At 42.2% G+C, this 230,686-nt stretch carries 164 protein-coding genes and 3 pseudogenes (2 of these 167 only partly in view); 115 read left to right on the forward strand and 52 right to left on the reverse strand.

What is annotated here, in order from left to right; all coding sequences use genetic code 11:
* Together K429_RS0105590 and K429_RS0105595 are read left to right on the forward strand one after the other, a co-directional pair.
* Nucleotides 1-144, forward strand: partial view of an LTA synthase family protein gene (locus K429_RS0105590; protein WP_025726291.1) — the final stretch only. Its footprint begins 1,734 nt before the window's first position; the window shows 144 of its 1,878 coding nt (coding positions 1,735-1,878); its start codon lies off the left edge, out of view; its stop codon occupies nucleotides 142-144.
* A gap of 6 nt (nucleotides 145-150) precedes the next feature.
* A complete protein-coding gene (locus tag K429_RS0105595; RefSeq protein ID WP_007214715.1) occupies nucleotides 151-822 on the forward strand; it encodes a phosphatase PAP2 family protein in 672 nt (223 codons plus the stop codon).
* Nucleotides 823-824: 2 nt separating this feature from the next.
* Here K429_RS0105595 and K429_RS0105600 read toward each other — a convergent pair whose 3' ends face one another.
* Together K429_RS0105600 and K429_RS0105605 are read right to left on the reverse strand one after the other, a co-directional pair.
* On the reverse strand, nucleotides 825-3,365 hold the full coding sequence (locus K429_RS0105600) for a carboxypeptidase-like regulatory domain-containing protein (RefSeq protein ID WP_025726292.1): 2,541 nt from the start codon (nucleotides 3,363-3,365) through the stop codon (nucleotides 825-827).
* A 352-nt stretch (nucleotides 3,366-3,717) separates the two neighbouring features.
* Nucleotides 3,718-4,587 carry a GLPGLI family protein gene (locus K429_RS0105605; protein ID WP_025726293.1) on the reverse strand — a complete coding sequence of 290 codons (870 nt, stop codon included), beginning with the start codon at nucleotides 4,585-4,587 and terminating at the stop codon, nucleotides 3,718-3,720.
* A 214-nt stretch (nucleotides 4,588-4,801) separates the two neighbouring features.
* Here K429_RS0105605 and K429_RS0105610 point away from each other — a divergent pair, with 214 nt between their 5' ends.
* Nucleotides 4,802-6,328, forward strand: coding sequence for a sensor histidine kinase KdpD (locus tag K429_RS0105610; RefSeq protein ID WP_025726294.1), 1,527 nt, complete (start codon nucleotides 4,802-4,804; stop codon nucleotides 6,326-6,328).
* A gap of 45 nt (nucleotides 6,329-6,373) precedes the next feature.
* Entirely contained in the window at nucleotides 6,374-7,072 is a 699-nt protein-coding gene (locus K429_RS0105615) for a response regulator transcription factor (protein ID WP_007214711.1), read from the forward strand.
* On the opposite strand, the gene K429_RS0105620 is transcribed toward K429_RS0105615, so the two are convergent.
* The gene (locus K429_RS0105620; RefSeq protein ID WP_025726295.1) at nucleotides 7,043-8,215 is read right to left on the reverse strand and encodes an RtcB family protein; all 1,173 of its coding nucleotides are present in this window, start codon (nucleotides 8,213-8,215) and stop codon (nucleotides 7,043-7,045) included. The genes K429_RS0105615 and K429_RS0105620 overlap by 30 nt on opposite strands.
* A gap of 1,075 nt (nucleotides 8,216-9,290) precedes the next feature.
* Between K429_RS0105620 and K429_RS0105625 the strand changes: the two genes are divergently transcribed.
* The 9 genes from K429_RS0105625 to K429_RS0105675 all read left to right on the forward strand — a co-directional run bounded on the left by K429_RS0105625 (nucleotide 9,291) and on the right by K429_RS0105675 (nucleotide 17,484).
* Nucleotides 9,291-10,949, forward strand: coding sequence for a hypothetical protein (locus K429_RS0105625; RefSeq protein ID WP_129617927.1), 1,659 nt, complete (start codon nucleotides 9,291-9,293; stop codon nucleotides 10,947-10,949).
* Nucleotides 10,950-10,954: 5 nt separating this feature from the next.
* Nucleotides 10,955-11,359 (forward strand): hypothetical protein, encoded by a 405-nt coding sequence (locus K429_RS0105630; RefSeq protein ID WP_025726296.1) that lies wholly within the window; start codon nucleotides 10,955-10,957, stop codon nucleotides 11,357-11,359.
* Nucleotides 11,360-11,384: 25 nt separating this feature from the next.
* A complete protein-coding gene (locus tag K429_RS0105635; protein WP_022209928.1) occupies nucleotides 11,385-11,603 on the forward strand; it encodes a DUF6140 family protein in 219 nt (72 codons plus the stop codon).
* A gap of 274 nt (nucleotides 11,604-11,877) precedes the next feature.
* On the forward strand, nucleotides 11,878-12,507 hold the full coding sequence (locus K429_RS0105645; protein ID WP_231501811.1) for a hypothetical protein: 630 nt from the start codon (nucleotides 11,878-11,880) through the stop codon (nucleotides 12,505-12,507).
* A gap of 9 nt (nucleotides 12,508-12,516) precedes the next feature.
* Nucleotides 12,517-12,954: a hypothetical protein gene (locus K429_RS0105650; protein WP_025726298.1), complete on the forward strand. Its 438-nt coding sequence runs from the start codon at nucleotides 12,517-12,519 to the stop codon at nucleotides 12,952-12,954.
* An 83-nt stretch (nucleotides 12,955-13,037) separates the two neighbouring features.
* The gene (locus K429_RS0105655; protein WP_007214703.1) at nucleotides 13,038-13,274 is read left to right on the forward strand and encodes a hypothetical protein; all 237 of its coding nucleotides are present in this window, start codon (nucleotides 13,038-13,040) and stop codon (nucleotides 13,272-13,274) included.
* Complete coding sequence (locus K429_RS0105660) at nucleotides 13,274-13,492, forward strand: hypothetical protein (protein ID WP_007214702.1); 219 nt, start codon at nucleotides 13,274-13,276, stop codon at nucleotides 13,490-13,492. Before K429_RS0105655 ends, K429_RS0105660 begins: the two co-directional genes overlap by 1 nt.
* Nucleotides 13,493-13,750: 258 nt before the next feature.
* Nucleotides 13,751-14,680, forward strand: a complete 930-nt coding sequence (locus tag K429_RS0105670; protein WP_007214700.1) for a WYL domain-containing protein — start codon at nucleotides 13,751-13,753, stop codon at nucleotides 14,678-14,680.
* Nucleotides 14,681-14,847: 167 nt separating this feature from the next.
* Entirely contained in the window at nucleotides 14,848-17,484 is a 2,637-nt protein-coding gene (locus K429_RS0105675) for a BACON domain-containing protein (protein ID WP_225979570.1), read from the forward strand.
* Between the two features lie 116 nt (nucleotides 17,485-17,600).
* On the opposite strand, the gene K429_RS0105680 is transcribed toward K429_RS0105675, so the two are convergent.
* From K429_RS0105680 to K429_RS0105705, 6 genes are all read right to left on the reverse strand, one after another.
* Complete coding sequence (locus K429_RS0105680) at nucleotides 17,601-18,215, reverse strand: hypothetical protein (RefSeq protein WP_025726300.1); 615 nt, start codon at nucleotides 18,213-18,215, stop codon at nucleotides 17,601-17,603.
* A gap of 83 nt (nucleotides 18,216-18,298) precedes the next feature.
* Entirely contained in the window at nucleotides 18,299-19,069 is a 771-nt protein-coding gene (locus tag K429_RS0105685) for a LytTR family DNA-binding domain-containing protein (RefSeq protein ID WP_007214697.1), read from the reverse strand.
* On the reverse strand, nucleotides 19,062-20,087 hold the full coding sequence (locus tag K429_RS0105690; protein WP_007214696.1) for a sensor histidine kinase: 1,026 nt from the start codon (nucleotides 20,085-20,087) through the stop codon (nucleotides 19,062-19,064). The genes K429_RS0105685 and K429_RS0105690 overlap by 8 nt, the downstream gene beginning before the upstream one ends.
* Nucleotides 20,088-20,114: 27 nt before the next feature.
* On the reverse strand, nucleotides 20,115-21,404 hold the full coding sequence (locus K429_RS0105695; RefSeq protein WP_025726301.1) for a TolC family protein: 1,290 nt from the start codon (nucleotides 21,402-21,404) through the stop codon (nucleotides 20,115-20,117).
* A gap of 3 nt (nucleotides 21,405-21,407) precedes the next feature.
* On the reverse strand, nucleotides 21,408-24,440 hold the full coding sequence (locus tag K429_RS0105700) for an efflux RND transporter permease subunit (RefSeq protein ID WP_025726302.1): 3,033 nt from the start codon (nucleotides 24,438-24,440) through the stop codon (nucleotides 21,408-21,410).
* A gap of 13 nt (nucleotides 24,441-24,453) precedes the next feature.
* Nucleotides 24,454-25,512, reverse strand: a complete 1,059-nt coding sequence (locus tag K429_RS0105705; protein WP_025726303.1) for an efflux RND transporter periplasmic adaptor subunit — start codon at nucleotides 25,510-25,512, stop codon at nucleotides 24,454-24,456.
* Nucleotides 25,513-25,681: 169 nt separating this feature from the next.
* Here K429_RS0105705 and K429_RS0105710 point away from each other — a divergent pair, with 169 nt between their 5' ends.
* Nucleotides 25,682-26,851, forward strand: coding sequence for a mechanosensitive ion channel family protein (locus K429_RS0105710; protein ID WP_007217471.1), 1,170 nt, complete (start codon nucleotides 25,682-25,684; stop codon nucleotides 26,849-26,851).
* Here K429_RS0105710 and K429_RS0105715 read toward each other — a convergent pair.
* From K429_RS0105715 to K429_RS0105730, 3 genes are all read right to left on the reverse strand, one after another.
* Nucleotides 26,848-27,921 (reverse strand): endonuclease/exonuclease/phosphatase family protein, encoded by a 1,074-nt coding sequence (locus tag K429_RS0105715; protein WP_025726304.1) that lies wholly within the window; start codon nucleotides 27,919-27,921, stop codon nucleotides 26,848-26,850. The genes K429_RS0105710 and K429_RS0105715 overlap by 4 nt on opposite strands.
* Nucleotides 27,914-29,344: a choice-of-anchor Q domain-containing protein gene (locus K429_RS0105720; protein ID WP_025726305.1), complete on the reverse strand. Its 1,431-nt coding sequence runs from the start codon at nucleotides 29,342-29,344 to the stop codon at nucleotides 27,914-27,916. The genes K429_RS0105715 and K429_RS0105720 overlap by 8 nt, the downstream gene beginning before the upstream one ends.
* A gap of 260 nt (nucleotides 29,345-29,604) precedes the next feature.
* The gene (locus K429_RS0105730; protein WP_007217474.1) at nucleotides 29,605-31,065 is read right to left on the reverse strand and encodes an aminoacyl-histidine dipeptidase; all 1,461 of its coding nucleotides are present in this window, start codon (nucleotides 31,063-31,065) and stop codon (nucleotides 29,605-29,607) included.
* A 227-nt stretch (nucleotides 31,066-31,292) separates the two neighbouring features.
* Between K429_RS0105730 and K429_RS0105735 the strand changes: the two genes are divergently transcribed.
* From K429_RS0105735 to K429_RS0105925, 39 genes and pseudogenes are all read left to right on the forward strand, one after another.
* The gene (locus K429_RS0105735; protein ID WP_007214686.1) at nucleotides 31,293-31,526 is read left to right on the forward strand and encodes a hypothetical protein; all 234 of its coding nucleotides are present in this window, start codon (nucleotides 31,293-31,295) and stop codon (nucleotides 31,524-31,526) included.
* Nucleotides 31,527-31,555: 29 nt separating this feature from the next.
* Complete coding sequence (locus K429_RS0105740; RefSeq protein WP_007214685.1) at nucleotides 31,556-32,161, forward strand: OmpH family outer membrane protein; 606 nt, start codon at nucleotides 31,556-31,558, stop codon at nucleotides 32,159-32,161.
* A gap of 210 nt (nucleotides 32,162-32,371) precedes the next feature.
* Nucleotides 32,372-33,769, forward strand: coding sequence for a polysaccharide lyase 6 family protein (locus tag K429_RS0105745; RefSeq protein ID WP_052340629.1), 1,398 nt, complete (start codon nucleotides 32,372-32,374; stop codon nucleotides 33,767-33,769).
* A gap of 3 nt (nucleotides 33,770-33,772) precedes the next feature.
* A complete protein-coding gene (locus tag K429_RS0105750) occupies nucleotides 33,773-36,616 on the forward strand; it encodes an endopygalactorunase (RefSeq protein ID WP_025726307.1) in 2,844 nt (947 codons plus the stop codon).
* Between the two features lie 2 nt (nucleotides 36,617-36,618).
* Nucleotides 36,619-38,193 (forward strand): DUF362 domain-containing protein, encoded by a 1,575-nt coding sequence (locus tag K429_RS0105755; protein WP_025726308.1) that lies wholly within the window; start codon nucleotides 36,619-36,621, stop codon nucleotides 38,191-38,193.
* A gap of 117 nt (nucleotides 38,194-38,310) precedes the next feature.
* On the forward strand, nucleotides 38,311-40,491 hold the full coding sequence (locus K429_RS0105760; RefSeq protein ID WP_025726309.1) for a DUF362 domain-containing protein: 2,181 nt from the start codon (nucleotides 38,311-38,313) through the stop codon (nucleotides 40,489-40,491).
* 20 nt (nucleotides 40,492-40,511) lie between these two features.
* Nucleotides 40,512-41,885 carry a glycoside hydrolase family 28 protein gene (locus K429_RS0105765; protein ID WP_007217481.1) on the forward strand — a complete coding sequence of 458 codons (1,374 nt, stop codon included), beginning with the start codon at nucleotides 40,512-40,514 and terminating at the stop codon, nucleotides 41,883-41,885.
* Nucleotides 41,886-41,890: 5 nt separating this feature from the next.
* The gene (locus K429_RS0105770; protein ID WP_007217482.1) at nucleotides 41,891-43,789 is read left to right on the forward strand and encodes a glycoside hydrolase family 97 protein; all 1,899 of its coding nucleotides are present in this window, start codon (nucleotides 41,891-41,893) and stop codon (nucleotides 43,787-43,789) included.
* 28 nt (nucleotides 43,790-43,817) lie between these two features.
* Entirely contained in the window at nucleotides 43,818-45,764 is a 1,947-nt protein-coding gene (locus tag K429_RS0105775) for a glycoside hydrolase family 97 protein (protein ID WP_007217483.1), read from the forward strand.
* 30 nt (nucleotides 45,765-45,794) lie between these two features.
* Nucleotides 45,795-47,942, forward strand: coding sequence for a TIM-barrel domain-containing protein (locus K429_RS0105780; protein WP_007217484.1), 2,148 nt, complete (start codon nucleotides 45,795-45,797; stop codon nucleotides 47,940-47,942).
* A gap of 7 nt (nucleotides 47,943-47,949) precedes the next feature.
* A complete protein-coding gene (locus K429_RS0105785; protein ID WP_025726311.1) occupies nucleotides 47,950-50,118 on the forward strand; it encodes an alpha-galactosidase in 2,169 nt (722 codons plus the stop codon).
* A gap of 13 nt (nucleotides 50,119-50,131) precedes the next feature.
* Nucleotides 50,132-52,174, forward strand: a complete 2,043-nt coding sequence (locus K429_RS0105790; RefSeq protein WP_025726312.1) for a hypothetical protein — start codon at nucleotides 50,132-50,134, stop codon at nucleotides 52,172-52,174.
* Between the two features lie 311 nt (nucleotides 52,175-52,485).
* The gene (locus K429_RS0105795; protein ID WP_025726313.1) at nucleotides 52,486-56,595 is read left to right on the forward strand and encodes a hybrid sensor histidine kinase/response regulator transcription factor; all 4,110 of its coding nucleotides are present in this window, start codon (nucleotides 52,486-52,488) and stop codon (nucleotides 56,593-56,595) included.
* 146 nt (nucleotides 56,596-56,741) lie between these two features.
* Nucleotides 56,742-58,580 carry a YncE family protein gene (locus tag K429_RS0105800; RefSeq protein ID WP_052340630.1) on the forward strand — a complete coding sequence of 613 codons (1,839 nt, stop codon included), beginning with the start codon at nucleotides 56,742-56,744 and terminating at the stop codon, nucleotides 58,578-58,580.
* 15 nt (nucleotides 58,581-58,595) lie between these two features.
* Nucleotides 58,596-59,753 carry a hypothetical protein gene (locus K429_RS0105805; protein ID WP_022209955.1) on the forward strand — a complete coding sequence of 386 codons (1,158 nt, stop codon included), beginning with the start codon at nucleotides 58,596-58,598 and terminating at the stop codon, nucleotides 59,751-59,753.
* Nucleotides 59,754-59,786: 33 nt separating this feature from the next.
* The gene (locus K429_RS0105810) at nucleotides 59,787-60,467 is read left to right on the forward strand and encodes a hypothetical protein (RefSeq protein ID WP_007214671.1); all 681 of its coding nucleotides are present in this window, start codon (nucleotides 59,787-59,789) and stop codon (nucleotides 60,465-60,467) included.
* 23 nt (nucleotides 60,468-60,490) lie between these two features.
* On the forward strand, nucleotides 60,491-60,808 hold the full coding sequence (locus K429_RS0105815) for a VOC family protein (RefSeq protein WP_025726315.1): 318 nt from the start codon (nucleotides 60,491-60,493) through the stop codon (nucleotides 60,806-60,808).
* 20 nt (nucleotides 60,809-60,828) lie between these two features.
* Entirely contained in the window at nucleotides 60,829-61,836 is a 1,008-nt protein-coding gene (locus tag K429_RS0105820) for a dihydroxyacetone kinase subunit DhaK (protein ID WP_007214669.1), read from the forward strand.
* Nucleotides 61,837-61,839: 3 nt separating this feature from the next.
* On the forward strand, nucleotides 61,840-62,454 hold the full coding sequence (locus K429_RS0105825; protein WP_007217492.1) for a DAK2 domain-containing protein: 615 nt from the start codon (nucleotides 61,840-61,842) through the stop codon (nucleotides 62,452-62,454).
* A 25-nt stretch (nucleotides 62,455-62,479) separates the two neighbouring features.
* A complete protein-coding gene (lsrF, locus tag K429_RS0105830) occupies nucleotides 62,480-63,355 on the forward strand; it encodes a 3-hydroxy-5-phosphonooxypentane-2,4-dione thiolase (protein WP_007217493.1) in 876 nt (291 codons plus the stop codon).
* A gap of 17 nt (nucleotides 63,356-63,372) precedes the next feature.
* Nucleotides 63,373-64,272: a PQQ-binding-like beta-propeller repeat protein gene (locus K429_RS0105835; protein WP_044096380.1), complete on the forward strand. Its 900-nt coding sequence runs from the start codon at nucleotides 63,373-63,375 to the stop codon at nucleotides 64,270-64,272.
* 25 nt (nucleotides 64,273-64,297) lie between these two features.
* A complete protein-coding gene (locus tag K429_RS0105840) occupies nucleotides 64,298-68,290 on the forward strand; it encodes an SUMF1/EgtB/PvdO family nonheme iron enzyme (RefSeq protein ID WP_025726317.1) in 3,993 nt (1,330 codons plus the stop codon).
* A 174-nt stretch (nucleotides 68,291-68,464) separates the two neighbouring features.
* Nucleotides 68,465-69,208, forward strand: a complete 744-nt coding sequence (locus K429_RS0105845) for a phospho-2-dehydro-3-deoxyheptonate aldolase (RefSeq protein WP_025726318.1) — start codon at nucleotides 68,465-68,467, stop codon at nucleotides 69,206-69,208.
* 39 nt (nucleotides 69,209-69,247) lie between these two features.
* Complete coding sequence (gene ccsB / locus K429_RS0105850) at nucleotides 69,248-71,653, forward strand: c-type cytochrome biogenesis protein CcsB (protein WP_025726319.1); 2,406 nt, start codon at nucleotides 69,248-69,250, stop codon at nucleotides 71,651-71,653.
* A gap of 408 nt (nucleotides 71,654-72,061) precedes the next feature.
* Nucleotides 72,062-72,844 carry a DUF4469 domain-containing protein gene (locus K429_RS0105855; protein ID WP_025726320.1) on the forward strand — a complete coding sequence of 261 codons (783 nt, stop codon included), beginning with the start codon at nucleotides 72,062-72,064 and terminating at the stop codon, nucleotides 72,842-72,844.
* 116 nt (nucleotides 72,845-72,960) lie between these two features.
* A complete protein-coding gene (locus tag K429_RS0105860) occupies nucleotides 72,961-74,100 on the forward strand; it encodes a glycoside hydrolase family 105 protein (protein ID WP_025726321.1) in 1,140 nt (379 codons plus the stop codon).
* Between the two features lie 23 nt (nucleotides 74,101-74,123).
* Nucleotides 74,124-78,230, forward strand: coding sequence for a two-component regulator propeller domain-containing protein (locus tag K429_RS0105865; RefSeq protein ID WP_025726322.1), 4,107 nt, complete (start codon nucleotides 74,124-74,126; stop codon nucleotides 78,228-78,230).
* 149 nt (nucleotides 78,231-78,379) lie between these two features.
* Nucleotides 78,380-79,603 carry a glycoside hydrolase family 88 protein gene (locus K429_RS0105870; RefSeq protein ID WP_025726323.1) on the forward strand — a complete coding sequence of 408 codons (1,224 nt, stop codon included), beginning with the start codon at nucleotides 78,380-78,382 and terminating at the stop codon, nucleotides 79,601-79,603.
* A gap of 19 nt (nucleotides 79,604-79,622) precedes the next feature.
* Entirely contained in the window at nucleotides 79,623-82,064 is a 2,442-nt protein-coding gene (locus K429_RS0105875) for a glycoside hydrolase family 2 TIM barrel-domain containing protein (RefSeq protein ID WP_025726324.1), read from the forward strand.
* 4 nt (nucleotides 82,065-82,068) lie between these two features.
* The gene (locus K429_RS0105880; protein ID WP_025726325.1) at nucleotides 82,069-83,235 is read left to right on the forward strand and encodes an alginate lyase family protein; all 1,167 of its coding nucleotides are present in this window, start codon (nucleotides 82,069-82,071) and stop codon (nucleotides 83,233-83,235) included.
* A 12-nt stretch (nucleotides 83,236-83,247) separates the two neighbouring features.
* A complete protein-coding gene (locus tag K429_RS28460) occupies nucleotides 83,248-84,555 on the forward strand; it encodes a glycoside hydrolase family 105 protein (RefSeq protein ID WP_025726326.1) in 1,308 nt (435 codons plus the stop codon).
* A gap of 6 nt (nucleotides 84,556-84,561) precedes the next feature.
* Nucleotides 84,562-86,734 (forward strand): annotated as a pseudogene (locus K429_RS28465) (polysaccharide lyase 8 family protein).
* 108 nt (nucleotides 86,735-86,842) lie between these two features.
* Nucleotides 86,843-89,114 (forward strand): annotated as a pseudogene (locus K429_RS28470) (trehalose hydrolase).
* Nucleotides 89,115-89,128: 14 nt separating this feature from the next.
* Nucleotides 89,129-90,686, forward strand: a pseudogene (locus K429_RS28475) (hypothetical protein).
* A gap of 304 nt (nucleotides 90,687-90,990) precedes the next feature.
* Nucleotides 90,991-94,137: a TonB-dependent receptor gene (locus tag K429_RS0105905; protein WP_025726327.1), complete on the forward strand. Its 3,147-nt coding sequence runs from the start codon at nucleotides 90,991-90,993 to the stop codon at nucleotides 94,135-94,137.
* 24 nt (nucleotides 94,138-94,161) lie between these two features.
* On the forward strand, nucleotides 94,162-95,940 hold the full coding sequence (locus K429_RS0105910) for a RagB/SusD family nutrient uptake outer membrane protein (protein ID WP_007217509.1): 1,779 nt from the start codon (nucleotides 94,162-94,164) through the stop codon (nucleotides 95,938-95,940).
* Between the two features lie 187 nt (nucleotides 95,941-96,127).
* A complete protein-coding gene (locus K429_RS0105915) occupies nucleotides 96,128-98,587 on the forward strand; it encodes a hypothetical protein (protein ID WP_025726328.1) in 2,460 nt (819 codons plus the stop codon).
* Nucleotides 98,588-99,327: 740 nt separating this feature from the next.
* Nucleotides 99,328-101,199 carry a T9SS type A sorting domain-containing protein gene (locus K429_RS0105920; RefSeq protein ID WP_025726329.1) on the forward strand — a complete coding sequence of 624 codons (1,872 nt, stop codon included), beginning with the start codon at nucleotides 99,328-99,330 and terminating at the stop codon, nucleotides 101,197-101,199.
* A gap of 154 nt (nucleotides 101,200-101,353) precedes the next feature.
* A complete protein-coding gene (locus K429_RS0105925; RefSeq protein WP_231501814.1) occupies nucleotides 101,354-102,358 on the forward strand; it encodes an alginate lyase family protein in 1,005 nt (334 codons plus the stop codon).
* Nucleotides 102,359-102,488: 130 nt separating this feature from the next.
* Here K429_RS0105925 and K429_RS28480 read toward each other — a convergent pair whose 3' ends face one another.
* The 10 genes from K429_RS28480 to K429_RS0105970 form a co-directional block, all read right to left on the reverse strand.
* The gene (locus K429_RS28480; RefSeq protein WP_231501815.1) at nucleotides 102,489-105,125 is read right to left on the reverse strand and encodes a hypothetical protein; all 2,637 of its coding nucleotides are present in this window, start codon (nucleotides 105,123-105,125) and stop codon (nucleotides 102,489-102,491) included.
* The gene (locus tag K429_RS31145) at nucleotides 105,122-105,244 is read right to left on the reverse strand and encodes a hypothetical protein (RefSeq protein WP_255347613.1); all 123 of its coding nucleotides are present in this window, start codon (nucleotides 105,242-105,244) and stop codon (nucleotides 105,122-105,124) included. Before K429_RS31145 ends, K429_RS28480 begins: the two co-directional genes overlap by 4 nt.
* Nucleotides 105,245-105,294: 50 nt before the next feature.
* Nucleotides 105,295-106,302 carry a hypothetical protein gene (locus K429_RS0105935; RefSeq protein ID WP_007217514.1) on the reverse strand — a complete coding sequence of 336 codons (1,008 nt, stop codon included), beginning with the start codon at nucleotides 106,300-106,302 and terminating at the stop codon, nucleotides 105,295-105,297.
* A 26-nt stretch (nucleotides 106,303-106,328) separates the two neighbouring features.
* On the reverse strand, nucleotides 106,329-109,040 hold the full coding sequence (locus K429_RS0105940; protein WP_231501816.1) for a hypothetical protein: 2,712 nt from the start codon (nucleotides 109,038-109,040) through the stop codon (nucleotides 106,329-106,331).
* 113 nt (nucleotides 109,041-109,153) lie between these two features.
* On the reverse strand, nucleotides 109,154-109,819 hold the full coding sequence (locus K429_RS0105945) for a TonB-dependent receptor plug domain-containing protein (RefSeq protein WP_007217516.1): 666 nt from the start codon (nucleotides 109,817-109,819) through the stop codon (nucleotides 109,154-109,156).
* A 68-nt stretch (nucleotides 109,820-109,887) separates the two neighbouring features.
* The gene (locus tag K429_RS0105950) at nucleotides 109,888-110,979 is read right to left on the reverse strand and encodes a hypothetical protein (protein ID WP_007217517.1); all 1,092 of its coding nucleotides are present in this window, start codon (nucleotides 110,977-110,979) and stop codon (nucleotides 109,888-109,890) included.
* Nucleotides 110,980-110,997: 18 nt separating this feature from the next.
* Nucleotides 110,998-111,684 carry a fasciclin domain-containing protein gene (locus K429_RS0105955; protein WP_007217518.1) on the reverse strand — a complete coding sequence of 229 codons (687 nt, stop codon included), beginning with the start codon at nucleotides 111,682-111,684 and terminating at the stop codon, nucleotides 110,998-111,000.
* A gap of 27 nt (nucleotides 111,685-111,711) precedes the next feature.
* Nucleotides 111,712-113,265, reverse strand: coding sequence for a RagB/SusD family nutrient uptake outer membrane protein (locus tag K429_RS0105960; RefSeq protein WP_025726332.1), 1,554 nt, complete (start codon nucleotides 113,263-113,265; stop codon nucleotides 111,712-111,714).
* Nucleotides 113,266-113,280: 15 nt separating this feature from the next.
* Entirely contained in the window at nucleotides 113,281-116,451 is a 3,171-nt protein-coding gene (locus K429_RS0105965) for a TonB-dependent receptor (RefSeq protein WP_007217520.1), read from the reverse strand.
* 219 nt (nucleotides 116,452-116,670) lie between these two features.
* Complete coding sequence (locus K429_RS0105970) at nucleotides 116,671-117,903, reverse strand: site-specific integrase (RefSeq protein WP_007214628.1); 1,233 nt, start codon at nucleotides 117,901-117,903, stop codon at nucleotides 116,671-116,673.
* 195 nt (nucleotides 117,904-118,098) lie between these two features.
* Here K429_RS0105970 and galB point away from each other — a divergent pair, with 195 nt between their 5' ends.
* Together galB and K429_RS0105980 are read left to right on the forward strand one after the other, a co-directional pair.
* Nucleotides 118,099-120,720, forward strand: coding sequence for a beta-galactosidase GalB (galB, locus tag K429_RS0105975; protein WP_025726333.1), 2,622 nt, complete (start codon nucleotides 118,099-118,101; stop codon nucleotides 120,718-120,720).
* Nucleotides 120,721-120,808: 88 nt separating this feature from the next.
* Entirely contained in the window at nucleotides 120,809-121,933 is a 1,125-nt protein-coding gene (locus tag K429_RS0105980) for a S9 family peptidase (protein ID WP_231501817.1), read from the forward strand.
* A 388-nt stretch (nucleotides 121,934-122,321) separates the two neighbouring features.
* Here the strand turns inward: K429_RS0105980 and K429_RS0105985 are convergent, their stop codons facing one another.
* Both K429_RS0105985 and K429_RS0105990 read right to left on the reverse strand, forming a co-directional pair.
* Nucleotides 122,322-122,801, reverse strand: a complete 480-nt coding sequence (locus tag K429_RS0105985) for a copper resistance protein NlpE N-terminal domain-containing protein (RefSeq protein WP_007214623.1) — start codon at nucleotides 122,799-122,801, stop codon at nucleotides 122,322-122,324.
* 40 nt (nucleotides 122,802-122,841) lie between these two features.
* Complete coding sequence (locus tag K429_RS0105990) at nucleotides 122,842-124,134, reverse strand: hemolysin family protein (RefSeq protein WP_007214622.1); 1,293 nt, start codon at nucleotides 124,132-124,134, stop codon at nucleotides 122,842-122,844.
* Nucleotides 124,135-124,232: 98 nt separating this feature from the next.
* Between K429_RS0105990 and K429_RS0105995 the strand changes: the two genes are divergently transcribed.
* The gene (locus tag K429_RS0105995; RefSeq protein ID WP_025726335.1) at nucleotides 124,233-125,051 is read left to right on the forward strand and encodes an alpha/beta hydrolase family protein; all 819 of its coding nucleotides are present in this window, start codon (nucleotides 124,233-124,235) and stop codon (nucleotides 125,049-125,051) included.
* A 10-nt stretch (nucleotides 125,052-125,061) separates the two neighbouring features.
* Here K429_RS0105995 and K429_RS0106000 read toward each other — a convergent pair whose 3' ends face one another.
* Both K429_RS0106000 and K429_RS0106005 read right to left on the reverse strand, forming a co-directional pair.
* Nucleotides 125,062-125,916 (reverse strand): DUF4595 domain-containing protein, encoded by an 855-nt coding sequence (locus K429_RS0106000; RefSeq protein WP_025726336.1) that lies wholly within the window; start codon nucleotides 125,914-125,916, stop codon nucleotides 125,062-125,064.
* A 6-nt stretch (nucleotides 125,917-125,922) separates the two neighbouring features.
* Nucleotides 125,923-127,269: a S41 family peptidase gene (locus K429_RS0106005; RefSeq protein ID WP_025726337.1), complete on the reverse strand. Its 1,347-nt coding sequence runs from the start codon at nucleotides 127,267-127,269 to the stop codon at nucleotides 125,923-125,925.
* A 156-nt stretch (nucleotides 127,270-127,425) separates the two neighbouring features.
* On the opposite strand from K429_RS0106005, the gene K429_RS0106010 reads away from it, so the two are divergent.
* Nucleotides 127,426-128,712, forward strand: a complete 1,287-nt coding sequence (locus K429_RS0106010; RefSeq protein ID WP_007217527.1) for an O-acetylhomoserine aminocarboxypropyltransferase/cysteine synthase family protein — start codon at nucleotides 127,426-127,428, stop codon at nucleotides 128,710-128,712.
* Nucleotides 128,713-129,147: 435 nt separating this feature from the next.
* Nucleotides 129,148-130,209, forward strand: coding sequence for a tRNA 2-thiouridine(34) synthase MnmA (gene mnmA, locus K429_RS0106015; RefSeq protein WP_025726338.1), 1,062 nt, complete (start codon nucleotides 129,148-129,150; stop codon nucleotides 130,207-130,209).
* A 9-nt stretch (nucleotides 130,210-130,218) separates the two neighbouring features.
* Here the strand turns inward: mnmA and K429_RS0106020 are convergent, their stop codons facing one another.
* From K429_RS0106020 to nhaC, 3 genes are all read right to left on the reverse strand, one after another.
* Nucleotides 130,219-130,878 carry a response regulator transcription factor gene (locus tag K429_RS0106020; protein WP_007214616.1) on the reverse strand — a complete coding sequence of 220 codons (660 nt, stop codon included), beginning with the start codon at nucleotides 130,876-130,878 and terminating at the stop codon, nucleotides 130,219-130,221.
* A 91-nt stretch (nucleotides 130,879-130,969) separates the two neighbouring features.
* Nucleotides 130,970-131,560, reverse strand: coding sequence for a DUF4251 domain-containing protein (locus K429_RS0106025; RefSeq protein WP_007214615.1), 591 nt, complete (start codon nucleotides 131,558-131,560; stop codon nucleotides 130,970-130,972).
* Nucleotides 131,561-131,614: 54 nt separating this feature from the next.
* Nucleotides 131,615-133,042, reverse strand: coding sequence for a Na+/H+ antiporter NhaC (gene nhaC / locus K429_RS0106030; protein ID WP_025726339.1), 1,428 nt, complete (start codon nucleotides 133,040-133,042; stop codon nucleotides 131,615-131,617).
* A gap of 168 nt (nucleotides 133,043-133,210) precedes the next feature.
* Here nhaC and K429_RS0106035 point away from each other — a divergent pair, with 168 nt between their 5' ends.
* A complete protein-coding gene (locus K429_RS0106035; protein ID WP_007214611.1) occupies nucleotides 133,211-134,284 on the forward strand; it encodes a sugar kinase in 1,074 nt (357 codons plus the stop codon).
* Between the two features lie 119 nt (nucleotides 134,285-134,403).
* On the opposite strand, the gene K429_RS0106040 is transcribed toward K429_RS0106035, so the two are convergent.
* Nucleotides 134,404-134,736, reverse strand: coding sequence for a DUF3795 domain-containing protein (locus tag K429_RS0106040; RefSeq protein ID WP_025726340.1), 333 nt, complete (start codon nucleotides 134,734-134,736; stop codon nucleotides 134,404-134,406).
* 144 nt (nucleotides 134,737-134,880) lie between these two features.
* On the opposite strand from K429_RS0106040, the gene K429_RS0106045 reads away from it, so the two are divergent.
* The 3 genes from K429_RS0106045 to creD are packed head-to-tail and all read left to right on the forward strand — an operon-like array spanning nucleotide 134,881 to nucleotide 137,210.
* Nucleotides 134,881-135,465, forward strand: a complete 585-nt coding sequence (locus tag K429_RS0106045; RefSeq protein ID WP_025726341.1) for a hypothetical protein — start codon at nucleotides 134,881-134,883, stop codon at nucleotides 135,463-135,465.
* Nucleotides 135,466-135,468: 3 nt separating this feature from the next.
* Nucleotides 135,469-135,765, forward strand: a complete 297-nt coding sequence (locus K429_RS0106050) for a transcriptional regulator (RefSeq protein WP_007214608.1) — start codon at nucleotides 135,469-135,471, stop codon at nucleotides 135,763-135,765.
* A 59-nt stretch (nucleotides 135,766-135,824) separates the two neighbouring features.
* Entirely contained in the window at nucleotides 135,825-137,210 is a 1,386-nt protein-coding gene (gene creD / locus K429_RS0106055) for a cell envelope integrity protein CreD (protein WP_007217533.1), read from the forward strand.
* 155 nt (nucleotides 137,211-137,365) lie between these two features.
* On the opposite strand, the gene K429_RS0106060 is transcribed toward creD, so the two are convergent.
* The 5 genes from K429_RS0106060 to K429_RS0106080 form a co-directional block, all read right to left on the reverse strand.
* On the reverse strand, nucleotides 137,366-139,324 hold the full coding sequence (locus K429_RS0106060) for an LruC domain-containing protein (RefSeq protein WP_025726342.1): 1,959 nt from the start codon (nucleotides 139,322-139,324) through the stop codon (nucleotides 137,366-137,368).
* A 398-nt stretch (nucleotides 139,325-139,722) separates the two neighbouring features.
* Entirely contained in the window at nucleotides 139,723-140,733 is a 1,011-nt protein-coding gene (locus K429_RS0106065; RefSeq protein ID WP_007214605.1) for a GGGtGRT protein, read from the reverse strand.
* 19 nt (nucleotides 140,734-140,752) lie between these two features.
* Complete coding sequence (locus K429_RS0106070) at nucleotides 140,753-141,454, reverse strand: iron-sulfur cluster assembly scaffold protein (protein ID WP_007214604.1); 702 nt, start codon at nucleotides 141,452-141,454, stop codon at nucleotides 140,753-140,755.
* Between the two features lie 175 nt (nucleotides 141,455-141,629).
* Entirely contained in the window at nucleotides 141,630-141,938 is a 309-nt protein-coding gene (locus K429_RS30830; RefSeq protein ID WP_025726343.1) for a T9SS type A sorting domain-containing protein, read from the reverse strand.
* Entirely contained in the window at nucleotides 141,938-143,377 is a 1,440-nt protein-coding gene (locus tag K429_RS0106080; RefSeq protein WP_025726344.1) for a polysaccharide lyase family 1 protein, read from the reverse strand. The genes K429_RS30830 and K429_RS0106080 overlap by 1 nt, the downstream gene beginning before the upstream one ends.
* A 157-nt stretch (nucleotides 143,378-143,534) precedes the next feature.
* On the opposite strand from K429_RS0106080, the gene K429_RS0106085 reads away from it, so the two are divergent.
* The gene (locus tag K429_RS0106085) at nucleotides 143,535-144,089 is read left to right on the forward strand and encodes an RNA polymerase sigma-70 factor (protein ID WP_007217562.1); all 555 of its coding nucleotides are present in this window, start codon (nucleotides 143,535-143,537) and stop codon (nucleotides 144,087-144,089) included.
* Nucleotides 144,090-144,263: 174 nt separating this feature from the next.
* Here K429_RS0106085 and K429_RS0106090 read toward each other — a convergent pair whose 3' ends face one another.
* Nucleotides 144,264-145,358, reverse strand: a complete 1,095-nt coding sequence (locus K429_RS0106090; protein WP_025726345.1) for a metallophosphoesterase — start codon at nucleotides 145,356-145,358, stop codon at nucleotides 144,264-144,266.
* Nucleotides 145,359-145,491: 133 nt separating this feature from the next.
* On the opposite strand from K429_RS0106090, the gene K429_RS0106095 reads away from it, so the two are divergent.
* The 9 genes from K429_RS0106095 (at nucleotide 145,492) to metH (ending at nucleotide 158,683) form a co-directional block, all read left to right on the forward strand.
* Nucleotides 145,492-146,664: a FecR family protein gene (locus tag K429_RS0106095; RefSeq protein WP_025726346.1), complete on the forward strand. Its 1,173-nt coding sequence runs from the start codon at nucleotides 145,492-145,494 to the stop codon at nucleotides 146,662-146,664.
* A gap of 16 nt (nucleotides 146,665-146,680) precedes the next feature.
* A complete protein-coding gene (locus K429_RS0106100; protein ID WP_025726347.1) occupies nucleotides 146,681-150,037 on the forward strand; it encodes a SusC/RagA family TonB-linked outer membrane protein in 3,357 nt (1,118 codons plus the stop codon).
* Between the two features lie 20 nt (nucleotides 150,038-150,057).
* A complete protein-coding gene (locus K429_RS0106105; protein ID WP_025726348.1) occupies nucleotides 150,058-151,509 on the forward strand; it encodes a RagB/SusD family nutrient uptake outer membrane protein in 1,452 nt (483 codons plus the stop codon).
* Nucleotides 151,510-151,525: 16 nt separating this feature from the next.
* Entirely contained in the window at nucleotides 151,526-152,686 is a 1,161-nt protein-coding gene (locus tag K429_RS0106110) for a metallophosphoesterase (RefSeq protein WP_025726349.1), read from the forward strand.
* Nucleotides 152,687-152,783: 97 nt separating this feature from the next.
* Nucleotides 152,784-153,281, forward strand: a complete 498-nt coding sequence (locus tag K429_RS0106115; RefSeq protein ID WP_007214594.1) for a DMP19 family protein — start codon at nucleotides 152,784-152,786, stop codon at nucleotides 153,279-153,281.
* 780 nt (nucleotides 153,282-154,061) lie between these two features.
* A complete protein-coding gene (locus tag K429_RS0106120; RefSeq protein WP_025726350.1) occupies nucleotides 154,062-154,868 on the forward strand; it encodes a hypothetical protein in 807 nt (268 codons plus the stop codon).
* A gap of 31 nt (nucleotides 154,869-154,899) precedes the next feature.
* Nucleotides 154,900-155,445, forward strand: a complete 546-nt coding sequence (locus tag K429_RS0106125; RefSeq protein WP_007214592.1) for a Yip1 family protein — start codon at nucleotides 154,900-154,902, stop codon at nucleotides 155,443-155,445.
* Between the two features lie 11 nt (nucleotides 155,446-155,456).
* Nucleotides 155,457-155,909: an SsrA-binding protein gene (gene smpB / locus K429_RS0106130; RefSeq protein WP_022392213.1), complete on the forward strand. Its 453-nt coding sequence runs from the start codon at nucleotides 155,457-155,459 to the stop codon at nucleotides 155,907-155,909.
* Between the two features lie 23 nt (nucleotides 155,910-155,932).
* Nucleotides 155,933-158,683 (forward strand): methionine synthase, encoded by a 2,751-nt coding sequence (metH, locus tag K429_RS0106135; protein ID WP_025726352.1) that lies wholly within the window; start codon nucleotides 155,933-155,935, stop codon nucleotides 158,681-158,683.
* 30 nt (nucleotides 158,684-158,713) lie between these two features.
* On the opposite strand, the gene K429_RS0106140 is transcribed toward metH, so the two are convergent.
* Both K429_RS0106140 and udk read right to left on the reverse strand, forming a co-directional pair.
* Nucleotides 158,714-160,105 carry a transporter substrate-binding domain-containing protein gene (locus tag K429_RS0106140; protein ID WP_007217569.1) on the reverse strand — a complete coding sequence of 464 codons (1,392 nt, stop codon included), beginning with the start codon at nucleotides 160,103-160,105 and terminating at the stop codon, nucleotides 158,714-158,716.
* Between the two features lie 21 nt (nucleotides 160,106-160,126).
* Nucleotides 160,127-160,732, reverse strand: a complete 606-nt coding sequence (gene udk / locus K429_RS0106145) for a uridine kinase (RefSeq protein ID WP_007214587.1) — start codon at nucleotides 160,730-160,732, stop codon at nucleotides 160,127-160,129.
* Nucleotides 160,733-160,832: 100 nt separating this feature from the next.
* Here udk and K429_RS0106150 point away from each other — a divergent pair, with 100 nt between their 5' ends.
* The 13 genes from K429_RS0106150 to K429_RS0106210 all read left to right on the forward strand — a co-directional run bounded on the left by K429_RS0106150 (nucleotide 160,833) and on the right by K429_RS0106210 (nucleotide 178,794).
* The gene (locus tag K429_RS0106150) at nucleotides 160,833-161,132 is read left to right on the forward strand and encodes a Dabb family protein (RefSeq protein ID WP_007217570.1); all 300 of its coding nucleotides are present in this window, start codon (nucleotides 160,833-160,835) and stop codon (nucleotides 161,130-161,132) included.
* Between the two features lie 22 nt (nucleotides 161,133-161,154).
* Nucleotides 161,155-163,212, forward strand: a complete 2,058-nt coding sequence (locus tag K429_RS0106155; RefSeq protein WP_025726353.1) for a cytochrome c biogenesis protein CcdA — start codon at nucleotides 161,155-161,157, stop codon at nucleotides 163,210-163,212.
* Between the two features lie 59 nt (nucleotides 163,213-163,271).
* Nucleotides 163,272-163,931 carry a chloramphenicol acetyltransferase gene (locus K429_RS0106160; RefSeq protein ID WP_007214583.1) on the forward strand — a complete coding sequence of 220 codons (660 nt, stop codon included), beginning with the start codon at nucleotides 163,272-163,274 and terminating at the stop codon, nucleotides 163,929-163,931.
* Nucleotides 163,932-164,057: 126 nt separating this feature from the next.
* Nucleotides 164,058-164,660 (forward strand): RNA polymerase sigma-70 factor, encoded by a 603-nt coding sequence (locus tag K429_RS0106165; RefSeq protein ID WP_025726354.1) that lies wholly within the window; start codon nucleotides 164,058-164,060, stop codon nucleotides 164,658-164,660.
* 96 nt (nucleotides 164,661-164,756) lie between these two features.
* A complete protein-coding gene (locus K429_RS0106170; protein ID WP_025726355.1) occupies nucleotides 164,757-165,737 on the forward strand; it encodes a FecR family protein in 981 nt (326 codons plus the stop codon).
* 272 nt (nucleotides 165,738-166,009) lie between these two features.
* Nucleotides 166,010-169,528 (forward strand): TonB-dependent receptor, encoded by a 3,519-nt coding sequence (locus K429_RS0106175; RefSeq protein WP_025726356.1) that lies wholly within the window; start codon nucleotides 166,010-166,012, stop codon nucleotides 169,526-169,528.
* A 17-nt stretch (nucleotides 169,529-169,545) separates the two neighbouring features.
* Nucleotides 169,546-171,546: a RagB/SusD family nutrient uptake outer membrane protein gene (locus tag K429_RS0106180; protein WP_025726357.1), complete on the forward strand. Its 2,001-nt coding sequence runs from the start codon at nucleotides 169,546-169,548 to the stop codon at nucleotides 171,544-171,546.
* A gap of 10 nt (nucleotides 171,547-171,556) precedes the next feature.
* Entirely contained in the window at nucleotides 171,557-173,281 is a 1,725-nt protein-coding gene (locus K429_RS0106185; RefSeq protein WP_231501818.1) for a fibronectin type III domain-containing protein, read from the forward strand.
* A gap of 124 nt (nucleotides 173,282-173,405) precedes the next feature.
* Nucleotides 173,406-174,800 (forward strand): pectate lyase, encoded by a 1,395-nt coding sequence (locus tag K429_RS0106190; protein WP_025726359.1) that lies wholly within the window; start codon nucleotides 173,406-173,408, stop codon nucleotides 174,798-174,800.
* Complete coding sequence (locus tag K429_RS0106195; protein WP_025726360.1) at nucleotides 174,797-176,095, forward strand: glycoside hydrolase family 105 protein; 1,299 nt, start codon at nucleotides 174,797-174,799, stop codon at nucleotides 176,093-176,095. The genes K429_RS0106190 and K429_RS0106195 overlap by 4 nt, the downstream gene beginning before the upstream one ends.
* 99 nt (nucleotides 176,096-176,194) lie before the next feature.
* Nucleotides 176,195-176,854: a DUF2490 domain-containing protein gene (locus K429_RS0106200; RefSeq protein WP_025726361.1), complete on the forward strand. Its 660-nt coding sequence runs from the start codon at nucleotides 176,195-176,197 to the stop codon at nucleotides 176,852-176,854.
* Between the two features lie 112 nt (nucleotides 176,855-176,966).
* Nucleotides 176,967-177,962 (forward strand): type IV toxin-antitoxin system AbiEi family antitoxin, encoded by a 996-nt coding sequence (locus K429_RS0106205; protein ID WP_025726362.1) that lies wholly within the window; start codon nucleotides 176,967-176,969, stop codon nucleotides 177,960-177,962.
* The gene (locus tag K429_RS0106210; protein WP_155923374.1) at nucleotides 177,913-178,794 is read left to right on the forward strand and encodes a nucleotidyl transferase AbiEii/AbiGii toxin family protein; all 882 of its coding nucleotides are present in this window, start codon (nucleotides 177,913-177,915) and stop codon (nucleotides 178,792-178,794) included. Before K429_RS0106205 ends, K429_RS0106210 begins: the two co-directional genes overlap by 50 nt.
* Nucleotides 178,795-178,919: 125 nt before the next feature.
* Here the strand turns inward: K429_RS0106210 and K429_RS30205 are convergent, their stop codons facing one another.
* Nucleotides 178,920-180,095, reverse strand: a complete 1,176-nt coding sequence (locus K429_RS30205) for a DUF418 domain-containing protein (protein ID WP_025726364.1) — start codon at nucleotides 180,093-180,095, stop codon at nucleotides 178,920-178,922.
* A gap of 3 nt (nucleotides 180,096-180,098) precedes the next feature.
* Nucleotides 180,099-181,139 (reverse strand): acyltransferase, encoded by a 1,041-nt coding sequence (locus tag K429_RS30210; RefSeq protein ID WP_025726365.1) that lies wholly within the window; start codon nucleotides 181,137-181,139, stop codon nucleotides 180,099-180,101.
* Between the two features lie 292 nt (nucleotides 181,140-181,431).
* Between K429_RS30210 and K429_RS0106225 the strand changes: the two genes are divergently transcribed.
* Both K429_RS0106225 and K429_RS0106230 read left to right on the forward strand, forming a co-directional pair.
* Nucleotides 181,432-182,052, forward strand: a complete 621-nt coding sequence (locus K429_RS0106225; protein ID WP_007217584.1) for an RNA polymerase sigma factor — start codon at nucleotides 181,432-181,434, stop codon at nucleotides 182,050-182,052.
* A gap of 11 nt (nucleotides 182,053-182,063) precedes the next feature.
* Complete coding sequence (locus K429_RS0106230) at nucleotides 182,064-183,080, forward strand: FecR domain-containing protein (protein ID WP_025726366.1); 1,017 nt, start codon at nucleotides 182,064-182,066, stop codon at nucleotides 183,078-183,080.
* A 624-nt stretch (nucleotides 183,081-183,704) separates the two neighbouring features.
* Here K429_RS0106230 and K429_RS0106245 read toward each other — a convergent pair.
* From K429_RS0106245 to K429_RS0106260, 4 genes are all read right to left on the reverse strand, one after another.
* The gene (locus tag K429_RS0106245) at nucleotides 183,705-184,361 is read right to left on the reverse strand and encodes a flavodoxin (RefSeq protein WP_025726367.1); all 657 of its coding nucleotides are present in this window, start codon (nucleotides 184,359-184,361) and stop codon (nucleotides 183,705-183,707) included.
* Nucleotides 184,362-184,484: 123 nt separating this feature from the next.
* Nucleotides 184,485-185,651, reverse strand: coding sequence for an aldo/keto reductase (locus K429_RS0106250; RefSeq protein WP_025726368.1), 1,167 nt, complete (start codon nucleotides 185,649-185,651; stop codon nucleotides 184,485-184,487).
* A complete protein-coding gene (locus tag K429_RS0106255) occupies nucleotides 185,648-186,220 on the reverse strand; it encodes a sugar O-acetyltransferase (protein WP_025726369.1) in 573 nt (190 codons plus the stop codon). The genes K429_RS0106250 and K429_RS0106255 overlap by 4 nt, the downstream gene beginning before the upstream one ends.
* A gap of 96 nt (nucleotides 186,221-186,316) precedes the next feature.
* Nucleotides 186,317-187,129: an AraC family transcriptional regulator gene (locus K429_RS0106260; protein ID WP_025726370.1), complete on the reverse strand. Its 813-nt coding sequence runs from the start codon at nucleotides 187,127-187,129 to the stop codon at nucleotides 186,317-186,319.
* 414 nt (nucleotides 187,130-187,543) lie between these two features.
* Between K429_RS0106260 and K429_RS0106265 the strand changes: the two genes are divergently transcribed.
* From K429_RS0106265 to K429_RS0106365, 19 genes are all read left to right on the forward strand, one after another.
* On the forward strand, nucleotides 187,544-190,903 hold the full coding sequence (locus K429_RS0106265) for a TonB-dependent receptor (RefSeq protein ID WP_025726371.1): 3,360 nt from the start codon (nucleotides 187,544-187,546) through the stop codon (nucleotides 190,901-190,903).
* A gap of 14 nt (nucleotides 190,904-190,917) precedes the next feature.
* Entirely contained in the window at nucleotides 190,918-192,351 is a 1,434-nt protein-coding gene (locus tag K429_RS0106270; protein ID WP_025726372.1) for a RagB/SusD family nutrient uptake outer membrane protein, read from the forward strand.
* A gap of 32 nt (nucleotides 192,352-192,383) precedes the next feature.
* Entirely contained in the window at nucleotides 192,384-193,433 is a 1,050-nt protein-coding gene (locus tag K429_RS29360) for a glycerophosphodiester phosphodiesterase family protein (RefSeq protein ID WP_081750836.1), read from the forward strand.
* 11 nt (nucleotides 193,434-193,444) lie between these two features.
* Complete coding sequence (locus K429_RS0106280) at nucleotides 193,445-195,889, forward strand: RICIN domain-containing protein (protein WP_025726374.1); 2,445 nt, start codon at nucleotides 193,445-193,447, stop codon at nucleotides 195,887-195,889.
* Between the two features lie 25 nt (nucleotides 195,890-195,914).
* Nucleotides 195,915-197,183, forward strand: coding sequence for a ComEC/Rec2 family competence protein (locus tag K429_RS0106285; RefSeq protein ID WP_025726375.1), 1,269 nt, complete (start codon nucleotides 195,915-195,917; stop codon nucleotides 197,181-197,183).
* An 83-nt stretch (nucleotides 197,184-197,266) separates the two neighbouring features.
* Entirely contained in the window at nucleotides 197,267-198,538 is a 1,272-nt protein-coding gene (locus K429_RS0106290) for a histidine phosphatase family protein (protein ID WP_025726376.1), read from the forward strand.
* A 33-nt stretch (nucleotides 198,539-198,571) separates the two neighbouring features.
* On the forward strand, nucleotides 198,572-199,726 hold the full coding sequence (fucO, locus tag K429_RS0106295; protein WP_025726377.1) for a lactaldehyde reductase: 1,155 nt from the start codon (nucleotides 198,572-198,574) through the stop codon (nucleotides 199,724-199,726).
* A 29-nt stretch (nucleotides 199,727-199,755) separates the two neighbouring features.
* Entirely contained in the window at nucleotides 199,756-201,075 is a 1,320-nt protein-coding gene (fucP, locus tag K429_RS0106300) for an L-fucose:H+ symporter permease (protein ID WP_025726378.1), read from the forward strand.
* A 251-nt stretch (nucleotides 201,076-201,326) separates the two neighbouring features.
* On the forward strand, nucleotides 201,327-202,355 hold the full coding sequence (locus K429_RS0106310; RefSeq protein ID WP_025726379.1) for a Fic family protein: 1,029 nt from the start codon (nucleotides 201,327-201,329) through the stop codon (nucleotides 202,353-202,355).
* Between the two features lie 163 nt (nucleotides 202,356-202,518).
* Nucleotides 202,519-203,136: an RNA polymerase sigma-70 factor gene (locus K429_RS0106315; RefSeq protein WP_025726380.1), complete on the forward strand. Its 618-nt coding sequence runs from the start codon at nucleotides 202,519-202,521 to the stop codon at nucleotides 203,134-203,136.
* Between the two features lie 112 nt (nucleotides 203,137-203,248).
* Complete coding sequence (locus K429_RS0106320; protein WP_025726381.1) at nucleotides 203,249-204,238, forward strand: FecR family protein; 990 nt, start codon at nucleotides 203,249-203,251, stop codon at nucleotides 204,236-204,238.
* 38 nt (nucleotides 204,239-204,276) lie between these two features.
* Entirely contained in the window at nucleotides 204,277-207,750 is a 3,474-nt protein-coding gene (locus tag K429_RS0106325) for a TonB-dependent receptor (protein WP_025726382.1), read from the forward strand.
* Nucleotides 207,751-207,761: 11 nt separating this feature from the next.
* A complete protein-coding gene (locus tag K429_RS0106330; protein ID WP_025726383.1) occupies nucleotides 207,762-209,153 on the forward strand; it encodes a RagB/SusD family nutrient uptake outer membrane protein in 1,392 nt (463 codons plus the stop codon).
* Nucleotides 209,154-209,222: 69 nt separating this feature from the next.
* Nucleotides 209,223-210,425 (forward strand): ComEC/Rec2 family competence protein, encoded by a 1,203-nt coding sequence (locus K429_RS0106335; protein ID WP_025726384.1) that lies wholly within the window; start codon nucleotides 209,223-209,225, stop codon nucleotides 210,423-210,425.
* A gap of 12 nt (nucleotides 210,426-210,437) precedes the next feature.
* A complete protein-coding gene (locus tag K429_RS0106340; protein WP_025726385.1) occupies nucleotides 210,438-211,343 on the forward strand; it encodes a glycerophosphodiester phosphodiesterase family protein in 906 nt (301 codons plus the stop codon).
* Between the two features lie 12 nt (nucleotides 211,344-211,355).
* Complete coding sequence (locus tag K429_RS0106345; RefSeq protein ID WP_025726386.1) at nucleotides 211,356-212,708, forward strand: MFS transporter; 1,353 nt, start codon at nucleotides 211,356-211,358, stop codon at nucleotides 212,706-212,708.
* A 127-nt stretch (nucleotides 212,709-212,835) separates the two neighbouring features.
* Nucleotides 212,836-213,105 carry a hypothetical protein gene (locus tag K429_RS0106355; protein ID WP_025726387.1) on the forward strand — a complete coding sequence of 90 codons (270 nt, stop codon included), beginning with the start codon at nucleotides 212,836-212,838 and terminating at the stop codon, nucleotides 213,103-213,105.
* Nucleotides 213,106-213,158: 53 nt separating this feature from the next.
* The gene (locus tag K429_RS0106360) at nucleotides 213,159-214,001 is read left to right on the forward strand and encodes an AraC family transcriptional regulator (RefSeq protein WP_025726388.1); all 843 of its coding nucleotides are present in this window, start codon (nucleotides 213,159-213,161) and stop codon (nucleotides 213,999-214,001) included.
* Between the two features lie 68 nt (nucleotides 214,002-214,069).
* Complete coding sequence (locus K429_RS0106365) at nucleotides 214,070-214,534, forward strand: DUF4405 domain-containing protein (RefSeq protein ID WP_025726389.1); 465 nt, start codon at nucleotides 214,070-214,072, stop codon at nucleotides 214,532-214,534.
* 4 nt (nucleotides 214,535-214,538) lie between these two features.
* Here K429_RS0106365 and K429_RS28490 read toward each other — a convergent pair whose 3' ends face one another.
* The 8 genes from K429_RS28490 to K429_RS0106405 all read right to left on the reverse strand — a co-directional run bounded on the left by K429_RS28490 (nucleotide 214,539) and on the right by K429_RS0106405 (nucleotide 222,348).
* Entirely contained in the window at nucleotides 214,539-214,814 is a 276-nt protein-coding gene (locus tag K429_RS28490; protein ID WP_044096388.1) for a helix-turn-helix transcriptional regulator, read from the reverse strand.
* A gap of 5 nt (nucleotides 214,815-214,819) precedes the next feature.
* The gene (locus K429_RS0106375; RefSeq protein ID WP_025726390.1) at nucleotides 214,820-215,722 is read right to left on the reverse strand and encodes an AraC family transcriptional regulator; all 903 of its coding nucleotides are present in this window, start codon (nucleotides 215,720-215,722) and stop codon (nucleotides 214,820-214,822) included.
* A 67-nt stretch (nucleotides 215,723-215,789) separates the two neighbouring features.
* Nucleotides 215,790-216,314, reverse strand: coding sequence for an RICIN domain-containing protein (locus K429_RS0106380; RefSeq protein WP_025726391.1), 525 nt, complete (start codon nucleotides 216,312-216,314; stop codon nucleotides 215,790-215,792).
* Nucleotides 216,311-217,174, reverse strand: coding sequence for an SDR family NAD(P)-dependent oxidoreductase (locus K429_RS0106385; protein ID WP_025726392.1), 864 nt, complete (start codon nucleotides 217,172-217,174; stop codon nucleotides 216,311-216,313). The genes K429_RS0106380 and K429_RS0106385 overlap by 4 nt, the downstream gene beginning before the upstream one ends.
* A 315-nt stretch (nucleotides 217,175-217,489) precedes the next feature.
* The gene (locus K429_RS0106390; protein WP_025726393.1) at nucleotides 217,490-218,035 is read right to left on the reverse strand and encodes a GNAT family N-acetyltransferase; all 546 of its coding nucleotides are present in this window, start codon (nucleotides 218,033-218,035) and stop codon (nucleotides 217,490-217,492) included.
* Between the two features lie 233 nt (nucleotides 218,036-218,268).
* On the reverse strand, nucleotides 218,269-219,837 hold the full coding sequence (locus K429_RS0106395; protein WP_025726394.1) for an ATP-binding protein: 1,569 nt from the start codon (nucleotides 219,835-219,837) through the stop codon (nucleotides 218,269-218,271).
* An 87-nt stretch (nucleotides 219,838-219,924) separates the two neighbouring features.
* Entirely contained in the window at nucleotides 219,925-222,036 is a 2,112-nt protein-coding gene (locus K429_RS0106400) for a BT4734/BF3469 family protein (protein WP_025726395.1), read from the reverse strand.
* An 81-nt stretch (nucleotides 222,037-222,117) separates the two neighbouring features.
* Nucleotides 222,118-222,348: a DUF4248 domain-containing protein gene (locus K429_RS0106405; protein ID WP_025726396.1), complete on the reverse strand. Its 231-nt coding sequence runs from the start codon at nucleotides 222,346-222,348 to the stop codon at nucleotides 222,118-222,120.
* A gap of 186 nt (nucleotides 222,349-222,534) precedes the next feature.
* Between K429_RS0106405 and K429_RS0106410 the strand changes: the two genes are divergently transcribed.
* From K429_RS0106410 to hisB, 9 genes are all read left to right on the forward strand, one after another.
* Nucleotides 222,535-222,993 carry an HU family DNA-binding protein gene (locus K429_RS0106410; RefSeq protein WP_025726397.1) on the forward strand — a complete coding sequence of 153 codons (459 nt, stop codon included), beginning with the start codon at nucleotides 222,535-222,537 and terminating at the stop codon, nucleotides 222,991-222,993.
* A 36-nt stretch (nucleotides 222,994-223,029) separates the two neighbouring features.
* The gene (locus K429_RS30215; protein ID WP_022210678.1) at nucleotides 223,030-223,125 is read left to right on the forward strand and encodes a smalltalk protein; all 96 of its coding nucleotides are present in this window, start codon (nucleotides 223,030-223,032) and stop codon (nucleotides 223,123-223,125) included.
* Nucleotides 223,126-223,134: 9 nt separating this feature from the next.
* Nucleotides 223,135-223,527, forward strand: coding sequence for an N-acetylmuramoyl-L-alanine amidase (locus K429_RS28495; RefSeq protein WP_044096390.1), 393 nt, complete (start codon nucleotides 223,135-223,137; stop codon nucleotides 223,525-223,527).
* A gap of 131 nt (nucleotides 223,528-223,658) precedes the next feature.
* Nucleotides 223,659-225,227 (forward strand): hypothetical protein, encoded by a 1,569-nt coding sequence (locus K429_RS0106425; RefSeq protein ID WP_025726398.1) that lies wholly within the window; start codon nucleotides 223,659-223,661, stop codon nucleotides 225,225-225,227.
* Between the two features lie 64 nt (nucleotides 225,228-225,291).
* On the forward strand, nucleotides 225,292-225,783 hold the full coding sequence (locus tag K429_RS0106430; protein WP_025726399.1) for a PaaI family thioesterase: 492 nt from the start codon (nucleotides 225,292-225,294) through the stop codon (nucleotides 225,781-225,783).
* Nucleotides 225,784-226,277: 494 nt separating this feature from the next.
* The gene (gene hisG, locus K429_RS0106435) at nucleotides 226,278-227,132 is read left to right on the forward strand and encodes an ATP phosphoribosyltransferase (RefSeq protein ID WP_025726400.1); all 855 of its coding nucleotides are present in this window, start codon (nucleotides 226,278-226,280) and stop codon (nucleotides 227,130-227,132) included.
* Between the two features lie 259 nt (nucleotides 227,133-227,391).
* Nucleotides 227,392-228,672, forward strand: a complete 1,281-nt coding sequence (gene hisD / locus K429_RS0106440; RefSeq protein ID WP_025726401.1) for a histidinol dehydrogenase — start codon at nucleotides 227,392-227,394, stop codon at nucleotides 228,670-228,672.
* A gap of 102 nt (nucleotides 228,673-228,774) precedes the next feature.
* The gene (gene hisC, locus K429_RS0106445; protein WP_022210685.1) at nucleotides 228,775-229,812 is read left to right on the forward strand and encodes a histidinol-phosphate transaminase; all 1,038 of its coding nucleotides are present in this window, start codon (nucleotides 228,775-228,777) and stop codon (nucleotides 229,810-229,812) included.
* Nucleotides 229,805-230,686, forward strand: partial view of a bifunctional histidinol-phosphatase/imidazoleglycerol-phosphate dehydratase HisB gene (hisB, locus tag K429_RS0106450; protein WP_022210686.1) — the 5' portion only. Its footprint extends 270 nt past the window's final position; the window shows 882 of its 1,152 coding nt (coding positions 1-882); it begins with the start codon at nucleotides 229,805-229,807; its stop codon lies beyond the right edge, outside the window. Before hisC ends, hisB begins: the two co-directional genes overlap by 8 nt.

Consider the following 230,686-nt stretch of genomic DNA (forward strand, 5'->3'; position numbering starts at 1 on the left):
GGGATGGTGACACCGGACAATCAGTTGATATTTAATTGCGAAGCTAATGCCGTGGCGGTAGATGAAGGCAGTACGAAAGGAAAGAACTTGCTACCGGGCAAGGCCTATTTGCAGAAATTGTATGATGACATTGCTAAAAGATAAAACAAGATGATGCTATTAGAACTTTTGAATGAGGTTGTTGACATTGATACTGACATATTCCTCTCCCTCAACCGGATGCACAGTCCGTTCTTTGATTATTTCATGAGTACCTACAGTGGTAAATGGATTTGGATACCCATGTATGCTGCCATTTGGTACGTGATGCTACGCAATTTCCATTGGAAAGTGACTTTGTTCTGCATGGTCGGCCTGGCACTCGTAATTACTATTGCCGACCAGACGGGGGCGACATTGATACGTCCGTATGTGGAACGTCTCCGCCCTTCCAATCTGGAAAATCCTATATCCGATATGGTACATATTGTAAACGGACGTCGAGGAGGGCGTTATGGTTTTCCGTCTTGCCATGCTGCCAATACTTTCGGCCTGGCATTCTTTGTCTGGTTTCTTTTCCGTAAGCGATGGCTCACCGTATTTATGATGGGCTGGGCGTTGCTGACTTGCTATTCGCGTATCTACCTGGGAGTACATTATCCGGGCGATCTCATAGTGGGAACACTGATCGGATTATTGGCCGCATATATTGTATACCGCCTTTTCTTGAAAGTCAGCGGGTATAAGACCATGAAGAAAGTTCCCCATATTTATGCTCCTATATTGGTGGGCGGATTGACGATAGTGGGGATACTGATATATTCCACGGTGATGATCTTATAGATTCAGAACTGATAATTGACTGTCACCATTGCTTCCCTCGGACGTATATTTAGTCGTGAAGTGTAACTTTGCGTGGCGGAATACGTTGTGTAAGCATACTCTTTTTTGTTGAAGAGATTGTTAAGGGTTGCTTCCAATCTCCATTTTTTTCTTTTATAGATAAGGGATGCATCTGCGAACACTGTGTTGAGATGTGTGTGTTCTCCCAGGTCATTCCGGTAATGTTCGCCGGAGAGCCGCAGGTACACTTGTCCGATACTGAATGTGAGATGTAATCGTTGTACGAAGTCCAGTAACGGGGTGAGACGGGTGTCACTTCCTATCTTGCTGCCACCATAGCCTAATGTGGCATGATATTCCGCTTCAAAAACATCTGCGGGCGACCAGATTATTTTAGGCTCTGCTTTCAGATAATCATAACGATAGGTTTGCAGAAGACTTTGCTGATTACCTTTGCTGTCAGCCAGGCGGGTAAGCTGTTCGCCATTGCTGCGACTGAGTAGTAGGGTGAGTGAGGTTTTCAAATGCCAGTCGTATATACCTTTGGACAAAGTACTGCTGAGATTCCAGCTGTCGCTATGGTTCGGTAGTTCACGACGAGTGTAGACAATGGCATCTTCGGAAACACTCTGTTCGAAAAGGGTATTCCGATTGCTGCGGCTGTAGGTTAGTGCGGCGGTGATGAAAAATTCCTGTACAGTGTTTTTGTACTCTCCGTAGAGATTGTAAGTTTGCGTGGTGTTGGTTGGGAAAAGTCCGTTGCCGTCTCGCCAGGTGCGGTAATCGGTTTGGTAGAGTCCCGGATACAAGTCGGAGAAGTCTCCTGCCGAACGTTTCAGACTGCCATAAAGGGAGAACGTCCAATGATAATCCAGTTTATAGCGCAAATACGTGGATGGATTGAAGAACAGGAACGAACGCTGTTGTGAGAAATACCGCTCTGCTTTCAGAGGAAGGGAAAGTGTTGTCAGCCATTTTCCACGTTCCAGTTGGAAGTAGGGGGTAAGATACAATGACAGGTGCGAAGCATTGAAATCATTAGGCTGTCTTGTCGGAGTATATTTCAGGGTAGCCCGTTCTCCTTGTATTCCTGCCTTATATTGTTGGGTAAATCCATTATGCTTTCGCAGATATGCGGCACTGTTATCTGTGTAGAAGTTATGCTGGTTGAATTTACTTTTTCCTTCTTCGAGTAGTAAGGATGCAGGCTGGTAAGCATACTGTGTCACCGAACGAAATTCCCAGGTTCCGCTTTCCCGGTTCCGGATAAGGTTAAAGTAGTTTCCGGCACTTAGTTGTGAAGTTTGCAGAGTTTGTCCCAGTTCCTCTGAACGTCCGCGATGTATTTCTCCGTCTACGGTGAAGCGATTGGATATATAATTCCGGCTGCTGTTATCTTCATAACGCAGTTCCAGATTAGCGATGTCACTTCTCAGACGATAATGGTAGGTTTCATCTATTTGTATGGTATCTGTCGGTTGATAATAAATTTGGGTATTTCCCCGTTGCTGTTGGATTATATCATGAGTATATCCGGCTTGCAGGCGTAAGCTGCGGTCATCATTCCATTTGTACATACGGTTGCCGTTCAGAGTGTGGGTTTCATTGAATAGCAAGCGATTCTTGTCTAATGGTGCGCTGATGCCCGGTTGGGAGAGAAAACCGGAAAGTGGAACTTGTTGCTGGTTATTTCCGGTCAGTCTTGTTTGCTCGTTGCTGAGGTCCTTGCCATTGTTATTTGTCTTGTAATTATAGACACTCTGTTTTCCTTTACCCAGTTGAAGGGCATTCAGTCCGCCTTCCCACAGGAGTTTTTCGTTGTTGTCACTCCATCCGGTTCCCAGTGTACCGTTTGTTATCCATTGGTCACGTGCTTTCGGGTCCAGTTTCAGGTTCAATGCCACTTCATCGGAATTAATTTTTCCTTTCAAGGCCTTTACTGACTGATAGTTCTCCATGATTTCCGCACTCTTTACGGCTTTGGCACTCAGATTGTTGTTGATTTGGTTATAACGTCCGCCTGTCACATCCATTCCTTCCACAAAATAATGGTCGATGGCTTTCCCTTTATACTTTACCTGTCCGTTTTCATCTACATCCACACCCGGAAGTTTCTTTAATACATCCTTTATGTGTACATCTTTGGATGAGGCAAATTGTGCCAGGTCATATCTCACCGTATCTTTTCGGGTATTGATACGTCCGGGACGTATTTGTACTTCTTTTAGCATGATCGATTCTACCTGTAGGTTGATATTCAGAGTTCCTGCTGCACTGATATTGCGCATCTCTCTCTTATAGCCTAACAGGGAAACATTAAGTTGCAATGTCCCGTTATGTTTCCAGGGCAGAGAATATTGCCCTTTGGCATCGGTCAGTGTGTAATCTATCATCATGTTTCCGCGTAACACACTGATCATTACAGCTTCCAGCGGTTGATGAGTTTCTGCATCTGTTATTTTCCCACTCAGAGTTTGAGCACGACTAATTGTTGAAAAACAAAGAAAAGAGAGGAAAGCCATAAGGAGAAGTAATCTGTTCATAATCATGCAAAGTTAACTTGTTCTATAAATGATAATTTACCAGCGTAGCGCTGGAGCAAGGTTTCCCTTCGGCATACAAGTAATTTTTCAGACGCGGATTACGCGGATAACGCGGATTTTAAAGGCTGCGCTATGTTTACTGCATCTTATCCGGATGGAAAAAAAGAGATCCGCGTAATCCGCGTCTAAAAAATGCAGCACAGCGCAGCCTTCAAACTCCGCGTTCGTCCGCCTTATCCCGCGTCGTCCGCGTACCCATTCACCGCTAAATTATCATTTAACATAATATAAACTAATTGTGATCGGGACACTTATATTCAATTGATTGAATACAAGGATGCGGTCTCGTAACTTATTCACCCCGTTCCAGTGGATTATAAGGAACGTTTTTCGGGTTCTTGGTTGCATTGCCGTGTTCATCACTTACTTTAATGGTAACGTTCGGCATACTTCCGGTGATAAATCCCACTGGATCTGCATAATAGCGTTCATGTACTTTATTGTATGCTTTACGATTCATCGGTTCATGCTTCTTTCCATCGAAGAGTATAGGTCTGTCAGTATGGCATTGTTCTACACCTGTGGCGGTGAATGAATAATGCCCTTCACTGTCTACGGCTTTCAGTATCAGTCCTGGCAGCCCGCATAATTTCCAGGGACCTTCGCTGACAGGAATTTCTGTAGTGAACCATGCTGTCCATGTCCGTCCTTTGAATCGACATTCGGCTTTGCCGCAGAGGTAGGAGAGGATACTGTCGTTTTCTGCCAGTGTCTTCCACTGCGGACGTTCATCCGGTTCTTCGCAACGCAGGCGGGATATGCCTGCTATTTCGTCGAGAGTCGTTACTTTTCCTGCAGGATAACCTCTGAAGGTACGTTCGCTCAGTTTGCTTGTTCCGTATTGTTTCAGATGTTCATTGATTGTTTCCTGCGAGGCTTTATTGGCGAAGTCTACTGCCAGTACAGAGTCGCAAACATACTTGGTGTAACTGTAGAACTTAGAGAGATTTTTACCGACTTCCAACATCATAGTTTCTTCCGTAACATTTTCCGGCTTTTCCGTATTACTGATACAGTGCGTTTCATATTGCACAAGGATTTGTGCCTCACCGATGGTATCATTTTGGATTTTCGTTCCATCGGAAACGATGATTTGTGCCTTCGCTTGTGATGCGAACAATATAGCGAGACACAGATTAAAAAAGATAATTCTTGCACTCATAGTTTTACTTTTTAGAGGTTTGACATGCTGTTGCCAGCAAATATTGTAGTGCAAAACTATGTGGATTTTACTTCAGAAGAGGCTGAAAGTTATTACTGAAATATTACTCAATGCATAATATCTGCCTCGTACGTACCTATATTTGCAAGCTAACTTTTACCTTTGCCGGTACTAAATGAAAGTCTTTCTAAGCGAGACTAAAAAAAGAACAATTATGGAACAACGGATTAAGATCGTTTGGATATTCTCCATCGTATCGATGCTGCTTATTACCTGCGGACAGATTTACTGGTTGCGTAATCAGTATCAATATATGAATGATGAACAGATCAATGATATTTATGATCGCATCTTGCAGACCACTCAACAGTATGACTCTATCCGTACTCCTCAACCCAAAAAGGTGCTCAACAATGCCAATATGTTCTTCTATCAACTGAGCAAATCCATTGATTTGGAACACCGCACCACCATTGATGAAGTGATTTTGGGTGCTCTGAAAGGAAGAGAGTTGGAGAACATGGGGGGGAATGTAGAAACTCTCAAGATAGAGACGCGAGATTCGGCTAAGGTGGATGACCAAACAAAGAAAACACAGCGTGAGCAATGGATATTGGATAGTATCATTCCTAAAGAAAGGATTATCGTTATGGATTCATTTAAGATCAATATGTCCGATAAGGATGCTCCTAATCTGAATTCGGTGATTAATCTTTATCGTCTTGAACTGGATGTACCTTTCGCATTGCAGCAATTTGATTCTTTGCTTGCCATGCACCTGGACAATCAGCCGTTTACTACGCATCTGGTGGTTTCCGAAGATTCCATTTACCAGTGGAATGCGGAACTGAAACGGCAAGGTACGTTGTTCAATCCGTATATAGAAGTAATGTATCCTTATAATCCCCTGAAACGTCAGTTTGTGCTTGTTTCCGTGAAGGTTTCCCCTCATGCGGTACTTGTGCGTATGGGTTGGCAGTTAGTGGGCAGTACCTGTCTGATTTTTCTGCTGGGGCTTTGTCTGCTGTTTCAGATAAAAACCATTTTGAAGCAACGACGGATAGACGAACTGCGAAAAAGCTTTGTAAATACTATGATACATGAACTGAAACGTCCCGTCCAGGCTCTGAAAATGTGTATAGCCTTTCTCAATGACAAATCTATGCGAACAGATGAGAAAGCAATGGATGAAGTGATTCACGATTCCATGTCCGAGCTGGATAACCTGTCGGCCTATCTTTCGAAATTACGTGATATGACGCGTGCCGATGATGAACACACGCAACTTTCCGTCCGTACCTTTGATATAAAGACGAGTTTGGAAAAGCTTGTCCGGCTTTACCATATGCCTGAGGATAAGGATGTTGCTATTGAAACCCATTTCAGTTCGGAGACTCTGGTAACGGCAGACCCGGTGCATGTTTCTAATATTATCAGTAATTTGATAGAAAACGCCGTGAAGTATTCGGGCAAGTCTGTGCATATTGTTGTAGATTGTCTTTTGCAGGATCACCAATTGATGATACGGGTGGCTGATGATGGTATCGGCATTCCGGTTTCCGAACAGAACCGTGTATTCGATAAGTTCTATCGGGGCAGTAATCTTCCCGACCGTTCGTTGCCCGGCATTGGTCTGGGGTTGAGTTATGTAAAGTTGTTGGTAGAAGCGCATCATGGAAGCATTTCTTTAAATAGTCAGGCAGGCAAGGGGACAACGATTGAAATTATTATTCCCCAATAAGTCTGTGCTAACCCGCATAATCCATACTCTAAAATAATCAATGATATGAAAGCCTTGAAAATACTTTTTGCCGATGATGATTTGAAATATTCAATGCTGCTGAAGCGCTTTCTTGAGAAGGAAGGCTATGAAGTGACTTATGCCGGAAACGGGAAAATTGCTCTGGAACAATTTCCGCTCATAAAGCCTGATTTAGTATTGCTCGATATCAATATGCCCGGTTATAATGGCTTTGAAGTGGCCGAACGTATCCGTGAGACGGATAAACACGTCCTGATCTTCTTCCTTTCCGACCGTAGCGATAAGGCCGACCGTCTGCAAGGTTTCCAGCTTCGTGCGAACGATTATCTTGCCAAACCGTTTTATCCGGAAGAACTTATAGCCCGTATCCATGAACGTTTCACTTCCCAACTTTCCGATACGGTGGAGGAGGAGACTTACCGTTTTGGTCAGTCTGTCTTCAATTACAGTACCAATGAAATACGAACGGGAAATAATAAAGTACTTATTACCTCCCGTCAGGCAGAGATCCTCCGCTTGTTGGCGAAGAATCTCAACTTGGCTGTAGACCGTGACTTGCTGTTGAATACAGTTTGGAGTAGTACCTCTTATGCAAACTCTCTGGCGTTGAATGTACAAATTACTTATTTGCGTAAGGCGCTTCGCAATGATCCTTCAGTGAAGATAGAATCGTTGATGAAGAAAGGATATATATTATCCTTTAATGACTGCAATGGGCGATAAGGTAGTCAGAATACGTACCAGATCAGCTTGATTGGCCATTACTTCATCAATATTCTTATAAGCGCCGGCAGCCTCTTCCAAGTCTTGACGTCCACGAATGGCATGTATGATATTCTGCGATTCAAGACGGGCAATTTCCTCTTCGAGTGATAGACTGCGTACAGCCTCAGAACGACTCATCGCACGTCCTGCCCCGTGTGAAGAACTCAAGAAACTTTCCGGGTTACCTAATCCCTCTACTATATAAGAATGTGTGCCTTGTGATCCCGGAATAATACCTATTTCTCCGATGCCGGCATGTACAGCCCCCTTCCGGTGTACAATTACATTCTCTCCGAAATGTTCTTCCCATGCAGCATAGTTGTGTGCAATGTTGATCATTGGTTCGAAAGTGGCGTTAGGTAATGCTTCGGCTATAATTTCTTCAATGCGTTCCATCATAAGTTTACGGTTGGCAAGGGCAAAAGCAACGCAATATTCCATTTCCGCCCAGTATTGTTTGAATTCCGGTGCACGCAGCGGGAGGAAAGCGAGTTTTATATCCGGCTTTACACTGGAATACCAGCGGGTGTTTAGTGTTTCGGCCATCTGGTTATAGTAATCGCCTACCATCTTTCCTAAATTTCGGCTACCGCTGTGCAGCATAATCCACAGGTAACCGTCGTTGCAACGTTGCAGTTCGATGAAGTGGTTACCACCACCTAATGTACCGATTTGTTTTCGTGCCGATACTAATTGGCGATTTACGACTGTCATTTTTTCTGTATCGAAACCGTTTGGCATATATTGTTCATCTTGCGCGGCTTTATGATGCTCTCTTCCCAAGGGAATCCGTTTACGTATTCCTCGCATAATCTCTTTGCGAAGTACATCCTGCGGTATTTCTTCAACAAGAAGATTTGTTTTCACGGCACACATACCGCAACCGATATCTACTCCTACCGCGTTGGGGATTACTACTCCTTTCGTTGCCAGTACACCACCTATCGGCATACCTTTACCCCCGTGTGCATCGGGCATCAGTGCAAGGTGATGAAAAAGGAAAGGCAGTGTTGTCAGGTTGTTTACTTCTTCCCAGGCATGTGCATCCAGTTGGTCTACCCAGAGTTTTACGGGTACATTGTTCATTGCAATAACTTTCATATTTTGATGTCTTTTAAGTTGATGTTGCAAAGATTTGCATGGAGGTGCGCAATGTTTTTGCGTAGTAGAGATTATTTTTCAATTTTGTGTGTTGTTTTGTTGTATTTATGCAGTATCTCCGTAGTTTCTCCATGCAATCTCCGTGCAGTCTCCGTATCCGGTCCGTAGCTGCTCCGTACTGGGTCTGTATCGGCTCAATGTTTTATCTGATTTCTTAGATACGGGCTTGATACGGACTTGACACGGGCAGGATACGAATCAGATACTTATAAAGGGCTTGTATCCAGTATATACTGTTGCCGCAAATATTGCTTTTTGATGCGTTGAATCTCCTTATCCTGTTGTTCCAAAGATACTGATTGATAAATGAACCACTCTAGTTGGTAAAGTGAACAACTGGAGTCGGTCGATTGAACAACTCCAGTTGGTAGAGTGAATGACTCCAGTCGGTCATTAGCTAAAAAGTATGATAGGGTGTATATGAACGGGAGGGTAGGCTTGCAGCCTTATGTGTTGAGTTTAAGTGCTGTTGTTGTGGCACACAAGACTGGAAAGAAGGTATGACATGAATGTGGCTGAAACTATAAGGAGACCGGAAGTTTCAGCCGGAGAGCCGATGAATAGGGAGATTGGGACAGAACTGTAAGACTGAAAGAAGAAATTTAGAGATGCCGTCAGTTATTGGCTGTATCTCACCCTATATTTGTCCCCATACATGGAATAAAAAAAGCGGGCAGCTCCCAATATTTATATGCTTTGGTATTTCTTTTACAGAAAACTTTTATAATTTTGCCTGTATTAAAGAACGAAAATATAAAAAGTAAGAAAAAGAGGACGAAAGATAGAATATTGTAGAACGTCGAAGACGTATTATTCTGAAGGTTAAATCTGGTAAATTGAACTTTTGGTCATGAATAATATAAGTCTGAGCATTGTTCACACCCGTACAGGGCGTGGAACTGCTTCGCTTATTTCATGACCAAGGCTTACCAGAGCCGAACCTTCAAGAAATTTGTGATGTGGGTTCGCGCTCTTTTTTTATTATTAATAAATTAAATAATAGTTGTTTGTAAATATGAAAAACATGTATTTATTAGGAGTATTGCTCCTGTTGCTTTGTTCTTGTTCATCGGCCGATAAAGTACTAAGCGAGAAAGCGGAAAAAACAATTAGTATGCTCGAAAATCTGCAAAAGGAAAATCGGATATCTGATGTTACTTTTCAGGAAGCACGAGAAAACGTTATACAGTATGATTATAAAAGCTTCTTTGGGAAATATTGGTTTGGAGCGGTATTCATAGCATATGTAATCATCACTTTGGTAGCGACCAATGTAGAGTCGGAAGAGAACTTGGATCGTGCCAAGCCATTGTCTAAGTGGAAAGTCTATTTAGTTTGGCTTTATTCTGGTTTGTGGGGAGGGCATATTTTCTTTTTATGGAATAAACACAATAATACGTTGGCTTCTGTTTGGAAATGGTTCTCTTTTATAATGGTTCTTTTGGTGTTTATATTCAATTATACGGCAATCATGTATTTTTACGATACTCCAAGTCTGTTCTCTTTTTATATGCCCACTTGGAGCTGGTCAATGCCTAACTCTTATTTTCTAAACTATTCATTTGAAATAGCTCGTTACTTATTCTTTATGAATGTCCTCGGTGGATTAATATTTATACCTTACTGGACTTATGTTTACAATGCCCGCTACTTTCGCCAACACCATGAGAACGACAAGATACTGAGTGGAAAGAGCGTTCAGGCGGATCGATTCTATCATAGATTGTCTGCCCATATCAAGTCGTTGACTCAAGAATTGGAAGATATTAATAAATACGTCAAAGAAGATTACATTATTGAAGATCCGGATAAAGATCGTAGTTTGTGGGGAGGTGTAAAACGCTTTTTTAAAAGTATTGCGACCCTAGGTAATTCATCTAAATTGGAAAAAGAAATGGATCGTCTGCGCTTGTTAGGAAGTTGTTGTGATGATTTGGGTAGGGACATCAGTGAAACAGAAATGTATAACGATGAACTTTATGATTATTTGCAAAAATCCCGAGTGGCTGCATACCGAAACCTCTATTTGTCGAAAGAGTTGATAGGTATTATAAAAACGAAGATATCATCCGAGCAGCAAAAACTTTTGGTTGACGAGTTCAAACTCATAGAGGTACCTGATAATATGACTGCCGGTGTGGACTTCCGTGCGTCAGATATACAATTTAATGGGGATAATTTCTTATCATCTGTAGGAATGGATATGGATTCTACACTTCAGAATTTAGGTAATCGGTTAGAAAAAGAAGGCAATTTATCTAAAGGAGATTTTATAGCAGCAGGTGTCGAGGCTGGGTTGTCCATCGCCATTAACGGAATTGCTAATATTATTGATTTATATTCACAGACCAAAGAGGCTCGCAGAGAGGTGCAGCAACAGATAAACGAGGCTCTGGAATATATAAAGAAAGCTATACCGGCTATTCAGAATTATCAGGCAGCCTTATTGCGTCAATCGGAGGTACTGGTGGCATTGACCCAGTGCAATAAAGCGTTTGTTTGTGCGTATGAACCATTGCGTAAACAGATATTCGGTGAGCCAACGTTCTGGAAGTATTTAACTGGCATAAAGAAAAACCAAGAACTGTTTAAGACTACTGATTTCCGTAAGGACTTACAGCATCTTATTCTGGTGAGCAGTGAATATAATAAAGTTAATCAATCAAAAGTGTAATAAAAATGGGAGCAAAAGATGCTGTGTTGCGAACTGCGGGTTCGTTATCCACCTATGTTCGGAATAATCCTGAAATAGTGAATCGGGCTACGGATATATGGGCGGAGAATAATAGGTTGAGTAAAGAAATTAAGAAGTTGGAACTTCAGAATGCTGTGCAAATTCAAAAGATAACGCAGCGTTATGAGTTATGCCGTGATGTGCTGACACAGATTTTTGCAGAACGTAGTACGGCATTGATGGCTCACTATAAAACATTGGACCAAGCACTGGCTTCTGATGACAGAGAACTGATTATTATTTCTTTGAAAGGTATTAGTTCTATAGTTTCTCAAAATCCGTTGGAGAGTTTTGCTGAGTTTACCAAGGCTCTGGATAATGAGGATGAAGTATTGAATTTGGATTTTTAATTGAATAGTCTAATAATAGGAATTTATGGCACGTTATCGAATTACAGTGAAAATCTCCGCCCGTTCGGCAGGTATGGTTATAGAACCGGGCATGAGTATTGAAATAGCTTCCATGTATCCACCTATAACTCATCAACCCACAGCGGAACAAGTGAATAATATCTTCAAATCAGCTTTTGGGGTTGACTTGAAGAAAATGGGAGTATTGAATTCGGGATATTTGAAGGTGGATAGAATAGGGTAGAAGTATATATGGGATTTATTCAAAAGAAAAATGAAGTTTTTAATTTTATAAATAATTTAATATGGTAGATTTTATGCAATCGTATGTCGCTTTTTTCTCTTCTAATTGGATAGGGCTTGCTATTTTGTGGGTTTTGTTGATAATTCTTGCGCGTACTAAGATGGAAATGTATTGGTTGGATATTTGGATACCATTAGTGGCATTTGTTCTTTGGGGAATATTTTGGTTGATTGTTTAGTTTGGGTGGATGTTGGAAGATTTAGTGTTAGATGTTATGAACCGAATGATTGAAGAACAAGTTAGATTTAAAATGAAGTATCCTGATTATCCTTTATCATTGGAAAAGCTTGATACTGAAACTTGCATTGTCAGTGACTCTGATATCCCTTCCGGCAGTGGTGGTATTAATGGCGAACGCTATACTTACGGTCAGCTACGTCATCAACCTATCATTCCTGAATTAATGAGGAACATAACGAATTCTCAATTGAAGCACTATGCTGAAGAGTGTAATTCTCGTAATTCTCAGGAAGGTTTCTGTATGTTCAAAGTCGAAGGTGAGTACTGCTTTTGGGGATTAAGAGTGGGGCCGGTAGTCAGAACGCCATCTGCATCAGAAATGAAACAGATATTGCTGAAGAATCCCAAAACAGCTCAAGCGGTAAAGGAACATCGAGTTACAGCCGCTATGATACGGGCTGTCACCTATGACTTGCTGCGTGAGGAGCTGGGACGTTGCTGCGGAATATCCAAGGAGGAAGCCGGACTTGCTATAGGAAATCAATTGGATTGTGCTCCTCATGAGGATGGTTCAGGATATATATTTATGGTGCCTAACTGGGCTCATAAGTGGTTTCGCCATGATGGATATGTTTCAAAAATGTTAAGTGAAATGAATCAATAACATATTTAAATGAACGATTTATCTAAAGCGAGAGAACACCTTCTCCAAGATTACATAAAGGAATTCGACCCTTCACAGAAAGAAATGGATGCATTCATGCGTGGAGTGACATGGATGATGGATTATGTGACGGATGATAACAATTTGAGTCCCTATATTCCAGACAAAGTCTGTTTACATCGACAGCAACGCAATATAGAAGAACTGATGGAAAAAATAGATTGGTTACAGAGAGAAAACAAACGCTTGGTGAGCGAGTTGCGTAAGAAGGATTTAATGACTTCGGAAGAAAGGAGAGTTTGGAAAAAGGAAGGGGAGGGTCGACGATTGGGCTTGTTGGTTACTGAATTGCGACAGACGGTTAATGAGTTGAGAGCTGAAAAGGAGAAATGGATGAATAGATATTTGTTAGAAACAGTAGATAATAAGATTCTGAAAAATAAGTGAGATGCCGACTGCCCTTGGCCGAACCTCCCCCTAACTTTGCCTCCATAAAACAAACGGAATATAAACATTAAAATCGTTTAGTTATGGAGACAATTAAAGGTTTGATTAAGAGCCTCATTAACGGAGGCATCGGAGCTATTGTTGGTGCGGCTTTTGCCACTGCTTTCGGATGGAACGAATGGATTCTTGCTGTCATTGGCTATATCCTTGGATGGTTATTGCTTTCCAAAAGTTTTTGGGAAGGTGTCAGGGAAAGTAAAGAAGAACTGGCAGAAGAGGATAGGAGAGAAGAAGAACGAAAAAGAAAGGAGGGAAAGTGATGACAAAGAAGGGTGTAGCCGAGTGGGTGTCTATCATACTTTGCCTGTTGCCTTCGCCGTTCGTAATTATGTTTCTTCTCATTGTGGCAGGAGAAATACGTGAGGCATGGCATATCACTAACTTTCTGGCAGTAACTTTGTGCGCCATAGTGGGGTTGATAGCTTTACTTTTTACCTCGTGGGTTCTGGGTAAACTTGTTTATTTCATTATTAAATAAGATAAGGACTATGAGAGGCTGTCTGACAACTATTGTGTTCTTATTGATAACAAGTGGCTTATCAACTTTCATGTTTGGAAGTGCATTTTTTATTGCGGTATTGCTTGATCCTGATGCACCCAGCATATTTGAATTGCAGTGGCATACCAATGTGATTCTCTTGGTTTATTTAATTGTATTTATAAAAATAATAGTGAAGGTTAGTAGAATGTTGAGTAATTCGATATGTGACTTTCTTTTCGGTAAGGAGGATGAACAATGATATTCAAATATAAATTTTGTTTGTGGTTGATTGATACCTTGAGTATCCAGCCGCTAACTTTGCCTGAGATACAGAAAAAATGGTTGAATGCATCGGCTAATGAGGATGGAGATCCGTTGGCGGAGCGGACTTTCAACCGCTACCGGCGGGAAGCGGAATCATTGATGTACGTAGACATCAAATGTGATAAACGTGACGGGAATTTATATAAAATTATTCGACCGGATGGTTTTAAAAATGACGAGTTGCAGCAGTGGCTTTTAAGTGCTTTTCGTGTATCGAGTCTTGCTGAACGTGTGAATCAACGGGAGGAAGTGATGATAGAACCTGCACCACCGGCTGCCAATCTTTTACAGGATGTGATGGAGGCTATCGACGGGAAGCGACTGCTTAGGATAGTGTATAAATCACATTATCAGGATGAGAAAGAAATCATTCTGTTGCCCGCTTTTGTTCGCCTGTTCAAACAACGATGGTATGTGATAGGCGAAGTTAGAGGCAAGGAGCGCGCCATGACTTGCGCACTGGAACGGGTGAAAGAAATAGAATTGTTGGAAGGGAGTAAGGTGAAATTCTCCCCTAAATTGCGGGCAATCTTGAAGCCGGAAGTTTATTTTGAACATTGTTTTGGAATTATACGACAGTTTGAGCCAATAACTATTCGTTTTCGTGCATTTTGGCCCCAAGATGCTTATCTAAAAGATGTTCCGCTCCACGCATCCCAAATAGAAGTGAACCATACGGAAGATTATACGGATTTTGAAATGTTCGTGCGACCTACGTATGATCTAAAGCAAGAATTACTTTGGTATCGGGATAAATTGGCGATACTTTCACCGGAATCATTCCGACAGGATATGATACAGGTGCTTCGTGCAACTCTATCAGGCTATGAAACAGGAGAAAGCCATGCAATAGATGAATAAATGGGTGTCAAAATACGTTTTCTACCCCCTTTTAACCTTATTTCATGGAAGTCTTTATATCTTTGTCCTCTGCATTGAAGAGAACCGGAGCAGGAGGAAGAGCGAAGAATAAAACCTTGAAATCTTGATCATTAATGAAACAATAATATATGAAAGTAAAATCGTTTATGAAAAACACATGGCATCTACTTGCGTGCCTGATGTTATTGGTTGCTTGTAGTGATGATAAAGTAGAAGATGAAACTACAATTACCTTGCCACCTGAAACAGAAACCCTGTTTGAGAAAGGTGTGAATTTCACAACATCTGCGGGTACTCAGTCTTTGGAGTTTACGGCTACAGAAAACTGGAACATAACCGCTGCAACCACTCGGAATGGTGAAAAGTGGTATCAAGTTTATCCCACTAGTGGAGGTCCCGGAAAGGCAGAAATTTCTATCAGTGTTGAGGATAATGATAGTTATGATGAACGTAGCGTTGCTATTACTATTAATGCCGGTAAAACTAAGAAAACATTGATGGTTGCGCAAAAGCAAAAAAATGCTTTGCTGATATCAAGTGAACGTAGGGAAGTGAAGCAGGAAGGTGGAACAATTGATGTGGAAGTGGAAGCTAATGTGGAGTATAAAGCTATTATTGCAGATGATTGTCAGAGTTGGATAAAATCCGCAGCTTCTACTACTACTCGAGGATTGAAAGCCTCTACTATCAGCTTCAAGATAGAGATGAATGGGGAAAGAGAGAAACGTGAAGGAGAAATATATATCACTGATGGTACTTTGACCGAAACCGTAAAAGTTTATCAGTATGGAGGTGATGTAATATTGTTGAATGAGAATGAATATCCTGTTGGTGACAAGGGAGAGACGATTAAGGTAGAGTTACGTAGCAATTGTGAGTATGGTATAACTATGCCGGATGTGAGTTGGATTAAAGAGGCCACAATGAGTCGGGGAATGTCCAGTCACACCATTTATTATACAATCAGTCCCAATGATGCGAATGAGAGTCGCCGCGCCAAAATTATTTTCTATAATAAAGATAATACTGCGATTGCTGACACACTGACTGTGATACAAGCACAGAAAGATGCAGTAGTGATTGATAATAAGAATATCGAACTGAAGACTCCTAATGATACAATTATGGGTATAGACGTAAATGCCAATGTCGATGTAGAAATACATCCGGCGGATACCTGCCAGTGGATTACAGAAAGTACTGCGGCTCGTGGATTGCAACTTCGCAAAATCTATCTGAAAGCTGCCAAGAATGACGGGTTTGCTCCCCGTCGAGGAAGGGTGTTGATAAAGAGTAAGAATGGCCAGGAATGTGATACCTTGAAAATCTGGCAAGCAGGAAAACCTACAGCCGTGAAGTTAGAACAGACAAGCTTGGATATACCTATGGCAGGTGGAACCTATCGTATCAAAGTAGATGCCAATGTACCGGTGAAGATGACGAAGTGGAATCTTTTGTGGCCGGAAGGCAAGGAGAATGACCCTATTTATGATGTTTCTGTAGATACTTACTTTAAGGAGCCTTTGTTTATGTATGAAAACAAACCTCGGATTCCTTATCAGGCAACCTTATCTGACGATGGCCAGTATCTGGAAATAAAGGTAGAACCGGCAGTTAGTGCGGAAGCAAGTTCTGCTACAATCACCATTTATGGAGAGCATGAGAACAAAGAAGCGAAACTGATAATCAAGCAAGAAACTGATCCGACAAAGGTAGTACGTTTGTGTCTGACTCAATACGGCGAACAAACATTTACAGGGCTTTATAAGAATTCTTATCTGGTTTTGCAACAAATGTATACGCAAGAGGAACTCTATTCCCGGCAGTCAGAAAAGGAACAAGGTTATGAATGGCATTTCGATTTTATAAATCATACATTGAACTCAAATAATAGAGAGGTGGAAAATGCATGGAGTGCCTTTTATAGTGCTGTAAATATGATTCTATTCATGAATCAGCAAATACCACGTTCGAGCAAGGAAGAGTTGACTTCTTCGGATAGTATAACTATAACGAAATTGCTGGATATGCAGCGTTTTATATTATTTTATGAGAAAGTTAATTTATGGGGAAAAGCTGTATATTTTCCTGAGTATCGATCAGAAATAGTAACAAGTATACCTGTAATATCACAGGCTGAAGTATTAAAGCTTTTTGTAGAACCATTGCTGTTCTTACGTGAACGCTTGCCGGGAGAGATAAATGGACAGTCGGTGATGAATGATTTTTTCTTCCCTTCCCGTGACTTCCCTTCTTTATTATTGGCTCGTATTTATATGGAACAGGGAAAAATCGCTGAGGCTAAATCTATGTTGACTGGAATTGTAAACAGTGGCAGATATCAATTGGGAGATTTAATCTATCAATTACCCGCTTCCGGTACGAATCGCAATGTTCAGTTTGAACAGGTATCGGATATTTGTTTTAGCTATACAGAAGTACTGCTTAATCTGGCTGAATGTGAATCTCGTTTAGGGAATTCTGCGCAGGCTGAGAATTATTTGAATCAGGTGATGACAGCCAATATAGGATCTCCGGCTTATTCTTCAAATGCATCGCTGTCTTCTTCAGCTTTTACCACTCGTACTTCTGATGAGTTCATTAATCGTTTGGCTAATGTATGGCAATCAGAATTAAGAGGGACAGGTACTTATTTTGCTTTCCTAAAGCGTAATAATATTGCAGTGAGTACTTTGAATATACCGATTTGGAGACAGGTGTTTCCTGTTCCCATGCGCGAGATTTTTGTGAATCCAAGTATGTCGCAAAATGAAGGATATTAGAATTGTAATATATTATTTCGCGCCACTTTATCCGGTTCATTACTGGAGAAAGTGGCGCGAAGGATAATAAAATGATTGTCAGGAGTATTTGTTGATTATTCCCGAATAGGGACTGTTTATTCCATTTTTTCAAGTCTTATTAAGCTTTTATCATTTCTGTAAAAAGTTCCTTTCCATTTTCCTGTTATTTCAATTCGTTCATTAGAGTTATTTCCAATGAAATAAGCCCGATATGTCGCAGTCACCTCGCGTTTGATAACAGTGGCGTTATAGTATAAAGTGTGGTACGGAGGAATCGTTAAAGTCTCCTCAACATGATTGTCGGGAGGATAAGCATACTCTTCAAGGGTAAAGGGTACTACTGGTCCTTCGGAGACATAACGGAAATCATTAAAAACTAATTCACCCGTAAGAACGTTCACCTCATTGGGTGTTTGGTTTAAAGGTTGAAAGAATTTTGAATCATCATAATAAAATTGAGAGAGTTGTTCATAGTCCATTGCCGGGTCGATTGTAACGCTTATTGTAGATGAACTCGCATTTTCATAAATTTCCGGCATTATATTTATGACTGTTTCTTCAACTTTATCATCATTAAGCATAGCCCATTGTATGCCATCCAATGTGTAATTGGTATCTTCATTTTCATCATTATTACTGCATGCTGCAGCACTGCAAAGTACTATAACTGTGAATAGCCCCCTTCTTAGAAATTCTTTAATTTGTGTCATATCTTTCAGTCTTTAGTTAGTCTATATTATAAACATGTTTTCAAATATATGATAATTTTTTGGAATAAAGACTGTATATGGTGTTAAAAGTTCAGCCACATCTTGAAAGAGGATACTTTTTCTTCGCTGACAGTTATCTTATCCTTATGAATCGGTTTTACGTGAAGTATTATTCTTCCATTAAAATAAGGTGCAGCATGCACAATGGCATCAATACAAACTATTACCTGGCGATTGGCGCGGAAAAAACGTCTGGGATCCAATTGCTCTTCAAGTCGGGTGAGAGACAGGTCTATAATATGCTCCTGTCCGCTTTTTGTGACGGCAAAGGTGATTTTATTTTCTGAATAGAAATAGGCAATGTCACTGACTTGCAAAGCCCAGAATTTATCCACTCCGGCAATAAGAAAGCGGGTGCGGTAGCTTTTTTCCTGTTTTTGCAGGCTCTGAATTAAATCTCCTATGTAATTTTCTTGTTTATAGTCTTTTCCTTTCAGAGTTTCATACTTTACGATAGCATCCAGCAAACGTTTCTCATCTACCGGTTTAAGTATATAGTCTATGCTGTTCACGGTGAAGGCACGAATGGCATATTGATCATAGGCCGTTGTGAAAATGATCAATGAAGAAGGTTGTGCGGCAGATAGGAAGTCAAATGAATTACCGTCCGATAACTGAATATCCAGAAACAGAATATCCGGATGAGAATGTGTCCTGAACCAAACAATGGCTTCTTCCACACTTCCGGGTAGTACGGTAACCTCCCAGTCGGGACGCAGACGTGTGATGATGGAAGATAGGAGACGGGCAGCGGGTACTTCGTCTTCTATAATGGCAGCAGTTAGTTTACTCATAGATTAAGGGAACTTTTACGGTGAATATCTGATTTTCATTATTGATAATAATGTCAGTACCTATCATTAGCTTGCAACGGTTCGATAAATTCTGTAGCCCTACACCTGAAGTGGTATCGCTCTTTTTGGCATGTATCGGATTACTGACAACCAGAAAGTGGTCGACAATTTGTATCGTGATATCCATCGGTTTATTGCTGTTAATTGAATTGTGTTTAATAACATTCTCCACTAATAGTTGCAGGGTTAGCGGAGGAAGCTGATACTCCATAGCTTCGGTTGGTATTGTGATGTTGCAAGCGATGCAGTTGCCTAATCTGACTTCGTGCAGGAAAAGGTAGGATTGAATGAATTCTAATTCTTCGCCTAATGTGATCAGGGTTTTATCTTGCGATTGAAGTACATAGCGATATACATCAGAGAGATTCCGGGTGAAGCGTACGGCATTTGACGGATTATATTCTATCTCAGCTATCAGCGTGTTCAGACTATTAAAAAGAAAGTGGGGGTTCAGCTGATTTTGAAGGGCAGTATACCGGGCCGCATTATTCTCTTTCTGTAGTTGCGCTGCTTTTTGTTGCAGCCGGAGGGCATTCTTTATGGAGCGGTTGGCAAGCAATAATCCCAGGATTACAAGCTCCACCAACCACACTACTAATAGAATACGTATTCCCCCTATCTGGAAAGTAAATGGATTTTCCGCTCTGCCCATCAGTTTGGCAGCCACCAACAGACCGTAGTTCAACAGCAGAAACAATAGCATAACACCTATATATACCGCTATGAATTTCCACTTCCAACGTAAATTGTTGGAGTATAGACGGTTCATCCACGAACTTATGCGGAGAGTACAATATCCCAATATATTGAAAGTGGCAACAACAAAAACAAATGCACCGGGAGTGTGGATGGTATTCGTAACCTGCGGAGTAAGGTTGGTATAATTGGCCAGCAACAGGAATGAGAAAATTCCCAATCCTGAAAAGAGTAGGCTGTATAAAAGAGTGTTCCACTTCATAAAGGCAAAGTTACGAATTTCCACTTATCATTTATATTGGTTTAATGCTTTTATTAATGCCGAATACTGTCCTTGTGCGGAAGCTTTGGCTTGTACATGATTTATTTCAGCATTTTGCCGGTAAGTCTGTGCCTCTATTACCTCTACAATGGATATTTCGCCTTCATTATAGCGTTCCATAGCCTGACGTTCATTCTCATGGGCTTTTTCCAGCGATTGCTGACTTAGTTGTACCTGATCCAGTGCCTGTGACAAAGAGAGGCGGGCCGTCTGTATTTCCAGGTTGACTTTATCCTGAATCTGATTCAGATTGTCTTTTGCCATACCGATCTTTTGGTTGGAAGCCCGCTTCTCATTTCGTCGTTTTCCCCATTCGAACAGAGGGACACTGACTTTGGCATATACAGCATAGTTAGGGTCCAGATCGGCACGCAGGTCATAGCCCGGAGAAGAATAACTTCCGTCTACTCCTACGTATAGTTGAGGCTTGTATTTTGAGTCATTCAACTTTAATGAACTTTCCGCCATTTTAATCTGGTCATGCGCTATCTTGATTTCAGGGCGTGGGATCGCAAGTGCCAGTCGTGAACTGTCCGAAGTGTCCACTTGTGGAATGATCGTATCTATAGGTGTAGGTTCTTCCAGAGGTAATCCGATGAGGGAATTGAAGGCCATAAGTCCGGTATCGAAGTTCTTTTGTGCCTGGAGTAACTGAAATTCGGCATCGTTTAATTTCACCTCGACCATTAGCAAATCCTGGGGATTGACGAGTGAGACCTCCACCCGTTCACGGATTGTTTGAGTCAGCGCAGCTATCGAATTCCGGTAATCTGCGACGATACCTACAATTTCCTGGCGGGCGACGGTATTCCAGTATTGAATATCCGTCTGAAAACAGACTTCGGATAAAAGTTGTTCTTTCTGGTGCGAAGCAAGAGCGTGTTGATGCTGTGCCATGCGGATACTTTCAAGTAAGCGTCCACCTGTATATATAGGTTGTAATAGGGTAAGGGAAGCACCATATTTGGTATCACGTCCTTGTATCTGTAGCGGGTTATCCATACCGGGGAGGTTCAGATTAATCTCTAAGGGATTTCCGGTATACTGAAAGTTTGCATCACCGGAGAGTTTGGGTTTCAGGTCTGCACGGGCGGATTTCTCCAGTTCAATGCTAGCAGCCAGATTTTTCTCCGCCGCTTTCAGGTCGTGGCTATATTCAAGAGCCATCGACCTGTACTTCTCCAGCATCGCACTCTGCTGGCCAAAAGCGAACGGATCACACAACGATAGAATAAAAAGGATATATATTTTCTTCATAATCTATTTCTCTTTTACTTTATAAAACAATGAATAGAGTGCCGGAGTGACGAACAGAGTCAGTAGCGTTGCGAATGTCAATCCGAAGATAATAGTAGCCGCCATACCACCGAAGGCCACATCGAACAATAGGGGAACCATACCCAGAATAGTGGTGGTGGCAGCCATCAGTACAGGTCGGGTACGCGACACGGTAGATTCGATAATGGCAGTATAGACCGGTACTTCCGCCCGGCGTTGTACCTGTATCTCATCCAGCAGTACAATTACATTTTTGATAATCATTCCCAGTAATCCCAGCCAACCGGCAATAGGAAAGAAACCGAATTCGAAACCGGTCATCAGCATACCTACGGCGACACCGATAAGAGATAATGGCAATACACATAGGATGATTAGCGGGTTACGGAAGTTACCGAACAGGGCTACAAGTATGACTATTAATGCCAGAAATGCCAATGGGAAGAATTTTGCTATGGCTTGCATGGCTTCGCGCTGATCCTTATATTGGGCATCCCAGAAGAAGGTGTATCCTTCAGGAAGTTGAATGGATTCTATCTCCTGGCGGATTTCACCATGTACTTCTGCCATAGTGTGTCCGGCTTTTACCCCACACATGGCGGCCATGGACAGTTGTCGGTTATAAGTACGCATCTGTGGCCATTCCCAGCTTACTTCAATATCTTCGGTGACTTGTGATAATGGGGCGGAATTCTGCCCGTTCCATACAGAAAAGTCTCCCAGTCCCTGTGCATCTGTGATATCGGTACCTGCGGATTTCAATTGTACAGGGACCTTTTTCTCATTATCACGATAGACTCCCACTGTAAGTCCGTCATTGATGGATTTAACTGACTCCATCATTGCAGACTTTGTTATTCCCAGCGCACCTGCTTTTACCGGATCATAAACCGGTCGGATAATGGGTGTCATGTTACCCCATTCGTTGCGGGCATCCGCTACTTTCGGGTTGCGGCGCATAATCTCGATAGCCATACCTGCCAGTGAATCGAGTACGGCAGGATCGGGACCCAGGAAGCGTGCTTCAATAACAGCTTCCGTTAGCGGACTCAGCTCGAATTTATTCACTTTGATGAGTGGACCCGGGAAAAGCGTACGGATAGAGTCTTGGAGTCTGGTGCGCAACGCTTTGGTTTCTTTGGAGGAACGTGCCTTTACCAATAACTGAGCATAGTTGGGTTGCGGGCCGAAAGATACATTAGACAGATAATATCTGGGTGGTGTACGTCCTACATAAGTTGAAATCATTTCTGTTTCTTCCTGGTTGCGGATATAGTCAGCCATTTCTGAGGCCGTGCGGTCGGTTTCAGCGATGTCGGTTCCTTCGGGTAGCCATACATCCAATGTAAAGTAGGGTTTCTCCAGAGCAGGTACAAAGACTTTCGGGATAAACTTGAAACTCCAGGCGGAAACGACAAGCAATACAACCATCAACCCCACTGTGGCATAACGATGGCGAATGACGAAACGTAATGTGCTCCGGAAGCGGTCGTAAGCCTTGCCGGAAAAGAGGGTTCCACTCAATTCCGAGGGGCGCGGGCGGCGTACAAATTCTTGGATGAAGAACGGGGTTTGTGTCAGTGCAAATACCCAGCTGAACATGAGCGATACACCGATGACAATAACCAGAGAGGATAATAATTCTCCGGTGATATGTGGTGAATAGTAGATAGGCAGGAATGTCAGTATCGCTATGACCGTGGCAGCCAACAAGGGGAGGGCAGTTCCGGAACATGCTTTCATGATGGATACCCGTTTCCGCATTCCCCGTTGCATATTTACCAGTGCAGAGTCGGATACTACAATGGCATTATCTACCAACATTCCCATGGCAATAATAATGGCTGCCAGTGACATGCGTTGCAAAGCAATTCCTCCTGCCAACATCACAATCAGAGTAGCAAATATGGAGAATACAAGTCCGCTACCTATCAGCAAACCATTTTTGAAACCGATGAAGAAAAGCAGGATAGCCACTACGGTAATTACGGAAACTATCAGATTGATGATAAAACCTTGGTTGGCTATGGCAGACTCATGCCCCTGATCGTAGATAGAGACGAGGCCGAAACCTTCCGGCATATCAGATTTTAGTTCTTCGATGCGTGCTTCGATAGCTTCAGCCATATCTACCACATTACCGGTAGGTACGGTGGAAATGGCAATACCCACAGCCGGCTTTCCGTCTATGCGCATCAAGTTGCTGGCAGGTGTTTGGTAACTTTCGTTGATGTCGGCAATATCTCCCAGTCGGAAGTGTTCCCCACTACGTGAAACGATAGTGAGTTGCCGTATCTCATCCAGGGAATAGAAGTTACCGGTGGATTCGATTCGGATGCGTCCTGTACCTGCTGTGATTCCACCTGCATCCACTACCTTGTTTTGGGTATTGAATGCATTGGCTATGTCCGCTGTCGTAATGCCGCTGCGAGACATAACGGCGGGACTGACCACTACCTCAATTGTAGGTGTTTGCGTTCCATAGATTTCGATACGTGCGACATCCTTTACCTTTAACAATTCATTTTTGATAAGTTTGGCCTGATCTTCCAGTTCCCGGTAGCTGCGTCCTTCGCTTGTTAGTCCGTAGAAGACGCCCAGCACATCACCGAAGTCATCATTCACAACCGAAGGTCCGGCCCCTGCGGGAAGTTTGCTCTGCGCATCACCTACCTTACGGCGTAGTTTATCCCAAAGTTGCTGCATCTCATCTGCCCGTGTCTCTTTCTTTACATATACGGTGATTTTGGAAAGCCCGGCACGGTTCTCGGTTTTCAGGTAATAAAGTTCGCCCAATGACTGGATGGCTTCTTCCAATACATCTGTCACTTGGCTTTGTACTTCCGAAGGAGATGCGCCGGGGTAAGAAGTCAGTACCAGTGCTTGTTTAATGGTGAAAGGAGCATCCTCCAGCTTTCCCATTTTGACGTACGAGAATAGTCCGCCGGCAAGTACCAGTACCAGCAGTAGAATAGTGACAGAGCGGCGTTGCAGAAAATATTTGATTAGTTTCATGATACTTGCTGTTTCATTGGATTTTTACTTTCATTCCGTCTGATAAGAAACGCAGACTGCTTGTAGCCACTATTTCACCGGGTTGCAGTCCGGCAGTGATGCCTGCATTGCCGTGCGGCAGCAGTTTGCTGACACTAACTTTACGTTGGCTGACTATCCCGCTTTCAGGATGTACCGTCCATACATAACTTCCCACTGTGGGGCGATTGCACAAGGCTGTTTGCGGAATACAAACCAAATGTTCGCCGGTGGCGGTACTATCTGATAATTCCGAAGCACTTTCTTCGAAACGTATCTTTCCGGACATACCTGCCAGTAACCGGGCTTCTTTATTGGGCAACAATGCCGTTACCAGATAAGAGAGATTGTTTTGTGTGGTTCCTTTGGATACTTCTGCAATCTGTGCTTCCAGCTCCGTGTCGGGCTGCACATCCAGCGTCAATAGCACGTTCTGCCTTGGTTGAACACGATAGGCTATATCTTGCGTTACATAAGCTTCAATTTTCAGTTGGTTTATATCGATAAATGTCAATACGGGCTGGCTGGCCTTGACATCCTGGAATTTCTCTACGTAGACTTCACCTACATATCCGTTGAAGGGGGCTACAAGGCGGGTATCTTCCAGTTCATTGACGGCAGTGTCGAAAGCAGCTTTGGCAGAAGTATATTCCGCACGTGCTTTCTCATAAGTACTGGCAGAAAGGTTGTTTTTCTGATAAAGCGCACTGATACGCTCATACTCTGCCTTTGCCTGGCGATAGACGGCTTCAGCACGTTCACGCCGGATGCGGTAGTCTCGTGGATCGATTTCTGCAATAATATCTCCGCGGCGGTAATAGTTTCCGGCATAGACATCCAGCCGGTCGATGGGGCCACTGACGCGGAAGGACAGTTCTGTGGTGCGGAACGGTTGGGTGATAATGGGGAATTCTTTGACTGTTTCGTTGCTGTAAGTATTGGCTGTGGCAGTTTTTACAATGATAGCTTCTTCTTGTGAAGACGAATTACCACCACAGGCCCCCAGCATTAGTCCGAGGCTAAGAATACTGATAAGTTTTACATTTCGGTTCATACTTTTTTTGTTTAATCCGGGAACGAAAGTAATCTGTTCCAGACAGATATACCGGGACTTTTTTACTGAAACCGGAAAAGTAGAAGATGAAGCCGGAAAAAGTTTTATTAAACAACAGCTCCCCTTTATTTGTTATTATTCCCATAAGCAATTAAAATCGGAGAAATATATGACGACATTAGGAGGGTGGATGAATAAAACCCTTATAGGGTGGGGAGTAGACCCTAAATTTGCGAATACATTTGATGAAACTATCATCGCCATATTAATCATTGCCGTAGCTGTAGGGCTGGATTATTTGTTTCAGGCAATATTGGTAGGGGGAATGAAGCATTATACCAATCGTTCACCCCATCGCTGGAATACTTTGCTGATGAAGCGGAAAGTGGTTCCTCATCTGATACATACCTTACCGGGAATTCTGATTTACTTCCTGTTGCCTCATACCTTTGTACACGGAGTAGAACTGTTGGAGTTGTCGCAGAAAGTTTGTGCCGTGTATATAGTGGCTGCTTTAGCCTTTGCGCTGAATGGGCTACTGCTCGTTTTTCTGGATTTTCATAATCAGAAGGACAACAGTAAGAATCATCCGATGAAAGGCTTTGTTCAGGTATTGCAGGTATTGTTATTCTTTGTGGCAGCTATCATTGCCATTTCTATTCTTATAGATAAATCTCCCGCAACCCTCTTTGCCGGGCTGGGTGCTTCGGCGGCAGTATTAATGTTAGTATTCAAGGATAGCATTCTGGGCTTTGTGGCTGGAGTACAACTTTCTGCCAACGAGATGTTGCGTATCGGCGACTGGATTGCCTTACCCAATGGTTCCGCCAACGGTATTGTGAAAGAGATAACCCTCAACACCGTAAAGATACAGAACTGGGATAATACGATTTCTACCATTCCGCCTTATACCTTGGTGAACGGCTCTTTCCAGAACTGGCGCGGTATGCAGGAGAGTGGTGGCCGGCGTGTGGATAAGAATATCTATCTGGACATGACGACCCTGAAGTTTTGCACTCCCGAAATGTTGGATACCATCCGTAAGGAAGTTCCTTTGATGGCAGACTATCAGCCGGCAGAAGGCGAGGTACCTACCAATGCACAACTCTACCGTATTTACATCGAACGTTATCTTTGCAGCCTTCCTGTCGTGAACCAGGATTTGGACTTGATTATCAGCCAGAAGGAAATGACCACTTATGGAGTTCCCATTCAGGTTTACTTCTTTTCCCGAAACAAGGTATGGAAGGAATACGAACGTATTCAGTCCGATATATTCGATCATTTGCTGGTGATGGTACAGAAGTTTGATTTGAAATTGTATCAGTATTCGGATTAATAAATGAGCCGGAAATCCGCCCATACTGGGAGGTGATCGCTGTAACCACCTTGATACTTCATTCCGTAGTAAGTGCGGAATGGCTGTACACCGCCATACTTTTTATCTTCCGTCAATAGGAACGAAGAATGAAATACATCAGCCTTATCCTCGGCGGTGCAGAAATTCGCATCCGGTTGAAGAAGAGTGCCGGACACGATGATATGATCCAGTAATCCCCATTCACCCTGATATTTGTAACTGCCGAAGTGCTTTCGAATTGCGCTTTTGCGGGCAAGTAAGTGATAGAGCTTTTGCGGTTGCAGACTGTCACCGTTCTGAGGTGGTACTTCTGCTGAGAGTATTTTGTTGACGGATGCATTATCGGGATAATCATTGAAGTCTCCCATGATAAGAATTTGCGGATGATGCCGATAGTAATAGATACTGTCTACTGCGGCTTTCAGTTGTCCGGCAGCAAATAGACGATAGGGCTCACTCTCCTTTGCACCTCCTGAACGGGATGGAAGATGTACAACAAAGATGTCCAGGGTATCGCTGTTCAGCAACATTCCGCAGACGTGCAGTATATCCCGTGTAGGGCGGAATTTTTTTTTGCCGGATCTGTGAGGTATGGGAATACCCTGATGGGAAATCAACTTGAATTGATCTCTTTGATAAAGCAGTGCCACATCAATTCCGCGCTGGTCGGGTGAGTTGGTCATTACATAGCGGTATCCGGCTTCCTTAAGAACTGAACGCCGGGTCAAGTCGCGCAGTATGCTGTCGTTTTCTACTTCGCAAAGGGCTACGAGTGCAGGCGGAGTCCAACCACCTACGGCTGTGATCGTGCGGGCTATGGCATCCAGTTTCTTCTTATATTTCGTATAATTCCAGTGGCGCATCGCATCGGGTAGAAACTCGTAATCATTCTTTAGCGTATCGTGGCGGCAATCGAATAAGTTTTCAACATTATAGCTGACAACGCGAAAAGAGAGAGTATCTTTCTTCGTTTGTCCGTAGAGGGTAAAAAAAGGGAAGAACAGCAAGAAGAGGAGATGCCATTTTAAGGTATAGCAATTATTATTCATCTTTTGAAGCCGATTTTTCATAGCATCCCGCATCCGGTGCTGTATCTTGTAGTCGGGAGTTCCCGTTTCTGTCTGTCGGATAAGCGATAGCATCTTCTTGCTTTCCTAAATTGATAGCTTTAGACTTTTCATTGAGGCTAAAACTGTATTCCTGCGTACGGCTATCCATCAGCAAGAAGTTATCGTCTTTCTCCCAAATCACATTGACTATCTTGTCATTTTCTTCTTTCACTGAGTTGATGAGGCAGTGGGAGAAGTAATAATTGAAAGCTATATTCTCATTCTTGGAGCGTCCTCCGTTGATTTCATCCGTACCCGAACCTGCAATGATACAGTTGCGGAAGATAGCTGATGAAAGCGGATAGGCTATGTCATCCTGTTCATTCCGGACTTGCAATGCCGTTCCTTTCCGTACGTTCCAACTGAAATAATTAGCCAGCGTACAGTGAGTGAATGTATAATCTCCCCCTAACAAACTGACGCAATTCTCTCCCGCATTACTGATTTCGCTATTTCCTACCACCGCCTGGCAAGATGTTAGCTCCAGTCCATTGCCTGATACCTGCCGTATGATAGAAGACTCCAATGTCAGTTTCCTGCGGTCTGTCATCGAAGAGTCACAGCGGATACCGAAACTTCCTCCATGAATGTCTGCATAAACAAGATGATTCTCGTAACTGGTCTTGTAGAATCGTATGCCGCCCCATTGTCCCGGTAACCGGTCGTAAGGAAGATAAGGGAACATACGGTCGGTGCGATCTCCCCGGAAAACGACCGGGGCGGATAGGCTGCCTGCCACTGATAAGCGTCCGTGTACCTGCATTCCAGCCTTGCCATGGAAATATAGGCGGGTACCTGCTGCCAGCGTTAAGTGCGCATCCGGAGCCACACTGATACTGTCATAAATCAATATCGGCCGTTGGGAGGCTATCAATGTATCTTTCTCGATCACTTTCCCCCGGAAAGTAAAAGCATCTTGTGCATACGCCCGTAGCTTAACTTCTTGCCGGATGCCATTCAGTTGAAAGAGAATAGAGTCTTTTATCAACCTAATGTCGGCATTGTCCTGCTGAGGCAGAGTCGCTTCTACAAAAATGTAGAGGCTATCTTCTCCTGCAATTTCTATATCGGAGAATTGATCTCCCCTAATGCCATCCACATTGATACGGAAACCGGATTTGCCGGCATCGGCAAGAATAATGGAAGATATCAGCAATGCCTTCTTATGTGGATTGTAAACTTTCAGTTGGCGGGTGGAAGTGGGAATACCGGTGAGTACGGTGTCCATACGCAGCGTGTCCTGTGAGAACCAAAGTGTATGCTTTGGATCGGACGAATAATCATCCATGTCGTCGCAGGCGGCAAGGGACAACAGGAAAAGTATCGGGAATATATATATAAGGTATAGTGCTTTCGATTTCATACCGTACGTTCTGTAGGTTTTACTAAATAACGGTATTTCTGTCGCTTTATTATATCTTTCGCTTTTATCTTACTACCTTGATGAGACGATGGTATATTGAAAGGAATTACATCTCTATAGGCTATTATGCAAAAGATGCCATCTTTTGCAGCGAAAGGTGGCATCTTATGTTACGAAAGATGGCATCTTTTACATCAAAAGATGCCATCTTTTACATACTCCCCTTTAACCATTCGTATAAGAGGAATAAGGGATGTGAGTTATTTCTTTACGGGAACATTAGCTAGGATATCCAGCAGGTGTTTCCAGAACTTATCTACCGTAGGAATCAGCATCCGCTCATCGGGAGAGTGCACACCCTGCAAAGTAGGACCAAAGGAAATCATATCCAGTGCCGGGTACTTATCGAGGAACAGACCGCATTCCAGTCCGGCATGGATAGCTTTCACCTTGGCATCTACACCGAATAAGCGTTTGTATGACTCGACAGCGATTTCCAGTATTTCAGAGTGTGGATTAGGTTTCCAACCCGGATAGCCGTCACCGAAGGTAACTTTGGCACCGCCCATATCGAATACGGTACGTACCATATTGGCTATATCTTGCTTGGATGAGGCGGTAGAACTGCGTTGGCTGGTTTCGATGCGGATAATGTTGCCCGGCTTCATCTTGACGGATGCAAGGTTTGTAGACGTTTCTACCAGTCCGGGAATGTCCTGGCTCATAGCATACACCCCGTGAGGACAAGCGTAGAGGCTTTGCAGCAGACGCTTCGTAGTATCTTTGTCGATGGCTTTCGCACGGGTATTTTCCGATTCTAAGATGAGTTGCAGCCCCGGATCGACTACGGCATACTCAGCTTGTACTTCAGCCGCAAAAATATTCAGATCGGCACGCAAGTCATGCTTGTAGTCTTCCGGTATAGCGATAACTGCGTGTGCTTCGCGTGCAATGGCGTTGCGCAGATTACCACCGTCTATTTCACACAAGTACATATCATACTTCTGGAAAGTCTGACTCAGGAAACGGTTCAATATCTTATTGGCATTGCCGAGCCCCAAATGGATATCTCCACCGGAGTGTCCGCCTTTCAATCCTTTCACTTGCACCTTGCAGCAGAAGTATCCGGCAGGTACGTCTACTTCTTTATATGTAAACTCTGCAACGGAGTCTATACCTCCTGCGCAGCCGATAAAGAGTTCTCCTTCATCTTCCGAGTCGAGGTTCAACAGAATATCACCGTTCATGAAACCTTCTTTTAGGGCGAAGGCGCCTGTCAGTCCGGTTTCTTCGTCCACCGTAAACAGACATTCCAGAGGTCCGTGCTGAATGCTGTCGTCTGCAAGGATAGCTAGTTCTGTAGCTACACCGATACCGTTGTCGGCTCCCAGCGTTGTACCTTTGGCTTTCAGCCATTCCCCTTCAATTACGGTTTCTATCGGGTCGGTGAGGAAGTCGTGCTGCACATCGTTGTTCTTTTCGCACACCATGTCGATGTGAGATTGCAGCACTACGGTCTTACGGTTCTCCATACCCGGTGTAGCGGGCTTTTTGATGAGGACGTTGCCGGCTTCGTCAACCAGTGTTTCCAACTTATGTTTTTCACCGAATGCTTTCAGATAAGCAATCATTTTCTCTTCCTTCTTCGAAGGACGCGGCACTTGGCAGATTTCATCGAAATAATGAAAAACGCCTGCCGGTTTCAGTTCATTCTTTTCCATATTAATTCCTTTATGAATGTTCGTATTTAACCTCTTATTGCTAAATATGGTTAAATCAATTGGCTATTTTATTACCGTTTCTCTTTTTTTATGGTAAAAAAAGTGGGTTAGTCCATACAAAGCCCTATATTTGCACCCACAAAAATAGAGCAAATTGAATGCAAAAGAAAATTTTATTTTCATTTTGCTGAAATGCAGTCTATTTTCGTATTACAAAAATAGTAGAAATGCTCGATACAGTATTGATAAGTTTGTTAATAGTTGCTATTTGCATTGCATTATTAGGTGTAAAAGTCTTTTTTGTGAAAGGCGGAAAGTTCCCGAACGGGCACGTCAGCGGTAATAAAGCAATGCGGGAGAGAGGTATTGGGTGTGCCCAGTCGCAGGACCGGGAAGCACAGAAGAAACCCCGTTTCTCCATTGACGAATTGGAAAAAGCCTTAAATGATAGTATGAATTAATAATTTTAAAACTATATTTTTTACAAGTTATGAAGAGATTGAACTACCTCGTAAACGGTTTGGCTGCCCTTGCACTTATCGTTTTATTTTCTCAGTGTACAGGTAAAGCTGATAATCAAACGGCAACTACGTCAGGACAAGCTTCAGGTGAACTTACTGGAATGAAGATTGCTTATGTTGAAATAGACACGCTTCTGGCACAATATAATTTCTGCATCGACCTGAATGAAGGTATGGTAAAGAAGAGTGAAAATGTTCGTTTGACAATAAACCAGAAAGCTCGGGAATTAGAAAAACAGAAACAGGATTTCCAGACTAAAGTACAGAACAATGCATATCTTTCTCAGGAAAGAGCACAGCAGGAATACAACCGTATTGCTAAACTGGAACAAGACTTGCAGGCTTTGGGTAATAAATTGCAATCAGAGCTGATGAGCGAAAACGAAAAGAACAGCTTGCAATTGCGTGATTCTATCAATGCTTTCCTGAAAGAGTATAATAAGACAAAGGGATACAGCATGATTATCAGTAATACCGGTTTTGATAACCTGTTGTATGCTGACAGCATCTATAATATTACAAAAGAAATCGTAGACGGATTGAATGCAAGATATTCTTCTCCGGCTAAGAAATAAATAATTTCGATTTAGAATAAGGTCGTCCCCTTACGTTGTAATCACAATGTAAGGGGACGATTTTTTTATATCTACACTTCAAGTTTATAAAAACGTACCATTCTTTTGAAGTATCTTCTCAAACTACTTCCAGAGGGAAGTTACCTATTTCCGTTCATGTTTTAATCATCTATATTTGCTCTGTGATTTTTAAACTCTAATTGGAAAAACATGATGAAAAAACTTTGTGTTCTTTTGCTTTTAACGGTGTCGCTCTTTGCCAGTGCCAAGGAGTATACATTCTCACCGGGAGATGTGCAGGCAATGAAGCAGTTGCTGGGTAGTGGAAACTTGCAGCCGGGGGATGCCGTCGTACTGAAAGACGGAACGTATCATAATCTGGAAGAAATACATTTTACCGGTAGGGGTGTTTCCGGTAAACCGATCGTCTGGCGGGCTGAGAATCCCGGAAAGGCTGTTATTTCCGGTAAGTTAAGGCTGAAGATATATGGAGAGTATTTGCAACTGGAAGACTTGCTTTTTTATAAGGCATGGGCCATAGGGCATGATATGATTGATTTTCAAGGAGAAAAAGGTGTGTATGCTTCTTATTGCCGGATGACTCGTTGTGTGATTGATGAGTGCAACGATCCTCAGAAAGGTGAACGACCGAATGAAGGAGATGAATATTGGGTTGGATTACGGGGAACCAATAACCGGATAGACCATTGTTACTTTGCTAATAAAAGAGTAGGCGGACTGGTGTTGCAGGTGTGGCTGAGTGCTGATAACCACTTGAATAATCATTTGATAGATCATAATTTCTTTGGTGAACGTCAGCCTTACGGTGGCAATGGAGCAGAAATTATTCGTATCGGGCATTCCTGGTCTTCTCAATTGGAATCACGTACGATTGTCGAGGATAATGTCTTTTTCAGATGTAGCGGAGAAAATGAGATTATTTCTGTGAAATCTTGTCATAATGTATTGCGCAGGAACTTGTTTTATGAATCCGCCGGTGGATTGGTTTGTCGTCATGGGCATTATAATGTGATAGAGTCGAATACATTTATAGGACATAATCTGCGTGGAACCGCCGGTATTCGTATTATTAACCAGGGACATACGGTTTACGATAATTATATTAAAGATGTAAGGTCATTCGGATTGTTGGTACGTGTAGGAGTCTATGAACGTCCTACGGCAGAAACGGATGTGAAACTAGAGCCGTTAACTTCATACCATCGGGTGGAGAATGTGGATATCGCTTATAATACCTTTCTGAATAGTTCATTGGAGTTGGGATCAGGCCGTGGAGAAAAGATGCCCCGCAATGTTCGTTTTGCCCATAATCTCTTTGCAGGACAAACTCCTGATTTGAAAATAGTAAGGGCGGATGAAGTACTTCCCGGTTTCTTGTTTCTGGATAATGAGTGGGTATTTTCTGATAAAAAATCACTTTCGAGTGTCTCTTATGAACAGGTGAGAGAAGGTTTTAAGCCGGTTGATATGCCTGACGGTTTGAACCAAGAGGAAAAAGAACGGATAGATGCCTGTATCTTTACTGTCGGTCCGACATGGCATAAGGCGTTGAAAGAAAATGTTAACCATATCGATACGAATCGCTGATTTATGAGAAATACACTATTGGATATGAGGTCTATATTATCAAAAACTTTTCTTTTGTCTCTGTTGCTGGGAGTGGCAGGAGCAAGCATTCAGGCAGGGGAATTGTATCCCTGGCAGCTGACTCGTGACTCTTTATTATTATTCGAAGGCTCTACTTATCGCTATACTGTAGATACTCCTGAGAATGAGGGCTTAAGTTCTACCTTGCCGTCAGTTGAAGCTCTGAAAGAGCAATTGGCTCATTCCGGTTCGGGCATTTATCGTCTTTTTACTTCTGCCGGACAGGAGAAAACAGAAGGTTTTCCGGCTCATGGAGATTATCTGCAATCAACTTCTAAAAGACGTTTGCTGGTAGGGGTATGTAAAGGGGCATTGCCGCCTGTGATAAAGTTGGACCGTACTGCATTCACGATAAAGACTGCGGGAAGTCTGACACTTGATTTTTATGCCGGACAACGTAGCCCGATGACTACTGTCACTATCCGTGTGCCGGAAGGGATTGATGTAACATTGGACAATACAACGGTAAATGTAATAGGTCGTGGAGAAGTGATTCTTCGTGATTTGCACAAACAATCTATCGGAAGAACCGGAACTAACTATTCTTATAAAAAGGTTGGAGATGTGGAAATTCGTAAAGATGGGAAGAAAGGTACCCTGTTAATCTTTAAAGATTTGGATTTCCGTCCCTCTAACGGCTCTGATATCCGTCTTTGTTTTCGCGGAGTAGTAATACCGGAAAAAGGTAATTATACATTTGAGGCTGATTATATAACCTCTCAACCGGAAGTTCTGCATAGTCCGGTTGCTACTGCAACTTTTGAAGGAGTGACGACTGTCTCCGATTTTACCCGTACTCCCTTGCAGGCATTTACATATAAAAAGAATTGGGATTTATCTTTCACTTCTTTCTACTGGACAGCTCCTCGTAATGCGGAGTCTGTGACTTTGTTATTGTCTGAGGATAAGGGAAGAACCTGGAAACCTGTAAGAACAGCGATATTGCCGGACGATGATTTCGCTGCTGCCGGTCGGCTGAATCCTAATCAACTGTATGCTTTTAAACTGCTTGTAAAAGGAGGTGATAATCAAGGAGAATCAAATATAGCTTGGTTCTATTCCGGTTTGCAGGATATTAAGACGGCAGGAGTAAAAGGAGATGGAATAGCAGACGATACGGAAACCATAAACCAAGCTATTAAAGAGATGAGTAAGTTGGGTGGGGGTATTCTGCGATTTACGGCAGGTACCTATAATGTACGGACGGTTCATCTATTAAGTAATGTTTGGCTACATCTGGATGCAGATGCTACCATTCAGGGGCTTCCGGGTGGTGATGCGCCGGAAACAACTTGGTTTAGTGACCGGGCTTACCGTTCGGGACTTTCTCCTACCGATCCTCGCCCTTATGCTGATCCGGAGAACTATCTGACAAAGCAGGATGTTGGACATACATTTTTCCGTAATGCAATGTTCTTTGGAGAACGCATTGATAATGTGAAAATTGTGGGTACGGGCCGTATCACGGGCAATGGTAATCTGGTTACTTCTGATAAAGTAATGAATAATGCTCCCGAGAAGCGCTGTGACAAAATGTTTTCTTTGAAACTTTGTACCAATATTGAGATTGGAGGCTGGAACATAGATAAAGATATGTGGTATGATCCGCAAAAGGATGAACCTTACTATATAGATGCGGATGGGCAGAAGAATTATGACGTCAGCAATATGCTGCATATAGATCAGGGAGGTCATTTTGTTTTGCTGGCTACAGGTACCGATGGCATCCATGTGCACGATACTTACTTTGCCAAACATAATACCCGGAATGCTCGTGATATCTACGACTTTATGGCGTGCAATGACGTAACGGTGACGAACATTTACTCGCGTGTCAGTTCGGATGACATTGTGAAACCAGGTTCGGATTGTTCATTAGGTTTTACCCGTCCGGCACGTAACTATATGGTACGCAATATAGTTGGAGATACCAATTGTAACCTGTTCCAGATAGGTTCGGAAACAGCGGATGATATTCAGGATTTATATGTGGATAATATTTATGTACTAGGTGCTAATAAAGCAGGTTTCTCCATATCTACCAATGATGGTGGACATATAAAAAATGTTTATTTGAATAGTGGAAAGACAGGAGCGATACATTCCCGCTCGGTGATGCATCGTACGCGTGCTCCGTTCTTCATATCTATATCCAATAGAGGCCGTGTGCTGGGTGCCAATGTCGCTCCTTTTACTTTCACGGAAAATGGAAATGTACGTAAGGAATTGTTGGTAACTAACTCTGATATCGGGCAGGTGGAGAATATTGTGATTTGTGGAGTAGACATTGATGAGGTTTATGGTGGAAGTTCTTTCCGGGGAGAGCGCTGGAAGGCATACGATGGTTCTCAAAGTACGGCAACTCCCATCATCGCAGGTTTCAAACTGCCGGATACGGAAGTTGTAGAAGGAGGACTGACATTCCGTTTGCCGAATGGTCAGCATACGGGGTATATTAATAATGTACAGTTCCATGATGTGAATTTACTTGTGAAAGGTGGTCATCCGGTGGAAGATGCAGAAGCGTATCCGCCTGAAATCGGGGTAGGACGTTATAATGTAGGTGATTTGAAAATACAACCCTCTTTTGGTTTCTGGGCGCGTCATGTGAAAGACTTTCTGTTAGATAATTGTAGTATTAGTGCTGAGCAGAAAGATGGGCGTTATGCAGTAGTACTGGACGATGTGATCGGTGGCGAGATTAAAAATCTGAAAGTGAAGGAAGGCATTACGGATAAAGAAAACATAAAAGTACTTCGCAGTAAAGATATTGATATACAGAAATAAAGATGAAGCGTATCTATTTATATTTTAAAGAAAAGATCGAGAAAGAGGAATTTTCCTCCAGGGGGATGCGAATCTTCCTCTTCTGGGGACTCGGTCTTTTTTCTACTATCTGGTTTCTGGTACGGGTTATTCCGAAGCCTTCCCGTGCCAACTATCCATGTATGCAGACAGCGGCGCCGCTGATGTCTGCATTTGTCATGTATTTACTCTCGTTCACGGGAGTTTGGGTGAGTCTGCGTAAGTTGCGTGAAGCATTTCATAACCGGAAAATGGCAATAGGAGTCTTTGCATTTGCAGGTCTTTGTTTTTTCGGAACTTTGATGTTGGTAGAAAACAGTACTGAACTGTTAGCTCAAACTGTTCTTCCGGTGAGAGAACCTCGTATGGCATGGGGAAAGAATAATCCGGTAGGAGAGGCGAAAGGTATTTATCCGGGACGGGTGGTATGGACTCATGCACCGGGTGCCGCTACATGGGAGAAAGGAGACGGTTTTTGGTTTGAAGATCGCTGGAATAATCAGGCAGATGCCGACTGGCTTCTAAACCAGTCTCTCTTGTCTTTGACCGGAGAAAAGAAAGAAAAGGTGGCTTGGAAATCTCTTTTTCTTTATTTCAATCAGCAGCATGGTAGAGGAAAGCGTGGATATAAGAAAGGAGAAAGGATTGCTATCAAGATTAATCAGAATAATACTTTCTCCCATGAAGATTGTGAACAGTTGAATGCTTCTCCGCATCTGACGCTTGCCTTGCTTCGTACTTTGGTAAATGACGGTGGTGTGCCTCAGGAGCAAATCACGGTATTCGATGCCAGCCGTTTTATTACGAAAGCTCTTTATGATAAATGTTATGCCGAATTTCCCGGTGTTGTATATCTGGATAATGAAGGAGGAAACGGGCGTACCCAATCGACTTATACGGCAGATGCCATTCCATATTCAGCTGATAATGGTCGTTTGGCAAGAGGATTGGCAAACTGTGCACTTGAAGCTGATTATTTGATAAATATGGCATTGTTGAAAGGACATGGTGGACAGGGAGTAACACTCTGTGCGAAAAACTGGTATGGAGTAACGGACATCAATAAGGACTTCCGTAAAAATCAGCATAATAATTTTAATCAGGATCGTGGTGGAAAGCCACGCTATATGACTTTCACCGATTATATCGCACATAAAGATCTGGGACAAAAGACAATGCTTTTTCTGATAGATGGTCTATATGGTTCGGAAAAGGTGAACGGGGCGCCTTCCGGTAAATGGAAGATGTCACCGTTTAATGGAGACTGGCCTTGCTCACTGCTGGCTTCTCAGGATCCGGTAGCCATTGATGCGGTGGGTATTGATTTCCTGAGTGCAGAGTTTCCGCGTATGGCCGATGTGGATTATTGTGATATGTACCTGGTGGAAGCGGCTCTAGCAGACCGTCCGTTGTCCGCCACTTTCTATGATCCGGAAAGAGATGATACAGGAGTTGGCAGCCTCGGAGTTTTGGAGCATTGGAATAATCCGGAAGAAAAGAAATATAGCCGTAATATGGGGAAAGACATTGGAATAGAGTTAGTCTATTTACATAAATAAGATACTGTCTGCTTGGTTGAGACGATTTTTCAAGTATTTGATGGAATACTGATAATCGTCTCTTTTTTATCTGCCTATTTTTGTAACCATGAAAGATGATCCTTTATATCTAATGAAATGAATACAAAAATAAAAAAATGGTTCTTTAAGACTTGTCCGAAGAGTGGACGGATTGTTGGAATCAACAAGAAAAATGTTGTTTTGAAGATTTGCTTTCCTCTGTTCGGGTTAGCAGCTTTGATTTGGTTTCTGATACGTGTTGTACCCAAACCTTCCAGAATAGAATATCCCTGTCAGCAAATCGCTGCTCCTATCGCTTTTTCTTTTGTAGCTTTTATCAGTAGCACATTGGTTGGATTTGGTACATGGAAACGTTTCAAACTTTTGTGGCATTCCCGTCGGTTCTATATGGGGGTGTCCGTATTGGCGGTCGGTATATTATTATCGGGTACATTATATATAATGTCAGTGGATAATTCTCTAATGGGGCAGGTCATTCGTAAGCAGATAGATAATGGTACTGATATGGGACGTTTTGTGCCTATTGATGCCCCCAACACTCCGATGGGAGTAGCCAAAGGAATTCATCCGGGGCGGGTGGCATGGGCACATGATCCGAAAGCGGCTGCCTGGGACGGAAAAAAAGGACTTTATTCGGATCCGGATAATAATAGTCAGACACGTGTCGATGATATGGTGGAGGGAGTAATCATTGCACTGACCCGCCAGAATACGATTGATAAGGCATGGGATGAATTGTTCAGAACCTTTAATTATAAGAAAGGTAAGGGAGCGGTAAAGTATAAGAAAGGTGAGAAGATTGCTATCAAAATCAATCTGAATGACAATGGTGGAACTAATATCATTGATGCTACTCCACAGTCAGTATATTCTTTGTTGCATCAATTGGTGGATATTATGAAGGTTCCTCAGAGCTGTATTACGGTATATGATGCACAGCGTCGGGGCATTTCGGCTGTTTACGATTATGTACAACCGATTTATCCAAATGTCAATTATCAGAATTGGGGAGGATTTGTTCCCGATGTAATTCGTTATTCCAGTGAGATTACCGATGCAGGTGCCAGAAGTTTGGCACGTGCGGCTTACGAAGCCGACTATATGATTAACATGGCATTGATGAAAAGGCACTCTGAGCCGACCGATAAATGGCGGGACAGTGCCGGACAGACAGCTATAACTGCTACCGGTAAGAATCAGTTCGGTTCAATAGGCAATGTATCGCCCTTGCATCTTTCCATTCGTGATTGGTCTTCTTTCCGTGGTATGGGCACTTATAATAGCATTGTTGATCTGATGGCTCACGAGCGTATAGGTGGAAATACCTTGGTGTATCTGGTGGATGCTATGTACGTAAATCCCAAGCATAACGGGAAAGCGGTACGTTTCCGGCTTCCTCCGTTCAATAATGGCTGGACTTCCAGTTTTCTGGCTTCCAATGATCAGGTTGCTATCGAATCAGTGGTACTTGATTTCATTTATTCGGAACTCCCTTTATGTGCCAATGCCGACAATTTTCTTCATGAGGCGGCAAATATAGGGAATCCTCCTTCGGGGATAGCTTATATCGGAAAAGAGCAAGGTAGCCTGGGCGTACATGAGCATTGGAATAATCCGACGCATCGGATGTACAGCCGTAATTTGGGTACAGGTAAAGGAATCGAATTATACAGAGTTCCGTTGAATGAAAAACGTCCGGCAATAGAATACTTCTACGCAGATGAGAATGCTTTGCATTATAAAACCTCTCATGCAGAGGAAGTGCGATTAAATGGTAAACGTTTGGAAGATGCAGAAGGTATTATTCCTTTGTCAATTTCTAAGACGACTGAGTTTGATTTGGAGACTTTGGCAAATGGAAAAGTAACATCTTCACAACGTGTAGTGGTACGTCGCTTGGAAAATATAGAGATATGTCAAGCTAAAGATATGGAAAGACAGGGATCTGCATCCCTAAATGAGGATGGTTCGGTAGAATTCAAAGGTGAAAAAGGCAGTTCTGAAGGAAGTGTGAGTTGGAAAGTAAATATTCCACATAAAGGTGAATATTATTTGGTAGTATCTTATGCTGGTGGCAATCCGGTTCCTTCTTACTTATATATTAATGGAGAGAAAATCAGTGAGAATATCGGTTATTTAGCTACATTTGGTGAGAAACGCAGAGAGTTTGTGTTCCCTGTAGCGTTGGCAAAAGGTACCAATGAGTTGCGTTTAGAACACCCCGGGCGGCGAAGTAATAGGATATATGCAGTGAATATAGCAAAGGAAATTAAATAGTTAACTTACCAATACTAATCATGAAAACGAAAAAGAATTTATTACTGTTGTTACTGTTGCTTGTTCTGCCATTTACGTTGCAGGCTGAAACATTTAATGTAAAGAAGTACGGTGCGCGGGGAAATGGCAAAAAGATGGACTCACCTGCCATCCAGAAAGCAATTGATGCTTGTCATAAAGCAGGTGGTGGAACGGTGCTAGTGCCTGCCGGAACCTATTTGTCGGCTACTATCGTGCTAAAAGATAATGTGACTTTGCATTTGGAGAAAGATGCCCTTATTCTAGGTACTACCGATTATAAAGCTTATGATAACCTTGATCCTTTTACGGAAGGCTTGGGTATCGATGTCGGTTGGGCATTGCTGGTAGCGGTGGATGCTAAAAATGTGGCATTGGAGGGCGAAGGTGCTATCGATGGGCAAGGTTCGGCTTTGAAAGAACGGCATATAAAAGTAGATACCCGTCCGGAAGGACAGCGTTGGGGATTGCGTCCTTTCTTGCTTCGCTGGGTGCGTTGCGAAGGTGTACGCGTGGAAGGAGTTACTTTAAAATATGCAGGTGCCTGGACTTCCCATTATTTCCAATGTCGGAATGTGAATATCCATAATGTGACGATACGTAGCTTTGGAGTAGCTCACAACGATGGAATTAATATTGATGGTTGCCAACATGTACGCATTAGTAATTGTGATATTGTCAGTGGTGACGATGCTCTATGCTTCAAGACTACTGCCAGTAAAATGGGATGTGATGACATCATTGTTACGGACATGAAGTTGAAAAGTAATCAGGCAGGTATCAAGATGGGAACAGAATCTATGGCAGGATTTGAGAACATCAAGATCAGCAATTGTCATATTTACGACACTAAGAATGGAGGTATTAAGTTATTCTCCGTAGATGGAGCCCATTTACGTAATGTGGAAATCTCTGATATCACAATGGACGAAGTACGTACGCCGATGCTATTTCGTTTGGGTGCCCGTCTGAGTGTATTCCGTAAACAGGAAGACACCCAGCAGCCTATCGGTGTCTTTGAAAATGTGATAATCCGTAATGTAAAAGCGGTGGCTGCCGATAAGGCTCAACTGACGCCTCCTTCCGGTATTCTGATTACGGGTATTCCGGGACATTATATTACAAACCTGACTTTGGAAAATATTCATATTCGTTTATTGGGTACAGGAACTCCTGAGGATGCCTTGTCTCAGGTACCTGAAGCTATAGATAAATACCCGGAGGTAAAGACTTTCGGTCCTAAGATTCCGGCATACGGAGTATGGGCACGCCACGTGAAAGGGTTGATACTGAAGAATGTTACGTTTGAGTTGAAGAACCCCGATGCCCGTCCGGAGATTATTTGTGAAGATGGGGATATACAAATATATAAATGATGAATATGCGAAGAACTATTAGTGCAATATTAGTTGGAATTTGTGCATTGGTTTCTGTCAATGCTCAGACACAGACACTGTTTCCTGTTACCAGTCCGAATGGTTCTGTTTCTTTATCATTGAAACTGAAGGAAAAGTCGCTTTATTATGAGGTAGAAAAAAACGGAGTAAATGTATTGGATGAGGCACCCATACGTTTTACTATCGATGGTTCAGAACTCTGTAATTCTGTGGATATATTATCTTCGGATAGTTATAAGACAGATAATACATATCCTATTCGGGGAAGCCATTCTCTTGCTGTAGACAAGAGTAATGGATGGACTTTCAAATTGCAGAATACGATTTTAAAGATAAATTTTACTATAGAGGCGAGAGTTTATAATGATGGTGTTGCTTTTCGGATAATACTTCCCGGGAAGCAAGGGGAGATGAGAGTTCCCGATGAGCACACTATATTTACATTGCCAAAGGGAAGTATTGTGTGGTATCATGATATGTACTGTCATTATGAAGGTATTCACCAGAAGAAAGAAATCTCTGAGATAATGCAGGGAGAATGGGCGGCTCCTCCCGTAACGGTGCAATTACCTGGAAAGACCGGATATCTTTGCATTACGGAATCTGCTTTAATGAATTATGCAGGGATGTCTTTGCAGGCAAATGGCAAGAATGGTTTTGAAACAAAATTAGGGCATGCACAACCAGCCGGATATCCTTTTGCTCATGATTATAGTTTGGCGGAGGCACAGCGATTGTCACAACCGGCTACTCTTGCCGGTACGATTACCACTCCTTGGCGTACCATTATAATAGCCGGTGATTTGAATGAGCTGGTAAATTCGGATTTGATTACCAATTTAGCCCCTGTGCCTGATAAACGGTTATTTCCTAAAGGAATACAGACAGACTGGATAAAACCGGGACGTTCCGTGTGGTGCTGGTTGGATGGTGGAGCACGAACTGTGGAAGGTATGAAGGAATTTTCTAAAGCTGCAGGCGAATTGGGATTTGAATATAATACGGTAGACGCTTTCTGGTATCGTTGGACGGATGAGCAGCTAAAAGATTTGGTGGATTATTCTTCTCAGTTTGGAGTGAAGATTTGGCTATGGCGTCATGGTCGGGATATGCGTGATCCTCAGAAGCGGAAAGAATTGTTTGAACGTTGCCATCGTTTGGGGGTTGTTGGTCTGAAGTTGGATGCTTTCTCACACGAATCCAAAGAGTTCATTGACTTATATCAGGCTTGTTTGAAGGAAGCTGCAGAGTATAAATTGATGCTTAATATTCATGGAAGCAATAAACCGGCAGGAGAGGTACGTACATGGCCGAATGAAATGAGTCGCGAAGGTATTCGTGGTTTAGAATATGGTAAAAACCAGTATGAATGGAGTACACATAACACTACGTTACCTTTTACGCGTTTGATAGCAGGAGCAGGAGATTATACGCCTGTTGTTTTTGGAGAGCGCCGCTTGGAAACCTCGTGGGTACATCAGATTGCTACTGCCCTTGTATTTAATTCTTCTGTCATATTCTTCGGTTCGCACCCGAAAACAATGCTGGATAATCCGGCGGTAAAATTACTGAAGCAGATACCCGCAACTTGGGATGAAACAGTAGTGTTACCGTCTAGTCGAATAGGTGAAGTTGCTGCGTTTGCACGTAGAAGTGGCAAGACTTGGTTTCTGGCAGTTCTGAATGGACAAAATGAGCATTCCTTACAATTCCCTTTGTCGTTTTTGGGTGATGGCTGGTATGAAGGGATGGTGTTGAATGATCGCCCTGCTGATGCGGCTTCTATTAAGATAGAACGTGTGTTCTGCCGGAATACGGATGCTCTTACAGGGCGTATGCGTGTAGGCGGCGGATATATTGTGATGTTTACCCCTAAAGAATAATTAGTGATTATACAAAAAGATGAATACCATGAAAAAACTATTGAATACAGCATTATTGCTGTTTGCAGTATTAATGACTTCTTGTACGGCTCCTAATGCCTGGGAATTAGTATCAAAAGACAGCAACGTCCGGTTTGCTTTGGAGAATAAACAAGAAAATGGAAGTACAATGCTTAGTTACTCTGTCTTTTATAAAGATGGAGTGGCGATGGAGAAATCTCTTTTAGGGCTGGTTATGGATAATTGTGAGTATGGAAAAGACGCACAATTTGTTTCCGCTTCTGCTGTGAAAGATATCTCTAATGCTTATCAGCTAAAATCCGGTAAGAAGATGAATACTACGGATGAGTGTCGTGAACAGACTTTTACTTTCCGTACTAAAGAGAATAGGCAGTTTAATTTGATCGTAAGGGTATATAATGACGGGGTGGCTTTCCGCTATGAACTACCCGGAGAAGATGGACAAATGCACACTATCCAGGCCGAACATACAGAGTTTGCCGTACCCGTAAATGGAAAAGCGTGGATACATCCGTATGACTGGAACGATCGTCACAAACCGAGCTATGAACAATATTGCCGGAGCGAAATAGATATCCGTTCGGAATGTGGACATGGACGTGGTTGGGCATTCCCTATGCTATTCAACACCAACGGAGTCTGGATGATGATAACGGAAGCCCATCTGGATGGCTCATATCCTGCTACTCATATTGATAATGCCGGAACCGATAAAGCTTATAAAATCCGTTTTCCGGAGGCGGATGAACCAATTGTACCGGATGCGGTAGAACCGGTATCGGAATTGCCGTGGTTCACTCCCTGGCGTGCTATTATCATAGGAGATGATCTGAATACTATATTCCAGACACAAATGATTTCACACCTGAATCCTGCGTCTGTAGTGAATGATGAATCCTGGATAAAGGCAGGACGCGCATCTTGGAGTTGGTGGTCTAATGGCGGTACTCCCCGTGATTATAAAGCACAGCTGAAGTATGTGGATCTTAGTGCTGAAATGGGTTGGGAATACATGTTGATTGATGCCGGCTGGCAAAACATGGGCAACGGTGGCACTATGGAAGATGTCGTGAAATACGCACAGCAAAAGGGAGTGGGTGTCTGGTTATGGTACCATTCCGGTGCAGGACGTGAAAAAGATTCTGTATCGACACATCGTCTGATGAGTGATCCGGAATTACGTTGTGCAGAAATGAAACGCATCAGTGAAGTAGGAGTGAAAGGAATCAAGGTCGATTTCTTTGATACAGACAAACAACGTATTATCCAACTTTATCCGGCTTTACTGAAAGATGCGGCAGACAATCATTTGCTGGTAGATCTTCATGGTGCCACTTTACCCCGTGGCTTTGAGCGTACGTATCCGAATATGCTGACTACGGAAGCTATTCGGGGTGCAGAAACTTTGGGACGTCAGGAACGTTGCGACCAGGCGGCAAAACACAATGCTACTGTACCTTTCACACGCAATGTAGTCGGTTCTATGGACTATACTCCGGTGACTTTTTCTGATAAAGTACGTCAGGGAATACCTGCTATACGTAAGACAACTATGGGGCATCAGTTGGCACTGGCAGTAGTCTTTGAATCCGGTTTTCAATGTTTTGCTGATAAGGCGGAGTCTTATCTTTCTTTGCCGGAACAACCCAAACAATTCCTGAAAGAAGTACCCGCTGCCTGGGACGAGAGCGTCCTGTTGGCTGGCTATCCGGCTGATTATGCTGTTGTGGCACGTCGTTCCGGTGATGTATGGTATATCGGTGGTATCAGCGGTAAGGAAGAGGGACGTGAAATAGAATTTACTTTGCCCGCCGGATGTGAAGGTAAATCATTCACTATGATTATAGATGGAAAAGATAAAGATAGTTTTGACTATATGCCTGTGGAAAATATAATTGGGACGGTAAAAGTGAAAGTTCTTCCGAACGGTGGCTTTGCCGGTATGATTCGATGATAATAACACTATTATAACAAAATGGAAAGAATGAAGAAAATTTTGATTGCAGGGGCGATGACCCTGTTGATGCTATGTCCTGCCAAAGCACAGATTGCATGGCAGCAAGTGGAGCCCGGCGTCTGGAAAGGCGTGGTAGGCACTCCTGAAGAATATTCATTATTGGGTGTGGCCGGTGTTACGCCGCAAAAGGAAGGTTTTGCCCGCTTACCGGAGGTGGCATTGCCTGAATTGGCGAATGAAATTGTGGGTTCCATACAGGATGGTAAAACAAGTCTCCGCATTCCTTTGCAACGCAAGGAACAGTTGTACGGCTTTGGGCTGAACTTTCAGACGGTGCACCAGCGTGGCAAGATCTTGAACTTGCATGTAGACCATTATGGTGGACGTGATAACGGGCGCACACATGCTCCTGTCCCCTTTTATATTTCCAGTTCCGGTTATGGAGTACTGATTAATTCGGCACGTTATCTGACAGTATATGCAGGTAGTGGCGCACGTAAGGACAGTCCGAATGCTCCGGTGGCTAAAGACCGTAATATGGATAAGACCTGGACATCGGCGCCTTATTCGGATGCCGTTTCGATCTTGGTTCCTGCTCCGGGTGCAGAAATTTATCTGTTCGCCGGACCTACTCCTATGGATGTTATCCGCCGTTATAACCTGCTCTGTGGAGGAGGTACATTGCCTCCGCGTTGGGGGCTGGGCTTTACGCAACGTACAAAGAAGCTCTATACAGCTGAAGACGTGAAGAACGAAGCGGATGAGTTTGAACAACGTGGTTTCCCGTTGGACTTCATCGGACTGGAACCGGGTTGGCAAAGCAAAGCGTATCCTTGTACCTTTGAGTGGGATGCTACCCGCTATCCTGATCCCGCCGGCTTTGTGAAAGATATGTTGGCTAAAGGAGTACGCATCAACTTATGGACAAACCCATACGTATCTCCCGATTCAAAGATATATAAGGAAATGTATCCGGTAAGCGGTTCACACACCGTATGGTGTGGTATCGTGCCCGACCTGGCAGGCGAGAAAGCCCGCAAAATCTGGATGGATAAGCTGGAACAGGAACACGTGAATATTGGTGTCAGCGGTTATAAAGTGGACGAAGTAGACGGATACGACCGTTATGTCTGGCCGGATGTGGCTACTTTCCCCAGTGGAATTGCCGCTGAGCAGATGCGCCAGACTTATGGTTTGTGGGTACAACGCACTACTGCGGAATTGTACAAGAAGCGTAATCAACGTACCTTTGGATTGGTTCGTGCATCGAATGCCGGTGCAACTTCTTTCCCCTATGTGATTTATAATGACTATTACAGCCATCCGGACTTTATTACTGCTTTGATTAATTCAGGCTTTAGTGGTGTATTGTGGACTCCGGAAGTACGTAGTTCCAGTTCATCGGAAGACTGGTTGCGTCGTTTCCAATCTGTAGTATTCTCGCCGATGGCAATGATTAATGCCTGGGCAAGCGGTACGAAACCCTGGACTTTCCCCGAAGTAGAGAATCAGATAAAAGAGTATGCTATGCTGCGTATGCAGATGATGCCTTACTGGTATAGTGAATTTGCACGCTATCATTTTGATGGTATTCCTCCGTTCCGCGCCATGAATCTGGAACCGGGTTTCAACCCTGAACAAGGAACTACAGCGAAACTGTCGGATGCCAATCTGGAAGATAATCCTTATTTGGAAGCAGTTTCTAAAGAAATTAAGGATCAGTATATGGCTGGTGAATATCTGTTGGTGGCCCCCATGTTCAAAGGCCAGAAAGAGCGTACGGTGGTTTTGCCTAGAGGAGACTGGTACGATTTCTATACAGGTAAATATGTGGGCAATGGCGAGAAGATTACTGTTACACCGGGCTTGGACCGTATTCCGGTATATGTAAAGGATGGAGCTATCCTGCCATTTATGGAGGCCCGCCTACATGCCCCGAAAGCAGGAGAGAAGGTGAATCTGGAAATCCGTCATTATGGAAAAGCAGATGGTGCTTACCGGCTGTATGATGATGACGGTGAAACATTCGATTATGAGAAAGGCGCCTATTCCTGGCGTGATATCACTGTGACACGCGATAAGAAAGGCAAGCTGAAAGGTACTATATCCAAAGCTGAAAAGGGGAAACCGAACAGCATTGCCAATGTTACCTGGAAGTTTATGACAGAAGAATGATAAGATTATGAAGAATATATTGACGACCTGTTTATTTCTCTGCCTTCTCCTCACGGGGCATGCAGCAGACAATCCAAATGTGAAGAAGCTCTTCACCGTTACATCCGGCGAACTGAAACTGACCTTTTTGGTAGGTACGGACGATCGCCTTTACCAATTGGGCTTTGGAGATGCTGCCCGTGAAGTAGAGCCTCCTGCTAAGATGCCCTCGCGTGAATGGGAATTTCTTCCTCCTTATGGAAACGGTGTCCTGACTGAACCGGCTATCCAGGCAACTCACGTAGATGGAAATACATCTACGGAGCTTCACTACGCCGGACATCGTACGGAAGCGCTGGCACCGGGTATTGAACAAACCGTTATTTCACTGAAAGACCCTGCCTATCCTTTCACCGTAGATATCTATATCAAATGCTATGCAGACAATAGCATGATGGAAATCTGGAATACCGTTACGCATAATGAGAAAGGTAAAGTCATTCTGCATCGTTTTGCTTCTGCTGCCCCGGTGGTAAAGGCGAAAGAATACTGGCTCACTCAATTCTCCGGTAACTATAAACGCGAAGCAACCCTCAATGAAGAACGCCTTTCGGAAGGAGTCAAGATTCTGGATTCCAAATTAGGCATCCGTGCACATCAGATGCGTATTCCTTCTTTTATCCTCTCCCTGAACGGACCGGCTAAAGAGAATGAAGGTGAAGTATTGGCTGCTTCTTTGCGTTGGAGCGGCAGTTTCCAGTTTGCTTTCGATGTAGACTGGAACAAGAACCTGCGTTTGCTGACCGGTATGAATCCTTTGGGTTCACAGTACAATCTGGAGCGTGGCGGCACATTTACTACACCCGCCATTCTCTACACGTATAGTAAGCAGGGTAAGGGAGAAGCCAGCCGTCGTTTCCATCGTTGGGCTATGGCAAATGCCATCCGCGATGCAGAGAAAGACCGCCCTGTATTGTTGAACAACTGGGAAGCTACCCACTGCGATTTTGATGAAGACCGCTTGAAGCAACTCTTTGATGGTGCCCGCCAGGTGGGAGCTGAACTTTTCTTATTGGATGATGGCTGGTTCGGTAACGGACCTTACTCCCGTGATGATGACAAGCACGGTCTGGGAGATTGGGACCCTTCTACCAAGAAGTTACCCAAAGGTCTGTCATATATTGCCAAAGAAGCATTGAAGCGTAAAGTTGGCTTCGGTATCTGGCTGGAACCCGAGATGGTGAATCCTCAGAGTGAACTTTATCAGAAACATCCCGATTGGATCATAACTCAATCCAAACGTGAACCGATATTGGGTCGCCATCAGGAGATACTGGACCTCACCCGCCCCGAAGTACAGGCTTTTGAATGGGATATTATCGACAAAACCTTGCGGCCTAACCCGGATATCACTTATGTGAAGTGGGACTGTAACCGTTACATCACCCAACCCGGATCTTCTTATTTGCAGCCTGCCGATCAAAGTCATCTCTGGATAGACTATAATTGGGCGCTTTACCGTCTGATGGATCGCTTTGCCAAAGGCTTCCCCAATGTGATGGCCATGCTTTGTGCCGGTGGATCGGGACGTGTGGACTATGGCGCAATGCCCTATTTCCATTCCTTCTGGCCCAGTGACAACACAGACCCGTTGGGGCGTATCAAGATACAATGGGGCTTCTCGCATTTCTTCCCTGCAAATACGATCTCTGCTCATGTCACTCGTATGGGTAAGCGTCATTTGAAGATGGCAATCGATGTGGCATTGAGCGGTGCATTCGGAATAGACCTGGCATTGGATAAGGCTACGGCTGAAGAGCGTGTGCAGATTGCCGATGCTGTGAAATTGTACAAAGAGCGTATCCGTCCGTTGGTGATGCATGGTGAGCTTTATCGCCTGGTTTCTCCTTATGAGTCCCCATTGGCTTCTTTGAGTTATGTTTCAACAGATAAACAAAAGGCAGTCGTTTACTTCTACCAGACTAAAGATGGCAATGAACCCCGGGTAATGCTGGGTGGCCTGGATGCCCAGAAAAAATACCGTGTGGAGGAAGTAAGTCTGGCAAAGGGAGTGACTTCTCGTTTCCCTGCCAATGGTAAGGTATTTACGGGAGCAGAACTGATGGAAAAAGGTCTGGAGAATCCATTGAATACCCAGTTTGAAAGTGCAGTATTGATATTAATAGCTAACAATTAAATACAATAACCTTATGAACTTGAGAAGAACCTTATTACTTTTCTCTTTCATCTTTGCCAGTTCGCTGGCCATTGCACAACCGAAGGATCGTTGGACTATTCAGGATGATGGAGCCATTCGCTGGAATATCAATGATAATATTTCACATGACGATCATTTGGAAATGAGTGGGCAACAACTTTCCGTTGTCCTTCGTTACGGTGTGGATGCACAAAAGCGTTTCCATCTGAACCGAAGTCTTGTTTTCCCTATGCTTCGTATGCATCCCAATAAGACACAGAACAATCTGAAGCAACGTTTCGATGTGAATATTCCCGCTTTGGTGACAGTGGACGATCAAACCTTGCTGAATGAAGAAGTACGTGATGTTACCTTCAATGGCATTATGCGTGTGGAAAGTAGTTTCGGTTATATTTACCGGCGTAAGGAACTGAAAGATGCCGTGCAATTGACGCGTGTACTCTATCCCTCCACCAATGCCGCGCGCTATTGTGAGGAATATACTTTCAAGAATAGCAGTTCGAATCAGATAACGCTGCGAGTGCCTGAGTGGAACGTAACATATACTACTCCTGAGGAAGCCGGTGTATATGGTGCTTATTGCATCGAAGCCGGTCTTTCCAAAAGTGGTGTCTTTGTTTTGGAACCGGGAGAGACGCTTGAGTTCTATGCAGTCTTTTCCGGAAGGAAACTGGTGGATGCCTCGTCCGGACGAAACGATGCCGGTCTTTCACACATCAATATCCTTAGTGAACGTGCCGCACGTGAAGCGCTTATCAGTCAGTGGTGGAGCAATCTGGTTTTGGATACACCCGATCCCGTACTTAATCGCATGTTTGCCTTCGCCAAACTGCGTGGCGCTGAAAGCATCTACCGCACGAAAGGTGGATTGATGCATGGTCCCGGTGGTGAAGCCTATTATGCGGCTGTCTGGGCTAACGACCAGGCAGAGTATATCAACCCCTTCTTCCCTTTTCTGGGTTATGAGATTGGTAATGAGTCCGCATTGAATTCTTTCCGCCACTTTGCCCGCTATATGAATCCGGAGTATAAACCTATTCCGAGTTCCATCATCTCCGAAGGTGTCAGTTTCTGGCATGGTGCCAAAGATAGGGGGGACGGTGCAATGATTGCTTACGGTGCTGCACGTTATGCGTTGGCTCGTGGAGATAAGGCGGAAGCGCGTGAATTGTGGCCTCTGATTGAGTGGTGTCTGGAGTATTGCAACCGTAAACTAACTCCTGCCGGCGTGGTTGCATCGAATTCAGATGAATTGGAGAACCGCTTCCCGGCTGGTGATGCAAACCTCTGTACCTCTACGCTTTACTACGATGCTTTGCGTTCAGCCGTTATGCTGGGGCGTGAATTGGGAGTATCGGCAAAGCAGTTGAACATGTATCGTAATCAAGCAAATGCTTTAGAGAAAGCCATAGAAAAACATTTTGGTTATGAGATAGAAGGTTTCCACAGTTACCGCTATTATGAAGGTAATGATATCCTGCGTTCCTGGATTTGTATGCCTCTTGTTATGGGTATCTACACTCGCGCACAAGGCACTATCGATGCTCTCTTTTCGCCTCGCCTCTGGACGGACGACGGATTATTGACGCAAGCCGGTACTGAAACCTTCTGGGACCGTAGTACCCTCTATGCTCTGCGTGGCACCATTGCTGCCGGAGAAGTGGAGAAAGGTATGAACTTCCTCAAGAAGTATTCACATCGCCGTTTGTTGGGCGATCATGTGCCTTATGCCATTGAAGCGTGGCCCGAAGGAGATCAGCGTCATCTTTCTGCTGAAAGCGGATTGTATTGCCGTATCTATACCGAAGGTCTGTTCGGCATTCGCCCCACAGGATTACGCAGTTTCGAGATGACTCCCCGTTTGCCACAGGAGTGGGAGTATATGAATCTGAATCGTGTACGTGCTTTCAATTCGGAGTTTGATATTCGGGTATCCCGTGCAGGAAAGAAGCTGCATGTAGAAGTATTAAAAGGCGACAAGTCAGTGCTGAAGAAGAGCGTGACGGAAGGGGCAACGATAAAGGTGAATTTATAATCTATTTGTATAAATTTATAGTCAATTTCTCTTTTCGAAAACGCGATTTTTAACTACTTGGTTATCAAGAACGTTAAGGTAGTGCATAATGAGTATACGAGTGAATAGGGTTCGGTATACGACTGAACCCTATTCAGTATACGACTGAAATAGGATAAGATTACGACTGATCTGTACTATAAAATTATTCTGTAACTATTTAGTGACGCCGGACTAACCTTTCTTTTCTCCTTATATTGTTTATTTCACCTTAATATTCTATGTTATTTCCGGGCTTTTCTTATTTTTGTGTGCAAAACATATCTATACTGATGAAAACGAAAATATTGATGATCTTTCTAATTTGCTCATTTCCAGTCTTGTGTTTATGGGCTGAGCATTCTAAATATTCATTCTACTATAGTCAGAAACTGAATGAAGGAATTTCCCAACTCTCCGTGATGACCATTTGCCAGGATACCCGGGGATACCTTTGGCTGGGGACACGTAATGGACTGAATCGTTATAATGGAAGTGAATATACTGTTTTTCGTCACCACCCGGGAGATTCTCTGAGTTTGGCAGACAATGAAGTCAATGAAATACGCGAAGATCATAGCAAGAATTTATGGATAGGTACCAGTCGCGGACTAAGCCGGATGTGTCTTCGCACCGAACGTATCCGCAACTATTTTAATGTAGATGGACTCTCCAGTGCAAGTATTCTTTCTCTTTTAGTTGATAGTTCCGGCAAAGTATGGGTGGGTACCCGCAGTGGGCTTTGTTGTTATATTCCCGAACAAGACAACTTTAAAAGGGTGGAATTTGTAGAGAACTTCAATAGTTCCGTCACTGCCTTGATGGAGGATAAGGCAGGCAATTTCTGGATAGGTACGGCAGTGAATGGTGTTTACCAGTGTAACAAACAGATGCAGGTGATTAATCACTATGACCGTCGTGCCGGCTTACCTGACAATAGTATTTCCACTCTTTATGAAGATTCTTATCATCGCATCTGGGTAGGTTGTCAATTTGGCGGACTGAACCGTATTGATGTCCGTAATCATAAAATAACTTCTTATGTATCTGCCAACAGTGGTCTGAAAAATAATTATGTCCGTTGCCTTGCCGAATGGGATGGAGAGATGCTGATTGGTACTTTCGATGGTATTTATGCTTATGCACCGCTGAAGGATCAGATTCGTAAAGTGAGCAGTTATGACGAACCCGGGCGTGGCTTGGGGCACTTTTCCATTTATGCTTTTTGCCGTGATCATACCGGTACGTTGTGGATTGGTACTTTTGCCGGTGGTGTCACTTGGCTGAGCTCGCTTACCGACCGCTTCATTCATCATACTCCGGGGAAGACGGTGAATCAGCAAACGGGAATCTATGGTACGGCTTGTGTCGATAAACAGAAAAACTTATGGATAGCTACTGAGGGGTATGGATTACTGCGATATGAAATTTCGACAGGGGAAGGGCAGTTTTATCTGATTGATAAGGATAGCTATTCCGTGCATAATTCGAATGTTATCAAGACGGTATATGCTGAGGATGACTGTATCTGGTGCGGTACGGTATTGGGTGAGGTCTATCGTTTTGATCTTGCTACCCGGCGTTTTTCTTTATTCTATAAATATCCCATAGAACTTGCTATTTATGGTATTGTGCGTGATGCAGACGGTAATTTATGGGTAGGAACTTCAAAAGGCGGATATGCACTGACTTGCTTTACTCCTGCCGGTGAGCGGAAGACAGAGTTTACCGGACCGAAAGGGGAGAAATTGCATTTTTCCTCCGTTCGTTGCATGGAGGAAGAGAGTCCCGGTGTGCTACTGATAGGTATGCGTTCTGCCGGACTGTACCGTTTTAATACCCGTACAGGTGAAATGACCGTATTTCGTACATCGCGCCCGGAACAGGAAATGCAAATTCCAAGTAACTATATATCTTCTATATTATCAACCAGATCCGGTGATGTATGGGTATCTACCTATGGAGGCGGTATTTTCCAACTGGACAAACGGGGAGGTGTGCTTCGCCGGGTAACAGAGAAAGAAGGACTGATGGGAGGGGATATTTGTAAATTGCTGGAAGGAGCGGACGGAAATCTATGGATGAGCTCGTTGCAGGGAATTTCCTCTTATTCTCCGTCCACCGGGGAGATTAAAAACTTTCCATTCAATAATGGTATTCATTTGCGTGAATTTACATATCGGGGTGGGGTAGCCATGCCGGACGGTACATTGTGTTTTACCGGTAATGATGGCTTTATCACTTTTTACACACCGGAGATGCCGATGAACCGTTTTGTGCCGCCAATCGTATTGGAAGACCTGTTGGTAAATAATCGTGTGGTGCGTGCAGACGATGGAACTGGAATCTTAAGTGGATTGCTTAATGAAGCGGAGGTTATCAATCTGCAGTATAATCAGAATAATCTGTCAATAGACTATAAAGCGTTGAATTTCATCAATTCGGAGATGAACCGGTATGCCTATAAGTTGGAAGGATATGATAAAGACTGGAATCATGTGGGAGAACGCAGCACGGCTTACTATACCAATCTGCGTCCCGGCACCTATCTTTTTCATGTCAAGGCTTGTAATAACGATGGGGTATGGAATGAGGAAGGGAAGACTTTGAAGATTGTGATTACACCGCCTTTATGGGCTACTTGGTATGCTTTCCTGATTTATGGACTATTGTTGATAGGAGTGTTTTACGCAATATTCCATTATTTCAATGCCCGTCGCCGCTTGAGGGAAAGGTTGCGAATGGAGCAGAAAGATAAACTGCAACAGGAAGAGTTTCATCAGGCAAAGATGCATCTGTTCACGAATTTCGCCCATGAGTTACGTACCCCCTTGACGCTAATCATCACTCCCTTTGAAGAGTTGGTGAAACGGATGGATATGACTTTGGAACTGCGGGATAAACTGATGGTCATTTATAAGAATGCCCAGCGGCTCCTTTTATTGGTCAATCAACTGATGGACTTGCAGAAAAACCAGAGTGGTACGATGGAATTGCAAGTCACGGAGAATAATGTATATGAATTTGTTACGGAGATCTATTGTGCGTTTAATCAGATAGCGCAAACCAATGAAATCACTTTCACACTGGATTGCCGGGACCGGGAGTTCCAGGCCTGGTATGATAAAGTGCTGCTTGAGAAGGTCGTATTCAATTTATTGTCCAATGCATTCAAGTATACTCCTTCCGGCAAAGACATACGTATGTTGGTGAAATGTATTCCGGCTGGAGAGTTGGAAGAATCGTATCGAAAAGAAGTAGCCCCTTCTGCCCTGTATATGATGTTGCAGGTTGTGGATGCCGGTTGTGGAATCCCACCGCAGGAACGGGATAAGGTGTTCACACCTTTCTACCGGGTACCTGAAACGGCAGGGGTAAATGTACCGGGTACAGGTATCGGGCTTAGTCTGGTGTATTCCATTGTGAAGCTGCATAAGGGAGTGATCCGTATTGAAGACCGGGAAGATGGGACGGAAGGAGCACGGTTCATTGTTTTGCTGCCCGTTTCCCGTGAAGCTTTCACTGAGGAAGAGACGGATTCCATGCCTGTGGAAACAATTGGCGATACGGCATTTGCACAGCCGGTGGAGAAACCGCAAACATCTCCTATTGGAGAAATCGCACCTAAAAAGCCGGTGGTTCTCTTGGTGGAAGATGACAAGGACGTACGGGATTATCTGCATAAGTCCTTGGAAAATGACTATGAAATCATTGAAGCGGCAAACGGTGTAAAAGGATATGATAAGGCAGTACAATTCTTCCCTGATTTAGTGCTGAGTGATATTATGATGCCTAAGCGGAATGGGCTTGAACTCTGCTCCATGATTAAGAATGATATTCGTATCGGACATATCCCGGTAATACTGATGACTGCACGCTCCATGGTGATGCATATCAGGGAAGGTTTTGAGGCAGGGGCGGATGATTACGTGATTAAGCCTTTCAGTATGGATGTGCTTCGGATACGTATTCAGAGCCTGTTGCAGTCGAGAGAGCAATTAAAGAAACTGTATGGCAAACGCTTCTCGCCCGAAGTGGTAGGTGTAAGTACTACCTCGGCGGATGAACGCTTCTCACAGAAACTGTATGAGATTATTGAGAAGAATATATCTGACCAGAATCTGGGTATAGAGATGCTTTGTGACCAGATCGGTATTAGTCGCGCCAATCTCTATCGCAAAATCAAAGCTATATCCGAGCTTTCACCCACGGAACTGATACGTAATAAGCGCTTGGAGGTGGCATTGCGTTATCTGAAGGAAACGAATATGAGTGTTTCGGAAGTGGCAACTTTGTTGGGATTCAACAGTCATTCCTACTTCTCTAATTCGTTTAAAGCATTCTATGGGTTCACACCTACGGAGTTCGTACAGATGAACAGTGCGAACAAAGAGAAGATGTAAGACGAAAAATAAGATTTAAGGCGGAAAGGAGTTTCCGCCTTTTTTGTCTCAAACGGTTCTCACTACCGTCTCAAAATGCTTACTACATTTGTTTTGAGACATTATTGCAAGTCAATGATACACGATTTATAACCCTCAGACCGGTGATGCCCTATCTTTGTGATGTGAAAAACAAGCTTAATTCAATCACTATGAAGTATAAAAGTCGTAGCATCGCAAAGGTTATAGTACCTGTATTTTTAGTGGTATCTCTATTTGCATTTACTACTCATACCACGGAACAGCCGGAAGGAACTCCATTGTTTATAACGGGTATCACTCCTTATAAATCTGGAATGATCGTATCTCAGAAGGGCGTTCAGAAGGTTTCTATTTATTCATCAGATTATAAAGAACGCTTGCAAGAGTGGGAACTGGATGAAGTCCCTACCGGAGTTGCTACAGATGGAGAACAGATTTATGCAACGGTGGCAGGTGAACATAAGAATGGTGTTTATTTCCTGTCTGCTTCCAATCCTTCGGAAAAAGTCTTTGTGGAAACAGCATCCGGTGCCTGCGCTCCGTTGGTAAATGCGGGTAACGGCAAGTTATATATTTGCAACCAGTTTGCCGGCACAGTATCAGAATTGGATAAGAATGGAAAGAATGTGGTAAGAACGGTGAAGGTATTGCGTGAACCGAAATCAGCTGTCTTTGATAAAGAAGGAAAACACTTGTTTGTTACTAATTTCCTGCCTATGCAGCGGGCGGATGTGGATACTGTAGCAGCTTGCGTATCTGTGATTGATATGAACAGTTTCCGGAAGATAAAGGATATTCAACTGGCCAACGGAAGTAATGCCTTGCGTGGAATGTCGCTTTCTCCGGACGGGCGTTATTTGCTGGTTACTCATAATCTGGGCCGTTTCCAGGTTCCGACATCCCAATTGCAACAAGGCTGGATGAATACCAGTGCCATCAGTATCGTTAATCTGGCTACTCTGAACTTTGAGGGTGCCGTGTTGCTGGATGAACCGGAACGGGGTGCAGCAGGTATATGGGATGTGAAGTGTACGGATGATAAGATTGTGGTCAGTCACTCCGGTACCCATGAGGTCAGTGTGATAGATTATCCCACATTTATTCAGAAGTTTGAGCAGTATCCTCAAAAGGATGCTTTGGCGTATGATTTACGCTTTTTATATGGTATGCGTAAACGTGTAGCATTGGTAGGCAATGGACCGCGTTGCATGATGCTGAAGGACGGAACGGCTGTTGTTCCTACTTATTTCTCTGATACATTGAATATCGTGGACTTGAATACGGCAAATGTTCAGTCGGTTGCCATGGTGAAGAATCGTACGGAAAACAGAATACAGCGTGGTGAGAAATACTTTAATGATGCGGCACATTGTTTCCAGAACTGGCAGTCGTGTAACGGATGCCATCCGGGCGATGCACGTATGGATGCCATGAACTGGGATTTGATGAATGATGGCATTGGTAATTCGAAAAACTGCAAGAGTATGCTATTTTCCCATGTCACTCCACCGTGTATGATTTCCGGTATTCGTGCTAAAGCGGAGGTTGCCGTTCGTGCAGGATATAAGCTCATTCAGTTCAGTGATTTACCGGAAGAATTTGCAGAGTGTGTGGATGAGTATCTGATGTCATTGAAACCGGTTCCCAGTCCGTATCTGGTAAATGGCGAACTTTCAGAGAAGGCTAAACGGGGACGTAAGGTTTATGAAAAGTTTAATTGCGACGAATGTCATTCCGGTCCCTATTATACGGATATGAAGATGCACCGTATCGGCGAAGATATCGAATTTGAGAATGGGTGGGATACTCCGACACTGCGTGAAGTCTGGCGTACGGCTCCTTATCTGTTTGACGGACGTGCTGCCACTATGGAAGAAGTGTTCACGGTACATAAGCATGGTATTGAAAAGAAAATATCAGCTAAAGAAGCGGAAGAACTTGCCGAATATGTGAATTCACTTTAATAGAATAAGAAGACCATGATTACACACGAAAATATAGAGATTATTCATTATTTCCTGCAAGTTGATAAAGCTCCCTTTAAGGTGATGTTGGCGCAACTTCTGGCGGAATATAAAGCCATTCATACTCCTGTACGTATAGTGATATTCGATGCGCCGGTGGATAATGAAGAATATGTAGCCCGTTTTGCTTGTATCAGGGAAGCGGTGAAAGAGCTTTTCAAAGAGAAACAACCTTCCGTAAGCTATGTGGCACAACCTCCTCAGAGTATGGGATTGGTGATGGAAGTGCATGAAGTGCAACTGACAGAACAAGATCACATTGAATATCGGATGCTGGGAGATTTGCCTTATATCATTATCGAAAGAGAAGGTTGTAAACGCTTGTTCCTGAGTGGTGTGACGGGAGATGTACTACATCAGAGCATCCGTGAGCAATCTCATGAAGTATTCTCCAGGATAGCCAAGGTCTTGGAAACGGAAGGTATGCCGGTTTCCTCAATCATACGTCAATGGAACTATATTGAAAAGATAACAGCTTGCGATGCAACCGGTCATCAGCATTATCAGGATTTCAATGATGCACGTTCGCTATTCTATAATGGTGTGGAGTGGACTACCGGTTATCCGGCTGCTACCGGTATCGGGACTCAGTGGGGCGGCATTATGATTGATGTGGATGCCTTACTCTGCAAAGATGGAAGTGTCCGGGTTCTTGGAGTGGATAATCCTTTGCAGATTGCCGCTCATGCTTATTCACAGAATGTATTATTGGGAGAAAAGGATGTCGCTCTTCCTCAAAAGACCACTCCGAAGTTTGAACGTGCCAAGGCTGTATGGAAAGAGGATCATGGTTTCGTATATGTATCGGGCACAGCCGCTATTCGTGGTGAGCAGAGTCTGGAAGGCGTTGGTATTGAACAGCAAACACTGACTACCTTGGAGAATATAGAATATTTGGTATCCCATGATAACCTCAATCGTTCCGGTATTCCTGCTACGGAGAATGCTACCCTTATCACCTTCCGCGTGTATGTGAAACGTTGGGAAGATATGGAAAAAGCAAGGCAGGTAGTGACAGAGCGATACCCCGATTTACCTGCCATCTATACTTTAACCGATGTATGCCGTTCAGAACTATTGATAGAGATAGAAGGAATGGGAGTGCTTTGTTGAGGCTGATTATTAACCATTAAAACAGATAAGTACATGAGATTAAAAAAAGTATTAACCCTGGCATTAATTGCCGCCTGCGGTATGGGACTCGCTTCTTGTACGGCAGAATCTAAAAAAACAGAACAAGTTATGACACAGGAAAAGGCAACGTATCAGAAGAAGTACACGAATGCTGACTTCTACAAAGACGGAAAGTTTGACCAGGAAGCTGCTAAAGAAGCATTCCTTGATATGTTTAAATTTTATGGCGTGCCTTACACTCCGCTGATGGAGAAAGATATCTGGTTTACAGATTTCGGTTTGGGCGACTTTGAGAATGTAGGTATGGGAGGCATCTTCTGGGTAAACGATCCTGAATATGGCTATTTTGCACATGCTATTTACTTGTTGCCGGGACAGATGATTCCGGAACATGCCCATGTAAAAACGGCATTCCCTGCGAAACATGAGTCGTGGATGGTAAATCACGGTTGGGTTTATAACTTCTCCGAAGTAGGAGATGAAACACCGAATGCTCCTGCGGTTCCGGCATCTCACGGTCCTATCAAGAGCAAGAATTTCGTGAAACAGAATGTGGGTGATGTTCTCCGTCTGAAAGAACTGGGTACTTTCCACTTTATGATGGCCGGTCCTGAGGGAGCCATTGTAGATGAGTGGGCATGTTACCATGATAATGATGGTCTGCGTTTTACTAATGGACAGGCTGCTTTGTAAATCATTCAATAATTAAGAATACCATGAGAAAGATTAATCATTTTGGAGTACCGACCACCACACCGCAACCGGGTGAGGTATATGCGGAAGGATTGAAGGTATGGCTGACTAACTTTAATGAAAGCCCCAATAAGATAGAATATTTGCGTTTTGAAGAAGGTAGCTGGATGCCTGAGCTGATTCAGAAAGTAGCACATATCGCTTACGAAGTAGATGATCTGGCGGCTGAACTGGAAGGTGCAAAAGTATTGGTTGAACCGATGCCGGGCGGAGAGAATCTGACAATTGCTTTCATTGAAGAAGAAGGTATTGCTTTGGAGTTAATGCAGTTTGATAAATAATCAATTAGTAGAAAGAAACTATGATGAATAAATTCATAAATGATCCGGATAATCTGACAGCTGAATTGCTGGAAGGATATGTAATGGCTTATAGTAACCAGGTAGCCATCGGCGGAGAAAATATTATTGTGCGTGCACATGCGAAAGCTGAAGATAAAGTAGCTGTGATCACTTTGGGTGGTTCCGGTCATGAACCTGCATTAAGCGGCTTCGTGGGCGACGGAATGTTGGACTGCTCTGTTGTCGGTGATATTTTTGCTGCTCCGGGTGCACAACGTTTGTTCCAGGCCTTGCAGATGTTTAAGCGTGAGGCTGGTATCTTGCTTGTGGTATTGAACCACTCCGGCGATATCATGAGTGCAAACATGGCATGTCAGTTGGCTGAACGTACAGGCATTAAGGTAAAGACTATCCTGACACACGATGATATCAGTGCCGGACTGGATGCACCGGATGAAGATCGTCGCGGTCTGGCAGGTTGTGTTCCTTTGATTAAGATTGTTGGAGCTGCTGCTGAAGAAGGTAAGTCACTGGACGAGATTATTGAAATAGGTGAACGCTTCAATGCACGTTTGGCTACGTTGGCAGTGGCTATGAAGTCCTGTACCCATCCGCAAAACGGCATGACCATCTCCGATCTTCCGGACGGTGAAATTGAAATCGGTATGGGACAGCATGGAGAAGGTGGTGGCGGTCGCAAGCAATTGGTTTCTGCCAATGAAACAGCCGAAGAAATGATCGGTTTGCTGATGAAGAAGCTACAGCCGAAAGCCGGTAACAAGGCTTTATTAATCATTAACGGTGTGGGAGCAACTACGCACATGGAGATGAATATCGTTTATCGCAAAGCGCATCAGGTGTTGGAAAATGCCGGCATCGAAGTGGCTGCTGCCCGTATCGGTGAGTTGCTGACCGTTCAGGAACAGGCAGGTTTCCAGATGATTCTTGGTTTGCTGGATGACGATCATATCGATTATCTGAACAATAAAATGTCTAATGCTCCTTATTGGACGACTATCGGTAAATAAGAGATGGATAAACTGACTATAGATGATTTCAAGAAGATGCTTCGTAATGCGCTGGTGTGCATTACGGAGCGCTCCGACGAATTCTCAAAACTGGATGCGGTATTGGGAGATGGCGACCATGGAACAGCTATCGTTCAATCCATGTCCGCCCTTGTTGCTACGGCTGATAAGGGCACTGAATTTAAGTCGATGCTGAATGACATGAGTTTTAACCTGATGCTTGAGATCAGCGGTTCGACCAGCACATTACTGGGTGGATTCTTCTTGGGAATGAGCGACCATGCGGAAGGTACCGAACTGGATGTGGCGGGTGTAAAGGCTATGTTTGCAGGTGGACTTGAAGGTGTGAGGAAACAAACAAAAGCAAAACAGGGGGATAAAACAATGATGGATGCCCTGATACCGGCGGTGGAAGCCATTCAGGCTTGTGATTCTGCTGATGTGAAGGCTATCCTGACAGCGGGTGCCGAAGCTGCTGTGAAAGGTGCTGAAGCTACTAAAGATATGAAGGCAAACTTCGGACGTGCCCGTAATTACGGCGAACGCTCTATCGGTTATGCGGATTCAGGGGCTTCATCCTGGTCGTGCATGTTTGATGCGTTTGCAAAAGCTTTATAGTAAATAACTAATGAAAAGATAAGAAATGGCTGATTTAGATGATTTAAGAGAAGGCTGCAATTTCGGTTTGGGGGTAGCTTCTACTAATAATAGTTTTCATGTGAAGGGAGCGGAACATCTTCCGTGGGGGATGAAGGATCGTTTATCACGTATCTTCAATCCGAAGACAGGCAGAACCGTGATGCTGGCATTTGACCATGGTTTCATTATGGGACCGACATCCGGTTTGGAACGTATCGATTTGAATATTGTCCCGTTGATAGAATATGCAGACTGTCTGATGTGTACACGCGGCATTCTTCGTACAGTGATACCACCCAGCACCAATAAACCTATTTGCCTTCGTTCGGATGCCGGTACTTCTATTCTTACAGAACTGAATGACAATGTCTTGATTGACGTTGAAGATGCGATACGTATGAATGTATCGGCCATGGCAATCATGTTGTCTATCGGTGATGCAGCCCACGAAGCAAAAACGGTTGCCAACCTGTACAAGGCAGTGGATAAAGGTACCCGTTACGGAATACCGGTGATGGGAGTGACGGCTGTAGGTAAAGATATGGCACGTGATGCCCGTTATTTCGGTTTAGCTTCCCGTATCGCTGCCGAGAATGGGGCGAATATCGTGAAGACCTATTATTGTGATGGTTTTGAAAAAGTGGTGGCAGCATGTCCTGTTCCTGTAGTGATTGCAGGCGGAAAGAAACTTCCTGAATTGGAAGCGTTGGAATTGTGCTATAAGGCAATCAGCGAAGGTGCTTCCGGTGTGGATATGGGACGTAATGTGTTCCAGTCGGAAGCTCCCGCTGCTATGATACAGGCCGTTCATGCGGTAGTACATGAAAATCTGAAACCGGAACAAGCACTCGAACTGTTCAATGAACTGAAGAATAAGTAACACTGATTACAAGAAGAATGATGAGGGTTTATATAATTATTGGGATCATTCTTTCCATGGGATTTCGGGCGGCAGCACAAGATAAACTCTTGGTTGCCGGTTCCGGAAATCCGAATATCCTGCTGTTGGATAAACAAACGGGAAAAGTGGAATGGCAGCATGCTCTGGAGAAAGGGGAAGAATGTAATGCAGTTGCTTTGACTAAAAAGGGAGAAATCTTGTATTCGTATAAGCGGGGAGCAAAACTCGTGACATGGGACCATCAGGTGGTCTGGGATTATAAAACACCGGATAAGACGGAATTACAATCAGCCACCTTGTTGCAGAACGGTGGCGTACTATTGGGAATATGTGGTATTCCTGCCCAATTCATAGAATTGGATAAGAAAGGCAAAGAAGTAAACAAAGTAACATTGAATCTGGAAGTGGAAAGACCCCACAGTCAGTTTAGACAAGTATTCCAGCTCCGGAACAGCAATTATCTGATACCGGTAATGGCGAAACAGAAAGTGCTGGAAGTAAGCCGTAAAGGGAAGATCATTGCTGAACATCAGATTGAAGGCAAGGCATTCTCATCTCTTGAACTTCCTGACGGAAATCTGCTGTTGCCTTGTGGAGACAACCATTATTACATCGTAATCGACCGCAAGACAGGCAAAGAATTGAAACGGGTGAATGCACTGGATATTGAAGGAGTTGCTTTATTGTTTGTAGGGCAAATCCTGCAATTGAAGAATGGGAATCTATTGATTTGTAACTGGTACGGACATACGAAAGATACCACGGTGGATGAACCGCAATTGATAGAGATAGATAAAAACGGTAAAGTGGTGTGGAGCTTGCATGATAAGAAGAATGTCGGTAAGATATCCGCTGCCTGCTATATAGACAATTTCCGCTTACCGGACTTAAAATAGGAGATTAACTTTAGAACAAAGTATTATGAATAAGAAATTATTAGTAATGTCTGTATGCATTGCCTTGTCGCTTCCCACTATGGCACAGCGAAGGGCGAGTGCGAAGGTGAAAGCGCCTGCTACGTGGGCGGAAAGCATTGCTGCGGCTAAGAATCAGGCCCATGCGGAAATGCAAAAGACCTGTTTGCCGATTGCATCGAAGGTGATTAAGGCAAAAGAGGCGGCAGTGCCTTTCTCGGCGGATATAACCGGACTGGATGAAATGGTGCTTTATACCTGGGGTACTGTAGATGGTACAGGAGATGATCAGGCTGTATGGGCAAATGCTAAATTAGTGGCGGCAGATGGCTCTTCTGTTTGGTTGAACGACCTGAAAAGTATTTTCAAGAAAACAGGTAGCGGCAGTCTGCGTTTTAATGAGAATGCCAAGGGACAGGATGTAGTCATGAAAGGCAAAACCTATAAACGCACGATCATGGCGAATGCCAATGCGCAAATCGTGGTTCCTCTGGATAAGAAATATACCCGCTTTGAGGCAGAGATCGGATTGGAGAACCGCTCTTCTGCGGGTACGGTGATTTTCCGTCTCCAAGGGATTACCGGCGCGGAAGCTGCTTCGGATATCGTTGCTAAATATCCGACTGAGGCTACTTTGTTTCTGCCATTCGGCGGAAGCGATATGAAAGCACTGGTTACAACCCATGATGCCAGTATCGAAAAGCATATAGCGACGGAAGTTATTAATTTGCTGAATGATAAATCCTATTTTACAGTACAAGTTGCCCAGATTGCTTCTAAACCTACTTTGGATGATCAGGTTATCGGCTATTTGAATCTGGCACAGGAGGCTATGAAAGTATATCAGTTGCAGGAGTCCTTGAGTTGGCTGAATATGCGTGCCATTGAAGAAGCTTATAACGATATGGCAAAAGATGCCGGTTATGATAAGAATGCGAACCAGGCTAAGCTTGCTGAACTGAAGCTACTGACCGGAAAAGGATTCTCCGGCATTTATAAGAATGAGGCTTCTGCCCTGGAAGCTGCCAACAAAGCTTTGCAACTGAAGCGTGATATCTTGCTGGCAAATACAGCGTTGGATATGGATAAGATCATTGTCGGTCGTTATAAGATAGGTACTTCTGCCCGTCAGGTGAATCCGCGTGCTCTGGGTACTCAGAATAACAACTGGTCTAACCAGACTTCCGCTCCACGCGGTGGTTTTAATGCTGAGATTGCAGAGTTATCCAACTTACGTGGAGATGTTAAGACTCGTACTATCTTTAAACCTACCAACGGTTCTTCTGTTCCTGATTTGAAACTACATTGGGATGCTGAACGCCTGATGTTCTCTATGGTAGATACCGACCGCCGCTGGCAAGTATTTGAAGTGAAACTGGATGGTACCGGTTTGAAGAAGCTCATAGAAACCCCGGAAAAAGATCTGGAATTCTTTGATGCCACTTATTTGCCTTCCGGCAAGCTTATCGCTGTATCCAATATCGGTTATAACGGTGTACCTTGTGTGAATGGTAATGATGAGGTAGGTAATATGTGCCTGTATGATCCGAAAGATGGTTCTTTGCGTCGTCTGACTTTTGACCAGGATGCTAACTGGGCGCCAACGGTTATGAATAATGGCCGTATCATGTACACACGTTGGGAATATACGGATTTGACTCACTATTTCTCTCGCTTTGTAATGCACATGAATCCGGACGGAACGGAGCAGAAGTCTTTGTATGGTAGTGGCTCTTACTTCCCGAACAGTACGTTCGATGCCAAACCGCTGCCCGGTGGTTCATCACAGTTTATCGGTGTGATTTCCGGTCACCATGGTGTGACACGTTCCGGTCGTTTGATGTTGTTTGATCCTTCAAAGAGCCGTAAATCAGAGAAAGGTATGTTACAGGAATTGCCTTTCCGCGACCGTAAGATAGAACCGATTGTAAAAGACCGTTTGGTGGATGGCGTATGGCCTCAGTTTATCAAGCCTTATCCATTGACGGATAAATATTTCCTGGTTACTGCTAAGCTGAATGAAAGTGCCCTGTGGGGAGTCTATCTGATTGATATATACGATAACCTCACGTTGATTGCCGAATTTGAAGGGGAAGGTCTTATTTGCCCGACTCCGGTTGTGCAGCGTCCGGTACCTCCGGTGATTCCTGAAAAGATTAATCTGGCCAGTAAAGAGGCTACCGTATTCATTCAGGATATATACGAGGGTGAAGGCCTGGAAGGTGTGCCCCGTGGTACAGTAAAAGCATTCCGTGTGCTTGCTTATGAATATGCTTATAACAGAACTCCGTCCGACCATTGGGCGCAAGGTGTTCAGAGTGGTTGGGATATCAAGCGTTTGTTGGGTACCGTTCCTGTAGAAGAAGACGGTTCTGCGATATTTAAGATTCCTGCCAATACCCCGATCTCATTGCAGCCGTTGGATTCGGAAGGACGTGCCATTCAGTGGATGCGTAGCTGGCTGACCGGTATGCCGGGAGAAACTGTTTCTTGTGTAGGTTGCCACGAAGACCAGAATCAATTGCCTATACCGAAACGTGTGAAAGCTTCGGCTATGGCGCCCCATGAAATTACGAAGCCGGAAGGTGGAGTACGTTCTTTCACTTTCGATCTGGAAGTACAACCTGTGCTGGATCGTGCTTGTATCGCCTGCCACGATGGTTCCAATAAACTGGCTGACTTTACAGGTGGGAAGATAGATAAGTTCTCCGGTTTCGGAGTCAGTTACTTGAATCTGCATCCTTATGTGTACCGTCAAGGTCCGGAAGCGGAGATTGAAGTGCTCGATCCGTATGAATATCATGCTTCCGTGAGTCCGTTGATTAAGATATTGAAGACGGGACATCATGGAGTGGAACTGACTGACAAAGAATGGCAAGCTCTGTACAACTGGATTGACTTCAATGCTCCTTATCATGGCAAGTTTAAAGCCAATGAATTTAAGGGAGTGGAACAAATCAGCCGCCGTACGGAATTGACGGAGAAATATGCCCGCTCCGGTGTAGACTGGCAGGCTGAGATCCGGTCGTATGCTAAATACTTGGAAGGACAAGAGAAACCGGCTCCAGTGAAACCGGAAAAGAAGGAGTATAAAGACAAGGATGTAAAAGTCAAAGGCTGGCCGTTTGATAAAGCCGCTGCCCAGACTATGCTTGCCAAAGAAGGAGAAACGAAAATGAGCATTGAATTAGCTCCGGGTGTAAAGATGAATTTTGTCCGTGTTCCTGCCGGTTCATTTGTGATGGGTAGTAACAGAGGTCATTCCGATTACTCTCCTGCTCATAAGCAAGTTGTGAAGAAAGGATTCTGGATGGGTGAGATCGAAGTCAGCAATGAACAGTTCCGCACAATCTTCCCGGAACATGACAGCCGCTTCATCCGCCAATTATGGAAAGATCATGTACACCAAGGCTATCCTGCCAATAACCCTGAACAGCCTGCTATCCGTGTGAGCTGGGAAGAGGCAATGGCATTCTGCAAGAAACTGAGTGAAAAGACCGGTAAGACTGTTACTCTTCCTACCGAGGTTCAGTGGGAGTGGGCCTGCCGTGCAGGTAGCGACGGTGAGTTCTGGTATGGTTCTTTAAACACAGACTTTGGTAAGTTTGAGAATCTGGCTGACAAGCATTTGAATCTGATGGCGGTAAAAGGAGTGAATCCGATGCCGATGCGGGAAAATGATCCTTGGTACAAGTACTACACTTATCAACCTAAAGAAAATGGTGTGGATGACGGCAATATGCTGATGGTGAAAGGCGGTGGATACCAGGCTAACGCGTGGGGACTCTATGACATGCAGGGTAATGTTGCCGAATGGACATCCTCTGATTATCTGCCTTATCCTTACAATGAAAAGACGCAAGGTACGGGTACGGAGAAAGTGGTTAGAGGCGGATCATGGAATGATCATCCGAAAGCGTCCACCACATACTACCGCAGATCGTATCTGCCTTGGCAGAAAGTATATAATGTAGGTTTCCGTGTGATTATCGAAGATTAGAGAATAAGCTACACCAACTACGAGCTACAAGCTACGAGTGCCTTTTGGCGTGTTATTTATAGACTATCTCAATTCCCCTCCTCCCAGGAGGAGAACTGAGATACTTCGGTTACTATGCCGAAAGGTACTCGTAGCTTGTAGCCCGTGGCTGTTGTAGCTACTATATAAGTAAATATGAAAACTATAGGTTTAGTGGCCGGTCCGTGTAGTGCGGAAAGTCGTAAACAGATGTTGGAAACAGCAAGAGGATTGAAAGAGATGGGCGTTGGCATTCTGCGTGCCGGCTTGTGGAAGCCCCGTTCGCGCTGTGGAACATTTGAGGGAGTTGGCGAAAAAGGACTGGATTGGATGCGAGAGATACAACAGGAGCTGGGACTTCGGGTTATGACTGAGGTGGCACTTCCCTGCCACGTGGAAGCTGTACAGAAAGCCGGTCTGGATATGATCTGGATTGGTGCACGTACTACGGTCAACCCTTTTATGATGCACGAACTGGCCGAAGCCCTGCGCGGGTGCGATATGCCGGTATGGGTGAAGAATCCTGTATGTCCCGACGTAGACTTATGGATTGGTGCGGTAGAACGCCTTCAACAGGCCGGACTGAAAGACATCCGCATCATTCATCGTGGCTTTTGCACGGTAGATAGTTCTCCTTACCGCAATGCCCCCCTTTGGGAATTGGCGGAACGTTTTCATACTCATTTTCCTGAATTGCCTTTCTACTGTGATCCGAGCCATATCGGAGGAAAACGTGAATTATTGGCGGCTATTTGCGAGAAAGCCATATCTTTGCACGCCGACGGTCTGTTTATCGAGTCGCATTGCTGTCCGCAGAAAGCTCTTTCTGATGCTGCCCAGCAACTGACGCCACCGGCACTTGCAGAATTGTTGGCTACGTTGAATGTTTCAATAGAATGACAGATAGATCATAAAACAATTGAAAGGATATATCCGCACATGAAAAAAGTAAGCTCCTCCCTGAAAGCAATGTTCACCTCGTGGAAGATAACATTGATATTGCTGGTGCATTATGTGATCCTGCTGGCTGCCGCAACTTTTGTCGAGAAGGCGCAAGGGACGGCGATGGCAAGGGAAATAATCTATAACAATCCGCTTTTCTATCTTCTGCAATTTCTTTTGATTCTCAATTTCTGTGCTACTGCCTGGCAAGCCCGTCTGTGGAGCCAGCGCAAATATGGAGTCTTACTGTTGCATATCTCCTTTATTGTAATCTTGTTGGGAGCATTAGTGACCAATATGTTTGGTTTTGAGGGAATTGTGCATATCAGGGAAGGAGAAACCGTGTCCCAAATGCGTACAACGGAAGACCAACGCCCGTTGCCTTTTTCCATCCGCTTGGATGACTTTAAGTTGGTTCGTTATCCCGGTTCTCACAGCCCTTCTTCTTTTGAGAGTTTCCTTACCATTCATACGGAAGAGAGAGAACGGAGCGAACACATCTACATGAATAAGGTGATTTATGAGCAGGGATACCGGCTCTACCAGTCCTCCTATGATGCCGATGAACAGGGCACCATCTTGACCGTCAATAATGATACGGCAGGAACAGGTATTACGTATGCCGGATATCTGTTGCTGCTTGCCGGTATGCTGCTGACCCTGGCAGATAAAAAGTCTCATTTCCGCCAACTGGCAAAACAATTGAAACGGGTGACTCCTCTTTTGCTACTGGCTTTTCTTCCCACCCTTTCCTTTGCGCAAAAGGCAGAAACGGAACATCTGCTGAAGAATACCATCCCTGCCGAACAGGCTGAGCAATGGGGACGAATGCAGATACAATGTCCTACAGGCCGTATTGAACCTGTAGATACTTATACGAACAAACTCTTGCGCAAGATCTACCGTAGCGATACTTTCGAAGGACTTAGTTCCGAACAAGTCATTATCGGTTTTCTTATGAATCCGTCTTACTGGGGAAATATTCCTTTTATCCGCCAGACTAATAAAGAATTGCCGCAAGCCTATTCTCTGCCTGAAGGTAAATACATCCGTTTCTTTGATGTATTCAGTGAAGATGGCAGCTATCTGATTTCCGATGCCGTAGACAAGGCATATTCCCGTCCGGCAGCCGAACGTTCGCGGCTTGAAAAGGACCTGTTGAAGCTGGACGAAAAGATTAATATCCTGTATTCCCTGCAACAAGGAAAGATGTTTGCACTATTCCCGTTGCCGGGAGATACGAGTGGCAAATGGTATTCTCCGGGAGATGATTTAAGTGTGTATTCCGGGAAAGACTCTCTGTTCGTATCGAAAATCATGCCGTGGTATCTGAGAGAAGCTTCTGATGCCTTGCGTACCGGTACATGGGAGAGCGCAGGAGAGGTACTTTCCATGATGAACGTGTATCAACAGAAGCAGAGCGCCACACCTTTGCTGACGGAGAAGCAAGTGTCGTGGGAACTGTTTTATAATAAAGCACGTTTATTCTTCTGGTCGGCTATGGGTTATATGGCGGTCGGACTGTTATTGTTGATATTCGTGGTAGGGCAGTTGCTGAAACCCAGACGCTGGGTTAAAACCGCTATCATTCCTTTGGTGGCATTGGTCGTGCTGATCTTCTTGTTGCATACTTCCGGAATCGGTATCCGTTGGTACATATCCGGGCGTGCTCCCTGGGCCAATGCTTATGAGTCCATGATATATGTAGCCTGGGCTACAGCGTTGGCGGGACTTTTGTTTATCAAGCGTTCCTCCATGACGTTGGCTTTGGCGGCTTTCTTTGCAGGTATCATCCTGTTTGTTGCCAACCTGAACTTCATGGACCCCGAAATCACTCCTCTGGTTCCGGTGTTGAAGTCTTATTGGCTGATGATACATGTGGCTGTAATTACGGCAAGTTATGGCTTCTTCGGTATCAGTTTCCTGCTCGGTCTGCTTACCCTTGCATTCATGAGTGCCGGCAATCCGTCGAAAGTAGCCTTGTTGCAGCCCCATATCCGTGAACTCCGCATCATCAATGAAATGTCCCTGCATATAGGGCTTTATCTGCTGACGGCAGGCATCTTCCTCGGTGCTGTTTGGGCAAATGAGTCGTGGGGACGTTATTGGGGCTGGGACCCTAAAGAGACTTGGGCATTGATTACGATGGTGGTTTATGCTTTTATCCTGCATGCACGCTTTCTTCCCGCTCTTCGTTCGGATTATGCATTCAGTGTCATGTCCGTACTGGGCCTTGCTTCGGTACTGATGACTTACTTCGGTGTGAACTACTACCTGTCCGGCCTTCATTCGTATGGCGGAGGTGATACACCGCCGGGACTGACTGCCGTCTTCATTACGTACGCCTGTGCTTTTGCGCTGATGATTTATGCAGGGTATAGGCGGGTGCGTTTTGGGAAATGATAGTTAGAGATAGGTACGCGGACGACGCGGATTGGGCGGACGAACGCGTACCCATTCATCCCTAAATTATCATTTATATAACTCCTTAATCTCCTTTCTAGCAAGTGTGCCGTTTCTTAGCGTCTCATACCTTCCTACAGCCTAAGGATGAAGTATACATATCATATGATATACGAAATTATATCAATCGATATATTAAATTATACCATTCCATATATTTATTTATATCACTCGGTATAAATAAATATACCGCTCGATATAATTTAATATATGTATCGATATAAAATACTATATCAAAGCATATATAAACTTCTTCCTTACCCTTTCACACACTTTAACCGCTACTACCATCATACTCTCACACGCATTGCCTACCTTTACCTCTCTGAATAAAACTTTTCCATCATTATGGCTAAATACAAGAAACGTGTAGAATGGGGTGTCCGCCTCCAGCACTACAACCTGAAAGAAGGTGACGACCTCCATCCCCGTGCCGTACTGCGGGGCACACTCGATGTACACGACCTGGCACTTATCCTCGAAGAAAACAGCCGGGGTATCTACCGTGCCGCCGACACCGAACTGATTGTAAACCAACTCATGTCCGTTGCCCGCGACGCGCTTGTAGACGGCTATGCCCTGAACACGCCTATGGGACGGCTCACCCCCGTCGTGCGTGGTATGTGGAATTTCAACCGCATCAACCCTGCCGCCCGTGCACAGAACCAGGCATCGCTCTCTTACGCTTTGAGCACCGAACTGAAAAAAGCATTCGAAGACCCTCTCTTCCACGTAGAAAACTCCCTTCAACGAGGCCCCTTCATCTTCGATATACGCGATATGGAGAGTGGCACGCACAATGAACGTCTCACCCCTGGAGGTTACGTCTTTCTCAAAGGACGCCTGCTGCTGATGAACGGTGATTCGCCCCTGCGCGGAGTGGAACTGCTGGATGCGGAAACAGAAGAAGTGATACACCATTTCCCTGCCGCAGAGTTGGGGAGTATGAACACCCGTTCGCATCTTTTCTTCCGTCTGCCCAAAGATTTGCCCGATGGAACCTATCGCCTGGCCGTCAGTTCGCAGTGCTGCACCAAACCTACACCGCTGAAAGAACCGGTACGGTGGGTGGACCATAAAGTGCTTAGGGTGGGCGAGGAACCGGCAGAAGAGGAAGATGCTGTGAGATAGGCCTATATACGCTATTTTGAGCTAATAGTTCAAGCTTTTGGAACGATCTTTCAAACCCTTCAGACCCAAATTCCCTAATTTTGCCATAGTTATTAATCTGCTAACAATACTATGGAATGAAGACGCACAAGATCTTACTTATCCTATTTGCCGCCTTTTCAGGCTGGTGTGGAACAATGAACGCCCAGGATGCCGATTTGAAGAAACGTATGAAAGATGCCGATCCGAAAGTGATAGGTACGCGCATAGTCAATAAGTTCCTGGTCACCCCTCATACCCGCTTTGGAAATCCGCGGGCGGAAAAAGCTCCCAATTATGTGACTTATCCTGATGCCTGCACCTGGTTGGGCGCCTTATGGTTCAGCAAAGCCGTGAAGAATAAAGATATGCAGCAGCGGCTGAAGGAACGCTTTGAACCCTTGTTTACTACAGAAAAGAATATGCTTCCCCGCATGGTGCACGTAGACTATAACGTGGTGGGTGCTGTTCCCCTCGAAATCTATATGCAGAAGTTGGGCGACCGGAAATATTTCGATCTCGGAATGAAATATGCCGATACCCAATGGGAAGTTCCTGCCGATGCCAAGCCGGAGGAGATAGCGTATGCCGAGCAGGGCTATTCTTGGCAAACGCGCGTATGGATTGATGACATGTTTATGATAACCACCATACAATCGCAAGCCTATCTGGCTACGGGTGACCGGAAGTATATAGACCGCGCCGCTGCTGAAATGGCGATGTACCTGGAGAAGATACAACGACCGAACGGCCTTTTCTATCACGCCCCCACAGCTCCTTTCTTCTGGGCACGTGGCAATGGTTGGATGGCTGCCGGAATGTCCCGTCTGCTTTCCGTACTTCCGAAGGATAATCCGAACCGTCCGGTTATTATGAAAGCCTATAAAAAGATGATGGCTACTTTACTCGAAAATCAGGACCCCGATGGAATGTGGCACCAGTTGATCGATGAACCCGCTTCGTATAAAGAGACTTCCGGCACGGCAATGTTCACCTATGCCATGCTGGTGGGTGTGAAACACGGTTGGCTCGATAAGAAAACCTATGCTCCTGCCGCCACAAAAGGATGGTTGGCATTGGTCTCATATATCAATGATGAAGACGAGGTAACAAACGTATGCGAGGGAACCAATATCAAGAATGACAAGAACCATTACATGAACCGCAAACAAATCACCGGTGACCTGCACGCTCATGCTCCATTGTTATGGTGCGCTACGGAGTTGTTGACGAAATAAGCCTATCACATTTTTTTTGACCTATGAGAAAACATATTCTTTTGCTGATAACCTTGTTAGCAACCCTGGAAGTAACCGCGCAGAATAATGAGAACTTCTATTTCTCAAACCTGAATCTGAAAGATGGTTTGTCTCAGATCTCTGTGCTTAAAATATTCCAGGATACCAAAGGTTTCATCTGGTTTGGTACGCGCAACGGATTGAATCGTTATGATGGCAGTGAGTTCGTGATCTATAAACATGATCCGAAAGACTCTCTGACCCTGAGTGATAATCATATCTGGAGTTTAGCCGAAGATAACGACCGCAATTTGTGGGTTGGTACGGCACGCGGATTGAATAAACTCGACCTGAAAACCAACCGTATCAAACCGTTTGTTGACGAACGATACGGTGCTTTTGCCAAAAGTGAAGTACGCTGCCTGACGGTAGACTCCCGTAATCGCCTTTGGATAGGAACTACCAAGGGGCTGTACCTGTATGTGCCTGCAATGGATGTATTTCAGCGTATAGACCTGAACGGGAAGATCAAAGATGAATTTATCTCTGTAGTCTACGAAACGAAGCAGCATCAGATTCTGATAGGTACTTCTACGAAAGGCCTGTTTGTCTGCGATATGAACATGAAAGTGCAACGGCAGCTGACCACCCGGACGCCGGGACTTCATCTGCTTGGCAATAGTATCTCTACTATCTATGAAGATTCAAACGGAACGTTATGGGTGGGAAGCGGACTGAGCGGATTGTATCGCATAAACTTTGAGAAAGAGGAAATGGTGACCTATCATAAGGGCAACAGTATTCTGACGAGCAATAGCGTCAGAGCCATATCGGAGTTGCGCGGAATGTTGCTTATCGGTACGTTCGACGGGCTATATACCATCGACCTCTCCACTAATTCTTTCTGGAAACATACGGATGCTTCCCTTGAAAAGGGGAATCTGAGCCACTTTTCCATTTATTCATTGTTTGTAGACAGGAGTCAGACGGTATGGGTGGGGACGTATGCCGGCGGAGTGAGTTTCTCCAGCCGCTTTAACAACCGCTTTGATTTCCATGATCCTGCTACGGTGTTTGATGCATTGTTTGGGATATACGGTTGTATGGTTTCCACTCCCGGCGGTTCTTTATATATGGCAACGGAGGGCAGGGGGCTGCTCGATTATAATCTGGAAAACAGGCAATATGCATATTATCCGATAGATAAAGCTTCAAAGTTGCAGTACAGTCAGAATATTATAAAAGGGCTTCTGTTGGAAGATGATATACTTTGGTGCGGAACGAATAAGGGATCTATCTATCAATTCAATACCCGTACTAAGAAATATACGTTCTATTATCAGTTGCCGGGGGAAATGTCCATTTATTCCATGCTTCGTGATAAGGATGATAGTCTGTGGATTATAACTTCCGATTCGCGTATGGGAGTGATGCGCTTGTCGGATAAAAAGGAACTTCAGAAACACTTTCCTATTAATGGCGGAAAGGACAGTTGTCTGTTTGCCAGTTCGCGCTGCATACTGAAGTTGCGTGATGGGGTAATGTTGATTGGCAGCCGTAATGATGGTCTGATAAAGTACGATGTAAATAGGGAAGAGGTGGTTTACTATGATACGGATGAGAAAGAGCCTCATCGGTTGCTTAGTAATTATGTGACGGGTATTGTGCGTGATAGTTCCGGTCGTATCTGGATTGGTACGTTCGGCGGCGGTATTGCTTTGTACGAGGAAGAAAAAGGAATAGTAAAGACCGTAACGAAGGAACAGGGATTGATAGAGAATGATATTTGCTCCATTGTGGAAGATAGCGACAATAACCTATGGATCAGTGCGAGCAATGGCATTTCGAAATACAATCTGAAAACAGAGGAGTTTACCAATTACAATTCTCTGAATGGCATCGGAGTCTATGAGTTTACTCCCCATAGTGGTTTATTACTGCCCAATGGAGAAATCTGCTTTAGCGGTAACAATGGCTTTGTGACATTTAGTCCGCAGGAGTTGCAATTAAATTCTTTTGTACCGCCATTGGTATTCACGAAGTTGGTAGTGAATAACCAGATGATTGAACCGGAAGATGAAACCGGAATATTGGACACAGTGCTGGATGGTATGGAAGAAATAGAGTTGAGTTATAATCAGAATAATATCTCTATCGGTTACTGTGCACTGAACTTTGTTTTTGCCCGGCAGAATCAGTATGCCACTTTCCTGAAAGGCTACGATAAAGATTGGAATTATATTGGCAATCGTCGGGAAGCCTACTATACAAACTTAAGTCCGGGAACCTATGTATTTGAAGTGAAGGCTTCTAATAATGATGGAGTCTGGAGTCAACAGACACGTAAGATACGCATCATTGTGCATCCACCCTTGTGGAAAACCTGGTATGCTTACCTGTTTTATGCCATTGCTTTTGTCTTTATAATGACACTCATCATGTATTATATATCGAAGAAGCAAAAGCTGGAGCGTGAATTGCAATTCAAACAGAAGGAGAAACTGCAACTGGAAGAGTTCCATCAGGCGAAGATACGTATGTTTACCAATTTCTCCCATGAACTCCGCACTCCGCTTACATTGATTATTGCACCTTTACAGGATCTGGTGTCTATGCCGGAATTCTCTTCCAGTGTGAAGAATAAGCTGAGCCTGATATTCAGTAATGCTCAACGCCTATTGCTGCTCGTGAATCAGTTGATGGATCTGCGCAAGAACCAGGAGGGTAAATTGAAATTGCATATTGCCAAAACGGATATGAATCTGTTCCTGCAAGAGATTTACTATGCCTTTAACCATCTTGCAGCAAAGAAATCCATAGAATTTACTTTTGAGAAGAGTGAAGAGAGAATGTCGGCATGGTTTGATAAGTCTATCGTGGAAAAGGTGGTCTTTAATCTCTTGTCCAATGCGATGAAGTTTACTCCGAATAATGGTAAAGTTGTGTTCTCATTGTCCCGGTGTACCTTTGCCGAACTTCCGCCGGAACAGCAGGCAGAATTGAATAAGATGCCTGCCGATACCCGGTTTGCCTGTCTCTCGGTTACCGATTCCGGGAAGGGTATTACGGAGGAAGATATGAAGAATATATTTGCACCTTTTTATCAGGGTGAAGATGACAATAAAGAGAATGTGGGTACGGGTATCGGTCTGAGTCTGACACGCTCAATCGTGCTTCTGCATAAAGGCACTATTTCCGTATCCCATAATCAGCCTACGGGTACGATCTTCAAAGTTTATATTCCGATCAGCAATTCTGTCTACGGCAAGGAGCAATTGGTGGAGGATGATGAAGAGCAGGTAGTGGAGGACGTTATCCCGTCAGCCAAGGAAATGCACTTTGAGATAGAGAAGAAGTGGACTGTACTTCTGGCGGAAGATAATGATGAAGTAAGAGCTTACGTCAAAGAATGTCTGGATCCTTATTTCTATGTGCTGGATGTAAACAATGGTAAGGATGCACTGGAACTGAGTCTGGAGAAATATCCGGATTTGATACTGAGTGATATCATGATGCCGCAGATGGACGGACTGGAACTGTGTTCACGTGTGAAGCAGGATTTACAGCTTGGGCATATTCCGGTAGTACTGATGACGGCCAAGTCCATGGTGGTTCATATCAAGGAAGGCTTTTCGGTGGGAGCCGATGACTATATCGTGAAGCCTTTCAGTATGGATGTGCTGATTTGCCGTATCAACAGTTTGCTGGAATCCCGTGAGAAACTGAAGAAACTATATGGAAAGAAGTTCTCTCCGGAAGCGATGGGCATCGAGATTGTTTCGGGGGATGATCGGTTTACGCAGAGTTTCTTTGAGATTATAGAGAAAAATATCTCTAATCCGGAGCTTGGAGTGGACTTGTTGAGCCAGGAGTTAGGTCTGAGTCGTGCCAACCTGTACCGGAAACTGAAAGCGGTAACGGAACTTTCTCCAACAGAGTTGATACGTAATAAACGTTTGGAGATAGCTGCCAAACTCTTGTTGGAATCCAGTTATACGGTTTCTGAAATATCGGTCTACACAGGCTTCAATAGTCATGCTTATTTCACCAACTGCTTCAAGTCATTTTATGGCTATTCACCTTCAGAGTGGGTACAAAGGCATAATGATAAGGGAGAAACTCCCAAATAGCTTCTGTTTTGCATATCGTTTGGAATAGAATCTCAAATGAATAAGACAATATTGAAAGTTGCGCTAAGATAAATCGCCTATCTTAGCGCAATCTTTTTATGGAGAATTTAATCTTTAAATCAATATCAACATTAGTAAGAATAATTATTATGAAATTTAAAACAGGATTAGTATCATTATTGGTCGTATGTGGAGCATGCAGCCAAGCGACAAAAGAAACGGATGTCGTAAAAGACAGTTTTGATTTTGCCGGACAGCAGTTGAAGTATGCATTTACGCAAATAGATTCTGCTAAAGCAAGCATGCCGGAAGAACAACTGAAGAGGAAACCGATTTCTCCCCGCACGATAGAAGATAACGGTGCCTTGCGCCTGGTAGCATCAAGAGACTGGACCAGTGGTTTCTTTCCCGGTGAATTGTGGTATATGTATGAGTATACACAAGATGATTTCTGGAAGAAGCAGGCACAGGCATTTACTGCTAATATAGAAGATCAGAAAACGAATGGCGGAACGCATGACATGGGATTCAAAATGTATTGTAGTTTTGGTAACGGTTATCGCCTGACCAATGATGCAAACTACAAAAATATCCTGTTGGAATCTGCAGCCACATTGATTACCCGCTATAAGCCAACAATTGGTTGTATCCGTTCTTGGGATCACAGCCGCAACAAGTGGCAATGTCCGGTTATTATCGATAATATGATGAACCTTGAATTGCTGTACTGGGCATTTAAGGAAACGGGTGACTCTGTGTATTATAACATTGCAAATACACATGCACGCACTACAATGAAAAATCATTTCCGCGATAATTATAGTTCTTATCATGTAATCGATTATGATACAATCACCGGAGACGTGCTTCATAAGCATACGCACCAGGGATACAATCACGAATCTGCCTGGTCAAGAGGTCAGGCATGGGGTTTGTATGGCTATACCATGTGTTATCGTGAAACGAAACTTCCGGAATTCTTGTCGCAGGCTGAGAATATAGCCAATTACATCTTTACCAATCCTACCATGCCGGAAGATATGGTTGCATATTGGGACTTTGATGCTCCGGGTATTCCGAACGAACCGAGAGATGCTTCTGCTGCCGCAGTGATGGCTTGTGCCATGTACGAATTGTCCATGTATAATCCGGAGAAAGCAGCATTATACAAGAAATGGGCGGATACGATTGTTGAGAGCTTAAGCAAGAACTATCGTGCGCAATTAGATGGTGACCGTGGATTTTTACTACTGCACAGCACAGGTGCACACAACTTTGAGAGAGACGTGCCTTTGGTTTATGCAGACTATTACTTCCTGGAAGCTTTGCTCAAGAAAGCTAAATTAGAGAAAGAAGGTACGGCTATTCTGTAAACGTGGAGAATCAATAGGTATGAGACGTATAATTGCATTGTTAGTGATGAGTTGCTTTGTTGCAGGTACCTTTGCGAAGGTACCTGTGACGGGCAATAAGATCCGGTTAACGGATAACTGGGAGTTTCTCCGTCAGGATGCGGGCAATATCTGGGAACTGGTACGCCCTATAAAGAAAGGCCAGCCGGAGGAACAACCTATATGGACAAAAGTTGCGTTGCCCCACTGCTTTAATGCGGAGGATGCTGTCGATCCGGATTTGAATTACTATCAGGGACCGGGGTGGTATAAAACACGCCTGAAGCTGGATAATCCATATCCTGACGGACGGATGGTATTGGAATTCGAAGGAGCGGGACAGAAGACGGATGTATATGTTTATATGACCAAAGTAGGTAGTCATGTCGGTGGATATGATAGTTGGAATGTAGATATAACAGATGCCGTGCGAGCTTTTCTGGCAAGCAAAGATGCTGAACGTTTTGGAGGTGAAATTCCATTAAGTATTCGTTGTGATAATACCCGGGATGCTGAAATGATACCTTCGGATTTATCGGACTTCAATTTGTATGGCGGCATTTACCGTTATCTGAATCTGGTGTATCTTCCGGAAGTCTCCGTGGCTTCTCTCCGGATAGAACCGGCATTGGACGCTAAATTGAAAAAAGGGATGTTAAAGGTATCCGGTACATTCTATAATCCTGCAGATGTGCGTGAAGCACTGGTGGAAGTTACTGTGAAGAATGCTAAAGGTGAAGCGGTATCTACCCGTACGCTGGATAAAATAACTCCGTTGGGAGATTTGGATATGCTGGATATTCAGATTGATAAACCACAGCTCTGGGATGTAGATCATCCGGTATTATATACTTGCGAGGTTACTGTAACTGCCAATGGGCAGAAAATGACAGCGAGTGAACGTTTCGGTTTCCGTTCTTTTGAATTTATAGATAAGGGGCCTTTCATGCTGAATGGAAAGCGCCTCTTGTTGCGGGGAACACACCGGCACGAGGATCATGCGGGAGTAGCTGCTGCCATGACCGAGGAGCAGATGATACAGGAAATGAAAATGATGAAAGAGATGGGGGGGAATTTCATCCGTCTGGGACATTATCAGCAATCTGAAATCATTTTGAATCTTTGTGATGAACTGGGCATTTTGGTTTGGGAAGAAATACCCTGGTGCCGTGGTGGTGTGGGGAATGAAACTTATCGCGGACAAGCGAAACGTATGTTGACGAATATGATAACCCAGCACTATAACCACCCTTCAGTGATAATCTGGGGATTGGGTAATGAGAATGACTGGCCGAATGACTTTCCTGAATTTGAACAACGCGAGATACGGAGCCTGATGAGTGAGTTGAATACACTGGCACATCATCTTGATGCCGAACGCAAGACGGCAATTCGCCGTTGTGCATTCTGTAGCGATATTGTAGATGTATATTCTCCTTCTATCTGGGCCGGTTGGTATCGTGGGGTTTATACAGATTATCAGCAGATGTCCAAAGAAGAAATGGAGAAGGTAAAACATTTTCTGCATGTAGAGTGGGGTGGTGATAGCCATGCCGGACGTCATGCGGAGGCTACTGCTCCTATACGAAAAGAAGGTGAAAGTGATGGCGATGCAGCTCTGAACGGTTCGGCTCTGGTGTTGAAGAAAGGAGACTGGTCGGAAAGTTATATCGTTAAGCTGATAGATTGGCATTTGAAGGAACAGGAGAATATGCCTTGGCTGACCGGTGCTGCTTATTGGCCGTTTAAGGACTTTTCCACACCGGTGCGTCCGGATAATCCGGTACCATATATGAATCAGAAAGGAGTGGTGGAACGTGACTTTACGAAAAAGGAAAGTTATTACGTATTCCAATCCTATTGGACAGAAAAGCCTATGGTTCATATCTATGGGCATGGTTGGCCTGTGAGATGGGGAGATGTCGATGAAGAAAAAGAGGTCTTGGTTTACTCTAACTGTCCATCGGTGGAACTGTTTGTGAACGGACAAAGCCAGGGGATACGCAAGCGTAATAGTCAGGATTTTCCCGCAGCGGGTTTGCGCTGGAATGTGAAGTTTACTAAGGGGCAGAACACATTGCGTGCTGTGACTGCTGGAAAAAAAGCTCTTGCTGATGAATTGAGCTTTGAATATCAGACCGAGAAGTGGGGGAAAGAACATGCATTCCGGGTAACTTCTACTCCTAAAGAAGATGGAATTGTTGAAGTTGAAGCCCAGTTGGTAGATAGTAATGGTATCAGGTGTCTTGATTCCAGAGTTTTTGTTTCTTTCGATATTGCCGGTGACGGAGAACTGATACAGAATCAGGGCACGGCAACCGGTTCCCGCAAAGTACAGGCACGTAACGGACGGGCACAAATACGGGTTCGTACGCAAGGCGGTACTTCCTGTGTAGCTGTAAAAGCTGATAAAGTCCAAACATCATTTATAACGGTGCAGTAAGATTATGAAAAAGGTAGGTATGTTATTTTTAGGGATCTGTTCTTTTCTGGCTATTTCGTGTACATCGGATAAAGACGGTAAAGATTTTGTGAAGTGCGTTTTAAAGCAGGGTATACTGGAACGTGCCGCTATGAATATAAAGGAGGAACCGGTAACGGTTACCGCCTTTATAGCGGAACGCAGTGCAGGAGATATACATGATTTTTATTCGGAGGGTGATTATTGGTGGCCGGATACTTTGAATCCTGACGGACCTTATGTGCGTAGGGATGGTGAGACCAATCCGGATAATTTTGTAGCTCATCGTCATGCTATGATACGTTTTAGTTCAATCGTAGGTAATCTGACCTCTGCTTATTTGTTGACTCAGGATAAAGAATATGTAGATGCGATACTGGCACATGTACGTGCCTGGTTTGTGAATGAGTCTACGAAAATGAATCCTAACTTGCAGTATGCGCAAGCTATTAAGGGAATTGCTACAGGACGTGGTATTGGCATCATTGATACGGTACATCTTATGGAAGTAGCCCAATCGTTATGGCAGTTAGAAAAGCTTGGAGTATTGTCTAAGGATGATATAAAGTCTACTAAACAGTGGTTTGCTGATTATTTGAAATGGATGTTCACACATCAGTATGGCATAGACGAGATGAATGCTAAGAATAATCATGGAACTTGCTGGGTGATGCAGGCTGCTGTATTTGCCCGTTATGCCGGTGATAAGGATATGATGGATTTTTGTAAGCGGCGTTATAAAGAAGTACTTTTACCTAAGCAGATGGCGGAAGACGGTAGTTTTCCGTTGGAGACAGCACGTACGAAACCTTATGGTTATTCTTTATTTAATCTGGATGCCATGGCAACAATATGCCAGACGCTTTCGGATAAGAATGATAATTTATGGACTTATACGGCAGAGGGAGGTAAGAATATGGAGAAGGGTATTAATTTTATCTATCCCTATGTCGTTGATAAAGAAAGCTGGATTTATACGAAAGATGTAATGTATTGGGATGAATGGCCGGTAGCACATCCTTTTCTGATATTCGGTGCGCTACAGACTCATAATAAAAATTGGCAGTCAACGTGGGAGAAGTTAGAGCATTTCCCTGTAACCGACGAAGTGGTGCGTAATCTGCCTGTACGTAACCCGTTGATTTGGATTTAATCAATAATGACTATGATAATAACACGGAAAATAATAGTAGGAGTTTGTATCGTATGTGCAGTTGGCACAAGTCATTCTTCTATGGCTCAAAACCGGGTAGTTACTCAACATACAGCTGGTACGGTAGTGGAAGGAGAGGTTACTATGCTGGTTACTCAGGAGACTACTACCCGCTATCGGCGAACTACTTCTCAGGGAGCGCCGGAAGCTAAACTGGGATATACACCCGGAGTAACTCCGAAATATTTAGCTATACCTTTGTCGGAAACAGTGATGACGAGATATCCGGATTATCGGATGGCTTACTGGAAAGATTATACATATGTGCAGGGATACATGTTTGAGGCTATGGACCGTTTGGGACAATTAACAGGTGATAGCAGGTATCTGGAATATATAAAGAAATATATGGATCATTTCGTTGATGAAGCGGGTAATTACAAAGGAGGCGGATTAACGAATCTCGATAATTTTATGACAGGTTCGGCCTTTTGTACATTATACGGACGTACGGGGGATGAGAAATACAAGAAAGCTGCCTTGCAAATATTGAAAGCTGTGGATCAGTATCCCAGTTCCGATGGACAGTTTTGGCATGGAAACCGGAGTCCTAATATGTGGATAGATGGTGTTTTTATGATGCAGATGTTCCTTATACGTTGTGTACAATATGTGGGGGAAGCTGATTATTGCTATGATGTGGCATGTAGGAATATTATTACTGCTGCCCGTCATTTGCAACGCCCGGATGGACTTATCCTTCATGCATGGACTACAGAACCTGAAAAGGCTGTGTGGGCGGATAAAACTACCGGACTGTCACCGGAGGTATGGAGTGAAGGCATGGGGTGGTACACTTTGGTGGTACCTGAACTACTGGCTTTACTACCCAAAACACATCCGAATTATCAGCAGGTCCTTGATATTTATCTGAAAATGTGTAAAGGACTGAAAGAAGTGCAGGATAAGAAGACCGGCGGTTGGTTTATGGTTGTGGATAAAGGAGATAACCCTTTAAATTTTGTAGATCCATCCGGAACTGCTATGTTTGTATACTCTATTCAGCGTGGTGTAGAGTTAGGGCTCTTAAAAGCAAAGGAATATACTCCGGTTGCATATAGGGGATATCAAAGTCTCTTTCCTTTTATACAGGTGAATGACAGAGGCTTACTGGATGTGATAGGAGCATGTGATGGAGTTGTGATTAAAAAGAATTTTGTAGAATATGTTACTGTTCCCAAAATATTGAATGCCAAAGAGGCGGTTGCCGGTATATTGTGGGCGGCTGTTATAATGGAAACAGAACAACTGAAAAAATAAACAGGAATGAGACTTTTGCGTAATCTGATTATAATTAGTGTATTACTTGTATCTGTTGCTGTACAGGCAAGTGGTGTGGATGAGTTGGTGCGTATCAAGCAAAATTATGCCCGAATGTTGGTTCCTTCCGGTAAAGATCCGTTTGGTTTATTGTCCATCCTTTCGTCTATTCAACCAGAAACAGAGATTTCGGATCAGGTTGTGGTAGAGTTGCATCAGCGATATCCTTTTGATTTAAAGAAAGTAGAAACTTATCTGTTTTCTTTCACGGAAGCTGGAACATGGCCGGATATTAATTATGATGATAAAAAGCGTTCCGGCTGGGAGCCTAAAATTCATGCAGAACGTATTCTGGAACTGGTAAAGCTCTATAACTCCGATCAGACTTCCTACTATCGTTCTTCGGAGGTGGAAGCGGTTATTCATAAAGCTTTGAATTATTGGTTTACTGCTAAACCTGTATGTTTGAACTGGTGGTATAATCAAATAGGTATTCCTAAAACACTGGGTACGGTTTTTATCTTGTTTGAGAAGCAATTGACCCCTGTGGAGAAACAGAACGCTATAACTGTAATGGAGAATGCTAAGTTTGGGATGACCGGACAGAATAAGGTATGGCTTGCCGGAAATGTGATGATGCGTGCATTATTGCAGAATGATTATGAGTTGGTAAAGATGGCGCGTGATACCATTGCATCTGAAATAGTCACGGGTGGAGCAGAAGGTATAAAAGACGATTGGTGCTTTCACCAGCATGGTGCTCAGCAGCAGTTTGGTAATTATGGGCTTTCGTTCGTATCCGGAATGAGTTTCTTCTCCGGATTATTTTCAGGGACGTCGTTAGCATTTGATGATAAACAGTTGAACATTCTGAGTACACTGATTGATAAGGGGTATCGTTGGGTAATCTGGAAAGGAATGATGGATGTGAATGCTTTGGGACGTCAACTGTTTCATCATGCTCCCGTACATAAAGCACTGAGTCTTGCATTCGCAGCCTCGGAGTTAGGTGGAGGTGAATCAGATGAGTGCATGGCTGTGGCAACAGCTCTGCTTCGTGATAATTATCCTGCACCTGCGGTGAATGTGCTTACAGGACATAAGCATTTCTGGCAGTCGGATTATACAATTCATCGTCGTCCTTCCTGGATGGCGTCTATAAAAATGGCTTCTGACCGTATTATCGGTACGGAAATGATGAATGGAGATAATATGAAAGGGTATTATATGGCAGATGGAGCTACTTATATTTATAAAGATGGTAAGGAATATCTGAATATTTTTCCTCTTTGGGACTGGCGGAAGTTACCGGGAGTAACAGCTTTTGAAGATAATGCACCTATGCCTCTGATAAAAAGTTATCAGCCTCGTAATAAAGGAACTTTTGTAGGAGCTGTTTCGGATGAAAAAACAAGGTATGACTGTTATGGAGTTAGATCGTTCCGGAGTGAAGGCTCATAAGGCATGGGTTTGTACGGATGACTTTATTCTTTGTTTGGGAGCTGGTATACAAGCAGATAGTAATCTTGTTGTTACCACTTCTATAGAGCAATGCCATAAAAATGGGGAACTGCTTTCCTGGGAAAATGCACGATGGAATGTTGTGAATACAAAGCAATCTGTCAAGGGAAAGGAACAACGCTATTTTCATAATAATACGGGATATATTGTATGGGGCAATACTCATGAAGTTGTAGCTGAAACAGCAGAACGTACGGGATCATGGTATGATGTGATGCAAATGTATCACCCGGAAGAAACACATGGAGAGGTGACTGCCATCTATTTGACGCATGGTGTTGCACCTAAACAAGACACATATCAATATTTGATACTACCCGGAATGGACAAGGAAAATGTGGCTGCTTTTAATGTATCAGATATACAAATACTCCGTAATGATGCTACTGCTCAAGCTGTCTATAGTGAAGGAAATACTACTTGTTGGGTGGCCGCTTATCAGCCGGTACAATTAACTGTAAGTACGGATTTGATATTGAATATTCAAACTCCCGGAATCTATATGATACGGAAAAATGAATCCGGTCGGTACGTAATAAACTATGCCGATCCGACTCAACAGAGAAATGTTGCAGAACTTGAGTTGAATCATAAAAAGGTGCGTCTCTCTCTTCCCGAAGGAAAAGAGAAAGGGAAAACAACTTCTATAGTGGGTTAATGCGTTAAAAAACGCATTTTGAGCCATTTCTCCAAACGATTGAAATAATATTGCAAGCCTTGTTGGTAAGATACGTCTATTTTTGTTTTAGATAAATGATTATAGACTATGAATACACACAAGGCTTTTATTTTGGGCGTAGCATTGCTGAGCACTATTGGGGTGAAAGCTCAGTTTGCCATTGATGACTATAAAGCTGTCTTTACTTCATCCCCACAGCATGTTCCCACTACCAAAACTCCGGATGCTCCTTTAGCCGGTAATGGAGATATCGGTATCACAATGGGAGGTACTCCTGATAAACTCTGTTTTTATATTGGTAAAAATGATTTTTGGAGGGCTTATCCTGTTTATCCGGGCGGTATTGCGCTTCCGGGCGGACTGGATATTGAGATAAAAGAACTGCAAGGAGCTACTTACTATGCGGAACAATTGCCTGGATCTGCTGAAATCAGAACTAAATTCACTACTCCTCATTGTCAGTTGAATTTGTCTGCATGGGTTGCTGCAACGGATAATAAGATTATCATAGAAATGCAATCGGACAAAGCCGTTACTGCCCATTTGCGTTTATGGGCTGCGGAAGGTAATACTTCGACTACTGCGGGAGGCAAAGATAAAGTAATGTGGGTAAGTCGTTCATTTGAAAATACGGAATTGCTGCATTGGCCTACTCATGTGGCATTGGCTTTAAACTCAAATTCTGATGAGTTCTCCTTGATTCCAGGTAAGAAAGTACAATTGGTTATATCTGTTTATACGAATCATGATACACCGGATTGGAAAAACAAAGCAATAACAGAAGCAGAGAAAGTAACGGAAGCGGGTGTTGAGCAATTACGGAAAGAACATCATTCCTGGTGGAATCATTTTTGGAAACAGTCTCATATTAATATAGGTGATAGTTATTTTGAAAAGTATTACTATCAGTCGCAATATTTGTTTGCTTGTTCTTCCCGTGAGGGTAAGTTTGCGCCAGGTATTTGGGGACCATTTGTTACGCGTGACGAAGCGGCATGGGGAGGTGATTATCATCTGAATTATAATTATCAGGCACCTTACTGGGCGTCATTTTCTTCCAATCATATTAGTCTGACGGATAATTTTGATCAGCCTCTATTAGATTATATGGAGGCTGGACGGAAGCATGCGCAGGAATTGCTGAATTGCAAAGGTATCTATTATCCGGTGGGCATCGGTCCTAAAGGTTTATGTACAGCTATGTGGCCGTTAACTCCTGAAGAAATGCAGGAAAAGTATTCGACCCGTGAAAATACAATTGATGGTGGTTATAAGTTTCTGGGACAGAAAATCAATGCAGTGTTTAGTGTTGGAAATATGTTGATGCGATATTACAGTACGTATGATGAGGCGTATGCCCGTAAAGTATATCCGTATCTTCTGGCCTGTGCGGATTTTTGGGAAGATTATCTCTCTTTAGAGAATGGACGTTATGTCATTCGTATGGATCATTTCAATGAGGTGATGCCCAATAAACGTAATGGAGGTGTCTGGCGTAATCGGTTAGGTGATTTTAATTCAACTCTTTCGTTGGGTTTGGTTCGTATGCTGTTTCAGGGTGTGATGGATATGAGTGATTTCCTTTCCATTGATAAGATACGGCAATCCCGTTGGCAGGATATTTTGGAGAAAACTGAGTGAATATCCATTGGGAATTGCAGAAGGCGGACGTCAAAGTTTGAAGAATATGGAAAAGGGACCTCAGGATAAAGAAGTACGTCCATCGGGGCTGAACAGGGTCTCTATTCATGGTTTGATTCTCCCTGCTGGTGTTGTGGGGCCTACGACAGATGCGGCTTTCAATACTATCTTGCTGGAAGATGTGGCACATTGGTCGGAAAAGCAACGTGACCCGAATGATTGGGGAAATACATCTAATAATGGAATTGAAACCTGTTATCCCGGAGCTGTACGTGTGGGGTATCCCTCAGATAAGATTCTATCTTATTTGAAGAAGCGGATTGAGATGGATGTATATCCCAATTCCTGGATTGTGCAAGGTGGGGGAGGCATTGAAACTTTGGCCGCTGTTCCTCTTACCATTAATGAGATGCTGCTGCAAAGTTATGAAGGTGTTATTCGTGTTTTCCCAAATTGGAATCATAAGAAGGATGCATCTTTTGAAAATCTGAGAGCTTATGGTGCGTTTTTGGTTACTTCTACTTTGAAAGAAGGACTAATTCAGGGAGTAACTCTGGTTAGTGAGAAAGGACGTGTCTGTAAAATAGAGAACCCATGGAAAGGACACCCTGTGCAAGTTATCCGGGAAAATGGAAAATCGGACATACTTTATGGAGAATATCTGCAGATACCGACTGTGGCGGGTGAGAAGGTTGAACTGAATTTATATACAAACTAATAATTGAGAATAGAATGAATCGTGTAAAGAAACTTGTGGGAGGTATATTGGCGATAATACTTTGTGTGAGTGTATCTGCCCAGACCAAATTACCTCCGGGCTGGCAATCCAGCTATGTGAAAATTACTCCGAAAGGGGAGTTAGCTTATTATCCCGATAAACAGGGAAATACAATACCGGATTTTAGTCGGGTTGGTTATCATCATGGTGATAAATCAATCCCTGAGTATCCGGTAACAAAAAACTGTATATCCTGTGGAAAAAGGGGATAGTCGTCAGAGAATTCAGGATGCAATAGATGAAGTGTCTCGTATGCAACCGGATAAAGATGGACACCGTGGAACGGTTCTGCTAAAACGGGGAGTATATCATGTTCATGGAACGATTCATATAAATGCAAGTGGAGTTATTTTGACCGGAGAAGGAGATAATGTGAATGAAACCCGTCTATTGGCCATCGGTAAGCAGCGTTTTTCATTGATAGAAGTATCTGGTAATGGTAGAATGGAGGAAGTATCCGGAACAAGGGTGAAGATTACGGATGCTTTTGTACCAGTGGGAACACACACTTTCCAGGTTTCTTCTGCTGCAAATTTTAAAGTGGGTGATCGTATCATTGTTTATCGTCCGGGAACAGAGAATTGGATACATGATATTAAGATGGATCAAATCGTTGAACGCCAGGGAACCCGCCAATGGACTGCACGGGAATATAACCTTTCTTTCGAACGTGAAATTGTAAAAGTAGAAGGTAACCGTATTTATATTGATAATCCGGTAGTAATGCAGATGGAAGAAAAATATGGCGGTGGTGAAGTATTTAAGTATACATTTGACGGTCGTATCAGTGAAGTCGGAGTGACTAATATGTGTTTGGAATCTGAATTTGAACATTATGAGGATAACGAGCATGGTTGGATTGGCGTTCAGTTCGATAAAGTGGAAAACTGCTGGGCGCGTAATCTGACTTGTCGCTATTTCGGGTATTCAGCGGTAAGTTGTGAACGCAATGCGAAGAATGTAATTGTGACGGATTGCCGTTGCCTGGAAACAAAATCTCTGATAACCGGTGGACTGCGATATTCTTTTAATAATTGGGGACAGCAAAATCTGTTTATGAACTGTCAGAGTACAGAGGGGCGTCATGACTATGTGACGGGTGCACGTGTATGTGGTCCCAATGTATTTTATAATTGTACGGCTTCGCAAACTTATGCAGATATAGGTCCTCACCATCGCTGGGCAGTTGGAACCCTTTATGATAATGTGATTACCGATGGAGAAATCAATGTGCAGGATCGTGGTAAAATGGGAAGTGGACATGGCTGGGCCGGAGTAACTCAGGTGCTTTGGAACTGTCGTGTGAAACGTGCTGCTGTACAGAGTCCTTGGACATCAGGATATAATTATAACTTTGGTATGAAGGGTGAAAAATATCCGGGAGTTTTTATCGATCGTCCGGATGGTGTTTGGGAAGGACAGAATGAAAAGAATGTTTTCCCCCGTTCACTTTATATAGCACAACTGATGGCTCGTCATAAGAATATGGACTTGCGAATACTGACTAAATAAGTCAGAATTAGCTTGTAATTTGGTGTTGTAAAATCGTGATTCTTGTTAATGTGTTGGCTTATAGATTGTTATTTCTTGTGCTGTTTGCAGTCTATAACACTTTGAGATATAATTGATAGTATTTGATACAATCCTTAAATCTTGTTTGGGGAAATTGTTGTTTGTTTGCGGTATGGAAAACAATGATGTCTAACTTTAAAATGATGTATTGATATTATGTAAAAACAATCTATTATGAACAACTCAAAAAGAATTCTAGGTGAAATCCCTTGTTAATTTAAGTCTAATTTAAAAAGTAGTTTTAATGAAAAAGAAAGAACACATGTCAAAATCGCTATTATGGCGTATTTTGTTGGTACTGTTGAGCTTCTCTTTTAGTACTATAGTACAAGCTCAGAATATAACAGTAACAGGAAGCGTAGAAGACCAGAATGGTGAACCATTAATTGGAGTGACAGTTGCAGAACTGAATACTACTAACGGAGCAATCACTGACATTGACGGTAACTTTTCTATTAAATGTGTTAAGGGTTCGACTCTTAAGTTCAGTTACATTGGTTATAAGGATGTAACCAAAGTCGTTACTGAAAGTAAACTGAAGATAGTCTTGATTGAGGATTCACAAGCTTTGGATGAAGTAGTGGTAGTAGGGTACGGTACGCAGAAAAAAGGAAGTGTGACGGGTAGTGTAACTAGTGTTGATGCCAAAGCTATTGAAGATTTTCCATCAGCTAATCTGTCTTCAGCATTAGCAGGACGCCTTTCAGGTGTATATATAACTCAAGGAACAGGTAAACCGGGAACTTCAGCCTCTTTCAGTGTACGTGCTAAAGGTACTCCTAATAATTCTGATCCGTTGTATGTTATTGATGGTGTGGTAAGAGATAAGATGGCATTTGATGCACTGGATGCCAGTGAGGTGGCTAATATATCAGTATTGAAAGATGGTGCATCGGCAGCAGTTTATGGTGCCCGTGCTGCTAATGGCGTTGTATTGATTACTACTAAGAAAGGTGGAAACGCGAAACCGACTATCAATTATACTGGTACGGTAGGTATCGATGTAGCTGCTATGATTCCAGAGACGCTTAGTGCTTATGAACATGCTGTTTATTTAAATGACCGTGCTATACAGGGTTATCTTAACAATGCCATTTGGAATCCGAATGTAGAACAGCAAGATCCGACTACTAAGTCTTCCTGGTATACAGATGACGAGTTGGCACATTTCAAGACAACTGATTATAGTTTTTTGGATGATGCATGGAAAACTCCATGGTCTACGCGTCATGCTATCAATATTACTGGTGGAACCGAAAAAGTACGTTATTTTATTGGTGGTTCTTATTTCTATAATGTAGGTTCATTTGATAATCTGAAGTATTCTAAATATAATTTCCGAGCTAGTATTGACGCTGATGTCAGTAAGAATTTTACAGTTGGTTTGAATATCAGTACAGATAATCGTAAAGATACCAAACCCAATTGGAAATCCGACGGTGACCGTGATCGTATGAATGATTTATACAAGGGATTATTACTCCGTACCAAGATGATCCCAAGTATGATTGATGGAATGCCAGTAGGTAACTTTATAGAATGGCATCCATTAATGCTTATTAGCGAAGAATCAGGTTTACATACTAAGAAATGGCAAAACGTTAACGTCAATGCAACTGCGGAATATCGAGTTCCTTTTGTAAAGGGGCTGAAACTGAAAGTACAGTATAACCGTACACTGGATAATCGATTAATTAAAAAGGTGAACTTCCCGTATGAAATGTACAATTTCCAGACTGCCGGAACAAACAATCATTATATTGACCCAAGCAATGTAGTAGTATCTACCAAAACTCGTGATGACGGCAACTATGTATTTAAAGAAAACCAGTTGGCAGAAGAATATCAATTAAACTTATTTGTAACTTATGACCGTAAGTTTGGTAACCATGATTTGAGTGCATTATTTGTTTATGAACAATCTGAAGGTGATAGTGAGAAATTTGATGCACAGCGCAACAAACTAATCACTTGGGAAATGCCGGAGTTTTTTGGTGCAAGTGGTGATGCTTCTGAATCTATTGTTGGGGCTGGTTCTGTGAGCGAAAGTGGTCGTCTTTCCTATGTAGGTCGTCTGAACTATGCTTATGCAGACAAGTATCTATTAGAAGCTGCATTCCGTGTCGATGGTTCTACAAAATTTGCTCCAGATCAGCGCTGGGGTTTCTTTCCCTCTGTTTCAGCTGGATGGCGTATTTCCAGTGAACCTTTCTTCTCAGAAAATATCAAGTTTATAGATTATATGAAACTGCGCGGTTCTATTGCTACATTAGGTAATGATGCTATTGGCGGTTGGCAGTGGATGGCTCGTTACGGAATTACTACAGGTGCTGTATTCAATGGGTTATCTTATGGATTGGAACCTAAGGAAGTTCCTAATCCTAAATTGACTTGGGAGAAATCAACTTCTTACAATATCGGTTTTGATAGCCGTTGGTTTAGAAATAAATTTGATTTCAGCTTTGAATATTTCTACAGACGTACATACGATATTCTTGATAACCTGAATGTAAGTGTACCTACTACATTTGGTGCATCTTTGCCAAAAGAAAACTATTCTGAGGTTAAATCCCGTGGTTTCGAAGTAGAATTGGGATACAATGACAGAATCGGTAAGGTGGACTATTATTTAAGAGGTAACTTTAGTTTTGCGAACAGCTGGTGGTCCAAGAAAGATGAAGCAGAAAATATCCGGGCATACAAATCTGAAATCGGTCAGTCATTGAGCCGTGAATGGGGATTTGAATGTATTGGTATGATTCGTACCGAGGAACAGTTACAGCAATATATGGAAGAAAATCCGAATATGACCATTAAGGGACAAAAACCCGGTTTAGGTATGTTGATATACAAAGATGTCCGTGGTCCTGAGAGTGATGAACCGGATGGTATCATTACGGATGATGACAAAGTTGTTATTATTGAAAATAAAGTGGCTCCAATTACTTATGGTTTCACAATTGGCGGTAAATGGAAAGGATTCATGCTTGATATATTCTTCCAAGGTATGGCCGGTCATAAGAAGTTGATGGATTTCCGTGGTAATGGTATCAATGCCCATACAAGTACATTCAAATATTATAATGACCACTGGACACCGGAGAATACAAATGCTTCAATGCCAGGCGCTACACAGTACAAAAATAATGAAGCTTCTTCCTTCTGGGTACGTAATGCTTCTTTCTTACGTTGCAAAAATATATCCATATCTTATGATTTGCCGAAGACATTCGTTCAGCGGATAGGCATTGATAAGGCAAGGCTTTTCCTGAATGGTACAAACCTCTTCTTATTACAGGATAAAGTAAAATGGATGGATCCCGAAGCAACGAGTATTTCAGACTATCCTGTTATGAGAAACTTCTCATTTGGTTTGAATATAACGATCTAATTATATAAAAAACACTTGAATATTATGAAATCAAAACATATAATAGCTATTACAGCATTGGCATTTGCAAGCTTAACCAGTTGTACTTCCGTATTGGATAAAGACGACTTGACAGCTGTCAGCGAAAAGGCAACATGGAATAGTGAGATTCTGTCTACAGCTTTTTTGGATAAATGCTACAAAGATAATCTGCCGTCATTTAGTGGTGATTATTCTAAATATAGTGATGAGGGTAACGGAGGTGGTGATTTTATTCATGGTCGACTGACGGCAGTAGCTACCGCTGGAGGTCCTCTAGGAGAACACTGGCCTTATGACAAGATATATACTATCAATGTTCTGTTAACCAGTATTGATGGAGGTAGTTTGTCCGAGGACATCCGGAACCGTATAAAGGCACAAGCGCTTTTCTTACGTGCTTATCAGTATTTTGAGATGGTAAAAATTTATGGAGGTGTACCTCTGATTTTAACTCCACAGGACAGACATAATGACGATTTATATGTTACTCGGAATACAGCGAAAGAATGTATTGACCAGATAGTGAAAGACCTTGATGATGCAGCAGCCTCATTACCCAGTATTTGGGGAGAAAATGACTTTGGACGTATCACCAAAGGAGCAGCTATGGCTTTCAAAGGACGTGTGTTGCTGACTTATGCCAGTAAACAATTTAATCCGAACAATGATCGCACCCGTTGGCAAACAGCATACAATGCCTGCTTAGCGGCCCAAAAGGAACTGTCAGAGAATGGACAACGTGCTTTACATCCTATTTATAAGGAGATATGGACAAAAGAGACTACCTCTGAGACTGTAATTACTACCCGTTTCCTCGATCCGGTACGTACACATAACTTCATGGCAGGGCTGCGTCCGTTGGAATTTTCGGTAGGAGCTACCGGTAACCACCATCCTACATTGGATATGGCACTTGCTTTCCCAATGGCTGATGGTACCACTCCGGGAGTAGATGTAGATGGTGATGGCGTGAAGGAAGCTTTTAATCCTACTGCTACTGATGCTACCGGTATGTTCTGGTTGAACCGTGACCCCCGTTTCTATGATATCATCGTTTACAATGGTGCTGAATATCCATTGAATGGTATGCCGGAATGGTTCCAAGGTTGCATGTACACTTACAAAGGTGGCGAAGATACTCATAGTCCAACTGGCACAGGATTTTATTCATGCAAGTTCTCTATCCCAGAAAAGACAGCTACCGAAGCCAAGGATCACGGTGACATGGACTGGATTGAAATGCGTTATGCAGAAGTGTTATTGAATCTTGCTGAATGTGCAGCGGAAGTAGGAAATAAGTCAGATGAAGTTTATACAATTCTGAAAGATATTCGTAAACGAGCCGGCATAACGGCCAATGCGGACGGGCTCTATGGTTTAAAGGCAAATATGAGTCAACAAGAGTTGATTGATGCCGTTCTTTATGAACGCCGCATTGAATTGGCTTATGAAGGCAAACGTTTCTGGGATTTGCTTCGTCGCAAAATATTTTCTGATATGCAAGGATATTCTCGTTACAGAATTGAAATACAAGTGAAGAACGAATATGCTGCTATGGCACGAAGAGATTTTATCACTATGATAAAGAGCGATCCGGAATTAATGACGAAAAATTATTTCAAGTACTTCACCACTCAAACCTGGAGAATTGACGAAACTTACCAATGGGATGTGAAAGACAACTATTACTTCCAGGGATTAGCTCGCAAACACTTTGAGCAGAATCCTAAACTACAGCAAACAATTGGTTGGGAAAGTGGTGACTTTGATCCATTGAAATAGTACACATTTAATAATATAGTGATATGATTTCCTAACGGGACATCTAGTTAATCTTAAATCGGGCAAACTTTTACTTTAGGTAGAAGTTTGCTCTTTTTTTGCAAGCATTTGAGACAATATATATAATGGGAATTCCCTTTTTCCCCTTTCTTTGCTACACTATTAATTAATTCTATTGATAAAACAAATGAAAAACATCTATTATCTACTATGTCTCCTTTTTCCCTTGTCCGTTATGGGACAGGAACCAACAGGTAAAAGCCAGTGGATTTATCCGGACGCTTCTGGGAAATTAGTATATAAAACAACGAAAAAAGGTGATCGCATCATTGATTTTTCCCATGCTGGCTATAAAGGCGGTGGAGTTACATTACCTTATGTTCCAGTCAAGTTGACGGTACATCCTTTAGGGGAGAATGAAGATTGCACGGACTATATCCAAAAAGCTATTGATATGGTCTCTGCACTTCCCAAAGATGAAAATGGATTCCGGGGAGCCGTATTGTTGGCGCCCGGACGTTTTGTGTGCGAACGTACTATCCAGATTACGGCTGACGGTGTAGTTTTGCGTGGTACCGGAAGTGACCCAAGTGGAAGTACCATTGTTATGACTGGTGGGAAACACACAGCTATAGTTGTGAATAACAATCTCCGTCAGAGGGCAGGCAATCGTTTGGGAGAGACTTCTCAGGATGAGAAGAGCATAAAAGTCATTGACAAATATATTCCTGCCGGTTCCTATCATTTTACAGTGGAAGACGCTTCGGGACTTTCAGTTGGAGATAATATCGAAATACGTAAACCTGTGACAGAGAGGTGGATTAAATATATGAAGATGCACGATCTGGTACGCGATGGAAAACCTCAGACTTGGATAAAGGCAGGAAGACTGTTGATTGCAGAACGGACGATTGCAGGTATCGAGAAAAATACAATCACTCTGACAGTTCCGCTAGTAGATTCTTATGATGCCCAGTTTACGGATGATAACACTACGGTGGTGATAGCCAATGATGTCCGGCGTATTCGTCAGTGCGGTGTGGAGAACCTCCGCATTGAATCGCCGGCGCAGGCAGTTAATCATGGAAAAGCTTTATATTACGCATTAAGAATAAATGGAGAAGATTGCTGGGCGAAAGATATCAATGCAATGGAAACCATGGAAAGCGTAGGTGTAGGAGGTCGGCGTATCACCCTGCAACAAATTAATGTGGTAAGAAGGGCTCTACATCAGGGAGCCTCCAAACCAGCAGAATTTGCACCGAATGGAGGACAGATTTTACTGGACCGTTGCTCGGTTGCAGGCGACAATATTTGGTTTGTGGCACTTGGCGGCGGGCAAACAGGCCCTATTGTATTCCTTAATTGCAGCTTCAGAGGGAACGGACGCATAGAAGGACATCAACGCTGGAGCACTGGTTTACTACTTGATAATTGTGTATTGCCGGACGGAGGCATTGATTTCAAGAATCGCGGTTCTATGGGTTCTGGTCACGGTTGGGGCACTGCCTGGTCCGTTGCTTGGAACTGCGTAGCAAAAAGTTATGTGAACCAAATACCACCGGGAACCTGCAATTGGGTAATAGGTAGTAAAGGGGAAAGTACATCACTACGCCGTCCTTTCAATCAATCGGGGCCGACATTGCCCGTTGGTATTTTCGATTCTCATAATACTCAGGTTGCCCCTCAAAGTCTTTATCTTGCACAACTTAAGGAGCGTTTAGGCGAATCTGCATTGCAAGCTATCGGATACGGATCTACTGCCCAGTTACCTCTTCCCACTCCGTCCGACTATGCTTTTCAAGGAGGTATGCAGGCTTCTTCCGAATTGGTTGGAAGAGGTTATAATGCCATACATGAATATATGCGCACTTTAGGATGGGACTACTCTGAACATCCTAATATATCGAAGAATGATCATTATGACGGAGTTCATTGTGAAGTAATATTCGATCCTATTTTGCAACAATACATATTTAAATTCATAAATCATGCCAGTACTGAAGCTTTGGATAGTGACCGCGGCAGGTTATTGAGTGATCGTCAGCGGAACGAAATGAAAAGCCAGACCAACCGTAATTGGCACCATCTGAATGGGAACTGGAATGAATGGCAACGATTAGAATGGAAGTTCCGTATTCCGAAAGGCTTTCAACCCACTACAAAATTTTGCCACCTCCACCAACTAAAAGCGCAAGAGGGAAACAATGGTGCACCACTCATCACCATCAGTACACGTTGTGATGAGAACGGTGATAATAAACGCGTGCAAGTAATCCATACGGGAGATACAAGAACATCGGGTAAAGGAGTTCTGATAGACGATCTTCCCCTTTCTGATTTTGAGGACGAATGGATACAGGTTGAGACTGAAATGCATTATACCCATCATGGCACGTTCCGCATCAAGCTCACCCGAATCAGCGATGGCAAAGTACTTGCCGATCAATCTTTCTCTGATGTAGATTTATGGAGAAAAGGAGCAACGAACATCCGCAATAAATTTGGTATCTATCGCAGTCTGGGACGAAAGATGCAAAGTGCATCCGATCGTCCGGACAATGGCCTTAAAGATGAAAGTCTGCAATTGGCAGATTTTAAAGTATATGAAGCACAGACTAATCCGAATCCGCAACCTCATGATTAATCTGTCGCTTTGACATTTTGTATTTTCAATCACTGTACGTTTGTATTCTTTCGACCTTCCTGCCATAAGTTCAAAAAGAATGCATGGAAACAGGGTTAGATAAATTCAAAAAGAAAGTAGAAAAGGGTAATGCTTACAGGTTCTTCTTGTAAGTATTATCCTTTTCTGTATTTCGGTTACAATTTGTAGGAAACGATCCAGTAACAGTTGATAAAATGCTACTGAAAAAGTGAACGGAAAAGAGGATGAAATAGAAGGTCTAAATACACTTTGGGGATTCCTGATGACGTTTATATAGGCTTTGTACATCAGGTATTAACTTCCTGTCTACAGGAAGTTAACTTCTTGCACGCAGGATATTGATGTCCTGCGTCTTGGATATTAATATTCTATCTCCAGATACTTAAGCTTTATTCTCTTTTTTATTCATTTTCTGCATATCTATTATTTTTTTATTCGACCTTCTTGCATAAGTATTCCGGGATTGAATCGTAAAAGATACTATAATCTTTATCCTGCAAAAATCATGAGTTATAGAATAGATTAAATAGGCTTTCTTTTAAAAGTAAAATAGACAATAATATTGCAAAAAGACATGTGAATTGGATGAGAAAAGATAGAGGTCGGTTCTTCACTTAATACTTTAATCTGATACAAAATTGCAAGAAAATGAGATTTCTCAATAAAGGGGGTAGCTAAAGAAAGGGTTTCTTTGTAAAACAAATAAAAAACTAATAAATATGAAGAAAGCACACCTTATATCTTTATTTATAGGATTCTCTGGATTCGTAGGTTCTAATTTGCTCATGGCACAAGAAAGCTGGCAATCACAACTCGTAACTCAGGATAAGACCGGAAATCTGACTTATCAGAAAGATAAAGATGGTTTTGTCATACCCGATTTTAGTCAGGCAGGGTATAAAAATGGAAAAGATGTTCCTGTAATCAACTTGCCGGAACGCACCATCGTTATTAGTCCACTGGAAGATAAAGAAGCTGATAATACGCAACATGTACAAAAAGCGATTAATGAGGTTGGACAATATGAGTTGAATACTGACGGTATCCGGGGAGTCGTACTATTGAAAGCTGGGCGATATAATATTGATGGAACCTTGAATTTGACGTACGATGGAGTTATCCTGCGCGGTGAAGGTAATTGTTTTTCCGAGAATGATTCTACCGTCCTGTATGGTAGAAAAGCTTCCGAGAAGGCAAAGCGACTCATTTTAATGGGAAATTCTTCTGCACATAACTGGGGCAATGGAAAAGGAAACAACCAAGTAAATATTACAACCCAGAAGGTAATGCCGGGAGATTATTCGTTTCAGGTAACTGACGCAAGTGCTTATCAGATTGGCGATTTAATCTGTATAAAGTACCCCACTACTACGGAATGGCTGGAAGCAGTCTGGTATGGTGGAAACACAAAACGGAATACAGATGAAAGTATGAAATGGAAGATTAAAGATATTGATATTTCCTATCACCGTTATGTGACCAATGTAGAAGGAAATACAATTGAAGTGGATGCACCTGTTTTCTATACACTCGATCAGCAATATGCACAAGCTTATATTTATAAAATTGAGAATCCGGGTACTGTTCGTCACAATGTAGGTATTGAAAACCTGCATATCTCTTTGGAAAGAAGCCCGGAAAATTCTACGGCCAATGTCGATCAGAACTGTATTTATATGAGTTCTTTGGAAAATTCATGGGTAAAAGGTGTTTCGATGTCAGGATTCGTTCATGCAGGTATCAAAACAACATCGACTACGCGAAGCACAATAGAAGATTGTTATGCAATTGATCCTTCAGGACTTTGCACCGGAGGTACATATTATAACTTTGAGAACTACCATCGCTCACAACTGATCTTGCTTAAGAACTGTTATGCCCGCAACGGACGTCATCACTATATCTCTAACGGTTGTGCCACTACCAGCGGTATTGTGGTGTTAAATTTCCGTTCGGAGCTTTCTCTTGCACAGGCAGAGGGACACCGTTTATGGTCACAAGGTATTCTGTTTGACAATTGGAAAGAATTGGGAACCATAAAATCAAATGCCGGTAAAATCGGCATGTACCTACGTGATAACATGGGAAGTGGTCATGGCTGGGGAGGTACTAACAGTGTCTTTTGGAATTGCGATGTACAGGGAGGTGCTATTTATCTGGACAAAGTACCTACAGGTCAGAACTATGCTATCGGTTGTACGGCAAAGACGATACGGCGGTATCGCAATACGATGAGTGAATATATGGATGGATATATTGAAGGACAGAATCATAAAAATCTGCAACCAGCATCACTTTATGAAGCTCAAAGAGAAGCCAGAGGTATATCTACGGGGGTAATGCCTGAAGTAAACGGAGAAAATACCCCACATATCATTGTAGAGATAAATCGTGTGAGAGTAAAATCACAAAAAGATGCATTGATATCTATTTATACTACGAACGGAAGTATGGTGCAGACGCTTAAATCTTCTACTAATACCTGGGTGGAAAGTATGTCATTGAACGATGACTTTTACATAGTTCGTGTGGAAGAGGCCGGCCGGAAAGCTTACAGTCAGAAAGTTCTTATCAGAACCACCGGAAAGTGATTTGGTTATGCTCCTGAATATCAAAATAAATCTACTAATTGTTATGACAAAAAAAACTTTTATCTCGCTCCTGTACGTATTGATGTGTACCGTTTGTTTCGGACAAGAATTTGTGCATCCTGGCATGTTACATATGACCCTTGACCTCGAGTTTATGAAAGCAAAAATCCTTGCAGGTGAAGAGCCTTGGAAGGAAGCATGGGATCAGCTCAAGGCTTCAGAAATTTCCTCACTCCACTATAAACCAACTCCATTTAAAGTTGTGGATAACGGCCCGTATAATCAGCCTGATAATGGCGGGAAAGAGTTTGTACGTGATGGAGCCGCCGCCTACACCATGGCTTTGCAATGGTATGTGGAAGGCGACAAAGCTTATGCGGAAAAAGCTATTGAAATTTTTAATGCTTGGGCAAATACCCTTGAATCTGTCGTCAATCACAACCGCCAACTGAAAGTGGGTACAGCAGGCATCAAATACCTCAATGCTGCCGAGATCATCAAATATACCTACAAAGGTTGGAGTGACAAAGATCGTAAAGCATTTGAAGATATGGTAATCAATATTTGGTATCCTGTGATAACAGACTGGACACCTCGTTACAATGGCAATTGGGATGCTGCCAACGGACAAACCATAATGTGTATCGGCATCTTCCTTGATCGACGAGATATTTTTGACAAAGCATGCAAACAGTTGACAGACGGTGATAGTAACGGCTCTATAAAGAACTATTTTTATGAAAACGGACAATGTCAAGAGAGTGGACGTGATCAGCAGCATGTACAGATGGGGCTTGCTTTCCTTGCTTGTGCCGCAGAGATAGCATGGAACCAAAAAATAGACTTATATGGGGCATTCGATAATCGTCTCTATAAAGGATTTGAATATACAGCTAAATACATGTCGGGTGAAGACGTTCCTCATATACAGTATATCACTTGGTTTGGAAAACCAGTCTATGGACCTGAGATCTCACCCAAACAACGCGAAAAGATATGTCCTGCCTGGGAACGAGCTTACCATCATTATCATGACCGCAAAGGAATGGATATGCCTTATACCTATAAAATGATTCAAAAAAGTCGTCCGGAAGGAACAGTTAACCAATCGTTTATGCCTTGGGCATCTCTGACCAGTGCTGATTTTCCAGTTCAATAAAACTATGCTACCTATTTTATCCTTAGTGTGCTCTTAGAGAATAGTTTGAACTGCACCCCAAAAGTTTTATGTCTAACTTTTGGGGTGCATTTTGTTTTTTTAACATAACCTCAATATCGTTTATTTCTTCTCATTTTATTTGCTTTACATACCGACAGACTTTCCCATCATCTGTTATACCTTCTATCACTATCGTATACGTAGAAGGGCGATCTGCTGTATAAAAACTTAGTCCTGTTTCGCCTTTCTCATTCAGACGGATATTGGGTTCCCAGTGAATGGTGCTACGTTTATCAGAGTCGATAATCTTACGATTTTCTTCGGTAGGGTATTGGGGAGCATAAAATTCTGCATTCTCGGCATAGGATAAATAACCTATGCGGGCAATGCTCGGAATAGAAGAACCGATAATTCCTTTAGAGAGATAAGTACTTATATATACTTTCTGGGGCTGAACGATCAGAGGTAGTGCATCACCAGTTCTCGGTGCATTGGCTATTGTTACAGCCTCTGTTTCTTCATAATTTTCCCAAGTATAATGATCCTCGCTGTTTGCAATATACATTGCCTTATCTCGTACAAAATTTATAGACTTCACATCCTCGGCACGCAGATTTTCCAGATCTTGTAGATTCTTTAGTTCATATCCATCAACTATTACGGGTACTCTTTTCCAGAAGCGTTCCCAGTAACCTGATATCGGACTTTCGCCATTAGAACCAGATATTTTGCTGTAAGAACTTTTTTCGTTGAAGTTTCTGTTTGGAACTAATACAAACATTTGGTTAACACTATTTCTAACTCCGGAATGAACCATAATGTTAGGAGTTCTCTTCAATAAATCCAAAGCCGTCTTTTCATTTATCTGTTCTATCTTCTCCGGTTCAACCACCTTATATGAGACCCACCCATCCGGTAATTGCAAAGCGGTGACCTCCACTTCCGGCAGTCGGTATATTTTTTCTCCATTTACAAGAGTATAATCTTCGCGCACACTTTTAATGAAAGCTCTACTTTTCAAAGGTATTTCTTCTTTTTGCCAGTGTAAGTGGTGAGTACTAGGATATTCCGTTTCATTCATGTAAATGCCATATCGCCATTTGGGTTTCTTCCCAGCACCGTTAATCAGGAACTCTGTCAAACGATCCTTGACCTGCTGAAAATTATGGGTAAAAGAAAACTCTCCTTTCTCATTGGAAACAACAATTTGTTTGAAAGCTTTTTGAGAAGTACTCACAAGCAGTGCAAAATGAGACAATCTTTTCTTATCAAAATGACTTTCAACATATCCGCAGATTTGCTGAGTTTTCTCAACTTCATATTTATATTTCGCTTCTCTCAAATTTGTACTCACATCATATCTACGCCAGCCGTGTGTCAGCATAAGTTGGTTCAAATGCTTTTCGATGGTCGGAGTACAAGAAGAAAAATAGTAAGCGGGAGAAAAGACATTACCTTTTAAATCAGAATTCAGCAATAGCTCACTGACCACATGGTTGGTTGTAGCATCCATATTCACGGCGAAATCGTCGGTTATACTCAAAGAGAAATTTCCCTGAACCGGCCTATGTTGATTATCCAAAATGCGTAACCCCATTTTTACAGGTTGGCGACTGTCGGCCGGAGTACCAGAAACCGCTAACTGAAACACAGCGTCAGGCTTCCTGACAAAGACAAGACGTTCGCTCACCACTGTCGTATCACGGTTGAATAGTGTGAAGTGGGCAATTCCTTCGGGAAACGAGTCGAGAGGGATACTGTCGGATAATTGTTCGCGAGATACGACACGATTCAAGAGGATCTTGCCACGTGTATGCACCAATAAACCGAAGTCCTCATTCAGTTCTCTATCCAAAGGAGTGAGTATACAGTAGTGTACAGAAGTGGGATCCTGATGTATGGCGAGAGAAATATGGGTGGTGGAAGCTTTAGGTAGAGTAAAACTCCGCTCATGCCCAAGATTATCTTTCACAAAAGCACACAGTGTATCTGCTTCATCGGCTTGAACCGTAAAGGAGCCTATGCCGGCATACTCGCTATTGAGTGTGACCAATGTATCTTTTCGTTGATTTAATACATATCCCTCTACATTTATTATTTCCCCGGTCGAAGTTTCTGCTTTAAAGGCAACCTGCTGTTGTACTCCTGCCAGTAAATGCCCTCCTTCCGGATAGAAGCCAACTGTATATTCATAATCCTGCGGCAGGAAGATGCGCTTGCGGTGTACATATTCTTTCTCGTATAGAGAAAGGTAGACATAAGGTTCCACGCCTTTCTCCCGGTCGGGCAGCTTAAAGCGTATTTGTCCATCGGCATTTGTTCTCACACGGCGAAAGCGATTCATATACTCTTTCGTGCGAATCATGTACTCGACACGAGAACCTGCATAGAGAGTGCCGTCTTTACGCAACAGGGTGATAACGACATATTTCCCATCGGTTTCATCCGAATCATATTCGATGTTCGCAGTAAGTAACGAAGAGGTATTGGCATATACGGGAATCTGTTTGGTAAAGAAGAACTCCTCTCCTTGATTTCTCATGAAATTGGTGTTAGCGCGAATCTGATAATCGGCCTCTTCAATATCTTTCTCTAAAGGAATGAAATTAGAGAAATGCCCGTTTTCTTCTTTTATTTTTTTACGCTGAATTACCTTATTCTTCCGGTTTATGAGTTCGATATATAAAAAGCGACTTTGTGCATCACTTTCTTTATGCGTTTGTGCATCTACAAGATAACCTTTCAGCCAAATGGTATCGCCAATCAAGTAGAAAGATGGAGATAGGCTTTCTCCTGAGTTGGAAAAGCTAGTATTTCGCCTCCATCCTTGAAAAACAAAGAAGGAAGAATAAAGATACAGATCATTGTAATAAACAACTTTTTCATCTTACCTTATTTAGGGTCGGAGTAGAACTCTCTATGTTATTTCTTACATTTTAATCGTGACTCTCCGGATTAGGGTTCGTATTTTTTTCGTAGACTTTAAAATCAGCCAGTTGTAGAGTTTCATCCTTTATTCCGTTTGTTGGGCGATCATCCACACCATCCATATTTCTGCCAAAGCTCCGATAAATACCATATTTATTACGAATACTAATAGCACCTTTTCTCCACATGTCTATATCAGAGAACGATTTATTAACTAGGATTTTTCCATCACTGATACGTGTCATCTTAATGCTAAATGAACCATTATGGGTATAATGCATTTCTGTCTCTACTTGTATCCATTCATCCTCAAAGTCTGATAGAGGTAAATTGTCTATTATTGTACCTTTATTAGTGGCACTTTTATCACCTGTATGAATAACTTGTATTCGTCGATTACTACCATTGCTATTGCAGCGGGGAGTAATCGTTATCAGTGGAGAGCCATTGTTTCCTTCCTGCGCTTTTAGTTGGTGAATGTGACAGAAACTCGTAGAAGGTCTAAAATCTTTCGGAATACGGAATTTCCATTCCAAGCGTTGCCATTCGTCCCAGTTTCCATTCAATTTATACCAAGCAGCAGTTGTTTGTGTTTTCATTTCATTACGTTGACGGTCTTCCAATTTTCCGCGATCACCATCAAGTATCTCTGCATTGGCATGAATGATAAATTTAAAAACATATTGTTGTATGATTTTGTCGTATACAACCTCACAATGTATACCGTCATTGTGATCTTTGTCAGATGAATTGGGGTGTTCAGAATAATCCCAGCCGTAAGAGCGCATATACTTATGAATCTCAGAATAATTTTTCCCAACTAATTGTTCTGCAGCCTGCATAGTTCCTTGCAATGTGTAATTGTCAGGTTCGGGCTCTGGAGTAGGGTCTGGCTCTGGAGTTGGAATAGACTGATCCGTATCTGGCTTATGATTCTCTTCTTTGGAACAAGCACTTATTCCGTATACAACAATACAAAGTACGCACAACATCAGAAATAAATTAATATGTTTCATAGTTTTATCATTTATAAGATGTGACATTATCTTTTTAATAAATATTCATACCGACAAGGAACCCCCTTATCTGTTATCCCTTCAATAACTACAGTATAATAACTTGGCCGATCAGCAGTATAAAAATGAACATTGGCATTACCATTTTCATCAGTTAAAAGTTTTGGTTGCCAATAAATAGTAGTACGGTTATCTGGTACAGAAGATTGGCGTTCAATATCAGTTGTATATTTAGGACTATAAAAAGATTTATACCGATTGAAGCCAAGCAGGAAAGCGGTGTCTCCCTGAGAATTACTGGGAATTGCTAAATTACCGGTACGAGAGGTTAATACAATACATCCTCCGGAAATATTTTGAGATCCATCTTTCATTTTTTGAAGCTGCTTGTCAACTTCCAGTTCTTCCAATTCTTCTAAAGTAGCACCGCTTTCAAATGCCTCATTATATGCTGCCTCCAAATATTTCAGATTTTGAGTGATATTGACAGCTGCATCAACTTCCGGATCTATTTTATGAACACCAATAATATCTGCTGCATCGATAAGAGAAAGCACATTAAAGCCAACAGCCCTGTTATCTAACATAAAGCGTGCGGTACGGCCGTAATCTATTTTTTCTTTCGGACGTAATGCATTTCGGTTATTTACATCATTAGACATTAAATGCTCTGGACGTTGAGAGTATTTAGGATTAATATAGGGTCGATTATCGATAATTCGAAATCCTGGAACTTTCTTTACCAGATCAAGTGCTGTGCGTGCATCTTGTTGAGATAACATTTCTTCATCGTCCATTTTATAAGAAGAAAAACGATCTTTCACCAGAGTTCTGGCATTGATTACGACTTCCGGAAGCCGTAACATTAAAACACCATCTTCTTTTACAAAGGGCGATTGCATCTCCTCGATATATTCATTTTGGTGCTGATATTTTGTATTTATATAAGGGTGGGCATTAGTCGCTTCTGGAAAATAATCCCGGTCTATTTGAACATTGGCACGAAATATTTTTCCTTTCTCTATTACTTGTGCTTCCACTCTGGCTGTGTCTGCATAACTTAACTTATCAACAAGAAATACTCCATTACTATCTGTATATATTGAAGGATAAGGGCGCTTATTGACAAACACATTCACATGTTTTCCTGCAAGTGGCTTGTTGCGGATATCCAATACCTTACCGGAAACAAATTGTCCGACTTCCATAAAATATTGCGGATTCGTCTGCTGTTCTTTTAAAAGATCTTCCACATTAAATCGGCTCCAGCCCTGTGTCAGCATTAAATTATCCAGGCAAGCTTTTAGTCGCTGGGTATTATTTTTAAAATAATACCCAGGCGTTTCAATATATCCTTTTAAATCAGATGTTAACAGTAGATTAGAAAGAATATTATCTCCTATCGAATCACATCCAATTGCATAATTATCAGTAACACTTAATGAAAAATTGCCTTTTATGGGTTGTCCTGACAGATCAGATAAATGAATGTCGAGAGAAACCGGAGAACGTGAATCATAAGATGATTTATCAGGAGTCAGTTTCCAAACTGAATTATTTTCCCGGCGAACGAAAGCAAGACGTTCACTATGCGGAAGATAGTTTCCATCCAATAGTGTAAGAGTTAGTATGCCTTCCGGAACGGATTGTAAATTGATAGCTCCTTGTTCTTTTTCGATTGGTTGTATAAATAGAAGAAATCCACGAATATGAGCTACTAAATACAAATTCTCTGAAAGCTTTTTCTGAGGAGTATGTAATATTGTATAGTGTATAACTCCATTACGTTCAGTAATAGATAAAGCAAGCCTATTCGCTTCTGGTTCTGGTAATGAGAATTCTTTTTTTATACCTTCTGTTGTACTAACAATTGCCTTATATTTTTCACCCATTGAAACTGGTAGCATAAAACTACCCATACCGGCATAGACACTCTTAAAATGAGTTATGGTATCACCACTACTATTTAAAATGTCACCTGCTATCTCTACTGAATTTCCATTTATATCTATAGCTTTTATACCTATTTTTTGAGTACAACCTCCTATCAGGTTACCTCCTTCCGGAAAGAAATCAACTTGATAATCAAAAGCATCAGGAACGTAGAATGTATGCTTATATTTTAATTGTTTGTCTTCCAGTACAACATAGATATATTGTTCTATCTCTTCTTTTTCCGGGATGTCTATCTGTATTTCTCCATTTTTATTAGTTTGTTGCTGCCGAAATTTGTTTTCATGTGTTTTAGTACGAACCATATAATGTACATAATTGCCTGCATAGACGCCATTGTCAGGCCTTTTGAATGTAATAATTGCCGTACGCTTTTTACCCTTCTGCTCATATCGAATTTCAGGATACATAAAAGATGATTGAGAAGCTAATATTTTTAGATTCTTAGAAAAGTAAAAAGAAGAATCTTCATTCAGCATCCAATGAGTATATGCACGAAGATAATAATCACCCGCCTCCAAAGTTTTAGGTAAGGTGAGATAACTTGCAAAGAGATCTTTATCTTGCTGAATTTTGATACGTTGCAAGACTTTATCTTTGCGATTTATAAGTTCTACATATACATACTGACTTCCATTTCCTGAAAAATGAGTAATGGCATTCACCAAATATACTTTTAACCAAATAGTATCTCCTACAAAATAATATGGTTTATCTGTATGCAGATATACTTTTTCTTGCGGCAGATTGGTAATTTGCTTAAATGAACTAGCAATTTTATTCATATAAACAGTATCAATTTGCTGGGCATTGCATGTAAATATGCTAACAAAAAGTATCACCCATATAGTTAGGAGATAACGTATTCGGCTGTTCCTCATAGTGGATATGTATTATTCTATTTTTTAATTGTAGTGATAACAATGACACCATTAGCTCCTTTCATGCCATAAGCTGCACCATCTTTCTGAATTTCCACTTTATCAATATCATTGATTGAGACTACTCCATCAACTTCACTGCTACTTTCATACAAAGTTCCGTCTACGACAAATAAAGGTTCGTTATCCAAATCGAATGAACTTCCACCTCTGATTGTTATTTTATCTCCGTTTACAGTTACTCCCGGAATAGCTCCACCTTTGAATAAATCATAAATATTATTAGCTGATAGCTTCTGAATTTGCTCACGAGTCAGTACGTTGGAATTATAACTGGCACGAAGTATTTTGGTATATTCCCTTTTTTCGTCTTTTTGACCATCAAATAATATAAAGAATTTCTTTTCTATTTTAAGAGAAGCTTGTGACATTTTACCAATTGGAATAACAGCTTCCTCCTTTTTTGATATAGACACAACCAATGTATCTGTAGGTTTTAAACCGGAAAAGGAGAATACTCCCATTTCGTCAGTCTTCACACTCTCTGTAGTATTTTTCTTCCAAACCTTCATTCCTTTCAGAGGTCGTTGTTTAGCATTAACAATAACTCCTCTAAAATCCTGCCCTACGGCAGTTAGTATAAACAGAGATGTACACAATGCGAGAAATAATCGTTTTTTCATAATCGTAAGAATTAAAAAAGTATCTTAGGGGTATAATGACTCCTAAGATACTTTTTGATTAATGAATATTATTCTAAAATACCGGTGTTTGAAGCATAAGCATCATCAATATATAATACCGGAATATCTTTTCCACCATTACCATTAGGAAGATAAAGTTCCCAGTTATTAATGGACATACGGCCTTCACAAGCATTTATATTACGGGCATTACTTAAAATGGTACTTTTCAAGACTTCCTGACCTGCTACATGGACAATGAGTGCCTCACTTTCGTCTACAGACATAGAAACTGTCTGATAAAGCTTAGCTGTAAATGTATTCATCGTATTCAGGTTATGATATTCGTTATACGTAGTTTTCTTACCTTCTGCAGATGTATATTGTACTATTAACTGTACATTATAATCGGAAGTTCCTTCAACTGTTACGTCATCATTAGGTACGGCAGGGTAAACCTCTCCACTTTTCAGTTTTCCCGGATACCACAATAAACGAATCTGATTAATATAAGCACCATTATTAGAAGCGTCAGAACGCAAATTCCAACGGTATTCCAACATGGGTTTGCCTGTTTTAGTTCCAACTTTTATTTCTTGCAGATTAGGAACATTAGATTCAAAACCGAGCTTCATGCGAGTGCTAAATGGAGTATATAATGTATTATCACCAAAAGCACGACGCACATACCGATTCACTTCTGCTGCAGAATTAACTTTGGTTTGTAGGTACTGGTTACCATCAGCTTCTTTCTTTAATGTACCGGTAGTATTACTTTGTAGAGACAATGAATGAGGAGTTTTCTCAAATTTATCAAAGTAGTAACTGGAAACATACATTTTATGAGAGCGCACTTGAGTTTCACCACCGATACTTGCACGACAAGTAATCGTATAAGTACCTGGAATACTTGGTGCTTTCCATGTCATTTCATTTAAACCTTGAGGCTGAGTTAATGTACCTGCATCACAATCCCACTCATAGTTGGTATGCCATAAGTCACTAGAGCGTACACACATCCATACTTTCACTTTCTGGTTACAATAGAACTCATCTCCATCTGCACTCAATGAGTCTATTTCTATAAAATCATCATCACCGCAGTTTGCAAAGGAGAAAGCGCAAAGTAGGATAAGGAAAAATCGATAAATATATTTCATAATCGTAATCTTTTTAGGTTATTTCATATTCAATTGTTCTTTAGTAGGACGGTCCAACCAACTATCCAATACATGCATATATGATCCGTCAGAGTTGTATAAGTTGGAAGTGCGTGGCTTAATTGAAGACTTATAATGACCATTAAAGTTATTAAATGCAATGTTAGGATCACGGTCTTTCAATAAATACATGTTTACTTTAGCTGTATCGGCTGAAGCTATTGTTTCAAACCAAGTAGATTCTGCCGGAAGATTAGTAAAGGTGTATTTACCTTGCACAATATGGTAAAGTAAAAACTCTTTTACTTGTTCTTTCGGATAAGCAGTCATACTTATGGGTGCATAAGATACCGGCTCACCGGTCTCATCATCGATATAGGTTAATTGATGAGTTTGAAAATAGCTCAAATCAGTACTTGTCTCCGAATTAAAAGCGGTATTTGTCGGCAATAAGTATGTTACACCACTACGTTTAAATTCATTTTCAACTCCTGCATATAGAATGGCCTCTCCTAATAAAGAGAATATATCTGTACGAGATTGAATAAATTCAAAAGCAGACATATCTATTTTATTACTTGGCATACCCGCATCATAATCATAATCATATGAATCTTGATAATCCAGTCCCAACAATTCACAACTAGTGAATAAGAAAGGAAGTGCCAATAAGACTAATGTTATTTTATAGTATTTTAGTTTCATTATTCGCTTCATTTTAATAGTTCATAATTAACGTTCTGTATAGGGTGCATTTTGATCGCCAATAAGTGCTTTATTAGACTCAAACTCACTGTAGTAAATAGGCCAATATTTAGTACCTTCATGACCAAAACCAGTCACTGTAACATTAGCAGCCTCTTGACGTGCTGAATATATAGGATCCATCACCTCTATTAAATGTCCTGTACGCATCAAATCAAACCAGCGATGACCTTCTCCAAAAAGCTCCAATTGTCTTTCCTGTAAAATAAGATTTTCTACTTCATTCGTATTATTGACACTTGAAACTTCTAACTTGGCGTCTTTTAAATACCCTACACGACTACGAATATCGTTGACGATGCTTAATGCTTCATCTCCTCTGTTTAATTTGTTCAGAGCTTCTGCGCGAAGCAACATGATATTTGCCATACGCATCATTACCAATGCAAATTCGCTATCTGTTGTGTTTTTGACCGCAAAGTATGATTTATATACCTGGTTGGCTGAGTCATATTCACGTGCAAGATCAATATCACTATATTTGATGCATTTGTTTACACTTTCTACGCCAGCTGTATAACTAGCGTAAGTTAAAGGTACACGAGAAGCCTTATAGTATATTTTGACTGTGTCAATTGTATTCCAGAAACGGGCATCATAACCTTCGCCAGAACGTAGTCGATCAATGAATTCATCAAAAATAGGTTGTGACATTCTATAACCATTATTGGTATTACTTGCACCTAAAAGTTGAGGCCAACCTCCGAGAGCACCATCTGTTTCATAATTCCATGCCATAGCAAAGATTACTTCTTTTGAATCAGAAGGATTAGTGAATATTTTTTTCCATTCAACCTCCCCATTTGATAATACCAAAGTCTTATGATTGATAAAATGATCGGAAGCAATCAAAGCCTCTTGGTATTCATTATACCACATGTGCACTTCTGTTAATAAAGCATACATAGCATCTTTACTTAAATAGTATTTGTCACTTGTCTCATTTACTATCATATTAAAATATCCAATGGCTTTCTCTATATCTGATAAAATTAGTTCTTTTACTTCCTCCAAAGAAGAACGAGGAATAGATATAGAATTTAAGGAACCATCCCATGGCTCTGTAATAATTGGCATTTTCCCCCAAGTTCTGGTGCCCCAAAAGTACAGATAAGCACGCATTGCGTAGCATTGTGCAATGTATGGAGCATATTCCGACTCCAGGATATTATGAATAGTTGGATATTTCTGAATACCAATATTACATCTGGAGATACAAGTATAGAAAGGTTCCCAACTGGCATCTGAAATGTTAGGCATCAAAGCATTCATATAAATCTTTGAATCTTCATAAGTCGTACCTGTCACATTATCAGAACGAACATCACCGAAAAGTACTTGTCTCTTCGAAAGAGCACTTTGAAATGCATCATAGATACCCGCATTCCAGTTTTTCATTTCAGCTTTGTCTTTGAAATAACTTGATGGAGACAAGTCTGATAGAGGCGACCGATCCAAAAAGCTTTCACAACTTGTTAAAGCTAAAAGGCTTGTTAAAGCTAAAATAATATATTTCTTCATTTTTTATCCTTTTAATTAAAATCCAACATTAAATCCGATACCAAATTCACGCTTACGAGGATACTTGGAACTGTCCTTACCAGGTGTCAAAACACCGCCACTCAATTCTGGATCATAACCGGTATAGTTTGTCCAAGTCAATAAGTTATTACCATAAATATATGCTTGTACAGAACGAAGCGGAGTCTTATTCAAGAATCTTTGATTTACATTATAACTTAAACGAACAGATTGTAAACGAATAAAAGTTGCATCTTCCAGGAATTGATCACTCAAACTCATTGAATGATTATTGGTTTTACGTTGTTTGGAATTCAGTGCATACCAACCCGTAATCTCACCTGGATATTTCCATCCTTGCATAATATATTCAGGAGTCTGTTTATGAGTATTACCTCCCCATGAGCAATAGTAACGTTTCAAGTCATTCCAAACTTGACCACCCCAACTAACATAGAAATTAAATGAAAGAGAGAAATCTTTGTAAGTAAGAGTATTTCCCCAAGAACCAAACCAATCCGGGGTAGCTTTACCTAATTCTGTCTGGTCATTAGAGTTAATTACATTATCCAATTCACCATTTTCGTTAGGCTTATTATACCATATGACATCACCACCGCCAGCTATCACACCATTCACCGTCATTTGAGCGACTTTACCAGTATATTCACTGCCATCAGAATTTAAATATTTTTCTAATGTCGGTTGACCATTCAGACCGATAACGACATTACCATCACCATCACGTTTAAAGACAGGAGTTAAACGAGTTTTATAGTCTTGAGTCCATGCATTGCTCGCATCATACTCATATACGCCCAGATTCTTGTAACCATAGAATAAACCTGCAGGCTTTCCTGCTGCAATCAACCAAGCACTACTGATATAATCTTCACGAGCTAAATCCAAGATTTTATTATCATTTTTCCACCAGTTAACTGTTGTACTCCAACTAAAATCACGTGTTCTGACCGGAGTGGTAGTGAGAGATAATTCAACACCTTTATTCTCAATACTTGCCAAGTTTACACGCATTTTATCATAACCGGTAGTACTTGGAAGATTATAATCGGAAAGTAGATCACTTGTTTTCTTTATATAATAATCAGCTACAAACATGATACGTCCATTTAAAAAGCTCAAATCTAAACCTATATTGGTCTGTTTAGTCTGTTCCCATTTTAAATTGGGGTTACCATACTTGGATGCGGGGACTATGCCTCCTACTGAGTTATAGTACTGAGAACCTGCGGTATAAACTGTTTGCGATTCATAACGACCAATCTTATCGTTACCGGTAATACCATAACTGGCACGAACTTTTGCATCTGTAAGAACATTATTTGACCAACGCATAAATGGCTCATCCGAAATACGCCATGCAGCAGAAACTGATGGGAAAGATCCCCAACGATTATTTTTACCAAAACGTGAAGAACCATCAAAACGAAGATTGCCAGTTATGGTGTAACGACTTTTCCAACTGTACACAACACGTCCGAAAACGCCAACCATAGCTTCATCCCAACCACTCGTATAGATGTTCTTTACATCCTTTACTGTAGCAAGATTCATGTAATGAATATCTTCAGATAAGAAGAAAGAACCAGCTATATTGTATTCTAATTGATTACTTACTTCAAAACTACTACCAACCATAGCATTTAAAGAATGGTCTTTAGCAATTGTTTTATTAAAGTTCAAATACGCTTCACCTGCATATTTCCAAGTCTGCTGACTTCTATCTGCACCCGTGTTTTTTCCGTTATCACTTCCTTCCAGATACTTGGATGAGAATGTTAAGTTTCTATAAGATGTATAATCTGCTGAAATGTCAGCATCTAATCTTAACCAAGGAGTAAATGTCCAAGTTACACCTTGATAGAAGTTACCTCTATAAGTTGAACGCTCATCTAATTTTTGCTTTAATTCTGCAATAGGATTACGACGTCCACCGGAAGAATAATAAGGAATTAATTCACCGTCCGGATACCAAATAATCATATCTGGATCACGACGCATAGCATCCTGCAAAACTGATTCTTTAATATTGTTAACTTTATTATAGCTTAAACGAACACGGGTTGTAAACTTGATGTTTTTCCACGGTTCATAATCAACATTAATGTTAGCCGTATATTTATCGTTTCCAGATTCCAATATAACGCCTTTTTCACCAATATAATTTAAAGATGCACGGTACTTGAAACCTTTAGAACCACCACTAATCTGTACGCTGGCATCGTCACGTCCACCTGTACGGAATAATAGATCTTGATAATAATAATTTGTACTGTATTTCATACCAACAGAGTCAGTACGTGCAGAGAATTTTTCCAAAGTCTTAGATGGATTATCTAAATCAGACGCAGCCATACTCAAACGACTTTCGAAAGCATTAACCTGGGGTAATTTACGTGCAACTGTATAAAAGGAATGTTGATAGCGTACATCAACACGTGGTTTACCAGATTCACCAGATTTAGTTGTAATCAATATTACACCATTGGCAGAACGGGCACCATAGATTGCGGAAGAAGCTGCATCTTTCATAACATCAATCTGCTTGATATCATTCGCAGAGATATCGTCGATATTATCTACCACTACTCCGTCTACAACATACAATGGAGATACGCCTTCGTCACTAAAAGTGGAAGCACCACGAATAGATACAAATGACGAAGATCCGGGGGCTCCAGAATTTGAAACGATTTGCATACCGGGAGCTGCACCTTGTAATGCATCAAAGACATTCACTGAGTTTTTCTCTTCCAGAATTTTAGAATCTACTGAAGTCATTGAGCCTGTAATATGCTTTTTGTTCATTGAACCAAAGCCAACAATAACAACTTCATCTAATGCTTGAGCATCTTCAACCATTTCTATTCTCATTCTCTGACCACTCGCTTTATGTTCTACAGTTTTGTATCCCATAAAAGAGAATACTAATGTGGCACCTTTATTACATTTGATGGAGAAGTTACCATCCAAATCCGTGATGCCACCAGTCGTTGCACCTTTTACTTGTACTGTTACACCAATCATCGGTTCATTATTCTGATCAACAATAACACCAGTCTGGGTTATAGATTGAGCCATCATATTAGTACTCAAAATCAATGCTGATAGAACTAATGATAATCGCCAGAATAGCGATTTGGACTTGTGTTCTTTCTTTTTCATTAAACTACTTTTTTTTAATTAGACTTAAATTAACAAGGGATTTCACCTAGAATTCTTTTTGAGTTGTTCATAATAGATTGTTTTTACATAATATCAATACATCATTTTCAACTCTGTCTACGAAAAGCAGTTATTCTTTTTGATTTTGTGAAAAGAAAGAAATGGAAATGGCTTTTGTCCGTCACTACGGAACATGCTATTTACATATACATATTTGTTTTATAGATCGAACCTTGTTAAGAGTATTGAATTTTTTTTCCTTTCTTCAGCTTCAAAACTTGCGAGATAGTTTTCGGTAATAGCTAAATTGGAATGCCCAAGGCTTTCAGATATGTAGGAAATGTTGACACCACTGCGCTTTAATACTGTTGCAAATGAATGACGCGCTGAATAGGTCGTGACGCGTGGAATGCCTGTCTTATGGGAAATTTTATAAAGTATCTGATTACATTCAGTGACAACATCCCTTACCAGTTTTACTCTTTCAAACGGATTTTCTTTTCCGGTAGCGAAAGGAAAAATATAAGTTTCAGGTGACTTAGGTGGATTCCCCCATTTCTCTATTATCTTTTGCATCTCGGGCGTGATGACTGCATGGATAATCTTACTGTGTTTGGTGTTTCTGGCTGTTTTTGCACGTATGAAGCAGATTTCTCCATTGATGATATTGGAGTACTGTAAGTATAATAAATCACGAAAATTAATGCCATTACATAAATAAGAGAAGAACCACAGATCACGATAAATTTCAGTCTTTTGGGTTCCATCATTATAAGTAATAATTTTCTTTATTTCTTTCAGGTTTAATGCCAATTTGCGTCCACATCCAGTGGGTACTTCATACTTTCCTTTTCCAAAAGGATACTGACTTTCTTTGATGATACCATCTTTACGTGCTATATTGAGAATACATTTGAGATTTCTGAAATAAAATCCCATGCTGGAGTAGCTGATTCCTAACGCGGATAAGTGATGTTCAAAACGGTTTAACCAGTTGATGGTAATTTCATGAAAAGAAATGTGCTTTCCTGCAAACTGTTCTATTTTGTTTAATGAACCTTTATAAGACAGATAAGTATTGGCTTGTCCATTTTCCTTTAACTCCTCTAACTTCTTATGAAATAAAGCATTCACTGAAAAATCAGAATATCTACCTAAGCGTGCATTTAAGATGTCAAAATGAAATTCACCTTGAAAAGATAGAAATTCGACTTGCTGCCTGATTAAAGAAAAACTATTTTCGATGTTACGCCGTACTTCAGATAAGTGACGATTTTTGGTATGTGGTAATACTTCCCAGTCTCTAATAGAAACTTCTTGCCCGGTGGAGTAATATTTCTGTTTTCTGTTGTGGATAACTTGTACTTTTATGGGAAATAATCCATTCATCTTTTGTTTTCTTTTATCTAATACTGTGAGTACGGAAACTCCATCCTTAGAATATTTGTACATGGCTTTTTAAATTTGTTGGTTATTAACTATGAATTGAAACTGTATTTAGCAACATGCTATTTGCATACAAAGTTGATAAATAAGGTCCATATTAAAAGATATTTGAGACAGTATTAACAGAAACATAGATAATATTGATAATCGTCTATCTTTCTATTCCTTACTTTTGTAGTGCTAACAATTTAACAGAATAGTATGAAAAACAGATTTCTTATTTTATTGAGTTTTGTACTCATTGTGGGGCGAGATGCTGTTTGTGCAAATACCTCAATGGTGCGTGAGCGCATAAACATTAATCGTGACTGGCGTTATCAGATAGATGATCCGGATGGGGTAGGTGCTGCATTACATTACTCTAGACTAAAGCCTTATTTATTACCTTGTGCCAATGACTTTATTATATTTGGGAAGAGGTATCAGAGACCGGAAGGCAATCCGGGAGAAAATATAGCCTATGTAAAATCTGATTTTGATGATAGTGAATGGCGATATCTGAATTTACCCCATGATTGGGCTATTGAAGGGCCTTTCAATATTGACTATAACGGTTCGACTGGAAAGTTACCTTATTGGGGGATACGCTGGTATCGTAAAACACTGGAGTTATCGCAGGATGATGCCGGGAAACAAATTTATCTTGATATTGATGGGGCGATGTCATACGCTTCCGTGTGGTGTAACGGGCAATATGTGGGTGGATGGCCTTATGGCTATGCTTCTTTTCGTCTTGATCTGACACCTTATATAAAGGCCGGACAAAAGAATGTGTTGGCTATTCGATTGGATAATCCGGACGATACTTCACGTTGGTATCCGGGTAGTGGTATTTATCGGAATGTATGGTTAGTGAAAACGTCTCCTGTTCACGTGGAACAATGGGGAACTTTTGTACGAAACCAGCAGGTTGATTCTGAAATTGCTGTTATGGAAATGGGAGTGAATATTGAGAATCATGCTGGAAAAGATGTTCAGGTAAAGTTGCAGACAAGTGTATATCTGCAAGGGAAAGATGGACGTCCTGTGGGGGAAGAGGTGACTCAAAGTATGACTAAGGATATTGCGATTAAAAAAGATAGCTGGTCGAGTGCCCGCTTTCAATTTAAAGTAGATAAACCGAAGTTGTGGGATATTGATACTCCGAATTGCTATGTAGCGGTCAGCCGGGTATTCATGGATGGAAAAGAAATGGATAGTTATGAAACTCCTTTTGGAATTCGTACAATTGAATTTACCCATGACCAAGGTTTCATGCTGAATGGACAAAAGGTAGCTATTAAAGGTGTGTGTATGCATCATGATTTGGGCGCTTTGGGCGCTGCTTTTAATGAAGTGGCTGCCGAAAGGCAGTTGCGTATCATGAAAGAGATGGGTGCAAATGCCATTCGTACTTCACATAACCCACCGGCACCGGAGTTGGTTGCTCTCTGTGACCGTATGGGACTGATGATGCAGCTTGAATTAGCAGATACTTGGCAAAAAGGGAAACGCAAGAATGATTATAATCTTCTTTTTGATGATTGGAGTGAAGCAGATATGCGCTCGTTGGTACGTCATTATCGTAATCATCCTTCTGTAATTATGTGGAGTATAGGTAATGAAATGCCTGATCAGACGACTGATCAGGGAGTCATAATAGCTCGTAATCTGACAGCTTACTGTCACGATGAAGATCCTACACGGCCTACTTCTTTAGGGTGTAATAAGCGGGATGCTGTTTTCCGTGATATTGTGAATCAGGTGGATATATTTGGTCTGAACTATTTCCATAAAACTTACCCGGTTTTTAAAGAGCAGAATCCTACTCGCCGTTATCATGCCAGTGAAACTTCCTCTGCAACGAGTTCTCGTGGGGAATATTTCTTCCCTGTAACTACTGACGTTAACGATAGCCGTTCCGGCTTCCAGCTTTCATCGTATGATATGACAACTATAGGATGGGGATGTGCTCCTGAGGTTCAATTTAAAATGAATGAAGAATATCCGTTTATGAGTGGTGAGTTTGTGTGGACCGGATTCGATTACTTGGGCGAACCTACTCCTTATAATAAAGACCTGACCAATTTGTTAAACTTCAGTGATCCGAATGAATTAGAAAAGGCTCGAAAGGAATTGGAAGAGTTAGGCAAAATTAAGACACCTTCCCGCAGTTCTTATTTTGGTATTGTCGATTTATGTGGTTTTCCGAAGGATCGTTATTACAACTATAAGAGTTATTGGCGTCCTGATGTGCCTACTGTGCATATATTGCCTCATTGGAACTGGCAAGAGCGGATTGGTGAAATAACTCCCGTTCATATTTATACTTCGGGAGATGCTGTTGAACTGTTTTTGAATGGTAAGTCACTGGGGCGTAGAGAGAAAGCTCATTCGTATGACCGTTTGACCTGGGATGATGTGCGTTACGAGCCGGGAAGTTTGAGAGCCATAGCTTATAAGAACGGTCAGAAATGGGCGGAAGAACTTGTAGAAACTACTGGAAAACCAGCCGCTTTACAAGTGACAGCAGAGAAAACAGAGCTTAAAAATGATGGTACTGATTTATCATTTATCCGTGTAGCTGTTGTGGACTCTCAAGGTCGTGTTGTTCCTCGTTCTAAGAATCATTTGAAGTTTTCTGTAACAGGGCCTGCTGAGATTATAGCTACAGATAATGGAGACGCAACCAGCCTATTACCATTCCAGTTATCAGAAAGAGATGCTTATAACGGTTTGGCATTAGTCATTTTGCGTAGCCAGTATATGAAGCAGGGAAAAGTAGTACTTACAGTAGAATCTAAGGGGCTTCCGAAACAAAAGATTGCATTAAAGGTAGAATGATGTTATGAGTATAAATTGCAGTTTTAGGATTATTATCATTTATTTCTGTTTGTATTTGAGTGGATTAAGTGTATCGGTACAAGTACAAGTGAGAAATACAATATGGAATGGAGAGGACTTTCTTTGTACTCCTGCCTGTCGGGTAGTAAAAGAGGATTCTATACGTTCTCTTATATTCGAATCTGTTTCTTATAAAGGACAGGCTAAATCTGTTTTTGCCTATTATGCTACCCCTGCTATGTTACAAGGCAACAGCTCTCAGGAGAAAAAGTTACCGGGGATTATACTGGTACATGGCGGTGGTGGGACAGCTTTCCGGGAATGGGTTGTAATGTGGGCAAAGCGGGGGTATGCAGCCCTTGCTTTAGACACGCGTGGTAATGGTCCGGATAAAAAACACATTGATGGAGGCTTTGATGAAAATGAAAAGGAGACACCTTATTTTGATGTCACTTTACCTCAAAAAGAACAGTGGGTATATCAGGCTGTCAGCGATATTTTCAATGCGCATTCTCTACTTCTGAGCTTCCCGGAAGTCGATGTGGAGCGTACTGCCATTACTGGTATAAGTTGGGGTGGGGTATTGACTTGCATTGCAGCTTCATTAGATTCTCGGTTTCGGGTAGCCGTTCCTGTCTACGGTTGTGGGTTTCTTTCTGAAAGCGGGCGAATGAAACAACAACTGGATGGTTTGCCTGACGAACAAAGAGAAATATGGCTGAAACAGTATGATCCATCCAACTATTTACCCCGGATGGAGAGGCCGATATTGTTTATAAACGGAACCAATGACGTACATTTTTATCTGCCATCTATGGCACGGAGTGCAGTATTGGCTTCACAGTCCGGGTTATTGATAAAACAAGGTTTGCGCCATAGTCACAAATATGGTTGGCAAAGTGAAGAGATAGCTGCATTTATAGATCAATATCTTCGTGATGTGAAGCCTTTGGCCCAAATAACAAATGAGAAAGTAGAAGAAGGACTTGTATCAGGCGAGATCATTTCATCTACTCCTGTGGAGAAGGCCACCTTGCATTACACTACAGATTCAGGACAGGAACGGGAGAAATATCATTGGCAAGCAATAGAAAGTAAGGTAGAGAAGAATAAATGGAGAATTCCTCTGCCAGCAGGTATTACTACCTGGTATGTCAATATAACCGATGTGAGAGGCTATCAGATATCGGGTGAACTGCACATTGGTAATTGATTTTCGTTTCACTTTTGTCTGAAGCATTATAAAAAATAAAAGCGGCTGCCTCACAACAGTCGCTTTCAATTAACAATCTACCTTAATAACCTATGAGATAATACCTATTTACCAACTAACTATGAATTTAAAAAGCCTATGAATTTAATTTCTATTTATATAGTAAGAATAATAGTTTCTCTATGAGCCTCTCTCTTTATTGGATAGGACAAAGATATGCGTAACAATGATAATGGACTTAAAATATTATTCCAATCATTATATATATTGTTTCAGTTACTCCATTTTTATATGAAAATAGTACATTCTTGGTTCAGCGTTATTGGAAAGGGATAAAAAAAGGGGAACCAAACAAAAGTTGGCTCCCCCACATGAAATGTTTTGCTGATTATTTCTTCACTTGAATAATATCGTAGTTCAGGTCGCTGACAGCTTCTTGCAGACTATCGTTAACCAAACGTAAAGTGGTATCGTTCACTACTACGAAGTAGACGGGAGCGTCACCATCACTCGGTGTCAGTTTGTAGGCTGTCTTTTGTTTGTTGTTCACTGTCTTCTTGATGACTTGTTTCTTACCTTTGGAAGTGAAGCTCTTGTTCTTTCCTTGACCTTCCGCATCCAAGTAAGTAGTAACCAAAGTATAACCGCTTTCTCCGTCAGGACCTACACTGTCCACGCTCAATACGTATTGGATACCCGGGCCGTCGGCAGCAGGAAGAAGACCTTCGTATACGGCTACGGCAGAAGAATCATTCCCGGCAACTGTCAACACTCCTTCACCTACGGCGGAATCATTGTTCTGGGTTCCTTTTGATTGGCAGGATACCAATGCAGCAGCGATGGCTGCAATCATCATTACTTTTTTCATTGCTTTAATGGTTTAAGTTAATATATAATGCAAATTCACACTATTCTTCCTCTTCTTTTTTGATAACGAGCAGTTTATCCACTCGTCCACGATCCATGTCCACAACTTCAAACTGTAGGTTCTTGTAGCTGAACAAGTCTCCTGCTTTAGGTACCCGCCCGATGAGGAACATGGCGAGACCGCTTAGTGTGGTAAAGTCTTCTTCTTTCAGATCATCATAGCTCAGGATACCCATCTCTTCCATAAAATCATCTACATTCATAGAAGCCTCAACGAGCATCGAGCCATCTTGCCGGGTGACGATATCTTCTTCTTCCATTTCGTTTTCTTCAAGGATGTCTCCGAAGATACTTTCCGTCAGATCATGCAAGGTGATAATGCCTGCTGTGTTACCATACTCGTCTACAACAACTCCGAACTTATTTTTGTTCTTCTTAAATAGCTCTAAAACTTTCTTGGCATATAAACTTTCCGGAATAAACAGGGGAGAGCGCGCGATACCGCGTAAATCGAAGGGGTGATCATTGCCTAACATCAGAATAATATCTTTGACGGACACTACTCCGATAATATCATCTTTTCCTTTCTCTACCAACAGGTATTTGCTGAAATGTTGTTCGCGGATAATGTGTAGTACCTCATCACGTGTGTATGTAGGATGTAGTACGACAAGGTCACGGCGGTAAGTCATCAGTTCATTGGCCCGCTTATCTGAGAATCGGAATACGTCCCGTAACATTTCCGTTTCCTCCTTATCAATAACACCCTGTTCTGAACTTTGGTGCAGAATCATTTTTAATTCTTCCTGTGTCATGGGACGTTCTTCTCCATTGTTCAGGCCGATTAGTTTATTCACTATCTTGGTTGAGAAACTGAGTAAACAGACGAATGGATAAGACACTTTGGTCAGTAAAATCATGACCGGACTAAGTAGAGTTGCATATCGTTCCGGATTACTCAGTGCTATGGACTTGGGTACCAACTCACCGATGATGAGTGAAAGGTACGTAATGATTGCCACTGTTGTAATCATGGCAAGGTCTTTAGCATAGGGAGCGACTCCAGGAATGGAGGCGAATAACGGTGCTACATTGTCGGCAATGGCTACACCACCGAAAGCACCGGATACAATACCGATAAGTGTGATACCAATCTGAATGGTAGAAAGAAACTTCTCGGGCTCTTCCAACTGTTTCAGTACTCCTTTGGCTCTTTTGTTTCCCTTTCCTGCGAGGGTTTCGAGTCGTGCTTTGCTGGATGACACCAACGCTATTTCATACATGGCAAAGACACCGTTCAGCACTAATAAAAATAGAATAATAATAAATTCCATATAGGTTATGAATAGTTTATATTGCAAAATTACTAATTTTTTGAATTTTATTACTAATATTGCTGCCTATTTATAGAGATTATTAAAGAATGAAAGACATGAAAAGAAAACAAATTTTATTTAGCGTTTTATTGCTGTTTTCAGTTGTTGCGACACAGGCGGCACGAGTAGATACCGTTATGGTAAAAAGCCCATCCATGAATAAAGAAGTACAAGTGGTATATGTACTCCCTGATAAAGCATTGGGTGAGGAAGCTGAGGCTTGTCCGGTAGTTTATTTGTTGCACGGCTATGGTGGTAATGCACGTAGTTGGGTAGGATTGAAACCGGAGTTACCTAAGATTGCAGATGAAAAAGGAATTATCTTCGTATGTCCTGATGGTAAAAACAGTTGGTATTGGGATAGCCCTAAAAATCAGGCTTATCGTTATGAAACTTTTGTAGCTTCGGAACTGGTGAAATATACAGATAAAAACTATGCTACTATTCCAGAGAAAAATGGACGAGCCATTACTGGATTGAGCATGGGTGGACATGGTGCTTTGTGGCTTGCAATCCGTCATAAAGAGATATTTGGTGCAGGAGGAAGTACCAGTGGTGGAGTGGATATTCGCCCTTTTCCGAAGAATTGGGAGATGAACAAACAACTCGGTGATTATGAGTCTGATAAGACTTTATGGGATCAGCATACAGTGATTACTCAAGTTGATAAAATCAAGGATGGTGATCTGGCATTGATTATTGATTGTGGTGAACAAGATTTCTTTTTGGAAGTGAATAAAGCATTACATAAGATTCTGCTGGAAAAAAATATCAGCCATGATTTCATTACCCGTCCCGGTGGGCATAACGGGCAATACTGGAATAATTCTATTGACTATCAGATTCTCTTCTTCGATAAATTCTTCAAGAAGTAATATCCTTAGTTTATTTCATGATATAATCTACGGTACGTGCATAGTCCGTACCGTAACTTTTGGTTAACTCGCTGCATGAGATGTCGACATCTTTCTTGTCGAACCTATAAGTGTAAGTGGTGGTTTCGTTACTTCCACTGTTATCCTCTGGTCTGAGATCAGTAATCAGAGTATTGTATGCATCTCCCAAGAATTTCCCATAAATGGCAACCGAGTGGAATGAAAGGGGATATAGATCTGTCAGGAATAGGTACGGAATCTCTGAAGTGTTGGCTATTTCATTGCCGGTAGATGTGCTGGCTATGTAAGTTTGTTCGGACTTGTCAACCTGCTGGGTGATGCGTAGTGTTCTATAGCTACTATAATCTATGTTGATAGAAGAATAGGACTTATTTCCGTCTAATGTTTCTGTTATATTTTTCAGGAAGTATTTTCCCTCTGTATTGATAAGATAATCGAAAGTATAAGAGCGTATTTTACCATCCATTTCTTGGCGCACGCAACTTATAGCATAGCCATTATCATCCAACGTGTAGGTCGAGATATTATTAATTTCATCTGTTACTACAGCCTGATGATCTCCATAAACAACATTTGTTGCATTTTCTATCTTAAACAATTCTCCTCCAGCTACGAAACTTTGTGTAGATGTAAAGTTAATCAATCGACCGGCACTATAATCGTAAGTCTGAGTAACAGTAACAGCTGGTGCACCTGGCTCTTCCTTGACTTCCTTTAATTCTATTTTAGAGAAATGAGTTACAGGATATCCCGGATTATCGGGTATATCTGAGCCCTCGTCATTGTCACTACAAGCTGTCAATCCTCCTATGAATAGTAAAGCTATGAAAATATTCTTCTTCATTCTGGGTTATTTAATGATAAGACCATTGCGGAAATAGCGCTTTACTTTCACACTTTTCACTACTGTCATTTGAGTTTCGGGTTCTGGTTTAGGTTCAGGGAGCACGATACTACCATCGATGATACCTATTGCTGCACTGAACAAAGCCTCGTTAGGATCTCCTAATGGCAGTACTTTTGCAAAATCACTCAGTTCACTGACTGCATAATTCGGTGTGAAACCTTTGGTGTAGTCCGCCTCACCTTCTGAATTGAATACTTGGCATACAACAGGGCGAAGCACCCATAAGAATTGATTGCTGGGGAAACTTTCTGTTGCTACGGTTTCTCCCTTGGTTGTGGTGCCTATAGTTATTACTGTCATGTACGGTCTCAAACAATTAATGAGCATTTCCGAAGCGGCAGCAGTTGTACTGCTTGTCAGAACATACACTTTCGATAGATTTAGGTTCACACCTCCTTGCAAAAGCTTGCTGTCGAGTGTGAGTTCGTGGTCTTTATATTTTCGCTTCTGGCTATATTCCAGTGAGGCGAAGGGACTGTTCAATTTGTCGGCAGGTACCAAAATATCTGCCAGAAGTTGTACGCACTCCATTTCTCCACCGGCATTGTAGCGCAAGTCAATAACCAAATCTGTTATATCCTTATCTTTAAAGAACTGCGATAGTTGGAGTAGCTCACTATTATCTTCTTTATTGAAGCTGTTGTATGCCAAGTAACCTACATTTATACTTCCACTGGAGTAAACGTCGTAAGCAGGTATGGCGACGTCCTCTACGGGACGGGCGGCAGGAAGAACTACGTCACGATAAGATTCAATCTTACTTTCATCTTCTCCTTCGTCATTGACAGCTGAAACATATTTTCCTAACAGTAGTTTCTGATTTTCACCTTCAGTCAGTAGTTTCTCCGTTTTTTTGGTGATATAATCATCGTTGATTTGCATGATCCATTCGCCTCGCTTTAATCCGACTTCGGAAGCTGGAGATTCGGGAATGACGTATGTGATAAGTGCATTATAGGCGGTATCATTACCGCTTATCCGATATAGGGAATAGTCGAAGCCATAGCTCGGTGTAGGAGTGGCATACAATGTATCGACACTGGAGTAATCTTTATCAAGTGATGATCTTATTGATTTTAAAAAAGCCTCCGGGGCAAGGAAATAATTCACGTTTTTTGAGTCGGGTATGTCTTCAAACCACAGATATTCTTCTCTCATGACGCTGTCTATCCATAGATCGCGTCCGGTCCATTTGTAATATTCCGGCCAACGGTCTACTCCACAAGAGAATAAGCTCGTCAATGCAAGGACTCCCAATAGTAGGAAAAGCTGTATATTCCTTCTTCTCATCTGTATCTATCGTTTGGTTTTCGTTGCAAATTTAGCGAATAGTTTGTTTATCTACCATAAATGTGGTATAAAATTCCCTATCTTGTGTCATTGCCCATGTCATAACATCCCATTATCTTTGCACTCAATCAATTAATCCTAAAAAATACAAAGACAATGGAAACAAAGAAATTGCATTTCGAGACGCTTCAACTCCATGTAGGACAAGAACAGCCCGACCCGGCTACTGATGCACGTGCCGTGCCCATTTATCAGACTACTTCGTATGTATTCCGCAACTCTGCCCATGCTGCTGCACGCTTTGGTTTGCAAGATCCGGGCAATATCTATGGCCGTTTGACTAACTCTACACAAGGTGTGTTCGAAGCACGTGTAGCTGCTTTAGAAGGTGGTGTTGCCGGATTGGCGGTTGCTTCGGGTGCAGCTGCCGTGACTTACGCTTTAGAGAATATTACTCGTGCCGGAGATCATATCGTATCGGCTAAAACCATCTATGGGGGAACGTATAATCTGTTGGAGCATACTCTGCCTGCCTACGGAGTGACTACTACTTTTGTAGATCCTGCTGATCTCTCGAACTTTGAGAAGGCTATACAGGAGAATACAAAGGCTGTCTATATTGAAACTCTGGGTAACCCAAACTCCAACATTATTGATATTGAAGCTGTTGCTGAGATAGCACATCGTCATAAGATTCCATTGATCATTGATAATACATTTGGCACACCTTACCTGATACGGCCTATTGAGCATGGAGCAGACATCGTGGTACACTCCGCTACGAAGTTTATCGGTGGCCATGGCAGTTCCTTAGGTGGCGTGATTGTGGACGGCGGTAAGTTCGATTGGGCTGCTTCGGGCAAATTTCCTCAACTGACGGAACCGGAGCCTTGCTACCATGGCATACGTTTTACTGAAGCTGCGGGTGCTGCGGCTTACGTTACTCGAATTCGCGCTATCCTGCTTCGTGATACGGGTGCTACCATCAGTCCATTCAATGCTTTTATTTTATTGCAGGGACTGGAAACACTTTCCCTCCGTGTGGAACGTCATGTAGAGAATGCATTGAAGGTGGTTGATTTCTTGAAGAAACATCCTAAAGTGGCAGCGGTGAATCACCCGTCATTGCCGGAACATCCGGATCATGCATTGTATCAAAGGTATTTTCCCAATGGTGCAAGTTCTATCTTTACTTTTGAAGTAAAGGGTGGGGTGAAAGAGGCACAGACATTTATTGATAACCTACAAATTTTCTCACTTCTGGCAAATGTAGCGGATGTTAAGTCGCTCGTTATCCATCCGGCTACCACTACACATTCGCAGTTGAATGAACAGGAGTTGGAAGAACAAGGCATTAAGCCGGGAACGGTGCGTCTGTCTATCGGTACGGAGCATATTGCTGATTTGCTGGATGACTTGGCTCAAGCGTTGGATAAAATATAATTGCTTCATAACGTATTAGAAAGGAACAAAAGTGATTAGGGTTTAGTGATAAGTGATTAGCGCCATTCGGTATATTATTTTTCAGACGCGGATGACGCGGATAACGCGGATTTAAAAGGCTGCGCTATAAAAAAAGATCCGCGTCATCCGCGTCATCCGTGTCTAAAAGATTATTTATCATTTTAGTTCATAACCCTACAGTAATGAGTCTATTTCTTATTTTTTGCCGATTGTTTGTTCTGATTTATTAATGTTGAAAGGGAGGTTTGTAATTGCTTGATTATCAGTGCTGTTATAATGTTCCTATCTCAGTCCTATACTGAGATACCCTAAGTATGATACTGAGGTACCCTAAGTATACGACTGAGATAGGCTAAATATACAATTGTGCTTCTAATATTTATTTATTGTAAGTAATATTCTAAACTATTTTGAATGAATATATCTGTTTTATTATCAGGAGGTGTTGATAGTTCAGTTGTCGTACACCTTCTTTGTGAGCAAGGGTATCGGCCGTCTCTGTTTTATATTAAGATAGGAATGGACGACACCGATTATATGGATTGTTCTGCTGAAGAAGATTGGGAGATGGCTACGGCTATTGCACATCGTTACGGATTGCCTTTGGAAATGGTAGATTTGCAGAAAGAATATTGGGAACAAGTTGCTGCTTATGCCATTGATAAAATTCGTCGTGGATTGACTCCTAATCCGGATGTGATGTGTAACCGCTTCATTAAGTTCGGTTGCTTTGAACAGAAGGTAGGCAAAGAGTTTGATTTTACTGCTACCGGTCATTACGCCACTACGGTCCATAAAGATGGTAAGGTATGGCTGGGCACAGCTGTCGATCCAGTAAAGGATCAGACCGATTTTCTTGCGCAGATTGATTATTTGCAAGTCTCCAAACTGATGTTCCCCCTTGGTGGATTGATGAAACAGGAAGTACGGGACATTGCCCGCAATGCAGGACTGCCTACTGCCCGTCGCCGTGACAGTCAGGGTATTTGCTTTCTGGGAAAAATCAACTACAATGACTTTGTGCGTCGTTTCCTTGGTGAACGGCAAGGAGATATTATAGAATTGGAGACTGGAAAGAAAATCGGTACACACCGGGGGTACTGGTTTCATACCATCGGACAGCGCAAAGGATTGGGATTGAGTGGTGGTCCTTGGTTTGTCATTCGGAAAGACGTTGAGGCAAATGTTCTTTATGTCTCACGGGGATATGATACCCAATGGCAGTACGGGCGTGAATTTAAGATTCATGATTTTCATTTCATTACAGAAAATCCCTGGTTACATAATCAGGAAGTCGATGTAACTTTTAAAATCCGCCATACACCGGAATTTATGAAAGGAAAACTGATACGGGAAGGGGAGATCTATCGTATTGTATCTTCTGAAAATTTGCAGGGTATTGCTCCCGGACAATTCGGTGTCGTATATGATGAAGCTTCCCGAATATGTATCGGCAGTGGAGAGATTGGTATTTGAATAGTCTTTTTATATATAGTATTCCACTAAATCCACAATTCCTGCCTTCATAGCATATTTTGTCGCTTCGTGCACATTATTCACTCCTAATTTACGAAATATGTTTTTGCGGTGGCTGTTTACCGTATGAAAGCTAAGATTCTTCTCCGCCGCAATTTCTTTCGTAGTCTTTCCCAGAGCAATTTCTTTCAGTACACTTCGTTCGGCAGGTGTCAGTAAATCATCTTTCAGCGTGTGGCGTACGGGAGATGCATTGCTGCCGGACAGCAATAGATTACTGACATGATTACAGATAAAACGTTCTTTTCGCGAAGCGCATTGCAATGCCGATAGTATTTCTTCTTTTGAATTATCCTTTAGCACTACTCCGAAAGCCATACTGCTGAATAATACTTGTCGGAGAAATTCCATACTCAATTCATCAGAGAAAAGGAGCCAGTCTGCTTCTTTAAAACGCTCATGCAGGACAATTAACTCATCCGCACCAGAAAAATCAAATAACGTATAGTCCAGTATCACTACTGCTTGCGGATGCAGACGCAGTTGCTGAACTAATTCGGCTTTGTTATCTGCTTCCAGTAACAAGGCTGTGTCTTTCTGACTACTGAGTAGAAACATCATACCTGCTTTGGTGATGTCCTGGTTGTCTGCAATGATAAATTCTCTCATATTTGGATGCAAAAATATAAAAACTCCGCTGCAAATGTACACATTTCTGGCAATTTGCAGCGGAGTGGAAATATATATATTGTAAAGGGCTTTACCAAGAACGTCCTTTAAAGATGCTGGATTGGCTTAATGGAACGAGATTACCAGTCAGCGTCATCGTATTGGAGTTGAAATTCGGGCTGATGGTTACGGTAGCATTGTTTCCACCGTTAGTCAGCGAAATGAAAATCTGTGCAGAGATACCGATACCCTGAATACTGAACTGGCAGTTAACGTTACCTTTCTTGTCAGTTGTAATTTGCATATCCGAGGTAGAACCATCTACAGTTACACCACCGATACCGTTAGGGCCGGGATATACCGTGTTGAATGCTACCTGTACGGTACCACGTCCTTGATTTACCAGTACGAAGTTGGTGTTAGAGTTAACGAAAGCTGTCTGTCCGTTACGGAACATCACCTGGTCGGCTTCCAGTACGAATTGGTGGGCTTTCAATGCGGCTACAGCGTCATCATACGATACTGCGTCGGCTACTTGTTCTTCAGCTTTCAGGCGGGCGCGTTCAGCGTCTCTTTGAGCCTTACGGTCTGCGCGGCGTTCCGCTCTACTTTCTTGTGCATACATGGCGGTTGTTGCCGCACTCATCATCACTAATGCTACTAATGCAATAAACTTTTTCATAATTCTTTAATGTTTAGGTTTTACGATTCTTGTTCGTTTATTGCAAAACAACCTTTATTCGGGATTGTTCACGGGACGCTTCACAATTTTATATCCGATGGCCGCAACGAGGATGCTCATTAATGGACTGATAATGTTGAAAAAGCAATAAGGAAGATAGGTCAGCGTAGATACGTTCAATATCGTTGCCTGCGTCATTCCACAGGTATTCCAGGGTATCAGAGGGGAGGTCACGGTAACAGCATCTTCCGTAGTACGGCTCAATAATCGGTTCTCATATCCTTTTTTCTCATAAATATTGCGAAACATGTTTCCGGTGAGGATAATACTAATGTATTGGTCGGCGGTAGTCAGATTGAGAAACAGTCCGGAGCAAACAGTGGATGCTACAACGCTGACTCTTCCTTTCATGAAACGTATAAAGACTGAAGTTATACTACCCAGCATACCGCTTGCTGTCATGGCACCTCCGAAACACATGGCGCAAAGAATCAACCAGACTGTATTCATCATGCCAGCCATGCCACGTGTAGACACAAGGTCGGTCAGCATACTGTTGCCGGTATCCAGACCGGTGCTTCCGTAGAATGTCATCATTACCCCTTTGAAGATGTTATTTTCTCCTGCTATTTCACGTAGCAAATCCGGTTGGAAGATAATGGCGCAAATACCTGCCAGCATAGTGGATATGAACAAGGTAATGATGGACGGAACTTTTCGAGCAATAAGTATTCCGGTTACCAAGGGAACAATCAGTAACCAGGGAGTGATTGTGAAGGTATCTTTCAGTGATGTGGCAAAGTCCGCCATGTGCGCAGTAGAGTTTGTTTCGATGACGAATCCCATTACTGTAAAGATAACCAGTGTGATAATCAACGATGGAGTGGTTGTAATTAACATATAGCGTATATGCCGGAACAAGGGCACGTCTGTTATGGAGGAAGCAAGTATCGTAGTTTCCGACAGCGGGGAGATTTTATCACCAAAATATGCTCCGGAGATAATAGCTCCTGCTATCCATCCTTCGTTGAACCCTTGCGCTTTGCCAATACCCATCAGTGCGATACCGATAGTGGCGATTGTTGTCCACGAGCTCCCCGTCATGACAGAGATTAGTGCGCAGATGATACAGGTTGATGCCAGAAAAAAGTCAGGATGAATAATTTGCATACCATAATATATAAGGGTAGGGACAATGCCGCTTATCATCCATGCACCGCTCAGTGCACCTATTATCAGCAAGATAATAATTGCTGTAGCAACTCCTGATATATTATTTGTAATAGCGAGTTCGTAATCTTTCCAGGGGACACGGTAGAATGTTATACCTATGAATACGCAAAAAGCAGTAGTGGTCAGTAGGGAAATCTGGCTACCTCCTTCCAGTGCGTCACTTCCGAATGTATGTATGGTGGCAAATAACATTCCTACCAACAGCACGATAGGCAGGAGGGAAACTAAAGGAGAGGGAATTTTTTTCAATGAACTCATTCTGTTTGTTATATCAGTTAAAACTTTGCAAAGTTACAACAAATCTGATGATTATGTTTTATCCCTGCTTTTCCGCCAATAAATATTATTATATCTTTGCGTTTACTTGGAATAAAAATACAACTTTGGTGTTTAGTTAAACTTTATTATTGACAACGTATGTACAAGAAACAAATTGCCACAGATAAGAAAGTAATCACTTTTGGCGAAGTAATGCTGAGGCTTACTGCTCCTGATTTCCTTCGTTTTTCACAAACCAATCAAATGATAGCCACCTACGGTGGCAGTGAAGCTAATGTGGCCGTTTCGTTGGCTAACTTTGGTATTCCTACAGAATTCGTAACCCGCCTGCCGGACAATGCTGTGGCACGTGCCTGCATAGCTTCGCTCCGTGCTAACGGTTTAGGTACGGAAGGCATTGTTTTTGGTGGTAAGCGCATGGGGCTTTATTTTCTGGAAAGTGGTGCGGCATTCCGTAATTCCAATGTGGTTTACGACCGTGAGGGTTCTTCTTTTGCCACATTGCGTCCAGGTATGATTGATTGGGAAAAGATATTCTCCGATGCTGGCTGGTTTCATTGGTCGGGCATTGCTGCGGCTTTGTCACAAGATGGTGCCGATGCATGCCGTGAGGCTCTTGAAATAGCTGACCGTATGGGATTGACTATCTCCTGTGATTTGAATTTCCGTAAGAAACTTTGGAACTATGGGAGTTCCGCTGCCGAAGTCATGCAGCCTTTGGTGCAATACAGTGATGTCATTTTCGGTGCCGAACCGGAATATAAAGAGATACTTGGCATACAACCTGTCGGTTTTAAAGCCGTAGATGCTGAGGATACTACGTTTGAAGCAAATCTTCCTGCTTTTGAAGACTTTGGTCGTCGGGTGGTGGAGCTTGTTCCTCGTTGCCAGAAGGCTTTTCTGGAACTTCGTAATTCCATTACTTCCAATCATAATCTACTGGCTGCCATTCTCTATTCTGATAACACATTGAAGCATACTGGTATTTATGATATCGAGTGCGAGGTGGATCGCGTAGGTGCCGGTGATGCTTTTGTCGGTGGTATGATTTATGGTCTTATAACGTATCCGGATAATGATCAAAAAGCGTTGGAATATGCTTTGGCTGCTTCTGCATTAAAGAATACCGTATACGGTGATTTTAATCATGTGATGGTGGAAGAAGTAGAGAGCCTGATGCAAGGAAATACATCAGGGAGGGTATCACGATAAGACAGTATCTAATTCAAATAAGAGAAAAAGAAACAGCATAGGAGGGTCTCAAATGCTGTTTTTTTATTTTAAAGATAAGATGATATACAGGTTGTAAAGCTGACGAATGCGATAAAATGTTATAGAAGATTTTCTTTAGCACTGGGAGTATGCTGAAAAATTGGACCCACTATCTGGCAGTTATCCAATTCTTTACAATCACCACAGGTGTTAACCCCTTTTTCGTTTACGCATTTGCGGATTGCGCACATATCGCTGCAATACATCGTTTTCACTCCATCCACACGACAGCCCATACAATTAATGGTATCTGCCGTAATCTCCGGTATATTATTCAACTTACTCCACAGTTGAGCTGTTTTTTCTCTTAACTCATTGTCATCTCTGACAGTAGCTATGCGGGCATCGCAACTTTCGCAATCTAATCCGCAACAAGCAATTAATTGTTTCATCATTAGGCTATGACTGTTGATAATTGGTTGATTGCAAATATAGTGATTCTTATGCGGCTTAATCTCATTGAATACATTTTTTCTCGATATTCTTTGCTCCTTTCATTTTTTATATTTTACTTTGCAACACAAAGTACTTTTTATATGGACAGAAATAAAGCAATAGAATCAGTAAATGAGATAAAAGAATTGATGGAAAGATCTTCTAAGTTCGTATCTCTCAGTGGAATGACGGCTGTATTGGCCGGAGTGTATGCATTAGCCGGCGCTTATGTGGCCGGTCAGTTATTAAGATCAGAAGATAATAGGGAAGGACTGATAATGGTTGCCTCACTGGTTTTGATTTTTTCAGTTGTTACCGCCTGTATCTTGTCCTGGTATAAGGCCAAGAAGATGCAACAAAAGCTATTCAGTAAACTAACCTATCGTATTGCATGGAATTTTTCATTGCCGTTGTTGACGGGAGGGTTGTTCTGTATAGCTTTACTGCTACATGAACATTACGGACTGGTATCTTCTGTGATGTTACTTTTCTATGGACTTTCTTTAGTCAATGTGTCTAAGTTCACTTACTCCAATGTAGCATGGTTAGGATATGCTTTTCTTTGCTTGGGTATTGCAGATTGTTTCTTTGAGGGGCATGGTTTAATGTTTTGGACAATTGGTTTTGGTGGATTTCATATTTTATATGGCATGTTGTTTTATTTACAGTACGAAAGAAGGAAATAATAGATGATAGAAGCATTTCAAAATATAAATAAGGCATTTGAAAGTAAAGTCCGTTTGGGTATTATGGCAGTTCTCATGGTAAATGAAGATGCCGATTTCAATACTCTTAAGGAATTACTTTCACTGACGGACGGTAACCTGGCAAGTCATACAAGGGCTTTGGAGGAACTGGGTTATATCGTTTGTCAGAAGAGCTTTGTGGGGAGGAAGCCGAAAACATCTTTCCGGGCTACTTCCGAAGGAAAGAAAGCTTTCAAAACTCACATAGAAGCATTGGAGAATTTTCTGAAATCAACATAGATGTTTGGCTTCACACAAAACCGGACAATACTAAATATCTTACTTAATACTATTTTATTATGGACAATTTGAATGACAATTTGAACGAAGATTTCAATGGAGATCTTGCAGAGAATCTGAATGAAACGAGAAAACAGGCAAGTGGTTGTCTGCGTCGTTTCTCTAAATCTATCAAGGCAGTGGTCATTGCTTTCCTTATTCTGTTGCTGCTAATTCCGATGTTTATGATCGAAGACATGATTTCGGAACGCGGGCGAACACAGACGGATGCTATTGCCGAAGTCGGTCAGAAGTGGAGTCTGGCGCAGACAATTACAGGACCTTACATCAATCTGAAGTATCCTATCACACAGGAAGATAATGGTACGAAGAAGGTGACTATGGGAAATGTTACATTGCTTCCTGACGAATTGTCAATAGACGGACAGTTGAGTACGGAGATTCTTCGGCGAGGAATTTATAAGGTGAATGTATATCAGTCGGAGTTGGTAATCAAGGGATTTTTTAGTTCGGAAGAACTTCGTAAGAGTAATGTAGACATGGATGTACTTCAATATCAAAGAGCGGCAATATGCTTGAATCTGACTGATATGCGTGGTCTCAGCGAACAGGTTAGCATAACTTTGAACGATTCTGTTTATATGTTTGAGCCGGGGATGGATGGACGCGGCATTGAAAGTATGGGTGTTCATGCCATTGTCGACCTTTCCGCTCTGAAAGATGACCGGAAGTTACCCTATGAAATGAAGATAAAGCTGAAAGGATCTCAATCCATTTATTTTACTCCCTTGGGTAAAACTACGAGAGTTGCCCTGAAAGCAAACTGGAATACTCCAAGTTTTGATGGTAATTACCTGCCGGAGAAGCGGGAGATTACGGAGAAAGACTTCTCTGCGCAATGGCAAGTGCTGAACTTGAACAGAAATTATCCGCAAGTGTTTATAAATTATCAGAATGCCAGTATCAAAGATATTCAGAACTCTAACTTCGGAGTTAATCTGAAAATGCCGGTAGAACAGTACCAGCAGTCCATGCGTTCCACTAAATATGCTATCCTGATTATTCTGTTGACCTTTACAGTGATATTCTTTACGGAGATAATGGAGAAAACCCGTATTCATGCTTTGCAATATCTGTTAGTCGGTTTGGCGCTTTGTCTGTTCTATAGTTTGTTGTTGTCCATGTCCGAGCATATAGGTTTCAGCATGGCATATCTGGTGGCATCAGTGCTTACGATTATGCTGGTAGGAGGCTATATGCTGGGGATTATTAAAAGAAAGAAACCGGCGTTTATTATGGCAGGTCTGCTCAGTGTGCTCTATATTTATGTTTTCATTCTTATACAGTTGGAGACTTTTGCATTGCTTGCCGGTAGTCTCGGATTGTTTGTGATATTGGCTATGGTGATGTATTTCTCTAAAAAAATTGATTGGTTCAATGAATAAGCCAGGCTGAATAAAGAATGTCCTTTGGGGGAAATTCATGATCTGTGTAAATATGAAGAGAGTGTCAGCTAGCAAGCAGACACTCTCTTTATACTTTCTAATATGTTCTCAGTTTTTTCTTTGAGACATAGTGAGCAATTCTTCTTTAATTTTTTTTATTTCTTATACCAGTCTTTGTTCTTTTCTCCATTACTGCTTACCCAACCGTCATATCCACTATATAACAGATTGATAGCTGTTTTTTCATTAGCACTGTCCAGCAATTTACTTAAATCGCTTTCTGTTGCCCGGCTCAGGAAAAAGGCAAATGGGTAATTACCCTTACGTACATAGTATATACTCTGATTGGGGTTAGATGCATCGTCTCCCTGCCCAAAATACTTCTTGTTTATTTTGGATGTCGGCATTTCCTGAGGAATATGCACTTCCCATCGCAAACCATCTTCATCATTTTTGAATATAAAAGCTTGGGCTTCAGATTGCTTTGAAATGGGCTTACTGTAATTAACGGTAACCTTATATTCTGTTCCCATATTTTCTTTCACATTTGTGGTCAAAAGATATACATTATCCTGAGGCTCGTATTCAAATGTGGTTTCTGTAAATTCCTTTTCACCTTGTTGGCGAATAGAGTAGGTGGTAGATTCTATGTTTCCTTCCGTTTTGAGACGGAATGCTAAACCGTTCTGGTTACTGGCTATATTTTGGAAAGTCTTGAAAGTAAATGATTCGGAATATATTAGATTCTTTTCATCGAAAGTGCTGCCATAGTTATATCTTACGACCACATCATTCATATCATAATCTCCCTGACTGGGCCAAAGGTCTTCAAATGCGTATGTACCTTTCAGGAAGTCAATGCTTGTCTTGTCTTCATCAGGATTAGTTACAGGAATATCGGTGATAGCATCTACCGGATTAGATTTTAAAGTAATGACAACATCGCTGAAATTCTCGTCAGTCATATAATCTTCAAAAGAAGTCAATATCCAATCACCATATCTATAAACAGCAGTACGCGGTTCTTCAAAGTTCACGCCTTGATCGTTTAAGCTCAAACCGCTAGAGGTGGCGGCGCGATATTTCTTGTATCCGCTAAAGCTGCCAACATGATTGCTCCAGCCATTGGTTGCCAGAACAAAACCGATTCTGTAACCTGCGGGGAAGGTTGTAGTAGCGCCTTCTTTACTTCCGGTTGCAATATTAGGATAATACATCAGTTGTACGGCAGTCAGTGGGTCAATACCGGCACTTTTCTTTGCTTGATTGGGGTTATTAGACCAGTTACCATCTTGGGTGTTAGGAAATAACATGATTACATGGGCATCATTCAAGTTCTTTGGTTGTTCTCCGTCTTTATAATAATAATATCCCAATGAACAGGTCCAACAAGTATTTTGTCCCAGAAATGTAACTACTACTTCAGCATCCTTGTTGACGTACATATCCGAATAACCGCGATATTCTTGTGGACAAGTTGTATGAGTGTTTATAATACGGGTGTGCGCAGTATATAAACCATCCTTTTTAGTTGCTGCTAATTTTCCCTTGTACTTATAATTAATATCCCCGTTTTTATACAGATTGTATGTACCTAACCAGGTTTTCCATACCTCATTTCCGTATCTATTACTTACCAGATAACTGTCGTATGGAGTACTGGTATTAGTAATTGTACGAGTATCAGTACTAGTATTATCTGTTGCTTCGATACTTCCATCCACAACATTTGCTTCCATCAGGGTTTGTGCAAAGAAAGCGGGAGAATAGATATATACCTTTGTCAGGTATGAAGGCAATTCCAGTTTACCTTGGTAAGTACCGTCTTCTTGGGTATAGGCAGCAAACAGGTAATTTACATCCTGACGTTTGGTATAAGTACCATATTCGCTTTCGACGACAGGCATTTCATCATACACTTCAAAATAAACATTTGATTGTACAGCACCATTTACGTAATTTACATTTAAGTTTACGTCCTTTTGTACAGTAGAGAAGGGGAAGGTGTTGAATTCTTTTTCATCTTCCTTAGGGCCTTGATAAACATCTTTGTCTGTGCAGCTGCTTAATGCAAATGCAGCAATTAGAGTAGTTCCTAATAATTTTTTCCACATATTATTTAGTGTTTAGAGATAATTCGCGTTTTCTTTTTCCGGTCTATGTGTGATCCTTACAAATGCAAGAGAAATCAGTGCTCGGTTGACGTTCGTAGAGAATGATCATAATAAACAACTGCAAAGATATTGTATAATTCTTAAATATACAACTAATTTCTTGCTTTATTGTTCGAAAATTCTTCTTTATTAGTCAAAATCTACAATTTTACTATATGTGTGGGAGATTTATTTAGTCAAAAATTACAAGAATTTAATAGAGATATTACCGTATTGTTCATTATAGAACTTCACTTTTAGAGTTATGTAATATGTTAAGTTGCTGTGTTTGTGTTAAAAATAAAAATCCCTATAATCAATAAGATTATAGGGATTTATTATTTTAGTTAAGTAATTATTTACTTGCTCAAAGCCTGAGCTACGTCTACCGCACAAGCCACTGTACAACCTACCATCGGGTTGTTACCAATTCCCAGGAATCCCATCATTTCTACGTGAGCAGGAACTGATGAAGAACCAGCGAACTGAGCGTCTGAGTGCATACGGCCCATCGTGTCGGTCATGCCATAAGAAGCCGGACCGGCTGCCATGTTATCCGGGTGAAGAGTACGACCTGTACCACCACCGGAAGCAACTGAGAAATAAGGCTTACCAGCAAGCATGCGCTCTTTCTTGTAAGTACCTGCAACCGGGTGTTGGAAACGAGTCGGGTTAGTAGAGTTACCAGTGATAGATACGTCTACGCCTTCTTTCCACATAACAGCTACACCTTCACGAACGTCGTCGCAACCGTAGCATTTTACTTTGGCACGTTCACCGTCAGAGTAAGCGATTTCGCGAACAACTTTCAGTTCAGAAGTATAGTAGTCGAATTGAGTTTGTACATAAGTAAAGCCATTGATACGAGAGATGATCTGTGCAGCATCCTTACCCAAACCGTTCAGGATACAACGCAGAGGTTCTTTACGTACCTTGTCTGCTTTAGCAGCAATTTTGATAGCGCCTTCTGCAGCAGCAAATGACTCGTGACCTGCCAAGAAAGCAAAACACTTAGTCTCTTCGCGCAGCAACATAGCTGCCAGGTTACCATGACCGATACCAACCTTACGGTCGTCGGCTACAGAACCCGGGATACAGAAAGCTTGCAGACCGATACCGATAGCTTCGGCAGCGTCAGCAGCATTCTTGCAGCCTTTCTTGATAGCGATAGCTGCACCTACTACGTAAGCCCACTTTGCATTTTCGAAACAGATCGGCTGAGTTTCTTCACACGTTTTATAAGGATCAAGTCCGGCAGCGTCGCAGATGGCGTTAGCTTCCTCGATGTCTTTGATGCCGTTAGCGTTCAAGGCTTCAATGATGCCTTTGATACGACGGTCTTGACTTTCAAATTTTACTTCTCTAATCATAATTTCTTTCCTCCTTATATTATTCGTGACGTGGATCAATATGTTTAACTGCTCCCTGCTCAGGTGTTACGCGACCGTAAGTACCGGTAACTTTCTTCAATGCTTCGTTAGCATCTGTACCCTTCTTGATTTCATCCATGAATTTACCCATGTGAACGAATTCGTATCCGCAGATCTCGTCATTCTTATCCAAGAAGATATTCTTGATGTAACCTTCGGCCATTTCCAGGTAACGAGGACCTTTTGCCAAAGTACCGTACAGTGTACCTACCTGGCTACGCAGACCTTTACCCAAGTCTTCCAAACCTGCACCGATAATCAAACCACCTTCAGAGAAAGCGGACTGAGTACGTCCGTAAACGATTTGCAGGAAAAGTTCGCGCATTGCTGTATTGATAGCGTCGCAAACAAGGTCAGTATTCAATGCTTCGAGTAATGTCTTACCCGGAAGGATTTCGGCAGCCATAGCAGCTGAGTGAGTCATACCAGAGCAGCCGATTGTTTCAACCAATGCTTCCTGAATGATACCTTCTTTTACGTTCAAAGTCAGTTTACAAGCACCTTGTTGAGGAGCACACCAACCTACACCATGTGTTAAACCTGAAATATCAACTATTTCTTTTGATTTTACCCATTTGCCTTCTTCGGGTATGGGAGCCGGTCCATGGTTAGGACCCTTCTTTACAACACACATGTGTTCCACTTCGTGTGAATAAGTCATAATTAGCTCTTTTTTTAAGTTATATAAATTAAAAAACGTAATCCACTTTCTAAAATTGTTCGCAAAGTTACTCCTTTTCTTTATTTATGCAAATCGAGTTATCTGACTTTTTTTATAAAAATAAATAATAAGAGACAGTGATTCTGTGTATTGCAATCTCCACATTACAATAAAATTAACGGGGACTTTTGAAACTGTACTTTTTCCCTCCGGAATAAACCTTGATGACGGCAGGTTCAGTAAGAGCGTATTCGGCCTGTTCGTCAAGACTTTGATGTGAGGTTATAATTCGTCCCGATAAATCATAAATGTCGATACGTGCTCCGGCGGAGAGTCCTTTAAGGACAATTCGTTTTTCTTGTCGGATACATTTCACTGCATCCGTTGCATTGGAGGAGGGAAAAGAGATGCCAGTAGTAGTACCATATAAATTGAAATCATTGCTACTTGGGGAGTTATTACTATTTTCATAGCAAGCCTTCATCAAATGATATCTACGAGGCTATTGATGTAAAGCTCCAGATAAGAGTATCCGGTTGTCGGTTCTATATCCCGATAGCTTTTTCCGACGGGAAGATATTGAGCAGCCCAGATATCAGGAATGCCGTCATTATTAGAATCAGTTGGCTTTTCTTCGCTGCTATATAAGAGATATCCTTCGGTATCGGCTTGCGAGTCAATTAATCCGTTGCTGCTGCCGTTGCTTCCTTCGTAGGTATAATTCCCCTGTTTGGTTTCAGAAACAATACGCTGGTCTATGGCATCCCGTTTCAGGCTGGCACCTGCGTAAGCCAGTACTTTTTCATATGCTTGGGGGGCTGTATGGGTACTTACGGGTGATACAGTGAACTCGACGTTACTTTTGATACTTTCTTTACTCCCGTCCGGTAAGTCTGCATTTTTAGTATTGGGATGAATGCCTTCCCAGTTATCAGCGTTGGCATCGGCTATCAAACCAAGCAACTTATCTTTCTTTTTGTGGTTTTGTATCTGAGGACAGGTATTATCAAAATAATTGCCATCTACATAGAATATTCCCCAGACACCTTTGGCATTCTTTTGTGTACCGTCGTCTGCATTCGGTTGGAAAATACGGTTCACAAGCTGGTCTTTGGTAGAAGTGGAAGGACCGGGCTTATAGTAGTTATTAATAAAGTTATAGCTGCCACCCTCTCCGGCATAACCACTATTGATAGGCCCCCAATTATAGAATACATTATTTCTCAGGTCAACCAGTTCCGCATCGGGAGTACCGGTGTAGCGGCTACCACAAAGACGGGGAGTCCGGCTGCTATGATGTGCCAATAAATTATGGTGGAAACTGGCACCTTCGCCACCCCAGATACCACCATAACCATGGCCGCCTTTACCATGTACGGAGTTGGTAAGACTTTCGCTGAGAATACACCATTGCATGGTAAAATTCTTGTTGTCATAGAAGGAAGAACATTCGTCGGTACTCCAGCTCATCGTGCAATGGTCGATGATGATGTTCTGATGGTTACGTCCCCACAAAGCATCATCTTCCGTCTTTTTCTCGTCGCCCATGCGGCAGCGGATAAAACGGATGATAACATTATCGGCCTTCACAGCCACTGAGTAATTCTTCAGACAGATGCCATCACCGGGTGCTGTTTGTCCGGCAATAGTGATATTAGCATTCTTAATTTCAAGGGTACTGAGCAGGCTGATAGTGCCGGATATATCGAACACAATCGTGCGGTTACCTTTTTTGAGTCCTTCGCGTAGTGAGCCGCTTCCACTATCATTTAGGTTTGTGACGTGATAAACATCTCCGCCGCGTCCTCCGGTAGTGGTGTAACGGGCAAATCCCTCGGCGCCGGGAAAGGCGGGAGTTGTTTGGGCTTGTGCAAAGACTGCACATAAAAGAATGATAAATAGAAGTGCGTAGTTTCTTTTCATGGTTTTATGATTTATATTCTGATGGGACAAAAGTATGCGTTTTCTGAGCAATGAATGTCGATAAATTCTTTTTCTATGTGGAAGTTTAGGTCTTACTGTGTCATTTTTTAATAAATTTTTCCTATTTTCGCATTAGAATAGAGAAAATAAAAAGCTGGTGGTTACAGAAACTTCTTATACATTTATTAGTATTAGGCTTGATGAACGGGAGTTCCATAATGTTTTTGATAAATATTATGTGGCGCTTTGTTTGTTTGCAAACCAATATACAGAGAATGAGGAAGTCTCTGCGGATATCGTGCAGGATTCTTTTGCTAAGTTGTGGCAGATCAGAGAAGATTTTTTCTATTTGCATCAGGTCAAATCTTTCCTTTATACTGCCGTACGTAATAAGGCTCTCAATGAACTGGAACATTCTAAAGTGGTATTTGAATATGCTCAGAAAGTAATTGAGAAAAGGAAAGATTCTTTTTTCCATGATGCAGTAGTCGAAGAAGAGACTTGTCGGATGCTGACGGATGCCATTGATAAGCTTCCCGATCAGATGCGGGCTATCATGCGATTGGCCATGGAAGGAAAAAAGAATGGAGAAATAGCTGAGTACCTAAATGTATCCGTTGAAACGGTACATACTCTTAAGAAGATTGCCTATAAAAAGCTTCGTATATATCTGAAAGACTATTACTATTTCCTTATTCTCTTCTATTTGTAAGCGGCCGGTTAAAAATAAACATCGTTTCAGGTTTCTTTCTACAACTGGTCCGTAGTATCTCCGTACTATCTCCATGCCATCTCCGTATCATCTCCGTATCAAGTCCGTACTAAGTCCGTTCGTATAGATACGGAGATGATACGGAGCAGATACGGTTCGGGTTATGAGAAGCTTTTATTTTTTCGTCGATAAATGGAATACAGCCATATCACTTTCCGTTCCTATTCTGAAAGGCGGTCCCCAAAGAGATAATCCGCTGGAGACGTATATGTGGCTGTTTCCCCATTGCCGATAGCCATGGCTTTGTTCATAGATATAGTCTGTCACCCAATTCATGGGCCATACTTGTCCACGGTGTGTGTGTCCGCTGAACTGTAAATCTACACCGGCTGCCTCGCTTTCGGTCAGTTTATACGGCTGATGATCCAACAAGATGATGGGTTTACTTTTATCTATCCCTGTCATTAACTCTTGCAAGGAGCGGCGGGCCGTGTTCGACCGGTCATCGCGTCCTATCAGCTGTATGCCGTTGGGAAGCGTGACTACTGAATCGCGCAGCAACTGTATGGGTGTATCTTGTATGAATCGGGCACTTGCTTTAATGCCACTGATATATTCGTGATTGCCGGGAACCATATAAATACCCAACGGAGCTCTTAATTCCGACAGTTCCTCCATCATCTTTTCAGTGTAAAGAGGTACTACGCTGTTATCAATTAAATCTCCTGCGATCAAGATCAAATCGGGATTTTGTTCATTAATCATTTTCACATACCGTTTCAAGGCTGTTTTCCCGGTTCCATTACCCAAATGCAGATCACTTACGGCAACTATCTTAACTGGTTTGGCGTCACCGGCTAAAGGTTTGTCGAGGGCGATGTTGATTGTATTTGTCTTAGGATGACGGTAATTATAGTATCCATATCCTAATAAGACGACCGTGAATATTAGAGAGAGGATGAAACCGTAGTTGAAGGGGACACGGCAGAGTCTCAGCAGATCAAACGCGAGCAGGAACAAAACCATGTATAGAGTGAAGATCAGCCAACCGGTCCCTACTTCATACATGGTATGGGATAAGAAAACCGGCATTTTTATATTGCGGGTTAGCATAGTTCCTACGATGGATAAAGTCGCGAGCCAGAATAATACGGCCAATGAAATTTTAATTCCACAGGGAAGACCGGATAACGCTTGCATACCCCTGTAAAATATATAGGTATTTCCGCCAAGGTATACGGTAATAAGAATAATGAAGAATATCGGCATAAAATTTATGTATTGAGTTTAAGTGGCAAAAATAAGCTAAATTCCGGTTTATTAAAAAAAAAGTGCTTTTTGATTCACCATGATTTTAATTACTCCTGTTTTATTATAAAAGACAACGAAAAAAGTTCAATTTATGATAAAACAGGATTTTTATATAGCTAATATTATAGCCAGGCACTTATCCGGTGAAATCACTCCTGAAGAGAGCGTTCAATTGGAGAGTTGGCGAAAGGAAGATTCTGCCCACGAAGCCCTCTTCCAGAAAATATGCAGTAAAGAGAATCTTAAAAAAAATGTGGAGAAAGGTGTGTCATTTGATGTCGCAACCGGCTGGCTGGAAGTACAAAAGCGTATTAGGAAAAGCAATAACCGGGAACGGATGATGAAAATACTCCGTTATGCCGCTGCTGTTTTAGTCCCCGTCTTTTTTGTAGGTATTACGCTGAAGTATACTGATCATGACCATTCTTCTGATAAGTCCGTGCTGATTACCCAGCCCATATTGCCGGGGGCTGCCAAAGCTATATTGACTTTGGACAATGGGGAAACAATCAATTTGAATAAAGAAACAGCAGATGCTTTGCGGAAGATAGAAGGAACACATATTCAGGTAGATTCGACCACTTTGAATTATCAGTTGGCACAGAGCACATCTGCCCGGCCGAAACCTGTATATAATAAGGTGGAAATTCCACGTGGCGGTGAGTATGCGTTGGTGCTGAGTGACGGGACAAAGGTTCATTTGAACTCAATGAGCAGCCTCCGTTTTCCGGTTGCTTTTACTACGGGTAAAAGAGAAGTAGAACTGCAAGGCGAAGCCTATTTTGAAGTGAGTAAAACCGGGCAGCCCTTTATTGTAAATGTCAATGGTATGCAAGTTGAAGTATTGGGCACAACCTTCAATATCTCCGCTTATCCCAATGAAGAATATCAGACAACTTTGGTCAACGGTTCGGTGAGGGTCAGTGCCGAAAAGGGTGAAAGCCTTATTCTGAAACCGTCGCAACAGGCCACCATCGTTTCGGGTGGCAATTCCATTCAAGTGCGAACGGTGGATACTTCGTTCTATACTTCATGGGTAAAAGGAAAGATCAATTTCAAAGATCAGCGTCTGGAAGACATTATGAAGATACTTTCCCGCTGGTATGACATGAATGTGGTTTATGAAAATGAAGGACTTAAGAATATACGTTTCGGTTGTAACCTGAATCGTTATGAAGAAATAACTCCTTTCGTCAAGTTGCTGGAAAAGACGGAAGAAGTGCATGTGAAAATTGAAGGTAATACAATAACATTCCATAATTAACCCAAAAATGATTACTATGAACAAGAAAGGACACAAGAATCAAGCTGAAAGAAGCAGTAGACGTTTATGGATAACGTTGCTGTTTTTCTGTTTCACAGTTACCGGTTTTATGCAGGCTGCCAATGCAGTGTTTGCACAAACCACTGTCACAGCAACCTTTAAGAATGCCACTCTTAGCGAAGTGCTGTGGGAAGTTCAGAGACAAACAGATTTCACCTTTGTGTATAGCACTGAAGAGGTGAAAAATGTAAAAGTAGAAAAGTTGATTGTGAATCATGAAAAGATTGCTAATGTGCTGGATAAATGCCTGAAAGGTAGTGGGCTGACTTATACGGTTCATGACGGTGTCATTGCCATTAAGCCTGCTTCTAAGGTTGAAGAAATGGCAGCACCACAGCAAAAGACAAAGCTGAATGGTACTGTTGTAGACGAAACTGGTGAAGCCATTATTGGTGCCAATGTAATAGTGAAAGGTACTACTAACGGTTGTACTACTGATTTAGACGGTCATTTTACACTTGATGTAGATCACCTTCCTGCCACTTTGATGGTTTCTTATATCGGTTATATCCGCCAGGAAATCAAGGTTACTTCTGCAAAGACGATTAAAGTGGAGATGACACCGGATAATAATCTGATGGATGAGGTCGTCATTACAGGTTATGGTACCTTCAAGAAATCTGCTTATGCCGGTTCTGCTGCCAGTGTAAAAGGAGAGACTTTGAAAGATGTTCCGGCAATTTCTTTTAAAGACCTGCTTCAAGGTAATGCTCCGGGCGTACAGTTCACTTCTTCTTCCGGTCAGCCGGGGGCGTCTTCTTCTTTGAGAATCCGTGGTATGGGTTCTTTTAATGCCAGTAACTCACCTCTTTATGTAATAGATGGAGTGCCAATGCGCTCAGGTACCATCAATACAATGAGTTCGGATGCCGGCCTTGATATTATGTCTACCATTAATAGCTCCGATATTGAAAGTGTTACGGTGATAAAAGATGCTGCTGCCGCTTCACTCTACGGTTCGCGTGCTGCTAATGGCGTCGTACTAATCACAACGAAGAAAGGTAAAGCAGGAAAGCCTTCCATTTCTTTGAAGGCCGACTGGGGTAGTTCTGATTTTGCTATGGATTATCGTCCGATTATGGGGGGAGAAGAGCGTCGTCAGTATATCTATGATGGTTTGGTAGCCGGACAGATAAAGAAAGGTAAGAGTGAAGCCGATGCAATGGCTTATGCCGATGGAGAAATTGATGACTATGCTCCGGTTCCTTGGTGCGGATATACGGATTGGGATGATGTTCTGTTTAAGAAAGGCAATCATCAGTCTTATGAAGCTTCTCTTTCAGGAGGAACGGACCGATTCAAGTATTACTCTTCACTTTCTTATCTGAAGCAAGACGGTATTGCCATCAACTCAGGCCTGGAACGTATCAGCGGACGCCTGAATGTGGATTTCCAAGCTACCAGCAAGTTGAAATTGGGAGCCAATGTCTTGTTTGCTACGGTTAACCAGGATGTATATAGTGAAGGAACTTCTTATTCTTCCCCTTTCTACACTTCACGCAATGCTGTAGTACCTTCTGATCCTATATACAATGAAGACGGTAGCTGGAATCGTGACTTGATCCGTATTGGTGACCGTAACCCGTTGTTGTCGGCAACTTACGATTATCAACGCGAGTATGTGACCCGTACATTCAACACCATCTATGGTGAATATGAATTTATCAAGGACCTGAAGTTTAAGTCTACTTTCAGCTATGATTATGTAATTACGAAAGGTAAAGACTGGAGTGACCCGCGTACTTCCAACGGCGATGATATCAACGGTGGTATGAGCAAGAAGTATTATGAATACAACAAAATGGTATGGGCCAATCAGGTGAGCTATAAAACTTCGATTGCCAGAGATCATCACATTGATGCGCTGGTAGGTTACGAAATAGACGATCAATACCGCGATTATCTGTCAGGATATGCCACAAACTTTGCAACTCACGATAAAAATCAAATCAGTAATGGTATGAAGACGGAATCGGTTGGTGGTAATGATACCCGTACACGTATGGTTTCTTACCTGACTCGTTTGAATTATGATTATAAGAATAAATACTATTTGGGTGGTAGCTTCCGTACGGATGGCAGTTCTCGTTTCCAAAGAGATAACCGTTGGGGTAGTTTCTGGTCAATATCCGGTGCTTGGCGTATTATTGAGGAAAAATTCATGTCTCCAACTAAGGATTGGTTGACTGATTTAAAGATTCGCGCGTCTTATGGTGTGAATGGTACCCTTCCTTCCGATTACTTCGGATATATGGGATTGAGCAGTCTGACTAACGGTTATCTGGAACAACCGGGCATCATTCAGTCGCAACTCCGGAATGACGACTTGCAGTGGGAGACAAACTATAACCTGAATCTGGGTTTGGACTTCGCACTTTGGAACCGTATTAACGTTACTTTGGAGTATTACACCCGTACCACCAAGAATCTGTTGATGGACCGTCCTATCTCTATGACTACCGGTTTCAGCAGTTACCTGATGAATATCGGTGAAGTAAAGAATAAAGGTGTGGAACTGGAAATCAGCTCAACCAACATCCAGACTAAGGATTTCTCATGGAATACAACATTCAATATTTCGCATAACAAGAATAAAATTGTAACCTTGGATGGCATGCAGACGGAAATCAAGAGCGGTTCTCAAATTCGTAAAGTAGGAAAATCATACCGTACTTTCTATATGATTGAATTTGCAGGTATCAATCCGGAAACCGGTGCTCCCCAGTTCTATACAAACGATGTAGACGAAAATGGAAACTACATTAAAGACATCACCGAAGAAATCAATAAAGCTCATGCCATTGTGCTTGATAAACATGCAGAGCCCAATGCTATCGGTGGTTTATCAAATACGTTGCGCTATAAATGGTTCGATCTGAACTTTATGTTCTCTTACCAGTTTGGTGGTTACTCTTATGACAACTGGGCACAGAAAACCGAACATGGTGGTAATGACCTGGAAGCTAATATCCCGTCCTACTATAAAGATAGTTGGAAGAAGCCGGGAGATGTTACAAAATATGAGTTATTCTACGAGAAACCCTCTGTAGCAATGAATAAAGTAACGACTACCCGCCGTCTGCACAGCACTGATTTTATCCGTTTGAAAACGCTAACATTCGGTTTCACCGTTCCGAAGGACTGGACACGGAAAATCGGTATCGAGAATGTACGTTTGTATGCATCGGCCAATAACCTCTGGACATGGGCGGCATACGACTATTACGATCCGGAAGCAGTGAGTGGTGGTACTGCCATTTGGGGGACTCCTCCTTTGAAGACTGTAACTTTTGGTATAAATGTAAATTTCTAACCCGATAAAAACGAGATATTATGAAACCATTAAAATATTTATTTATCAGTTCCATGTTGTTCGTCGCTACTTCTTGCGGCAACAGTTGGTTGGATTTGGAACCTTCTACTTCGGTAGATACTGAAACCAGCATTAAGATATTGTCGGATGTTGAGTTCACTCTGAATGGCATTTACAGCACGATGCAGAGTTCGGATGCCTACTCCGGACGTCTGGTATATTATGGAGATGTGACGGGTGATGATATGCAGGCTGTTAGCTCTACTAAGCGTGTAGCTAACTATTACCGTTTTAACTTTACTAAGGATGATAACCCTTCCAGTCATTGGTCTTATCTTTATTCTATCATCCAGAATTGTAATCTGATTTTGATGAACATTGATAAACTGGTTATTGATGAAGACGACAAGGCATATCGGGATGATTTGAAAGGAGAGGCACTGGCCATTCGTGGTCTGGCATTGTTCGATCTGACCCGTATCTTCGGTTATCCGTATCTGAAAGATGACGGGGCATCACTGGGTGTGCCTATTATAGAAGGTCTGTCCACTATTGATAGCAAGCCGACACGCAACACTGTGGCTCAATGCTATACAAAGATAATCGATGATCTTACCCAAAGTCTCTCTTTATTGGGTGAAAAATTCAATAAGGGCAAAATAAACAAATGGGGAGCAATGGTGCTTCTCAGCCGTGTTTATCTTTATAAGGGTGAAAATGCCAATGCTTTGAAAATGGCGAGCGATGCTATTACAGGAGCAGAAAAGAATAAATACGCTTTGTGGACCAATGAAGATTATCCCACGGCTTGGGGAGAAGATGCTTCAGCCTCTAAACCGGGTGAAGTATTGTTCGAAATCGTAAATCTCACTACTGACAGTCCGGGTAAAGAAAGTATGGGTTATCTCAACTCTTATGACGGTTACGATGATATGTGTATCACTTGTTCTTTCTATCAGTTCCTGAAAGAAGACCCGAATGATATACGTCTTAAGTTGCTGAGCTTCGATAAGAAATATTATGCTTATGTAAATAAGTATCAGCCGCAACGTGAAGAGAATATTGAAGATGCCAATATTCCGTTGATCCGCCTTTCCGAGGCTTATCTGAATGCAGCCGAAGCCGCTGTTAAGGAGAATGATAATGACGCTGCTGTTAAGTATCTCGATCCGATAGTGAAGCGTGCTAATCCGGATAACACAGTGGTAGGACAGACTATAACTTTGGAGAGAGTACTGAACGAACGCCGTAAAGAACTGGTTGCCGAAGGACACCGCATGTATGATGTTATCAGAAATGGATTGACAGTGGAACGTAAGGATGTAAAAGACAGTAATCTGAGTAAAACCAAGCATGACACGAAGTATATGACGTATGACTGGAATTTCTATATGATTGTACTTCCTATTCCCAAGAAGGAAATGGATGCCAATCCTAATATGGAACAGAATCCTGAATATGGTGGAAGATAATTTAAATAAATGATATATGACGAGTAAGACAAGTTTCATGAAGTACTTTCTTATCGCATTTACTCTAATGTTCATCAGTTCCGGCCTAAACGCCGGAACTTTTGGTTCAGACGGTAAGAAGAAAGACAAAGAGAAAAAAGAAGAGTTATCAGCTGACGGGCCGTATGTGCTTTATCAGCCTGATGGTAAAACGCGTGTCATCAGTGTTGATAAGAAAGGGAAAATTACCGACACTACTTATGTTGCACTACCCGAAGATTTTACTCTGCATGTGGTAGATCATAAAGGGCGGTTTCCGTTTGATGTGAAATTGCATCCGGTGAAACGCCCCGATTGGCAATATCGGCAACCGGAGAAAGTGTTTGTTATGTCCGATCCGCACGGCAGGTTGGATTGTGTTATTAGCTTGTTGCAGGGTAATGGGGTTATCGATAAAAACTACAATTGGAGCTTCGGTAGTAATCACCTGATGGTTATCGGCGATATTTTCGATCGTGGAAAAGATGTACCGCAAATATTCTGGCTGTTTTATAAGTTGGAAGATGAGGCTGCAAAAGCAGGTGGAACGGTTTCTTTCCTGTTAGGGAATCATGAGCCGTTGGTATTGGCCAATGACTTGCGCTATACGAAAGATAAATATAAAGTGCTGGCACAGAAATTGAATATGGATTATCCTAAGCTTTTTGGACCCGATACGGAATTGGGTAAATGGTTAGGAACTCGTAATACGATGCAGACCATTGGCAGCGACCTTTATGTTCATGCCGGATTAGGCAAGAATTTCTATGACCGTAATTTAAGCATTCCTACCGTGAATGAAGAAATGAGCAAAGCCCTTTTTATGAATAAGAAAGAACGCAGGGCTCTTTCTCCATTGACCGCATTTCTGTATGGTAATGATGGCCCCATCTGGTATCGTGGCCTTGTGCGTACGGATGCCAAGTATCATCCAATGGCACAGGATAGCCTGCAAATGGTGATGGAACGCTATCAAGCCAAACATATTATCGTAGGGCATACCATCTTTAAGGATATTTCTACTTTTTATGATGGCAAGGTTATCGGTGTCAATGTAGACAATAAAGAAAATCAGAAAAAGAAACGTGGCCGTGCATTATTGATTGATAAGGATACTTACTTTGTGGTAGGTGATAAAGGTGTCCTGCGGAAATTGTAGGAACACTTTTCATAGTTTTTAGTCTTCTTGTTATACCTTTATCTTTTAATTCCATATCTTTGTCGTAATAATTAGAAAAAGGCATAATAAGAAGACTATGATAGAAATTACTGATGCCGCCTTGCGCAAAGCCGCAGGCGAGGGAATGGATACTTTTATTCAGGTATTTACCGACAGATATAAAGAAGTGATAGGTGGTGAACTAACTGCTGAATCCATGCCATTACTGACAGGTGAGCAGCACACTTTACTTGCATACCAGATATTTCGTGATGAAGTAATGGATGGTGGCTTCTGTCAGTTGATACAGAATGGGTATGGTGGTTATATTTTTGCCAATCCATTTGCTAAAGTGATGCGTCTGTGGGGAGCGGAAGATTTCGGAAAACTGGTATATAGAGCTAAAAAGATTTATGATGCCCATCGCGAAGATCTGGAACGGGAACGTACAGATGATGAATTCATGGCTATGTACGAGCAATATGAAGCTTTCGATGAATTGGAAGAAGAATTTTTGGAAAAAGAGGAAGGAATCACAGCTATGGTAGCCAGTTATGTAGATGAACATCTGGAACTGTTTGCTAAAATCGTCTGACAAGAGAGTTTTTGGGCAATCTTGTCTGCACACCTACATCCATGTGCCTGAAACCCTTTGCTGATGGGAGGGGGAGGCATGTGTAGGTAAGCTGAAAAAGTGGTGTAGATAAACTGTTTGTCTACACCACTTTTTGTAGAATATTTACAAAAAAAAGACTTATCTTCTTGTCTGACAGTTGATAATTCGATAAATGCTGAATAGAGGTATTTTGTGTGAAAAAGCAGCGTTTTTGGGCCTTATTATCTCTAATATAGGGCTTTCTTCTTATCAAAATCGTATTTCCCCCCTTTCTTCTTTAGGATTTATCCGTAAATGACTAAAGAAAGATCTCTTTTCCTTTACTTCTAAAAGTATACACCCTTAATTTAAAATCTGGTTAGGTCTAAACTAAAACTCTATCCCCCAATTGTGGGCCCGTTGGTTTCCATCTGTGGGCTATCCGTTTTCCAATTGTGGGCTGAACAGCCCGCAATTGGAAAACAAAGATTAGAATAAGGCATAGTGATAAAAAGGTAAAGGCAAAGTAATGTTTTACTTTAACTTTATTGCTATTTATCTGCTGTTGGGAAGATGTTCGCCACAAGTACACTGTTTGGTTGCTACACTTTTCCTTTCTCTGATATTATGTTGTTTGTGAATTGATGTTAAATAGGAGGCAGGGGGTGCAGTATTTAGATTAATATTTCATTTACTCTTAAAAACAATGAAAAAATGAGGAGAGTGCAGTGTTACTCAATTCTTTTATCTAAATTTGCAAACTCTAATATTTATAGAACAATGAAAATGGCTAAATTTAAAATCTGGATGGTTGCCCTTACCTTATTAATGGGTGTTTCTTTAACTTCATGCTTTAATAGCGATAATGACCCTACAGTCACAGGATTTGCTTATGGCAAGTGTACAGATTTTTATCCTCCTACTTTCCAATTATTTAATGGACAGAAATTGGTTGTATCGGGTTCTTCAACAACAACTTTTAATATGGGGGAAATTTATGGTTTCTATTACCAATTTGATTCGGAATTGCAATCTCCTGATGCAGCTTCTATAACAGTGACACTTTATAATGGCATTGAACCGGTTTCTATAAATGCAAAGGGTAATGAAGGACCAGTAAGTGCTTCTGAATCTACAAAGGCAAATTCAGCTTTCTATGCATTTTCCGGTAATGTCTCTTTTTCAAGTGGTACTGTGAATATAGATCCGATTGTTGTTTTTGATAATGAATACATAATTGTAACTCCTGTGTATTGGGTGAAGCAGGAAAGCAGTGATGAAAAGCAGAAAGAAGAATTGGCAAAACATGCTTTTGTACTTACTTATGATTTGGAAAGTGTAAAGCAAGGAGATACAGAATTTGTCTTGACTTTGAATCATGTAATAACTGAAACGAGTGAAGATCCGGTTGCACGTAATGTATATACTTCTACAAGCAAGGCATATCAATTAACTTCCGCACTAAATATGTTTGGACTTAAAGCAGGGCAGAAGCCGACTAAGATTAAAGTAATTGGTCAGGTTAACACTTCGAAGAATTCTTTGGAAGGAGCTACTGAACAAGTGTGGGAATATACAGTTAAATAATTTGGATTATAAAGCATTATTCCATATAGCAATGTTACTGATTTCCTCTCCGGCCAAGGCTTGGGAGGAAATTCGTTTGGAAGAGGATAGGCGAAAAGTATTTACTGCTTTTGTCTATCCTATGATTGGTTTATGTGGATTGTCCGTCTTCATCGGTTCTTTGCTGGCGAAGGGATGGGGCGGTCCCGAGAGTTTTCAATATGCCATGACGCAATGTTGCGCGGTGGCAGTATCCCTCTTTGGAGGATATTTTCTGGCAGCGTATCTCATAAATGGGATGCGCGTTAAAATGTTTATGATGGACAGTGACATGCCATTAACGCAACAGTTTGCGGGCTATGCGCTGGTTGTTCTTTTCTTGCTCCAGATTATTATCGGCATATTGCCGGACTTTAATATCATCGGATTGCTGTTGCAGTTCTATATTGTGTATGTGGTGTGGGAGGGGGCTTCCACGTTGATGAAAGTAGAAGAAAAAGACCGGTTACGGTTTACAATCATTTCTTCCATCCTACTGATTGCCTGTCCTATGCTCATTCAGTTTATATTCAACAAGCTGACGATGGTGCTTAATTAACGTTTGAAATCATGAAACAAGCTCCTGTTAATATAAAAAATAAGCGTGCTACATTCGATTACGAATTGGTAGACACTTATACCGCGGGCATTGTGCTCACGGGTACGGAAATTAAATCGATCCGCATGGGTAAGGCAAGCCTTGTAGATACCTTCTGTTACTTTGCCAATGGCGAGTTGTGGGTGAAGAATATGCATATTTCCGAATACTTCTACGGTTCGTATAATAACCATTCGGCACGCAGGGAGCGCAAACTCTTACTTACTAAAAAAGAACTTGATAAACTGGCGCGTGGAGCAAAAGACCCCGGTTTTACAATGATTCCCATTCGTATGTTTATTAATGAAAAAGGGCTTGCTAAAGTGGTAGTGGCTCTTGCCAAAGGTAAAAAGCAATACGACAAGCGCGAAGCGTTGAAAGAAAAAGATGATAAACGCGATATGGCGCGGATGTTTAAGAGATAATATCATTCTATCACTGAATACAAATGGTTTCTATTGAAAAGTTGGTGCGTGAGCGCATCCTTATTTTAGACGGTGCTATGGGCACCATGATACAACGGTACAACTTAACGGAGGAAGACTTCAGGGGGGAGCGCTTTGCTGGCATCCCCGGGCAGATGAAAGGAAACAATGATCTGCTTTGTCTGACGCGCCCTGATGTGATACAGGATATACACCGTAAATATCTCATGGCAGGTGCCGATATCATTGAAACCAATACGTTTAGTTCTACCAGTGTCAGTATGGCCGATTATCATGTGCAGGAATATGTACGTGAGATGAATCTGGCTGCCGTTAAACTGGCACGTGAAGTAGCTGATGAATTTTCTACACCTGATAAACCACGTTTTGTAGCCGGCTCTATCGGGCCTACCAATAAGACTTGCTCCATGAGTCCCGATGTGAATAATCCGGCCATGCGTGCGCTGACTTACGATGAACTTGCCGATGCCTATCGGGAACAGATGGAAGCCTTGCTGGAAGGTGGAGTAGACGCTCTGCTGATAGAAACCATATTCGATACATTGAATGCCAAAGCAGCTATCTTTGCTGCGGAAAAGGCGATGGAGGCTACAGGCGTTCAAGTTCCTGTTATGCTGTCCGTTACCGTATCCGATACAGGCGGACGTACTCTGTCGGGACAGACTTTGGAGGCTTTTCTTGCCTCAGTTCAGCATGCCAATATCTTTTCGGTAGGCTTGAACTGTTCCTTTGGCGCCCGCCAGTTGAAACCTTTCCTGGAACAGCTTGCTGCCCGTGCTCCTTATTATATCAGTGCATACCCCAATGCGGGATTGCCCAACAGCCTGGGACAATATGACCAGACGCCTGCCGATATGGCGCATGAAGTGAAAGAGTATATTCAGGAAGGTCTGATAAACATCATTGGCGGTTGCTGTGGTACGACCGATGCATACATTGCCGAATATTCTGCCTTGATAGCCGGTGCTGCTCCCCATGTTCCTGCTCCGAAACCCGAAAGTCTTTGGCTTTCCGGCCTGGAATTATTGGAAGTGACTCCTGAGAAGAACTTTATCAATGTGGGAGAACGCTGTAATGTGGCCGGTTCCCGCAAGTTCCTGCGTCTGGTTAATGAAAAGAAATACGATGAAGCCCTCAGCATTGCCCGTCAGCAAGTAGAAGACGGGGCGCAGGTGGTGGATGTAAATATGGACGATGGCCTGCTGGATGCACAGGCTGAAATGACTACTTTCCTCAATCTGATTGCTTCTGAGCCTGAGATTGCCCGTGTTCCTGTGATGATTGACTCCTCTAAATGGGATGTAATCGTTGCTGGATTGAAATGCCTGCAAGGAAAGTCCATCGTGAATTCAATCTCTCTGAAAGAGGGAGAAGAAAAGTTTCTGGAACATGCCCGCACGATCAGGCAATATGGTGCGGCTACCGTAGTAATGGCTTTTGATGAAAAAGGACAGGCGGATACATACGAACGTAAGATTGAAGTGTGTGCCCGTGCTTATCAGCTTTTGGTTGAGAAAGTGGGCTTTAATCCTCATGATATTATCTTTGACCCTAACGTCCTTGCCGTAGCTACGGGTATGGACGAACATAATAATTATGCCGTAGACTTCATCCGGGCTACCGGTTGGATACGTAAGAATCTGCCGGGTGCGCATGTCAGTGGTGGCGTTAGCAATCTTTCATTCTCTTTCCGCGGCAACAATTATATCCGTGAAGCCATGCATGCAGTGTTCCTTTATCATGCTATCCGTGAAGGAATGGATATGGGAATCGTAAATCCGGCTACGGCTGTACTTTATACCGATATCCCTGCCGATATACTGGAACGTATAGAGGATGTGGTTTTAAACCGTCGTCCCGATGCTGCCGAACGCCTGATAGAAACTGCTGAACAACTGAAAGCTGCTGCCGAACAACAGAAAGGTAATGCCACTGATAAACAAGTTGCCCCTCTTTCATGGCGTAATGGAACAAGTGTGGAAGAACGTTTGAAACATGCTTTGACAAAAGGAATTGGTGACTATCTGGAGGAAGACTTGGCAGAAGCCCTGAAGCTTTATCCGAAAGCTGTGGATATCATCGAAGGTCCTTTAATGTCAGGTATGAACTATGTAGGTGAACTCTTTGGCGCCGGAAAAATGTTTTTGCCCCAGGTGGTGAAAACAGCCCGTACCATGAAGAAAGCCGTTGCCATTCTTCAGCCTGTAATTGAAGCGGAAAAACAAGAAGGCTCCACCTCCGCCGGAAAAGTCCTGCTTGCCACGGTGAAAGGTGATGTACATGATATAGGCAAAAATATCGTTTCTGTGGTCATGGCCTGCAATGGTTATGAGATTATAGACCTTGGTGTGATGGTACCTGCCGAAACGATTGTTCAGCGTGCCTTGGAAGAAAAGGTGGATATGATTGGACTCAGTGGTCTGATAACCCCATCATTGGAAGAAATGGTACACGTGGCTATGGAACTGGAAAAGGTAGGTGCCGATATTCCTTTATTGATAGGTGGAGCTACTACCTCTCAACTGCATACAGCATTGAAAATAGCTCCTGTCTATCATGCTCCTGTAGTTCATCTGAAAGATGCTTCGCAGAATGCAACAGTAGCTGCCCGCTTGATGAATCCGAAAGCCAAAGAAGAATTAAAAGAAAAATTAAGTTCAGAATATCAACGGTTGCGTGAGAAGAGCGTTACGCAAGTACCGAAGACTGTTTCGTTGGAGGAGGCGCAGAAGAATAAGCTGAACTTATTTTAGTGATTAGGGGTTAGTGATAACCCCTAATCACTATTTCTTTATCTTCTTCTTATACGTCTCATACCTTCCCATAATATCCCTCACAAAGTTATATGTCTCTATTCCACGGAAGTATCCGTTTTTGCAGACAGGGTCGGTGAAGTATTCTTCATTGCTTTTCAATAAGATGAAGTTTTCTACGTTGTCTTTCCAGACATACTTGTTCTTACCATATTTCTCAGCCAGTGCCATTGCATCCTGTACGTGGCCGATACCCGAATTGTAGGAAGCAAGTACGAAGTTGAGCCGCTCCTCTTTCGGTACTGAAGAGAAACTCTTACTGGTAGCATTGATATATTTTATGGCAGCCTTCACACTCTCTTCCGGATTCTGTTCTTTTCCCTCGGGGAGTCCCATGGCACGTGCTGTAGCAGGCATCAGTTGCATTAGCCCTTTGGCACCGGCCCATGAAACGGCTGTCGTATCAAAGTTCGACTCCGTATATGCCAGAGAAGCAAGCAATCGCCAGTCCCAGTCTATTTCCGAAGCATACTTTTTGAATAATTCGTCGAAATGTGAAATCTTTCCCTCACGAAGAGAAAGGATAGAAGTGTGTGGAGTTGCCTTACTGATCTCAAAATATCTTTTCATACTGGCAGTATAGGCGGGAGAAGTCATATTCTCTTCATGCCATTTATTAGCGGCTGCTGCCAGTTCCGGACTATCCTTGCGCACCGCCCAGGAAGCCCTTTGGTCGAAACTGATGGATAATTTAATATTCAGGTTGGGATAATACGTAGTGTTAAGTCTGGCTACGTCATTATCGGCCACCGTATAAGGAATCTTTCCCTGGGATACTTGTGTGATGAGGTCCTCCACTGAAATGCTGTCATTAGTCACTTTGTGGATATGGATGCCGCCACCGAGTTCTTTATCCAGATTTACCAAACGGTCGTAATATTTCCCGGGCTTTACATATACATCCTTACCTATCAGTTCTGTTACATCCGTCAGCGGTTTTGTCTTCCCACCTGCGCGTTGCACAATAACCTGGTGTGTGATGACCTCTTCACCGCAATAGATCAGACTATCTTTTAATTCCTTCGTGATGGGGACATTGTAGGCAATGATGTCTCCTTCGCCTGCCAGTAACTTTTTTATAAGTCCCTGTACATTCCTTGCCACCACTACGCGCAGTTTTACCCCGAGACTTTTGGCAAACTGTTCACTCAACTCGTACTGGAACCCCATTTCCTGGCCACGATAGTTGAAGTAAGAAGTAGAACTGTATAGCGTCAGTACAACGAGTTCACCGCTATCTTTTATCTGTTGCAAATCGCCCACAGCTTCATCGGGCATGGAACCATGCCGTTTATTTCCGCACCCCGACAGGCAGCACAGACATAACAAGGCAATCAGGAAAAGATTAGCAGTTCCCCTCATTTAATTTTTAATTTTTAATTCTCAAAGATGCTTCTTTATATACATCGTCAGAATATCGATTGCCACCTGATTATTTCCTCCTTCGGGTATAATCAGGTCCGCATATCGTTTGCACGGTTCGATGAATTGCAGATGCATAGGCTTCAAGATACGGGTATACCGCTCCATAACCGCTTCTGCTGTACGTCCGCGCTCCACTACATCCCGTTGTATGACACGAATCAGACGTTCGTCCGGATCAGCATCCACAAAGATTTTGAGGTCCATCATGCTGCGCAGTTTCTTATCGCACAGGGCAAGAATTCCTTCAATAATCACTACTTCCCGTGGCTCGATATGAATCGTTTCGGGCTCTCGTGTACAAGTAAGGTACGAGTAGGTGGGTTGTTCAATGCTTTTTCCTTCACGCAGCATGGCTACATGTTTAGATAAAAGACTCCACTCGAAGGCATCCGGGTGGTCAAAGTTGATGTTCTGTCGTTCTTCTACAGGTACATGGCTACTGTCCTTATAGTAAGAGTCTTGCGGTAACAGTACCACTTCACCTGCCGGCAGGCTTTCAATGATTTTACGTACGACGGTGGTTTTTCCCGAGCCAGTTCCGCCTGCAATTCCTATTATTAACATCCGTTTAAGTGTATATTTAAAACAAAACGAGTATTTTTGCGGTTAATATTAATCGCTTCGGTTGACAAATATATAGATAAATCATTAAAATTGCAAAGTTATGGTCAAACACATTGTATTATTTAAATTAAAAGACGAAGCTCCGGCTGACAAAAAGCTGACAGCAATGAAAGAATTCAAGGCCGCTATCGAGGCTTTACCAGCTAAAATATCTGTTATACGTAAGATAGAAGTTGGACTCAATATGAATCCCGGCGAAACTTGGAGCATTGCCCTCTACAGCGAATTTGATACGCTGGACGACGTGAAATTTTATGCTACTCATCCCGAGCATGTGGCAGCAGGCAAGCTGATTGCTGATGTAAAGGAGAATCGCGCTTGTGTTGACTACGAGATTTAATAATAAATTATAGATTATAAGGATGAGAAAAATACTATCCATTTGTCTGTTGCTGATTGCTGTCGTGGCACAAGCGCAGATACAGGAGCCCGTCAAGTTTAAGTCGGAACTGAAGACGCTTGCAGCGGGAGAGGCGGAAATTGTATTTACCGCTACTATCGACAAGGGTTGGCATGTATATTCTACCGACTTGGGTGACGGTGGCCCTATCTCGGCTACCTTCAATGTAGAGAAGATTTCTGGTGCTACAGTTGTAGGAAAGTTGCAGCCGAAAGGAAAAGAAATAGCTTCTTATGATAAGTTATTCGAGATGAACGTACGCTATTTTGAGTCTACGGCACAATTTGTTCAGAAGCTGAAGCTCACAGGAGGAGATTATAAGATAGAAGGTTTTCTGGAATTCGGTGCTTGTAATGATGAAAACTGTTTGCCTCCTACGCAAGTAGAATTTAATTTTTCAGGTAAAGCGGAAGTCGCTAAAGGTGCAGCAGCTACAACTCCTGCTGAAAAGGTAACAGCTCCGGCAGAGGACACGAAACCGGAAACTCAACCTGCTTCTCAAACTGAAACACCTGTGGATACAGCTTCTACCGGCATCATAGGTGGTGCAGATGGTCCGACGGATATAAATGTGGCAGGTAATATTGACTTGTGGAAACCTGTCATTAATGATCTGCAATCTTATGGTGAAACCACTTCACAGGAAGATATGTCATGGTTCTATATCTTTATCACCGGTTTCCTCGGTGGACTGCTGGCATTGTTTACCCCTTGTGTGTGGCCTATTATCCCTATGACAGTAAGTTTCTTCCTGAAACGTTCCAAAGATAAAAAGAAAGGTATTCGTGATGCCTGGACGTATGGCGCTTCCATCGTGGTGATTTACGTAACTTTAGGTTTGGCCATTACGTTGATCTTTGGTGCCAGTGCGCTGAACGCACTTTCCACGAATGCTGTGTTTAATATCCTTTTCTGTCTGATGCTGGTGGTGTTTGCAGCTTCCTTCTTCGGAGCTTTCGAACTGACGCTGCCCTCTAAATGGAGCAATGCAGTAGATAGTAAAGCGGAAGCAACAAGCGGTTTGCTCAGTATCTTCCTGATGGCATTCACGCTTTCACTGGTGTCTTTCTCTTGTACAGGTCCTATTATCGGTTTCTTGCTGGTACAGGTATCTACAACGGGTAGCGTGGTAGCTCCGGCTATCGGTATGCTCGGTTTTGCTATTGCTTTGGCATTGCCGTTCACGTTGTTCGCTCTGTTCCCGTCCTGGCTGAAGTCTATGCCGAAATCAGGCGGTTGGATGAATGTCATAAAGGTTACCCTCGGTTTCCTGGAACTGGCTTTCGCTCTGAAGTTCCTCTCTGTAGCCGACCTGGCTTATGGCTGGCGCATTCTCGACCGCGAAACGTTCCTGGCATTGTGGATTGTTCTGTTTGCTTTACTGGGCTTCTACCTGTTGGGCAAGATCAAATTCCCGCATGATGATGACAATACGAAAGTGGGAGTGGGCCGCTTCTTTATGGCACTTTTCTCACTGGCATTTGCCGTATATATGGTTCCCGGTTTGTGGGGGGCTCCGTTGAAGGCGGTCAGTGCTTTTGCACCGCCTATGCAGACTCAGGACTTCAACCTCTATAATAATGAAGTGCATGCCAAGTTCGATGATTATGATCTGGGTATGGAATATGCCCGTCAGCATGGCAAACCAGTAATGCTCGACTTCACCGGTTATGGTTGTGTAAACTGTCGTAAGATGGAGCTTGCCGTATGGACAGACTCTAAGGTAAGTGACATTATCAACAACGACTACGTACTTATTACACTTTATGTAGATAATAAAACCCCGTTGACCTCACCTGTTAAAGTGACAGAAAACGGTCGGGAACGTACATTGCGTACAGTAGGCGATAAGTGGAGTTATCTCCAACGCGTTAAATTCGGTGCCAATGCACAGCCCTTCTATGTGCTGATAGATAATGAAGGTCGCCCTTTGAATAAATCTTATTCGTATGACGAGGACATTCCTAAGTATATCGAGTTCTTGCAAACAGGATTGGAAAACTATAAGAAAGGAAAATAAACGAACGAATGCCCGGCTGATATCATGCGACCGGGCATTTTTGATTAATCAATAACTTTATGAGACATATTGTAGACATCGAGACATGGGAGCGCCGGGATAATTACAATTTCTTCCGGGGCTTTGTAAATTCTTGGTATTCCATTACCACAGAGATTGATTGTACCGAAGCCAGTGCCGCAGCGAGAGCCTCGGGTCATTCCTTTTTTCTCTATTATCTGTATGCTGTAGTACGTTCAGCGAATGAAGTTCCGGAACTCCGTTATCGTACCGACAAGAACGGACAAGTTATTTTTCATGATGAAGTGGATATCATTTCTCCGATAGCTGTTCCAGGAAAGACCTTTTATACGGTTCGGATTCCTTACCACGAAGATTTCAAACGCTTTTATGCCGAAGCGTATGAGTTGATAACCAATATCCCCGAAGATGGCAATCCTTATGGTGCCGAAGAGGAGTTGGCAAAACAGGGAGATTATGATGTAGTGCATTTAAGCGCTGTCCCCAAAATGTATTTCACTGCCACCACCTATACGCTGGCCGAAGCCGGCAATGGTTGCAGTTACCCTTTGATGACTTCCGGTAAAGCGGTAACCCGCGAGGGGCGTCTGGTATTTCCTTTATCTATTTATGTAAATCATGCCTTTGTAGATGGTTCGCATCTGGCATCATTTTTTCAAAAGATAGAAGAACACCTGAAACGAATTTCACGGGAATAAATTGATAGAATAAGTAAGCTATGCTTTCTTCTTATTTTATCTTTTCCCTTTTTTATTTCCCGGATTTTACATACGTTTGCAGCATCTATTAAACTTTTGTTTCCCGAAAAAACTAAAGATTGCTATATGTGTGCAGATAATTTCTCAGAAGAACGTTCACTCATTCTCCGCTTGATAGGGGGGGATGAGGACGCCTTTTGTGAATTGTATGCCACTTATAAAAACCGTCTGATATACTTTGCAATGCGTTTCCTTAAATCGCGGGAGTATGCAGAAGATGTTTTTCAGGATGCTTTCACTGTAGTTTGGCAAAGCCGCCGTTTCATTAATCCCGATGTTTCCTTTTCTTCCTATCTCTACACCATTATGCGCAACCGGATACTGAACCAGTTGCGCAATGCTGCTAATGAGGAAAAACTAAAGGAGAGTATTCTTTCACAGGCATTGGACTACACGGAAGATACCAAACGTGAAGTAATGCTGAATGATTTGAAATCCCTCATTTCCCATGCCTTGCAGCAGCTGACTCCCCGCCAGCGTGAGATTTTTGAGATGAGTCGTGAAGCCCAGCTCTCTCATAAAGAGATTGCAGATAAGTTGGGCATCTCCGTCAACACCGTTCAGGAGCATATATCTACCTCCCTTAAGTTGATTCGTACCTATCTCATTAAGTATTCAGGCAGTGAATATGTGGATTTGCTATTGCTGCTGATTTGCCTTAATACATAATAAATGTTAATCACACCCCAGATATTTTCCTTTACTGTGTATTACTCTATGTAAAGGAAAAGTTTTCATGACCTTTATACTAAAAGAGCCCGCACAATGAAGAATGATGTAACAGACAAATCTATAATGCGCCGTTATCTGGATGATATGTACACCCAGGAAGAGGCCCGTGGATTACTATCCCGACTGAAAGATGATATTCATGCCCCAATACTGGACGAATTGGCAACAGATGTCTGGAAAGAAGCCGCTATGGAAGAGCTCACCACCGGCATGGAACGTGAAAAATATAAGGAAGAAGCCAGTCGGTTACTGAAACGCATCGAGCATAAGAAACGCACCTGGTTTCGGCGGATAGTCCTGACGGTGGCAAGTGCTTCTGCTGTTGTACTGCTCATTTTCGGGGGAATCAATCTACTGGGTTATATGGATAAACGGCAGATTTCTTATTTGGAAGCCTCTACCTCTTATGGTGAATCCAGACAAATCCGGTTACCGGATGGAACACAGCTGATCTTAAATTCCTGTTCCCGTGTTCGCTACCCGAACAGTTTTGTAGAAGATGAACGGCAGATAGAACTGGAAGGCGAAGCTTATTTTCAGGTTCAACGAAACGAAAAGCAACCTTTTATTGTCAGGACCGCCCGTTTTGATGTAAGGGTTCTGGGAACTTGTTTTGATGTGAAAGCTTATTCTTCGGATGAAGTTGTTTCTGTAGATGTGGAAAGTGGCAAAGTACAGGTGGATCTGCCTGAAGCAATGATGCGTTTGCAGGCTAAGGAACAAGTGTCGATCAATACACTTTCCGGTGAATACAGCAAACGGCGCGAAGAACGTGATGTTGCCGTATGGCGCAAAGGTGGATTACGTTTCAGCAGCACTCCGGTGCGTGATGTGGCTAAAGAGCTTGAACGCATGTATAATTGTCACATTACGTTTGCGGAAGGACAGGAGTTCAACAACCTGATTTCCGGAGAACATGAAAATAAAAGTTTGGAGGCGGTACTCCAATCAATGGAATATACCAGTGGCATCCGGTATAGAAAAGAAGGAAATCATATCTTCTTATTCAAGTAGCAGAAAAGCATGAATATACGTCCGGCTGGTAAACGGATGTGTGTTATAATATATGTGAGTATTAATATGTTTAACCTTTAATTAAAAGAGAATATAGAATATGAAAGCACCCACTTAGCGTCTCCTCTAAGAAAAATAGGAGCTGTCTCACAGAGAAGCCCCTATCTCGTAATGCGAACAGGTATTCATTCGTTTCGACCCGCGTGAATCATGTATCGCGAATTACTCCTTTGTTCTAATTAATTTTATCAATTACTAAAACGCACAAATAAATGAATAATCTTCCTAATTCCAAAAGGAAAAGTAGAAATATACATTCGTTTTTAGCTTTTTTACTATTCGTATGCTTGTCATTGATGCCTGATCAGGCGCAAGCTCAGAAGGAAAAAACTGTAACATTGAACGTTCAGAATGAAACTGTAGAGAATGTTTTTGTTCAGTTGGGCAAGCAGACAGGCTTGAAATTCTTTTATGATCAAAATGTTGTGAACACTGCTCCGCGCATATCTATCAAAGTAAAGAATAGTCCCCTACAGACTGTTCTGGACAAGATTACGGAACAAACCAATTTGTTTTTCAATAGGGATAATAATACAATATCTGTAGGCAAACAAAAAATCGGGAATGATGTCCCGAAGTCGAAAACAAGAACTATAAAGGGAACAGTGGTAGATGAAACCGGTGAGTCGGTAATCGGTGCTACTGTAATGGTGAAAGGCACTACTAATGGTGTAACCACTAATCTTGATGGAAATTACACGTTGAACGATGTTCCTGATGGTGCTACTATCTTAATTTCCTATATCGGTTACCAGACTGTTGAACTAAAGTCCGGCAGTAAGGAACTGGCAAAAATTACATTAAAAGAAAACAGCGAATTATTGGATGAGGTTGTAGTCTTGGGATATGGCAATATTCGCCGTAGTGATGTGACGGGATCTATTGCGTCTGTGTCCTCGGAATCTATCTCTAAAGTTGCCTCTGCCTCTGTGGCCGATGCCTTGGCGGGAAAGATGGCAGGTGTACAGATCACCACAACAGATGGTGCATTGGATGCTGAAATCAATATTCGTGTACGTGGTGGAGGATCAATCACTCAGGACAATTCACCGTTATTCCTGGTCGACGGCTTTCCGGTTGACGATTTGAGTGGTATTCCGCCTACGGACATCGAGTCTATTGATGTCTTGAAAGAGGCTTCTATGACTGCTGTTTACGGTGCCAGAGGTGCGAATGGCGTAGTCATTGTCACCACGAAGAACCCGAAGATGGGTAAGACTTCGGTTCAATTCAATAGCTATGTACAGACACGTACACTGGCAGGGAAATTACCGGTAATGAACAACTATGAATTTGTGATGGCGGAGTACGAGTACCAGATGATACGTAAAGGATCGGCTGATACTTTTATTAAGAATTTTGGCTATTATGACGATATTGACTTATACAAATATACGGACTCTACCGACTGGCAGGATGAAGTGCTGGGAGGCAATCCGATTTCACAATACTATAATCTGACTATCAGCGGCGGTAGTGAAAAGACGAAATTTAATCTAAGTTATAACCGTAATAAAGATGAAGGACAGCTGATAGGTTCCGGTCTGTCACGTAACAATATTATTCTGAAGCTGAACCATGAACTGTTCAGGAACCTGAAACTGGAGACGAATGCTACATATCGCACCCGTACCATTGACGGAGCAGGTACATCGGGAACCAACATTGTCACGGCTCTTCGTTTTCGTCCCACAAACGGACTAACTTCCGGCGCATCCCTTGATCCGGATGATGATGATGAAAATCTGGATGAAGATGGTAATTCCTTAAATCAGAGATACACCCCGTTGGAGGAAAATAAGCAGAACTATAGAAAAAGGGAAGAAACTGCAATCAGCCTCAAAGCAGCTTTGGTGTGGGATATGTTTAAAGGAATGCAATTCCGCTCCGAATATGGCATCAGCACAACGGACTCGAATGATGATCAGTTTTATGGAGCTTTATCCAGCACAGCGTCTGCTGCGGGAATGAATAATATGCCTTCGGCTAAGCGTACTAAAACACATAAAGAGTCGTACCGACTGGCAAATACGCTGACTTATCGCAATTTGTTCCGTAAAATTCATAATGTAAACCTGATGCTTGGACAGGAAATAAACCATTCGCAGAATAACAATACTTTTATGAGTGCACGTTATTTCCCGGTTTCCATTACGGCAGAAGCGGCTCTTGAAAACTTTGCACTGGGCACTCCACACCAGAGCACCAGTTATAAAGCTGCTCCGGACAGAACAGCCTCTTTCTTTGGCCGTGGCTTGTACGATTACAAAAGCCTTTACTATGCCACTTTTACATTTCGTGCAGACGGCTCGACGAAGTTTGCACCCGGTAAGCAATGGGGCATGTTTCCTGCCGGTTCCATAGCTTGGAGACTTTCCAAAGAGAAATGGATGAAATCGGTCAAGTTTATTTCAGAACTGAAACTGAGAGCAAGTTACGGGTTGGCTGGTAACAACCGTATCAGTGATGATTTGTGGCATAACATCTATCGTGTGTATAGCGGATCAAGTGCTCCCGGTTTCAATAATGAAGAATATAATTACTATCAGTTTGCCGACCAGACTTATTTGTATGATCCGGATTTGAGATGGGAAACTACCATTACACGAAATCTCGGTTTGGATTTCGGTATCTTCAAAAACCGTTTAACCGGTACAGTCGATGTATACTGGAATACAACTAAAGATTTGCTGGTGCCGTCAATCATTCCTAATTCATCAGGTTATTCGAGACAGATGACAAATGTAGGCCGGACTTCCAATAGAGGAGTTGAGCTTTCATTGAACGGTAAAATCGTCCAGACAAAGAACTTTAATTTGTCTGCCAGTTTCAATGTGGCCTTTAATAAGAACAAAGTCGATAAGCTTTCTTCCGGTGAGACGGAATGGAAAACAAAAGCTTCCTTGTCCAACTGGTATGGAACCTACAATTATAAAATGGAAGTAGGCAAAAGTATGGGACTCATCTATGGTTTTGTGAATGATGGTTTTTATACGGTTGACGATTTTAATTTTGATGAAACGACGAAGAAGTGGACTTTGAAACCGGGAGTTCCGGATAATTCTTCATTCAGCTCAGGTAACTTTAGCTTTAAACCGGGAGCAATGAAGTTCAAGAAACTGTCTGATTCCGACTCAGACCTGATAACGGAAGAAGATATGACGGTCATTGGAAATACGAATCCGAAAGTAACTGGTGGCTTTGGCCTTTCCGGCAGTTGGAAGAACTTGGATTTTACCGCGTTCTTTAATTATATGTGCGATTTTGATGTATTCAACGTCAATAAACTCTATTTGAATTCGGCTGTTCGTCGCAACTATTCCAATCTGTCTACCAATATGAATTTGGCACGCCGTTTCCGCTATGTGGATGATGCCGGTGTCAATGTCTCCAGTGATCCAGTTGCATTGGCTGCATTAAATCAGAATGCCGCCACTTATTCCTGGATGTCCGTTACACAGGGTATCACAATGAGCGATTTGATTGAAGACGGTTCATTCCTGCGTCTGAGTACGCTGACTGTGGGATATACATTTCCGCAACGCTGGTTGAGCCGCCTGGGAGTCAAGAGTCTGCGCCTATACTTCTCCGGTAGTAACCTGTTCACTTTGACGGGATATAGCGGATATGATCCGGAAGTGAATATACAGAAAGGTTTGACGCCGGGTATAGATAATAATGTGACTCCTCGCAGTCGTGTTTATACGCTTGGAATGAATTTGAATTTTTAATACAATAGAATTGAACCATGAGAAAATTTTATATTCCAGTTATCATATTGATGATACTTACATCTTGTGAAGATTACCTGAATGTAAATTCGCCTTCCACTTTTGATAAAGATTATATATTTACCAGTGAATCGGAGATTGCAACTGCCGTCAATGGCATGTACGTACCGATGGTCAGTGGTAAGGGATGGGTAGGCAACCTGGCCCAGAAAATGCTGTTTAATACGGATGTGGAGTTTACTACGGTCACTACGTCGTCCAATCTGAAAGAGAGTGCTTTCGAACCGAGTGCAGGTGACATCAGTTCGTACGGCAGCATCTGGACAGGGATGTATGATGGAGTGAACAGGACGAATGATGTGATAGAAGGTATCGAACAAAGTCCTCTGTTTGAGGCTGCTGATAAAACCAAGCCTTCGCGGTTAATGCATTATTATGGTGAGGCGAAAGTTCTGCGTGCCATGTACTATCTGGAGTTGGTGAGAAACTGGGGAGACGTTCCTTACAGACGGAAACCGGCAGGAAACAAGGACGAACTGTTTATCGGTGCAACTGATCGTGACATCATATTGACAGACATGATCAATGACCTGATTGAAGTTGAACCGGTCATGTGGTATGCGGAAGAATCGGACAGGGGAGTGGAAGCGGCATCAAGAGAGTTTTGCCAGGGATTGATTGCCCGTATGGCATTGTATCGAGGAGGATGGACTCTGCGTCCGGATTACTCGAACCCTGCCGCTATCGGTTCAATGCAGCGTAATGATGACTGGCAGAAATATTATGAGATAGCCGAGAAATATGCAGGTAAAGTGATTAATGAAGGCAAACACTCGCTGAATCGCTCATTCCGTCAGGTTTGGGTGGACGAATGTAGTTGGATTGTTCCGGTGAATGATGATAATATCTTCGATGTACCGGCAAAGGTAGGAGGCTCCGGAGAGTTGGGATATTCCTGGGGGACATACATCGTTTCGCAAAAGAACTCAGAGGGACAGAATGCATCTAATGCTCCGCATGGATATTCTTCGGGAGGTTCCAAACTGGCGCTTACCTATATGCTGTCGTTTGATAATAAGGACTTGCGCCGCGACCTTACGTGCGAGATGTTCCGCTATGAAAATTCAGGAATGACTAATATAGTTCAGAAACCGATAGCCGCCCTTACGGTTTATTGCGGAAAATGGAACCGCCTGTTTATGGCAACTCCTTTGGGCAGTACTTCTAATAAAGGTACTGGAATCAATTACACTTATATGCGATATGCAGACGTGCTACTGATGTATGCCGAAGCTGCCAATGAGAATCATAACGGTCCTACACCCCAAGCCAAAGAGGCTCTGAAGAAAGTCCGCAACCGTGCTTTCGCGGCGGAAGATCAGCCGGAAATGGTAGACACCTATGTCGATAAACTTACTTCAAAAGAAGATTTCTTTAATGCAATCGTTAAAGAACGCGCATGGGAGTTTGGGGGTGAAAAGCATAGAAGATATGATCTGGCACGTTGGAATCTGTATGGAAAGACCCTCTATAACTTGTATTTTGATTGGATTACGTTAGGAAAAGTTGCCCGTACCAAGCAATATGAGAATACGACCACTGCATTTGAGGAACCTACTTATGATGAACGTTTTGAATCTTATCCGGCAGTTGCTTATTACAAAATGGTCGATGCTGTGAATCCGGCTGCCGTATGTGTATCGCAGACCATAGACTGGTATAAAGAAGGAGGCAAGAACTCTTATGATGAGGCTTTTGAATCCTATCCTTCAAAGGCACCTACGGGATATACACTTATCAATATGTGTAATCAATATTGCACGCAGGTCAAGAATACCTCGAATCCCCGTCAATGGGTTCCTGCCCCTGCTGTCTTGTTTTCCTTTTACGGCTATATCAATGAATCGAATGCCGCAACTGTGAATCCGGAAACCGATCCGGTTCGCTATCTGGTACCTATACCTCCCGATGCATTGTCAAGCCATCAGGGACTGTTGAAGAATTATTATGGATATTAAAAAAGAGAGTATGAAAAAGTTATTGATATATTTGATACCTGTATTGGCATTTTGTCTATTGAATATTACTTCATGCAAGGATGATGCGGAAGAACTACCCCGCCTGTTCAGACCTTCCTTCATAGCCTCCTCCTGTTTTGCGGAAGGGAATTCGATTACCCTTGCCTGGAGAACATCCGGAGAAGCGACCTCTTATACGGTGGAGCTTTCGCGTGACCAAACTTTCCAGTCGGAACCCGCTGCAACACAGACCGTAAACAACGGTAAATGCACTTTTACAGGTTTGCGTTATGAAACAGGTTATTATGCCCGGGTAAGAGCGAATAATGAGAGTCTGGATATCATTTCAAACTGGACGGAATATTCTTCTCTTATCACCACTTTGACACGTATCATACCCAAGGTACTTTATGCATTGGATGAACACCAGATAACGGAGAATTCGGCTGTGATAGAATGGAGAGTCTCTGACCAGAATCCTGTGGACGGTGTTTCTATCTGGCAACAGGAAAATGGAACGGATGAAAAGCACTTTGACCTGTCCGGATCGGAAATAGTTTCAGGCAAGTATGTAATTTTAGGATTGGCTCCCCGTACATCCTACTATGTTGCATTGACCAATAGCAAAGCTCCCGAAGGTGCGGAAAAGTACAACCGACAGAAATTCACAACAGCCGGTATGCCTTCCGGTGCCGTTCTGGTGACGGATGGTGTTGATTTACTATCGAAGATAAAAGAGGGAATGGATGATGACAGCCAATCAAGTTTGATCTTTCAATTGAAAAACGGGGTTGATTATTATCTGTCGGCAGACGGACTTCCCGAAAGTAGCACCGGTGACATCAAACTGACGAAAAGCATTGCATTCTTGGCTAATCCCGGAGATCGCCCTACACTTTATATACGTAAAGGTGGCTTCATCATTAAACCGGAAGTGAATAATATTCCTGAAATCAACTATTTTATTGTTGAGAATGTGAATGTCAAAGAACCAATCGTATCCGGAGGAAGTGGCGGTAGCAAAACACGCTTGTTGAATATCGGCAAGCACGATGCCGGAACTGATATCACGATAGATCGTTTTGAAATCCGTAACTCCGATATTGTCCTGCCTTCTACCGTTCTGATGATGAACGATGCTAGCGAAGGAATGACGACCATCAACCATATCCGGATTGATAATTGTCTGGTTACCGGAATCAATGACACCAAATATGTAACGAAGCAATTCGGATTCATACATGCCATCAATAAAGGTTCCAACGTCTGGAATGATGTTTCTGTAACGAACTCCACCTTCTATGAGTTTTATATTTCGCCGGGCGTCTTTGGAGTGCTTACCGCCGATGTGCCGGTTTCGGCTAACGCTAAGGTTTCTATCTCGAATTGTACATTCTATAATTGGGCTACAAGCAAGTCGTCGTATACGGCAATTGGCAATTTCTCTAAACTGTCTGTGGCATTGCCTCTGTCCGTTAATGCCTGTGTCTTTGGATATAGTGCAGGAAAAGCTCTGGTTCCGGGACAAGTCAATCTGACGGGAAAGAACAATTATTGCACCACAGACTTTGAACAGGCAGCCGATACTGGACTGACGTTGATAGATTTGGGTATGTCGGATTCTTCATTTTTCAGGAACGCTAAGGATGGTGACTTTACGATTATCAATACCGGATCTATGGTTTATACCCAGGAATATGGTGACCCGCGCTGGATAACGGTTTCCGAATACTAACTTATTGATAAAAAACAGAAAGTGTAAGATTCTGTAAGAGGGCTGTGCTTAGTATGGACGGATTTTGATTCGTTCATACGGGCCGCCTATTGACTATACACTATTAAAATAGGAGATTAGAATAATGAGATATGCTACAATTGGAATACTTCTTCTGGCATGGGGCCTGTTGGCCTGTGATGAAAAAGAGGAGGTTTCCGGTCCGTCTGTTCCTTTCCCTGATTATGGAGAAGTACTTGCTTTTCCGGGAGCAGAAGGGTACGGGCGCAATGCGGTAGGCGGAAGACATGGCGAGGTCTATCACGTCACTACGCTTACTGACTCTGGAAAAGGCTCTTTGCGTGATGCGGTGAGTAAACCCGGAAGAATCGTTGTTTTTGATGTTGCGGGAATCATTCGCCTGCAATCCCCGCTTGCTTTTTCCAAGAATCTGACTATTGCTGCACAAACGGCTCCCGGTGATGGAATTGTCGTTTATGGAAATCATGTTTCTTTTTCCGGGGCCGACAATCTCATTTGCCGCTATCTGCGCATACGGATGGGAGTGAACGGGAAAGACGGTAAAGATGCCGCCGGTGTCGCTTATGGCTCGAATATGATTTTTGATCACATGTCGGTCACCTGGGGACGTGATGAATGTTTTTCCATCAATGGGGATCCGAAGAAACCGGACGATCAGCCCCGGAATATAACTATCCAGAACTCCTTTATAGGGCAAGGCCTGCAACCACATTCTTGCGGTGGACTTATCCAGACTACGGCTGAAAACGGAGTGACTTTATACCGTAACCTGTATATCGACAACAAAACCCGTAATCCGAAAGTGAAAGGTCTGAATCAGTTTGTAAACAACGTCGTTTACAACTGGGGTAATGGCGGTGCTTATATCATGGGTGATACGGAACAGGCTTCCGAAGCCGATATCCGGAATAACTATTTCATAGTAGGTGCTACTTTAAATTATGATGGGAAAACGCTGGGAGCCACCGCTCCCTTCACGCGCTATAACGAACATTTCCGTGCCCATTTATCCGGCAACTATTATGATGAAAATAAGGATGGAGTGCTGAATGGTCGCGAACTGACCCGTGAAGATTGCACGAAACGGAAACAAGAGTCTGGCACTGAAGTCGTGATAACTCTTGCTTTTCTGGATAAACCGTCGGATGTGCATCCCGCTATCGAAGGTTTGATGACCGCTCGGGATGCTTACGAATGGATCGTGCAACATGGCGGAGCTTCATTACCCGCCCGTGATCAGGTAGATAGCTATCTTGTTGAAGAATTAACTTCATTGGGTAAGAAGGGAGGAATTATTCTCACGGAGATGGACCTGCCTACGCAAGGCCCCGGTGAAATAAAGTCGGGGACCAAACCACTGGATACGGATAATGATGGTATGCCCGACGACTTTGAAGATACATACGGACTTGATAAAAATGATCCGTCCGACGCTATGAAGATAGCTTCCAATGGATATACTAATATTGAAAACTACATATTCCTGATAAACAAATGAAAAAGATATATACTTATTTGATTTTCTCATTCGCCCTGCTGTGCAGCACTTCATTGATTGCGCAGACCAATGAGAAAGCCAGAGAAACTGCTGTGATGATTGCCGACCGCATTCTGAAGTCAACAACCTATGATTTTGTAGATAAGAAAAGTGGTAAGACCTACACATCGCTCAAAAACGTACCTTTAAATAAGAATGTGAAAGTACAAAGTAAATACCTGGATTGGCATTACACAAATGGAGTCACTAACATAGCCCTGATGGAGTTGGGAGATAAATTAGGTACTTCGAAGTACGAGAACTATGTTCTGAAGAATATGAATTTCATTTTCGACGATGCAAACCAGGACTATTTTCATCGCCTGTATAACCAAATATTGGAGCAGGAAGGTTGGAGAGCCGTGAACCATGTGAATTGGCACATGATTTACCGGAATAAACGTCTGGATGATAATGGTCCTATGGGCGCCAGTCTGATTGTGCTCAACCGCCGTCATCCGGAACAGGCTTTTCAGAAGTATATCGACCAGACCGATCATCACCTGATGGTGTCCGAACCTCGTCTTGCCGATGGCACTATTGCCCGGTTATGGCCGCATGTCAATACCATTTGGGCCGATGATGCCTTTATGGCCCTTTCTTTTCTCGTCAGGATGGGAGAGGCGACAGGTGATGCTAAATACTTTGATGATGCAGCCAATCAGATACTGAACTATACCCGCTACCTGTGGTGCCCCGAAAAAGGACTGTACTATCATTGCTATCACACGGATAACAAGGCGCATGGCGTTGCCCATTGGTCCAGGGCAAACGGATGGGTTTTCATGGCTACTGCCGATTTGCTGGCACGAATGCCCGCCGACCATCCGATGCGTGAAGATGTCATTCGGAACTTCCGTATGCAGGCAGACGGACTGATTCGTTATCAGGGTGCGAACGGATTGTGGCATCAGCTTCTGGATAAGGAAGATTCCTATGAAGAAATCACGGGAACCGCCATGTTCGTCTTCGGCATTGCCAGAGGGGTGAAACAAGGGTGGCTGCATCCCGACTATATCTATGTGGCATGGGAAGGGTTGAAAGGTATGTTCACCAAGATTACTCCGGAGGGTGATGTAACGGCTATCTGTGCAGGTACGGGCATAATGCCCGCTTTGTCATTCTATTATAATCGTCCCCAATGGAAGAATGATCCGATGGGAGAGGGCCCCGTGCTGAGGGCATTGGTGGAAATGATAGACGCACCTAAGTATACGGAAATTAAGGCCGAACAGCAATACGATAAAATCAAGTGATTTTTTGATATTACAGAAGTATTACAGATTTATTACAGAATCTTTCTTTAGCTTTGCATCTTCTAAGAAAATAAGTTGAAGTAAACCTTTGAGGATAATATGCTAAAGAAATATTCTGTATTACGGGGATTCGTCATTTTATGTGTAGGACTGCTTGTCTTCTGTCTGTCTCCTTTGCAGGCACAGGACAGCGATTTCGTGACCTGGAACAAGATGAAAGCCCGGCACGATGTATCCTCCAAAGTGGAACTTTACGGAGATGTCGAGATGCGTACCCGTGACGCACTGGATGAGATAGACCGTTGGGGCTTCGGCGTAGGTACTTCCGTTCTTCTTCTTCCGTTTCTAAAGGCTGAGGGCGGTTACGAATACCACTACCGCAACCGTGGTGAAGACGGTTGGAAATCCCGGCACCGTTACCATGCAGGTGTCTCTTTCACTCTCAAAAAACGACAATGGACGTTCACCCTGCGCGAACGTTTTCAGCATACTTTCGACGGACGCGGAGCGGATGAATTCCGTCTCCGCACCCGCCTGAAAGCTGCTTATAAGGTAACTACATGGTCACCGTATGTCTCTTTGGAGCAATATCACGGTCTGGGCAAAGATGAATGGTTTCGTGCCTCCCGCTTCCGTGCCCGCGGTGGGGTGGAAGCTAAACTGTCGTCCTCTTGGTCGGCAGATGTTTTCTATTGCTATCAGCACGAGAGTGACCTGGACAGGCATATTCTGGGGTGGGAGTTGATTTACCGGTTCTGATTCATACTCTTTCTTTTTACTCATTTATTTGTAGGTATGCGATGTGTTCACTATATTTGTATGTTCATTGTTTGTGAACAGGGTTTATTAGTGAACAAAAGATGCTACTGAAATGGAAAAAGAACTGATTCATGAAGTTGAAAATAAACTTGTTGAAATAGTAGGTCGAAGCAATGTTTATGTAAAAGCAAGTCCGATTCCGGAATTTGACTGGATGTTGTGTATCAGAGGCTATGAATTTCTATGTGAAGTTAAAAAGACGGTTACGAGAAGTAATTTCGGTAGCATACAAATGAAGTTGAGGACATGGCAAGAAAACACAGATAAGCCGGTTTTGCTTGTAGCACAAAACATTTATCCTCTTTTGATGGATGAATTTGCCCATCAGGGAATTAACTGTTTAGATAGTGCAGGAAACTGTAGGATTAAGGTCGGTGATTTGCTAATGCATATTGAAGGAAGAAAAGTACCTCCTAAGTTTCAGGCAACATCTGCCAATAGAAGTCGTTTGTTTCAGGAAGCCGGAATAAGAATCATATTTCGTATCTTGTTAGAGCCGGATTGGCTAAATCTGTCTTATCGGCAGATGCAACTATCAACCAATGTTTCCTTGGGTTCAATAACTGTTATAATGAACGAGCTTTTAGAATCAGGATATTTGTTGAAGACGAACAAGGGAAAATTCTTAAAGAATAAGCAGGACTTATTGGAACGCTGGGTGGTTGCTTACAATGAAATTTTGAAGCCTAAACAGCTAATAAGGAGAATGACTTTCAAAGATGCAGAGCTTCGTAAGAATTGGGCTGATTTAAAATTACCATCTGACATCTATTGGGGGGGGGAACCTGCCGCTAACCAGGTTGATGGTTATCTGTATCCTGAGTTATTTACCCTTTATGGCGGTACTATGGGCGATTGGGTAAAAGCAGGCCTCAGACCGGATGATGAGGGTGAAGTTTTCGTTTATAAGAAGTTCTGGAGTAGTGTTGAGCAAAGTCAGGTCACTCCGGCATTACTAATTTATGCAGATTTAATGGGAAGCGGCAACAGCCGGAATATTGAAGCTGCTCAAAGAATTTATAATAATGAATTACAATATCTCCAGTGATGAGTTTGATAATCTCTTAATAAAAGAGTTGTTAGAAAAACTTAGCCGATATTTCGAAAAAGAGAAGCTTCCTTTTTATGTGATAGGGGCAACAGCTCGTGATATTATTATGCAGAAGCTGTTGCAACAGAGATCTGTCAGACATACGCAAGATTTGGATATTGCTATAGCTATAGCCGATTGGCAAAAGTTTGAGGAAATCTCAAACGGTATTGCGCAGATGGATGGTTTTGAGAAGTCTTTGAGTCAAAAGCAACGCTTTTATTATAAGAAAGTATATGAGATAGATATTATCCCATTTGGCGAAGTTGCAAAAGAAGATAAGTGCATTTATTGGCCGCCTGAAGAAGAATTTAAAATGTCAGTTCAGGGCTTTGATGAAGCCTTGAAAGATTTCATGATAGTCAGGGTGGGCGGTGAATTTGATATACGGGTTGTTTCTTTACCGGGTTTGTTTCTTTTGAAATTGAATGCATGGATAGAACGTAATCTGGAAACAAGCAAAGATGGTGAGGATCTATGGTATATCATTGAAAATTATTTTGATGCTTGCCAGGAACATTACATTGAAATCAATTATCATCAGGAAGTTTATGATATGGATGATTTTGATTTGTCCGTAGCTGGTGCCCTCTGGTTGGGGTATGATATCGTGTCTATTCTCACTCCTGTACAATTAGAGTATTATCATAACATATTGGAGCATGAATTATCGCTTGAAGAAGAAAGCCGCCTTATTGAGCATATGATGAAGCAAAACATAGCTGTTTCTTATGAGAAAGTTTACAGGGTAATATCTCAGATATCGTCAATTTTGTGTGGGGCAATTTAAAAACGATCTTTTCCCATAAACTTACAACTCTTGTCATAAGTAGACATCTTTCATATTAAAGCCTTCTGGCGGATACGAACTTCGTCTTCGCACTCACCAGAAGGCTATTTATAGGGAACTATTGCTTATTTATTTGTCCCCATCCAAGTCCATTTATGCCAGATATGTTCTAATGGACCTTGTTTATGTTTGCTCAACCACCATTTACAGAATTTCACTTGCAACAGGAACATGCAAAATCCGATTAGCAGACTGAGCGTATATCCACAATAAGGAGCCAGATACAGACCGATAGGGAAGTAAATCAATGCTCCTATTATGGACTGGGATATATAGTTCGTAAGACTCATTTTTCCGTAGAATCTCAGGCTGCTGACGGCTTTACTGAACTTTTCACGTTGGTAAAGCAATACGAATGAAGCTACCAGTACGAAAGTAAAAGCTAACTTTTGCCACATATCGAACGCAGTTCCGGCTGTTTGCTGTATGATTGTACTGTTCTGCATAATCAACTCTTTCAGGGCATAGAGAGGAGCGAAAGAGATTGCGGAGATAATCAATATCTTTATCCAGAAATGGAGATTCTTTTCCGTCGTAACGAAAAGCTGCTTTCTGCCGATGTAGAAGCCTAAGAGGAATAATCCGGCTGTTTGGAAAAAGCGTCCTGCATTTACTGCCCATAATAAGCTGGCTTTCTGACCTAAAGTAACGTTCCCCCAGATGAAATCCCAAAAGTTGCCGGCTTGGGTGTACTCTGCCACTTCTGCGTACATTTCGCCTACTTTCAGATCTGGTAACTGATGTGCGGGATTGATCAGATTGGCTATGTAATGATACCATTCAACAGGCTGTAACAAGAAGATAATGGAAGTGATGAGAATAGCTTTATCACTCCAATTCCGGGTAAAGAACAGGACAAGCCCGACAATTACAAATAGCAATAATACATCTCCTGCAGGGAAGAAAGCAGCGTTTAATGTTGCAAATGCAGCCAGCAGAACTAAACGCCATAGGAAACGATAGCCGAAGTCCTTGCCTTGCTTCTTCTGATTATTGCTCTGAATGTAAAATGTAAATCCGAACAGGAGTGCGAAGATTGCGTAAGATTTTCCGGCAAGTAGGGTAAAAGTACCGCTTAATACTCCCTGGTCCAATATGTTTAGCCAGGTTGGTGAATCTGTGGGATAAACGGGAAAAATGAAATGTTCAAGACTGTGAACCAAAAGGATAGCCATTACGGCAAAGCCTCGTAGGGCATCTACTACCTCGATACGAGGATTCTTGTTGCTTAGTTGTTCCATGAATTATTTATTTAGTAATGTTTTAATTCGTTTATTCATCGGTTTTTCAAAATAGTAGTAGGAGAGTAAACTTAATAGGACGATGATACAGAATAAGATTGGAATTGAAATATACCATGCTATATGAAAGTTACTTCCTTTTTGCCATTCTGCATAGGACAGCAGCACAAAAAGATGAATCAGATAGAAGCTGTAACTGATCTCTCCGCCAATCACTAAAATACGATTGGATAAGAGGCGCGAGACTATACCTTTTTGTAGGGAGAAACTGATCAGAAGAAATGCAACCGGAAGCCAGTAGTAACAGGAATACCGATACACTTTGGGTATTTCAGCCGCATAGAGATAAAAAGCTAAAAATAAGGCGATGGATGCTATTTCAATAATACTTCCTTGATATGCAGTGATGTTTTTACCTTTCAAACGGTCGTACAATTGAAACAGCAGCATGCCGGCTAAAAAATCTGGTAACCGGGTAATCGGATTGACGTACCAATATCCTTTTATATCGGTTTCCGGCGTAAAATGCATGCCGATCAAAATCAATATGGCAGAAACTAAGAAAACGCAGAGCAATTTTTTATAATCCTTTGCTATGGGTATCAGGAATGGGAAGCAGAGGTAAAATAGCTGTTCGCAACATAAACTCCACGAAGGGCTGTTGAATGAGAAAAAGTAGTCGGCTTTTGGAATGTAGGCATTTGTTAATGTGAGTGAAGCTAAGAAGTGTTTGAGCCAATCTATTGCTCCTGACGCAATGACATAGTTTCCTAAGGCGACGGCGATAAATAGAGTCAGCCAGTGCAAGGGATAAATACGGGCGATGCGTGCTACCCAAAAAGCCCGTTTGGTTATCTTGTTTTCACTGAATCTCTTCTGGTAATTGTAAGCTATGATAAAGCCGCTTAGCACAAAAAAGAAACTGACACCCACAAATCCTTCTTTGAAGAAATGGGTGTCAAAGAATTTATCTATAGTATAGCAATGTGCTCCAAACACCATCAAAGCAAATATAAACCGTAAGGAGGTAAGTGTATTTATCATAGCTCTGTATTTTGTAGCCTTTTTGGATGTTTTTTATTTTGACTCCTCAAATATACGAAAAGAGGAAGGTTAATGTCTTTTAGGCTGTTCTTTTTTAGTGGAATTTCGCATTTTATCATAAAAAAGAGACTTACATGTGTTAATTATGCAAGTCTCTTGATATAAAATACCAAATATAGTATTCTCTTTTTAGAAAGTATAATAAAAAACTCCCATCCATACCCCACCTTTATCCAAAATGAGTATATTTGCCCGCATCATTCTATTTTTTAACCTTAAAAACACAGTTTAAATGCAGCGTAAAACTCCGCAAACATCTGATATTGACGATGAAACACTTTTTGCTAAAGTGGAGCGGGGAGATGTAGAGGCATTTACTGCGGTTTATAATAAATATCACAAACTGCTTTATGCATTGGCCTATCGCTATTTGATGAGTTCTGCGATGGCAGAAGACGCTGTGCAGCACGTATTTACCCGTTTCTGGGAATTCCGTTCGGAGCTTCGGGTAGGCATCAGCCTGAGAAACTACCTGATAACAATGACTAAAAATCATATACTCAATGTGATACGCAATGAGAATACCGCCCTTACCAAGAATTATGAGATAGCTCAGGGCACCCCTGCTTACGAAGATACCCTTGTTGACAGTCTGGAAAAGAAAGAACTGATGTCCATCTTTTATAAGGCAGTCGATATGCTGCCGCCCCAAAAGCGGGAAATCTGCCTGATGAAGGTGCGCGAAGAACTCTCCAACCAGGAGATAGCCGACCGCCTGAAACTCTCTATCAATACAATCAAAACCCATTATTCCGATGCGCTGAAACTGCTGCGTGTTCATTTGGGTAAATTGCTAATTTTTGTTACGTACCTCACCTTGTTAAGGTATTTAAGTGTCTATTTAACAGTATGAGTACAGAGAATATGAATATACCTACAGAGAAACAGATACAGGAAGTGCTGGCAGGGACATCTACTCCTGAAGTTGCCCGGATCGTAGCGGCTTGGTTTGCTACCGATGAGGGTGCGGCCTATCTGGCTAAAAGTATGGACCGTGATGCCGTACAGATCAAACAAGGATTCGAAGAACTCTATGTCAATCACGAAATCCCGTCCGAAGAGATGTTTGCCCGTATCCGCCGCAACATCCGGCAGAAACGCATCCGCAGGATTACCTTCCGTGTGGCAGCCGTGCTCATTCCGTTTGTGCTGCTGATAGGGCTGTTTGTCCAGGTGAATACCCGTGTCGATCTGCTGGGTGATTCCGGTTACGAAGAAATCTATGTGCCCAAAGGTGAGCGTCTGCAAATGATGTTTCAGGATGGCACACGTGCTTATATAAATTCAGATTCACGACTGAAGTATCCAAAGAAATTTGCGCTGTCCAGCCGTGAAGTCTATCTGGAGGGCGAGGCTTATTTTGTAGTCTCAAAAAATTCCCACCGACCTTTCATTGTCAATCTTAACGGGCCTGCCGTGCATGTTCTGGGAACTTCGTTCGATGTTCAGGCCTATCCGGAGAATAAGGATATCACAGTCTGTCTGGACGAAGGTCGTGTTAATCTGACACTTGCTTCAGATAAGAAATATCCGTTGAAGCCCGGTGAGAAACTTGTCTATAATAAAGAAAGTGAGCGTTGTACCATTACCCGACATGCTGATATTCATCTGTCTTCCTTGTGGAAAAAGAATGTGATAGCTTTCAAGGATGCCCCGCTGTCCGAAGTTATCAAAGTGCTGAATCGTTGGTATGATGTGGACTTCAAGATAGAAGACCAGTCAGTTTGGGATGTATATTTTACGATTACATCAGAGAATACGCTTCTCGAAAAAGTTCTGGGTGATCTGGAAAAGATTGCGCCGTTACGGTTTGAATATAAAGAGGCTGAAAAGGAGGTGATAGTCACAAGAAAAAAAGAGGATTTCCGTCTAATGCATTGATTATGTAGATTTGAGTTGTAAACAATATGTGAAATAAAAGTGCGTATTGCAGGTAAAATTCCGTTCAGTAAAGTGCGCATTGCAGGTAGTTTACGCTATATTAAACTTGCACATTACAGAAAGTATCCTTGTTTTGGCGCATTGACTATATTGAATTGCATGATATTTAAACGTAAATGGAAATAGGTAATAATTCAATACTATTTCGCATACTCCATTAATAACCGTGAACAACGTTTTTAAAGAATAAGAGGAATGTTTTTTAAGAATGTTGCCGACGTTTATTAACAGCGTAGAAATCGATCTTAAAACTAAAATAGAATATATGTATACAAAAAAGGCGATAATTCTTCATGAGAATGACCGCCTTTTACCTTTTATACCCGTCTTGTTTGGGGTGAAAGTCACCCGTATTAACTATAATCCACCTGAATAGCTTAGGAGTAAACCATCGGTTGATTATATGGATTAACTCCTACTTTAGCTGAATATATTGTAATTTTTATGCACTGTTTAATGTTTCGTTGATTTTTTTATTTATGGTGCTAATATCTGCATCCGGCAAAAGTCATTACCGGAATGAACAGCAATAAAGATATAAATAACCGTTTCATAATCTGTATTTTAATTGATTTGATTCAGCCAGCCGGCAATTAGCGAATGGCAGTTGGATGTTTGTGAAGAGCGTATCCACAGACTTGGAGTCAGGAAGTTGCCTTCCGGAATGAGCCGTTTGGCATCAGACTCTACACTGCTGATTCCACTGCTTGCGCTTGATACGATCAGACCGATACTTTTGCCTCCCATCCGGTTGCCGTATTGAAACAGGAATGTTTGCAATGGGGCAGCCATATTGCTCCACCAAAGGGGTGCGCCTATGATAATCCGGTCGTAATCGGCGATATTCACCTCCACAGGTTTGATTGCAGGATAAGATGCCGCGTCATTCGGCTGGTTCCGGATTGCCTGAATCAACGCGCTTCCGATAGCATAGTTGTTGGCGGCATAGTCGAGTCCCTCTTCGGCCGGTTCAACTCTTATCACATCGGCTTCTATCTGTGTCTGTAAGTCACTGACAATCGTATGCACATTGTTCGTGAAACTGTAATACACGATAAGGGTTTTACCCGTTGCCGGATCGGGGTCAGGAGTAGGATCAGGATCGGGAGTAGGTGTTGGAACTTCGGTCTGCGGACCATCCGGTTCGTTACTATCGGTAGAGCAGGCGCTCAATCCCACCGCTACAAAAACGGCGAATAATAAATACAGGTACTTTTTCATAGCTTCTTACATATTAAAATAAAACTTTCATTTTCATATCTGTTATTTTTAGTTGTTTCTTTGATGCAAAGATAAAAGCAAAGACCTGCAACGTCTTTGTTGCGAGGCTCAATGTGTTTTGTTTTAGCGACCTACCTGCCGTTGTTGCTCGGCATTGTATCTGTCTCCGACAACGGGAATGGCGGCAACAGCGTTTTCCAGTTCTTTCCACTCTTCGGGAGAAAGTGTAAATTCCAGTGTGCGCAGATTCTCCTCCAAATGTGCAAGTTTCGTTGTTCCGGGAATCGGTACGATCCACGGTGCCTTCTGGAGCAACCAGCCGAGTGCTACTTGTGTCGAGGTCATGCCTCGCGTGCGGCCGAAGGCTTGCAGCACATTCACGATGCGGGTATTCGCCCGCATTGCTTCCGCTTGGAAGCGCGGCAGGGTCTGTCGGTTGTCGTTGTTTGGGTCGAAAACCGTGTATTCGTTGATGCAGCCGCCCAAAAATCCCCGATTCAGCGGGCTGTATGGAACAAAGCCGATTCCCAGTTCCCGACAGGCGTCGAGCACTCCGTTTTCCTCCACCAGACGGTGCATCAGGTGATACTCGCTTTGGATGGCCGTCAGCGGGCAAACGGCATGAGCCTTGTGGATGGTCTCGGCGCTGACTTCGCACATACCCCAGTGTTGTACTTTGCCCTCTTTCATCAGGTCGGCAATAGTCGATGCTACCTCTTCTGCCGGGGTGTTGGGGTCGGCACGGTGCTGGTAGAACATGGGAAGCGAATCGAGTCGGAGGCGACGGAGTGACTCTTCGCAATAGCGACGGATGGTCTCAGGTCGACTGTCCTGACGTCCCGTGCCTTTTCCGTCGATTACTTCGTGTCCGAATTTAGTCGTTACGTTAATCCGGCCTTTGAACTCGGCCAGTGCTTCTCCGGCTAAATTCTCGTTGGTCAGCGGCCCGTAGATGATGGCGGTATCGAAGAGTGTTACACCGCGATCCACTGCTTCGTGCAGCAATCGGATGCATTGCTTCTTGTCCGGATGCCGGCTACGGTTGTAGGTCATGCCCATCACGCCAAAACCGAGTGCCGACACTTCGAAAGCTGCCTTGCCCTTACCCAATATACGATGTCCCGTAATGTGGGCGACATTGCTATTGTTATCAGATGCTGCCGTCTGTTTCGTTTCAGCGGCAAATACCTTGTTCAGTCCGGTGGGCATGGTCAATGCGGCTCCTGCCAGTGCTGCCGTCTTGAGAAATCCGCGACGGCTGATATTCATTTTATTGTTTTCTTCTTTCATGATATTTCTTTTTTTAGTTCCTTGATTATTCTTGCCGGATTGCCCGCAACAACGGTCATGGGCGGCACATCTTTGGTTACTACGCTGTTTGCTCCTATGATAGCGCCGTATCCGACTCTGACACCGGGGAGAATCGTGGCGTTGATACCGATCCAAACTTTATCCTCAATGACAACGGGACGGCCGTAAGTCGCACTGCGGTTTTCCGGATCGGAGTCATGGTTGATGGTAATGATGTTTACTTTCGGACCGACCAAAACATGTTCGCCGAGTGTAATGCCGCCACGTCCGAAAAACGTGCAGCACTGTTGGATAAAGCATCCTTTACCTATCTTTATATGCTTGCCGTAATCCACATAAAACGGAGGTAGTAAGGTTACGGATTCATCCACTTCCTGCCCGATGATTTCTCCCAGTATCCGGCGGACTTCATCCGGTGTATGGTAACCGTTGTTCAGTTCGGCCGCTGTTTTCATTGTATCCCAAATGGAGTTTATTAACTCGTCGTATCCTTGATCCGACGGGGAAACAATTTCTCCGTTCAAGTCTCTTGCAAAAATTTCATTCATAATGATGCTTCGTTTAATGTTCTGGTGCAAAGTTACGAAGAGAGCCTCGTAACAACTTTGCTACGAGGCTCAATTAATTTTGTCCTGAAGTTCATTTTACCATGACGGAGCTACACCGTAGGCTTCCTTATATATTTTGGAGAAATGCGACAGGTTCTTGAAGCCTACATCGAAACAGGCTTCCGTCACTCTTTTCTTGCCCGATTTTATCAGGCCGTGCGCTGCTTCCAGACGACGTCTGATAATCCATTTCTGCGGTGTCAAATCGCTCACTTTGGCAAAATCACGTTTGAAGGTTGCCAGACTGCGTCCTGTATAACTCGCGATTTCCCCCATCGAGAGGTCATACATGTAATTCTCATTCAGGTAGTCGAGAATGTCTATTTTCCATGGTTCCACGAAATCGAACAGCGAAGCATAGAGGTTCCTGTCGGTATTGAGCAGTACATACAGCCCCTCGGTCATTTTTAACTTCAGTACATCTTCGGAAGGCTTTTCGCCCGCATCGAAGTAAGGGATAACCGATTCGAACAGCGACCGAATGTCGGGTCTGTTACTCGGTAATACACGTAGACTTGCTTTTTCACGCTTGGAGTCGACCGGTATCTGTTGTTGGTTGAGTGTATGGTAAAACTCCCTCAGAAAAGGCTTTGTGAATTTCAGCACGACGGAGCGGTAGGGCTTATCGTCCTCAACCTTTTTTTGCAGCCACATCCGGTTATCACGCCGCATGAAAGCGCAATCTCCCGGATGCAGAACGGTTTTCTTTCCCCGTTCCTCTATTTCCAATTCGCCGGAGCATAGATAAATAAGCGTATGCTCCCTGTTTTCGTGGGCACACCCCCGGTCATCGGTGAAATAGCTCGCTATAAGCACATTCAAGCAATCGAATACATCTAATTGTTCCATATTGTCAGCCTTTTATTTTTGCAAAGGTAGCAAGTTATATTTGCTTTTTATTTGTTGTGAAGCTCAATGTTTTCTCAAGAAATCATAAGGAACAATTTATCCTATCAAAAAAACACATTATCTTTGCAATACAATTTGAGCTGTTTAGCCGCTTTCCTATCCATGCCTTATACCTCATGCGAATTCTTTTTTATCAGTTTGCAGCCAAATAAATAGCTTCAGACTGTATCAAATATAAATAAAAGCAAGATGACGAGCTACATTTTGAATCGCTGATGACGATTCTTGGGCCTTGGAAAGCCTTTTTCCAAACTTTTTTTGCAAAAAAGCATTTTTCCCTCACCCGCTCTTAAATCTTGTGTGTCTACTTAGTATAAAGCGATTTATACCATTGTTAATCTAAAAATTAAAGTTATGAAACACAAGATTTTACTTGTACTGTTTTTGAGTTTTATGGCATGCTTTACTGTCAATGCTCAAAAAGTGACCTTACAGTTCCGGCAAGTTAAGTTAGCAAAAGTCTTTGAGGCTATTACTCAACAAACCGGACTAACCGTAGCATACAGCCGTCCTATTGTTAATCCGGATCGGGTTGTTTCTATCGAAGCTAATAAAGAAGAACTTTCAAATGTACTTGCACAATTATTGAAAGGTATGAATGTAGCTTTCGAAATAGGTGAGACGAAAATCTATTTGAAAGAAAAAACGGTTTCAGAAACTCCTCAAAAGGGTGAAAGACTTATAACTATTTCCGGTATAATAGTTGATGAAAAAGGTGAAATGATTATTGGGGCAAGTATTGCTGTGCAAGGAACTACTTTGGGCACTATCACCAATGCGGACGGTGAGTATTCTTTAGCTAATGTACCAGAAAATTCCCAAATCACCATCTCATTTATTGGTTATCAATCAATTTCACTTCCAGCCAATGCCAAAGCTTTGGGTAAAATAGTGATGAAAGAAGATAATGAATTGTTGGATGAAGTGGTTGTAGTCGGTTATGGAACACAATCAAAGGCTCGTGTCACAGGTTCAATCGCCAGTCTTAAAAAGGAGCAGATAAAAGACATGCCTGTAACCAGTTTTGAGCAAGCCATTGCCGGACAAATGCCTGGTGTTCAAGTAATGCAACAAAGTGGTACACCGGGAAGTGGTAGTTCTATAAAAGTGAGAGGTGCTTCGTCTATTACTGCTGGAACAAATCCTTTGATTGTTATAGATGGTTTTCCAATGACTACCAGTAATACTGCTACGTTGTTGAACCCGGAAGATATTGAATCTATTGAGGTTCTCAAAGATGCCTCTTCTGCAGCAATTTATGGTTCGCGAGGTGCAAATGGCGTAATTGTGGTTACTACCAAAAAAGGCAAAGAAGGAAAAACCAATATTAATGCTAAAGCGTACTTTGGTGTTCAGAAAGTATCTCATAAAATAGAAATGATGGATGCCTATGAATATGCTAATTTCATGACTACTGCACGCAATAATTATTGGGTAGATTTGAATCCTGGAGTAAATAAACCAACAGATGATAATAATACACGAGTAAAAAAGGCACGTATACCTGATTACATAGTTCCATACTTAAATGGAGAAACAGGATTAATTAATACTGATTGGCAGGATGAAATTTTTCAAACAGCAGCTATGCAGCAATATGATATTTCTGTTTCCGGAGGAAATCAGAAGTTATCTCATTATACTTCTGCCAGTTTTGTAAGTCAGGATGGTATTATAAAGAATTCTGGTTTCCAGCGTTTTTCTGCACGTTCAAACATTCAGGCAGTGATAAATAAGCGGGTGACTTTTGATTTGAGTTTGGCTCCATCTTATTCTAAAACAAGGCAGATTTCAGAAAAGAATCATAAACAAGATGGGCTTGTTCTATTGACTACTATTGCTAACCCTGCTGCAAGAGCTTATGATGAAGATGGTTCTATTATGTACGGAAATCAGATTGAATTGGGAAACGCATGGGGGACAAGTGTCATTGAAAGTCCTTTGGCTATTGCTAAAAGTATAAAAGATAATCTGCATCAATTCCGTATGATTGGAAATGCTAACATATCGGTGAATATATTAGAAGGATTGAACTTTAAAACTCATTTTGGCATGGAATACTCTAACCAAAGAGAAGATTATTTTCGACCATCTTATCTGGGTAATTATAATACACAGGCTCCTACACAAGCAACAGGTAAATACTGGAATGCCCAAACTACGAATTGGGTAAATGAAAATACATTGAATTATAAGAAAGACTTTGGAAAACATCATTTTGATGTTCTGTTAGGACTTAGTGCACAGAAGCAAAATTATTTGGTTGCATCAATGGAAGCAGCGAATTACCCGAATGATAATGTAACTACATTGAATGCCGGTATAGTAAATACCGGTACTACAACGGAAAGTGTATGGACGCTTCTTTCTTATTTTGGTCGTATTAATTATTTTTTTCAAAATAAGTATTTGTTGAATTTTTCTATACGTTGGGATGGTTCTTCTCGATTTGGCAAGAATAATAAATATGGTTGTTTCCCGGCTGTTTCTTTAGGGTGGAGGGTGAAAGAAGAAAATTGGTTGAAGAATGTAGATATGCTCAGTGATTTGAAGTTGCGTGTAAGTTATGGCAAAACAGGCAATTTCCAAATAAATGATTATGGTTCATATTCTTTACTACAGGCAAACAATTATATTCTTAATGGTGTCTTGGTAAATGGGCTTGCTCCAGCCACTTCTCCTAATCCTAATATTTCTTGGGAAAAAACAGATCAATGGAATGCTGGTTTCGATATTGCCTTCTTTAGTAATCAACTGTCTTTCAGTGCTGATTTTTATCATTCAGTAACGGACGGATTGTTACTCGATGTGCCTGTCCCTGCCGCTTCAGGCTTTACCTCTTCTTTGCAAAATATAGGTAAATTACAAAATAGAGGTTTTGAATTGTCTTTAAAAGGTGATTTTGATTTTAGTGGATTTAAATGGGCTCCAGCTTTTAATTTTTCTCTTAATCGTAATGAAGTAAAGGGGTTAGGTCCGAATCAAGAGCAAATAATTGATGGTAATCATATAACAATGATAGGTGAGCCCATTGGTAATTTCTATGGTTATAGAATCTTGGGAGTTTATAAGTCCCAGGAGGATTTGGATAAGTATCCTCATTTGAATACAGCTAAAATAGGCACTTATATTTATGAAGATATAAGTGGTCCGAATGGAGTGCCGGATGGAGAGATAACAGATGCGGACAGGACTATTCTGGGTAACTATAATCCTGATTATACTATTGGTTTCTTTAATTCATTTAGCTATAAGAATTTTGATTTGAGTTTTATGATTCAGTGTGTACAAGGGCTTGAAATTTTTAATTCGGCTAGATCCTTTTTACTGAATGGAGAAGGTTGGGGAAATGGTGCAAAAGATTTGTATAAGAACTATTTCAGTGAAACTAATCCCAATGGTAAATATGCGCGTCCTTCAGTAGCTACTGCTGACAAGTTATATGAGAAATCCAGTTATATGGTAGAAGACGGATCTTTTATTCGCTTTAATAACATAACTCTTGGATATAACTTCTCTAAAACCTTTATCGCAAAGGTGGGACTTAAAGGGTTGAGAGTCTATGTTACAGCTCAGAATCCATTTACCATAACTAAGTATTCAGGTTATAATCCTGAAGTAAGTACTAACTCAAATGCGTTAACTCCTGGTATTGATTATGGAGCTTATCCTACTAATAAGTCGATAGCTTTTGGCTTGAATGTAAACTTCTAAAAAAAGAAATAGATATGAAAAAAAATATATTCATAGGTTGTGCACTAATGACATTTACATTATTGAATTCTTCGTGTGCAGATTTCCTTAATCAGGAGCCTATATCTAATAGTAGTGTAACGGGATTTTATAAAACGCAGGCTGATATAGAGCAAGGTGTTGCTGGTGCCTATAACTCTTTGCAATCTTATAAGCAATATGGAGCAAACTTTATATATTTTATGGAAGTTCGTTCTGATAATACATACACAGAGAGCATTACGACAAGTGGAGGCATTTATGGGGATTTTGATTTGTTTAGGACAGTTCCCACAAATTCTATACTTGATTTAACCTGGGCTGGTTGTTATGAAGGCATTCAACGCTGTAATCTTGTATTAGGTAATATTGATAATGTGGTAATGAGTGAAGACTTGAAGAACCAGTATAAGGGCGAAATGTTATTTATTCGTGCGCTCACATATTTTAATTTGGTCAGAATCTGGGGAGATGTTCCGTTGGTGACAAAAGAAGTGCAAGATCCATTTGATGCTTTTGAATTTACGCGTACTCCTACTTCAGAAATATATCAGCAGATAGTGACAGACTTGAATGAGGCGTCTGAATTACTTTCTGAAAAGGTGATAGTCTCTAAAATTGGGTCAGCGACTGCAGGAGCTGCTAATGCATTGTTAGGTAAAGTGTATTTAACACTAAAAGATTATCCAAAGGCTGAAGTTGCTTTAAAGAAAGTGATTGATAGTAAGGTTTATAAGCTTTTGGATAACTATGCTGATGTCTTTGATGTAACTAATAAAAATAGTGCAGAAAGCATTTTTGAAATCCAATATAATAAAGATATAACAGATCAGGGAAGCCGATTTGCTAATATATTTGCTCCGAAAGGTAGTACAGAAGTAACAGGAGGAGTAGGTACGTCATTGGGAGATAACACTCCGACAGAAGATTTGTATGGAAAATATGAAGAAGGTGATCTAAGAAAAGAAATATCGATCGGGCAAGTATCAGATGGACGTATTTATTGTAAGAAATTTGTTATAGCTCCTGTCTTGCCAAATCAGTCGGATGCCAATTTTATTGTGTTACGTTATGCTGATGTACTTTTAATGTATGCTGAAGCATTGAATGAAAATGGGTATAAAGCTGATGGGGATGCTCTGAATTACCTTAATGATATTCGTAAACGAGCAGGTTTGGAGGTTTATACAGCTGGTGAACTATCTAGCCAAGAACTGTTTCGTGAAGTTGTTTGGAAAGAAAGGCGTTTCGAATTAGCTTTTGAGAATCACCGTTGGTTTGACCTTTTGAGAACAGGAAAAGCTGTGGAAATAATGAATGCATCAGCAAATGGAGAATTTAGGATAGAAGCTTATCAGTTACTTTTCCCGATTCCTCAAAGTCAGATTGATGCAGCTCCTGATAAAATGACACAAAATGATAAGTATTAATAATAAAATTACTAACTTTAAAATGAAAGCTTATGAAAAAATTTACAGTTTTTTTGTTGTTAATAGGAACATGTTTGTCATTTATCTGTGCTCAATCTGCTCCTTTACCCATTTCTCAATTAATTGAGGTTTATAATAATCCATTGAAATATCCTAATTACATAATGCTGTCTGCGCACAGAGGATATTGGAAGGATTATCCAGAAAATTCCCTTCCTGCTATTCAAGCGGCTATTAATCTGGGAGTAGATATGGTTGAATTTGATATAACAACCACAGATGATGGTGTACTCTATTTATTGCATGATTGGGGATTGGATAGGCTTACAAATGGACATGGAGTTGTAAAAAAGAGAGTGTCTGGAAAGTTCGTCAATTATAAATCTTGGGATGAACTTAAGGACGTGAGATTAAAACTATATACAGGAGAAGTTACTCAATATAAGTTGGCTACATTAAGAGAGGCACTCTTAGCCTGTAAAGGTAAAGTATTAGTAAGTATTGATAAAGCTGAAAATATAATTCCTGAAATGTATTATTTGGTGAAAGATTTAGGAATGCTTCAACAAGTGACTTTTAAAACCAAAATTCAAACTTACCCTACTCCAGAGTCAATCAAACAGTTGGTAGCTAATAAAGATGATCAAAAACAATTGGTGAAGATGTTTACTCCAACTATTTTTAATGAGACGTATGAGTCTGATCCTAATATTATAACAAAGATGCAGGCTTTCATAAATGAGGGGTGTACTGGATTTGAAATGATTTATTTTAAGGATTCAGATAAAATGTTGACGCAAGGAATAACAGTTGGTGGAAAATATTATGATAATGTATTATCATGGCTAAAAGCCATCAATAAGCGTATAATTCAATTTCCAGAATGGCCTGAAAATGAAAGAGGGAATTGGTCACCTGCAGCCTATAAGTTTAGGAATATTGACCTTACAGGTAACGATCTTCGTTGTGGATGGGATTGGTTATTAAAAGAATCCCATGCGCCAGATGTTGTTATCTCTGATCGCTTGGAAGTTCTTTTTGACTACTTGAATACTATAGGAAAACGTTCATTAAATCAATAAATAGCTATATTATGAATACTAGAATATACAAAATACGAAAGTCTATATTTATAATTCTTTCTCTACTTCTATGCTTTTGCACAAGTACATTCTCTCAGCTAAATGTACCAGATCCTAGCATCTATTTAGCCTTTGATACAGATGATCCTGGATATGAGTCTGTGTCAGAATCTAGCAGTCTTGTCTCAGGAAGCTACGAACGTGTAGCTGATCGTTTTGGTAATCATCAGCGGGCGATAAAATTTACGAGTAAGGGCGCTGGAGTACGTTGTTCTGGATTTAATGTCCATAGCGTTCACACGGTTTCCTTTTGGGTTAATATAACTGATCCTTCTGAAATACCGACTGGACCTATTCCTTTTACTCCTACAGATGTAAAATATGAAATTTACAATTGGACAGATAATGGTAATTTTATTTTGAGAGGATTGGGACGAAAAAAGGCTACAATTGGATTTAATAGATATATTCCAAAGTCAGACGGAACTAGGATTCCTTGGTATTTATGGTCTTATAAGCCTGCTCAATTTAACGAGGCAGGATGGTATCATATTTTTGTAGTTCATGACTGGTATTACACGAGATTAATTATGTATAAGCCAAATTCTGAAAAGGTATATTCTTATATTTGGTTGGGGGCTCAAGAATTTTTATATAAAGAATATTTATATATAGGTGGATTTGGCGATAAAATGCCAATAAATGGTGCTATAGATGATTTTAAATTATATAATTTGGCATTGACTGATGACCAAGTTGATATTCAGCATGTTGCTGAATATCCTAAAGAGACCTATGTAAAAATAAAAAATCAGAATTCAGGAAAGTATGCTGTAGTTCATAATGCCTCTTTGGATAATTTGTCACCGGTAATTCAAAATTCATCGGGTGTTGGCAATGATGAATGGAAGTTGACCTTTTTGGGAACTAATGAGTGTCAAATACGAAATCTTCGTTCAGATAAATTATTAGTTGTTAAAGATGGATCTACAGCAGTGGGCGCAGAGATTGTTCAATATGAGGATAGAGGAACTGCTAATGAGGTTTGGTTTTTAGAGTATTCTACAATTGATACAAAATACTTTAGGTTAAAGAATAAGAATAGTGGTAAATATTTAGCGGTTTCTGCTGATTCTAAAGCAGAGAACTATAAGTTAATCCAGGAAAATGCAGGTGCAAATAGTCTATATTGGAGTTTTTTAGAGGTACTTCCTAATGCAAGGGCAAAGGTTGATTTTGGCTTATACCGTATAAAAAATAAGAATAGTGGGCTATATTTGACAGCTTTGGATAGGGAATATACGGTGAATTCTCCTCTTGTCCAGCATAGTAAATATAGCTCTGGAGATGATATTGGCTTCGATGTATGGGATTTAGAACCAGCTCCTTACAATTCAGAAGCATATATGATTAAGAATCCAGTTTCTCAACTTTATATGATTAATCCTGTTACCAGTGCTACGGGAACAGATATTTGTCAAGGAGAGGGAAGGTATGATGGATCTTGTGATTGGCTGCTTGTACCAACTGGGGTAGAAAATGAATATCGTATAAAACATTCAAAGACTGCGCATTATGCAGTTGTTAAAGATGCTTCAACTGCTGAGAATGCTCGTGTCGTTAAATACTATTCCAATTCAACAGATAATGAAGTTTGGATACTTGAAAAAACTTTTTATTCAGATCCTTTATTTTCCTCTGGTACTTATAGGATACGAAATGAAAATAGCTATAAAATGATGGTAGTGAAAAATGCCTCAAAAGACGATTTTGCTGGAATAGTTCAGTATGGTACAGGTGAAGCAAATGCCGAGTGGGAGATATTACCGGCGGATTATGGATTTGTACAATTGAGGAATAGGAATAGTCAAAAGTATCTGGTTGTCAGAAATGGAAGTCTTAGTGTGGGGGCTGAACTTATTCAGCACAGTGCTGATACTCCTAATAGTTATTGGAAGATTAATAAGGAGTCTTATACTGAAGCTGGTACAAAATATTCGGTTTATACTTTAAAGAACCAACTTTCAGGATTATATGCAGTAGTGCAAAATGCTTCTATGGCCGATGGAGCTTCTGTTGTACAATATGATACAGGAGATAAGAATAGATTGTGGACGTTCGAGAAACAGTCTGGTAAATCAGTTTCTTACTCTTTGGATTCGAAACAAGATCCGATTGCAGCAGATTTGGATAGGCCGGAGATTATGGTGGATTGTAAAAATGATATCATTCTGATGGATTATCCTTTTAAGGCTTCTACAGAGTTGACTATTAAAATAATAGATATGACAGGAAGACAAGTATATGAGGGGAAGAGACAGGTTGATAGTGGAAGTAATGTTGTGTCAATCACCCAATTTAATGATAGGTTGAGTGTCAATCAATTTTATGTAATTTTGATATATTCTGCGGATAGAAAGCTGAATTGTTCTGTCAAAGCTATAATGAGTAAATAATGTGAAAACTTAATTTAATAGAACCATGAGAAAAAGTATTTTATTTTTGTTGTTATTTTTAAGTGTGGCTTTCGTGTCTGCACAAGATCAACTTTCCAAATGGGAAAAAGGGTATTTAGATATCCATCATCTTAATACTGGACGAGGAAGTTGTGCTTTTATAATTATGCCGGATGGTACAAACATGATGATTGATGCCGGAGATTTCGATAACGAATCATTTGATGTAAAGTATGCCCCTATGTCTGCACCACAGGTATTTCCTAATAGTAGTTATACGGCCGGTTCATCTATAATCAATTATCTCACGAATGTGTTGGGTAGGGATAATTTGTCGATTGATTATTTTCTGTTGACTCACTTTCACTCGGATCACTACGGTAGCATACGCGATGCCTCTGGAACATCAGAACATGGCTATCGGCTTACTGGCTTGACCGAAGTGGGTGATGTCATTCCTATCAAAACTTATGTAGATAGAGATTATCCTAATTATAATTTTCCGGTTGATCTGCGAACTAATGTATCTGGTAATGGAGGTGTGGAACCGGCAACTTTTCAGAATTTGTTAAAATTTCTAGAATTCCAGAAAAACAATAATGGAATGAAGCTTGAAAAGTTTGAAATTGGATCTAACAAGCAATTTGCCTTGAAGAAAGATCCTAAATCTTATCCTGGTTTTGAGATCCGAAATATTAAGTCGAACAATCTTTTGTGGACTGGAAAAGGCAAGAATACCACTCCTTTATTTACTAAAGAAGAGTTGTTGGCAAAGAATGGCAAATTCAATGATAATCAGATGTCGACCGCTCTTGTAATAAAATATGGTAAATTCAAGTATTATGCCGGAGGGGATAATTCCGGTTTAGTAGATCAGGATCATGCGGAATGGTATGATATTGAAACCCCAATGGCTCCGTTGGTAGGGAAGGTATCCGCCATGTCTCTTAATCATCATAGTAACCGGGATGCTACAAACAGAAACTTCCTGGATGTACTTGATCCTAAAGTTGTCGTAGCTCAGTCATGGAGTCCCGATCATCCGGGACCTGAAGTAGGGCAGAGACTGCTATCGGGGAATGTCGGTACTCAGAAGAGAGAAATCTTTATGACATATTATCATGAAGAAACAGGGATTGGTATAGGCCCTTGGTTTTCTCGTGGCGTTAAGGCTAAAGAGGGCCATATAGTGATAAGGGTATATCCCGATGGTAAATATGATGTATATGTACTGGATTCCAGAAAGTCGAATATGACAATTGTGAAAAAGTTTGGTCCATACGTTAGCGAATAATCTCAAATATCTAAAACTTGCCTAAGTTTATGATATTTACTTTCATGAACTTAGGCAAGTTTTTTCACTTCTAAATAAAAAACATGAGACGTTTTATCCTACTGATCTTTCTCTGTTGTCTGACACTTGGCATAAGTGCACAGACCGCTAAAGAAGAAATCTTTGAAAATATTCATCTTTCAGCAGCAAACCATTATGCCTATCCCGATCCTGACTTTAAGAAAACTCCGCCGCCGTCAGGATATAAGCCATTCTATCTGAGTCATTATGCACGGCATGGTTCCCGTTATCGGGTTAATCCCAATGACTATAAAGAACCATTGAGAATTTTGTGCGAAGCAGAAAAAGACGGAGCACTGACTGAATTGGGAAAGAATACCTTAAACTTGATTGATAGCCTTGCCCGAATGGCAGAAGACCGTTATGGTGAACTGACACCGTTGGGAGCACGCCAACATCGGGGAATTGCTAAAAGAATGTATGAGAACTTCCCCGAAGTGTTTCAAGGACTGACAGCAGTGGATGCACGCTCTACCGTTGTTATTCGCTGCATCCTCTCTATGATGGCTGAATGTCTGCAACTGCAATCTATGAATCCCAAATTGCAGATTAAGAATGATGCCAGCTATTATGATATGTACTATATGAATAATGAAGACGATTATTTCAGAAAGCAGCGTAAGACAGATGAAGTACTTGCAGTGAAAGAAGCTTTCCGAAAGGAGCATCTTCATCCTGAACGCTTGATGAAGTCTCTTTTCAACAGTCAGGACTATGTGAAGTGGAAAGTGGATGCGGATAAGCTGATGAGTTACTTATTTGAACTTGCAGTCATTATGCAAAATCACGATACGGATATCGAACTCTATTCCCTTTTCACAAAAGAAGAATGTTACGACATGTGGTTACTGAATAATGCGAATTGGTATATCGATTACGGTCCGTCTCCATTTACAAAAGGGAAAATGCCTTATCTGGAGGCCAATCTGTTGGAAAACATACTGAATACTGCGGACACCTGTATCGTTAAAAAAGAGAATAACGTTACATTACGATTCGGCCATGAGTCTTGTGTACTTCCTCTCGCATGCCTGTTGGAGTTGGGGGATTGCGCTTATCAGACTACTGACTTGAACAATCTTGCCGAGGTCTGGCGCAATTACAAGATTTTCCCGATGGCTTGCAACATCCAGTTCGTTTTTTATCGTAAAAAAGGGAGCGATGATATTCTGGTGAAAGTTCTGCTGAATGAACAGGAAATGAAACTTCCGGTAGAGAGTACACTTGCTCCTTACTATCATTGGAAAGATGTGGAAACATACTATAGGAATAAATTGGCAGCTTTCAGAAAATAGTTTTTTATAGGTAATAATATAACATTGAAAATCATGATTAATCGATTTATATTGAACGAAGTATCATACTTCGGACCGGGAGCGCGTGAAGTGCTTCCAAAAGAAATAACCCGTTTGGGATTGCACAAAGCCTTTGTGGCAACTGATAAAGATCTTATCAAATACGGAGTGGCGGATAAAGTGCTGAGTGTGCTTAAATCTGCCGGAATACCTTATGAGGTATTTAGTGAGATCAAACAGAACCCTACAGTGTTCAATGTAAAATCAGGTGTGAAAGCCTTTGCTGAGTCGGGAGCAGACTTTATCCTGGCTATCGGTGGCGGCTCTTCAATAGACACCGCAAAAGCTATCGGAATTATTACTAATAATCCGGAATTCAGCGATGTTGTTTCCTTGGAAGGTGTGGCGGATACGAAAAAGAAATCCGTTCCGATCATTGCCCTGCCTACTACTGCCGGAACTGCTGCCGAGGTGACAATCAATTACGTGATTACGGATGAGGTTAACGAAAAGAAAATGGTATGCGTCGATCCGAATGATATTCCGGCTATAGCTATTGTGGATGCAGAGTTGATGTACACCTTGCCTAAAAGCCTGACCGCTTCCACCGGATTGGATGCTTTGACACATGCCATCGAAGGGCTGATTACCAAAGGAGCTTGGGAAATGAGCGATATGTTCGAGGTCAAAGCCATTGAAATGATAGCTCGTTATCTGGAAACAGCAGTCAACGAACCTACAAATGCCGAGGCACGCAATGGTATGGCTGTGGCACAGTATATTGCCGGAATGGCATTCTCTAATGTCGGTTTGGGAGTGGTGCACGGAATGGCTCATCCGCTGGGAGCTATCTTTGATATTCCTCACGGGGTGGCTAATGCTTTGCTGCTGCCTGTTATCATGGAGTTCAATGCACCTGCTACACTCGATAAATACGTGGATATTGCCAAAGCCATGAATGTATATACTTCCGGCATGAGTCGGGAAGAAGCAGCACATGCAGCTGTGGAAGCCGTAAAATCACTTGCCATACGTGTAGGCATCCCGCAGCATCTATCTGAGTTGGGAATTGAGGAAGAAGATTTGGAACGCCTGTCGGAGGCAGCCTTTGCAGATGTATGCACACCGGGCAATCCGCGTGAAGTTTCTAAGGAGATCATTCTTGAACTATACAGAAAAGCATTGTAATAAACCGTGAGTAAGAACCCTTTTATCTTATGAATAACACAAAGAAGACTTCAATAATAAGTAAGGATGGTGTGAGCTATCTGATTCCGTTTATATTAATCACGAGTTGCTTTGCCTTGTGGGGATTCGCCAACGATATCACTAACCCGATGGTGAAAGCTTTCTCCAAAATATTCCGTATGAGCGTTACGGATGGTGCTTTGGTACAGGTTGCTTTCTATGGCGGATATTTCGCCATGGCCTTTCCGGCAGCTATGTTCATACGCAAATTTTCTTATAAGGCGGGAGTACTTTTAGGATTGGGTATGTATGCTTTCGGGGCATTTCTGTTTTTTCCGGCTATGCTTTCGGGAAGCTATTATCCGTTTCTGATAGCCTACTTCATCTTGACGTGCGGGCTTTCGTTTCTTGAAACCAGCAGTAATCCTTATATCCTCTCGATGGGGACGGAGGAAACGGCTACCCGTCGTTTGAATCTGGCTCAATCGTTCAATCCGATGGGATCGTTGCTGGGAATGTATGTGGCGATGAATTTTATACAGAATCGTTTGAGTCCAATGGATACGATGGAGCGCAGTCAGCTTTCTGCTACTGATTTCGAGGCGGTTCGTGATTCTGATTTAGGTGTATTGATTGCTCCCTATCTGATTATCGGTATTGTGATTCTGGTAATGTTGATACTGATTCGTATGGTGAAAATGCCGGAGAATGCCGACCAATCTCATGACATCAACTTCTTCCCGACATTGAAACGTATCTTTTCTATCAGTTATTACAGGGAAGGGGTAATCGCTCAGTTCTTTTATGTCGGTGCGCAGATTATGTGCTGGACGTTTGTCATACAATATGGCACACGTTTATTCATGTCTCAGGGAATGGGAGAAAAGGCAGCGGAAGTGTTGTCGCAGCAGTATAACATTGTGGCGATGATTATCTTTTGTGCAAGTAGGTTTATATGTACTTTTATCTTGCGCTATCTCAGTCCGGGGCTGCTGTTGAAGGTTCTGGCTATTGCGGCTTGTGGATTTACAATTGGGGTTATCTTTATTCAGGATATCGGGGGAATGTATTGTCTGGTGGGTGTATCCGCCTGTATGTCATTAATGTTTCCTACGATTTACGGAATAGCTTTACAGGGATTGGGTGATGACGCAAAGTTCGGTGCTGCGGGTTTGATAATGGCGATTCTGGGCGGTTCGGTGTTGCCACCGCTTCAAGCGAGTATTATTGATATGCAAACCTTGTTTGGTATGCCTGCTGTGAATGTTTCATTCGTACTTCCTTTTATTTGTTTCGTGGTGATTATAATTTATGGACATCGTTCTTATGTAAGAGAGAGAAGGCGGTGATTGAAAAATTACGCGATGCACTGAAAATAGCCAGTGCTCGCGAGTATGCTCTTATTGAAGAGCTGTTGGTCGGTGTCGATAAAAAAAAGTTTGATTAAGCAGATCAGGTATCGTATGTAAAGTGGATACGGGCGGGAGAGTTGCCGGAAGAATAAGGGAGAAAAGGCGGAGTAATCCGCCTTTTTGCTAACTTTGCAAAAAACATTGCATACCTTTATGGCCATATAAAGGCAGCATCAAAAAACATTTTTATGACAAGAGAACAGAAGATATTATCCTTGTTAGCCCAGTTTAAGGAGCTGGGTATTGACAAACAGATAGATTACGATAAATTCTATCTGTATTCTCTTATTACCCATTCAACAGCTATTGAAGGTTCTACTGTCACTGAAATTGAGAATCAACTTTTGTTTGATGAGGGTATCAGTGCGAAAGGTCGTTCTATGACTGAGCAACTAATGAACTTAGACCTGAAAGCAGCATACGAACAATCTATTGCTTTTGCAAAGAGTCATAGTGATATTTCTGTTGATATGCTTAAGCAACTATCTTCTATCGTTCTGAAGAATACTGGAACAATATATCAAACCGCATTAGGTGAATTTTCGTCAGCGAATGGAGATTTACGATTACTGAACGTTACAGCCGGAACTGGAGGACGCTCTTATATGAATTACTCAAAGGTACCTACAAAGTTGGCAGAACTTTGCGAAAGTATAAATCAGCGACGAAAGGCTCTTTCAAAAACGAATGTTATTGAATGCTATAAGTTGAGTTTCGATGCTCACTTCCATTTAGTAACAATTCATCCGTGGGCTGATGGCAATGGCAGGATGTCTCGTTTGCTGATGAATCAGTTGCAGTTTGAGTTTGAAATCATTCCTACCAATATTAACAAAGACCATAAAGCGGAATATATTGAATCTCTTATAGCTACTCGTGAAAACGATGATATAGAACCATTTCACAACTTTATGTTCGATGAACATATTCGTAATTTAGAGCAGACGATTCGTAATTATCAGGCATCCATAGAAGATGAAGGTTTAGAACCTCGTGTCGATGTCGGTATAAATGTCGGTATAAATGTCGGTATAAACGAACAACGTGTATTAGAGCTTATCCGGATAAATAACCGAAGCACTGCAAAGGAGATTGCAGAATCGCTTTCGGTTTCCTTACGGCAAGGTGAACGTATTATGGCAGCATTAAAAGAGAAAGGGTTAATCAAACGTGTCGGCTCTAACAAATCAGGACATTGGGAGTTGAGAGGGGCATAAATAGGTAATGCTGAATCATTGGGAATTCTTCAAAATCAGTAAGCGAATAAAAAAACAATCCCTTTTTCATTTTGTATTGGAACAAAATTTTAATAGGTTTGCAAAACCTAATTATTCACTTCTAACAATCTTTGTTCCTTAAAATATAAGCATGGAAAAGAATTTGGCTGATTTTTCAGATGATAGCTATTTATTGGAGGAGATAAAACGGGGAAACGAAGAAGCCTTCGTTTATCTGTTTAAAAATTACTTTCCGCGTTTGCGTGGATATGCTATTCGCTTTATTGAAGATGAAGAAATCGTTCGGGATATTATTCAGGAATGTTTTCTGAAGTTCTGGGAGAAGAGGGACTTACTTTCATCGGTCTCCATAACTTCTTTGCTGTTTGCAATGGTGCGCAACGGATGCCTGAACTACCTGAAACACGTATCTATTGTAGAGAAACACCGGATTGAATACCTGGCATCCATTGACGGGGAAGAACGGCTTTACTATACCGACTTCACCTTTGATGCAGACAATAAACTCCTCTATGACGAATTGCAGGAGCAAATTAAACTCGTCATCGGTCAGCTGCCTGATCGTTGCCGCGAAGTCTTCCTGCTGAGTCGGTTCACACATCTCAAGAACAGGGAGATAGCCGATAAGCTACAAATATCCACTACAGCCGTGGAGAAACATATTTCTAAAGCCCTTGCCCTTTTTGAACGTCACTTCAAGGATAAGTATCCGGTAGACATCTATATAATGGTTTTAGCTTGGGTGATTATGAACGAATAAATAGAATAACCAGGAGAAGAAAAAGCAGAGAATTAAAAATTTTCTGCTTTTTTCTATTTTCGGGGTTGGGTAGAATTAAAATTAGTTGTTACATCCTATAGAAAGAGAATTTATGAAAACAGAAACAAACATTCACGAATTGGCGATCCGCTACTTTGAAGGACACATTTCAAAGGCAGAAGAGAAACTCTTGTTCAGCTACATTGAGCAAGCGGAAGAAAACCGTCTGCGGTTTCGCCAGTGGGAAAAAGAATGGAAGGTTACTAATGAAGGGGACGAACAGACCATGCATGAATGGCAACGTCTGCAACGCCGCCTTCGTACGCAAGAGGCTATTATGCCGATGTTGCCCCGTCGTTATTTCAGCTTCTGGCGCAGAGTGGCTGCCGTAGCCGCCATCGTGGTGCTTACTGCCGGGGCTACGTTGGGCATCTGGAACATTGCTTCCTTATCTTCTACCGAAGATTATTTCGTATTCGAAGCTCCCTACGGAGAAAAGAGCAAGATGACTTTGGCAGATGGTACGGTGGTATGGCTGAATGCCGGTTCCGTACTGAAGTATTCGGATAAGTTCAACGAGCGGAATCGTAAAGTAATACTTAGCGGTGAGGCTTATTTTGAAGTCACGAAGAAGGAAAAAACCAAATTCACAGTGCAAACCTGTGGATATGATGTAGTAGTGAAAGGAACGAAATTCGATGTTTCCGCCTATCCTGAAGACTCAGTTGTCACTACGGCACTGATGGAAGGAATTGTAGAAATCCATCGCGGGGAACAGCGGATAGAGATGGCACCCGGTGAATTTGTGAAGTTGGATATGGCCACCGGAAAAATTACACGTACCCGTAATGATGTGAAGCAATGGAAAGCCTGGTCGGAGAATCGAATTGAATTTGAGGATATTACGTTGAAAGAACTGGTAGCGAAGCTATCCCGCCAGTATGACGTCAATATCAGTCTGGAATCGGAACAGGTAGGTGCCAAACGCTTCCGCATTTCATTAAGAAACCGTGAGACGATAGGAGAGGTGATGGCTGCTTTGCAGGAGATCATCCCGATAACCGTCGAACGCAGAGGAAAGGATATATATATCAGAGAATAAAATCAATTTTGTAACAACTAATTAAATCAAGAAAAGCTATGAACAACCGAAAATCAATTCTATGCTTATTCCTTTTATTCTTGCTCAGCTTGGGTTCATTATCTGTAAATGCCCAGACAGTCAGCAAAGTTTTTAAGGAACAAACACTGAAAACTGTATTGAAGGAAATAGAGAGTCAAACAGGGCTGTCCATTATCTATCAGAAAAACGAAATAAACGAGAATAAAAAGGTTAATGCAACTTTTGAAAATACTCCTGTTGTAGAGGCATTGTCATCTATCCTTGACAAATCATTGGAGGTGAATCTTAAGAATAAGATGATTGTGATTTCTCTCAAAAAGCAAATGCCGGGTGATGACAAAACAAAAGTAAGATCAATTAACGGAAAGATTCTTGATGAAAACGGTGAACCGGTGATTGGGGCGAGTGTGGCAATACAAGGAACCACACTGGGATCAATTACAAACATTGACGGTGAATATACCTTAGCCAATGTTCCGGAAAATGCAGAAGTAACCATTTCATTCATTGGCTACCAGACATTGACATTTAAAGCTAATGACAGAGCCTTGCAAAATGTCACTTTGAAGGAAGATAGCGAAATGTTGGATGAAGTCGTAGTAGTGGGATACGGCGTACAACGTAAACGCGATGTAACCACTTCTATCTCCTCAATGAAAGCGAGTGAATTGGCAGTTCCGGTTTCCAGTGTGGATCAGGCTCTTGTCGGTAAGATGACCGGTGTGCAGGTTTCACAACCGAATGGTATTCCGGGGGGAGGATTATCTATTAAGGTAAGAGGTAGTGGTAGTATTACTGCCGGTACGGAACCGTTGTATGTGGTAGATGGTTTCCCCATGTCCGGTGAAGCAGGAAATGGTACAGGACAAAATGTATCTCCTTTGAGTTCCATTAATATGAATGACATTGAGTCCATTGAAGTTTTGAAAGATGCTTCAGCGGCAGCCATTTATGGATCAAGAGGTGCAAATGGTGTAGTCATTATTACCACTAAGCAAGGTAAGGAAGGTAAAGATATGAAGCCTACTGTACAATATGATGGATATGTAGGTTTCCAGCAGCGTACTAAAAAGATAGATATGCTGGATGCGTATGAATATGCTTGGCTTTCCTATGATGGACACAACAATGCTTATCTTGATTTGCTGGAAAGTAAAGGTATTGAAGGTAGCATCAATGATTCTAATGAAGTTCGTAACCAGAAGTTGGGAAAGAAACCGGATGTTATCAATCAGGCTTATTTGCTACCTCCCGAAATAATGCCATATATCAATGGTGAAACCGGACTGACGAATACGGATTGGCAAGACGAAGTTATGAGAACAGGTATCGTCACAAGTCATAATCTTTCTCTGTCCGGAGGAAACAAAGCTGCCAGATATTTTATTTCCGGTAATTACATGAAAGAGCAGGGTATTGTTATCGGTTCGGATTTTGAACAGATGGGAGCCAGAGGAAAAGTCGATGCTAATTATAAGAAATTCACTTTTGGTACTAACCTGTCTTTTAATTATTCTGTGTATAACATCGTTCCTACTGAGGACAGATATAAAGAAGAGACAATCGTAGCTTCTGCTTTGGCCATGTCACCCACTATGCCGGTGTACAATGCCGACGGTTCTTATAATTTTGATCAATGGAACTGGCAGTATAAGCATCCGCAGATTGTAAATCCTGTAGCTTTGGCAAACGAAAAGGAAGACCAGATGAAACGTTACCGTTTTATGGGAAATGTCTATGGTGAATATGAACTCTATAAGAATCTGAAATTCAAGACAAGTTTCGGTGTGGATTTCAACAGCTACAGCCGTTCTTATTACAGGCCTTCCACTTTGCCCACTTCTTTAGACAGACTTCCGCCTTCAGTGCCGGAAGGGTCGAAGCGTGATAAGAATATGCTGAACTGGGTATGGGAAAACACTTTGTCATATACTACAATAATAAAGGATGTGCATAATTTATCTGCCATAGCCGGATGGACTGCACAGAAAGAATCAGTGAACACTTCATTGCTGGCCGGTAATGGTTATCCTAATGACTTGGTACATACCATGAATGCAGCATCAGCTATTACAAACTGGAGTGCAACCGCTTACGAATGGTCGTTGTTATCGGCATTGGCACGTGTGCAATATTCATATAAAGGTAAATATTTACTATCAGCTGCTGCTCGTATGGATGGATCTTCCCGTTTTGGAAAGAATAACCGCTGGGGTATGTTTCCCTCAGCTTCTGCCGGATGGTATATCAGTGAAGAAGATTTTATGAAAGATATAAAATGGCTTACTTCCTTGAAATTGCGTGCGAGCTACGGTATCAGTGGTAATTTTAATATTGGAAATTACGAGTATTATGCTACGTTATCGGAAGACAATTATGTGTTTGGAAAAGCTGACGGCACTTTGGCCAGCGGTTTACGTCCTGCAACAGCTGGAAATCCTGATTTAGGTTGGGAGAAGACAGCTATGTTCAATCTGGGTCTGGAAATAGGATTGTTTAATATGCTGACTTTAGAACTGGATTTGTATAACAGTAATACAACTGATATGCTACTAAATGTACCGGTTGCTGAGTTTTCCGGTTTCAGTACAGTGCCTATGAATATTGGAAAAGTAAATAATAAGGGCGTCGAATTCGCTATTTCTACTACTAATACTTGGGGAGACTTTACGTGGAATAATCGTTTTAATATCTCTGCCAACCGGAATGAAGTAAAAGACCTCGGTGGTGTTGATGAAATGATAACTACTTCCGAGAGTGTGACTTTCATTACTAAAGTTGGAGAGCCTATCGGTAACTATTATACTTTGGTAACGGATGGTGTATTCGCTAATCAGGCAGAGATTGATAACTCGAAGAATCCGGATAAGAGCCAACGTAAATATGCCTATGTCAGTGGTGCGAAACCGGGAGATTTCCGTTTCAAAGATATGGACGGTAATATGGAGATTGACGAGAACGACCGTACTATTACAGGAAACTACATGCCGAAGTTTACGTATGGTTTCTCTACGGATTTTAAATATAAATGGTTTGATCTTTCAGTTGCCCTGCAAGGTGTGCAAGGGAATAAGATTGCTAATATATTCCGTCGCTACATTGATAATATGGAAGGAGGAAACAACAGTCAGGCCGATGCTTTGGACCGTTGGCAATCGGAAAGTAATCCGGGCAGCGGCTATGTAGTTCGTGCAAACAGAAGTGCAACGGGTATGAATGGTACTACTTCTACCTGGCATATTGAAGATGGTTCTTATATGAGAATTAAGAATATCACTTTTGGATATACGCTGCCTAAATCATTGCTTACCAATGTAGGAATCAGCCGGGCAAGAGTTTATTTCTCTACTCAGAATCCTTTCACTTTTACCAAATATAGCGGATACAATCCGGAAGTGAATATGAAAGGCGGTTCACTGACTCCTGGTATCGATTATGGTACATATCCTCTGTCTAAATCATTTGTATTCGGATTAAACGTAACCTTTTAAATAATCAAGATATGAAAATTAAATATTATATTGTAGCTTTTGCATCTCTGTTGCTTACCAGCTGTAGTGATTTTCTGGACTTGACACCTATATCTGAGGCTTCTTCAGCAAATTACTATAAAAATACTTCTGATATAAATTCTGCATTGTCCGCTTGTTATGGTTCCTTGCAGGGGACCTATCAATATGGCGAATATTTCATTTCCCTCATGGAGCTAAGGTCTGATAATGTGGAAGATATTAATCCCGGTGGAGCAGCCGGTATGTTCTACTTCATTGATAACTTTACTGCTACATCCGGAAATAATGTCGTTCGCTATGCATGGAAAGAATTATATAACCAGATATACAGATGCAACAATGTACTTGCAAGTATAGATGTGGTAACAGATGCCGCGCTGAAAAAGCAGTATGAAGGAGAAGCTATGTTTTTACGTGCTTTAGCATATTTCAATATTGTTCGTCTTTGGGGAGCTGCGCCTCTGATCCTGAAACCGGTGACGGCTATTGAAGCTAAGGGGTATGGACGTAGTTCAGTGGCGGATGTTTATAGAACTATAGAAGAGGATTTGGAGGCTGCATCCGGTATGCTTACTTCTGCTTATGATGATGACAATCTGGGAAGAGCCACTTCCGTAGCTGCAAAAGCATTATTGGCAAAAGCTTATCTGACACAACAAAAGTGGTCGGCAGCAGCGACTTTGCTGGATAACATAGTCAAAGATTATTCATCTAAATATGGTTTGCAGAACACCGTTGCTGATGTTTTTGATGTAAACCAGGAGATGAATAAAGAAATTCTGTTTGCTGTACGATATTCAAAATCAGTTCTTGGAGAAGGACATGGATACAACGATTACTTTAAGGATAAGTCGGTTATTGATAGCAAACTTTTAGCTTCTTATGGAAATGCGGACGATCGTAAAGCCATGATCGAATATAAAAAGGTAGATGCTAACAATAATGTAATAGCTAAGTATTATGATACATTCGACGCTACTACGGCAAAGGTTGGATTTGACTTACCATTATTGAGATGGGCGGATGTATTGCTGATGTGTGCTGAGGCTCACAATGAAGTAGCCTATGAAAGTTCTGAATCGAGTAAGGCACTGAGCTACTTGAATTTGGTTCGTAAGCGTGCAAATGCAGTGGAATATAAAGTGACAGATTTGAAAGACCAGAGTGCTTTCCGCAAGGCTGTATTGGAAGAGCGCCGTTTGGAATTCCCGTTCGAACTGCATCGTTGGTTTGATTTGATTCGTACAGATACGGCTATAGAAGCTATGTCAAAGGTTGGTTTCACAATAACAAAGAATGATTATTTATATCCGATTCCGAAAACGGAGGTTGATTTGATCGACAATCCGGAAACATTCCCTCAAAATCCGGGATATAACTAATCTGAGTATTTATTGAGTGAGGATGTCTGAAAGTATTGCCTCTCAGGCATCCTTCTAAAACTATGAAACATGAAATATATTTGGGGACTGTTGTTCGCCTTGGTGGCTGAATGTGCTTTCTCGCAAGAATTGCCTCAATGGAAAGAGGGATATATGGATATCCATCATATCAATACCGGACGTGGGGATTGCACCTTTTGTATTTTGCCGGATGGAACTACTCTGTTGATTGATGCCGGAGAAAATAATAGAGTCGGAGAGAGGGTCGTAGTTGCAAAACCAGATGATACCAAGATAGCTGGTGAGTGGATTGCAGATTATATACGCTATTTTATACCTAAAGACAAAGAAAACATTGACTATTATCTTTTGACGCATTATCATTCAGATCATATCGGTAGTTGGTTGCATAAGAAAGAGGATAAAGGCAGGTATTATCTGACTGGGATTTCCGAGGTATATCGGAATTTTCCTGCTAAAGTAATCGTGGACAGAGGGGATGACTTTATGCCTCCTTCCGATAAAGATTCTTGCTATATGAACTATCGTAATTTCGTAAAATCAATCTCCGACTGCACTAAACGTGAAACCTTTAATGTGGGATCGTGCAAGCAATTTGTGTTACGCAATGAACCGGAAAAATATCATTCATTTGGTGTGCGTAATGTATATGCTAATGGTAAGGTTTGGGATGGAGATACAGGAGTTACCTCATTATTTCCAGATAAGGACAACTATTTAAAAAGTGAAATGCCCAGAGAAAACATGTATAGCTGTGTGATAAAGTTGAGTTATGGTGCATTTGATTACTATACAGGAGGAGATATTCCAGGTTTTCCTCGTCCGGGACGTCCTAAGTGGCATGATATTGAGACTCCGGTTTCTAATATGGTAGGTAAAGTAGAAGTGGCGGTATTAAATCATCATGGCAATGAGGACGGGACTAATGAAAATTTTCTCCGGAATTTATCACCTCAGAATGTCATAATGTCTACTTGGGATGCTTTGCATCCTAATCATACGGTGTTGTATCGTCTATTCTCTAAAGAAATTTATCCGGAAGAGAGAAATATATTTTCCACGAATATGCATCCGGCTACTAAAATTGTTATCGGTGATTTGGTTGACAGAATGGCATTCCATCAGGGGCATATAATGGTACGTGTATATCCGGGAGGTAACAAATATCGTATGTATGTTTTTGATGATATGGTTCCTGTATCTGAAAGCCATGTTATCTATGAATCGGATCTATTTGAATGTATGAAATAAACAATAAAATTTATGAGAAGGAATCTATTTTCATTGAGTTGCCTCTTGTTGTTGTGTACAGTTGCTTTATGGGGGCAAAATCCTGCTGAACGGATTCATAAAGCATTTAATGAACCTGCTGAAAAATCAATTCTGGTGGTTTCACACCGTGCAGATTGGCGTAATGCTCCGGAAAACTCATTGCAAGCTATTCAAAATTGCATTGATATGGGAGTGGATATGGTTGAAATTGATTTGAAGCGTACTAAAGATGGGCATCTTATCTTGATGCATGATAAAACTATTGACCGTACTACCACGGGTAAAGGTAAACCGGAAGATTATACGTTGGAAGAGTTGCGTCAGTTCCGTATGAGAAATGGAGCCGGACATAAAACTCGTCACTTGATACCTACTTTTGAAGAAGTGATGAAGTTATGTAAAGGCAAAATCATGGTGAATGTGGATAAAGGGTATGATTATTTTAAAGAGGCATACGCTATTCTTGAAAAAACAGGTACTGTGCATCAGTGTATAATGAAAGCCGGGTTACCTTATGATCAGGTGAAAGCTGAAAATGGTGAAGTGTTGGATAGGATGATTTTTATGCCTGTGATCGATTTACACAAGGAAGGTGCTGAAGCGATTGTTGATGGTTATTTAGAACACATGAAACCACAGGCTTTTGAATTGGTATTTGATAATGACGGACCGGAGATGCAGAGACTGATAAAGAAAGTACGTGATAGTGGCGCTAAAATTTTTATAAATAGTTTGTGGCCGGAACTTTGTGGCGGCCATGATGATGACCTCGCTGTAGAGTTGAAGCAACCGGGTGAGAGTTGGGGATGGATTATTGGACAAGGAGCTAAACTGATTCAGACAGATCGACCTGCGTTATTACTGGAATATCTGAAAGCAAAGAAACTTCACGATTAACCTCACGAGAATATGCTGAAATATATTATTAATTTTTACAAGGTCTCAATGCCGAGACCTTGTAACGGAGAGTCTTTGTCCGAACAGAAGAAACGGTTGAAGCGTTTGCAATGGTCTACTTTTTTGGCTGCAACCTTTGGGTATGGTTTGTATTATGTCTGTCGGTTGAGTCTGAATGTAATGAAGAAGCCGATTGTAGACGAGGGTATATTTTCGGAAACTGAATTAGGAATTATTGGTTCTGTACTCTTCTTTACCTATGCAATCGGAAAATTTACAAATGGATTTCTCGCCGATCGTAGTAATATAAACCGTTTCATGACTACCGGTTTACTGGTTACTGCATTGGTTAATCTATGTTTGGGATTTACCAACTCATTTATCCTGTTTGCCATTCTTTGGGGGATTAGTGGCTGGTTTCAGTCTATGGGAGCTGCTTCGTGTGTGGTGGGGCTTTCCCGTTGGTTTAGTGATAAAGAGCGTGGATCTTTCTATGGATTTTGGTCTGCCAGCCATAACATAGGCGAGGCTTTGACTTTCATAATTGTTGCTTCTGTGGTTAGTGTTCTGGGATGGAGGTATGGTTTTCTAGGCGCAGGTCTCGTGGGGCTTATCGGAGCATTGATTATATGGCGGTTCCTTCATGATACTCCTCAAAGCGAAGGACTTCCGGCGGTGAATCAGCCGAAGGAGAAAAAAGAAATGAATGCTGTGGAAGCTGCTGATTATAATAAAGCGCAAAAGCAGGTTTTGTTGATGCCTGCTATCTGGATATTGGCTTTGTCCAGTGCCTTTATGTACATCAGTCGTTATGCGGTGAATAGTTGGGGAGTGTTTTATCTGGAAGCGGAGAAGGGATATACCACTTTGGATGCCAGTTTTATTATTTCTATCAATTCGGTTTGCGGCATTGTTGGTACAGTCTTTTCCGGATTCATATCGGATAAGCTGTTCGGTGGACGTCGCAATGTGCCTGCATTGATTTTTGGATTAATGAATGTAGCCGCTTTATGTCTGTTTTTACTCGTTCCTGGTACACATACTTGGGTAGATGTGACGGCTATGATTTTATTTGGAACAAGTATTGGTGTGTTACTGTGTTTTCTGGGTGGACTGATGGCGGTTGATATTGCTCCGCGTAATGCTTCGGGTGCGGCACTGGGAGTAGTGGGGATTGCCAGTTACATAGGTGCCGGATTGCAGGATGTGATGAGTGGTGTGTTGATAGAAGGAAACAAAACGGTGGTGAATGGGGCGGATGTTTATGATTTTACGTATATCAATTGGTTTTGGATTGGGGCTGCAATATTATCAGTCTTGTTTGCATTATTGGTTTGGAATGCCCGGAATAAAGAGCCTGAATAGGTGTTATATAAATTAATAACATTAAAGATTATGGAAATTGAAGAATTGCGCGATGCACTGAAAATAGCCAGTGCTCGCGAGTATGCTCTCGTTGAAGAGCTGTTGGTCTGTGTCGATAAAAAAAAGTTTGATTAAACAGATCAGGCAAACAGAGAAAAATGATACGCCTGTGAGGGTGGAGTATTACGGTAATCCGAAAGCAGTTACCCGCATGCTTGTGAAGTTGATAGAGCAAGGGAAGCTGCGCTACAACGGTGAGGACAATTATTCACGGATCATTCGTACGCTGACTTCTGTGGTGGATGTGGTGAATGAATCGACGGGAAAGATTATGAGTGGGGAGTCGCTGGTATCGTATGTAAAGTGGATACGGGCGGGGGAGTTGCCGGAAGAATAAGGAGGAAAAGGCGGAGTAATCCGCCTTTTTGCTAACTTTGCAAAAAACATTGCATGACGGATATTCCTCTACATAAAGCAGTTCAGCAATCCGATTTCGGGATATTTGCAAAGGAAGTTTCTCCTTTTTCCCCGAACCGGCTGATCAATTACACACATCGGGATAGTTACTATATATTCGGTATAGTGGAGAGTGGAACCTGTCGTGTCGGCATTGATTTCAAAGATTGTGACTTGTCGGCGGGTAGCGTCATCTGCACCCAGCCGCATCAGGTGCATCGGATCGTTGATAAAGGGGATGCAAAGTCGTTTCTCTTATTCATCGATGGGGTATTTATAGATGCTCCCACCAAACAGACTCTTGCCGAGTATGCCTTATCGCCGATACCATTTAAGATAAGCGATACGCAACGCGCCGAATTGATCCAACTGTTTGCTATGATTCTCCGCAGGATAGGCGAGCGGGAAAATGATGAATCGAAAACAGTTTTACAGAATCTGGCATGTACCGTTGTCGGGATTATAGCGGATGCCGCCCGGAAAGTAATCGGGCAGGAATCCAAAAACAGAAGGTACATTGAAATTACATTGGCTTTCAAAGAATTACTTTCTGAAAATGAGCAAATAAACAGAAATGTATCTCATTATGCAGAATCTTTGCACATCTCACCGGTGTATCTGAACGAGGTGGTTAAGAACGTTACAGGCGTGAGCGTAAGCAGGTACATTCAAAACGAACTCATATTGCATGCCAAACGAATGTTGGTATATACCTCTCTGACTGTGCGGGAGATTTCCATTCATCTGGGGATAGATGATTATGCCTATTTCACACGGTTGTTCACAAAGGCGGTTGGCATAAGTCCCACTCTTTACCGGAAAAAATACCTCGAATAGTGCAATCTTAACCTTACATTGTCTATTCTTCTATTTATCAATGCACTGTAACTTTGCAAACAAAAAAGATGAATAGAAACAGATTTATTTACTTCACGGATTTAATGTTGCTCCTTGTATTTATTTTATCATTCTACACGGGCGTCGAGTTGCATATTGCAGGACAAGGTGTCGATCATGAGAGTTGGCATATCTGGGCGATATTTCACACGAATGCCAGTCTGCTGTTTATGATATTGGGGATTATCCATGTCAAGAGTCATTGGGCTTGGTATAAGGGACTGAGAACGGTAGGGTGCAAAGGAAAAAGAAAAGCTGTATTGCTATTATCCATCGTTTTTCTGTTGGCAGTTGTTTCGGGGATATTACTGGTGTGCTTCGTTGATGGTGCAAACTCTTGGCTGGGGTTGTGGCATTATAGAATCGGTGTTTTTGTAAGTGTTTTGGGGGTACTTCATATATTGAAGAGGAAAAGGGGGCTGTATAAGGGGGTGAGGAGGCATGTGCTTGGGAAAAGGGGAGGGGAGAAATGAGTTTCTACCCTTCTAATGCATTTTCTATTTTAGTCAGCGTTTCTGACGAAAGATTTTCTTTACCTTTCAGTATTTTAGAAATGTATTGTTGACTACAATTCATCCTTTCAGCCAGTTGCTTTTGGGTTATTTTCATTTGCTCCATTTTATCAAGCATCTGCATAGCTATTTTCTGAGAATAGCGAAGCCATGATTTATTTGCTATTCTGTATTCAGCTTCTTCCCGCCAACGGGATGGAGTGGGCGAAGCGTGTTCTCTGAGAAAATCTTCTTTATTCATAATTTTTAATTCATATTACGAAACTCAACAGGAGTTTGTCCGGTTTTACTTTTGAACAAACGGCTAAAATATTGTGGATATTCAAATCCGAGTAAAAAGGCTATTTCATTTACGGACAAATTGGTACTCAGTAATAAGTTTTTGGCCCTTTCAATCAAATAGATGTGAATATGTTGTTGTGTATTCAAACCTGTAAGGCTTCGGAGCATATCGCTCAAATAATGTGTAGACATGGATAATTCCGAGGCAATGTCGGCAGCTGTAATGAGTTTCTCTTTGTCTTTTTCAAAATGATTATGAAGTACGGACTGAAAGCGTGTCAGCACATCCGATTCAACACTGTTTCGTGTCCGAAACTGCCGGGTGTAAAAACGTTCGGAATAATTCAATAGGACATCCAGCTGGGAGACAATTATATCCTGTGTATGTTCGTCTATATTTCGCTGGTATTCATTTTCCATATTCTCCATTACTCCTTCAATTATCAACCGTTCCGCCTCTGACATATGCAAAGCTTCATTCGTTTCATAAGAAAAGAACTTTAATTTGCCAATCTTCATCCCCAACGGATATTTGCGAACAAAATCAGGATGGAATGTCAGCAACCACCCCCATCTGCCCGAATTTTCTGTTTTTTCATTCCAGGAATGTATTTGTCCCGGAGCGAAAAAGCTTATTGCTCCTTTCTTGAAATCATAATCCCGCCAACCATATTTTGCATTACAGGTTGAACCGTCTTTTATTGTAATGGTATATAGATTAAGTTGCACAGGATTTCCAATAGGAATAAACTCCTTTACATCTGTCAGGCGATTAATGCTTATTAACGGATGATTGGTAGCCGGACAGCCGAAGAGTTCTGTATACTCTTCAATTGTATTTATTTTGATTATTTCATTGGATTCCATGATCTCAGTCATTAATGTATTTGACATCTACAAAGATAACATATTTTTTAATTTCTGGCATACCACACTATATAATAGGATTTTGACGTATCAACTTCCACCGCTGATTGTCCGAATCCTGTTTCGGCATAAGAATTATATCTGAATTGTTCTCATCAGAGGTAATGGTCAGATACAGTTCGGAATCTTTTAATCGTATCAAATAAGTTTCATTCGGCTGTTTGATGAACTCCCAATATTGAAAATGACTTCCACCTAATGTTTGTTGCCACAGGTTTACACCCGGTTCGGGGGGTGCTGACGGTTCGAAGGTTTTTTGCGTATAAAGATTTTTAAGCAGGTACGCATAATCTTCCAATTCGATGAGTTGCCATGTGATGCATTCCCAATTATTATGATTGTAAAGAATGATCTTTGTGCCTTCATCGTTTCCTGCATTATGTACTCTGATATCCTTGCCAGTACCGACGTTCTGGATAGCATAAGTATTCGCATAATTCCGTTTCTTTTTGACGTCTTTATAAATTCGCGGAGCAAAGATTATGGCTGAAAGTACTATCAGGATAAGTAGTGCGATAAGGGTTGCTTTCATAAATATGGTTTTATTATGTTCATACTGTAATCCCAAACTATCTGTTCGTTTTGGGGCGAATAAAATTTATCACTGGGCTTTTCTTCGCCTTTCAATCCGTAATATTTACCGGTAATGCCTTCCAAATCGGGAGAGGTTGCGGCATAAATGCTGCTGGTTGCTCCTTCTGCTGCTGTTTTCATAAGCGGCCTCCAAAGAAAGTATATGATTTTAGTAGTCAATGACTTTGTGGATTCACGCCCAAGACTAGATGTTGCAGAAGCCGGGTGTACGGTATTGAACGTGATATTGCCGATACCTGCCTTTGCCATTTCAGATACAAAGTGCCTCATTATCCAGATCACATATAGCTTCGATAGGCCGTATGCTTTGCCCATAGAATAATTATTTTTCAATTCAATATCGCTGAGAGTAGGTTTACCAGCCATTTTATGTGCTGCCGAGGCAACAGTTACTACCCTTGCTGACGGACTTTTCTTTAGAAGGGGCAACAGAAGGATAGTCAGTAGGTGCGGAGCGAAAACATTGATGGACATTGTTTTCTCATGTTCCTCAGCCGTTGTTTCTCTTTTGCCCGTAAACTGTGCTCCGGCATTATTCACAAGTACGTCCAAGCGGTCGTATTTCTGCTTGATATTATCTGCAAAACGTTTGATTTCAGCAAGTGATAGAAAATCGGCAACCAGATACTCTATATTGTTATTGCCCGATTTCGTCTTGACCTCTTCGTATGCTGATTTGGTTTTCTGAGGATTACGACCGTGCATGATGATCGTATGTCCTTGCTTTGCAAGAGCTTTGGCGGTTTCTTTACCGATACCGTCTGATGCTCCTGTAATGAGAATGACTTTGTTATCCATTTTGTTATACTTTAAATTTATTGATCTATTATTCTTTACCTCAAATATTCATATTCCCATCAACATAGAAATGATGAATTGTTTCATTTGAAATATGATAGGCAAAGATATGGGGCATCATTTAATAGATGACTAAACAAAACGGGGATAGTTCTATACAAAACGAAGTAATACAGATGATTTACACTTTTGCTGTGAGATAGTGATATAATGACGGCGAAAGATTTGAAAAATAGGACGGTATTTTCCAAATCTTTCGCCGCTTTTTTAAATCTTTCCGCCAACTTTCCGGAGGATATTTCCTTGCTTTTATTCCTATATGTCTTTTATCATATGGATTGTAGTGGCGGTATGTCCGGAATTGCCTAACCGTGACTCTAAATGCCGGAAGTCTTTACGTTCGTATAGGGAGACTGCATTTTGAAATTGAGGAAATGATTCGATATAGAGTTGCTTATATCCACTTTCTTTGGCTTTCTCTTCGACCATATTGAGCAGGGTAGAACCTACTTTCTTCCCTCTGAGCAAAGGAGAAAGGTAGAACTTAACTATTTCGGCACAATCCGTATCTAATCCTTCTGTCGGATAAAAACCGCAACCTCCTACTATGCTGCTATTGTATTCCACAACCCAATACCCGGCTCGGGGATGTTGGTAGAAACTTTGGAACAATCTGTCCGTCAGCGGGTCACTATATACACTTTCTGTTTTAGGCGCATCAAATTCTTCAAAGACTTTGCGTATTAGGGCAGCTATTTCCTTATTATCTTTTTCTTCGATAGGACGAATGGTGATGGTCTCCGTTATAGGACCGTTTACAACATGAATGATTCGGATGTTACTGTTTATTTCTTGAGTCATTTTTGATGTGTCATTAATGATTGAACTCACGAAATTACGGAATTAATGCTAAAGTAAAATACAACATGATAGTTTTTTTATAAGATCAGTTAGGTAGAGTTAGGTTACTTTTAAAACTTTCGTGAGAAAGAATAAAAATAGAAAGTAATTACTTTCTGAAATTTAAGTGTATAGGGGAAGTTGTAAAAGTAACCTAACCTGACCTAACTGCTAATAATATTTAGACTGATAACCTACATCACATTTAGCCAACGGCTGATATTACGCTCTTCCGCACTGAACTCTACTCCAAGTTTTATCACTTCACGTCCGTCAGCCTGATAAGGAATCAGATAACCTTTGTCTTCAATCTGTTGCAGGGCTTCTTCGGCTGTACCGTTCAGTTTGAATTCAAAGACGTAAATGTATTTAGGGGTTTTTACTACGGCATCTGCACGTCCTGTAGCACTTTCAACTTCTGCTTGGGTGAACTGTCCCATCAGTTTGAAAACCAAATAGAAAACGACTTGGTAATGACGTTCGGTCTTCGCGTTCAGTTGATAGGGGAAATCGGCAAAGAAGGCTTGTAGGCGGGTGAGGAAGGCATTGTAATCGCCTGCACGTAACTCTTGCACAAATTTACCGATATAAAACCCCTGGTCGCTGTTTGTCATTGAAGTATAGAATGGTACCAGAAAATTGATGAAACTGTAACGAACTTCATCGTTTGGGAACAGCAACAAATAGTTGCCGAATTCCTTGTCATAATCCTTTATAGTAAGATAACCACTCTGATAAATCAACGGAATCGGATTATTGGCTTCTACACGATACTCAGAGAACATAGAAGCCGGAGCTTCGATGCCATCAAGTAAGATACGAAGGTCATATTCTGACTTCCGCAGCATTTCAACCAGAAAAGTCGGGGTTCCTGTCTGAAACCAGTAATCTCCTAATTCCCGTTTACTGAAAGCATTCAACAAGCTGAAAGGATTAAAGACTCCGTCTCCTTTTGGATGAAAGTGATAGCCATCATATTGACGTGCCATTTTGTCTACGGTTTCTTCTGCAGACAGCTTGTTGACCCTACCGAATTCTTCTATCTCGGGCGTAAAGGTTTCAACCAACTCTGTCCGGGTGATGCCACATACTGTGGCATAAGAATAATCAAGGCTGATATCATTCAGTTGATTCAGATCGCTGAACACACTGACTTGCGAGAATTTAGTAACTCCCGTAAGGAAAGCAAAACGCAGGTAGCGGTCGGCACTTTTCAGTACGCCGTAAAAAGCTTTTAGAGTTTTGCGATAATCTTCCAGTAGGGCATCATTATCGAGGGCTTGCAACAGAGGTTTGTCGTACTCGTCCACTAAGACCACTACACCACAACCTGCCTGTTCGTAGGCGCGTTCTATGACATATGCAAAGCGTTCTTCGGGGCTACGATCCTTTTTTTCATTTCCGTACACTGCTTCCCATTTTTCCAATGCTTGGTTGAGCATCGCTATCAGGTCAGCTGGAGTTTCATATTTTTTGGCATTCAAATCCAGATGTAGTACGGGAAATTTCTTCCATTCCGTTTCCATCTTCTCAATGGCAAGTCCTTCAAAGTGTTCCTTCTGGCCTTTGAAGTAAGTCTCAAAAGTGGACAGAAGTAGACTCTTGCCAAAACGGCGCGGACGACTCAGGAAATAAGGCTTGCCTGTATTGGCAATACGCCAAACAAGCGCAGTCTTATCCACATATAGATAATTGCCTTGGCGGATATCCGCAAAAGTTTGTATTCCGATAGGAAGCTTGCGCAGCAATGCATTATATTCCATAAACACACATTTTTTCTTTTATAGCTTCAAAGATAATTATTATTTTTCAAAATTGTTCGTTTTGGCACAGTTTTGATTTAGCTTGCGTCACTGATACAACTGGTTATTCCTCACACTCTCCGCTTCCAGAAGTATTACCTCGTAGCGCCTCATATTCTTGCTTGTAACATACTGGAAGCCATATTTGGTGAGAATCTTCCCTAACAGGATTTTTCCGGCATGGTTATATTGATAGCCGGTTCTATTTCTGATTTCTTCCGCTATTTCGCTCACCGTCATATACTTGAAGCTTTCGAAGCGCTCCGGTTTGCGAAAGTGTGTCAGTAGCATTTCCTCTTCGGGAGTCTGAAAGATGAAAGGCTTGTTGTTGCGCTCTATCTCATCATTTTCATCGGCTTCGAACCAGTAGCGATAGCCGGTGTCCAGCAGATGCTTGATTTGAGCGTAGAGCTGTGGGTAGTCGATTTCGTAGCGGTCTATCTTTTCGATTTCATAGCAGAGGAAGCGGCGGTTGCCGGTAGGATCGTACAACACTTGCGGGTAGTTGCAGGTACCGGCAAAGGATGCCCAGTGGGGCAGGTTCAGAGTATGGCGGGCATAAGGCAGGCGGATGCTGATAAACTTCCGGGTGATAAGATCCTTCAGCAGACTGAGTTCGTGCCCCGTCATACCCTCGAACTCATCGAAGTTGATGAGCATAAATTCCGCCATGCGGGAGAGGTCGTCCTTGTTTCCGGCGGAGATGATGCCGGTGCTGAGATAATCGGTTCGTAAGTCATTTGACAGAATTTTGTTGATGAAAGTCGTTTTTCCCAGGTTCTGCTTGCTGCATAGCAGGAGGCAAAGGTGGTTCACTACCTCTTCTTGCGTGGCGGCGGCTACCATACCTACCAGAAAATGCCTGAAACCTTTCAGCCAGAATTCTCTTTGGGCAGGGATGGTGTGGACACTTTCGGCAAGGCGGCCGATGTGGTCGATACCGTCCCATTGAGGCAGGTGATTCATATACTCGCGGATGGGATGGTAGGAGAAACTGAAATCGGAGTAGATCAGGTTCTTCATGTTCTTGACGCTGCAAGGATAACCGGCTTCGTTCAGCTCCATCCAGATGCTGTTACTTACCATGTCATCTAGCATGACGAAATCCTCTTCACCCTTTTTGCGACATTCCATGCGGTGCTTCATCTGGTTGTAGCGCGTTTCGTAATGACTGTTGATATACTGTCCGATGCGGAGGAAGTTCCATTGCGAGGTTCTCAACTTACGTGTGTTAAATTCGTCCGTATGCTGATAGGCACTGTCCGTCAGGGAATCTATTTCTTCGGGCGGCATATCGGTGAAGTTGAGGCGCAGGAAAGGGGTGACTTCTTCTTTGGGGATGCCGTAAGCATTGTATGTGCAGGTTAGCCGGAACAGATAGTTGTTGCGGTTGCCTTCTTCGTACTTGTTTTTGTGATCGTGATAGTAAAGAAGGAGGGCGAGCAGGGAACGACTTTCGCTTTGAGGATAAGAGATGTTGTCCGAAGGCTTTTGGTACGGAGGCTTTTCTGTAGTTGTTCCTGAAGACTTTTTCCGTCCGGGAGTTTTCTTTTTCTTTTCTCTGAGAGGGCGGTTGAGATCGACGATGAGAACTTGCGGATTAGGGTTCAGATAGATGTTCTCATCGTGAGGCAGATAGCAGATACGCGTCATGTCTTTGCCCGATTCGTCGATGTCCGTTTGGCAAAGCTCTTCGTAGAGTGCGGCAACCTGGTCGTAGGCATGCGCATGGTAGTTGCGGACTTCTTCGGGAGATTGCGGCAGGGTGCCATCGGGCAGACTGGTGATTGTGGTCAGTTTGTAACCGTTGCCCTTCGGACTGGTAAAGCTGATGTGGGTATGCGGATTTCCGGTGACTGCCTTTGAGATGCGTGCCAGTTCTTCGGGGGATTTCTTGTCGAGGTCGAGGACGATTTCTCCGTTGTACTCACTGAGTTTGTCGTATCGGCGTCCACCGGTGAAGCGGGCGGAGAAGGTGACGGAGGGAAGTTCTCCTTTTATGGAATCGGCGGTTGCGATGTCATTGGCAGTGATATGCTGTCGGATGTCAAGAGTCATGTGTGCCAGTTTTTCATCGTGGCGGATGAGGTTGGCCACTTCTTCGTCGGTTACTTCGGCGCAGGGTGGTTGTTTTTTGTTTTGATAATATGAATACTTCATTGTTTGTATAAATTTTGTTGCAAATTAACAGATGTGTCCGATAACAGGAAATAACTTTTGGCTTTTCGCGTAAAGTTAAGTTTAAGGTTCGCCCAGGTAGTCGACTATTACTTTTACTTGGCGGGGCGTGAAAATGTGGTTCCGGTCCTGATAACCCAAATGAATCAGTTCTGCGTGAAGTTCGGCGTTGTGGAGTATCCAGCGGCGAAGTACTTGGGTGGCGTTTTTAAGGGTTAGTTGTGGATTGTAAAGATGAGCCAGTTCCGATTTTGTGTAACTGCGCACTGTGAAAGTGCTTTTTTCTTCTTTCATTTTCTTGTATTTATTGATTCTTAATGTGACGTAAATTTACTAAAAATAAACGGTTGGTGAAAGCTTTGGGACGTGTTTGTTTCAATAATATTCGTAAAGCTTCATTGGCGACTGAGGGGTATCTGCCATCCGGTAGATTTGCAATGTAAATCGGTGATTTACATTCACTTTAAAAATTTAATTGATATGGCAACATCCATGAATTATTCAGTGGTGGCTCGTAAAAATCCTTCCAAGAAGAGTGAGCCCGCAAAGTATTATGCCCTGGCGCAGGCTTCGGGCGAGTTGGACTTCGACGAAATGTGCGAAGCGATAACCGGACGTACCACGTGTACGGAAACTGATGTACGTGCTGCACTGGCGGGCATCATCTATGAGGCGAAGCGTGCCCTGAAAGCGGGGCGCATTGTCAGGTTGGGAGATCTGGGATCTATGCAGATGGGCGTCAGCAGTAAGGGTGCAGAAAAGGCGGAAGATTTCACGCTATCCATGATTAAGAAATCACGTATCAACTTCCGTCCCGGCAAGGGGCTGACGGACATCACGAAGACGATGGCGTACACACGTGTGGTGACGCGAAGCATGCAGTCATCCGAATCGGGTGGTTCTGCTGATGGAGGGATTGAAGAAAATCCGTTGGGATAGAATCACTAAATATTAAATCACTAAAAACTGATCGTTATGAAGAAGATTACTTGGGACACTGTTTTGAAAGTTGTTATTGCGATGGCTTCTGCTTTATTGGGGGCGTTGAGTGCACATGCTATGACGATATAAATGGTAGTTATGAGGAAGATTGATCTGATTATTATTCACTGTTCCGCCACAAGGGCGGACAGTGATTTCAGTGCGCAGGACGTGGATACGGCGCACCGTTACAGGGGCTTTTCATCGTGGGGGTATCACTATTATATCCGAAAGTCGGGACAGGTGGAGTTGATGAGGTCGGAAGATGTGCCCGGAGCGCATGCCCGTGGATACAATGCGAATAGTCTTGGAGTATGTTATGAGGGCGGTCTGGATGTGAACGGACGTCCAGCCGACACGCGGACTTTACGGCAGAAAGAGGCCATGCACCGACTGATAGCCAATCTGTTGCAGAGTTATCCGGAGGCGCGGGTGGTGGGGCACCGGGATTTGAGTCCTGATAAAAACTACAACGGCATTGTAGATCCCTGAGAAAGGACGAAAGAGTGTCCTTGTTTTGAAGTAAAAGCGGAGGCGTGGGAGTAAAAAAACTCCCCGCCTTTTTTTGTGCGTGTCGAAGTATTGTTATATTTGTGGCAACATATTGAAAAACACTATTGGATATGAGACACCGATTTATCTCTGAGGGATGTAAAATATTTGGTTTGCTTCTTCTATTGGCAGCCGGTTCGGCTGCACTTCGCGCCCAGGATCAGCCGGGCATTAAAAACATACGTACGGTGGTGTATGAGCCGCTATTGAAGGACACTACGTGGGTGACCGGTAAGGTGGTGGATTATATTACATTCGTGAAGTACGACAGCAAAGGCCGTAAGATGGTAGAGAACAGGCTGAAGCCGGACGGCAGTCCGCACGGTAAACTGGTGTATGTGTATAACTCTGCCGGACAGGTGTCGCGCGAGATTTATGCAACTGCGGATGAAGGAGTCAGCGATTGTTGGGGCTATACGTATGATGAAAAAGGACGGCTGAATTGCATTGCCTATATGAACGGACAGGAAGATACACTCCAGATTACTTCTGCCTTGTACGATGAAGCGGGAAAGATGTTGAAAATCTACTCCAAAGACTATGTGAAAAAGAGGTCATCGGGCAGACAAGTGCTGTACAATGAGGATGGAACGCCGGAGAAGATTATCCTGATGGGTGGTCCGGATGAAAAGATGGAACGCGTGGGAGAATACCTGATTGGAAAGGGGGATACACTGACGCTGAAAAGAAGGGGTGCACTACAGTTAGGTAAGATGCGGGTGGTGAAAGATGATAATCAGAAGAATCCGATTCGGAAGATAGATGAAGCGGGTAACTGGACAGAGCGTTTTGAAGGTTGCAATGCTTCAGGAGAACCGAATTTCATTATCCGCAGAGATATAGAGTATGCAGGCGGTGGAAATGACTGGGAGAAAATACCCGTGCGCGGTAAAGTGAAGAAGGTACAGCAAAGGTCGTACGTTGCCATCGCCAAAGGTCCGCAGGCGGTGGATAAGGGAGAGAAGAAAGGGCAGTTCTTCGTTTACGAGTTTGGTGAAAACGGACGGAAAGTAAAAGAGGAACGGTTCACGGAAGCGGGAGTATGTCGGGAAAAGATTCAGTATGAATATGATGAGAATGGGAATTTGTCGAAAGAAAGCCATTATACACCGGCGGGTGTGCTGACGGTAAACAAGAATTATGGATACGATAAGGAAGGGCGCCTCAAGCACTGTTCAATACTGGATGGTAAGGGTGAAATTATGCAGCGGGATGTGTATCGCTATGACATAGAAGGTAATATGGTACAGGAAGTCGGTTACCTGACGAATGGAACAAAATGTAGTGAGTTCCGTTATATATATGATTCCTATGGGCAGCAAATAGAGCGGAAAGTGCTGTTGCAACCCGAAGGATCTGATCCGGTTGGCTCTGTTCGGAGAGGCTATAATTTTCAGGGACGTGTAGTGTTCGAGGAATATTTTTCACCGGATGGTACATCTCAAAGCCAGCATACGTATCGGTACAATACCAAAGGGGAACTGATTTCCGGAACAGAGCGTCCGGAAGGGCAAACCGAAGAAGTGAAATACGTCTATAAATTCCATAATGACAACCAAGGAAACTGGAAAATCAGAATCAAGTATATAGACGATGTGCCGGTGGTGTACGAAGAACGTGAATATACATATTATAATTAATCCGCGTTCGTCCGCTTTATCCGCGTCGTCCGCGTACCCATTAAAAAAATAAAAACGAAATTGTATGAAGAAGATTATTAACCCATGGAAAGATTTGGAAGGATACAATTGTTTCGGTTGTGCTCCCAATAATGAGTCCGGTGTGAAAATGGAGTTTTACGAGGATGGAGACGAAGTGGTGAGCATCTGGAAGCCGCGTCCGGAGTATCAAGGTTGGCTGAATACGTTGCATGGTGGCATTCAGTCGGTGTTGCTGGATGAAATTTGCGGATGGGTGGTAGTGCGTAAGTTGCAGACAAGTGGGGTGACTTCGAAGATGGAAACCCGTTTTCGTAAACCGGTATCGACTAAAGACTCGCATGTCGTGTTGCGGGCTTCCATACGCGAGCAGAAGCGGAATATTGTGATTATTGACGCGAAACTTTATAATGAGGCGGGAGAGGTGTGCTCGGAGGCGGTATGCACTTACTTCACTTTCCCGAAGGAGAAGGCGGAGCAGGAAATGCACTTTCATCACTGCGATGTGGAGAAGGAGGAGATTCTGCCGCTGATTTAAGTTTGCTCACTATTGGAGGGTTATGAATAAAGTGTGATAAAGTGGTAGGGTGATAAAGTGATAGTGGGATAACGCTCTGTGATATATAGCGCAGCCACTTTATCACCCTATCACCTTACCACCTTATCACTCTTTTATTCCTTTCTTTCCCATAATAAATTGATCTGTGCAAATCAGTGTAATTTGTAACGTAAACTAAGAAAATGATAGGAAAATGAAACTTTTTGTGATAAATCTTTGGAAGTTTCAAACGGATAGTTTACTTTTGTCGCATCAAACAAAAGAATTGTATGAAAAATATTGTTGCACATCATCACCATCATCATTACCTGACGAATAATCGGTAGGCGTATGATTGTATGTGCATAATGAATAAACATATAAATGACGAGGCTTGCCGGATAGTGGCAAGCCTCGTTTTTTGTTTTCAAGAGTTTAGTTAAGTCTAGTTTAGTTTTTGTGAGTAGTTAAATCGTAAAATTATAAATAAGATTATGTTATTAAGAATTGCAGTACAAGCTAAAGGTCGTCTTTATGACGAGACAATGTCATTTCTGGGAGAGTCGGATATCAAATTGAATGCAGTGAAACGTTCACTGCTGGTACAATCGTCTAATTTTCCTGTAGAGGTATTATTTTTGCGTGATGATGATATTCCGCAGTCGGTGGCAACAGGCGTGGCGGATATAGGTATCGTAGGCGAGAATGAATATGTGGAGAAGAATGAAAATGCAGAGATTGTAAAGCGTCTCGGATTCAGCAAATGCCGTTTGTCACTGGCAATTCCGAAGGATATCGAATATCCGGGTGTGCAGTGGTTTGAAGGACGGAAGATTGCGACGTCGTATCCGGGTATTCTTAGCACATTCCTGAAAACACAGAATGTGAGTGCGGAGATACACGTGATTACGGGTTCGGTAGAAGTGGCACCGGGCATCGGACTGGCGGACGCGATTTTTGATATTGTTAGTTCGGGTTCTACGTTGGTGAGTAACCGGTTGAGAGAAGTGGAAGTGGTGATGAAATCGGAAGCACTGCTGATTGGTAACAGGAATCTGTGCGACGAGAAAAAAGAAATCCTGAAAGAGTTGCTTTTCCGTATGGATGCTGTGAAGACGGCGGAAGATAAGAAGTATGTGCTGATGAATGCACCGAAGGAACAGTTGGAAGAGATTATCCAGGTGCTTCCGGGTATGAAGAGTCCGACGGTGATGCCGTTGGCACAGGAGGGCTGGTGCTCAGTACATACGGTGCTGGATGAAAAGTGCTTCTGGGAGATTATCGGAAAGCTGAAGTCGCTGGGGGCAGAAGGAATTTTGGTGCTGCCGATTGAAAAAATGATATTGTGATGTACTTTTCTTTTGTCTTGAGACAAAAGAAAAGATACCAAAAGAAAAACTCAAGGCTGCACTTCCGGAGCTACTCCGGTAGCATTTTCAGCTAAAGGGCAGGAACTCGCTACGCTCAAACAGCCTGCCCTTCTTGACGCTGAAAATACGACCTGCGTTTGACGCTCCTACAGTGAGGCCGGGGGACCATTCGGGGTGATGGTGTAGGGGTGATAGTGTAGGAAGGATGGTGTAGAATGAATATTAAAAATGAAATGATATGAAATTAATAAATAATCCGGATAGATCACAGTGGGCGGAGATACTGAAACGTCCGGTGATGAATACTGAGAATCTGTTCGATACGGTGCGGGGGATTATAGACCGCGTGAAGTCGGACGGTGACCGTGCGGTGCTGGAGATGGAGGCGAAGTTTGATAAGGCGGAGCTGACATCGCTGGCGGTGACGGAGGCGGAACTGAAAGAAGCGGAGACGCTGGTGGATGAAAAGCTGAAGGCGGCTATCCGCCTGGCTAAACAGAATATTGAGACTTTTCATGCTGCACAGCGCTTTGAAGGCAAGAAGGTGGAAACCATGCCGGGCGTGACGTGCTGGCAAAAGGCGGTGGCTATTGAAAAGGTGGGATTGTATATTCCCGGAGGAACAGCTCCTCTGTTCTCTACGGTGCTGATGCTGGCTGTGCCTGCAAAGATTGCGGGTTGTAAGGAGATTGTGCTTTGCACACCGCCGGATAAAGAAGGAAGGGTGCATCCTGCTATTCTTTTTGCTGCACAGGTGGCAGGGGTGAATCGGATATTCAAGGCAGGTGGCGTACAGGCTATTGCTTCGATGGCTTACGGAACGGAAAGCGTGCCGAAGGTTTACAAAATATTCGGTCCGGGAAACCAGTATGTGACAGCAGCGAAACAGTTGGTCAGTCTGCGTGATGTGGCGATTGATATGCCTGCTGGTCCGTCGGAAGTGGAAGTGCTGGCGGATGAAACAGCGAATCCGGTATTTGTAGCTGCGGACCTGCTGAGCCAGGCAGAACACGGTGTGGATAGTCAGGCAATGCTGATTACCACTTCGGAGGTTTTGCAACAAGCTGTGAAAGAGGAGGTGGAACGTCAGTTGGAACTTCTGCCCCGTAAGGAAATTGCGGAGAAATCTCTTGCCAACAGCAAGCTTATTGTGGTGAAAGATATGGAAGAGGCCATCGAACTGACGAACGAATATGCGCCCGAACACCTGATTGTGGAAACTGCGGACTATATGCAGGTGGCAGAACGTGTGGTGAATGCGGGCTCCGTTTTCTTGGGATCGCTCTCACCGGAAAGTGCGGGAGACTATGCTTCGGGAACGAATCATACCTTGCCGACAAATGGGTATGCAAAAGCTTATAGTGGTGTGAGCCTGGATAGTTTTATCCGCAAGATTACGTTCCAGGAAATCCGTCAGGAAGGTATGAAGAATATCGGCCCTGCCATTGAAGAGATGGCGGCGAACGAACATCTGGATGCGCATAAAAATGCGGTAACAGTGAGATTAAAAACAATATAGAATACAAATTACACGAATTACACGAATTACACGAATAAGGGTAAAGATGAAATTTGTGTAATTCGCGTAATTAGTCTTCAATACTTTATCATATTATAGATCATGAAAACATTGCAAGAACTGACCCGTCCGAATATCTGGAAGCTGAAACCTTATTCTTCGGCACGTGATGAATATAAAGGTGTAACGGCATCGGTATTTCTCGATGCGAACGAGAATCCGTACAACCTGCCGCACAACCGCTATCCCGACCCGATGCAGTGGGAACTGAAAACGGAACTTTCCAAGATAAAGAAGGTGTCTCCCGAGCATATTTTCCTGGGCAATGGTAGCGACGAAGCTATCGACTTGGTTTTCCGTGCTTTCTGTGAGCCGGGAGTGGACAATGTGGTGGCTATCGATCCCACTTACGGCATGTATCAGGTATGTGCTGATGTGAATAATGTGGAGTATCGCAAAGTCTTGCTCGACGAGCATTTTCAATTCTCGGCAGACAAGTTGCTGGCAGCTGCGGATGAACGGACGAAGCTGATTTTCCTGTGCTCGCCTAATAATCCTACCGGAAACGATCTGTTGCGCAGTGAGATAGAGAAGTTGCTGCGTGAGTTTGAAGGGCTGGTGATACTGGATGAGGCGTACAGTGACTTTTCAGAATCCCCGTCGTTCTTGCTGGATTTAGATAAATATCCGAATCTTGTTGTGTTCCAGACTTTTTCTAAAGCATGGGGCTGTGCGGCTATCCGCCTGGGAATGGCGTTTGCTTCTACGGAAATCATCGGTATCCTGAGTAAGATAAAGTACCCTTATAATGTGAACCAACTGACTCAGAAACAGGCAATAGAGATGTTGCATAAGTACTATGAGATAGAGCGTTGGGTGAAGAGGCTGAAAGAGGAACGCGAGAATTTGGAGAAACGTTTTTCTGAACTGCCGTTGACGGTGAAAGTATTTCCGTCTGATGCCAATTTCTTCCTGGCACGGGTGACGGATGCGGTGAAAATCTATAATTATCTGGTAGGAGAGGGGATCATCGTCCGCAACCGTAATTCTATATCGCTTTGTGGCAACTGCCTGCGTGTGACGGTAGGAACGAGGATGGAGAATGATAAACTGATAGAAGCATTGAAAAGCTATGAGTAAGAAAGTATTATTTATAGACCGTGACGGGACTTTGGTGATTGAACCGCCCGTAGATTACCAGTTGGATTCGCTGGAAAAGTTGGAGTTTTATCCCAAAGTGATGCGTAACCTCGGCTTCATCCGTAGCAAATTGGATTTCGAGTTTGCGATGGTGACCAATCAGGATGGGTTGGGCACGGCATCTTTCCCGGAAGAAACTTTCTGGCCTGCGCATAACCTGATGATGAAGACGCTGGAGGGTGAAGGGATTACGTTTGATGAAATCTTCATCGACCGTAGTATGCCGGAAGATATGGCGCCTACCCGGAAGCCGCGCACAGGGATGTTGACGAAGTATCTGAATAATCCGGAGTACGATCTTGCCGGAAGTTTCGTTATCGGTGATCGCCCTACGGATGTGGAACTGGCTAAGAATCTGGGTTGCCGGGCCATTTATTTGCAGGATGATACTACATTACTGAAACCGGAATCAGAAGGTGGAACTGCTGCCTGCGAAGGTTTGGAAGATGTATGTGCCCTTGTCACGAAAGATTGGGATAAAGTTGCCGAATTTCTTTTTGCCGGAGAACGCAAAGCGGAAGTACGTCGCACAACAAAGGAAACGGATATTTTCGTGTCTCTGAATCTGGATGGTAACGGTATCTGCGACATTCATACCGGACTGGGCTTCTTCGACCACATGCTGGAGCAAATAGGTAAGCATGGCGGTCTGGATCTGACAATCCATGTGAAAGGTGATTTGGAAGTGGATGAGCATCACACCATAGAAGATACTGCGATTGCATTAGGCGATTGCATCTATCAGGCATTGGGCAACAAGCGTGGCATCGAGCGTTATGGCTATGCCCTGACGATGGACGACTGCCTTTGCCAG

Source organism: Bacteroides sp. 14(A) (assembly GCF_000526555.1).
In the GTDB taxonomy this organism is placed as follows: Bacteria; Bacteroidota; Bacteroidia; order Bacteroidales; family Bacteroidaceae; genus Bacteroides; species Bacteroides cellulosilyticus.

Bases quoted from the DNA above. Each gene is read 5' to 3' on its own strand.
- K429_RS0105595 (WP_007214715.1), top strand. From the start codon at position 151: ATGATGCTATTAGAACTTTTGAATGAGGTTGTTGACATTGATACTGAC.
- K429_RS0105600 (WP_025726292.1), bottom strand. From the start codon at position 3,365: ATGAACAGATTACTTCTCCTTATGGCTTTCCTCTCTTTTCTTTGTTTT.
- K429_RS0105605 (WP_025726293.1), bottom strand. From the start codon at position 4,587: ATGAGTGCAAGAATTATCTTTTTTAATCTGTGTCTCGCTATATTGTTC.
- K429_RS0105610 (WP_025726294.1), top strand. From the start codon at position 4,802: ATGGAACAACGGATTAAGATCGTTTGGATATTCTCCATCGTATCGATG.
- K429_RS0105615 (WP_007214711.1), top strand. From the start codon at position 6,374: ATGAAAGCCTTGAAAATACTTTTTGCCGATGATGATTTGAAATATTCA.
- K429_RS0105620 (WP_025726295.1), bottom strand. From the start codon at position 8,215: ATGAAAGTTATTGCAATGAACAATGTACCCGTAAAACTCTGGGTAGAC.
- K429_RS0105625 (WP_129617927.1), top strand. From the start codon at position 9,291: ATGAAAAACATGTATTTATTAGGAGTATTGCTCCTGTTGCTTTGTTCT.
- K429_RS0105630 (WP_025726296.1), top strand. From the start codon at position 10,955: ATGGGAGCAAAAGATGCTGTGTTGCGAACTGCGGGTTCGTTATCCACC.
- K429_RS0105635 (WP_022209928.1), top strand. From the start codon at position 11,385: ATGGCACGTTATCGAATTACAGTGAAAATCTCCGCCCGTTCGGCAGGT.
- K429_RS0105645 (WP_231501811.1), top strand. From the start codon at position 11,878: ATGAACCGAATGATTGAAGAACAAGTTAGATTTAAAATGAAGTATCCT.
- K429_RS0105650 (WP_025726298.1), top strand. From the start codon at position 12,517: ATGAACGATTTATCTAAAGCGAGAGAACACCTTCTCCAAGATTACATA.
- K429_RS0105655 (WP_007214703.1), top strand. From the start codon at position 13,038: ATGGAGACAATTAAAGGTTTGATTAAGAGCCTCATTAACGGAGGCATC.
- K429_RS0105660 (WP_007214702.1), top strand. From the start codon at position 13,274: ATGACAAAGAAGGGTGTAGCCGAGTGGGTGTCTATCATACTTTGCCTG.
- K429_RS0105670 (WP_007214700.1), top strand. From the start codon at position 13,751: ATGATATTCAAATATAAATTTTGTTTGTGGTTGATTGATACCTTGAGT.
- K429_RS0105675 (WP_225979570.1), top strand. From the start codon at position 14,848: ATGAAAAACACATGGCATCTACTTGCGTGCCTGATGTTATTGGTTGCT.
- K429_RS0105680 (WP_025726300.1), bottom strand. From the start codon at position 18,215: ATGACACAAATTAAAGAATTTCTAAGAAGGGGGCTATTCACAGTTATA.
- K429_RS0105685 (WP_007214697.1), bottom strand. From the start codon at position 19,069: ATGAGTAAACTAACTGCTGCCATTATAGAAGACGAAGTACCCGCTGCC.
- K429_RS0105690 (WP_007214696.1), bottom strand. From the start codon at position 20,087: ATGAAGTGGAACACTCTTTTATACAGCCTACTCTTTTCAGGATTGGGA.
- K429_RS0105695 (WP_025726301.1), bottom strand. From the start codon at position 21,404: ATGAAGAAAATATATATCCTTTTTATTCTATCGTTGTGTGATCCGTTC.
- K429_RS0105700 (WP_025726302.1), bottom strand. From the start codon at position 24,440: ATGAAACTAATCAAATATTTTCTGCAACGCCGCTCTGTCACTATTCTA.
- K429_RS0105705 (WP_025726303.1), bottom strand. From the start codon at position 25,512: ATGAACCGAAATGTAAAACTTATCAGTATTCTTAGCCTCGGACTAATG.
- K429_RS0105710 (WP_007217471.1), top strand. From the start codon at position 25,682: ATGACGACATTAGGAGGGTGGATGAATAAAACCCTTATAGGGTGGGGA.
- K429_RS0105715 (WP_025726304.1), bottom strand. From the start codon at position 27,921: ATGAATAATAATTGCTATACCTTAAAATGGCATCTCCTCTTCTTGCTG.
- K429_RS0105720 (WP_025726305.1), bottom strand. From the start codon at position 29,344: ATGAAATCGAAAGCACTATACCTTATATATATATTCCCGATACTTTTC.
- K429_RS0105730 (WP_007217474.1), bottom strand. From the start codon at position 31,065: ATGGAAAAGAATGAACTGAAACCGGCAGGCGTTTTTCATTATTTCGAT.
- K429_RS0105735 (WP_007214686.1), top strand. From the start codon at position 31,293: ATGCTCGATACAGTATTGATAAGTTTGTTAATAGTTGCTATTTGCATT.
- K429_RS0105740 (WP_007214685.1), top strand. From the start codon at position 31,556: ATGAAGAGATTGAACTACCTCGTAAACGGTTTGGCTGCCCTTGCACTT.
- K429_RS0105745 (WP_052340629.1), top strand. From the start codon at position 32,372: ATGATGAAAAAACTTTGTGTTCTTTTGCTTTTAACGGTGTCGCTCTTT.
- K429_RS0105750 (WP_025726307.1), top strand. From the start codon at position 33,773: ATGAGAAATACACTATTGGATATGAGGTCTATATTATCAAAAACTTTT.
- K429_RS0105755 (WP_025726308.1), top strand. From the start codon at position 36,619: ATGAAGCGTATCTATTTATATTTTAAAGAAAAGATCGAGAAAGAGGAA.
- K429_RS0105760 (WP_025726309.1), top strand. From the start codon at position 38,311: ATGAATACAAAAATAAAAAAATGGTTCTTTAAGACTTGTCCGAAGAGT.
- K429_RS0105765 (WP_007217481.1), top strand. From the start codon at position 40,512: ATGAAAACGAAAAAGAATTTATTACTGTTGTTACTGTTGCTTGTTCTG.
- K429_RS0105770 (WP_007217482.1), top strand. From the start codon at position 41,891: ATGCGAAGAACTATTAGTGCAATATTAGTTGGAATTTGTGCATTGGTT.
- K429_RS0105775 (WP_007217483.1), top strand. From the start codon at position 43,818: ATGAAAAAACTATTGAATACAGCATTATTGCTGTTTGCAGTATTAATG.
- K429_RS0105780 (WP_007217484.1), top strand. From the start codon at position 45,795: ATGAAGAAAATTTTGATTGCAGGGGCGATGACCCTGTTGATGCTATGT.
- K429_RS0105785 (WP_025726311.1), top strand. From the start codon at position 47,950: ATGAAGAATATATTGACGACCTGTTTATTTCTCTGCCTTCTCCTCACG.
- K429_RS0105790 (WP_025726312.1), top strand. From the start codon at position 50,132: ATGAACTTGAGAAGAACCTTATTACTTTTCTCTTTCATCTTTGCCAGT.
- K429_RS0105795 (WP_025726313.1), top strand. From the start codon at position 52,486: ATGAAAACGAAAATATTGATGATCTTTCTAATTTGCTCATTTCCAGTC.
- K429_RS0105800 (WP_052340630.1), top strand. From the start codon at position 56,742: ATGCCCTATCTTTGTGATGTGAAAAACAAGCTTAATTCAATCACTATG.
- K429_RS0105805 (WP_022209955.1), top strand. From the start codon at position 58,596: ATGATTACACACGAAAATATAGAGATTATTCATTATTTCCTGCAAGTT.
- K429_RS0105810 (WP_007214671.1), top strand. From the start codon at position 59,787: ATGAGATTAAAAAAAGTATTAACCCTGGCATTAATTGCCGCCTGCGGT.
- K429_RS0105815 (WP_025726315.1), top strand. From the start codon at position 60,491: ATGAGAAAGATTAATCATTTTGGAGTACCGACCACCACACCGCAACCG.
- K429_RS0105820 (WP_007214669.1), top strand. From the start codon at position 60,829: ATGATGAATAAATTCATAAATGATCCGGATAATCTGACAGCTGAATTG.
- K429_RS0105825 (WP_007217492.1), top strand. From the start codon at position 61,840: ATGGATAAACTGACTATAGATGATTTCAAGAAGATGCTTCGTAATGCG.
- lsrF (WP_007217493.1), top strand. From the start codon at position 62,480: ATGGCTGATTTAGATGATTTAAGAGAAGGCTGCAATTTCGGTTTGGGG.
- K429_RS0105835 (WP_044096380.1), top strand. From the start codon at position 63,373: ATGATGAGGGTTTATATAATTATTGGGATCATTCTTTCCATGGGATTT.
- K429_RS0105840 (WP_025726317.1), top strand. From the start codon at position 64,298: ATGAATAAGAAATTATTAGTAATGTCTGTATGCATTGCCTTGTCGCTT.
- K429_RS0105845 (WP_025726318.1), top strand. From the start codon at position 68,465: ATGAAAACTATAGGTTTAGTGGCCGGTCCGTGTAGTGCGGAAAGTCGT.
- ccsB (WP_025726319.1), top strand. From the start codon at position 69,248: ATGAAAAAAGTAAGCTCCTCCCTGAAAGCAATGTTCACCTCGTGGAAG.
- K429_RS0105855 (WP_025726320.1), top strand. From the start codon at position 72,062: ATGGCTAAATACAAGAAACGTGTAGAATGGGGTGTCCGCCTCCAGCAC.
- K429_RS0105860 (WP_025726321.1), top strand. From the start codon at position 72,961: ATGAAGACGCACAAGATCTTACTTATCCTATTTGCCGCCTTTTCAGGC.
- K429_RS0105865 (WP_025726322.1), top strand. From the start codon at position 74,124: ATGAGAAAACATATTCTTTTGCTGATAACCTTGTTAGCAACCCTGGAA.
- K429_RS0105870 (WP_025726323.1), top strand. From the start codon at position 78,380: ATGAAATTTAAAACAGGATTAGTATCATTATTGGTCGTATGTGGAGCA.
- K429_RS0105875 (WP_025726324.1), top strand. From the start codon at position 79,623: ATGAGACGTATAATTGCATTGTTAGTGATGAGTTGCTTTGTTGCAGGT.
- K429_RS0105880 (WP_025726325.1), top strand. From the start codon at position 82,069: ATGAAAAAGGTAGGTATGTTATTTTTAGGGATCTGTTCTTTTCTGGCT.
- K429_RS28460 (WP_025726326.1), top strand. From the start codon at position 83,248: ATGATAATAACACGGAAAATAATAGTAGGAGTTTGTATCGTATGTGCA.
- K429_RS0105905 (WP_025726327.1), top strand. From the start codon at position 90,991: ATGAAAAAGAAAGAACACATGTCAAAATCGCTATTATGGCGTATTTTG.
- K429_RS0105910 (WP_007217509.1), top strand. From the start codon at position 94,162: ATGAAATCAAAACATATAATAGCTATTACAGCATTGGCATTTGCAAGC.
- K429_RS0105915 (WP_025726328.1), top strand. From the start codon at position 96,128: ATGAAAAACATCTATTATCTACTATGTCTCCTTTTTCCCTTGTCCGTT.
- K429_RS0105920 (WP_025726329.1), top strand. From the start codon at position 99,328: ATGAAGAAAGCACACCTTATATCTTTATTTATAGGATTCTCTGGATTC.
- K429_RS0105925 (WP_231501814.1), top strand. From the start codon at position 101,354: ATGAAAGCAAAAATCCTTGCAGGTGAAGAGCCTTGGAAGGAAGCATGG.
- K429_RS31145 (WP_255347613.1), bottom strand. From the start codon at position 105,244: ATGAAAAAGTTGTTTATTACAATGATCTGTATCTTTATTCTTCCTTCT.
- K429_RS0105935 (WP_007217514.1), bottom strand. From the start codon at position 106,302: ATGAAACATATTAATTTATTTCTGATGTTGTGCGTACTTTGTATTGTT.
- K429_RS0105940 (WP_231501816.1), bottom strand. From the start codon at position 109,040: ATGAATAAAATTGCTAGTTCATTTAAGCAAATTACCAATCTGCCGCAA.
- K429_RS0105945 (WP_007217516.1), bottom strand. From the start codon at position 109,819: ATGAAAAAACGATTATTTCTCGCATTGTGTACATCTCTGTTTATACTA.
- K429_RS0105950 (WP_007217517.1), bottom strand. From the start codon at position 110,979: ATGAAATATATTTATCGATTTTTCCTTATCCTACTTTGCGCTTTCTCC.
- K429_RS0105955 (WP_007217518.1), bottom strand. From the start codon at position 111,684: ATGAAACTAAAATACTATAAAATAACATTAGTCTTATTGGCACTTCCT.
- K429_RS0105960 (WP_025726332.1), bottom strand. From the start codon at position 113,265: ATGAAGAAATATATTATTTTAGCTTTAACAAGCCTTTTAGCTTTAACA.
- K429_RS0105965 (WP_007217520.1), bottom strand. From the start codon at position 116,451: ATGAAAAAGAAAGAACACAAGTCCAAATCGCTATTCTGGCGATTATCA.
- K429_RS0105970 (WP_007214628.1), bottom strand. From the start codon at position 117,903: ATGTACAAATATTCTAAGGATGGAGTTTCCGTACTCACAGTATTAGAT.
- galB (WP_025726333.1), top strand. From the start codon at position 118,099: ATGAAAAACAGATTTCTTATTTTATTGAGTTTTGTACTCATTGTGGGG.
- K429_RS0105985 (WP_007214623.1), bottom strand. From the start codon at position 122,801: ATGAAAAAAGTAATGATGATTGCAGCCATCGCTGCTGCATTGGTATCC.
- K429_RS0105990 (WP_007214622.1), bottom strand. From the start codon at position 124,134: ATGGAATTTATTATTATTCTATTTTTATTAGTGCTGAACGGTGTCTTT.
- K429_RS0105995 (WP_025726335.1), top strand. From the start codon at position 124,233: ATGAAAAGAAAACAAATTTTATTTAGCGTTTTATTGCTGTTTTCAGTT.
- K429_RS0106000 (WP_025726336.1), bottom strand. From the start codon at position 125,916: ATGAAGAAGAATATTTTCATAGCTTTACTATTCATAGGAGGATTGACA.
- K429_RS0106005 (WP_025726337.1), bottom strand. From the start codon at position 127,269: ATGAGAAGAAGGAATATACAGCTTTTCCTACTATTGGGAGTCCTTGCA.
- K429_RS0106010 (WP_007217527.1), top strand. From the start codon at position 127,426: ATGGAAACAAAGAAATTGCATTTCGAGACGCTTCAACTCCATGTAGGA.
- mnmA (WP_025726338.1), top strand. From the start codon at position 129,148: ATGAATATATCTGTTTTATTATCAGGAGGTGTTGATAGTTCAGTTGTC.
- K429_RS0106020 (WP_007214616.1), bottom strand. From the start codon at position 130,878: ATGAGAGAATTTATCATTGCAGACAACCAGGACATCACCAAAGCAGGT.
- K429_RS0106025 (WP_007214615.1), bottom strand. From the start codon at position 131,560: ATGAAAAAGTTTATTGCATTAGTAGCATTAGTGATGATGAGTGCGGCA.
- K429_RS0106035 (WP_007214611.1), top strand. From the start codon at position 133,211: ATGTACAAGAAACAAATTGCCACAGATAAGAAAGTAATCACTTTTGGC.
- K429_RS0106040 (WP_025726340.1), bottom strand. From the start codon at position 134,736: ATGAAACAATTAATTGCTTGTTGCGGATTAGATTGCGAAAGTTGCGAT.
- K429_RS0106045 (WP_025726341.1), top strand. From the start codon at position 134,881: ATGGACAGAAATAAAGCAATAGAATCAGTAAATGAGATAAAAGAATTG.
- K429_RS0106050 (WP_007214608.1), top strand. From the start codon at position 135,469: ATGATAGAAGCATTTCAAAATATAAATAAGGCATTTGAAAGTAAAGTC.
- creD (WP_007217533.1), top strand. From the start codon at position 135,825: ATGGACAATTTGAATGACAATTTGAACGAAGATTTCAATGGAGATCTT.
- K429_RS0106060 (WP_025726342.1), bottom strand. From the start codon at position 139,324: ATGTGGAAAAAATTATTAGGAACTACTCTAATTGCTGCATTTGCATTA.
- K429_RS0106065 (WP_007214605.1), bottom strand. From the start codon at position 140,733: ATGATTAGAGAAGTAAAATTTGAAAGTCAAGACCGTCGTATCAAAGGC.
- K429_RS0106070 (WP_007214604.1), bottom strand. From the start codon at position 141,454: ATGACTTATTCACACGAAGTGGAACACATGTGTGTTGTAAAGAAGGGT.
- K429_RS30830 (WP_025726343.1), bottom strand. From the start codon at position 141,938: ATGAAGGCTTGCTATGAAAATAGTAATAACTCCCCAAGTAGCAATGAT.
- K429_RS0106080 (WP_025726344.1), bottom strand. From the start codon at position 143,377: ATGAAAAGAAACTACGCACTTCTATTTATCATTCTTTTATGTGCAGTC.
- K429_RS0106090 (WP_025726345.1), bottom strand. From the start codon at position 145,358: ATGCCGATATTCTTCATTATTCTTATTACCGTATACCTTGGCGGAAAT.
- K429_RS0106095 (WP_025726346.1), top strand. From the start codon at position 145,492: ATGATAAAACAGGATTTTTATATAGCTAATATTATAGCCAGGCACTTA.
- K429_RS0106100 (WP_025726347.1), top strand. From the start codon at position 146,681: ATGAACAAGAAAGGACACAAGAATCAAGCTGAAAGAAGCAGTAGACGT.
- K429_RS0106105 (WP_025726348.1), top strand. From the start codon at position 150,058: ATGAAACCATTAAAATATTTATTTATCAGTTCCATGTTGTTCGTCGCT.
- K429_RS0106110 (WP_025726349.1), top strand. From the start codon at position 151,526: ATGACGAGTAAGACAAGTTTCATGAAGTACTTTCTTATCGCATTTACT.
- K429_RS0106115 (WP_007214594.1), top strand. From the start codon at position 152,784: ATGATAGAAATTACTGATGCCGCCTTGCGCAAAGCCGCAGGCGAGGGA.
- K429_RS0106120 (WP_025726350.1), top strand. From the start codon at position 154,062: ATGAAAATGGCTAAATTTAAAATCTGGATGGTTGCCCTTACCTTATTA.
- K429_RS0106125 (WP_007214592.1), top strand. From the start codon at position 154,900: ATGTTACTGATTTCCTCTCCGGCCAAGGCTTGGGAGGAAATTCGTTTG.
- smpB (WP_022392213.1), top strand. From the start codon at position 155,457: ATGAAACAAGCTCCTGTTAATATAAAAAATAAGCGTGCTACATTCGAT.
- metH (WP_025726352.1), top strand. From the start codon at position 155,933: ATGGTTTCTATTGAAAAGTTGGTGCGTGAGCGCATCCTTATTTTAGAC.
- K429_RS0106140 (WP_007217569.1), bottom strand. From the start codon at position 160,105: ATGAGGGGAACTGCTAATCTTTTCCTGATTGCCTTGTTATGTCTGTGC.
- udk (WP_007214587.1), bottom strand. From the start codon at position 160,732: ATGTTAATAATAGGAATTGCAGGCGGAACTGGCTCGGGAAAAACCACC.
- K429_RS0106150 (WP_007217570.1), top strand. From the start codon at position 160,833: ATGGTCAAACACATTGTATTATTTAAATTAAAAGACGAAGCTCCGGCT.
- K429_RS0106155 (WP_025726353.1), top strand. From the start codon at position 161,155: ATGAGAAAAATACTATCCATTTGTCTGTTGCTGATTGCTGTCGTGGCA.
- K429_RS0106160 (WP_007214583.1), top strand. From the start codon at position 163,272: ATGAGACATATTGTAGACATCGAGACATGGGAGCGCCGGGATAATTAC.
- K429_RS0106165 (WP_025726354.1), top strand. From the start codon at position 164,058: ATGTGTGCAGATAATTTCTCAGAAGAACGTTCACTCATTCTCCGCTTG.
- K429_RS0106170 (WP_025726355.1), top strand. From the start codon at position 164,757: ATGAAGAATGATGTAACAGACAAATCTATAATGCGCCGTTATCTGGAT.
- K429_RS0106175 (WP_025726356.1), top strand. From the start codon at position 166,010: ATGAATAATCTTCCTAATTCCAAAAGGAAAAGTAGAAATATACATTCG.
- K429_RS0106180 (WP_025726357.1), top strand. From the start codon at position 169,546: ATGAGAAAATTTTATATTCCAGTTATCATATTGATGATACTTACATCT.
- K429_RS0106185 (WP_231501818.1), top strand. From the start codon at position 171,557: ATGAAAAAGTTATTGATATATTTGATACCTGTATTGGCATTTTGTCTA.
- K429_RS0106190 (WP_025726359.1), top strand. From the start codon at position 173,406: ATGAGATATGCTACAATTGGAATACTTCTTCTGGCATGGGGCCTGTTG.
- K429_RS0106195 (WP_025726360.1), top strand. From the start codon at position 174,797: ATGAAAAAGATATATACTTATTTGATTTTCTCATTCGCCCTGCTGTGC.
- K429_RS0106200 (WP_025726361.1), top strand. From the start codon at position 176,195: ATGCTAAAGAAATATTCTGTATTACGGGGATTCGTCATTTTATGTGTA.
- K429_RS0106205 (WP_025726362.1), top strand. From the start codon at position 176,967: ATGGAAAAAGAACTGATTCATGAAGTTGAAAATAAACTTGTTGAAATA.
- K429_RS30205 (WP_025726364.1), bottom strand. From the start codon at position 180,095: ATGGAACAACTAAGCAACAAGAATCCTCGTATCGAGGTAGTAGATGCC.
- K429_RS30210 (WP_025726365.1), bottom strand. From the start codon at position 181,139: ATGATAAATACACTTACCTCCTTACGGTTTATATTTGCTTTGATGGTG.
- K429_RS0106225 (WP_007217584.1), top strand. From the start codon at position 181,432: ATGCAGCGTAAAACTCCGCAAACATCTGATATTGACGATGAAACACTT.
- K429_RS0106230 (WP_025726366.1), top strand. From the start codon at position 182,064: ATGAATATACCTACAGAGAAACAGATACAGGAAGTGCTGGCAGGGACA.
- K429_RS0106245 (WP_025726367.1), bottom strand. From the start codon at position 184,361: ATGAAAAAGTACCTGTATTTATTATTCGCCGTTTTTGTAGCGGTGGGA.
- K429_RS0106250 (WP_025726368.1), bottom strand. From the start codon at position 185,651: ATGAAAGAAGAAAACAATAAAATGAATATCAGCCGTCGCGGATTTCTC.
- K429_RS0106255 (WP_025726369.1), bottom strand. From the start codon at position 186,220: ATGAATGAAATTTTTGCAAGAGACTTGAACGGAGAAATTGTTTCCCCG.
- K429_RS0106260 (WP_025726370.1), bottom strand. From the start codon at position 187,129: ATGGAACAATTAGATGTATTCGATTGCTTGAATGTGCTTATAGCGAGC.
- K429_RS0106265 (WP_025726371.1), top strand. From the start codon at position 187,544: ATGAAACACAAGATTTTACTTGTACTGTTTTTGAGTTTTATGGCATGC.
- K429_RS0106270 (WP_025726372.1), top strand. From the start codon at position 190,918: ATGAAAAAAAATATATTCATAGGTTGTGCACTAATGACATTTACATTA.
- K429_RS29360 (WP_081750836.1), top strand. From the start codon at position 192,384: ATGAAAAAATTTACAGTTTTTTTGTTGTTAATAGGAACATGTTTGTCA.
- K429_RS0106280 (WP_025726374.1), top strand. From the start codon at position 193,445: ATGAATACTAGAATATACAAAATACGAAAGTCTATATTTATAATTCTT.
- K429_RS0106285 (WP_025726375.1), top strand. From the start codon at position 195,915: ATGAGAAAAAGTATTTTATTTTTGTTGTTATTTTTAAGTGTGGCTTTC.
- K429_RS0106290 (WP_025726376.1), top strand. From the start codon at position 197,267: ATGAGACGTTTTATCCTACTGATCTTTCTCTGTTGTCTGACACTTGGC.
- fucO (WP_025726377.1), top strand. From the start codon at position 198,572: ATGATTAATCGATTTATATTGAACGAAGTATCATACTTCGGACCGGGA.
- fucP (WP_025726378.1), top strand. From the start codon at position 199,756: ATGAATAACACAAAGAAGACTTCAATAATAAGTAAGGATGGTGTGAGC.
- K429_RS0106310 (WP_025726379.1), top strand. From the start codon at position 201,327: ATGACAAGAGAACAGAAGATATTATCCTTGTTAGCCCAGTTTAAGGAG.
- K429_RS0106320 (WP_025726381.1), top strand. From the start codon at position 203,249: ATGAAAACAGAAACAAACATTCACGAATTGGCGATCCGCTACTTTGAA.
- K429_RS0106325 (WP_025726382.1), top strand. From the start codon at position 204,277: ATGAACAACCGAAAATCAATTCTATGCTTATTCCTTTTATTCTTGCTC.
- K429_RS0106330 (WP_025726383.1), top strand. From the start codon at position 207,762: ATGAAAATTAAATATTATATTGTAGCTTTTGCATCTCTGTTGCTTACC.
- K429_RS0106335 (WP_025726384.1), top strand. From the start codon at position 209,223: ATGAAATATATTTGGGGACTGTTGTTCGCCTTGGTGGCTGAATGTGCT.
- K429_RS0106340 (WP_025726385.1), top strand. From the start codon at position 210,438: ATGAGAAGGAATCTATTTTCATTGAGTTGCCTCTTGTTGTTGTGTACA.
- K429_RS0106345 (WP_025726386.1), top strand. From the start codon at position 211,356: ATGCTGAAATATATTATTAATTTTTACAAGGTCTCAATGCCGAGACCT.
- K429_RS0106360 (WP_025726388.1), top strand. From the start codon at position 213,159: ATGACGGATATTCCTCTACATAAAGCAGTTCAGCAATCCGATTTCGGG.
- K429_RS0106365 (WP_025726389.1), top strand. From the start codon at position 214,070: ATGAATAGAAACAGATTTATTTACTTCACGGATTTAATGTTGCTCCTT.
- K429_RS28490 (WP_044096388.1), bottom strand. From the start codon at position 214,814: ATGAATAAAGAAGATTTTCTCAGAGAACACGCTTCGCCCACTCCATCC.
- K429_RS0106375 (WP_025726390.1), bottom strand. From the start codon at position 215,722: ATGGAATCCAATGAAATAATCAAAATAAATACAATTGAAGAGTATACA.
- K429_RS0106380 (WP_025726391.1), bottom strand. From the start codon at position 216,314: ATGAAAGCAACCCTTATCGCACTACTTATCCTGATAGTACTTTCAGCC.
- K429_RS0106385 (WP_025726392.1), bottom strand. From the start codon at position 217,174: ATGGATAACAAAGTCATTCTCATTACAGGAGCATCAGACGGTATCGGT.
- K429_RS0106390 (WP_025726393.1), bottom strand. From the start codon at position 218,035: ATGACTCAAGAAATAAACAGTAACATCCGAATCATTCATGTTGTAAAC.
- K429_RS0106395 (WP_025726394.1), bottom strand. From the start codon at position 219,837: ATGGAATATAATGCATTGCTGCGCAAGCTTCCTATCGGAATACAAACT.
- K429_RS0106400 (WP_025726395.1), bottom strand. From the start codon at position 222,036: ATGAAGTATTCATATTATCAAAACAAAAAACAACCACCCTGCGCCGAA.
- K429_RS0106405 (WP_025726396.1), bottom strand. From the start codon at position 222,348: ATGAAAGAAGAAAAAAGCACTTTCACAGTGCGCAGTTACACAAAATCG.
- K429_RS0106410 (WP_025726397.1), top strand. From the start codon at position 222,535: ATGGCAACATCCATGAATTATTCAGTGGTGGCTCGTAAAAATCCTTCC.
- K429_RS30215 (WP_022210678.1), top strand. From the start codon at position 223,030: ATGAAGAAGATTACTTGGGACACTGTTTTGAAAGTTGTTATTGCGATG.
- K429_RS28495 (WP_044096390.1), top strand. From the start codon at position 223,135: ATGAGGAAGATTGATCTGATTATTATTCACTGTTCCGCCACAAGGGCG.
- K429_RS0106425 (WP_025726398.1), top strand. From the start codon at position 223,659: ATGAGACACCGATTTATCTCTGAGGGATGTAAAATATTTGGTTTGCTT.
- K429_RS0106430 (WP_025726399.1), top strand. From the start codon at position 225,292: ATGAAGAAGATTATTAACCCATGGAAAGATTTGGAAGGATACAATTGT.
- hisG (WP_025726400.1), top strand. From the start codon at position 226,278: ATGTTATTAAGAATTGCAGTACAAGCTAAAGGTCGTCTTTATGACGAG.
- hisD (WP_025726401.1), top strand. From the start codon at position 227,392: ATGAAATTAATAAATAATCCGGATAGATCACAGTGGGCGGAGATACTG.
- hisC (WP_022210685.1), top strand. From the start codon at position 228,775: ATGAAAACATTGCAAGAACTGACCCGTCCGAATATCTGGAAGCTGAAA.